Source organism: Agrobacterium sp. GW821-FHT02D03, assembly GCF_059421725.1.
The window spans coordinates 1,018,914-1,249,599 of record NZ_JBWKVN010000001.1; the positions used below are offsets into that span (position 1 = coordinate 1,018,914).

General features: G+C 58.5%; 204 protein-coding genes, 1 tRNA gene and 1 pseudogene (1 of these 206 running past the window's edge). 100 read left to right on the forward strand and 106 right to left on the reverse strand.

Going from position 1 to position 230,686, the window contains the following annotated elements; genetic code table 11:
• Positions 1–46 precede the first annotated feature (46 nt).
• The 8 genes from AC07U5_RS04775 to AC07U5_RS04810 all read right to left on the reverse strand — a co-directional run bounded on the left by AC07U5_RS04775 (position 47) and on the right by AC07U5_RS04810 (position 11,558).
• A complete protein-coding gene (locus AC07U5_RS04775) occupies positions 47–2,017 on the reverse strand; it encodes a methyl-accepting chemotaxis protein (protein ID WP_494722422.1) in 1,971 nt (656 codons plus the stop codon).
• Between the two features lie 249 nt (positions 2,018–2,266).
• A complete protein-coding gene (gene guaD / locus AC07U5_RS04780; protein WP_494722423.1) occupies positions 2,267–3,574 on the reverse strand; it encodes a guanine deaminase in 1,308 nt (435 codons plus the stop codon).
• Complete coding sequence (puuD, locus tag AC07U5_RS04785; protein WP_494722424.1) at positions 3,571–4,818, reverse strand: urate hydroxylase PuuD; 1,248 nt, start codon at positions 4,816–4,818, stop codon at positions 3,571–3,573. The genes guaD and puuD overlap by 4 nt, the downstream gene beginning before the upstream one ends.
• 112 nt (positions 4,819–4,930) lie before the next feature.
• Positions 4,931–5,824, reverse strand: coding sequence for a LysR substrate-binding domain-containing protein (locus AC07U5_RS04790; RefSeq protein WP_494722425.1), 894 nt, complete (start codon positions 5,822–5,824; stop codon positions 4,931–4,933).
• Between the two features lie 243 nt (positions 5,825–6,067).
• A complete protein-coding gene (gene xdhC, locus AC07U5_RS04795) occupies positions 6,068–6,898 on the reverse strand; it encodes a xanthine dehydrogenase accessory protein XdhC (RefSeq protein WP_494722426.1) in 831 nt (276 codons plus the stop codon).
• Positions 6,899–6,908: 10 nt separating this feature from the next.
• Entirely contained in the window at positions 6,909–9,248 is a 2,340-nt protein-coding gene (xdhB, locus tag AC07U5_RS04800) for a xanthine dehydrogenase molybdopterin binding subunit (protein WP_494722427.1), read from the reverse strand.
• A 3-nt stretch (positions 9,249–9,251) separates the two neighbouring features.
• Complete coding sequence (xdhA, locus tag AC07U5_RS04805; protein ID WP_494722428.1) at positions 9,252–10,721, reverse strand: xanthine dehydrogenase small subunit; 1,470 nt, start codon at positions 10,719–10,721, stop codon at positions 9,252–9,254.
• A 60-nt stretch (positions 10,722–10,781) separates the two neighbouring features.
• The gene (locus AC07U5_RS04810; RefSeq protein ID WP_494722429.1) at positions 10,782–11,558 is read right to left on the reverse strand and encodes a 3-hydroxybutyrate dehydrogenase; all 777 of its coding nucleotides are present in this window, start codon (positions 11,556–11,558) and stop codon (positions 10,782–10,784) included.
• Positions 11,559–11,714: 156 nt separating this feature from the next.
• Here AC07U5_RS04810 and glpK point away from each other — a divergent pair, with 156 nt between their 5' ends.
• From glpK to sbmA, 4 genes are all read left to right on the forward strand, one after another.
• Positions 11,715–13,208: a glycerol kinase GlpK gene (gene glpK, locus AC07U5_RS04815; RefSeq protein WP_494722430.1), complete on the forward strand. Its 1,494-nt coding sequence runs from the start codon at positions 11,715–11,717 to the stop codon at positions 13,206–13,208.
• A 366-nt stretch (positions 13,209–13,574) separates the two neighbouring features.
• Positions 13,575–14,636, forward strand: coding sequence for an LLM class flavin-dependent oxidoreductase (locus AC07U5_RS04820; protein ID WP_494722431.1), 1,062 nt, complete (start codon positions 13,575–13,577; stop codon positions 14,634–14,636).
• Between the two features lie 55 nt (positions 14,637–14,691).
• A complete protein-coding gene (map, locus tag AC07U5_RS04825; protein WP_062426321.1) occupies positions 14,692–15,444 on the forward strand; it encodes a type I methionyl aminopeptidase in 753 nt (250 codons plus the stop codon).
• A gap of 184 nt (positions 15,445–15,628) precedes the next feature.
• Positions 15,629–16,903, forward strand: a complete 1,275-nt coding sequence (gene sbmA / locus AC07U5_RS04830) for a peptide antibiotic transporter SbmA (protein ID WP_494722432.1) — start codon at positions 15,629–15,631, stop codon at positions 16,901–16,903.
• A gap of 160 nt (positions 16,904–17,063) precedes the next feature.
• Here the strand turns inward: sbmA and AC07U5_RS04835 are convergent, their stop codons facing one another.
• A complete protein-coding gene (locus AC07U5_RS04835) occupies positions 17,064–18,056 on the reverse strand; it encodes a polysaccharide deacetylase family protein (RefSeq protein ID WP_494722433.1) in 993 nt (330 codons plus the stop codon).
• Positions 18,057–18,355: 299 nt separating this feature from the next.
• On the opposite strand from AC07U5_RS04835, the gene AC07U5_RS04840 reads away from it, so the two are divergent.
• The 4 genes from AC07U5_RS04840 (at position 18,356) to AC07U5_RS04855 (ending at position 22,152) form a co-directional block, all read left to right on the forward strand.
• Positions 18,356–18,940, forward strand: coding sequence for an NnrU family protein (locus AC07U5_RS04840; RefSeq protein WP_494722434.1), 585 nt, complete (start codon positions 18,356–18,358; stop codon positions 18,938–18,940).
• A 158-nt stretch (positions 18,941–19,098) separates the two neighbouring features.
• Positions 19,099–19,770: a tetratricopeptide repeat protein gene (locus tag AC07U5_RS04845; RefSeq protein WP_494722435.1), complete on the forward strand. Its 672-nt coding sequence runs from the start codon at positions 19,099–19,101 to the stop codon at positions 19,768–19,770.
• 127 nt (positions 19,771–19,897) lie between these two features.
• Positions 19,898–21,322, forward strand: coding sequence for a ribosome biogenesis GTPase Der (gene der, locus AC07U5_RS04850; RefSeq protein WP_062426326.1), 1,425 nt, complete (start codon positions 19,898–19,900; stop codon positions 21,320–21,322).
• A 221-nt stretch (positions 21,323–21,543) separates the two neighbouring features.
• Complete coding sequence (locus AC07U5_RS04855) at positions 21,544–22,152, forward strand: DUF2026 family protein (protein ID WP_062598732.1); 609 nt, start codon at positions 21,544–21,546, stop codon at positions 22,150–22,152.
• 194 nt (positions 22,153–22,346) lie between these two features.
• On the opposite strand, the gene AC07U5_RS04860 is transcribed toward AC07U5_RS04855, so the two are convergent.
• The gene (locus AC07U5_RS04860; protein ID WP_062598731.1) at positions 22,347–23,396 is read right to left on the reverse strand and encodes a bifunctional monoglucosyl/glucuronosyl diacylglycerol synthase; all 1,050 of its coding nucleotides are present in this window, start codon (positions 23,394–23,396) and stop codon (positions 22,347–22,349) included.
• A gap of 196 nt (positions 23,397–23,592) precedes the next feature.
• Positions 23,593–24,510, reverse strand: a complete 918-nt coding sequence (locus tag AC07U5_RS04865; protein ID WP_274101970.1) for a sugar kinase — start codon at positions 24,508–24,510, stop codon at positions 23,593–23,595.
• A 166-nt stretch (positions 24,511–24,676) separates the two neighbouring features.
• Between AC07U5_RS04865 and bglA the strand changes: the two genes are divergently transcribed.
• Positions 24,677–26,350 carry a beta-galactosidase BglA gene (bglA, locus tag AC07U5_RS04870; protein ID WP_494722436.1) on the forward strand — a complete coding sequence of 558 codons (1,674 nt, stop codon included), beginning with the start codon at positions 24,677–24,679 and terminating at the stop codon, positions 26,348–26,350.
• 25 nt (positions 26,351–26,375) lie between these two features.
• On the opposite strand, the gene AC07U5_RS04875 is transcribed toward bglA, so the two are convergent.
• The 3 genes from AC07U5_RS04875 to AC07U5_RS04885 form a co-directional block, all read right to left on the reverse strand.
• Positions 26,376–27,329 carry a cyclic di-GMP phosphodiesterase gene (locus tag AC07U5_RS04875; RefSeq protein ID WP_494722437.1) on the reverse strand — a complete coding sequence of 318 codons (954 nt, stop codon included), beginning with the start codon at positions 27,327–27,329 and terminating at the stop codon, positions 26,376–26,378.
• Positions 27,330–27,466: 137 nt separating this feature from the next.
• On the reverse strand, positions 27,467–29,173 hold the full coding sequence (gene ade, locus AC07U5_RS04880; RefSeq protein ID WP_494722438.1) for an adenine deaminase: 1,707 nt from the start codon (positions 29,171–29,173) through the stop codon (positions 27,467–27,469).
• Between the two features lie 162 nt (positions 29,174–29,335).
• Positions 29,336–30,442, reverse strand: a complete 1,107-nt coding sequence (locus AC07U5_RS04885; protein ID WP_112521140.1) for a branched-chain amino acid ABC transporter substrate-binding protein — start codon at positions 30,440–30,442, stop codon at positions 29,336–29,338.
• Positions 30,443–30,745: 303 nt separating this feature from the next.
• Between AC07U5_RS04885 and AC07U5_RS04890 the strand changes: the two genes are divergently transcribed.
• Positions 30,746–31,915, forward strand: coding sequence for a DUF3095 domain-containing protein (locus tag AC07U5_RS04890; protein WP_113261670.1), 1,170 nt, complete (start codon positions 30,746–30,748; stop codon positions 31,913–31,915).
• Between the two features lie 276 nt (positions 31,916–32,191).
• Here AC07U5_RS04890 and AC07U5_RS04895 read toward each other — a convergent pair whose 3' ends face one another.
• From AC07U5_RS04895 to AC07U5_RS04910, 4 genes are all read right to left on the reverse strand, one after another.
• Complete coding sequence (locus AC07U5_RS04895) at positions 32,192–32,509, reverse strand: ArsR/SmtB family transcription factor (RefSeq protein ID WP_062426334.1); 318 nt, start codon at positions 32,507–32,509, stop codon at positions 32,192–32,194.
• A 470-nt stretch (positions 32,510–32,979) separates the two neighbouring features.
• Complete coding sequence (gene choV / locus AC07U5_RS04900) at positions 32,980–34,026, reverse strand: choline ABC transporter ATP-binding protein (RefSeq protein ID WP_494722439.1); 1,047 nt, start codon at positions 34,024–34,026, stop codon at positions 32,980–32,982.
• Positions 34,023–34,874 carry a choline ABC transporter permease subunit gene (gene choW, locus AC07U5_RS04905; RefSeq protein WP_062426336.1) on the reverse strand — a complete coding sequence of 284 codons (852 nt, stop codon included), beginning with the start codon at positions 34,872–34,874 and terminating at the stop codon, positions 34,023–34,025. Before choW ends, choV begins: the two co-directional genes overlap by 4 nt.
• A gap of 93 nt (positions 34,875–34,967) precedes the next feature.
• Positions 34,968–35,927, reverse strand: a complete 960-nt coding sequence (locus AC07U5_RS04910; protein ID WP_062426337.1) for a choline ABC transporter substrate-binding protein — start codon at positions 35,925–35,927, stop codon at positions 34,968–34,970.
• A 293-nt stretch (positions 35,928–36,220) separates the two neighbouring features.
• Between AC07U5_RS04910 and AC07U5_RS04915 the strand changes: the two genes are divergently transcribed.
• From AC07U5_RS04915 to AC07U5_RS04930, 4 genes are all read left to right on the forward strand, one after another.
• Positions 36,221–36,802, forward strand: coding sequence for a thymidine kinase (locus AC07U5_RS04915; protein WP_494722440.1), 582 nt, complete (start codon positions 36,221–36,223; stop codon positions 36,800–36,802).
• Between the two features lie 110 nt (positions 36,803–36,912).
• Positions 36,913–37,362 (forward strand): pseudoazurin, encoded by a 450-nt coding sequence (locus AC07U5_RS04920; RefSeq protein ID WP_062426338.1) that lies wholly within the window; start codon positions 36,913–36,915, stop codon positions 37,360–37,362.
• Between the two features lie 200 nt (positions 37,363–37,562).
• The gene (locus AC07U5_RS04925; protein WP_494722441.1) at positions 37,563–38,594 is read left to right on the forward strand and encodes a hypothetical protein; all 1,032 of its coding nucleotides are present in this window, start codon (positions 37,563–37,565) and stop codon (positions 38,592–38,594) included.
• A gap of 105 nt (positions 38,595–38,699) precedes the next feature.
• The gene (locus AC07U5_RS04930) at positions 38,700–39,899 is read left to right on the forward strand and encodes a DUF2333 family protein (protein WP_494722442.1); all 1,200 of its coding nucleotides are present in this window, start codon (positions 38,700–38,702) and stop codon (positions 39,897–39,899) included.
• A gap of 152 nt (positions 39,900–40,051) precedes the next feature.
• Here AC07U5_RS04930 and AC07U5_RS04935 read toward each other — a convergent pair whose 3' ends face one another.
• Both AC07U5_RS04935 and AC07U5_RS04940 read right to left on the reverse strand, forming a co-directional pair.
• Entirely contained in the window at positions 40,052–40,726 is a 675-nt protein-coding gene (locus AC07U5_RS04935; RefSeq protein WP_062440187.1) for a helix-turn-helix transcriptional regulator, read from the reverse strand.
• Positions 40,727–41,044: 318 nt separating this feature from the next.
• Entirely contained in the window at positions 41,045–41,566 is a 522-nt protein-coding gene (locus AC07U5_RS04940) for a TIGR00645 family protein (protein WP_062426342.1), read from the reverse strand.
• A 364-nt stretch (positions 41,567–41,930) separates the two neighbouring features.
• Between AC07U5_RS04940 and AC07U5_RS04945 the strand changes: the two genes are divergently transcribed.
• Complete coding sequence (locus AC07U5_RS04945) at positions 41,931–44,159, forward strand: TonB-dependent hemoglobin/transferrin/lactoferrin family receptor (RefSeq protein ID WP_494722443.1); 2,229 nt, start codon at positions 41,931–41,933, stop codon at positions 44,157–44,159.
• A 68-nt stretch (positions 44,160–44,227) separates the two neighbouring features.
• Here the strand turns inward: AC07U5_RS04945 and AC07U5_RS04950 are convergent, their stop codons facing one another.
• Complete coding sequence (locus AC07U5_RS04950) at positions 44,228–45,178, reverse strand: extensin-like domain-containing protein (RefSeq protein ID WP_494722444.1); 951 nt, start codon at positions 45,176–45,178, stop codon at positions 44,228–44,230.
• Positions 45,179–45,474: 296 nt separating this feature from the next.
• Between AC07U5_RS04950 and AC07U5_RS04955 the strand changes: the two genes are divergently transcribed.
• The 6 genes from AC07U5_RS04955 (at position 45,475) to queF (ending at position 51,140) form a co-directional block, all read left to right on the forward strand.
• Positions 45,475–47,664, forward strand: coding sequence for an anthranilate synthase (locus tag AC07U5_RS04955; protein WP_438370320.1), 2,190 nt, complete (start codon positions 45,475–45,477; stop codon positions 47,662–47,664).
• Positions 47,665–47,722: 58 nt separating this feature from the next.
• The gene (locus AC07U5_RS04960; protein WP_494722445.1) at positions 47,723–48,439 is read left to right on the forward strand and encodes a TIGR02117 family protein; all 717 of its coding nucleotides are present in this window, start codon (positions 47,723–47,725) and stop codon (positions 48,437–48,439) included.
• Positions 48,440–48,567: 128 nt separating this feature from the next.
• On the forward strand, positions 48,568–49,203 hold the full coding sequence (locus AC07U5_RS04965) for a LysE family translocator (RefSeq protein ID WP_494723256.1): 636 nt from the start codon (positions 48,568–48,570) through the stop codon (positions 49,201–49,203).
• Positions 49,204–49,232: 29 nt separating this feature from the next.
• Positions 49,233–49,628: a glyoxalase superfamily protein gene (locus tag AC07U5_RS04970; RefSeq protein ID WP_494722446.1), complete on the forward strand. Its 396-nt coding sequence runs from the start codon at positions 49,233–49,235 to the stop codon at positions 49,626–49,628.
• 126 nt (positions 49,629–49,754) lie between these two features.
• Positions 49,755–50,672 carry a cation diffusion facilitator family transporter gene (locus tag AC07U5_RS04975; RefSeq protein ID WP_494722447.1) on the forward strand — a complete coding sequence of 306 codons (918 nt, stop codon included), beginning with the start codon at positions 49,755–49,757 and terminating at the stop codon, positions 50,670–50,672.
• Between the two features lie 3 nt (positions 50,673–50,675).
• Positions 50,676–51,140: a preQ(1) synthase gene (gene queF, locus AC07U5_RS04980; RefSeq protein ID WP_062426350.1), complete on the forward strand. Its 465-nt coding sequence runs from the start codon at positions 50,676–50,678 to the stop codon at positions 51,138–51,140.
• A gap of 98 nt (positions 51,141–51,238) precedes the next feature.
• On the opposite strand, the gene AC07U5_RS04985 is transcribed toward queF, so the two are convergent.
• A complete protein-coding gene (locus AC07U5_RS04985) occupies positions 51,239–52,036 on the reverse strand; it encodes a DUF2076 domain-containing protein (protein WP_494722448.1) in 798 nt (265 codons plus the stop codon).
• Between the two features lie 101 nt (positions 52,037–52,137).
• Positions 52,138–52,728, reverse strand: coding sequence for a HupE/UreJ family protein (locus tag AC07U5_RS04990; protein WP_494722449.1), 591 nt, complete (start codon positions 52,726–52,728; stop codon positions 52,138–52,140).
• A 235-nt stretch (positions 52,729–52,963) separates the two neighbouring features.
• On the opposite strand from AC07U5_RS04990, the gene AC07U5_RS04995 reads away from it, so the two are divergent.
• The 3 genes from AC07U5_RS04995 to leuA all read left to right on the forward strand — a co-directional run bounded on the left by AC07U5_RS04995 (position 52,964) and on the right by leuA (position 57,128).
• On the forward strand, positions 52,964–53,545 hold the full coding sequence (locus AC07U5_RS04995; protein ID WP_062426353.1) for an ATP-dependent Clp protease proteolytic subunit: 582 nt from the start codon (positions 52,964–52,966) through the stop codon (positions 53,543–53,545).
• A 360-nt stretch (positions 53,546–53,905) separates the two neighbouring features.
• Positions 53,906–55,102 (forward strand): benzoate/H(+) symporter BenE family transporter, encoded by a 1,197-nt coding sequence (locus AC07U5_RS05000; protein WP_494722450.1) that lies wholly within the window; start codon positions 53,906–53,908, stop codon positions 55,100–55,102.
• 316 nt (positions 55,103–55,418) lie between these two features.
• Positions 55,419–57,128: a 2-isopropylmalate synthase gene (gene leuA, locus AC07U5_RS05005; RefSeq protein ID WP_494722451.1), complete on the forward strand. Its 1,710-nt coding sequence runs from the start codon at positions 55,419–55,421 to the stop codon at positions 57,126–57,128.
• A 121-nt stretch (positions 57,129–57,249) separates the two neighbouring features.
• Here leuA and AC07U5_RS05010 read toward each other — a convergent pair whose 3' ends face one another.
• The 3 genes from AC07U5_RS05010 to AC07U5_RS05020 form a co-directional block, all read right to left on the reverse strand.
• Positions 57,250–57,540, reverse strand: coding sequence for a GIY-YIG nuclease family protein (locus AC07U5_RS05010; protein ID WP_494722452.1), 291 nt, complete (start codon positions 57,538–57,540; stop codon positions 57,250–57,252).
• A gap of 185 nt (positions 57,541–57,725) precedes the next feature.
• The gene (locus AC07U5_RS05015) at positions 57,726–58,691 is read right to left on the reverse strand and encodes a metallophosphoesterase family protein (RefSeq protein ID WP_494723257.1); all 966 of its coding nucleotides are present in this window, start codon (positions 58,689–58,691) and stop codon (positions 57,726–57,728) included.
• A 4-nt stretch (positions 58,692–58,695) separates the two neighbouring features.
• The gene (locus tag AC07U5_RS05020; RefSeq protein ID WP_162746238.1) at positions 58,696–58,962 is read right to left on the reverse strand and encodes a hypothetical protein; all 267 of its coding nucleotides are present in this window, start codon (positions 58,960–58,962) and stop codon (positions 58,696–58,698) included.
• On the opposite strand from AC07U5_RS05020, the gene AC07U5_RS05025 reads away from it, so the two are divergent.
• Positions 58,900–59,298 carry an NUDIX domain-containing protein gene (locus tag AC07U5_RS05025; RefSeq protein ID WP_113327961.1) on the forward strand — a complete coding sequence of 133 codons (399 nt, stop codon included), beginning with the start codon at positions 58,900–58,902 and terminating at the stop codon, positions 59,296–59,298. The two genes, AC07U5_RS05020 and AC07U5_RS05025, sit on opposite strands and share 63 nt — an antisense overlap.
• Here the strand turns inward: AC07U5_RS05025 and AC07U5_RS05030 are convergent.
• The gene (locus AC07U5_RS05030; protein ID WP_494722453.1) at positions 59,289–60,293 is read right to left on the reverse strand and encodes a glutathione S-transferase family protein; all 1,005 of its coding nucleotides are present in this window, start codon (positions 60,291–60,293) and stop codon (positions 59,289–59,291) included. The two genes, AC07U5_RS05025 and AC07U5_RS05030, sit on opposite strands and share 10 nt — an antisense overlap.
• Positions 60,294–60,583: 290 nt before the next feature.
• Here AC07U5_RS05030 and AC07U5_RS05035 point away from each other — a divergent pair, with 290 nt between their 5' ends.
• On the forward strand, positions 60,584–61,150 hold the full coding sequence (locus tag AC07U5_RS05035) for a GNAT family N-acetyltransferase (RefSeq protein WP_494722454.1): 567 nt from the start codon (positions 60,584–60,586) through the stop codon (positions 61,148–61,150).
• Positions 61,151–61,241: 91 nt separating this feature from the next.
• Positions 61,242–62,555 (forward strand): MFS transporter, encoded by a 1,314-nt coding sequence (locus tag AC07U5_RS05040; RefSeq protein WP_494722455.1) that lies wholly within the window; start codon positions 61,242–61,244, stop codon positions 62,553–62,555.
• Positions 62,556–62,562: 7 nt separating this feature from the next.
• Here AC07U5_RS05040 and AC07U5_RS05045 read toward each other — a convergent pair whose 3' ends face one another.
• From AC07U5_RS05045 to AC07U5_RS05075, 7 genes are read right to left on the reverse strand one after another with little or no spacing between them, the layout of a single operon-like run.
• The gene (locus tag AC07U5_RS05045) at positions 62,563–62,916 is read right to left on the reverse strand and encodes a helix-turn-helix domain-containing protein (RefSeq protein WP_062426360.1); all 354 of its coding nucleotides are present in this window, start codon (positions 62,914–62,916) and stop codon (positions 62,563–62,565) included.
• Between the two features lie 9 nt (positions 62,917–62,925).
• Positions 62,926–63,177 (reverse strand): type II toxin-antitoxin system RelE family toxin, encoded by a 252-nt coding sequence (locus AC07U5_RS05050; RefSeq protein ID WP_062426361.1) that lies wholly within the window; start codon positions 63,175–63,177, stop codon positions 62,926–62,928.
• A gap of 45 nt (positions 63,178–63,222) precedes the next feature.
• A complete protein-coding gene (locus AC07U5_RS05055; RefSeq protein ID WP_494722456.1) occupies positions 63,223–63,660 on the reverse strand; it encodes a GNAT family N-acetyltransferase in 438 nt (145 codons plus the stop codon).
• Position 63,661: 1 nt separating this feature from the next.
• Complete coding sequence (locus tag AC07U5_RS05060) at positions 63,662–65,743, reverse strand: hypothetical protein (protein ID WP_062426363.1); 2,082 nt, start codon at positions 65,741–65,743, stop codon at positions 63,662–63,664.
• 3 nt (positions 65,744–65,746) lie between these two features.
• On the reverse strand, positions 65,747–68,554 hold the full coding sequence (locus AC07U5_RS05065; protein WP_153311836.1) for a DUF4159 domain-containing protein: 2,808 nt from the start codon (positions 68,552–68,554) through the stop codon (positions 65,747–65,749).
• Positions 68,551–69,471 (reverse strand): DUF58 domain-containing protein, encoded by a 921-nt coding sequence (locus tag AC07U5_RS05070; protein WP_494722457.1) that lies wholly within the window; start codon positions 69,469–69,471, stop codon positions 68,551–68,553. Before AC07U5_RS05070 ends, AC07U5_RS05065 begins: the two co-directional genes overlap by 4 nt.
• Before the next feature lie 48 nt (positions 69,472–69,519).
• A complete protein-coding gene (locus AC07U5_RS05075) occupies positions 69,520–70,530 on the reverse strand; it encodes an AAA family ATPase (RefSeq protein ID WP_062426366.1) in 1,011 nt (336 codons plus the stop codon).
• Between the two features lie 249 nt (positions 70,531–70,779).
• Between AC07U5_RS05075 and AC07U5_RS05080 the strand changes: the two genes are divergently transcribed.
• The 3 genes from AC07U5_RS05080 to AC07U5_RS05090 are packed head-to-tail and all read left to right on the forward strand — an operon-like array spanning position 70,780 to position 73,306.
• The gene (locus AC07U5_RS05080) at positions 70,780–71,403 is read left to right on the forward strand and encodes a DUF1285 domain-containing protein (protein WP_494722458.1); all 624 of its coding nucleotides are present in this window, start codon (positions 70,780–70,782) and stop codon (positions 71,401–71,403) included.
• Positions 71,400–72,047, forward strand: coding sequence for an NUDIX hydrolase (locus AC07U5_RS05085; RefSeq protein ID WP_113327816.1), 648 nt, complete (start codon positions 71,400–71,402; stop codon positions 72,045–72,047). Before AC07U5_RS05080 ends, AC07U5_RS05085 begins: the two co-directional genes overlap by 4 nt.
• Positions 72,044–73,306, forward strand: a complete 1,263-nt coding sequence (locus AC07U5_RS05090) for a CCA tRNA nucleotidyltransferase (protein WP_494722459.1) — start codon at positions 72,044–72,046, stop codon at positions 73,304–73,306. The genes AC07U5_RS05085 and AC07U5_RS05090 overlap by 4 nt, the downstream gene beginning before the upstream one ends.
• A gap of 54 nt (positions 73,307–73,360) precedes the next feature.
• Here AC07U5_RS05090 and AC07U5_RS05095 read toward each other — a convergent pair whose 3' ends face one another.
• The 7 genes from AC07U5_RS05095 to hemF form a co-directional block, all read right to left on the reverse strand.
• The gene (locus AC07U5_RS05095) at positions 73,361–73,549 is read right to left on the reverse strand and encodes a DUF1059 domain-containing protein (protein ID WP_062440243.1); all 189 of its coding nucleotides are present in this window, start codon (positions 73,547–73,549) and stop codon (positions 73,361–73,363) included.
• Positions 73,550–73,686: 137 nt separating this feature from the next.
• Positions 73,687–75,219: a putative bifunctional diguanylate cyclase/phosphodiesterase gene (locus tag AC07U5_RS05100; RefSeq protein WP_494722460.1), complete on the reverse strand. Its 1,533-nt coding sequence runs from the start codon at positions 75,217–75,219 to the stop codon at positions 73,687–73,689.
• Positions 75,220–75,354: 135 nt separating this feature from the next.
• On the reverse strand, positions 75,355–75,825 hold the full coding sequence (locus AC07U5_RS05105) for a chemotaxis protein CheW (protein WP_274102023.1): 471 nt from the start codon (positions 75,823–75,825) through the stop codon (positions 75,355–75,357).
• Complete coding sequence (locus tag AC07U5_RS05110) at positions 75,825–77,618, reverse strand: methyl-accepting chemotaxis protein (protein ID WP_494722461.1); 1,794 nt, start codon at positions 77,616–77,618, stop codon at positions 75,825–75,827. Before AC07U5_RS05110 ends, AC07U5_RS05105 begins: the two co-directional genes overlap by 1 nt.
• A 446-nt stretch (positions 77,619–78,064) precedes the next feature.
• Entirely contained in the window at positions 78,065–78,796 is a 732-nt protein-coding gene (locus AC07U5_RS05115; RefSeq protein WP_236769628.1) for a helix-turn-helix transcriptional regulator, read from the reverse strand.
• Positions 78,797–78,936: 140 nt separating this feature from the next.
• Complete coding sequence (locus AC07U5_RS05120) at positions 78,937–79,203, reverse strand: hypothetical protein (RefSeq protein ID WP_062426375.1); 267 nt, start codon at positions 79,201–79,203, stop codon at positions 78,937–78,939.
• Between the two features lie 131 nt (positions 79,204–79,334).
• The gene (gene hemF / locus AC07U5_RS05125; RefSeq protein WP_494722462.1) at positions 79,335–80,246 is read right to left on the reverse strand and encodes an oxygen-dependent coproporphyrinogen oxidase; all 912 of its coding nucleotides are present in this window, start codon (positions 80,244–80,246) and stop codon (positions 79,335–79,337) included.
• Positions 80,247–80,432: 186 nt separating this feature from the next.
• On the opposite strand from hemF, the gene AC07U5_RS05130 reads away from it, so the two are divergent.
• Positions 80,433–80,708, forward strand: coding sequence for a hypothetical protein (locus tag AC07U5_RS05130; protein WP_062440259.1), 276 nt, complete (start codon positions 80,433–80,435; stop codon positions 80,706–80,708).
• Between the two features lie 180 nt (positions 80,709–80,888).
• Here AC07U5_RS05130 and AC07U5_RS05135 read toward each other — a convergent pair whose 3' ends face one another.
• Both AC07U5_RS05135 and AC07U5_RS05140 read right to left on the reverse strand, forming a co-directional pair.
• Positions 80,889–82,541, reverse strand: coding sequence for a Na/Pi cotransporter family protein (locus AC07U5_RS05135; protein WP_062440261.1), 1,653 nt, complete (start codon positions 82,539–82,541; stop codon positions 80,889–80,891).
• Between the two features lie 190 nt (positions 82,542–82,731).
• Positions 82,732–83,193: a tRNA (cytidine(34)-2'-O)-methyltransferase gene (locus tag AC07U5_RS05140; RefSeq protein WP_494722463.1), complete on the reverse strand. Its 462-nt coding sequence runs from the start codon at positions 83,191–83,193 to the stop codon at positions 82,732–82,734.
• A gap of 415 nt (positions 83,194–83,608) precedes the next feature.
• Here AC07U5_RS05140 and AC07U5_RS05145 point away from each other — a divergent pair, with 415 nt between their 5' ends.
• The 3 genes from AC07U5_RS05145 to AC07U5_RS05155 all read left to right on the forward strand — a co-directional run bounded on the left by AC07U5_RS05145 (position 83,609) and on the right by AC07U5_RS05155 (position 89,633).
• Positions 83,609–85,465 (forward strand): ABC transporter ATP-binding protein, encoded by a 1,857-nt coding sequence (locus tag AC07U5_RS05145; protein ID WP_494722464.1) that lies wholly within the window; start codon positions 83,609–83,611, stop codon positions 85,463–85,465.
• Positions 85,466–85,675: 210 nt separating this feature from the next.
• A complete protein-coding gene (locus AC07U5_RS05150; RefSeq protein WP_494722465.1) occupies positions 85,676–87,604 on the forward strand; it encodes a methyl-accepting chemotaxis protein in 1,929 nt (642 codons plus the stop codon).
• A gap of 166 nt (positions 87,605–87,770) precedes the next feature.
• Positions 87,771–89,633, forward strand: coding sequence for an ABC transporter ATP-binding protein (locus AC07U5_RS05155; RefSeq protein ID WP_494722466.1), 1,863 nt, complete (start codon positions 87,771–87,773; stop codon positions 89,631–89,633).
• Positions 89,634–89,695: 62 nt separating this feature from the next.
• Here AC07U5_RS05155 and AC07U5_RS05160 read toward each other — a convergent pair whose 3' ends face one another.
• Positions 89,696–90,631 (reverse strand): endonuclease/exonuclease/phosphatase family protein, encoded by a 936-nt coding sequence (locus tag AC07U5_RS05160; protein ID WP_494722467.1) that lies wholly within the window; start codon positions 90,629–90,631, stop codon positions 89,696–89,698.
• A gap of 310 nt (positions 90,632–90,941) precedes the next feature.
• On the opposite strand from AC07U5_RS05160, the gene petA reads away from it, so the two are divergent.
• From petA to AC07U5_RS05185, 5 genes are all read left to right on the forward strand, one after another.
• Positions 90,942–91,520, forward strand: coding sequence for a ubiquinol-cytochrome c reductase iron-sulfur subunit (petA, locus tag AC07U5_RS05165; protein WP_062426384.1), 579 nt, complete (start codon positions 90,942–90,944; stop codon positions 91,518–91,520).
• A 13-nt stretch (positions 91,521–91,533) separates the two neighbouring features.
• On the forward strand, positions 91,534–92,817 hold the full coding sequence (locus AC07U5_RS05170; RefSeq protein WP_062426385.1) for a cytochrome b: 1,284 nt from the start codon (positions 91,534–91,536) through the stop codon (positions 92,815–92,817).
• A 21-nt stretch (positions 92,818–92,838) separates the two neighbouring features.
• The gene (locus tag AC07U5_RS05175) at positions 92,839–93,750 is read left to right on the forward strand and encodes a cytochrome c1 (protein ID WP_062441072.1); all 912 of its coding nucleotides are present in this window, start codon (positions 92,839–92,841) and stop codon (positions 93,748–93,750) included.
• A gap of 74 nt (positions 93,751–93,824) precedes the next feature.
• Positions 93,825–94,202 carry a GFA family protein gene (locus AC07U5_RS05180; protein ID WP_113271444.1) on the forward strand — a complete coding sequence of 126 codons (378 nt, stop codon included), beginning with the start codon at positions 93,825–93,827 and terminating at the stop codon, positions 94,200–94,202.
• A gap of 99 nt (positions 94,203–94,301) precedes the next feature.
• A complete protein-coding gene (locus AC07U5_RS05185; protein WP_494722468.1) occupies positions 94,302–94,844 on the forward strand; it encodes an adenine phosphoribosyltransferase in 543 nt (180 codons plus the stop codon).
• Between the two features lie 18 nt (positions 94,845–94,862).
• Here AC07U5_RS05185 and AC07U5_RS05190 read toward each other — a convergent pair whose 3' ends face one another.
• The 9 genes from AC07U5_RS05190 to AC07U5_RS05230 form a co-directional block, all read right to left on the reverse strand.
• Positions 94,863–95,480: a class I SAM-dependent methyltransferase gene (locus AC07U5_RS05190; RefSeq protein WP_494722469.1), complete on the reverse strand. Its 618-nt coding sequence runs from the start codon at positions 95,478–95,480 to the stop codon at positions 94,863–94,865.
• A gap of 30 nt (positions 95,481–95,510) precedes the next feature.
• A complete protein-coding gene (locus AC07U5_RS05195) occupies positions 95,511–95,978 on the reverse strand; it encodes a MaoC family dehydratase (RefSeq protein WP_494722470.1) in 468 nt (155 codons plus the stop codon).
• Entirely contained in the window at positions 95,975–96,430 is a 456-nt protein-coding gene (locus AC07U5_RS05200; RefSeq protein WP_062426389.1) for a MaoC family dehydratase, read from the reverse strand. The genes AC07U5_RS05195 and AC07U5_RS05200 overlap by 4 nt, the downstream gene beginning before the upstream one ends.
• A gap of 365 nt (positions 96,431–96,795) precedes the next feature.
• Positions 96,796–97,899, reverse strand: coding sequence for a redox-regulated ATPase YchF (gene ychF / locus AC07U5_RS05205; protein WP_062426390.1), 1,104 nt, complete (start codon positions 97,897–97,899; stop codon positions 96,796–96,798).
• Between the two features lie 118 nt (positions 97,900–98,017).
• The gene (locus AC07U5_RS05210) at positions 98,018–98,638 is read right to left on the reverse strand and encodes an exopolysaccharide biosynthesis protein (RefSeq protein ID WP_062426391.1); all 621 of its coding nucleotides are present in this window, start codon (positions 98,636–98,638) and stop codon (positions 98,018–98,020) included.
• 152 nt (positions 98,639–98,790) lie between these two features.
• On the reverse strand, positions 98,791–99,507 hold the full coding sequence (pth, locus tag AC07U5_RS05215; RefSeq protein WP_112360304.1) for an aminoacyl-tRNA hydrolase: 717 nt from the start codon (positions 99,505–99,507) through the stop codon (positions 98,791–98,793).
• Between the two features lie 87 nt (positions 99,508–99,594).
• A complete protein-coding gene (locus tag AC07U5_RS05220; RefSeq protein WP_494722471.1) occupies positions 99,595–100,323 on the reverse strand; it encodes a substrate-binding periplasmic protein in 729 nt (242 codons plus the stop codon).
• Between the two features lie 20 nt (positions 100,324–100,343).
• Positions 100,344–102,740 carry an EAL domain-containing protein gene (locus AC07U5_RS05225; protein ID WP_494722472.1) on the reverse strand — a complete coding sequence of 799 codons (2,397 nt, stop codon included), beginning with the start codon at positions 102,738–102,740 and terminating at the stop codon, positions 100,344–100,346.
• A gap of 276 nt (positions 102,741–103,016) precedes the next feature.
• Positions 103,017–103,646, reverse strand: a complete 630-nt coding sequence (locus AC07U5_RS05230; RefSeq protein WP_113261775.1) for a 50S ribosomal protein L25/general stress protein Ctc — start codon at positions 103,644–103,646, stop codon at positions 103,017–103,019.
• A gap of 281 nt (positions 103,647–103,927) precedes the next feature.
• Here AC07U5_RS05230 and AC07U5_RS05235 point away from each other — a divergent pair, with 281 nt between their 5' ends.
• From AC07U5_RS05235 to AC07U5_RS05250, 4 genes are all read left to right on the forward strand, one after another.
• Entirely contained in the window at positions 103,928–104,887 is a 960-nt protein-coding gene (locus AC07U5_RS05235) for a sigma-54-dependent Fis family transcriptional regulator (protein WP_112521290.1), read from the forward strand.
• Positions 104,888–105,046: 159 nt separating this feature from the next.
• Positions 105,047–106,564 carry an aldehyde dehydrogenase gene (gene adh / locus AC07U5_RS05240; RefSeq protein ID WP_062440297.1) on the forward strand — a complete coding sequence of 506 codons (1,518 nt, stop codon included), beginning with the start codon at positions 105,047–105,049 and terminating at the stop codon, positions 106,562–106,564.
• A gap of 228 nt (positions 106,565–106,792) precedes the next feature.
• Positions 106,793–108,307, forward strand: coding sequence for an ArnT family glycosyltransferase (locus tag AC07U5_RS05245; RefSeq protein ID WP_494722473.1), 1,515 nt, complete (start codon positions 106,793–106,795; stop codon positions 108,305–108,307).
• A complete protein-coding gene (locus tag AC07U5_RS05250; RefSeq protein ID WP_494722474.1) occupies positions 108,297–109,175 on the forward strand; it encodes a phosphatase PAP2 family protein in 879 nt (292 codons plus the stop codon). Before AC07U5_RS05245 ends, AC07U5_RS05250 begins: the two co-directional genes overlap by 11 nt.
• A 107-nt stretch (positions 109,176–109,282) precedes the next feature.
• Here AC07U5_RS05250 and AC07U5_RS05255 read toward each other — a convergent pair whose 3' ends face one another.
• The 7 genes from AC07U5_RS05255 to lgt all read right to left on the reverse strand — a co-directional run bounded on the left by AC07U5_RS05255 (position 109,283) and on the right by lgt (position 115,712).
• A complete protein-coding gene (locus AC07U5_RS05255) occupies positions 109,283–109,561 on the reverse strand; it encodes a type II toxin-antitoxin system ParD family antitoxin (RefSeq protein WP_494723258.1) in 279 nt (92 codons plus the stop codon).
• Between the two features lie 98 nt (positions 109,562–109,659).
• A complete protein-coding gene (locus AC07U5_RS05260; RefSeq protein ID WP_062426401.1) occupies positions 109,660–110,592 on the reverse strand; it encodes a ribose-phosphate pyrophosphokinase in 933 nt (310 codons plus the stop codon).
• Between the two features lie 268 nt (positions 110,593–110,860).
• Positions 110,861–111,565 carry a hypothetical protein gene (locus tag AC07U5_RS05265; protein WP_062598676.1) on the reverse strand — a complete coding sequence of 235 codons (705 nt, stop codon included), beginning with the start codon at positions 111,563–111,565 and terminating at the stop codon, positions 110,861–110,863.
• A 78-nt stretch (positions 111,566–111,643) separates the two neighbouring features.
• The gene (locus tag AC07U5_RS05270) at positions 111,644–112,795 is read right to left on the reverse strand and encodes a M24 family metallopeptidase (protein ID WP_494722475.1); all 1,152 of its coding nucleotides are present in this window, start codon (positions 112,793–112,795) and stop codon (positions 111,644–111,646) included.
• 1 nt (position 112,796) lies between these two features.
• Positions 112,797–113,591 (reverse strand): peptidoglycan editing factor PgeF, encoded by a 795-nt coding sequence (pgeF, locus tag AC07U5_RS05275; RefSeq protein ID WP_494722476.1) that lies wholly within the window; start codon positions 113,589–113,591, stop codon positions 112,797–112,799.
• 193 nt (positions 113,592–113,784) lie between these two features.
• Positions 113,785–114,885, reverse strand: a complete 1,101-nt coding sequence (locus tag AC07U5_RS05280) for a class I SAM-dependent methyltransferase (RefSeq protein WP_494722477.1) — start codon at positions 114,883–114,885, stop codon at positions 113,785–113,787.
• A 5-nt stretch (positions 114,886–114,890) separates the two neighbouring features.
• Positions 114,891–115,712, reverse strand: coding sequence for a prolipoprotein diacylglyceryl transferase (gene lgt / locus AC07U5_RS05285; protein ID WP_494723259.1), 822 nt, complete (start codon positions 115,710–115,712; stop codon positions 114,891–114,893).
• Positions 115,713–116,012: 300 nt separating this feature from the next.
• Here lgt and AC07U5_RS05290 point away from each other — a divergent pair, with 300 nt between their 5' ends.
• The 4 genes from AC07U5_RS05290 to AC07U5_RS05305 all read left to right on the forward strand — a co-directional run bounded on the left by AC07U5_RS05290 (position 116,013) and on the right by AC07U5_RS05305 (position 118,522).
• A complete protein-coding gene (locus AC07U5_RS05290) occupies positions 116,013–116,276 on the forward strand; it encodes an accessory factor UbiK family protein (RefSeq protein WP_062426406.1) in 264 nt (87 codons plus the stop codon).
• A 462-nt stretch (positions 116,277–116,738) separates the two neighbouring features.
• Entirely contained in the window at positions 116,739–117,239 is a 501-nt protein-coding gene (locus tag AC07U5_RS05295) for a type III secretion system chaperone family protein (RefSeq protein ID WP_062440311.1), read from the forward strand.
• 8 nt (positions 117,240–117,247) lie between these two features.
• Complete coding sequence (proC, locus tag AC07U5_RS05300; protein WP_494723260.1) at positions 117,248–118,063, forward strand: pyrroline-5-carboxylate reductase; 816 nt, start codon at positions 117,248–117,250, stop codon at positions 118,061–118,063.
• Positions 118,064–118,180: 117 nt separating this feature from the next.
• Entirely contained in the window at positions 118,181–118,522 is a 342-nt protein-coding gene (locus AC07U5_RS05305; RefSeq protein ID WP_494722478.1) for a tRNA-binding protein, read from the forward strand.
• Positions 118,523–118,555: 33 nt separating this feature from the next.
• Here the strand turns inward: AC07U5_RS05305 and AC07U5_RS05310 are convergent, their stop codons facing one another.
• The 4 genes from AC07U5_RS05310 to AC07U5_RS05325 form a co-directional block, all read right to left on the reverse strand.
• On the reverse strand, positions 118,556–119,935 hold the full coding sequence (locus AC07U5_RS05310) for an ATP-binding protein (RefSeq protein ID WP_062440317.1): 1,380 nt from the start codon (positions 119,933–119,935) through the stop codon (positions 118,556–118,558).
• Positions 119,936–119,985: 50 nt separating this feature from the next.
• Entirely contained in the window at positions 119,986–120,696 is a 711-nt protein-coding gene (locus AC07U5_RS05315; protein ID WP_062426411.1) for a response regulator, read from the reverse strand.
• A 2-nt stretch (positions 120,697–120,698) separates the two neighbouring features.
• On the reverse strand, positions 120,699–121,196 hold the full coding sequence (locus AC07U5_RS05320; RefSeq protein ID WP_062426412.1) for a MarR family winged helix-turn-helix transcriptional regulator: 498 nt from the start codon (positions 121,194–121,196) through the stop codon (positions 120,699–120,701).
• 227 nt (positions 121,197–121,423) lie between these two features.
• Positions 121,424–122,026 (reverse strand): DUF1236 domain-containing protein, encoded by a 603-nt coding sequence (locus tag AC07U5_RS05325; protein ID WP_111846842.1) that lies wholly within the window; start codon positions 122,024–122,026, stop codon positions 121,424–121,426.
• A 234-nt stretch (positions 122,027–122,260) separates the two neighbouring features.
• Between AC07U5_RS05325 and AC07U5_RS05330 the strand changes: the two genes are divergently transcribed.
• Complete coding sequence (locus AC07U5_RS05330; protein WP_494722479.1) at positions 122,261–122,944, forward strand: MBL fold metallo-hydrolase; 684 nt, start codon at positions 122,261–122,263, stop codon at positions 122,942–122,944.
• A 105-nt stretch (positions 122,945–123,049) separates the two neighbouring features.
• Here AC07U5_RS05330 and AC07U5_RS05335 read toward each other — a convergent pair whose 3' ends face one another.
• From AC07U5_RS05335 to AC07U5_RS05345, 3 genes are all read right to left on the reverse strand, one after another.
• Positions 123,050–123,265 (reverse strand): cold-shock protein, encoded by a 216-nt coding sequence (locus AC07U5_RS05335; RefSeq protein WP_003494703.1) that lies wholly within the window; start codon positions 123,263–123,265, stop codon positions 123,050–123,052.
• Positions 123,266–123,694: 429 nt separating this feature from the next.
• Positions 123,695–124,597, reverse strand: a complete 903-nt coding sequence (locus AC07U5_RS05340) for a DMT family transporter (RefSeq protein WP_113261766.1) — start codon at positions 124,595–124,597, stop codon at positions 123,695–123,697.
• A 242-nt stretch (positions 124,598–124,839) separates the two neighbouring features.
• Positions 124,840–125,103 carry a hypothetical protein gene (locus AC07U5_RS05345; protein WP_130979096.1) on the reverse strand — a complete coding sequence of 88 codons (264 nt, stop codon included), beginning with the start codon at positions 125,101–125,103 and terminating at the stop codon, positions 124,840–124,842.
• 447 nt (positions 125,104–125,550) lie between these two features.
• Between AC07U5_RS05345 and AC07U5_RS05350 the strand changes: the two genes are divergently transcribed.
• The 3 genes from AC07U5_RS05350 to AC07U5_RS05360 all read left to right on the forward strand — a co-directional run bounded on the left by AC07U5_RS05350 (position 125,551) and on the right by AC07U5_RS05360 (position 128,151).
• Complete coding sequence (locus tag AC07U5_RS05350; protein WP_494722480.1) at positions 125,551–126,753, forward strand: pyridoxal phosphate-dependent aminotransferase; 1,203 nt, start codon at positions 125,551–125,553, stop codon at positions 126,751–126,753.
• A 313-nt stretch (positions 126,754–127,066) separates the two neighbouring features.
• Positions 127,067–127,531, forward strand: a complete 465-nt coding sequence (locus tag AC07U5_RS05355) for a nuclear transport factor 2 family protein (protein WP_062440333.1) — start codon at positions 127,067–127,069, stop codon at positions 127,529–127,531.
• A 2-nt stretch (positions 127,532–127,533) separates the two neighbouring features.
• Positions 127,534–128,151, forward strand: coding sequence for a TetR/AcrR family transcriptional regulator (locus AC07U5_RS05360; protein ID WP_494722481.1), 618 nt, complete (start codon positions 127,534–127,536; stop codon positions 128,149–128,151).
• A gap of 58 nt (positions 128,152–128,209) precedes the next feature.
• Here AC07U5_RS05360 and AC07U5_RS05365 read toward each other — a convergent pair whose 3' ends face one another.
• Together AC07U5_RS05365 and AC07U5_RS05370 are read right to left on the reverse strand one after the other, a co-directional pair.
• Entirely contained in the window at positions 128,210–128,710 is a 501-nt protein-coding gene (locus AC07U5_RS05365) for a GNAT family N-acetyltransferase (RefSeq protein WP_494722482.1), read from the reverse strand.
• Positions 128,711–128,743: 33 nt separating this feature from the next.
• On the reverse strand, positions 128,744–129,856 hold the full coding sequence (locus AC07U5_RS05370) for a calcium:cation antiporter (protein ID WP_113261765.1): 1,113 nt from the start codon (positions 129,854–129,856) through the stop codon (positions 128,744–128,746).
• Between the two features lie 275 nt (positions 129,857–130,131).
• On the opposite strand from AC07U5_RS05370, the gene AC07U5_RS05375 reads away from it, so the two are divergent.
• Entirely contained in the window at positions 130,132–130,404 is a 273-nt protein-coding gene (locus tag AC07U5_RS05375; RefSeq protein ID WP_062426420.1) for a DUF2188 domain-containing protein, read from the forward strand.
• A gap of 120 nt (positions 130,405–130,524) precedes the next feature.
• On the opposite strand, the gene AC07U5_RS05380 is transcribed toward AC07U5_RS05375, so the two are convergent.
• Positions 130,525–131,469, reverse strand: a complete 945-nt coding sequence (locus tag AC07U5_RS05380) for a LysR family transcriptional regulator (RefSeq protein WP_343108726.1) — start codon at positions 131,467–131,469, stop codon at positions 130,525–130,527.
• A gap of 104 nt (positions 131,470–131,573) precedes the next feature.
• Between AC07U5_RS05380 and AC07U5_RS05385 the strand changes: the two genes are divergently transcribed.
• Entirely contained in the window at positions 131,574–132,599 is a 1,026-nt protein-coding gene (locus tag AC07U5_RS05385; RefSeq protein ID WP_494722483.1) for an NAD-dependent epimerase/dehydratase family protein, read from the forward strand.
• A gap of 23 nt (positions 132,600–132,622) precedes the next feature.
• On the opposite strand, the gene AC07U5_RS05390 is transcribed toward AC07U5_RS05385, so the two are convergent.
• The 4 genes from AC07U5_RS05390 to trxB all read right to left on the reverse strand — a co-directional run bounded on the left by AC07U5_RS05390 (position 132,623) and on the right by trxB (position 136,540).
• A complete protein-coding gene (locus AC07U5_RS05390; RefSeq protein ID WP_062426422.1) occupies positions 132,623–133,735 on the reverse strand; it encodes an alkene reductase in 1,113 nt (370 codons plus the stop codon).
• 49 nt (positions 133,736–133,784) lie between these two features.
• Positions 133,785–134,075 (reverse strand): ArsR/SmtB family transcription factor, encoded by a 291-nt coding sequence (locus AC07U5_RS05395; RefSeq protein WP_112956704.1) that lies wholly within the window; start codon positions 134,073–134,075, stop codon positions 133,785–133,787.
• Between the two features lie 569 nt (positions 134,076–134,644).
• Positions 134,645–135,541, reverse strand: a complete 897-nt coding sequence (locus tag AC07U5_RS05400) for a LysR family transcriptional regulator VtlR (RefSeq protein ID WP_062426425.1) — start codon at positions 135,539–135,541, stop codon at positions 134,645–134,647.
• 24 nt (positions 135,542–135,565) lie between these two features.
• Positions 135,566–136,540, reverse strand: a complete 975-nt coding sequence (trxB, locus tag AC07U5_RS05405) for a thioredoxin-disulfide reductase (protein WP_113178051.1) — start codon at positions 136,538–136,540, stop codon at positions 135,566–135,568.
• Between the two features lie 238 nt (positions 136,541–136,778).
• On the opposite strand from trxB, the gene AC07U5_RS05410 reads away from it, so the two are divergent.
• A complete protein-coding gene (locus tag AC07U5_RS05410) occupies positions 136,779–137,246 on the forward strand; it encodes an Lrp/AsnC family transcriptional regulator (protein ID WP_062426426.1) in 468 nt (155 codons plus the stop codon).
• A 10-nt stretch (positions 137,247–137,256) separates the two neighbouring features.
• Here AC07U5_RS05410 and AC07U5_RS05415 read toward each other — a convergent pair whose 3' ends face one another.
• On the reverse strand, positions 137,257–137,994 hold the full coding sequence (locus AC07U5_RS05415; protein ID WP_494722484.1) for a hypothetical protein: 738 nt from the start codon (positions 137,992–137,994) through the stop codon (positions 137,257–137,259).
• A 218-nt stretch (positions 137,995–138,212) separates the two neighbouring features.
• Here AC07U5_RS05415 and AC07U5_RS05420 point away from each other — a divergent pair, with 218 nt between their 5' ends.
• The 5 genes from AC07U5_RS05420 to AC07U5_RS05440 all read left to right on the forward strand — a co-directional run bounded on the left by AC07U5_RS05420 (position 138,213) and on the right by AC07U5_RS05440 (position 142,286).
• Positions 138,213–138,974, forward strand: a complete 762-nt coding sequence (locus AC07U5_RS05420) for a glycosyltransferase family 25 protein (RefSeq protein ID WP_494722485.1) — start codon at positions 138,213–138,215, stop codon at positions 138,972–138,974.
• 45 nt (positions 138,975–139,019) lie between these two features.
• Positions 139,020–139,883 carry an alpha-1,2-fucosyltransferase gene (locus tag AC07U5_RS05425; RefSeq protein WP_494722486.1) on the forward strand — a complete coding sequence of 288 codons (864 nt, stop codon included), beginning with the start codon at positions 139,020–139,022 and terminating at the stop codon, positions 139,881–139,883.
• A gap of 92 nt (positions 139,884–139,975) precedes the next feature.
• Entirely contained in the window at positions 139,976–140,731 is a 756-nt protein-coding gene (locus tag AC07U5_RS05430; RefSeq protein WP_494722487.1) for a DUF268 domain-containing protein, read from the forward strand.
• A gap of 195 nt (positions 140,732–140,926) precedes the next feature.
• A complete protein-coding gene (locus tag AC07U5_RS05435; protein ID WP_494722488.1) occupies positions 140,927–141,559 on the forward strand; it encodes a class I SAM-dependent methyltransferase in 633 nt (210 codons plus the stop codon).
• A gap of 19 nt (positions 141,560–141,578) precedes the next feature.
• The gene (locus AC07U5_RS05440; protein WP_494722489.1) at positions 141,579–142,286 is read left to right on the forward strand and encodes a hypothetical protein; all 708 of its coding nucleotides are present in this window, start codon (positions 141,579–141,581) and stop codon (positions 142,284–142,286) included.
• Here AC07U5_RS05440 and AC07U5_RS05445 read toward each other — a convergent pair.
• Genes AC07U5_RS05445 through gmd form a run of 3 tightly spaced genes read right to left on the reverse strand, consistent with a single transcriptional unit; the run spans position 142,279 to position 145,301 of the window.
• Complete coding sequence (locus tag AC07U5_RS05445; RefSeq protein WP_494722490.1) at positions 142,279–143,259, reverse strand: glycosyltransferase family 10 domain-containing protein; 981 nt, start codon at positions 143,257–143,259, stop codon at positions 142,279–142,281. The two genes, AC07U5_RS05440 and AC07U5_RS05445, sit on opposite strands and share 8 nt — an antisense overlap.
• Positions 143,260–143,294: 35 nt before the next feature.
• Entirely contained in the window at positions 143,295–144,227 is a 933-nt protein-coding gene (gene fcl, locus AC07U5_RS05450) for a GDP-L-fucose synthase (RefSeq protein WP_494722491.1), read from the reverse strand.
• A gap of 3 nt (positions 144,228–144,230) precedes the next feature.
• Positions 144,231–145,301 (reverse strand): GDP-mannose 4,6-dehydratase, encoded by a 1,071-nt coding sequence (gmd, locus tag AC07U5_RS05455; protein ID WP_494722492.1) that lies wholly within the window; start codon positions 145,299–145,301, stop codon positions 144,231–144,233.
• Positions 145,302–145,534: 233 nt separating this feature from the next.
• Here gmd and AC07U5_RS05460 point away from each other — a divergent pair, with 233 nt between their 5' ends.
• The 4 genes from AC07U5_RS05460 (at position 145,535) to AC07U5_RS05475 (ending at position 149,430) form a co-directional block, all read left to right on the forward strand.
• Positions 145,535–146,347 carry a glycosyltransferase family 25 protein gene (locus AC07U5_RS05460; RefSeq protein ID WP_494722493.1) on the forward strand — a complete coding sequence of 271 codons (813 nt, stop codon included), beginning with the start codon at positions 145,535–145,537 and terminating at the stop codon, positions 146,345–146,347.
• Between the two features lie 150 nt (positions 146,348–146,497).
• On the forward strand, positions 146,498–147,532 hold the full coding sequence (locus AC07U5_RS05465; protein ID WP_494722494.1) for a glycosyltransferase: 1,035 nt from the start codon (positions 146,498–146,500) through the stop codon (positions 147,530–147,532).
• Positions 147,533–147,542: 10 nt separating this feature from the next.
• Positions 147,543–148,334: a glycosyltransferase family 25 protein gene (locus tag AC07U5_RS05470; protein ID WP_494722495.1), complete on the forward strand. Its 792-nt coding sequence runs from the start codon at positions 147,543–147,545 to the stop codon at positions 148,332–148,334.
• A gap of 52 nt (positions 148,335–148,386) precedes the next feature.
• Complete coding sequence (locus AC07U5_RS05475) at positions 148,387–149,430, forward strand: glycosyltransferase (protein WP_494722496.1); 1,044 nt, start codon at positions 148,387–148,389, stop codon at positions 149,428–149,430.
• Positions 149,431–149,505: 75 nt separating this feature from the next.
• Here AC07U5_RS05475 and AC07U5_RS05480 read toward each other — a convergent pair whose 3' ends face one another.
• Both AC07U5_RS05480 and greA read right to left on the reverse strand, forming a co-directional pair.
• On the reverse strand, positions 149,506–150,555 hold the full coding sequence (locus AC07U5_RS05480; protein WP_494722497.1) for a glycosyltransferase family 4 protein: 1,050 nt from the start codon (positions 150,553–150,555) through the stop codon (positions 149,506–149,508).
• A 32-nt stretch (positions 150,556–150,587) separates the two neighbouring features.
• Positions 150,588–151,064: a transcription elongation factor GreA gene (gene greA, locus AC07U5_RS05485; protein WP_062426441.1), complete on the reverse strand. Its 477-nt coding sequence runs from the start codon at positions 151,062–151,064 to the stop codon at positions 150,588–150,590.
• A 221-nt stretch (positions 151,065–151,285) separates the two neighbouring features.
• Here greA and AC07U5_RS05490 point away from each other — a divergent pair, with 221 nt between their 5' ends.
• The 3 genes from AC07U5_RS05490 to AC07U5_RS05500 all read left to right on the forward strand — a co-directional run bounded on the left by AC07U5_RS05490 (position 151,286) and on the right by AC07U5_RS05500 (position 154,954).
• Positions 151,286–152,518: a putative DNA modification/repair radical SAM protein gene (locus AC07U5_RS05490; protein WP_062440378.1), complete on the forward strand. Its 1,233-nt coding sequence runs from the start codon at positions 151,286–151,288 to the stop codon at positions 152,516–152,518.
• The gene (locus AC07U5_RS05495) at positions 152,518–153,969 is read left to right on the forward strand and encodes a UdgX family uracil-DNA binding protein (protein ID WP_494722498.1); all 1,452 of its coding nucleotides are present in this window, start codon (positions 152,518–152,520) and stop codon (positions 153,967–153,969) included. The genes AC07U5_RS05490 and AC07U5_RS05495 overlap by 1 nt, the downstream gene beginning before the upstream one ends.
• A gap of 199 nt (positions 153,970–154,168) precedes the next feature.
• Positions 154,169–154,954, forward strand: a complete 786-nt coding sequence (locus AC07U5_RS05500; protein ID WP_274102102.1) for a YfdX family protein — start codon at positions 154,169–154,171, stop codon at positions 154,952–154,954.
• Positions 154,955–155,150: 196 nt separating this feature from the next.
• On the opposite strand, the gene carB is transcribed toward AC07U5_RS05500, so the two are convergent.
• A complete protein-coding gene (gene carB, locus AC07U5_RS05505) occupies positions 155,151–158,636 on the reverse strand; it encodes a carbamoyl-phosphate synthase large subunit (RefSeq protein ID WP_062440386.1) in 3,486 nt (1,161 codons plus the stop codon).
• 259 nt (positions 158,637–158,895) lie between these two features.
• On the opposite strand from carB, the gene AC07U5_RS05510 reads away from it, so the two are divergent.
• Both AC07U5_RS05510 and ypfJ read left to right on the forward strand, forming a co-directional pair.
• Positions 158,896–159,564, forward strand: coding sequence for a glutathione S-transferase (locus AC07U5_RS05510; RefSeq protein WP_494722499.1), 669 nt, complete (start codon positions 158,896–158,898; stop codon positions 159,562–159,564).
• Positions 159,565–159,638: 74 nt separating this feature from the next.
• Positions 159,639–160,535: a KPN_02809 family neutral zinc metallopeptidase gene (ypfJ, locus tag AC07U5_RS05515; protein ID WP_111846866.1), complete on the forward strand. Its 897-nt coding sequence runs from the start codon at positions 159,639–159,641 to the stop codon at positions 160,533–160,535.
• Positions 160,536–160,782: 247 nt separating this feature from the next.
• Here ypfJ and AC07U5_RS05520 read toward each other — a convergent pair whose 3' ends face one another.
• Positions 160,783–163,197, reverse strand: coding sequence for a YbcC family protein (locus tag AC07U5_RS05520; protein WP_494722500.1), 2,415 nt, complete (start codon positions 163,195–163,197; stop codon positions 160,783–160,785).
• 5 nt (positions 163,198–163,202) lie between these two features.
• Positions 163,203–164,786, reverse strand: a complete 1,584-nt coding sequence (locus AC07U5_RS05525; protein ID WP_343108707.1) for a proton-conducting transporter transmembrane domain-containing protein — start codon at positions 164,784–164,786, stop codon at positions 163,203–163,205.
• 125 nt (positions 164,787–164,911) lie between these two features.
• On the opposite strand from AC07U5_RS05525, the gene AC07U5_RS05530 reads away from it, so the two are divergent.
• Entirely contained in the window at positions 164,912–165,787 is an 876-nt protein-coding gene (locus tag AC07U5_RS05530) for a LysR family transcriptional regulator (RefSeq protein WP_112956685.1), read from the forward strand.
• On the opposite strand, the gene AC07U5_RS05535 is transcribed toward AC07U5_RS05530, so the two are convergent.
• Together AC07U5_RS05535 and mcpU are read right to left on the reverse strand one after the other, a co-directional pair.
• Entirely contained in the window at positions 165,784–166,263 is a 480-nt protein-coding gene (locus tag AC07U5_RS05535) for a DUF2938 domain-containing protein (RefSeq protein WP_274102108.1), read from the reverse strand. The two genes, AC07U5_RS05530 and AC07U5_RS05535, sit on opposite strands and share 4 nt — an antisense overlap.
• A 153-nt stretch (positions 166,264–166,416) precedes the next feature.
• Positions 166,417–168,503, reverse strand: a pseudogene (gene mcpU / locus AC07U5_RS05540) (methyl-accepting chemotaxis protein McpU).
• A 317-nt stretch (positions 168,504–168,820) separates the two neighbouring features.
• Between mcpU and AC07U5_RS05545 the strand changes: the two are divergent.
• Positions 168,821–170,224, forward strand: a complete 1,404-nt coding sequence (locus AC07U5_RS05545; protein WP_343108705.1) for an MATE family efflux transporter — start codon at positions 168,821–168,823, stop codon at positions 170,222–170,224.
• A gap of 58 nt (positions 170,225–170,282) precedes the next feature.
• On the opposite strand, the gene carA is transcribed toward AC07U5_RS05545, so the two are convergent.
• Entirely contained in the window at positions 170,283–171,488 is a 1,206-nt protein-coding gene (gene carA, locus AC07U5_RS05550) for a glutamine-hydrolyzing carbamoyl-phosphate synthase small subunit (RefSeq protein ID WP_062426631.1), read from the reverse strand.
• A gap of 326 nt (positions 171,489–171,814) precedes the next feature.
• Between carA and AC07U5_RS05555 the strand changes: the two genes are divergently transcribed.
• The 4 genes from AC07U5_RS05555 (at position 171,815) to AC07U5_RS05570 (ending at position 178,322) form a co-directional block, all read left to right on the forward strand.
• Complete coding sequence (locus AC07U5_RS05555) at positions 171,815–172,267, forward strand: GatB/YqeY domain-containing protein (protein ID WP_062440409.1); 453 nt, start codon at positions 171,815–171,817, stop codon at positions 172,265–172,267.
• A gap of 400 nt (positions 172,268–172,667) precedes the next feature.
• On the forward strand, positions 172,668–174,653 hold the full coding sequence (gene dnaG / locus AC07U5_RS05560; RefSeq protein WP_494722501.1) for a DNA primase: 1,986 nt from the start codon (positions 172,668–172,670) through the stop codon (positions 174,651–174,653).
• Positions 174,654–175,147: 494 nt separating this feature from the next.
• A complete protein-coding gene (rpoD, locus tag AC07U5_RS05565) occupies positions 175,148–177,202 on the forward strand; it encodes an RNA polymerase sigma factor RpoD (protein WP_111846872.1) in 2,055 nt (684 codons plus the stop codon).
• 139 nt (positions 177,203–177,341) lie between these two features.
• Positions 177,342–178,322, forward strand: coding sequence for a DUF930 domain-containing protein (locus AC07U5_RS05570; protein ID WP_494722502.1), 981 nt, complete (start codon positions 177,342–177,344; stop codon positions 178,320–178,322).
• 200 nt (positions 178,323–178,522) lie between these two features.
• On the opposite strand, the gene AC07U5_RS05575 is transcribed toward AC07U5_RS05570, so the two are convergent.
• Entirely contained in the window at positions 178,523–181,075 is a 2,553-nt protein-coding gene (locus AC07U5_RS05575; protein ID WP_494722503.1) for an HWE histidine kinase domain-containing protein, read from the reverse strand.
• Between the two features lie 298 nt (positions 181,076–181,373).
• Here AC07U5_RS05575 and AC07U5_RS05580 point away from each other — a divergent pair, with 298 nt between their 5' ends.
• A complete protein-coding gene (locus tag AC07U5_RS05580) occupies positions 181,374–181,796 on the forward strand; it encodes a secondary thiamine-phosphate synthase enzyme YjbQ (RefSeq protein WP_062440417.1) in 423 nt (140 codons plus the stop codon).
• 128 nt (positions 181,797–181,924) lie between these two features.
• Positions 181,925–182,269: a hypothetical protein gene (locus AC07U5_RS05585; RefSeq protein ID WP_494722504.1), complete on the forward strand. Its 345-nt coding sequence runs from the start codon at positions 181,925–181,927 to the stop codon at positions 182,267–182,269.
• 126 nt (positions 182,270–182,395) lie between these two features.
• Here the strand turns inward: AC07U5_RS05585 and AC07U5_RS05590 are convergent, their stop codons facing one another.
• Positions 182,396–183,130 (reverse strand): SIMPL domain-containing protein, encoded by a 735-nt coding sequence (locus tag AC07U5_RS05590; protein WP_111846876.1) that lies wholly within the window; start codon positions 183,128–183,130, stop codon positions 182,396–182,398.
• 180 nt (positions 183,131–183,310) lie between these two features.
• On the opposite strand from AC07U5_RS05590, the gene AC07U5_RS05595 reads away from it, so the two are divergent.
• From AC07U5_RS05595 to AC07U5_RS05610, 4 genes are all read left to right on the forward strand, one after another.
• Positions 183,311–183,386, forward strand: a tRNA-Ile gene (locus AC07U5_RS05595).
• Positions 183,387–183,518: 132 nt separating this feature from the next.
• On the forward strand, positions 183,519–184,769 hold the full coding sequence (locus AC07U5_RS05600) for an RDD family protein (protein WP_494722505.1): 1,251 nt from the start codon (positions 183,519–183,521) through the stop codon (positions 184,767–184,769).
• 137 nt (positions 184,770–184,906) lie between these two features.
• A complete protein-coding gene (locus AC07U5_RS05605; protein ID WP_494722506.1) occupies positions 184,907–186,196 on the forward strand; it encodes an RDD family protein in 1,290 nt (429 codons plus the stop codon).
• 277 nt (positions 186,197–186,473) lie between these two features.
• Positions 186,474–186,926, forward strand: coding sequence for a hypothetical protein (locus AC07U5_RS05610; protein WP_062426464.1), 453 nt, complete (start codon positions 186,474–186,476; stop codon positions 186,924–186,926).
• A 164-nt stretch (positions 186,927–187,090) separates the two neighbouring features.
• On the opposite strand, the gene AC07U5_RS05615 is transcribed toward AC07U5_RS05610, so the two are convergent.
• Positions 187,091–188,338, reverse strand: a complete 1,248-nt coding sequence (locus AC07U5_RS05615) for an AGE family epimerase/isomerase (RefSeq protein WP_494722507.1) — start codon at positions 188,336–188,338, stop codon at positions 187,091–187,093.
• 189 nt (positions 188,339–188,527) lie between these two features.
• Here AC07U5_RS05615 and metH point away from each other — a divergent pair, with 189 nt between their 5' ends.
• Complete coding sequence (gene metH, locus AC07U5_RS05620) at positions 188,528–192,301, forward strand: methionine synthase (RefSeq protein ID WP_494722508.1); 3,774 nt, start codon at positions 188,528–188,530, stop codon at positions 192,299–192,301.
• Positions 192,302–192,604: 303 nt separating this feature from the next.
• Here metH and AC07U5_RS05625 read toward each other — a convergent pair whose 3' ends face one another.
• Both AC07U5_RS05625 and AC07U5_RS05630 read right to left on the reverse strand, forming a co-directional pair.
• A complete protein-coding gene (locus AC07U5_RS05625) occupies positions 192,605–193,732 on the reverse strand; it encodes an S-(hydroxymethyl)glutathione dehydrogenase/class III alcohol dehydrogenase (protein ID WP_062440438.1) in 1,128 nt (375 codons plus the stop codon).
• Positions 193,733–193,820: 88 nt separating this feature from the next.
• Positions 193,821–194,759: a DMT family transporter gene (locus AC07U5_RS05630; RefSeq protein WP_062440440.1), complete on the reverse strand. Its 939-nt coding sequence runs from the start codon at positions 194,757–194,759 to the stop codon at positions 193,821–193,823.
• 203 nt (positions 194,760–194,962) lie between these two features.
• Here AC07U5_RS05630 and glmU point away from each other — a divergent pair, with 203 nt between their 5' ends.
• From glmU to AC07U5_RS05655, 5 genes are all read left to right on the forward strand, one after another.
• Positions 194,963–196,324 carry a bifunctional UDP-N-acetylglucosamine diphosphorylase/glucosamine-1-phosphate N-acetyltransferase GlmU gene (gene glmU / locus AC07U5_RS05635; RefSeq protein WP_494722509.1) on the forward strand — a complete coding sequence of 454 codons (1,362 nt, stop codon included), beginning with the start codon at positions 194,963–194,965 and terminating at the stop codon, positions 196,322–196,324.
• Positions 196,325–196,486: 162 nt separating this feature from the next.
• Complete coding sequence (gene glmS, locus AC07U5_RS05640; protein WP_113327870.1) at positions 196,487–198,313, forward strand: glutamine--fructose-6-phosphate transaminase (isomerizing); 1,827 nt, start codon at positions 196,487–196,489, stop codon at positions 198,311–198,313.
• The gene (locus AC07U5_RS05645) at positions 198,310–198,813 is read left to right on the forward strand and encodes a GNAT family N-acetyltransferase (RefSeq protein WP_113327871.1); all 504 of its coding nucleotides are present in this window, start codon (positions 198,310–198,312) and stop codon (positions 198,811–198,813) included. The genes glmS and AC07U5_RS05645 overlap by 4 nt, the downstream gene beginning before the upstream one ends.
• A gap of 115 nt (positions 198,814–198,928) precedes the next feature.
• Complete coding sequence (locus tag AC07U5_RS05650) at positions 198,929–199,597, forward strand: DUF502 domain-containing protein (protein WP_062426471.1); 669 nt, start codon at positions 198,929–198,931, stop codon at positions 199,595–199,597.
• A gap of 72 nt (positions 199,598–199,669) precedes the next feature.
• Positions 199,670–199,981 carry a hypothetical protein gene (locus tag AC07U5_RS05655; RefSeq protein WP_494722510.1) on the forward strand — a complete coding sequence of 104 codons (312 nt, stop codon included), beginning with the start codon at positions 199,670–199,672 and terminating at the stop codon, positions 199,979–199,981.
• A gap of 46 nt (positions 199,982–200,027) precedes the next feature.
• Here the strand turns inward: AC07U5_RS05655 and AC07U5_RS05660 are convergent, their stop codons facing one another.
• The 8 genes from AC07U5_RS05660 to AC07U5_RS05695 form a co-directional block, all read right to left on the reverse strand.
• Positions 200,028–201,362 (reverse strand): MFS transporter, encoded by a 1,335-nt coding sequence (locus tag AC07U5_RS05660; protein ID WP_494722511.1) that lies wholly within the window; start codon positions 201,360–201,362, stop codon positions 200,028–200,030.
• 198 nt (positions 201,363–201,560) lie between these two features.
• Positions 201,561–202,421, reverse strand: a complete 861-nt coding sequence (locus AC07U5_RS05665) for a hypothetical protein (protein WP_494722512.1) — start codon at positions 202,419–202,421, stop codon at positions 201,561–201,563.
• A 5-nt stretch (positions 202,422–202,426) separates the two neighbouring features.
• Positions 202,427–203,470 carry a zinc-dependent alcohol dehydrogenase family protein gene (locus tag AC07U5_RS05670; protein WP_111846887.1) on the reverse strand — a complete coding sequence of 348 codons (1,044 nt, stop codon included), beginning with the start codon at positions 203,468–203,470 and terminating at the stop codon, positions 202,427–202,429.
• 56 nt (positions 203,471–203,526) lie between these two features.
• Positions 203,527–204,585 (reverse strand): ABC transporter ATP-binding protein, encoded by a 1,059-nt coding sequence (locus tag AC07U5_RS05675; protein ID WP_111846888.1) that lies wholly within the window; start codon positions 204,583–204,585, stop codon positions 203,527–203,529.
• 9 nt (positions 204,586–204,594) lie between these two features.
• Complete coding sequence (locus AC07U5_RS05680) at positions 204,595–205,377, reverse strand: ABC transporter permease (RefSeq protein ID WP_062426477.1); 783 nt, start codon at positions 205,375–205,377, stop codon at positions 204,595–204,597.
• Complete coding sequence (locus tag AC07U5_RS05685) at positions 205,374–206,264, reverse strand: ABC transporter permease (RefSeq protein ID WP_062426478.1); 891 nt, start codon at positions 206,262–206,264, stop codon at positions 205,374–205,376. The genes AC07U5_RS05680 and AC07U5_RS05685 overlap by 4 nt, the downstream gene beginning before the upstream one ends.
• A 96-nt stretch (positions 206,265–206,360) precedes the next feature.
• Positions 206,361–207,467 carry an ABC transporter substrate-binding protein gene (locus tag AC07U5_RS05690; protein ID WP_443276427.1) on the reverse strand — a complete coding sequence of 369 codons (1,107 nt, stop codon included), beginning with the start codon at positions 207,465–207,467 and terminating at the stop codon, positions 206,361–206,363.
• A gap of 226 nt (positions 207,468–207,693) precedes the next feature.
• Positions 207,694–208,575, reverse strand: coding sequence for a MurR/RpiR family transcriptional regulator (locus tag AC07U5_RS05695; protein WP_062426480.1), 882 nt, complete (start codon positions 208,573–208,575; stop codon positions 207,694–207,696).
• A 177-nt stretch (positions 208,576–208,752) separates the two neighbouring features.
• Between AC07U5_RS05695 and AC07U5_RS05700 the strand changes: the two genes are divergently transcribed.
• The 7 genes from AC07U5_RS05700 (at position 208,753) to AC07U5_RS05730 (ending at position 216,694) form a co-directional block, all read left to right on the forward strand.
• Positions 208,753–209,526: an N-formylglutamate amidohydrolase gene (locus tag AC07U5_RS05700; protein ID WP_443276429.1), complete on the forward strand. Its 774-nt coding sequence runs from the start codon at positions 208,753–208,755 to the stop codon at positions 209,524–209,526.
• Between the two features lie 194 nt (positions 209,527–209,720).
• Complete coding sequence (locus AC07U5_RS05705) at positions 209,721–211,235, forward strand: amino acid permease (RefSeq protein WP_112360340.1); 1,515 nt, start codon at positions 209,721–209,723, stop codon at positions 211,233–211,235.
• Positions 211,236–211,307: 72 nt separating this feature from the next.
• Positions 211,308–212,675: a glutamine synthetase family protein gene (locus tag AC07U5_RS05710; RefSeq protein WP_062426482.1), complete on the forward strand. Its 1,368-nt coding sequence runs from the start codon at positions 211,308–211,310 to the stop codon at positions 212,673–212,675.
• A 17-nt stretch (positions 212,676–212,692) separates the two neighbouring features.
• Positions 212,693–214,081 (forward strand): aldehyde dehydrogenase family protein, encoded by a 1,389-nt coding sequence (locus AC07U5_RS05715; RefSeq protein WP_494722513.1) that lies wholly within the window; start codon positions 212,693–212,695, stop codon positions 214,079–214,081.
• Positions 214,078–215,223: an iron-containing alcohol dehydrogenase gene (locus AC07U5_RS05720; protein WP_062426484.1), complete on the forward strand. Its 1,146-nt coding sequence runs from the start codon at positions 214,078–214,080 to the stop codon at positions 215,221–215,223. The genes AC07U5_RS05715 and AC07U5_RS05720 overlap by 4 nt, the downstream gene beginning before the upstream one ends.
• Before the next feature lie 131 nt (positions 215,224–215,354).
• Positions 215,355–215,831 (forward strand): VOC family protein, encoded by a 477-nt coding sequence (locus AC07U5_RS05725; protein WP_112521408.1) that lies wholly within the window; start codon positions 215,355–215,357, stop codon positions 215,829–215,831.
• Positions 215,832–215,983: 152 nt separating this feature from the next.
• Positions 215,984–216,694 carry a ParA family protein gene (locus AC07U5_RS05730; RefSeq protein WP_112521410.1) on the forward strand — a complete coding sequence of 237 codons (711 nt, stop codon included), beginning with the start codon at positions 215,984–215,986 and terminating at the stop codon, positions 216,692–216,694.
• 91 nt (positions 216,695–216,785) lie between these two features.
• Here AC07U5_RS05730 and AC07U5_RS05735 read toward each other — a convergent pair whose 3' ends face one another.
• The gene (locus AC07U5_RS05735) at positions 216,786–217,181 is read right to left on the reverse strand and encodes a helix-turn-helix domain-containing protein (protein WP_494722514.1); all 396 of its coding nucleotides are present in this window, start codon (positions 217,179–217,181) and stop codon (positions 216,786–216,788) included.
• Positions 217,181–217,477, reverse strand: a complete 297-nt coding sequence (locus AC07U5_RS05740; protein ID WP_494722515.1) for a type II toxin-antitoxin system HigB family toxin — start codon at positions 217,475–217,477, stop codon at positions 217,181–217,183. The genes AC07U5_RS05735 and AC07U5_RS05740 overlap by 1 nt, the downstream gene beginning before the upstream one ends.
• A gap of 166 nt (positions 217,478–217,643) precedes the next feature.
• Here AC07U5_RS05740 and AC07U5_RS05745 point away from each other — a divergent pair, with 166 nt between their 5' ends.
• Positions 217,644–218,264 (forward strand): TetR/AcrR family transcriptional regulator, encoded by a 621-nt coding sequence (locus tag AC07U5_RS05745; protein WP_494722516.1) that lies wholly within the window; start codon positions 217,644–217,646, stop codon positions 218,262–218,264.
• Positions 218,265–218,312: 48 nt separating this feature from the next.
• A complete protein-coding gene (locus tag AC07U5_RS05750; protein WP_116492191.1) occupies positions 218,313–219,542 on the forward strand; it encodes an MFS transporter in 1,230 nt (409 codons plus the stop codon).
• 103 nt (positions 219,543–219,645) lie between these two features.
• Here the strand turns inward: AC07U5_RS05750 and AC07U5_RS05755 are convergent, their stop codons facing one another.
• Positions 219,646–221,103 carry a L,D-transpeptidase family protein gene (locus tag AC07U5_RS05755; RefSeq protein ID WP_112360240.1) on the reverse strand — a complete coding sequence of 486 codons (1,458 nt, stop codon included), beginning with the start codon at positions 221,101–221,103 and terminating at the stop codon, positions 219,646–219,648.
• Positions 221,104–221,315: 212 nt separating this feature from the next.
• Between AC07U5_RS05755 and AC07U5_RS05760 the strand changes: the two genes are divergently transcribed.
• From AC07U5_RS05760 to AC07U5_RS05770, 3 genes are all read left to right on the forward strand, one after another.
• A complete protein-coding gene (locus AC07U5_RS05760) occupies positions 221,316–222,152 on the forward strand; it encodes a DUF4432 family protein (protein WP_494722517.1) in 837 nt (278 codons plus the stop codon).
• A gap of 124 nt (positions 222,153–222,276) precedes the next feature.
• On the forward strand, positions 222,277–222,615 hold the full coding sequence (locus tag AC07U5_RS05765; RefSeq protein WP_062426491.1) for a protein tyrosine phosphatase family protein: 339 nt from the start codon (positions 222,277–222,279) through the stop codon (positions 222,613–222,615).
• Between the two features lie 43 nt (positions 222,616–222,658).
• A complete protein-coding gene (locus AC07U5_RS05770; RefSeq protein WP_062440491.1) occupies positions 222,659–223,000 on the forward strand; it encodes a RidA family protein in 342 nt (113 codons plus the stop codon).
• A 104-nt stretch (positions 223,001–223,104) separates the two neighbouring features.
• On the opposite strand, the gene AC07U5_RS05775 is transcribed toward AC07U5_RS05770, so the two are convergent.
• The 4 genes from AC07U5_RS05775 to AC07U5_RS05790 form a co-directional block, all read right to left on the reverse strand.
• On the reverse strand, positions 223,105–223,869 hold the full coding sequence (locus AC07U5_RS05775; protein WP_494722518.1) for a HugZ family pyridoxamine 5'-phosphate oxidase: 765 nt from the start codon (positions 223,867–223,869) through the stop codon (positions 223,105–223,107).
• A 150-nt stretch (positions 223,870–224,019) separates the two neighbouring features.
• The gene (locus tag AC07U5_RS05780; protein WP_494722519.1) at positions 224,020–225,684 is read right to left on the reverse strand and encodes a thiamine pyrophosphate-binding protein; all 1,665 of its coding nucleotides are present in this window, start codon (positions 225,682–225,684) and stop codon (positions 224,020–224,022) included.
• Positions 225,681–226,886, reverse strand: coding sequence for a succinate--glutarate CoA-transferase (caiB, locus tag AC07U5_RS05785; RefSeq protein ID WP_494722520.1), 1,206 nt, complete (start codon positions 226,884–226,886; stop codon positions 225,681–225,683). Before caiB ends, AC07U5_RS05780 begins: the two co-directional genes overlap by 4 nt.
• A gap of 72 nt (positions 226,887–226,958) precedes the next feature.
• Positions 226,959–227,924: an alpha/beta hydrolase gene (locus AC07U5_RS05790; RefSeq protein ID WP_494723261.1), complete on the reverse strand. Its 966-nt coding sequence runs from the start codon at positions 227,922–227,924 to the stop codon at positions 226,959–226,961.
• 116 nt (positions 227,925–228,040) lie between these two features.
• On the opposite strand from AC07U5_RS05790, the gene ettA reads away from it, so the two are divergent.
• Both ettA and AC07U5_RS05800 read left to right on the forward strand, forming a co-directional pair.
• A complete protein-coding gene (gene ettA / locus AC07U5_RS05795) occupies positions 228,041–229,690 on the forward strand; it encodes an energy-dependent translational throttle protein EttA (RefSeq protein ID WP_062426497.1) in 1,650 nt (549 codons plus the stop codon).
• Positions 229,691–229,904: 214 nt separating this feature from the next.
• Positions 229,905–230,686 carry the start of a methyl-accepting chemotaxis protein gene (locus AC07U5_RS05800; protein WP_494722521.1) on the forward strand. 1,561 nt of this gene lie beyond the right edge of the window, so 782 of the gene's 2,343 nt are visible here — the first part of the coding sequence; it begins with the start codon at positions 229,905–229,907; its stop codon lies beyond the right edge, outside the window.

The window sequence follows — 230,686 nt, forward strand, 5'->3', positions numbered from 1 at the left end:
GGCTCAAGGCCGCCTGTTCGCGTATGTTTCGCTGGAGGCGTTTGTCTTAAAACTCTTCCCAGCTGGCGGAAGCGGCTGTTGCGGCTGCCGCAGCAGCACCACCGCCAAACGCGCTGGCGACCTTACGACCAAGGGCATGTGCAGGGGAGGCGGCAGGCCTGGAGGCGCTTGTGGCGGCTTTGGGTGTGCCTGCAACGGGTGCTGATGTGTTACGGCTCCGGCCATCCGTTTCGCCGAGATTGAAGCGCGACAGCAGCTGGTTCAGCGATGCCGCTTCCTTGGCAAGACTGTGGCTGGCTGCGGTCGTCTGCTCGACCATCGCCGCGTTCTGCTGCGTTCCCTGGTCCATCGAGTTGACGGCCGTGTTGATCTCCTGGAGACCGGTCGACTGTTCGCGCGAGGATTCGACGATCGCATTGACGTGGCGGTTGATCTCCTGGACTTCACCGACGATGACTTCAAGCGCGCGGCCAGTTTCGTCGACGAGTTCCACGCCTGAGCGGACATGCGTCCCGGAGTTGGTGATGAGTTCCTTGATTTCCTTCGCGGCCTTTGCCGAGCGTTGCGCCAGTTCACGCACTTCCTGTGCAACGACCGCGAAGCCCTTGCCGGCTTCACCCGCGCGTGCCGCCTCGACGCCTGCATTCAGGGCCAGAAGGTTGGTCTGGAAGGCGATCTCGTCGATGACGGAGATGATGTTGGTAATCTCTCCCGACGAGCGTTCGATCTCCTGCATGGCGGTGACGGCCTTGCGGACGACATCGCCGGATCTTTCCGCGCCGTGACGCGCCTTGTCCACCAGCTTGCCGACTTCTTCCGCACGTCTGCTGGAGTCTTTCACCGTTGTGGTGATTTCTTCCAAGGCGGCGGCGGTCTCTTCGACGGACGCTGCCTGCTGTTCGGTACGCTTGGAAAGATCGTCTGCTGCGGCACGGATTTCATTGGCGCCGGCATCGATGCCCCGGGCGTTTTGTCCGACGGCCCGCAGCGCATCGTTCAGGTTGCCGACAGAGCTGTTGAAGTTGGTGCGCAGCGTATCGAGATGAGAGACGAACGGCGTATCGATCCGGTTGGCAACGTCGCCTGCTGCCAGCTTGTTCAGCGCGGTTGCCAGTTGATCGACGGCGAACTGAATGTCTGCCACGTCTTTGGCCTTCTGCGCCTCGCGTTCTGCGCGTTCCTTTTCCGTCAGGCTGAGATTGGCTGCGGCTTCCTTCTCCATCCGCATCTTGTCGAGCGCGTTGTCGCGGAAGACGGAAACGGCCTTGGCCATCTGGCCGACTTCGTCGTGGCGCTCCTGGCCCTCCACGGGGGCTTGCGTTTCACCATCGGCCAGCGAAATCATGCGCTGGCGCAGATTTGCGATCGGGGTCGTGATGCCTTTTGAGGCAACAATCAGCGATGCGATGATGCCGATGGCGAATGCTAAGCCGGCAAGGGAAAGGGACCAGAAGATCGTGGCATCCGTCTCTGCGCTAAGAGCTTTGCTTCTCGTTGCTACCTCATTCAGTTCCTGTGTCAGGAATTTAGATGCCTCGTCAGCCAGCGGGATGAGCAAGTCATCAGCTTTCGCCAGCTCTGCTTTTGCTTGCGCATCTTGATCCGCGGCACCCAGTTTGACCGCCTGGTCCGTAATGGCAACGACGGCTTTCGCCTGAGCAGTGATTGCATCAATGGCAGCCTGCTCCCCTGGCAGCCCTTCGCGCGCGGCTGCGAGCCGGTCGAATATTTTCGTTTTGCTCTCATTGTAGAAAGCAATGGCCTTCTGCATGCCAGCACTATCCCGATCGTAAACGAGAATCTGGTAGGCGGCATAGGCAGTGGCCGTCAGGTTTCTGTTCGCACGGGCCATCGCGGTTGCCCCTGTGGTGTCCTTCGAAATAAAGGTTGAGTAGGTGTTGTCGGCGAGCTTGTAATTGTAGGACATGTAGAGCGTGGCGCTCATTCCAACAGCGCACAGAGGCAGCACAAGAGACAACACTTTTGTGCGAATGCTGGCATTCTTCAGAAATGACATAGATCTTCCGTTCCGATCAAAAATGCCTGTACGACGCAGGGGCAGCACTTTTGGAACCGGGAACCGGTGCCACTGCAGGGATTAAGGCAGATAGACTCTCCACATGACAAAGGGTCCTAGCCATCATGGCGACCATTCTTTGTCTGTTACAACGTAAGACAATATAGTTTAAATGAAGTGAATAATTATAAGCATTGATTAATATTAATGAATAATTATGCAACTATTAGTATTATGTCTGTTTTTTACTTACTGCGCAGCTTTTGACGCGCTGCCTGCCACATAGGTCTCAACGACAGTTCTGTCGTCACCCATCGTCAACATCAGGAACAGTTCTTCCGTCAGCGACGTGACCACTTCCATCTTCAGTGCCATGGCGGGTGTGGAGGAGGCGTTCAGGACGGTGATGTCAGCATCGGTCCCGGTATCGAGCGTGCCGATCCTGTCCACCATGGACAGGGCTTCAGCATTGCCGCGGGTCATCAGATACCAGCTTTCCAGAGGATTCAGCCGCTCACCGAGCAATTGCTGGATCTTATAGGCCTCATCCATCGTGCGCAGCATGGAGTAGCTGGAGCCGCCGCCAATATCGGTCGCGACCGCGATGCGCACAGGCTTTTCACGCCGTTGCAGCTTCTTCATCGGGAAAAGACCGGAGCCGATAAAGAGGTTGGAGGTTGGGCAGTGAACAGCGACAGCACCCGTCTCCGACAGAACGTCCGCTTCGCGATCGGACAGATGAATGGCGTGGCCAAGCAACGTCTTGTTGCCCATCAGGCCGTAGCGCACGTAAATGTCAGTGTAGTCGATCGCTTCCGGGTAGAGTTCGCACGTATATTTGATCTCGTCGAGATTTTCCGAAAGATGCGTCTGGATGAAGAGATCGGGAAACTCCTGCGCCAAGGCCTGGGCAGCTTCCATCTGCTTCGGCGTGGAGGTGATGGCAAAACGCGGAGTTATGGCAACATGGTTGCGACCCTTGCCATGCCAGTCGGCAATCACCTGGCGCGTCTCGTCATAGCCGAGTTCCGGCGTATCCAGGAGCCCTTGCGGCGCGTTTCGGTCCATCATCACCTTGCCGCCGACCATCAGCATGTTGCGCTTCAGGGCTTCGGCAAAGAAGGCATCGGCAGACGTCTTGTGGACGGAACAATAGGCGACCGCCGTGGTGGTGCCGTGGCGGATCAGCTCATCGTAGAAATGCGTTGCGATACGCTGAGCATGCGCGCTTTCGACAAAACGGCACTCTTCCGGGAACGTATAGGTGTTCAGCCATTCCAGAAGGTTTGCGGCATAGGAGCCGATCACTTGCATTTGCGGGAAATGCAGATGCATGTCGATGAGACCGGGCACGATCAGGTGAGGGCGGTGATCATTCTCCGTCACACCTTCGGGCGCCTGGGCACGAATATCGGTATACTCACCGATCGCTGCGATCTTTCCTTCGGAGACCAGCAATCCGCCATCCTCGATATAGAGATAGCTTGCGGTGTCGTTGATGGAGAAGGGGGCGCGCTTGAAGCTCAAAAGGCGTCCGCGCAGCAGCAGCATGCTCATTCAGTCTTTCCTTCAGAAACGGCGCTTTCATACCATGCGGTCAGCACCTTGCGTTCCTGTGGCGTGATCGCCGTAATGTTGCCGGGGGGCATGGCATGGGAGCGGCCCGCCTGTAAATAGATTTCCCGCGCATGGGCGGCAATTTGGGCATCGGTCTCAAGCTTCACCGCCTTCGGCGTGAAGGGAACGCCCTCCCACACCGGTTCGGCGGCATGGCACATGGAACAGCGTCCTTGGACCACGTCACGGGCGCTGGCGAAATGCGCGTCTGTGAGGAAGATTTGCTGGGCAGGCGATAGTTTTGCTGCAGCGGCCTCCTGTTCGCCTGTCAGTACTTTCGGGACGGTGGAGAGCCACATGATGAGGATGAAAATGATGGCCGTGACAAGCCACGTCCATGTCGGCTTGCCCTTGCGGGCATGGGTGGTGTTGAACCAGTGACGGATCGTCACGCCCATGAGGAAGACCAGCGCTGCAATGACCCAGTTGAACTGCGTGGCGAAGGCCAGCGGATAGTGGTTCGACAGCATGAAGAAGATGACGGGCAGCGTCAGATAGTTGTTATGGAGCGACCGCTGCTTGGCGATGCGGCCATATTTCGGGTCCGGCGTGCGACCTGCGATGAGATCTGCGACAACAATCTTCTGGTTGGGGATGATGATGAAGAAGACGTTGGCCGACATGATGGTGGCGGTGAAAGCGCCAAGGTGCAGGAAGGCGGCGCGACCGGTAAAGACCTGCGTATAGCCCCAGGCCATCGCGACCAGCGCTACATAGAGCACGATCATCAGGCCCCAGGTGTTGTTGCCGAGTGGGGATTTGCAGAGGAAATCGTAAAACAGCCAGCCGACGGCAAGTGAGGCGAGCGACAGGCTGATCGCCTGCAGCTGTGTGAGTTCCAGCACGGAATGATCGATGAGGAAGAGATCGGCACCGCCGTAATAGACAATACAGAGCATGGCAAAGCCGGAGAGCCAGGTGGCGTAGCTTTCCCATTTGAACCAGGTGAGATGTTCCGGCATCTGCGCGGGCGCGACCAGATATTTCTGGATGTGATAGAAGCCGCCGCCATGCACCTGCCACTCCTCGCCATAGGCGCCCGGTGGCATGTTCGGGCGTTTGACCAGCCCGAGATCGAGCGCGATGAAGTAGAAGGAAGAGCCGATCCAGGCAATAGCGGTGATCACGTGCAGCCAGCGAACGGCAAAGGCCATCCATTCCCACGCAATGGCGTATTCGTACATTCTGTTCCCCTGTCTTTGCATCGCACAATGCGAAAAATCGTTGTGCGATGGAAGAGGCAATGCGGTGTTTTGCGCAGGAATGTCGTGCGGTTTAGGCAGGTCGTCTCATCCCTCAAACAGCGTCGGCAAATTCCGAGAGGATCCAATCCCTGAAGATCTTGATCTTCGGCACATTGCGGCGGCTTTCCGGATAGACCAGCCAGTAGTCGTGCCCGTCATTGCAGACGAGGTCGAAGGGCTGGATCAGTCGCCCGGCGGCCATATCCTCGGCAAAATGGGTGGGGTTGACGATGGCGACGCCGTGTCCTGCCATGGCCGCCGCGGCTTCAAGATACTGAAAGCCGAAACTGCTGCCGGTACGGCTGTCGAGATCGGTGTCCGGCACGCCGGCTTCACGGAACCAGTGCTTCCACCACCGGTCCTGCGGGCTGATGATGGTGAGCTTCAGGAGGTCGGCTGGCTCTTTCAAGCCACCCATCTTTTCCACAAGAATAGGGCTGACGACGGGCGCGAAGTCCAGGCGCATGATGCGGTGGCCGATCAATCCCGGCCAGCTACCCTTGCCCCAGCGAATGCCGACATCGATGTTTTCACGCAAGAGATCGACGATCTCGTTGCTGAGCGCAAGGTGAACGGCCGTCTTGGGATTGGCCTCCTGAAAACTGCCGAGCCGCCGCGCGAGCCATTGCTGAGCAAAGGTCGGCGTGGCGGAGATGGTCAGCACGTCGGAGACGCTTTTGCGAGTATCGGCAACGGCTGTTTCCAGCATGGTCAGAGCTTCGGAGGTCTGCCGCGCCAGCTTCTCCGCCGCCGAAGTGAGCGTGACCTGCCGCGGGCGGCGCACGAAGAGCGTGGCGCCCACATAGTCCTCCAAGAGCTTGATCTGGTAGCTCACGGCTGTCTGCGTCATGCCAAGCTCGTCGCCCGCCTTGGTGAAGCTCAAATGCCGCGCCGCGCTTTCGAACACGCGCAGCGCGTTTAATGGGACGTTTCTCGACATCTTCATGGATAAGCTCTCTTCATCTGTACCCCCTGACGTTTCATTGGCTATCAGCGATAAAATCAAGCAAATTCTCCTCACAGCATCAAAACATCTGAGGAGACACAGCAATGGGTGCCATGGCGTTAAACGCCTGGCTGCGCATATTCGCGTGGCTATGGAACACAGATTGGTTCGGCGAAGGATATAAGCCGTCGGACACGCTTCACGATGAAGAGTTGAGCGACCATCTGAAGCGGGATCTCGGCTTCATCGAGGGGCGGAACCGGATTGGGCCGGAGCCCGTGCAACAAAGCGATGAATTGCGTGAAGCACTTCGGACGTCACCAAGGCCGCTATGATGGCGGGGCGTTTGTCTTTGACGAGCGTGCCGCCGATGGGCAGCACGAGATTGTCGAGCGTGCCGACATGCCCCTCGCGGGCGAGCCAGTTAGCGAAGGTGGCGCGCTTGGTCTTCGATCCGATCATGCCGACATAGGCAAGATCGTCCCGGCCAAGCGCTTCCTTGGCAATCAGAAAATCCAGCGCATGGTCATGGGTGACGATGATCGTCGCGCCGCCTGCGGGTATGTTGCTCACCATCGCTTCCGGTACCGCCGTCAGATGCGTCGAGACGGTGCCGGGGAGACCGATCAGCTCCTCACGGCGGGTTTCGATCACCGAGACGGACAGCGGTAGAAGCGACAGGCTGTTTACCAGTGCCTTGCCCACATGGCCGGCGCCGAAGATGAAAACGGCGGGTTGCTGATCCTCCGCGTCTTGCATTCGCTTGCTCAGCGCGACCGCGACCGCTTCCGTCACCTTGGTAAAGCGCAGAAGGGTTCGTCCGCCGCAGCATTGGCCAATTTCCGGGCCGAGCGGAATGTCCAGGACGTCTATCTCCGTCCTGCCATCCAGCATGGCACGGGCGTGATCGATCGCCATATATTCGAACTGCCCGCCGCCGATCGTTTCCCAGATGCGGGTGGTCGACACCAGCATGAAGGTGCCAGCTTCGCGTGGTGACGAGCCCTTGACGGCTTCGATCTCTACGAGGATCGCAGGTCCTTCGGAGAGGAACACGGTCAGTGTTTGGCTCACGGCTCTCGCCTCACACCTTCTTCAACCGCTCCACCGCCATCAGCACGCGCTCCGGCGTTGCCGGGGCATCGAGGCGTGGGCAGACCTTGTAATCAGCAACCGACGCAACCGCCATGGAGAGCGCTTCCAGAACCGAGTTGGCGAGCATGAAGGGCGGTTCGCCGACAGCCTTGGAGCGGCCGATCGTGGGTTCGGCGTTTTCGGACCATTCCGCCAGCTTGACGTTGAAGATCTTCGGACGGTCCGAGGCGAGCGGGATCTTATAGGTGGAGGGTGCGTGGGTGCGCAGCCGCCCCTTGCCATCCCACCACAGTTCCTCCGTCGTCAGCCAGCCCATGCCCTGAACGAAGCCGCCTTCGATCTGGCCGATGTCGATCGCCGGGTTCAGCGACTTGCCGACATCGTGGAGAATATCGGTGCGCTCCATCATGTACTCGCCGGTCAGCGTATCGATGGTGACTTCCGAGCAGGAGGCGCCGTAGGCGAAGTAGTAGAATGGCGTGCCGCGTCCGGCGGCGCGATCCCAATGGATTTTCGGGGTCTTGTAGAAGCCTGCGGCAGAGAGCTGCACGCGGGCAAAATAGGCCTGTCGAACGAGATCGTTGAAGGCGATTTCTTCTGCGCCGATACGAATGCGGTTCGGCAGGAAGGCGATATCCTGTTCCGTGACATTCCATTTTTCGGCGGCGAACTTGATCAGCCGTTCCTTGATCTGTCGGGCGGCATCAAGTGCTGCCATGCCGTTGAGATCGGTGCCGGAGGAGGCGGCAGTCGCCGAGGTGTTCGGCACCTTGCCGGTGGTGGTGGCGGTGATCTTGACCCGGCTGATATCGACCTGGAACGTATCGGCAATGACCTGCGCGACCTTGGTGTAAAGACCCTGGCCCATTTCCGTGCCGCCATGGTTCAGGTGGATGGAGCCGTCATTATAGACATGCACCAGCGCACCCGCCTGGTTGAAGGCGGTCATGGTGAAGGAGATGCCGAATTTCACCGGTGTCAGAGCAATGCCCTTGCGCAGGATCGGACTTGTGCGGTTGAACGCGACGATCGCCTCACGGCGCGCGCGGTAGTCGCTGGAGGTCTCCAACTCCTCCACCACGCGGGCAATGATGTTGTCTTCCACTTCCTGGTGATAGGGCGTGGTGGTGCGGCCAGAACCGGTCTCGCCATAGAAGTTCAGCTTGCGGATATCGAGCGGGTCCTTGCCGACCGCATAGGCGATTTCCTCGATGAAGCGCTCGGCACCCAGCATGCCCTGCGGGCCACCGAAACCGCGAAAGGCGGTGTTGGACACCGTGTGGGTTTTCAACGGCTTGGAGGCAAGCTTTACATGCGGGTAGAAGTAGCTCGAATCCGCATGAAAAAGTGCGCGATCGGTGACGGGGCCGGAGAGATCAGATGAGAAGCCGCAACGGGCGGCATAGGTCGCATCGACTGCGTGAATGCGCCCTTCGTCATCGAAGCCCAGTTCGTAATCGACGCGGAAATCGTGACGCTTGCCGGTGGCGACCATGTCTTCGTCGCGGTCCGGGCGGATTTTGACAGCACGCTTCAGCTTCTTGGCTGCGATGGCGCAGAGTGCGGCAAACTGGTTGCCCTGCGTCTCCTTGCCGCCGAAGCCGCCGCCCATGCGCCGGACCTGCACGGTGACGGCATTGGAGGGCACCTGCAGAATATGGCTGACGATATGCTGGATTTCGCTTGGGTGCTGGGTGGAACTCCACACCGTCACCTCGTCATCCTCTCCGGGCACCGCCATGGCGATATGGCCTTCGAGATAGAAATGCTCCTGCCCGCCGATGCGCATGGTGCCGGTCAGGCGACGCGGTGCGACATCCATCTCCACATCCGCATCGCCGCGTTGCAGCACCATGCCGGGGGTAACGAGCGGCTCGCCATTTTCAAGCGAGGCGTCGATATCGGTGAAGTGCGGCAGATCCTTGTAGGTGATCTTCGCCTTGCGCGCCGCATGGCGGGCAATCTCGCGGGTCTCGGCAAAGACGGCAAATATCGGCTGGCCGTGGAATTGCACCAGTTTCTCCGCCAGCAGCGGCTCGTCATGGCGCCCGCCGGAGGAGACGTCGTTCTCGCCCGGCACGTCCTTGCCGGTCATCACCCAGATGACGCCGGGGGTGGCTTCGACCTCGGAGAGATCCATGGATACGATTTCGGCATGGGCGCGGTCCGAAAGGCCAAGCGCGCCGTGGATCAGACCTGCGGGTTCTGGAATGTCGTCGATATATTCGGCACTTCCGGTGACGTGCTTATGCGCTGAATCATGGCGCAGCGACCCATGCATCTTGCCATCGACGTCAGTCTTGGCGCGTTCGAATGTGGTGGTGTCCATGTGTCAGACCTCCTCAAGCGCAAAGCGCTTGATCTCCTGCGGCGTGCCCGATGTCTCCAGGAAGAAACGGGTCAGCAGGTTCTTTGCCGTCAGCTGACGATACTGCGCGGTGGCGCGCCAGTCGGTCAGCGGCTGGAAATCCGCGTCGATCGTATCGCGCGCGGCATCGATGGTGTCTTGCGTCCAGGCCTTGCCCTTCAGAGCGTCTTCCAGGGCCTTCGCCCGCTTCGGCGTGCCGGCCATGCCGCCAAAGGCGATGCGGACGTCCTGCACGGTGCCGTCTTCGCCAAGGGTCAGATGATAGGCGGCGCAGAGTGCCGAGATATCCTCGTCACGGCGCTTGGAAATCTTGTAGATGGCGAAGTGGCTGTCGTTGGTTGGCAAGGGCACCTCGATCTTCTCGACGAATTCGCCGGGAAGCCTGTCCTGCTTACCGTACTCGATGAAGAAGGTTTCGAGCGGCATCGTGCGGCTGCCGGAGGAAGAGCGCAGCGTCAGCGTCGTACCCAGCGCAATGAGCGGCGGGGGCGTGTCGCCGATGGGCGAGCCGTTGGCGATGTTGCCGCCGATCGTTCCCATGTTACGCACCTGCTGTCCGCCGAGGCGATCGATCAGCCGTCCGAATGCCGGGATGTTGTCTGCAAGCGTGTCAAAGGCCTGGGCGTAGGTCACGCCGGCACCGATCGAAATCCTACCGTCGGCAACCGAGATCGACTGCAGCTCGCTCAGGTGATTGATGAAGATGACGGTCTTAAGCTCCCGCATCTGCTTTGTGACCCAAAGGCCGACATCCGTCGAACCTGCAACGAGGGTCGCCTTGGGTTCTGCGGCATAGGCATTGGCAAGCTCGGTGAGATTGCCCGGAATGATGGTGCGATGGCCGTCCTTGGTAACCGTGATCGTGTCGTTCTGCTGAATGCCCCAGAGGCGCGACATGATGGTGGCGCGGTCGCTTTCGATCGGGTCGAACAGCGTGCTTGGCCTGGCAGCGGTCACGCTTTCGGCGGCCTTGACGATGGGCTCATAGCCGGTGCATCGACAGAGATTGCCTTGCAGCGCCTTTTCGATATCGGCGCGCGAGGGCTTGTCGCTGGACAGCCAGAGACCGTAAAGCGACATGACGAAGCCCGGCGTGCAAAAGCCGCATTGCGAGCCATGATAATCCACCATGGCCTGCTGAACCGGGTGGAGCGTACCATCCTTGCCGGCCAGATGCTCTACCGTGACGATATGCGTGCCATGCAGCGAGCCGAGGAAACGGATGCAGGCATTGACGCTTTCATAGCGTAGCGAGCCTTCCAGGAGCCTGCCGATCAGCACGGTGCAGGCGCCACAGTCGCCCTCGGCACAGCCTTCCTTCGTGCCCGTCAGGCGTTTGCGCAGCCTCAGATAGTCGAGCAGGGTTTCCGTCGGCGCGAAGTCCGACAGAGTAATCGTCTCGTTATTGAGGATGAAGCTGATTGCGTCTTTCATGCACTGCCTTCGTCTTTGTTCCGGTTTCGGGTTCGGCCCGAATGAATTGTGGTGTTCGATCTACTGCGCGGTCCAGCCGCCGTCGATGGAAATATGCGTGCCGGTGATCTGCTTTGCCGCGTCGCTTGCGAGAAAGAGTGCCGTTGCCGCCACATCTTCCACAGCCACGAATTCCTTGGTGGCCTGCAGGCGCAAGAGCACGTCGTTCTTGACCGCCTCTTCACTGATGCCGCGGGCCTTGGCTGTATCCGGTATCTGCTTTTCCACCAGCGATGTCAGCACATAGCCGGGGCAGATGGCATTCACGGTGATGCCGGTTTCGGCCAGTTCCAGTGCCGCGGATTTCGTCAGGCCCATGATACCATGTTTTGCCGCAACATAGGCAGATTTGAATGGCGAGGCGACAAGTCCGTGGGCCGACGCGATGTTGATGATACGGCCTTTGCCGGCGGTCTTCATCAGCGGGATGACGGCGCGCATAGTGTGAAAGGCGCTTGTCAGATTGATGGCGATGATGCGGTCCCACTCTTCCGGCGGAAACTCGTCTACTGGTGCCACATGCTGGACGCCCGCATTGTTGACCAGCACATCCACCGAGCCGAGCTTCTCCTGCGTAGTCTTGACGAGATCGAAAATCTCCTCCGGCTTCGTCATGTCGGCGGAGTGATAGAGCACGCGCGTGCCGCTTTCCGCCTCCATCAAAAGCCTGTTGCTTTCGATGTCGTCGGGGTCGCCGAAGCCGTTCAGCATGACGTTGCAGCCATTATTGGCGAAGGCTTGCGCGATGCCCAAGCCAATTCCGCTGGTCGAGCCCGTAACGATCACTGTCCTTAGCATGCGTTCCCCTTTTTTCGACGTCGATGCAAGACTTTACAGCACGTTATGCTCAAACCGGGGGAACTGGCAATTGGATTCGAAACCGACGCCGCTTGTGGCTTGACTTTGTCTGTTGAGCATATTGTGGTGCGCGCGACTGATTTCAGGGAGGAATGAATGGGCGGATACGTTATCGCCATTGACCAGGGCACCACGTCCACGCGCGCGATCATCTTCGACGGATCGATGAAGGTGGTTGGAACGGGCCAGAAGGAGTTTCGGCAGATCTTCCCGAATTCCGGTTGGGTGGAGCACGATCCGGAGGAAATCTGGGAAACGGTCGTCTGGTCGATCAAGCAGGCGCTGGACAAAGCCAGTCTCAAGGGCTCCGACATCGCCGCCATCGGCATCACCAACCAGCGTGAGACGACGCTGATCTGGGATCGCGAAACCGGCAAGCCGCTGCACAATGCCATTGTCTGGCAAGATCGACGTACGAGCAAGCTTTGCGACAAGCTGAAGAAGGCCGGGCATGAGAAGGTTTTCGCCAAGCGCACCGGTCTGCTGCTCGACCCTTACTTCTCTGGCACCAAGCTTTCCTGGCTGCTCTCCAATGTGAAGGGCGCGCGCAAGAGGGCGGAGAAGGGCGAGCTTTGCTTCGGCACGGTCGATACCTTCCTCATCTGGCGGCTGACGGGCGGCAAGTCCTTCGTGACCGACGCCACCAATGCCTCGCGCACGCTGATGTTCAACATCGAGAAGAATGTCTGGGACAAGGAACTTCTCGACATTCTCGACGTGCCGAAATCCGTCCTGCCGGAAGTTCTGGATTGCGCCGCGGACTTCGGCATTGCCGATGCTGACCTGTTCGGCGCGGAAATTCCGATCCTGGGTGTCGCCGGAGATCAGCACGCTGCCGTCATCGGCCAGGCCTGCTTCTCTCCCGGCATGCTGAAATCCACTTATGGAACGGGCTGCTTTGCGCTTTTGAACACGGGCGAGGACATCGTTCGCTCCAAGAACCGGCTGCTGACAACGATCGCCTATCGCCTGGATGGCAAGTCCTATTACGCGCTGGAAGGCTCGATCTTTGTTGCCGGTGCTGCGGTTCAGTGGCTGCGCGATGGGCTGAAGATGATCGGCTCCGCACCGGAAACCGGGGCGCTTGCGGACAAGGCAGACGATGCGCAGGAAGTCTATCTCGTGCCCGCCTTCGTCGGTCTCGGCGCCCCCTGGTGGGATGCCGAAGCACGCGGCGCAATGTTCGGCCTGACGCGCGGCACCGGCCCTGCGGAATTTGCCCGCGCGGCACTGGAAGCCGTCTGCTACCAGACCGGTGACCTGCTGGATGCCATGCATAAGGACTGGAAGAACGACGATTGCGATATCGTCCTTCGCGTCGATGGCGGCATGGTTGCCTCCGACTGGACGATGCAGCGCTTGTCCGACCTGATCGATGCGCCTGTCGACCGTCCGGTGATCCTCGAAACCACCGCACTTGGTGCCGCATGGCTTGCGGGCAGCCGGGCAGGGGTGTGGCCGGACATGAAGGCCTTTGCCGAAACCTGGGCGCGCGACCGCCGCTTCGAGCCGAAGATGGATGACGAGGTGCGCACGCGGAAACTCAAAGGCTGGAAGAATGCGGTGCGCCGAACGCTCAGCAACGTTTGAGCGCACGACGCATCTGATTTCCTGGCCGCATGACACCAGCTCAAACGTCTTGGACCAAGAGGTAGAACAGCCCTGTAACCAAGGGCAACAACCTCTCAGGTGTCATCCTCGCCCTTGAGGCGAGGATCCATAAGCCATTGACGCTATTGGAAAACGAGGATGACGGTAAGGAGCGGTTCACCCTCATCGCACCGTCGTGCGGAAGAGGCATCCCTACCTGAGATGACAGAGCACACGGACGATGATCAGTGCGTCGTGTAGCAAGCCACCCATCGAGAAATTCGAAGCGTCCGGTTCAGATTTTGAATTTGCGCCGGTGCCTTTCGCTCTCTATCTCAGAAGTTCAATTGAGCGAGGAGCGCGCGCATGGAACTTGGCCTTTACACCTTTGCCGATGTCAATCCGAACCCGGCTGATGGTCGTGGCCCGGAAGGTGCGCGTCGCCTGAAGAACCTTTTGGAAGAGATCGAGCTTGCCGATCAGGTGGGGCTCGATGTCTTCGGCCTGGGGGAGCATCATCGTCCCGATTACGTTGTGTCATCGCCTTCGACCGTGCTCGCGGCTGCAGCGGTCAAGACCAAGACCATCCGCCTTTCCAGTGCCGTTTCGGTTCTGAGCTCCGATGATCCGATCCGCGTCTTCCAGCAGTTCGCCACCGTCGATCTGTTGTCGAATGGGCGCGCCGAGATCATGGCGGGGCGCGGCTCCTTCATCGAGTCCTACCCGCTCTTCGGCTACAATCTCGAGGACTATGACGATCTCTTCGCCGAGAAGCTCGATCTGCTTCTGGCAGTGAGAGACCGCGAAATCGTCACTTGGTCTGGTGAAAAGCGTGCGCCGATCAACGGGCGCGGTATCTATCCCCGTCCGTTGCAAGAGGCTCTGCCCGTCTGGATCGCGGTTGGCGGTACGCCGCAATCGGTGGCGCGAGCCGGTGCCATGGGTCTGCCGGTGGCGCTTGCCATCATCGGTGGCGAATATCGCCGCTTTGCTCCGCTCTTCGATCTCTACCGGGAAGCCGCGCGCCGAGCAGGTCAGCCGCTCGAAAAACAGAAGACCAGCATCAATGTTCACGGCTTCATCGCCGACACCACCGACAAGGCGGCCGACCAGTTCTATGGCCCGCAGGCGGAGGTGATGAACCGGATTGGCCGCGAGCGCGGCTGGGGTCCGACCAACCGGGCGCATTACGATATGGCGCGAAGTGCGGAGGGCAATCTCTTCCTCGGCGAGCCGGAACTGGTGGCGGAAAAGATCATCAAGGCGCATGGCGTCTTCAAGAATGATCGCTTCCTGTTGCAGATGGCAATCGGTCTGATGCCGCATGATCAGATCATGCGCGGGATCGAGCTTTACGGCACGAAAGTCGCCCCAATCGTCAGAAAAGAATTGACTGGCAGTGCGGATAGGGCGAAAGCCACGGCATGATCGGGCGCCTTTTGGCGCCCTTTGCCGAAGACATTGCGCAGGATATGGACGCAGAATGGTTATCTCGACGGAAGAAGAGCTCGAAAAGCTGAAGGATGTTGGCCGGATTTGCGCCCTTGCGATGCAGACGATGGCCGACGCGCTTGAGCCGGGGATCACCACCGCCGAACTCGACGCCATCGGTCGCAATATCCTGGAAAGCAATGGTGCGCAGTCGGCACCGGAATTCTGCTACCAGTTTCCGGGCGCCACCTGCATCAGCGTCAACGAGGAAGTGGCCCACGGCATTCCAGGCCCGCGCATCATCAAGGCGGGTGACCTCGTCAATATCGATGTGTCGGCGGTGAAGGACGGCTTCTTTGGCGATACCGGCTCTTCCTATGCCGTGCCTCCGGTCAAGAAGGACATCGAACGCCTTTGCCGCGATGGCAAACGCGCTCTTTGGACCGGGTTGCAGCAGGTGAAAGCGGGCAGGCCGCTTGCCGATATCGGCAACTCCATCGGCGCTTTTGCCAAGAAGAACCGCTACACGCTGATCACCAATCTCGCCAGTCACGGCATTGGCCGGTCGCTGCACGAGGAGCCGAAGGAGCTTGCCACCTGGCCGGACAAGGACGAAACCCGGATCATGACCGACGGGCTGGTCTTCACCGTGGAACCGTTTCTCTCTACGGGCGCCTATTGGGCCGAAGATGGCGATGACGACCCTTGGACGCTGTTCAGCGACCCGAGCGCGCCGACCGTGCAGTTCGAGCACACCGTGATCGCCACCAAAAACGGACCGCTGATCCTGACGCTTGCCGAGTAAGGCGGGCGCTCTTGCACGGCTTCGCTGTAATGCGGCTGTCATGTTGCAGCCGCGATATCCAGTTTTGGCTTACATCTTCGTAACTTAGCGTTTGCTGCATTGCGTCGGCGAGGTGTCTGGCCTAATTTCTCCCAAAATCTGCTTCGCCAATAATGGCTGATCTCAAGCTCGCGAGAGTTCGAACGTGTTTCATTCATTCTTTCCCAAACCCAAGTTGTTTTTTACCTCTGCCATTGTTTGGTCCTTGCTCATGATAGGCCTCTGGTACGCAGGCGGGAGAAACTGGGGTGCGGCACTCGGCATGCGTCCAGCAACACCAGGAGAGCCGCCGATCACGGGCGTATCGATTTTCTGGTCCCCGCCATTCCTTTGGTTTTACATCTATTACACCGCTGCCGTGCTTGTATTTGCGGGCTTCTGGTTCACCTACAGCCCACACCGCTGGCAGATGTGGTCCGTTCTCGGCTCTGCCCTCATTGTCTTTGCGACCTATTTCTCCGTGCAAGTCAGCGTGGCGATGAACGCATGGTACGGCCCATATTATGACCTCATCCAGCAAGCGCTTGCCAAGACAGCGCCGGTGACTGCCGAGCAGCTTTATCTCGGCCTTGTCGGCGTTTCAGGCATTCTGTTTTTTGCGATCACTGTCGGCGTGCTCAATCTCTTCTTCGTCAGCCACTATATCTTCCGTTGGCGCACGGCGATGAACGACTTCTATATGGCAAACTGGGATAGGCTTCGTCACATCGAAGGCGCTTCGCAGCGTGTTCAGGAAGACACGATGCGCTTCTCCTCGACCGTCGAGGGGTTGGGTGTCGGTTTCGTCAGGGCCATCATGACCCTGATCGCGTTCCTCCCCGTCCTCTTCACCTTCTCCGAAACCATCAACGAGTTGCCGATTATCGGTTACGTCCCGCATGCTCTGGTGTGGGCGGCGATCTTGTGGTCGCTCTTCGGAACGGGCTTTCTTGCACTTGTGGGTATCAAGCTACCCGGCCTCGAATTTCGCAATCAGCGCGTGGAAGCGGCCTATCGTAAGGAGCTGGTCTATGGTGAAGACCACGCAGATCGTGCTCAGCCGCCGACCGTGCAGGAGCTGTTTTCGAACGTCCGGAAGAACTATTTCCGGCTCTATTTTCATTACATGTATTTCAACGTTGCCCGCATTTTCTATCTGCAGGCTGACAACATCTACAGCTTGATCGTTCTCATTCCATCAATCGCAGCAGGCAAGGTGACGCTTGGCGTGTTCACGCAGATCGGCAACGTGTTCGATCAGGTGCGCGGATCGTTCCAGTATCTCATCAATTCCTGGACGACGATCGTCGAATTGATGTCGATCTACAAACGTCTGAAAGCGTTTGAGGCTGCTATCTACGACCAACCGCTACCGGAGATCGATCAGCGCTATTTGAAGCGTGAAGCGGAAGAGGGCGAGTTGGCGGCGGACAAGCCGTAAAGCTCGAAGCGTTCAACTCTGACACCCACCCCCGCATTAAGCCGGGGTCCAGCCGGAGGATTCGTGCTGGCCCGCTTCCGGCTGGGGCCGGAATGATGGTCAATTGAAAGCCGTTGACTGAAAATGAGACTGCGTCGCTGCGCCTGCAGCACTTGCTCTCTCACCCTTGCGACTTTTCCTTCCGCCGCGCGTCGATCATCGGCATCGCCTCTTCATAGCTGACGCAGGCGACATCGTCCTTCTTGCAGACTTCGCGCAGCAGGCGCTCATAGGCGTTCCAATAGGCGCCGCCATTCATCTTGACGAAATGGAAGCCGAGTTGGAGGGGGATGCGTTCGCCCTCATATTGCTTGTCGAAGGCGGCGCGGAAGGCCTTGTAGGCGCGTTCTTCGAATTCGGCGGACTTTGCGGGCGTCTCGATTGCCATGGAGTGGCGGACGAAGAGATTGTAATCCATGGCAATGATCGGCCGGTCGCCCGGCCCTTCCGGGATCAGCGGCAGGCCGAAATGTTCGATGCCATCCTTGCGCACGGGCCATGCCGGCCCTTTCGTGATGCTGGTGGCGTCGAAGACGAAGCCATGTTTTTTCTGTGCGGCGGTGAGCGCATCGCCTTGCGACAGGTAGGGCGCACGGAAGCCATTGATGCCGCGCACGAAATCATGCCAGCCCTGCGGCTCCTCATCCTTCTTGCCGATTGCCGCCCAGGCGTTTCCAAGCGTGCTGGTGAAGGTGGTAAACTCTGCGTCCCATTGATCCGCCGTCCAGTTGCCGCCATCGAAGTGGCCGCAGGTGTGGTTGGCGATTTCGTGGCCTTCCTGGCGGGCGTCCCAGATGTGGTGCAGGCGCGTTGCCACTTCTTCCACCGACTGGCCGAAACCGACATTGGAGCGGCCGAGTTTCTGGCCCGGCCCCTGATAGCTCTTGGCGCTGGTCTTGCGGTCCATCACCAGCGTGCAGGCAAGAAAATAGGTGAAATGCGCGCCAACTTCCTTGGCGGTGGCGCGGCTTCTGGCCCACAGCGCATTGTCGCCTGCGCCATCGAAGGACACCAGCACGAGCTGCTTTGGCTTTGCCGTACCTTCGACAGCCTGCGCATAGGCTTGCGGCGCGCAGGCGAGAGAGAGGGTAATGAGGGCAAGCGAACGCAACATGAGGGAACCACGCGGAGTTTTCAAAAGCGGCCTTTTGAGCTTGGAATAAGGCGAAGCTTTGATTTGACTGGCTTTTTCCAGGGGTTATACCAAAGATCACCGATGCTGATCCCTTCGATAGCCCGGAAATCGGCCGCCGGGGGCGTCGAAATCCTCGACCGATGAAAAAGCATCGCTCTGCGGTTTCTCCTACCCGGGCGACCGTTTCCAGGCTATCCAAGGGGTCAGCATCAGTGATCTTTGGTATTCGCCATAACTCATTGTCAAAAGATTATCTTCCCCCGCGCAAGGACGCCACCATGCTTCTGCTCGTCGTCTCTCTCATCCTGTTCTTCGCCACCCATTCTCTCAGGCTTTTTGCGCCGGGGCTTCGTGCGCGTCTGATCGATACCATGGGCGAAAAGCCCTTCAAGGGCGTCTATTCGCTCGTCAGCATTCTCACCATCGCCTTCATTGCCTATGCCTTCAATGAAGCGCGGCAGGTGACGGGCATGCTTTACTATCCGCCGGTCTGGATGGCTCATATCGCGGTCACGCTGATGCTCATTGCGATGATCTGTCTTGTGGCAAGTGCCCTGCCGGCCGGGCACATCGCGACGAAGACCAAGCATCCGCTGATCCTTTCGGTGAAGATCTGGGCTTTCTCGCATCTGCTTGCCAATGGCGAGACCTCCTCCGTCATCCTCTTCGCCTCCTTCCTCGCCTGGGGCGTGGTGATGCGGATTGTCCTCAAGCGCCGTGCACGCGCAGGTGAAAATCTCATTCGCCCCTTCGTTTCGGCGCGTTACGATGCGATCGCCGTTCTTCTTGGCGTGGTGCTGTGGGCAGCATTCATCTGGAAGCTGCACGAATGGTTGATCGGCGTCCAACCGATTGCGATGTAGGAAACTGACGTTTCCCCCTTACATCTCAGGGAAAATAGGCTAGAAGGCCCACCAATAAATGTGGTTGGCCTTTTTGCGGCTTGCCGCAACCAAATTGCCTTGGCATGTCCGCAGACCGATCGGCTTTTCGCCTTTCGGTGCGGGTAACGGAGAATTCGATGGCGAACGAGAATGACAGCTTCATCCGCGAAGTGAACGAGCAGATCCGCTCAGAAAAATTGAGCAACTTCTGGGGTCGTTACGGCGCGGTCGTGATTGGCGCTGCCGTTTTGATCGTGCTCGCTTCTGCGGGCGCCGGCATTTACGAATATTGGAGCAACAGCCGGGCTTCGGCGTCTGGCGACCAGTTCTCCAACGCATTGAAGCTTGCCTCCGAGGGCAAGAATGACGAAGCGTTGAAGGCACTGACGGAACTGGAAAGTGCCGGCCACGGCGAGTACCCGATCCTCGCCAAGTTCCGCGCTGCAACGCTTCTGGCGCAGAAGGGCGATGCCGCTGGCGCTATCGCAGCCTTTACCGCGATTGGCAGCGACTCCAGCGCGCCGCAGATTTTCCGGGACATGGCAAAGGTGCGCGCGGCGTTCCTTCTGATTGACAACGGCACATATGAGCAGGTCTCGGCAGAGGTAGAAGCGCTGTCCAGCGATGGCCAGCCGCTACGCAACTCCGCCCGCGAAGCGCTTGGTCTTGCCGCTTACAAGGCTGGCAATCTTGCCCAGGCAAAGCAGTGGTTCGAACTCATCACCGGTGATTCCCAAGCGCCGCGCAATGTGGCGAACCGGGCGCAGGTCCTGCTCGATAATATTGCCGCATCCGGCAAGGCAGCGTAAATTCTCATTTCCTGCAGCGACGGGCGGTCATAAGGATCGCCGCGAACTGCATCGGTTTTCTGTTGAAGGCGTCGGACCGGAGCCCGTTGGGTTTCCGGTCCGACGCTATAGAAGTTAGGGCACTATCATGACCTTCACCGTCGCCATCGTCGGACGTCCGAATGTCGGCAAATCCACGCTTTTCAACCGTCTGGTTGGCAAGAAGCTGGCGCTTGTGGATGACACGCCAGGCGTGACCCGCGACCGTCGTCCGGGCGACGCCAAGCTCGTGGATCTGCGTTTCACCATCATCGATACCGCGGGTCTCGAGCAATCCGCACCGGAGACGCTGCAGGGTCGCATGTGGGCGCAGACGGAAGAGGCGATCGAGGAAGCCGATCTGACGCTTTTCGTCGTCGACGCCAAATACGGCCTGACACCGGCCGACCAGACGCTCGGCGAAATGCTGCGCCGTCGCGGCAAGCCGGTCGTCCTTGTTGCCAACAAGTCAGAAGCCCGTGGCTCCGATGGCGGTTTCTACGACGCCTATACGCTCGGTCTTGGCGAGCCATGCCCGATCTCTGCCGAGCACGGGCAGGGCATGATCGATCTGCGCGATGCCATCGTTGCCGCGATCGGTGAAGATGTCGCCTTCCCGCCGGAAGACGATTTCGAAGAGGCTGAAACCGACGTCGTGCTCTCCGGTGAAGAGGAAGAAGACGAGGATTACGAGCCCGCCTATGACGACACCAAGCCGTTGCGCGTTGCGATCATCGGTCGCCCGAATGCCGGCAAGTCGACGCTGATCAACCGCTTTCTCGGTGAAGACCGTCTTCTGACCGGTCCGGAAGCCGGTATTACCCGCGACAGTATCTCGGTCGAATGGGATTGGCGCGGCCGCACCATCAAGATGTTCGACACCGCTGGCATGCGTCGCAAGGCGAAGGTGACCGAGAAGCTGGAGAAGCTTTCGGTGGCGGATTCGCTGCGCTCCATCCGTTTCGCCGAAACCGTCGTCATCGTCTTCGATTCCACCATTCCTTTCGAGAAGCAGGATCTGCAACTCGTCGATCTGGTCATCCGTGAGGGCCGCGCTGCGGTGCTCGCCTTCAACAAGTGGGATCTGGTCGAGGATGCGCAGGCGTTTCTCGCCGATTTGCGTGAAAAGACCGAGCGCCTTCTGCCGCAGGCGCGCGGCATTCGTGCCGTTCCAATTTCCGGCCAGACGGGCTATGGCCTCGACCGGCTGATGCAGAGCATCATCGACACCGACAAGGTGTGGAACCGCCGTATCTCCACCGCCAAGCTCAATCGCTGGCTGGATATGCAGGTTACACAGCATCCGCCACCGGCCGTGTCGGGCCGTCGTCTGCGCCTGAAATACATGACGCAGGTCAAGGCCCGCCCACCAGCCTTTATGATCTCCTGCACACGGCCCGAGGCCATTCCGGAATCCTACACACGCTATCTGGTGAACGGTCTGCGCAAGGATTTCGACATGCCGGGCGTGCCGATCCGGGTGCATTATCGCGGGTCGGACAATCCCTTCGAGCATAAGGCGAAGAAGCGGTAGTCAGGGGTTTGGCTCGCTGAGGGCCGCCTCACACTCCGTGATCCTTGGGCTTGACCTGAGGATCATGTTTTCAAGCGCTTACGGGTGGGGCTATGGATCCTCGGGTCGAGCCCGAGGATGACGGCAGGGGACTTGGGAGAGGGTATCTCCCGTCCCTGTGCCGATATGATGGCGTGATGCCCGCGCTCGTCTCGTGAATTTCAAATGTCAGGTCAAACATCATGCTGATCAAGCAGAGCGACTATCATCGCATCTATCGCGTCATCAACAGCCTGCTTCTTAACGAGAACGCCGATCCCGCCACGGCATCGATGTATTTCAGCACATTTGGTGCCTTCATTCTGGAGCACCACTACAAGGTGAAGGCGAAGCCGAAGGGTGGGCTGGCGGCTTATAATCTTGGCGGCACGATGCTGCTGTTTGCCGATCATCGCGAAGACGGCCACGTGACGGGTGCTGGCGAGAACTTTCACTGCTGGGTGGAGGCAGATGGCTGGGCGATCGATTTCATGGCGCCTGCATTTCCGCAAGCGGCACACGGCCTCTCGGTTCCGCCGAAGATGTTCCAGAAGCCTTTGTCATCCATGGCTTCTTCCATCAACGACTTGGCCCAGTCGGGCGACTTCTTCTTCAAGCATGAGGCAGAGGCGATGGCGCAGCGCTTCGCCGACTGGCGGAAGCATGGAATGATCGGCGATCTCGCCTCCATCGCAGCCGGCTGGTTTCGCAAGTCTCCCAAGCAGATGCGAAGCGAGATTTCCGTCAACGACAGCAATGGCAAGAGCCGCACGATCCCGCTCGCAGGCAATATGCTGAACGGCGCTTGGTGATCTAAAGCATGCGCGCAGACGTGTACCGCGGTTTTGCGATAAGGGGACGGCCTGCGTAACCTCGCGGCAGCCGCCTGACGTCAATCAGCAGCCCGACCCCGTTCTAAAGATAACGGCAGTCGCGTCCTGACGCCTTCTGCCAGCAATGGGCTCGTGCGTCCACTGAAAATGCAGGCAATTTGCCTGTAATCCGCTCACATCGCATGGGCGGCGCAGAAGCCGGGGAGGCCGCTGGTGGCAGCAGAGGTCACGTTGTCGAGAAACTGGCGGGACGCCTTTTCCCATGAATAGTTGCGGGAAACGGCAAGGGCTGCCTCCGGGGAGCAATCGAGTGCGGCAAGGCAGGCCTTGCGCAAATCCGAGCTGAGCGCACCCGCCTTCGGATGGCCGCCAAGAATATCAAGCGGGCCGGTCACCGGGAAGGCTGCGACCGGTACGCCGCTCGAGAGTGCTTCGAGAATGGTGTTGCCGAAGGTGTCGGTCTTGGACGGAAAGACAAAGACGTCGGCCTGCGCATAGGCCTTTGCCAGGTCCTCGCCGGTCTTCACGCCGGTGAAGAGCACATCGGGATGTTTCTGCTGAAGCTCGGCGCGGGCAGGGCCGTCACCGACAACGACCTTTGAGCCCGGCAGATCGAGATCGAGAAACTCCGGCAGGTTCTTTTCCACCGAAACGCGGCCAATGGTCATGAAGATCGGGCGAGGGAGGCCGAAGGGACGCTCCTCCTTCTGTCTGGGACGGAAGAGCTTGGCGTCGATGCCGCGGCTCCAGCGTTTGAGGTTCTTCACGCCTTTGGATTGGAGCTCCGTTTCGAGGCTCGGCGTTGCCACCATGCAGGCGCTACCGCCATTGTGGAACCAGCGCACGAAGCCGTAGAGCCAGCTTTCCGGCACGGGGAAGCGGGCCGCCACATATTCTGGAAAACGCGTGTGGTAGCTGGTGGAAAAGCCCATGCCGTGCTTGATGCACCAGCGGCGCGCCATGAAGCCGAGCGGACCTTCCGTCGCAATATGCACATAGGATGGCTGGCTCTTCTCGATTTCCTTCGAAACCCGGCGATAGCTCGCGACGGAAAGGCGAATTTCCGGATAGGTGGGGCAGGGAATGGAGTGGAAGCTCTGCGGCGTCACCATGCGAACCTCGACGCCCATGCGTTCAAGCTCGACATTGGTGTTCTCGATGGAGCGCACCACGCCGTTGACCTGGGGATGCCATGCATCCGTGACGATGGTAATTCTGGTCATGCCGTGCCGACCCTCGCCGCTTGCGACTCTCCGGTGATCCACCGGCCTTCGGGTATATGCGACAGGCGTGTTACAGCATCATGTCAGCGGATTCAAAGCGGATGGCGAAGTTTGATATTCGCTCATCACGCTTCAAATCCTGGTCTTTTCGGATGTCGTTATCGCAAAACCGCTGCATGCGTTTGCGCGACGTCCTTCAGGCTTTCGGCAGCAGGTCCGGGCTGATCAGCGCGCCGTGGTGGCCGATGACGGTGGCGGCAGCCTTGGCGGCGAAAGTGGCCGCTTCTTCGGGTGTGCTGCCGGTGACGAAGCGGGACAGGAAGGCGCCGTTGAAGCTGTCTCCGGCACTCGTCGTATCCACCACCTTTACGGCCTGCTCGGCAGGCGCGTGGCTGCGCTCACCGCCGAAATCGAGCGTTGCGCCCTTTGCGCCATCTTTCACCACAATGTTGGCGACGCCGAGCGCGCGATAGCGCGCGATGGTCGCCTCCACATCCGTGTCACCAAAGTTACCAGCCTCGTCATCGAAGCTTGGCATGACGAGCGTGGCAGCGCGCGCACCATTGGTGATCGTCTCCAGCATGATCTCGCGGTTGGCCCAAAGCCGCGGGCGGATATTGGGATCGAACACGACCTGCTTGCCGGACGCCTTGGCGCGGCGCAGTTCGGAGAGGAATGTGTCGACCGCAATCGGTGTGGCGAGAATGGCAAGGGTAATGCCGGAGAAATAGACGATGTCGGCCGCGTCGATAGTCTCGCGCAGATGATCGGCATCAGCCGCCAGCTGGCGGGCGGCAGAGGTGCTGCGCCAATAGCTGAAGGTGCGCTCACCGTCTTTCAGGTTGATGAGGTAGAGGCCAGGCGTGCCGCCCGCAATTCGGGAGATATACTGCGTGCCGATGCCGGCACCCTCGATGAAGGACAGCATCTCCTGCGACAGGGGATCGTCACCCAGCGCGGTGAAATAATCCACCGACCAGTCCTGCTGCAGGCAGGCGCGTGCATACCAGGCGGTGTTCAGCGTGTCGCCGGCAAAGCCCTTGCGCAGCAGGCCGTCACCGGCTTGCGAAAGCTCCACCATGCATTCGCCGATCGAAAGAAACCGTCCACCCACTGCACTCTCCTCCTGTCGTGACGCTTCGCCATTACGACGCCGTGGGCCGGCTTGCAAGGGCGGCGAAAGCCGATTGCGGGTCTCTTCTCACATTCGACAAGCATTGGCCGTTTACGGATCAATCCGGGCTTTATATGGTTGGGCAGCTTCACTTTGGAGATCGTTCATGCCGCAAGCCACGTCTACCACCGGACACAGAGTTCACGATGCAGACTGGTGGAGGGGAGCGGTCATATATCAGGTCTACCCGCGCTCGTTTCAGGATACGACGGGGGATGGTTTCGGTGACCTGGCGGGGATTACCAAGCATCTGCCCTATATCCATGCGCTTGGTGTGGATGGCATCTGGCTCTCGCCCTTCTTTACTTCGCCCATGGCGGATATGGGCTACGACGTTTCCGATTACTGCAATGTCGATCCGCTGTTCGGGACGCTTGCGGATTTCGATGAACTGATCACCGAGGCGCACAAGCTTGGCCTGAAAGTCATCATCGACCAGGTGATCTCGCACACATCCGATCAGCATCCCTGGTTCAAGGAAAGCCGGACCAGCCGCACCAATGCGAAAGCGGACTGGTATGTCTGGGCAAACCCGAAGCCGGATGGAACGGCGCCCACCAATTGGCTCTCGGTCTTTGGCGGTCCGGCCTGGGAATGGGATGGCGTGCGCAAGCAATATTACATGCACAACTTCCTCGGCTCGCAACCGGATCTCAATTTTCACAATCCGGACGTTCAGGACGCGCTTCTGGACACCGTCAGGTTCTGGCTGGAGCGGGGTGTCGACGGCTTCCGGCTGGATACGGTCAACTACTACTTCCACGACAAGTTGTTGCGCGATAACCCGCCGCATGAGCCGGATAGCGACGATGCCGGTCTCGACGCGCCGGACGTCAATCCCTACGGCATGCAGAGCCATCTCTATGACAAGACGCAGGTGGAGAACCTCGCCTTCCTCAAGCGCTTCCGCGCTCTGCTGGACGAGTATGAGGGACGGATGACGGTCGGCGAGGTGGGCGATGGTGCGCGCTCACTCAAAACCGTCGCCGCCTATACGGCGGATAACGACAAGCTCAACATGTGCTACACGTTCGATCTGTTGGGGCCGGATTTCACCGCCAGCCATATTCGCGGTGCCGTCGATGGCTTCCAGAAAGCCGTAACCGATGGCTGGGTCTGCTGGGCTTTTTCCAACCACGACGTTGTCCGTCATCTCAGCCGCTTTGCCGAAAGTGTGGAAGAGCAGATCCGCGTGGCAAAGCTTTCCGTCTGCGTGCTGGCATCCCTGCGCGGCTCCATCTGCCTTTATCAGGGTGAAGAGCTGGCGCTAACGGAGGCGGATCTTGCCTTTGAGGATCTGCGCGATCCTTACGGCATTCGCTTCTGGCCGGCTTTCAAGGGCCGCGATGGGTGCCGCACGCCGATGGTGTGGGAGACGGGCAAGCCGCATGCCGGTTTCACTGCCGCCGAAAAGCCGTGGCTGCCGGTTCCTTACGCTCATGCCATGCTGGCGGCGGACGGGCAGGAGCGGAAATCGGACTCGGTTCTCAATCATTACAAGGCGATGCTGGCCTTCCGTCGCAGCCATGCGGGCCTTCGCGATGGCGACATGACGTTTCTCGATACGAATCAGGATCTGCTCGTGTTCACGCGTGAAAAAAACGGCGAGAGCCTGCTCTTCGTCTTCAACCTTACGCGTCAGCCGGTCGATTTTCGCCTTCCGCCGGAGTTTTGCGTCGTCGAGCATCTGGCAATGCCCGGGTTTGAGCCGGCCTTCGATGTCGATACGGTGAAGCTGGAGCCGCTGGATGCGTTCTGTGCGCGGATCGAGCGGTCGTAATTCGGTAGATCACGGACATGTGGCCTCAGAGGAGGCCCTTCGTCATTTCGGTGTCGAGGCTGAGGATAAAGCGACGCAGCAATGTCCTGTCGAACTGGCCCTCGCGATCCATCATCCAGGACAGAGCCTGCTGTGAGGACCAGCCCTTCTTATAGGAACGGGCGGATGTGAGGGCATCGAACACATCGCAGATCGTGCTCATGCGCACCTCCGGGCTGATCTGCGCGCCGGAGAGGCCTTGCGGATAGCCTCTGCCATCGATCCGCTCATGATGGTATCGACAGATATCCAGAACCAGTTCCGGCATATCCGATTGTTTTAGCAAGATCTTGTAGCCAAGCTCGGGATGTTGCTCGACATGTAATCGTTCTTCGGCGGTGAGCGGCCCCTGCTTGTGCAGAACCTCCCGCGGGATGGAAAGCTTGCCGACATCGTGCAGGATACCGGCAACGCAGAGCTGCTGAACCACGGCTTCATCCATTTCCAGCGACCGGGCAAAATGCGTGAGCAACGCCGCGACGGACAGCGAATGGACGAAGGTTGCGGTATCGCGTGACCGAAGGCGTGAGATCCCGATGTAAAGACCGGGGTTCTCGTCCATTGCCCGGCCGATATCGTCCGCAAGCGGCGCAAATGCATCGATGGCGATATCGCGACCGTCAAACACACCCTCTATGAGGCTTTTCGCTTCATCGGCCTGCGCACTTATCTTTTGTGCGACGCGGCTCTTGTCTTCCTTGCTGGCAGTCCTGATCGTTTTCGGCACCGCATCGTCAACACCAGTGTCCGGGGCATTCGTGCCGAGCGCAGTGTTGATAAAAACACCGCTGATCTCACCATTCACGATGGCGGAGAGTTGCTTGGCGTTCTTCACCGTGAAACGGCGGCCAACAGCAGGGTCATCCTGCCAGGGGCCTTCTATGCCCTCGACAAACATGCCGATCTTGACTTGCTTTTTGTCGATGCGTTTGATGACCAAAGATTTCCTCCAGGTCGCCGGTCATTGAACGATCATCATATATACTTCCTCAGGCCTTAATTTACTATGATTTTGGCGCGCGCGGGAAATAGAATTAGACTATTTACTTATAATTGTCTCCGCGAGCGGGCACGTGTTCATCCTTCAGCCGTGATGAGCTTGAAAAGATCGACATCCACCAGGCCCTTATCGGAGATCTTCAGGTGAGGTATGACGGGAAGAGGCAGAAACGCCACCTGAAGGAAGGGTTCTTCCAATGTCGTGCCCAGCGCATAGGCCGCTTGGCGCAGCGTGTGCAGCGTGTCGCGCACGCTCTCGTAGGGCTCCAGGCTCATCAGGCCGGCAACGGGGAGGGCGATCTCACCGGTGATCCTGCCGTTTTCCGCCACGACAAAGCCGCCCTTGATCTCTCCGAGACGATTGGCAGCGAGCGCCATGTCATCTTCGCTGACGCCCACGACGCAGATATTATGGCTGTCATGGCCGACGGTGGAGGCGATGGCGCCCTTCTTCAGGCCAAAACCCTGAACGAAGCCGTTGGCGTGATTGCCGTTCTTGCCGTGTCGCTCGATGACCGCCACCTTGATGATGTCGTTGTCGAGATCGACGCTCGTCTGGTTGCCGTCGCTTGGCAACTTGTAGCGGCGATGTTCGGTGATGATTTTGCCCGGCAATACGCCGAGAACGGACGTCTTGCCTTCCGTTACCGGCACGCCAAAATGGGCGGCGAGCACCCGCCTTGCCTTGACGCTGTCGAGGCCGACCGGAGCAACCGACTTGCGGGTGGCGAAAAGCGCGTCCGTGACGCGTCTGCCGGCGGAGAAGACCATGGAGGCCTTGCAGTTCTGCAGCGTGTCGATCACCACCAGATCGGCGCGCCAACCGGGCGCGACGAGACCACGATCGCGCAAGCCAAAGGCTTTCGCTGCCGAAATCGATGCGGCGCGGTAGACGGCCAGCGGCTGAACGCCGTTGGCGATGGCAGTGCGGATCATATAGTCCAGATGACCCTGTTCGGCGATATCGAGGGGATTGCGGTCATCGGTGCAGAGCGCCAGATAGGGCGACAGGCGCTCGGTGATGATCGGCATCAGCGCGTGCAGGTCTTTCGATACCGACCCTTCACGGACCAGAATATGCACGCCCTTGCGGATCTTTTCGAGCGCTTCCTTGGCGCTGGTGCATTCATGCTCGGTGCGGATACCGGTCGACAGATAGCCGTTAAGCCCGGTGCCGGACAGAAGCGGCGCGTGGCCGTCGATATGCTGGCCCTGAAACGCCTCGAGTTTCGCCATGCAGATCGGATCCTTATGGATCACGCCGGGGAAATTCATGAATTCCGCAAGACCGATGACCTGTGGATGATCGCGGAAGGGCAGGAGCTTTTCGATCGGCAGATCCGCGCCAGCGGTTTCCAGATGGGTGGCGGGCACGCAGGAGGAAAGCTGCACGCGGATATCCATGATGGTCTCGAGCGAGGAATCCAGGAAGAACTGGATACCCTCCGCGCCGAGCACATTGGCGATTTCATGCGGATCGCAGATCACGGTCGTCACGCCGTAAGGCAGGACGCAACGGTCGAATTCGTGCGGCGTGACCAGCGAAGATTCGATGTGAAGATGGGTGTCGATGAAGCCCGGCACGACGATCTTGCCGGAGATGTCGATCTCCTCGACGCCGTGATAGGTCTCGCAAGTGCCAACGATCGCATCGCCGCAGATCGCAATATCGGACGCGACGAGTTCACCCGTGACCAGATCGAAGAAGCGTCCGCCCTTCAGAACGATATCCGCCTTCTCACGTCCCGTTCCCTGGTCGATCTTGCGTTCGAGTTTCGATACCACGCGTCACCTCATTTCGATTCTGTGCCTTGCGACAATTAAGCCTGGAAAGCGCTATTCATGCAAAAAGAAAACCGGGCGCGTTGAGAGCGCCCGGTTCGATCAACTTGTCTTTCGGTTGCGGTCACCATCCTCGCGCTCGATCAGCGGAGGAGAGGCGGCACCTTACTCGGCCGAAACGATCTTGCCGCCCTGCCACTTGTAGAGCGAGAAGGCCTGCGAGGTCAGGTCGCCTGTTTCGCCATAGGTCAGCTTGCCGATGGCTGTCGGGATCGGCTCGCCGCCCTTAAGCGCCGTGGCAACCGCTTCGGAATCCTCGGCAGAGCCAGCCTTTTCGATACCGGCTTTGAGAACTTCCACGGCGGCATAGGCATTCAGGGTGAAGGCTTCGGCCGGAATGTTGGCGGCCTTCAACGCGTCAGCGGCTGCCTTGGAGTCCGCGCTCTTCGTTGCGTCGGCAGCATTGGTGAAGATGGTGCCATCTGCCGCAGTGCCGCCGATATTGGCGAACTCGGAGTTGGAAAGGCCATCACCGGCAATCACGGTCGCCTTCGCGCCGATGTCGTGCAGCTGGCGTACCAGAAGACCGGCTTCCGGATGGTATCCGCCGAAATAGACGACGTCCACGCCCTCGGACTTCAGACGGGCGGTGAGCGCGCTCAGATCCTTTTCGCCCGGTGTCAGCGCGTCATACATGACTTCCGTCACGCCGCCGGCATTCAATGTCTTCTTGAAGGCGTCGGCAAGGCCCTTACCGTAAGCGCCCTTGTCGTGAATGATGGCGATCTGACGGTCCTTCAGCTGCGCCAGAACGAACTTCGCAGCCACTTCAGCCTGCTGGTCGTCACGACCGCAGGTGCGGAAGATGTTTGTCAGGCCGCGATTGGTGAGGTCCGGTGCCGTTGCTGTCGGTGTGACCATGACGACGCCGTTTTCAGCGAAAACGTCGGAGGCCGGAATGGCAACGCCGGACGTGACCGGGCCGACGACGAATTTGATGCCGTCTGCAACCAGCTGGTTGGCGGCGGAAACGCCCTGCTTGGGTTCGCCGGCATCATCGGCGAGCTTCAGCACGACCTTCTCGCCGAGAATGCCGCCATTCTTGTTGATGACATCGACGGCAGTCTGCGCGCCGTTCTTCACCTGGTCGCCATAAGCGGCAACCGGACCCGTGAGCGGGGCTACGAGACCGATGACGATCTCGGCATGCGCTGCGGGTGCAAAGGCCACGGAGGCGGCAAGCGCCAGGCCGGTCAAAATCTTGATTTTCATTCATTTCTCCTTGGGTTGGGCGTATCGCCCGATTCGGCCCGATACCGGCAACGTGCTCGCTGATACGAGGCGCCGTTCGTCAGGCAAAGGAGTGCCGTTTCACATTTGAATTCCGTACCCCAGTCTTGCTTTGTGACAAGGCGATGGCGATTTAGCAAGTCGTGTTTGATCTGGAAGCGGCGCCTGGACGTAAAAGCCCTTGTAAAAGCTATGTGATCGCCGCCACAGTAGAGAGGCGAGGTTTGGTCTATGACAGCGCGATAAAGACTGGCTTTTCCATCAGGCGGGGAGGATATTATGACGATGCTATCGTCCGATGAAGAATTTCTGTCCCATCTGCCTGTCTTTCGACATTTCGAAGATGTCGCTGAGCCGGAACTCTATCGTCCGCTTCCCGATGGCTGGGCGCTGGCGCTTGCCGACATCGTCGATTCCACCGATGCCATTGCGCAAGGCCGGTACAAGTCCGTCAATATGGCGGGTGCTGGCGTCATCTCCGGCATCCTCAACGCCTTGGACCGCCATGACCTACCCTTTGTTTTCGGCGGCGACGGTGCGGCTGTCGCCGTGCCGCCGCAGGCGATCGAAGCATCGCGCGCGGCGCTCTCGAAAGTCCGGCGTTGGGTGAGCGAGGATCTTGGCCTGACGCTGCGTGCAGCACTCGTCCCATTGACGGAAATCAGGGCCAATGGGCTGGATGTGCGCGTGGCGCGGTTTCAGGCGAGCGATGACGTGTCCTATGCCATGTTCTCCGGTGGCGGCAACAACTGGGCGGACATGCAGATGAAGGGTGGGCACTATCTTGTAGACGAGGCCGGGGCAGGCGACAGGCCTGATCTTTCCGGCCTGTCGTGCCGATGGAATCCCATACAGGCGCGCTATGGTGCGGTGGTGTCGATCATCGCCACCCCACGTCCGGGCGGAGACATGGCGGCCTTTCGTCGGCTGGTTGCCGATATCGTCACACTTGCGAATGAGGACGGTCGCGAAGGCCACCCCGTGCCTGTCGAGGGGCCGGCGCTCGGTTTTATCCGTGAGGGGCTGGTGATGGAGGCCAAAGCGCTGTCCGGTCTCGGCGATCGTGTGTCGCAGTTTCGCAAAGGCTGTTGGGTGGCGTTCCAGACCGTTCTGATTACGGTGCTCTACTGGTTAAGAAAGCCGGTGGGGCGCTTCGACCCTGTTCAGTACAAGACGACTGTCGCGAGCAATACGGACTTTCGTAAGTTCGACGACGGGCTGAAGATGACGATCGATGTAGATGCAGACCGGCTTTCCCGCATCAAGGCACGGCTGGAAGGTGCGGAGCGTGACGGTGTCTGCTTTTATGGATTGCATGAGCAGGATGCGGCCCTGATGACCTGCGTCGTTCCGTCACCACTGTCACGCGACCACATGCATTTTGTCGATGGGGCTGCCGGTGGCTATGCGCGTGCAGCGCAGATGCTGAAAGAGCGTTCGGCATCATCGGTCTGAACGGTCGAGGTGCCTGCGTGGCTTGAGCCCTAAAGACTCGTCTGGAGCGGCGCGCACCCCGTTTTCGGGCTTCTAAAGCGCGTCGCGATCTTTCAGATTCGCTCCTTGCGCTTTAGGTTTTGGTTTTGTCGCGGGTCGGTATCGCAAAACCGCTGAACAGTTTGCTTGGACCATGCTTCAAAGCGCCGCGCGGCCTATTGGGCGCACAAAGAACGCTTTACCTTTTTGATCGTGCTTTGCGAAGATCGAGCCCGATGTTCGGGCCGATGCTGTCGATCAGGCCGCGGACTTGCTGTCGTTCTGCGCGCAGTAGATCTCTTCAAGCGATGCCAGGATCTTCTTCACCGAGTCCGACGTGCTGGAATAGTAGATCGTCTGTGCATCGCGGCGCGTCTTGACGAGGCGTTGTGCACGAAGCTTGGAGAGATGCTGAGACAAAGCCGATTGGCTGAGGCCAACCTGGGTAGCCAGAACGCCGACCGGAACTTCACCCTCAACCAAGCTGCAAAGAATCATCAGCCTTTTGGGGTTAGCCATTGCCGACAGAAGCCCTGCCGCTGCATTAGCCTGTTCTGATAAGGTCTGCTCTGTCATTTCCAGTCTCCTAATTCGAAGCCGCCCCTAGGCCTTCTTGTCCGGCAACGAATTGCCCCATGCGTCAAGTTTTACCAACATGGTCGCGAGACTGTATATACCTAAATCTAAGGTAAAGGCCACGCTTTATTAGAAGTGTCGTAATTTAGACACTCATTATCTCGCAAGGCTGTTTTGGAGTATTATTTTCTGCTAAAAATCGTAAGTAACGCGAACGAAGAAATGATTAATGTCAAATTCGGTCAAAAATAATATTTTTTTATTCTTCTTAATTTTGACAGCTGTAGTCATATTTTAATCTCAAATCTCGGCATGTCCCAAATCTAGTAGTGTGTGCGTTGCGGGGTGAGGGAAAAGAAAGCAGCGCAGGCCTGTCGGGCCTACGCTGCTTCGGATGCCGTGGTATTGAAAAGACCCCATTCTTTGGGATCAGCCCGCCCTCGGCTAGTTGTCCTCCAACCAGGCAGAATCTAGACGTTGCGGTGACGCGTCAGTCCCCGGACGATGTCTTCCGAGGTGATGGTGCCAATGACGGCACCCTGTTCGACGACGCCGATCGTACCGGGCTGTCTCGCCATGGCATCGAGAATGTCGATCAAGGGCAAGGAAGGGCGAGCTGTTGCCACGACCGGGTTGTTGCCGTGATCGACTGCAACGCCGCGCCGCATCACGTCGGCGGCCGTCAGCATGGAAATCGGGTTCATGTTCTGCACGAAATCCGCAACATACTGGGTGGCGGGGTTACGCACGATCTCCTGCGGCGTGCCGCACTGGATGATGCGTCCCCCCTCCATCATGGCGATGCGATTGCCGATGCGGAAGGCCTCGTCCAGATCGTGGCTGACGAAGAGGATCGTTTTCTTCAGCCTGCTTTGAAACTCCAGCAGCTCTTCCTGAAGTCGGCTGCGGATCAGCGGGTCGAGGGCTGAGAACGGCTCGTCCATCAAAAGGATCGGCGCGCCGGTCGCAAAGGCGCGGGCAAGACCCACACGCTGCTGCATGCCGCCGGAAAGCTCGCCCACCTTGCGCTCGGCCCAGTCGGAGAGATTGACGAGTTCGAGCTGTTCGGCAACGCGCTTCTTGCGCTCGGCCTCCCGCACGCCGGAAAGCTCCAGCCCGAAGCCGACATTATCGGCAACATTGCGCCAGGGCAGGAGTCCGAACTGCTGAAAGACCATGGAGACGGTGCGGGAGCGAAGGTCGCGCAGCACCTTGGACGATGCCCGATAGGGATCGACATATCCCGTATCGGTCTTGACGCTGACACTGCCGCGCACCACCGGGGCAAGGCGGTTGACGGCGCGCAGCAGCGTGGATTTGCCGGAGCCCGACAGTCCCATGAGGACGAGGATTTCGCCCTCCTTGACCGAGAGCGAGGCATTGGCAACGCCAAGCACCAGACCGGTCTCTTTGTTGATTTCGCTGCGGGTCCGCTCCGCATCGATCAGCGGAAGCGCAAGGTGAGGATTGTCGCCGAAGACGATATCGACGTTTCCGAAGATGATCGCGTCACTCATACTTCATCCTCCGAGCCTGGCAGGCGAAAGAGCCGGTCAAGAATGATCGCCACGATGACGATGCAAAGTCCCGCTTCAAAGCCCATGGCAATGTTGACCGTATTCAGCGCGCGAACCACCGGCACGCCAAGGCCGTTGGCGCCGACAAGTGCGGAGATCACCACCATGGAAAGCGATAGCATGATGGTTTGTGTCAGCCCCGCCATGATCTGCGGCATGGCAAAGGGGAGTTCCACCTTGCGCAGCACCTGGGAGGGCGTGGCGCCGAAGGCGACGGCGGCCTCCACCAGCGCCGGCGGCGTGGAAATGATGCCAAGTCGCGTGAGACGGATAGGAGCGGGGACGGAGAAGATCACTGTTGCGATCAGGCCCGGTACCATGCCGAGACCGAAGAGCACCAGTGCCGGGATCAGATAGACAAAGGTCGGGATCGTCTGCATCAAATCCAGAACGGGACGCATGAAGCTGTAGACCCATTTGCGCCGTGCCGCGAGAATGCCGAGCGGGACGCCGATCAGCATACAGACGGAGCTTGCCGCGATCACGAGCGCCAGCGTTTCGGTGGTCGCTTTCCAATATCCGAGATTGATGATGAGAAGCAGGCCAAGGGCTGTGAAGAGCGGCATTCCGATGGAGCGTCGCATCCAGGCGGAGAGCGCGGTCAAAAGCGCCACGATGATAAGAGGGTGGGGCGCCTGTAGCAGGTAGAGGATAGCGTCGATAACGCTTCCGAAAATAAAGGCTAACCAATCAAAAAAGAAAGAAAGATTTGTGGTCAGCCAGTCAACTGCCTCTTTGGCGTAACGACCGACCGGTAAACGATTTTGGGGTGCACTGAGCCATTCCACGGTAAGATTATGCCTTTCGTGAACGGGTTCATCTGTTCGGCTTCCGACGCTTGAAGGGTCGGAAGCCGGGCGTAGCAGGCAGGTAACCGGCCTTTACAGGCCGATATTCTTCTTGGCTGCAGCCAGCGCGTCGCCGCTGCCGTCCTTGGTCTTGACGCCTGCGAGCCATGGCTCGATGGCGCTCGGGTTCGCCTTCAGCCATGCGGTGGCTGCGGCTTCGCCTTCCATGCCGTCATTCAAGATCTTGCCCATGATCTCGTTTTCCATGGGAAGCGAGAATTGCAGGTTCTTGATGAAGGTGCCGACATTCGGGCATTCGTCCAGATAGCCCTTGCGCACGTTCGTGTAGATCGTCGCGCCGCCAAGGTTCGGACCGAAGACGTCGTCGCCGCCTGTCAGATAGGTGAGCTTGAAATTGGAGTTCATCGGGTGGGGCTCCCAACCGAGAAACACGATGGGCTCGCCAGCCTTATCGGCACGCGCCACCTGCGCCAGCATGCCCTGTTCGGAGGATTCCACCACCTGGAAGTCCTTCAGGCCGAAGGTGTCCTTCTCGACCATGCCGAGAATCAGGCGGTTGCCGTCATTGCCGGGCTCGATGCCGTAAATCTTGCCGCCAAGCTGGTCGCTGTGGGCTGCGATATCCTTGAAGTCCTTGATGCCGAGTTCGGCACCCTTGGCATTGGTGGCAAGCGTATATTTTGCACCCGTTAGGTTTTCGCGCACCGTCTCGACCGACTTGTCTTCGCGGTAAGGCTTGATATCGCCTTCCATCGTCGGCATCCAGTTGCCGAGGAAGACGTCGATGTCCTTGTTCTTCAACGACGTATAGGTCACCGGAACGGAGAGGATTTTCACGTCGGTGTCGTAGCCGAGGCTTTTCAGAATGACGGAAGCCGTGGCGGTCGTCGCGGTGATATCGGTCCAGCCGACGTCGGAGAAGCGGACGGTTCCGCAGCTTGCCGGTTCGGCAGCCTGAGCGCTGGTGGAAAAGACGGCGATTGCGGAAATTGCCGCGGCAAGAGCCAGACAGCGACGTTGATGTGCAAGCATTGCTTACTCCCTTTTTTGTTCCCTTATCATTATCAATATCCGCCAATCACAATCAACTCATGCGCATTTGCGTGAGCGGCGGTGTTGTTTGCGACATTGTACACTATCAGCCGCGACGAACAGAACTTCTATTCGAATCGGGTTTTGACCCTAAAGCTGTGACTTTCGTTCGGGCACCCTTCCTTCTGTGGGTCTTGCGGGGCAAAAGAGCCTGAAACCTGATTCTTTTGTTGTCGTTTGTCTTTTCGGGATAACGGGTTTCCACTTATCCCTGACAGACTTTAGAGGGCATGATGGCCAAGCTCTATTTCAATTACTCCGCGATGAATGCCGGAAAATCCACCATGCTCCTGCAGGCGTCCTACAATTATCAGGAGCGCGGAATGCGGACCCTGATCTTCACAGCCGCCTTCGACAACCGGGCCGGTGTGGGCAAAGTTGCCTCGCGCATCGGCCTGTCGTCGGATGCGATGATCTTTGAAGACAACACGGATATTTTCGCCGAGGTGGCGCGCCTGCATGGCGAGGAGCCGGTCGCCTGCGTCTTCATCGACGAGGCGAATTTTCTCTCCGAACACCATGTCTGGCAGCTCGCCATGATTGCCGACAAGCTGAACATTCCGGTGATGACCTATGGTCTGCGGACGGATTTTCAGGGCAAGCTTTTTCCCGCTTCCAAGGAGCTTCTCGCGATTGCCGACGAGCTTCGGGAAATCCGCACCATCTGCCATTGCGGACGCAAGGCAACGATGGTGGCGCGCTTCGATGAAAGCGGCAAGGTGGTGAAGGAGGGCGCGCAGATCGATGTGGGCGGCAACGAAAAATACGTCTCCTTCTGCCGCCGTCACTGGGTGGAGGCCGTTCAAGACGCCTGAGCCGCGCGTTCCGCTGCGTTTGATTTTGGTCAAAGAAGGCAGGTGCGTGGGGGAGTAGGACCTGGCGTGGAAAGACCGCATCCGGCGGTTCCACTTCAGGAGTAAGCGCAATGCAAAGTCACGTTCTTCGTCTTCTTACAGCCGCCGCCATTGCCGGCTTCTTCACCTTTCCGGCCGCTGCCGCCGAAATCGAGATCAAGATGCTGAACAAGGGCGCTGATGGCCAGGCCATGGTGTTCGAGCCCGCAGCGGTGAAAGCAAATGTGGGCGATGTCATCACCTTCGTTCCGGTCGACAAGGGTCACGATGCCGCTTCGATCAAGGAGCTGGTGCCGGAGGGTGTGGCGGAAGCCAAGGGCAAGATGAACGAGACGCTGAAGGTGACGGTCGACAGGCAGGGCGCCTACGTCTTCAAGTGCACGCCGCATTTCGGCATGGGCATGGTCGCGCTTGTGGTCGTTGGCGATCAGCCTGCGAACCTCGACGCGGTTAAGGCCGGAAAGATGCCGAAGAAGGCGCGTGAGAGACTGGATGCGGAACTGGCAAAGCTCAATCTGTAAGCGCCCCTTCCTTCGAGCTCTTGCATTGAGATCAGGCCGTTCGTGGATATATGAAACGAGCGGCCTTATGCGTGTCGCGATCTTTCGGATTTTCTCCCCGCTTCGGCTCTTGTTTTGTCGCATGTCGTTATCGCAAAACCGCTGCACAGTTTTGCGCGACATGCTTAAGTGCCCCATCGATTCGGGAGAGAGAACCTGCCATGGCGAAGACGCCGCCCCTTGAGAGCGAGATTGAAAAGGCCAAGGCGGCGATCAGCGACACACGCGCAGCCGAGGTCAGCCTGTTCCAACAATTCTCGGCACTCTTTGGCGCAGATGGGGCGGATGACAAGGCGCAGCTCAGTCATGAGCGCGATCGTCAGGCGCTCGATTCCCTCCTTGCACGCTATGATGAGGTTGAGAAGACTCTCGCCAATCTCACGCTCTATCTTTCCGCCGACATCGAGAAATGCTTCGAACGTTTTGACGCCGCCAGCGAACGGACGCGTTACGAGAATTTCGTCGCCTTCTTCTCGCGCAACAGGGCGACGAAGCTTCAGGCCGAACGGGTGAAGACGTTCGCGATTGCCGGGACCTTGAAGCGGCTGCTGTTTCTTTCGGATGGTGTGGCCGTGCTTCTGGCGAACGAGAAAGCTGCCGCTTCGGGGCTTTACGAGAGATGCGAAGCGCCGCTGACTGCGATGATGGAAAAGCGCCGCCTGTCGGCAGCCGAGATCGAGGCTGGGCGTCAGCGGCTGAAGGAGATCAACGCGTCGCTCGCAACCGTGCAATGGAAGCTTGGCAGTGTGACGGATGACAAGCGCCGCGCTTCACTGGAAGCCGAACGGGAAAGCCTGTCGCTTGAACTGGAAGAGCAGGAAAAATCCTATCAGGTTTTGAGAACCCGCCACCAGCGTCTGGAAGACCAGATCCAGCTGCAGGAATCGCTGTCGCAAAGCGCAACCCAGCGGCTTTCTGCACATGCCATGCTCTACAACATGCTGTCGCTTGCGATGGAACGCGCCATCCAACTCTATGGCGCCGTGACCATGACGCTTGACGGGCTGATGCGGGACATTGAAAAAGACACGTCGCCACATCCCCATCTTCTCGATCTTCTCAGGATCCACGCGCACAACGCCATCACGCTCGATGATATCGACAAGCGCAAGGCCCCCGTCAGCGAGGCCTTTGTCCGTCGCTACAGAATAGAACGATCCCGTATCGTGGCGATTGAAGGTGCTGCGCGGTAAAAAGATACCTTTGCTGCGTTGTATCCATCGCGCGCGCACCTATCTGAGAACGAAGCTGTACTCGCAGAGGAGTGGGCCGTTGACTGACAATCGAGAGAGGTGAGTATGCTTGATTCCGTTTCGGCGTTCTTCAGACGTGTTTTCAGCGCGCTTGGACGAGGCCTGTCGGTTCTTGGCGCGGCGCTGATCTGGCCGTTCCGCGCGAGGCAAGGATCTGCCGGCCCGCGGGCATGGATGGTACAGGCACCGCTTGCCGTCGGCCTCGTGCTCATCTTCGGTCTCTACGGCTACTTCATCTGGCAAACCCAGGTCTGGACGAACTTCAATCCGGATTACGTCAACGACTACAAGCTTTCGACCCGCACCGTCGGAGCAGGGCAGGAGCTGCCTGCCACGCCAGCGACAGTGCCTCAAGCGCAAACAGAGGCGCAGCCAACGACCGAGGGAGCCGCAACCGCGCCGGCCCCAGTTGCCGCAGCTCCCGCTGCACGCAGTTGCCAGCCATCCGCCACCGTCGATGTCGCGGCGGGCCTGATCGATTTCAATGTCGATCAGAATGCCTGGATTTCCTCCATGCTGCTCTACAAGCTCGGCCTTTTCGGCGTCGATTGGGACAGTACGCCGTTTTTGGACAACAAGGCCTCCTTCCAGCGCGGCGTGAACCAGGCCGTTCGCCGTACCGCGGTGGAGCTTGTCGATACGCTCGGTCGTGTGCGCGGAACGTCCGGCATCAATAACGACCTGCAAAATGCCCGTGGCAATCTGCAATATGACGAGTATTCGTGGTATTTCGGTCTGAGCCCCTTCGGCCCGAAGACGCCGACGCCAAGCTACTACCGTTCGGCCGCAGACAGTCTGCGCAAGTTCAACACCAGTCTTGCTCAATGCGCCTCTGTCTTCGATACGCGTGCGGATAACCTCATCCAGTTCATCGATCGCATCGCCAACGATATTGGCGGCACCTCCGCAATCCTTCGCGAGCGTTCCGAGAATTATAATGGCGGCTGGTTCGACACGCGCGCCGACGATCGCTTCTGGTTCGCTTATGGCCAGCTTTACGGTTACTACGGCATCCTCTCAGCCGCTGGCGCGGATTTCCAGCAGGTCATTCGCGAGCGCAATGTGACCAGCTTGTGGAACGATACATTGGCGCAGACGCGGGCAGCCCTTCGCATTCAGCCCTTCATCATCTCCAATGGCGACGAAAGCGGGTGGATCATGCCATCGCATCTGGCGACCATGGGCTTCTATGTGCTGAGAGTCCGCTCCAACCTTGTGGAGTTGCGTTCCGTGCTGGACCGCTAAGCTCAGGAGCTTGGCCAGCGCTCCGACTGGATAGCGGAGCGCTTGAGCCGGCCCTGAAACTACTGAGCGGTTGTGCGGCTGGCACGCTCCGTCAAGCGAGGACGTAAAGCGTCAGGAGCGAACCGCCACATCGCGCAGCGCTTCGATCATGATCAGCTGATCACTTTCAGGCGAATGGCCTTGGCGACGAGCTGGGTCCGGTTGACGCAATCCAGCTTTTTGATCGCATTGTTCAAATAGGCGTTGATCGTGTGGTCGGACAGCGAAAGGATTTGTCCGATCTCGGAGGATGTCTTTCCGTGAGATGTCCAACGGATGACTTCGATCTCGCGCTTCGTCAGCGTTTTCGGCGCCACCAGTTCCGCCTTGCGAATACGATCGTAAACGTCGAAGGCATGGATGGCGACAATGCCCAGCTCATTAAGCACATTTTGACTGGGCTTTGGCGAATCTCCTTCGAAACGCAGAACGTATCGACGACCGTTGAGACAGTTGATGGGCGCGATCACGCCACTGACGAGACCGTATTGCACCATCAAATTCTTCAACTCCGCGCTATAGGGCGGCACGGGAATGTCGTCTTCGAAGCACCAATATTGCGGCATCGATGAATTGGCAATTTTTGCCAGAATAGGGCAATCCGGCAGTTTGCGATGCTGATCGACGCTGCGAATGAAGTTGACCGGGACAGTCGTTTCCAGCACCACCGGAGCCAGAAGGTCGTCGCCTTGCGTCGGCACCTTCATCAAGGTGGTGTGGGTGAAGCCGAATGTTTTGGTGAGACGGGAGACGGTCTGCAGCCACTCAGGACGACTTTGGGAGGCCACTATCTCCTGACTGAATACAGACTGCCGTTCCAGTGTTGTCATGGTGATTACATTCGATAAGGTTTATATGTTAACATCAAGAAATATACGAACGGCAACAAATTTCCACCCCTAATTTCCAATAGTCCCAACTTTGGTTAGCACGGTGTTTTTCTAATCGTTTGAATATCTTGATTATTGGAGCGGTTGAGCTCACGACTTTCAAAGTCGCGGGGTTTGCTCGACCACCGGCTTCTCGCCTTGTGCCTGTCTAAGCGTGCCCGCGTGTCGCGCAAAACTGCTGCACACTTTTGGGCGACACGCTTTGGATCGAAGAGATCAAAGATCGAGATCGGCCTTGCCGGGCTTCGGCTTGTTCATCAGCTTTTCCAGGAAACCCAACATCACGGCAGAGATGACGAAGGCGAGGTGGATGATGGTGAACCACATCAGCTTGCTGTCGGAATACTGGTTGGCGTTCAAGAAGATCTGCAACAAATGGATCGACGAGATGGCCACGATGGAGGAGGCGACCTTGATCTTGAGACTGCCGGCGTCGAGCTTTCCGAGGAACGACACCTCATCGTCCGCTTCATCAAAGCGGCTGACGAAGTTCTCATAGCCGGAGATCATCACCATCACGATCAGGCTCGCCACCAGCGCCGCGTCAATCAAGGCCAGCATGGCGAGAATCATGTCCGCATCGGTGTAGACGAAGACGTTCTGGGCGATCTTCAGAAACTTCAGTGCAAAGGAAAAAGCGTAGACGGCCAGTGCTGCCACGAGTCCGAAATAGAAGACGACGAGGATCCAGCGGCTCGAGAGAATGATTCGTTCGATAATGAGTTCAAGTGATTTCATGTCAGCGGGGCGCCCTTGGCTCGCGTTGAGATAATGTGCGTATTCGTAAAGCGGTGATTTAAGCGGACGAAACCGATCTTCAAGACCATAGCATGCTGCACATTCTGTTTATCACGGGATGTTTTACGGTGGACCGAGCATGAGGTTGCCGCACGTTCGGCGTCACAATTTTGCAACAATATGGTCCTCGCTAAATGATGACTGTTATAATCATATTTATTATGTTGACTCACGTAATCATGTTTTCTAATTCTCCCCCAGCGGCTCAGCCGTCACATTTCAGCACATATCCGTCGAGCGAGCCTTGAGGCTGTAGCGCGCACCGTCGCGCTTGCCTCCTGCTGTTCGACATCAGGGGGTCATCATGCTTATCCGCGGTTCTCAATCCGCTTTGTTTGTCTGCACGGCGCTCGCGCTTGTGCTCAATAGCGTCGGCGCGCAGGCGCAGACCGTGTCTCCGCAGGACGGACAAGAGCCCACTGTGCTGAAACGCATTACCATCAAGGGCGCGCGCGTTGCGTCGGGTAACCCGGCGGCGAACGCAGCGTCCGATACGCCGCTTGCCAGCGTGACGACGGCAGACGAAATCCGCAAAAAGGACATCAGCAATCTGCGCGATCTCGGCAATACGACGGAGCCTGGGGTGGATTTCACCGAGAGCAAGCCAGGCAAGGTAGGCGGGTTGTTCATCCGCGGTCTCGGTGGTCCACGCATCGTCACGCTGCTTGACGGAATCCCGGTTTCCTCCTTCGGCAACCTCGTGCGTGCGGGTGCGTCATCGCCAACGACGGGATTGAGTGACGGCGCAAACACGTTCGACTTTGCAGCGCTCTCGACTGTCGATGTCGTGCGCGGCGCGGATTCGAGCCGCATCGGTCCAGGTGCCATGGGCGGCGCGCTGGTGCTGAGAACGCTTGAACCGGAAGACCTGATAGACCCAGAAAAGGGCTGGGGCGGCGTGGCAAAGCTTGGCTATGACAGCTCCGACAAGAGCCTGGGCGGTTCGCTGGCGGTTGCGAAAAAGATCGAGAACACCTCGGTGTTGTTCCAAGGCGCTTACAAGAAGGGTCATGAGCGCGACAACCTCGGCAAGCAAGACATTGACGGCTTCCAGCGGACCGCGCCAAACCCTGCCGATTTCGATCAGAAGAATGTCATGGCCAAGGTCCGTCAGGATCTTGCTGGTGGGCATCGCATCGGTGTGACCGCAGAGCGCTATGATCTCGATACCGATTTCGACCTGAGAACGATGCAGAGCCCCACAGTCGTCATATCCGGCGGGCGTCCTGCTACGACCTATCTGCCCGGTCAGGGCTGGGGTGAGGAAAACACCCACCGCGACCGCGTATCTTTCGATTATAGCTACGAGGCGGAGAGCGAAGACTCCGTTATCGACGCGGCCAATGCAACGATCTTCTGGCAAAAGCTGACCAAAGAAGCTGGATCGGATGGCCTGCGCACCAACGATTCCGCTCGGTACATGAGACACAACAGGGTGGAGGAAAACTCCTACGGTCTGACGGGCAACGCCATCTCGCGTTTCGATGCCGGCTCTCTCGACCACGAAATTCGCTTTGGCGGCACGCTGCAGTTTTTCCAGACCGAACAATATCTGGCAGGTCTGCCCGCAAGCGCTGCCGTCAACAAGCCAGATATGCCGGACGTTGATGGCAAGAAGCTTGGCATCTATCTCGATGATCGTATCGGTTTTGGCGATAGCGGTTTTGCTTTGACCCCGGGCGTGCGCTTCGATTGGTATGATTATGATCCGCAAACGACGGCCGGTTACAACGGCGCATTGACACCGAAAAGCGGTACGCGCCTCTCGCCGAAAGTGTTGGCGACATATCAAGTCACGCCTGAAACCGAGCTCTTCGCGCAATGGTCGATGACATATCGGCCACCAACGATCGATGAGTATTACATCTACTTCCCGAACATCGGCTACGAGGTTCGCGGCAATCCGGACCTGAAGCCAGAGACTGGGCAAGGGTTCGAGGTCGGCGCGAATTATGAGAGCGGCGATCTTTCTGGAAAAGTCACCGTATTCCATAACCGCTACTCGAACTTCATCGAGGACTACACCGTCTCACAGGCGCCGCTCGTCATGTCATGGCGCAATGTCGATAAGGCGCAGATTTCCGGTATCGAGCTAAAAACCCGAAAGGAGTTTGCAAACGGGCTTTTCCTCAACGGCTCTATTGCCTACGCCTATGGACGAAACAGCACTGATAAATCCTATCTACGATCCGTTGCGCCGTTCAAGGCGGTGGCAGGCGTCGGCTATGATCAGGATATTTGGGGCGTCGAATTGTCCGGCATCTTCTCAGCACCAATGCCCAACGATAACAATCCCAACACGTTTGATGCGCCGGGCTACGGCATCGCCAACCTGACGGGCTGGTGGGAGCCGGACCAGTTGAACGGCCTTCGCATCCAGGCTGGCGTCTACAATATTTTCGATAAGAAATATTGGAACGCCGTTGCCGCCCGCGACGTCAACCCGACGGCACAATCCAGCGGCAATCAGCCGGTCGATTTCTACACCGAGGCGGGAAGGTCGTTTAAGGTCTCTCTGACCAAAACGTTCTGATCAGGGTCTTCTAGATCGATATGGTGGCGCGGAAGCGCCACCGTTTCAATTGAACTACGCCGCGGTTTTCACCGGCAGTACAAATACCCACCCTTCCGCTCCAGCACATCCAGATGCAGATGGTCCTGGTGGGTGGCGTCGCTCCCGGGCGACAGGACGGTGCGGAAGAAGAGGCAGGCGGCGGTGGTGATGGTGCGTTGGAAGGCGCCTTCCATGGTGCCGTCCTCGGTGCGCGGTTTCATCACGAGGGGCTCGCCCTTGTCGAAGGTCATGGTCGCAATGTCGACGGCGTTGCCCTTGGCATGTTCCGACATCTTGCCTGTCGCCGCGCTGTTGCGATTGCGGCAGATATAGGTGGAGGCATTGCCAAAGGCCGTGACCTGACGGTCGGGCATGGCGATCTTGGCGGAGGGGATGACCACGTCCTTTGTCCAGCGGGAAAGCGCAAGGGCTGCCTCGCAGCGCATCGTTCCCTTCGGCTCCAGCTTGATGCCGGGCAGAACCGCGGAGACCTCAAGGGGTGAAGCGATGCCGCAGCCGTCTTCTTCGCCCTTGATCGACTCGATCTCGCGAAACTCGGCGCCGAGCTCTTTCAGTTGCGACAGGCAGGCTTTCAGCTCATCCGGGTTCTCTTGCATGACGGGTTCGGGCGCGGGCTCGTCAGCTTTCTTCTCTTCAGCGGGCTTTTCCTCGGCCGGCTTTGCATCGCCGGGCTTGCCTTGCTCGGCTTTGTCGGCGTCCGGCTTTTCATCCGCAGACTTCTTCTGCTCCGACGTGTTGTTTTCGCTCGGTGACGCATCTTGGGGCTCTGGCGTCTGAGGTTTTTCCTGCGGCTTTGGCACCGTGTTTTCGGCTGGCGGCGAGGCCTGCTCGGGAGCCTTCTCGTTCTTCTCCGGCGAGGTCGCCTGTTGCGGAGTTTCCTGCTGTGGCTTTGCTTCCGGAACGGGAACCTGTTTTGGCGGTTCGGATGCGGCAATCAGCAGCGATGCCGCTGCCAGAATGAAGAAACGGTGAAGCATGTCGGTCTGTCGCCCCCTGTCGCGCAGATGGTTGCGCGAAAGCGAGAACGCGCCAATGGGCGATCCGGTTCAGGAACAGCCCGCAAATCCGCTTGCCAAGCGGGTTTATTGCCGCTAACAATTTCGCCCATGAACACAACATCGAAGAACATTGCGATCTGGTGGTGGGGCAGCTGAGGCGGCCTTGACCAGTCATGTTCACACGACACGTCCAAGCCGCCCGAAATTTCAGGCGGCTTTTTTGTTATTCTGCCGCCGGTCATCATCGGGTCTAAAAAACGGGAACTGCAGGTAAAATGGTTACAATCACTCAGGATGACGGTTCGGAAATTTACGAGACCAAAGGCGGCATCAAGGTGTCGCGCAAGCGTCGCGCGGCCGATTATGCCAGCGCGATCGACAGCTATGTTGATGGTCTCGACTCCCGTCGCGGCGCGGTCTTCTCGTCTAATTATGAATATCCAGGCCGCTATACGCGCTGGGACACCGCCATCATCGATCCGCCGCTTGGCATTTCCTCCTTCGGCCGCAAGATGTGGATCGAAGCCTATAATGGCCGCGGCGAAGTCCTGCTTTCCTTCATTGCAGAGAAGCTGAAAGCAACGCCGGATCTGACGCTTGGTGCATTGACCGCCCGCCGTCTCGATCTGACGGTCAACGAGCCGGACCGCGTCTTTACCGAGGAAGAGCGCTCCAAGATCCCGACCGTTTTCACGCCGCTTCGTGCCATTGTCGACCTGTTCTATTCCAGCGCGGACTCGGCCATCGGGCTTTTCGGTGCCTTCGGCTACGATCTTGCCTTCCAGTTCGATGCCATCAAGCTCTCGCTGCAACGCCCGGAAGACCAGCGCGACATGGTGCTCTTCCTGCCGGATGAAATTCTGGTGGTGGACCACTATTCCGCCAAGGCCTGGATCGACCGCTACGACTTCGAGAAGGCCGGGCTGACGACCGAAGGCAAATCAGAAGAGACCACTGCCGAGCCATTCAAGACCACCGATACGATCCCGCCGCGCGGCGATCATCATCCTGGCGAATATTCCGAACTGGTGATCAAGGCGAAAGAGAGCTTCCGTCGTGGCGACCTCTTCGAAGTGGTGCCCGGCCAGAAGTTCATGGAGCGTTGCGACAGCAATCCATCGGCGATTTCCCGTCGTTTGAAGGCGATCAACCCGTCGCCCTATTCCTTCTTCATCAATCTTGGCCATCAGGAATATCTGGTCGGCGCGTCGCCGGAAATGTTCGTGCGCGTTTCCGGTCGCCGCATCGAGACCTGCCCGATCTCGGGCACCATCAAGCGCGGTGACGATCCGATTGCCGATAGCGAGCAGATCCTCAAGCTGTTGAATTCGAAGAAGGACGAGTCCGAACTCACCATGTGCTCGGATGTCGACCGCAACGACAAGAGCCGTGTGTGCGAGCCGGGCTCCGTCAAGGTCATCGGCCGTCGCCAGATCGAGATGTATTCGCGCCTCATCCACACGGTGGACCATATCGAGGGACGCCTGCGCGATGACATGGATGCATTTGACGGCTTCCTGAGCCACGCCTGGGCCGTAACGGTGACGGGTGCGCCAAAGCTTTGGGCGATGCGCTTCATCGAAAACCATGAAAAGAGCCCGCGTGCATGGTATGGTGGCGCCATCGGCATGGTTGGCTTCAACGGCGACATGAATACGGGACTGACGCTGCGCACCATCCGCATCAAGGATGGCATTGCGGAAGTGCGGGCAGGGGCAACGCTGCTGAACGATTCCATTCCACAGGAAGAAGAAGCGGAAACCGAACTGAAGGCATCGGCCATGATTGCAGCCATTCGCGATGCAAAAGCCCAGAATTCGACCGTCGGCAAGCGCGATGCGGCCAAGGTCGGAACGGGCGTGAAGATCCTGCTGGTCGATCACGAAGACAGCTTCGTGCATACGCTGGCGAATTACTTCCGGCAAACAGGTGCGACGGTCTCGACCGTTCGCACACCGGTTCCGGCGGAAATCTTCGATCGCTTCCAGCCGGATCTCGTGGTTCTGTCTCCCGGACCGGGCAACCCCGGCGATTTCGATTGCAAGGCGACGATCAAGGCTGCCCGTGCGCGCGAGTTGCCGATCTTCGGCGTCTGCCTCGGGCTCCAGGCGCTGGCCGAAGCTTATGGCGGCGAGCTTCGCCAACTGGCGATCCCGATGCATGGCAAGCCCTCGCGCATCCGCGTTCTGGAGCCGGGTCTCGTCTTTTCCGGTCTGGGCCGCGAAGTCACCGTCGGTCGTTACCACTCGATCTTTGCCGATCCGGCCACGCTTCACCGCGATTTCATGATCACGGCGGAGAGCGAAGACGGCACGATCATGGGCATCGAGCACACGAAGGAGCCAGTGGCAGCGGTGCAGTTCCACCCGGAATCGATCATGACGCTTGGCGGCGATGCCGGTATGCGGATGATCGAGAATGTGGTGACGCATCTGGTGCGCAAGGCGAAGACCAAGGCGGCCTGACGCAAACCCCTGGCGGCGACTTTGGACGCCGCCATTTCTCCTGATCGCGTGAGCGCTGGTGAAAATCCTCAAATACATATTTATTGTTCTGGCTCTTGCCGTTACGGGCATCGCTCTTGGCGTGGCTGTGCCAAGGCAGCCAGCCGTCTCCGATGACGCGTCACCCGCTCAAGCGTCCCGTCGCATTTTGGTGCTCAGCAATCCGATCCATACCGACATTGCGGTGCCGGTGGACGCGGACTTGCTAGCGCGTTTTGCCTTCCTGCGGGATGGCCAGCTTGAGATCGATCACCCCGGCCTTCGCTATCTCGTCTTCGGCTGGGGCGGTCGGGCGTTCTACACGCAAACGCCGACATGGGCGGATCTTAAACCCATGCCTGTGTTGAAGAGCTTCACCGTCGACCAGTCGGTGATGCATGTGGCGCTTGCCGGCGATATCCCGCTGTCAGAACCGAGTGTCATGGCGGTTGATCTCTCAGCCGCGGGATATGCGAGACTGCTCGATTTTATTGTTGCGAGCTTTTCTCGACCGGAGGGGAGGGAGGTTCCGCTCATTGGCCAGTCTTATGGTGCAGACGATGCGTTTTTCGAAGCGGAAGGCGCTTTCAACGTGCTGGTCGGCTGCAACATCTGGACGGCGGCGGCCCTTCGGCAGGCGGGGATCGGCACGGGGTGGTGGACGCCGTTGCCCTGGCTTTTAACGACGTCCTTGCGTTTGCATAATGATGCGGGCGTGTTCTCAGGTGGGCCGCGGCGGGTCGGCGGGTTAGGGTGAGCGACGGTCGAGCCGGTTGGCACTGTTGCTGTACCCCTTACGTTCAACGCTTCGGCGCGCCCCGAATTGACACGACACTGCCAGTCGGATGACATGGCACCTGAAGCCTTGCCCGAAGAAAGCCAGCCATAATGCTCGACCTCCACCAACTTCTGATCGTCTACGCCGCCTATATCATTGCGACCGCAAGCCCGGGCCCGAGCAACATGACGATCATGGGCGTCGCCATGAGCCAGGGCAGGGCGCCGGCTGTGGTGCTTGCACTTGGGGTCATGACCGGGTCTCTGACCTGGGCTGCGATCGCCGCAACCGGCCTCTCCGCCGTGCTGGCTTCCTTCGCCAATGCGCTGTTCGTCATCAAGATATTGGGTGGGATCTATCTGCTCTATCTCGCCTACAAGTCTGCGCGTTCCGCTTTCATCAACGCGCCACAAGCAGGGATTGGTGCAGGGAATCGCGGCAAGGCGGATTACGGCAAGCTCTATCGCCGTGGGCTTCTGCTGCATCTGACCAACCCGAAGGCGGTTCTCGGTTGGATGGCGGTCATGTCGCTTGGCCTCAAGCCCGGTGCTGGTCCCGCCACGCTCGCCGCGATCGTCGGCGGCTGCGGGCTGCTCGGACTGGTGGTTTTCTGTGGCTATGCGTTGCTGTTCTCCACCACACCCGCCATCCGCATGTATCAAAAGGCCAAGCGCTCGATCGAGGCAACGCTTGCGCTCTTCTTCGGCTTTGCGGGTATCAAGCTGCTGCTCAGCAGGGTTTGATGGACTGCGCCAGTCAGACGGGAATTCACATGTCGAACGAAACGCATACCACCCGCTTCACCCGTGTCTGCCCCATCCTGCGTATTTTCGATGAGGCCAAGGCGCGGGAGTTCTATGTCGACTTCCTCGGCTTCTCGGTGGATTGGGAGCATCGCTTCGGGGAAAATTTTCCGCTCTATGTGCAGATTTCGCGCGCAGGATTGGTTCTTCACCTCTCCGGACATCATGGCGATGCGACGCCTGGTTCGACTGTGTTTGTCGAAACCCTTGGCGTAGAAGCCTATCAGCGCGAGCTTGCGGCGAAGGACTACACTTACATGAAGCCGGGCGTCGAGCCGCTGCCCTGGGGTATGCAGATGGAAGTGACCGATCCCTTCGGCAATCGTATCCGCTTCTGCGAGCGGCTCGAGACGGAAAGCGCTTGACCCTTCTGAAAGATTAAATCATAGAACGCGCCAACAGCGAACCGCCTGCACGAACCCTCGTGCGGGCGGTTCGTGCGTTTTAGGGTTCATTTCTGCAATTCGTTTGCATCTGCACGGGGTTTCGCCATGAATGATGAAGGTAACGCTCTCGTCCGAAAGCTGGCTTTCTGGGGCATTCCGTTTTCGTTTCTCGTCCTTGGACTGAAACTCTCGGCATGGAGGGTCACGGGCTCCGTCGCGCTGCTGTCCGACGGTCTGGAATCGACCGTCAATGTGGTTGCGGCGTTCATTGCTTACTTCGTCATTCGCTATGCGCAGAAGCCCGCCGATGACGATCACCAGTTCGGTCACCACAAGGCAGAATATATATCTGCCGTTGTAGAGGGTGTGCTGATCGTCGTGGCGGCGCTGTTGATCGTCAAGGAAGCCTGGGGCGGGTTGTTCGAGCCACGCCTGCCGGAAGCACCGGTGCTGGGTCTGGCAATCAATGCGTTTGCCGGCGGTCTCAATGCGGTCTGGGCGACCATTCTCATTCGCGTCGGTCGCAAGCATGCTTCGCCTGCGCTGACGGCCGATGGCCATCACATCATGTCGGATGTCGTGACCTCGGTTGGCGTTCTGATCGGCCTCGTGCTGGCGATCGTCACCGGCTACGCGATCCTCGATCCGCTGCTCGCCATTCTGGTTGCCATCAATATTCTCATCCAAGGCTCGAAGGTCATTCTACACTCGTTGAGCGGATTGATGGATAAGGCGGTGGAGCCGGAGGAGGACGAGGCAATCAAGAAGGCCATTGCAGAGCATTCCGCTGGCGTTCTCAATGTGCATGACTTGAAGACGCGCCGGGCAGGGTCTGCCGCTTTCATCGATTTTCACGTCGTCGTGCCCGCCAGCATGTCGGTGGGCGCGGCGCATGAGATTTGCGATCGCCTTGAAGATGCCATAAGGGGCGTGATACCCGGGGCCACACTCGCAATCCACGTCGAGCCTGAAAGCGAACAGGCGCATGGCGTCAGGGTCAATGTTTTAGAACCAGGAGTTTAAGCCATGTCAGTGACGGATGTTTCCGGCCTGTCCCAGTTGGGCGCGCAGGTCGCAGCCCCTGAAAATCCAGAAAGTGCCGTTCTGGAGCGCGTGCCGAACGGAAATGCCGGCACGGATTACGTCGTGCGCTTCACAGCGCCGGAGTTCACCTCGCTTTGCCCGATGACGGGACAGCCGGATTTCGCCCATATCGTCATCGACTACATTCCCGGTGACTTTCTGGTGGAATCGAAGTCGCTGAAACTCTTCCTGCATTCCTTCCGCAACCACGGTGCCTTCCACGAGGATTGCTCGATCTATATCGCCAAGCGGCTGGTCGATCTGCTGGCGCCCAAGTGGCTGCGTATCGGCGCTTACTGGTATCCGCGCGGCGGCATTCCCATCGATGTGTTCTGGCAGACCGGGCCAGCGCCCGAAGGCGTCTGGCTACCGGATCAGGGAGTGGCGACCTATCGTGGTCGCGGCTGACAGCCTATCCAGGAATCTCCGTTGGTCGCCTGCAAATGGCAATGTCTGCGCTTCCAGTGCTCACACCAACGGAAGTTCCTGATCAAACTGATCGAGGCTCAGACGAAGGAGCTATCGTCGCCCGAGTCGTAGTCCGTGTCATTGCTGCTGTCGTCATAACTCGGGTCATTGTCATCAGGCGTGTAGTCGGCCTGCTGCACGTCGTTGCCGTTGTTATCGGCGTTGGCCTGCTGCTGATCGTCGCCATAATAATTGTTGATGACGGTTTCCTCGACCGGCGCGTTGCCAAGTGCATTGCCGCCGGAGAAGGGCGAACCCCAACCGGATGACGCCATGTGGTTGGAGAAGATGCCGCTTAGCGAATTGGCAAGCAGCATGCCGCCTGCGACACCCGCGGCGGTTCCAAGCGCACCCTGAAGGAAACTGCCGCCACCGCCACCGGAACGTCCGAAGCCGGATGTCTGCTGACTCCACGGGCCACTTGGCTGCTGTGGCTCAGGGCTTCTGCCCCAAGGTCCAGATGTCTGGCCGGACATATCGTTGCGATAGATAGACTGCGGCTGTGGGGGCTGCGGGGTTGGGGCAGGAGCGGGCGCCTGCGGCTGATTGGTGCCGAAAATGGAGCTGAGAAAGCCGCCCTGGGTTCCGCGCTGTTGATCGCCCGCACCGGTTTCCAGCTGGTGGATGCGTTCTTCAAGCTGCTTGATGTGGGCGGCGGCGGCTTCCAATCCCTTTTCCTGCACGATGACGGCCTGTGCGAGGTAATAGGGTGCATGCGGCTGATCCCGGACCGACTGGTCGATCAGCGCTTCGGCTTCCGGGTCACGGGCGGTGGACGATGCGGTCCTGATCCTGTCGAACAGGCCCTTAAGCAGTTGGGTTTCTTCTGGTGACATCTCTTGCCTCCTTGGCATGTCGAGAAACGCATACCAAGGAAGTAGAGTTCAAATCGGATTTTTCAAAGCCCCGATTTCTTACATTTCTGTAATCCGATACCTCATCCGCCGAAGGCGAGCGAGAGACCTGCAAGCGCTGTCAGGCCACCGGCGATGCGGGCTGCGATGGGACCGAAGCGCGAGACGCCCACACCAAGGGCCACTCCGGCAAGATGCAGAAGTGCCGTGGCGATCATAAAGCCGATGCCGAACTGCAGCGCGCCAGCCGTTCCAAGTTCCCCGCCATGGGCATGACCGTGGAAGAGTGCGAAAACGCCGACAACAGCGGCTGCCGCAACGGTCGGCAGCTTGGCAGCGATGGCGACCAGAAGGCCAAGGCCGATGACGGACGCAAGGATCGCAGGTTCGACGAAGGGCAGCTCGATGCCGTAGACCGCCATGAAGAAGCCGATCGCCATGGTGCCGACAAAGGCTGCCGGGACGGCCCATAATGCGTTTTTGCGGCCCTCGGTCGTGGCGATCTGCGATGCCCAAAGGCCAACGGCCACCATGGCAAGGATATGGTCTGCGCCAAACAGCGGGTGTGAAACGCCGGCCATGAAGGAGCCGTGCTCTTCCGGATTGAGATGGGCGAAAGCGGGCAAGGTGGTGGCGCCAAGGCTGGCTGCGGCAAGGATAAGTCTTTTCAACATCGTTCCCTCTTCGAATGTCTGGTCGGGTGCCTGCCGTTCTTGGGATAACGGCCACACCTTATCGCAGCCAACGATATGTCGATTCAGAAGAGCCTGTCCATGCGGCATTTGCCGGTGGTCCATGGATTGAGCGCTTTTATTAAGCAGTTCCGCGCCTTGTCTTTTTCGCTCATTGTTTTACGACACAAATCACACTATGTCCGATAGGCACTGAATTATGTTGGAGACCGTCCGTATGAACGAAGAAGAAGACGACAAGAGCAAGGAACTGCCGATCGGTAAAGAAACGGAAGCGAATCTTTTCAAGTCGCGTTCGATCTTCATTTATGGCGGTATTACCCAGGAACTGGCGCAGAAGGTCTGCACGCAGCTTGTCGCCCTCGCTGCTGCGAGCGACGACGACATCCGCGTCTATGTCAATTCGCCAGGCGGCCACGTCGAGTCCGGCGACAGCATTCACGACATGATCAAGTTCATCAAGCCGAAGGTCTACATCATCGGCACGGGCTGGGTCGCATCTGCCGGCGCGCTGATCTACGTATCGGTGCCGAAGGAACGTCGTCTTTGCCTGCCCAACACCCGCTTCCTGCTGCACCAACCCTCGGGTGGCACGCGCGGCATGGCGTCCGACATCGAAATCCAGGCGCGTGAAATCATCAAGATGAACCAGCGCCTGATCAGGATCTTCTCCAAGGCCACCGGCCAGACGGAAGAAAAGATCGCCAAGGACATCGACCGCGATTACTGGCTCGGCGCAGACGATGCCGTGTCCTATGGTCTGGTCGGCAAGATCGTCGAGCACCAGTCGGAAGTCTGACGGTCTGTCCGATAATCGCCGTTGGTGGACTGCAAATGGCAATTTCTGCGCTTCCGGTGCTCACGTACCTTAAGTACGCTGCGCTCCAGTTCTCGAAATCACCATTTTCGTCTCACCATCGACAATTCTTGAACAGACTGTGAGACGTTTCGATCTGAATTCAAAGCCCGTGCCGGTGAAAGCCGGTGCGGGCTTTTTGCTTTGGGTCTGAACCTTGGCCATCTCCCACCGCAACCTCACGCAATGCGAGGCTTGCAAGGCAAGCGAAAGAGCGGGTCGGCACCCGGAACGGCTGTAATGGCCTTGCACGACTCTGTGTTTTTTGGTCAGCCTCTACTCGATCCATTATCAGAGTAGACCATGTTCAAAGATTTCTCCCTCCAGGCCCTGTTCATGGGCTGCCTCACGGCTTTCGTCGGTTTTGCCAGCTCCTTTGCCGTGGTGTTGCAAGGGTTGAAGGCGGTTGGCGCGACGGATTTCGAGGCAGCGTCCGGCTTGATGGCGTTGTCGGTTTCGATGGGGCTTTGCGCCATCGTGCTGTCGGTGACGACGAGGCTGCCGGTCAGCATCGCGTGGTCCACGCCCGGAGCAGCACTGTTGGCGACGACGGGCGTGATCGAGGGCGGGTTTCCTGCAGCGGTCGGCGCTTTCATCATCTGCGCGGCCTTCATTATCATCGCAGGGCTGTTCCGCCCGCTTGGGCGCGCGGTGGCCTCCATTCCGGCGCCGCTTGCCAATGCCATGCTTTCGGGCGTCATCATCGGGCTCTGCTTTGCGCCGATCAAGGCGATTGGCTTCAATCCGGCGCTCGGCCTGCCGATCATTCTGGCCTGGATCGTGGTTGGGGCCTTCAAGCGGCTGTTTGCCGTGCCTGCCGCACTCGCAGCTTTCGTGCTGGTGATGATCTTCGGTGTGGACATCCCCGCTGGTGCCTTCGATGCGCTGGCGCAATCTTTGACGCCGCCGATGGAATGGGTGACACCGAGTTTCAGCCTGCATGCGGTGATTTCCATCGCATTGCCGCTCTTCATCGTCACCATGGCCTCGCAGAATATTCCCGGCATCGCGGTGCTGAAGGTCAATCATTACGATCCGCAGCCCGGGCCACTCTTTGCCACGACCGGTTTCTTTTCGCTTCTTTCCGCACCCTTCGGCGGCCATGCGGTCAACCTCGCCGCCATTACCGCAGCCATGTGTGCCGGTGAGGATGCCCATCCCGATCCCAAGCGCCGCTATTGGGCCGCGATCATTGGCGGCGTGGGATACATCATCTTCGGCCTGCTGGCCGGTGTCGTGACCGCCTTCGTCGCATTGGCCCCGCCCATTCTCATTCAAGCGGTGGCAGGACTGGCGCTGGTCGGCGCCTTTTCAGGTTCGGCGGTTGCGGCCTTCAGGGAGCCGGAGACACGGGAAGCGGCGGCGATCACGTTTCTCGTCACGGCGTCCGGACTGTCTTTCGGTGGAATTTCCGGCGCATTCTGGGGATTGCTCGGGGGAGGGCTGATGCTGGCGCTGCAGCGGGCGGTTATGGCAGTGCGCGCACGCTCGCTAAAATGATGAGTGACGGCAGAAGATTACTTGTCAGATCAAAAACCGCTGTTTATAGAAAAACCATGACCAGTTGCACCAAGACCTTTTCCGGCATGAGCGCGCAGATTTCTGCGAAGGCTTCGCCGTGCGGTGCACTCTCGCTTCTTAGCCTCGACCTTACACGCGGTTGCCGGGTCCAGTGAGGAGCGCCCGGCGGCCGAAAGCCCGCTGGTGCCAATGCTCCTCATCTCGAAATCTCATTTCATTCTGGATTTAGGCCCGACAACGGGTGAAGCATCCGCCAGCGGCTTTTCAAGCGCCTGGATGCTCAAGGAGCAAGACGATGGACGCGAAGACAAACAGCATTTCCAAGGGCATGCCGGAAGCAGGCGTAAAATATCGCCCCTATCCCGCTATCAACATTCCCGACCGCACATGGCCCGGCAAGACCATCGACAAGGCGCCGATCTGGTGTTCGGTGGACTTGCGTGACGGCAACCAGTCGCTGGTCAATCCGATGGGTCATGATCGCAAGGCGCGCATGTTCAAGCTGCTGTTGGACATGGGTTTCAAGGAAATCGAAATCGGTTTTCCATCCGCCTCGCAGACGGATTTCGACTTTGCCCGCTGGTGCGTGGAAGAGGGGAATGTGCCGGATGACGTATCGCTGCAGGTGCTGGTGCAGTGCCGTCCTGAACTGATCACCCGCACCTTCGAGGCGCTGGAGGGTGCCAAGAACCCGATCATCCATTTCTACAACTCCACCAGCGAATTGCAGCGCCGCGTGGTCTTCGGCAAGGACGTGCACGGCATCAAGCAGATCGCCGTCGATGCGGCGAAGATGATCACCGACATGGCGGCAAAGGCTGGCGGCGGTTATCGCTTCGAATATTCGCCGGAAAGCTTTACCGGCACGGAGCTGGAAGTGGCGCTGGACATCTGCAATGCCGTCATCGATGTGGTGAAACCGACCGCCGATAACAAGCTGATCCTCAATCTGCCCTCCACCGTGGAAATGGCGACGCCGAATATCTATGCCGACCAGATCGAATGGATGTGCCGCAATATCGACAACCGCGAAAACGTCATCATCTCGCTGCATCCGCATAACGACCGCGGCACGGGCATTGCCGCCAGCGAACTCGGCCTGATGGCCGGTGCCGACCGCGTCGAAGGCACGCTGTTTGGCAATGGCGAACGCACCGGAAATGTGGACGTGGTGACGCTGGCGCTGAACATGTATACTCAGGGCGTGGACCCGGAACTGGATTGCACCGATATCGAGCGCATCAAGGCCGTCTACGAATACTCCAACGAAATGACGATCCCCGAGCGTCACCCTTACGTCGGCGAACTGGTCTACACCGCCTTCTCCGGCTCGCATCAGGATGCGATCAACAAGGGCATGAAGGCGATCAAGGTTGCCAATCACCCGGTCTGGGAAGTGCCCTATCTGCCGATCGATCCTAAGGATGTCGGCCGCTCCTACGAGGCGATCATCCGCATCAACTCGCAGTCCGGCAAGGGTGGCATCGCCTATATCCTGCAAGAAGATTACGGCCTGAACCTGCCGCGTAATCTGCAGGTGGAGTTTCGCGAGGACATTCAGCGCATCACCGACGAGGAAGGCGTGGAACTGCCCGCCAAACGCATCTATGAGCGCTTCATGGAACGCTACGTGACGCAGTCCAATGCGCGTCTGAAATTCGTCGATCACCACACCTATCCGGCTGGCGATTTCAAGGGCGTGCGCGTCGTTGCTGCCGAGATCATGGACAAGGGCGAAGTGAAGCGGATCGAGGGCAAGGGTACCGGTCCGATCGACGGCTTCATCAATGCGCTGTCGACCTATCTCGGCATCGATCTGTCGGTGAATGACTATTCCGAACACTCGCTACAGCACGGCTCCAACGCATCGGCCATCGCCTATGTCGAGATGGAGCATCCGGGCGGCAAGCTCTTCGGTGCCGGCATCAACACCAACATCGTTGCGGCTTCGCTGGAAGCGATCGTTTCTGCGGCCAACCGCGTGCTGGAAGAGCGGGCGAAGTAAGTGGAGCGTATCTGGTCAGCCCGAGTTTCGGGCTGACATCCTCTTCGTTGCGCAGACGCGCAACGGCTGGATCCCTGTGACAGGCACAGGGATGAGGGGAGAGTGAGGAGCCTTCGAGAGATCATAAACCGTGCAGGTAATGGGAGAGGTCCTGCCAATCAGGATTCTCCGCCTCTATGAGGTTCAGTTTCCATTGACGCGGCCATTTCTTGATCGTCTTTTCACGCGTAATCGCGGTCGTCAGCAGATCGTACTCTTCAAACCAGACCAGGGTTTTGACGTTGTACCTGGATGTGAAACCCGGCGTTAGCTCGTTTTGATGTTCAAAAAGCCTGTTGGGCAAGTCCTTCGTGACACCGGTGTAAAGTGTACCGTTCCGCTTAGAGGCAAGGATGTAGACATAACCCTTCATAGTCTGACTGTCCCTAGAGAAACATGACGATGCAAGATGCTTGCGTCCGGAGGCAGTTTGACTGAGACCACGAGGGTATTTGAGTGGCAGGACGGTTTACATACCCTTCCTCATCCCTGTGCTCGTCACAGGGATCCAGCGTGATCAAGTCTTTGATCACGATAGACTCTTCTCTAAAACAGCGGTTAATCCTCCGGTGCCTGTTCCACCGGGTTGCTGAAGCCGAGGGGGCGGCCGTTGTGGTAGAAAACGCGGATGTCTTCGAGTTCTATGCCGGTTGCCTTCTCGTTGAGGCTGAAGCGTTCGCAGGTCACCTCCCATGTGCCGGGGCCGCCGGAGATGTTGAAGAGATTGTAGCCGGCGCGGGGTTTTTCACCGCCCGGTCCCTGGCTTGCGGAAGCAATGCCGACGACAGGGATGTGGTCCTGGCCGCGATGGGTGCTCAGCCAGTAGACGGTGTTGAGGTGGGTGTGGCCGTGGAGCACGAGTTCCGCGCCACCGGTGCCGAGTGCTGCAGCGAAGCGGCGGATGCCGATCATGCGCTTGTGGGTGGCGGCAGCGCCGCGCACAGGTGGGTGGTGGATCATCACAACGCGGAACAGACCTTGTTCACCGGCCTTTTTCAGCAGATCCGCGGTTGCACGCGCCTGGCGGCGGCCGAAATATCCTGTGGCTGAGAAGGGCGGGGTGGCGATCGAGGTGGAGCAGCCGATCAGTGCGACTGGGCCGCGCACGCGCATATAGGGAAAGATCTTGCGGTCTTCATTCCAGTCTTGCGCATCGCCATCGCCTCGAACGTAAGGATACCAGGCCGCCATCGCCTTGTCGTGTGCGCCAGGCACATAGGCGTCGTGGTTGCCGGGCACGACGGACACCTTCAGCGGGTCGCCCACCTCCTCCAGCCAGTCGGCGGCAGCGCGGATTTCGATGCCGGTCGCCAGATTGACGAGGTCTCCGGTGATCGCGATGTGATCCGGCGCCTTGGTTTCCATATCGTCCACCAACCGCTCCAGCGTGTCGGTGAAAAGATGCTTGCGGCGGTTGAGCCGCCAGTTCACAAAGCCGGTGATGCGCTTGGACGCCAATTCGCGAAAGGTGAGCTTGGGCAATGGGCCGAGGTGAACGTCGGAAATATGGGCGAGCTTGAACATGGGGTCAGACATATCGTATCCGTGTTGAGGCGTCCAATGCGAAGCCTCGGCATTTCAAGGGGATAAGTGCTTCAATCGGGCGGAAACCCATCAGGTGACGGAGAGTTGAACGTTGGTTGAGAACCGCAAGCTCGATGAAGGGTTCCGGCAACTCTTTCGGAATATTGCCAAAAGGATTGTACACCGGTTCTTTTTTCTGCGGCGCGGCATGACGCTTGGGGTGCGGGCGGCGTGTTTCGATGATGAGGGACGCATCTTTCTCGTGCGCCACACCTATGTCTCCGGCTGGCATATGCCTGGTGGCGGCGTGGAGCGACAGGAAACGGGATTGCAGGCGCTGCACAAGGAAATCCGCGAAGAGGGCAATCTGGTTGCGACGTCTGTGCCCAAACTCGTCCACGTCTATTTCAACAACCGCACGAGCGATCGCGACCATGTCCTGTTCTATCGCCTCAGCGTTAGACAGACCGCGGTGAAGGTACCGGATCGCGAGATTGCCGAGAGCGGATTTTTCCCGCTCGATGCTCTGCCCGATGGGACGACACCAGCGACGCGGCGTCGTCTCGCGGACCTCACGGGTGACGCTTTGCCGGACGATTACTGGTAGCCTCCCGCCAACCTTGCGCGATCATGGGCCTTTTCGAGCTCCAATTCCGGTCCAACCGGAACGATGCCCGTCGGGTTGATCGTCTTGTGGCTGCGGTAATAATGCTCCTTGATATGGCGCATATCGACCGTCTCCGGCACGCCGGGCGTCTGGAAGAGATCGCGCAGATAGCCGGTGAGATTCGGGTAGTCGTGAATGCGGCGGATGTTGCATTTGAAGTGGCCGACATAGACTGGATCGAAACGCACCAGCGTGGTGAACAGCCGCCAATCGGCCTCCGTCTGCTCAGCCCCTAGAAGAAAGCGCTGGTTTGAGAGGCGTTCCTCAAGGATGTTGAGGGTCTTAAATACCTTGATAGCACTTTCCTGATAGGCGTCCTGCGTGGTGGCAAAGCCCGCCTTGTAGACGCCGTTGTTGACGGTGTCGTAAATCAGGTCGTTGAGCTGGTCGATTTCACTGCGCCTTTGTTCCGGATAGAAATCGAGTTCAGATCCGGTCAACGCATCGAAGGCGCTGTTGAACATGCGGATGATCTCCGCCGACTCATTAGAGACGATGGTGTTCTGCTGCTTGTCCCAAAGAACGGGCACGGTGACGCGGCCGGAATAGTGCGGATCGGCCTTGGTGTAGACCTGCCAGAGAAACGACGAACCGAAGAGATGATCCTCCGTCGCGCCCGGCGTGCGCTCCTCCTGAGGCTTGAACTCCCAGCCGTTTTCCAGCATCAGCGGATCGACGACGGAAACCGAAATATAGTCGTCGAGCTTCTTCAGCTTGCGGAAGATGAGGGTGCGATGCGCCCAGGGACAAGCGAGCGAGACGTAGAGGTGATAGCGATCCTTCTCCGCCTTGAAGCCGCCCTTGCCGGAGGGGCCGGGCTCGCCATCGGCGGTGATCCAGTTGCGGAACTGCGAAGCGCTGCGCTTAAAATGGCCCTTGGTTTCCTTGGTGTCGTACCACACATCCTGCCAAACGCCCTCGACCAGCCTGCCCATCTGCATTCTCCCTTTGTTTCTTCTCTCACCCTAAGGCGCTCAGCGGTTAAAGCGAACCCTCGCATCAATGAACAATGCGTTCTCCCTTCGTGAATGCAACCGCAGGGCCATTTGTTCTGGACCGTCTCATAATTTCCTGATATCTGCGATTTTCATAATCTTGAGGAAATTCTCCCCTATGACCGAACCACGGACGCTCCGACGACGCTGACGCTCTTCTTGCCCTGTCAGGCAATGTCAGGTGCACCGTCACATATCGTCATGTCCGTATTCAACGTTCCGGTCTCTTCATGTCCAAGCACGAACTGGTCTACCTCACCGAGAACGCGTCTCACGACGCCGTTATCGAACTTATCAATGCAGAAGCTTTCGGCCCAGGCCGGCACACACGCGCTGCCGCGCGTATCCGCGAGCAGGGGCCTCATGACCGCTCGCTCTCCTTTATCTGCGCCGATGATGGCGAGACCATCGCTTCGGTGCGGATGACGCCGGTTCGCGCAGGTCAGGTGAACGGCCATATGCTGGGTCCGCTGGCGGTTCGGCCCTCGCACAAGAACAGGGGCATCGGGCGTGAACTGGTGCGCATTGCGATTGCAGCTGCCAAGCGCAAGGGCTCCGAGGCGGTAATCCTGATCGGCGATCCACCCTATTACATGCCGCTCGGCTTCGAGAAGGTCGCCTATGGTGCGCTCGATTTTCCAGGACCTGTCGACATGAACCGGGTGCTCGTCGTGCCCTTGGCGGATGATGTTCATGCTCGACTGAAAGGCACGATTGGCTGGCGGAATGACGAAGCCAAAGCGGTGGATGCGCAGGACGAGGTTGTGTTTAATCCGCCTCTTCGTGCCATGGGGTGACGCAACCGCAGCTGTAACGCCTTGACAGTCTCTACCAGCGGACCGTAGCACTTTGCTCCAGGGTTACGACTTTGGTCGCAAGGGGGCGATGATGACGTCAATTACGATGAACGATGCGCTGGATCGTGCAGGAGCCGGTGCCTATCAGCGCCGGTTAATGGGTATCTTCGGGCTGGTCTGGGCGGCGGATGCCATGCAGGTGCTGGCGGTGGGCTTCACCGCCGCCTCGATTGCTGCGACATTCGGGCTTACCATCCCGCAGGCACTGCAGACGGGGACCGCCTTCTTCCTCGGCATGCTGCTTGGCGCCATCGGCTTTGGTCGGATGGCGGATCGTTACGGTCGCCGTCGGGTTTTGATCGTCACCGTGGCCTGTGATGCCGTCTTCGGCATTCTCTCGATCTTTGCGCCGGATTTCACCATTCTTCTGGTTCTGCGCTTCCTCACGGGTGCAGCTGTCGGCGGTACGCTGCCGGTGGATTATGCGATGATGGCGGAATTTCTGCCGGCAAAAAACCGCGGCCGCTGGCTCGTTCTGCTGGAAGGCTTCTGGGCCGTCGGGACGCTCGTGGTGGCAATTGCCGCATGGATTGCGAGCCTTTACCAACTCCAGGATGCGTGGCGCTACATCTTTGCCGTCACCGCGTTCCCTGCGCTGATCGGCATCGGCCTGCGTTTCCTCGTGCCGGAATCGCCGCTCTATCTGTTGAAGAGCGGTCGTTCTGAAGAAGCGAAAGTCGTGGTCAATGCCATGCTGAAGACCAATGGTCGCGCGCAACTGGATGCAGGCACCGGCATCGCCCAGTCCAAGGCTGTGAAGGGGCAGGGCCTGTTTTCGCCGGCTCTTCGTCAGCGCAGCATCATGATCCTTGCCATCTGGTTTCTGGTCTCGGTCTCCTATTATGGCGTCTTCACCTGGATGCCCGCCCGACTTGCGGGTGAAGGCTTCGGCTTTGTCCGCGGCTATGGCTTCCTGGTCCTCGTCGCACTCGCCCAGATCCCCGGCTATGCGCTTGCTGCCTACGGTGTGGAGAAATGGGGCCGCAAGCCAACGCTGATCGGCTTCTGCCTGCTGTCAGCCCTCGGCTGCCTGCTCTTCACACTCGCGACGACCGGTACGATCATCGCCGCATCTCTGCTTTTGATGAGCTTTGCGCTGCTCGGCACCTGGGGCGCGCTCTATGCCTATACGCCAGAGCTCTACCCGACCGAATCTCGCGCCACCGGTATGGGGGCAGCCGGTGCCATGGCCCGCCTCGGCGGGTTGCTGGCACCCTCCGTGCTTGGCTATGCCGTTGCTCAGGGGTTTGGGTTTGCGGTTGGCATATTCGCAGGTCTCCTGGTCCTGGCGGCAATCGCAGCAACCATGATCAATGCCGAGACGCGGCAGGTTAGCCTGTCTTGAACGGACCTCAAGTTAGATCGTCGAGGTCCACCTTGAGGACTTCGGCGATCTTCTTCATGACAGAGAGGCTTCCTTCCTTCTTGCCGCCTTCAATCTCTGAAAGATAAGGCGCGCTGATGCCCGCCTCGGCCGCAAGGTCTTTCGCCGATAGTCCTCGGTGAGAACGCCACACCTTCACGGCACTCTCCCCAGAAAGAAGGCGGGTTACGATTTCCGCTGGCACAAGTTCGTCACGTTTGGCCGAGATGTCTGCCTTGATCCTGTTTGCCGCGGCAATGTCTGCCTGGTCGATCAAGCTCTCATACTCCGCTAGAGGTAGGATGACGAGTGTTTCGCCGTTGGGTGTCTTTATCGTTTGCATATGCAACTCCTACTGATAGACGCTGCCACGCGGGCCGATTTGAATGATCTCCAAGATATGCCCGTCGTCGTCCATTATGACGCGCCAATCGCCCACTCGAAGCCTGATGTATGGTGATCCCACAAGCGCCTTGACATTATTGGTCAGAGAGGTCGGATCATCCGCATATTGTTCGATCTTAGCGACAATCCGCTTTGCTTCGGTTGCCGACAGGCGACGAAGAGTTCTGATCGACGCTTTGCTGTAGGCAATTTTCTTCATGACTTAAAATAGCTAAATGCGAAAATTTTTCAAGAAAATTCGCTTTCAGCTAACTTTCGCGTCTTGAAGCAATTTCTTCAAGTACGTCATGGCGTAATTCGGGCCGAACTCTGCGATCTGGCCGAAGATCTCGTAGCCGCATTTTTGGTAGAGCGTCAGCGCGTCAGCACTCATCGTGTCGATATAGGCGCCGGTGCAGCCGCGTTTGCGGGCTTCGTCTTCTGCCATTTGAAGAAGCTTTGGCCCAAGACCTTGTCCGCGCAGGTCTTCGGGAATGAAGAGAAGGGCGGTGTAAAGCCAGCCGCGGGCGGTGTGGCCGGAGAGACCGCCGATCACTTTGCCGTCGTCGTTTTTCAGCGCGATGACCAACTCTTTCCAATCGGCAGGGCCGAAGCGATGGAGATTGTAGTCTTTCAGGCCGGCGAGAATGGCGGCCGTGGCGCTCTCATCCGCGCCATCGCTGAGTTCGATCTCGTAGTGCATCTTATCTGCCTTCGCGCCACCACAGAGCAGAGAAGGCCAGCAGCAGGGCGGCGAGGCCGGCGAAGCCTGCAAAGAGCGGCAGGGTGTTGACGCCCTTCAGCACGGTTTCATCCGTCATGCGGATCAGCATGCGGTCATTGTCTGCAACGCGGACTTCGCCGCGAACCGGAAGAATGTCCGGCAGGACCACACGATTGGCATCGTCCACCACGCGATGGACGCTGCCTCTTGTCGCATCGGCCAGAGGCTTCAGCGTATCCGTGGTGGAGATCATCGCCTTGAATTCCGGCGCATCGACCGCGCCGACGTGGACCAGCGTTGTGAAGTCACCATTGGAGACTTCGTAGAGACCCGTCTCGTTCATGCGGCGCTCGATCTTGTAGAGACCGGGGTCCGTTTGGGTGAAGTTCATGGTTTCGGTCTTGCCGGATGGGAATTTGACCGTGGCGTCGCCCGGATTGTCGCCGATGGTCTGGCGGGTGATCTCGAGCATGCGGCCATTGGCGCGCGCTGTCAGTGCCTCTTCCTCAAGCTCCGGCTCCTTCATCAGCCAGTGGGCGATGCGGCGATAGAGCGCCACATGCGGACCACCGCCTTCAAAGCCGCGCGCCCAGAGCCAGCCCTGGTCGGATAGCAGCATGGCGACGCGGCCTTCGCCCTGGCGGTTCAGCACCAGCAATGGGTCCTGGCCGGCGCCGAGCATGACTGTCTGGCCCTGGGGTTGTTCCACGCCGACCGTGCGGAACCAGCGACCCCAATGGGGTGGCTCGTCGCCAGAGCCTTCCAAGCCGCGTGTGACCGGGTGCTTCTTTCCGGCTTCGGAAAGTCGGGGGAAGAAGGCGCCCTGATTGACCTGGCCGGTCGGCTGGGCAGGCAGTACCGATTCCAGCGGCGTCATCGCAATCGAATCCTGGCCCGCATGTTCGGGGCCTGCGGCAATCAGGAGCGCGCCGCCCTTTTCCACATATTGAGCGATGTAATCATAATAGAGGATCGGCAGCACGCCGCGATGCTGGTAGCGGTCGAAAATGATCAGATCGAAATCGTTGATCTTTTCGACGAAGAGTTCACGCGTCGGGAAAGCGATCAGCGACAATTCGTTGATCGGCGTCCCATCCTGCTTTTCCGGCGGACGCAGAATGGTGAAGTGAACGAGGTCTACGGAGGTGTCGGACTTCAACAGGTTGCGCCAGGCGCGCTCGCCGGCATGGGGCTCACCGGAGACGAGCAGCACACGCAGATTCTGGCGAATGCCCTCGATGACATGGACGGCGCGGTTGTTGGCGGTGGTGACTTCCCCCGGCAGCTCAGCGACGGAGAACTCCATCACGTTGTTGCCGCCGCGCGGAACCTTGAAGGTGAAGGGAATGGGGCGTCCCGGCACGGCTTGCAGATTGCCGATTTCCTGACCGTTCATCTTGATGGTGACATTCGCCGTGCCGCTCTGGGTGCGACCCTCGTCGAAGACGCGCAATGTGAGCTGCTGCTCTTCATTGACGATGCCGAAACGCGGAGCGCGGACGACCTCGATGCGACGATCGAATTCGTCAGCGCGGCCGGTGATCAGGCCATGAATCGGCGCCTTGAAGCCAAGCGTCTGTTCGACATCCGGCGTAGCGTTGGGGATGTCGTGGATTTGACCGTCGCTGAGGAAGATCGCGCCACCGACGCGGGAGGGCGAGACATCCGAGACAGAGGCCGAGAGCGCCGAGAAGAGGTTCGTCGCGGGCGAATCGCTGTTCTCGTCGTTGCGAACTTCGACGATGCGCGGCTCGATGCGGGGAAAGCGGGCAAGACGCTCACGAAGGTTTGCCAGCGCCTGATCGGTCTGCGCGGTGCGCTGCTGCACGTCCTGGCTCTGCGACCGGTCGACGATCACGGGCACGATGGTGGAGAGCGGCTCACGCTCCTCATTGGTCAGCAGCGGATTGGCGATGGCAAGCAGAAGGGCTGCAAGCGCAAGTCCGCGCAGCCATGCGCCGCGCACGCCGCGCAGCAGACCGGCGACAGCCAGAACGAGAGCGGCTGCGGCCAGAATGGCGATGACGGTCCAGGGAAGGAAGGGGGCGAATGATAGCGTCATGCGTTACTGCCCCAGTCTCTGGAGAATATCGGGCACATGCACCTGATCGGCCTTATAGTTTCCGGTCAGCATATACATCATGATGTTGACGCCGGCGCGGTAGGCATATTCGCGCTGCATCTCGTCTGGCGGCACAGTTGGCAGCACCGGCGCGCCATTGTCATCCACCGCCCAGGCACCGGCGAAGTCGTTGCCGGTAATGATGATCGGCGACACGCCATCGCCCGAAGAAGAAATGCCGGAGGTGGTTTTGGCCGCATCCTGGCGCGACTCGACCCAAAGCGGGCTGCCGGTGTAGCGACCGGGAAAGTTCTTCAGCAGATAGAAGGAGCGTGTGACGACGTGGTCCTGCGGCACGGGTTCCAGCGGCGGGATATCGACATTGGCGAGGATTTCCTGGAGCCGCTGGCCGTTGGCGCTGGTACCACTGTTCAACGACGAAAACTGGTCGCGCGTATCGAAGAGCACCGTGCCACCGGCGCGCATATAGGCATCGATGCGGGAAATGGCCGCCGTTGACGGCATGGGTGCTGTGGCGGAAATCGGCCAGTAGATGATCGGATAAAAGGAGAGCTCGTCCTTGGCGATATCGAGCCCGACCGGCGCACCCGGTTCCAGCGTCGTGCGCCAGGTCATGAACTCGGTCAGGCCCTGCAGGCCCTGTTGGGAAACGCGATCGACATCATCCTCACCGGTCTTCACATAGGCAAGATGGGTGGTGTCGAGACGGTTGAGGATTTCTTCGTCACCCGGCTTGGCGTCATTGGCATGAACCGGATTTGGCGTCAGCAGAGCGAAGGCGGAGAATGCTGCAATGAGGATTGCGGCTGCAGATGAGCGCGCGCGCGGCATCTTGGAAAATGCGCCATTCATGAAAAGGATGATCAGGCTATCGGCAAAGAGCATGAGAAGAGCCGCGATGAAGAGAGCAGGGCGCAGCGACGTTGCCGCTTCGCCGACAAGACCTTCGGTGGCGACCGGCGTGCCGGCAAGTGACGTGTCGATCGGGCGAAGCGTCGCCCCAGGTGGCAGCAGGTTCAAGGCAACGAAGCCGGTTTCCGTGCCGTAGAGGCCGGGCGGATTGTCGAAACTTGCGCGCGGCGGTTGACCGGGGCGCGCTTCCAGCGGCCGGGCGGCACCAATATCGGGCGAGAGCGATCCGGTAGCGGTCAACACGCGATAAGGCGGCAAGGCTGCGGCCGGCGCATTCGCAGACGCGGAAGAGCCGCCGACCTGCGACTGCTGAACGATCCGGCGCAGCATCTCGACAAAGTGGCCGGAGATGGGCAGGTCAGACCAGCTTGCTTCGGCACTGACATGGAAGAGCACGATGCGACCGGCATCGACCGTGCGCGTAGTCACCAGAGGCGTGCCATCGGCAAGGCTTGCCCAGGTGCGCTCGGCAAGATCGGGCGTCGGTTCGGCCAGAACTTGGCGCTTGATGTGAACGCCTTCGGCGCGTGGCATGCCGGCAAAGGGACCAAAATTGGGGAAGTCCGCCAGCGGCTGCGGCTCGGCCCAGGACAAAGCGCCGCCGAGCGCGCGTTCGCCTTGGCGCAAGGTCACCGGCACCAGCGGATCGTCAGCCGGTGCGGCGGCAAGGCGTGGACCGGCAAAGCGGATCAGCGTGCCGCCGCGCGAGAGCCAGCGTTCCAGCGGCGCATAGGTTTCCTGCGGCAAGCGGCCGATATCGGCCATGACGATGACGGAAGGGTTGGTCTGCAGCAATTCTGGAATGGCGACGGCCAGATCGGGCTGCTGCTGCGGCACCAGATCCACATAGGGCTGGAGGGCGCGGCTGATATAATAGAGCGGCTGGAGCAGTGGCTGGAAATCATTGCCGGTCTCACCGGCAAGAAGCGCCACGCGACGGCGGCGGAAACCATCATCCAGAAGATGGACCGCACCAGCGGTGGACAGCCGGTCGATAGAGAGACGGGCGAAATCATTGCGCAGCTCGAATGGCGCATTGATCTTCGCTGTGGTTTCAGCGGCACCGGGCGCAAAGCTTGCGCCGTCGCTGGCGAGAATACGTCCTTGTGAATCCTGCGCATTGATCGTGTAGTTCGCCGCCCCACTTGTGCTGAGGCGAGAGAGGGACACCGTCATGGTGTCGGCGCCGTTCTCCGCGCCGGTAATCGCGGCAACCTGCTGACCATCGCCTTCGATCACACGGAACTCGGAGGCCTGCAGGCTGGCAAGGCTGCTGAGTGCAGCGCGGTCTTCCGGCGTGGCGACGCCATCGGTGATATAGGCAAGCGTACCCGGCGCGGTGCCGTTCATCGCCTCGATGACGGACTCGGCAGCACGAACACGGTCCGGGACCAGCGGTTGTGGCTTGGCGGCGGCGAGCTTTTCCAATGCGGCTGCCGTCGTGCCGGGCTCGGCGTCATGTTCGCGGTCCGCGGTGAAGGTGATAGACACGGGGCGCTCGGCGCGCTCCGCATCGCCGATCAAGGCTTCTGCGGTTCTGACGCGGCGTTCCCAATCCGGGGCAGCAGCCCAGCTGTTGTCGACGATCAGCACCAGCGGGCCGCTTCCCGCCAGCGTGTTGTTGCGCGGATTGATGACCGGATCGGCAAGCGCAAAGATGACGGCTGCGGCAAGCAGCATGCGCAACAGTGTCAGCCACCAGGGGCTCTTCGACGGTGTTTCCTCGCGCTTCAGAACCGTTGCGAGAATACGCAGGGGCGGAAAGACTTCCGCCTTCGGTCGCGGCGGCGTGAGACGCAGCAACCACCAGATGGCGGGCAAAGCGAGCAGGCCGAAAAGAATATAGGGGCTGGTGAAGACGAAGGGGAGCGCGCTCATGGGCGATCTCCGTTTCGCCCGCCAACTGGTGAGCCGGAGAGATACATGTGCATGGCGACCAGCGCTTCGGATGCCAGATGGTCGGTGCGGTGGAAGATGAAATTCCAGCCAAGCCGGCGCAGCGACGAGGAAAGCGCCTCGCGACGGGCAAAATAGGCGCGGGTATAGTCCTCGCGGATCGTTTCCGCCCGACCGGACGTCAGCTTCTCACCGGTTTCGGGATCGGAGAATTCCGTGCGCCCGCTATAGGGGAAAACCTCTTCCGCCGGATCGGCAATCTCTACCACGTGACCGCCAAGACCACGGCGTGCCAGCGGCGAGAGCCGCTCCATGATCGTGGTCGCATCATCGAGAAAATCGCCGATCAGCACGATGTCGCTGGCGCCACGGATCATGCTGGTATCGGGAAGGCCGGTGGTGGCGGGTGCGTGCATGATGGCATTAGCCAGCCGCTCGGCGGCGTTGCGGGCGGAGACCGGTTCCATGATGCCGGGGCAGCCGATGCGCTCACCGGAACGGGCGAGGATCTCCGCCAGTGCCAGCAGCAGGACAAGCGCGCGGCTTTCCTTGGAGACGGTGCCCAGCGTCGACTTATACATCATGGAGGGCGACAGATCCGCCCAGAGCCAGATCGTGTGAGCGGCTTCCCATTCGCGATCGCGCACATAGGTATGATCGTCGCGGGCGGAACGCCGCCAATCGATGCGCGACAGGCTTTCACCATCGGCATAGGGCCTGAACTGCCAGAAGTTTTCACCGATGCCGCGCTTGCGGCGGCCGTGCCAGCCGGCGGTCACGGTGTTGGCGATGCGCCGGGCTTCGACCATGCAATCCGGCACCAGAGCGGCGCGTTGGCGCGCACGGGCCAGCACGTCGCTGCCCGATGTCTGCTCTACGATCTGGCCGATGGATGCCACATGCGCTCCTGTCTGTTTCTAAAGACCGTCGTCTTTTTCGGTGACGGCTTAGTTCTTGGCGTGCTCTACGAGGCCGGCAATCACGTCACGCACCGACATTCCCTCCGCGCGTGCGGCAAAGGTCAGGGCCATGCGGTGTTCCAGCACGGGTTCTGCCAGCGCATAGATATCGTCGAGCGAGGGCGCGAGACGGCCTTCGTAAAGCGCACGCGCGCGGGCCGTCAGCATCAGGGATTGTCCGGCACGCGGGCCTGGACCCCATGCGACATTCTTGTCGGTCAGCTTGTTGCCCTGGCCTGGGCGGGCCGAGCGGACGAGCGAGAGGATCGCATCCACCACCTTGTCGCTGACCGGCATCTGGCGAATCAGGGTCTGGATTTCGATCAGCCGCTCGGACTCGATCATCCGGCGTGCTTCGGCCGATGCCGTTCCGGTGGTGTCGAGAAGGATCTGGCGTTCGGCGGCAAGTTCCGGATAATCCACATCCACCTGCAGCAGGAAGCGGTCGAGCTGCGCTTCGGGCAGCGGATAGGTGCCTTCCTGTTCCAATGGGTTCTGGGTTGCCAGCACGTGAAAGGGCTTCGGCAGATCGTAACGCTGGCCGGCCACCGTGATGTGATATTCCTGCATGGACTGCAGAAGAGCCGACTGGGTGCGCGGGCTGGCACGGTTGATTTCGTCGGCCATCAGCAACTGGCCGAAGATCGGTCCCTTGATGAAGCGGAAGGAGCGACGGCCGCTCTCATCCTGATCCATGACTTCGGAACCGAGAATATCGGAGGGCATCAGGTCGGGGGTAAACTGGATGCGGTTGGCATCAAGCCCCAGCACCGTGCCAAGCGTGGTGACAAGCTTGGTCTTTGCCAGACCCGGAACGCCGACGAGTAGCGCGTGGCCGCCTGACAGAATGGCGAGAAGCGTGTTCTGCACCACTTTTTCCTGACCGAAAATGACCTTGGAGACTTCGCCGCGAATGGCGGCAATATCGGCCAGCGCCTTTTCCGCAGCGGCGACGATCGCCTTTTCGTCGAGGGTTTCGGTGGTGTTCATAACGCCCATATGGCTCTCCTCAAAACCCCGCCGCAGCGGTTCCTAGAATCGATTCTTTGTTGCCGTTTGTCTCTTCGGGATAACCGGTTTCCACTTATCCCTGACAAACTCTGACGTTCAACCTTCCTATTGGAATACAGGAGGGATTTGGCGCTGCCTATAGCTTATTGCCACGCAAACCGCTGACAAGCATCCTTTAAGTGACTATCTCGTTACCCATGTTCCTTTATTGCATAATTGGCAAAGCAGGGCTCGAATATGGCAGATGACAGGATTAATGCGGCGACGGATGCGGCAGGGCTTGCGGCATTGATTTCGCGTGCCAGCGAGCAGACGGGTGACAAGCCCCGAGGACCGGCCCCCGTGGAGAAATGGAACCCGCCTTTCTGTGGCGATCTCGACATGGAAATCCGCGCCGATGGGACATGGTTCTATATGGGAACGCCAATCGGCAGAGCCCCGCTTGTGCGTTTGTTTTCAACGGTTTTGCGCAAGGATGAGGATGGCAAGACCTACCTCGTCACCCCAGTGGAAAAGGTCGGCATCCGGGTTGTCGACGCACCTTTCATCGCCGTCGAAATGAGCGTCGGTGAGAGGGACGGCGCCCCGCTTTTGACCTTCCGAACAAATGTTGGTGATGTGGTCGAAGCCGGGCCGGAGCATCCCCTTCGTTTCACCACGGACGGCGAGAACAATGAGCTGAAGCCCTATATCCTCATGCGTGGGCGGCTGGAGGCTTTGGTGTCGCGGGCGGTCATGTATGATCTGGTGGAGCTCGGGGAGGCGATCGATATCGACGGTCGAGCCATGTTCTCCGTGCGCTCCGGCGGAGAGGTGTTTCCGATCATGCCTGCGGACGAGCTGGAAGCGCTTGCCCGATGAGAGCTGAACTGATGGCATTTTCCGCTGCCGACTTCCGGCGGCGGGTCCTGGAGGATGGCGAGGGTGTTGCCGAGCGGGAGGATCGCGACGCGCGGGATATCGGCGATCATATCCTCAATCCTAGTGTGCGACTTTCCGGCGATGGTATTCGGCTGAAGGATGCGGCGGTGCTAGTTCCGGTCATCGATGACGGCGACGAGGCGAGGGTGATCTTTACCCAGCGGACCAAGACGTTGCGCAATCATTCCGGCCAGATATCCTTTCCCGGTGGCGGCATCGATGCGCAGGATCGCTCGCCGGAAGAGGCGGCATTGCGCGAGACGGAAGAAGAGATCGGCATGTCGCGCCGTTTCATCGAGACGGTCGGGCGCATGCCTGATTACATTTCCGGCACGGGGTTTCGCATCAAGCCGGTTTTGGCTGTCGTCAGGCCTGGATTCACGCTGACGCCGAACCCGGCGGAGGTGGATGAGGTGTTCGAGGTACCATTGTCCTTTCTGATGAACCCTGCCAACCACAGCCGGGGCAGCCGGATGTTTCAGGGGAGAGAGCGGTTTTTCTACGAAATGCCCTATGGCGAGCGCTACATTTGGGGCATTACGGCGGGCATCGTGCGCAGCATTTACGAGAGGTTCTATTCATGAGCGGCATTGCCGGGCAGAGCTGGTTTTCCAAACCCGGCCTTCAGCGGATTTTTTCGCTTCTGAACGCCGATGGCGGCGAGGCGCGCGTGGTGGGTGGCGCTGTGCGCAACGCGCTGATGGGACTGCCGGTCGGCGATATCGACATGGCGACGACGCTTCCGCCGCAGGATGTTGTGGAGCGGGCGAAAGACGCCGGTATCAAGGCGGTGCCGACGGGTATCGACCACGGTACCGTGACGCTGGTCGTGGATGGTGAAGGTTATGAGGTGACGACGCTTCGTCGCGATGTGACCACCGATGGCCGCCATGCGGAAGTGGCTTTCGGCACCGACTGGAAAGAAGACGCCGAACGGCGCGACCTGACGATCAATGCGCTTTATGCCGATGCCTCCGGCGAGGTCATCGATCTGATCGGTGGACTTGCCGATATCGAAACCAAGACCGTTCGCTTCATCGGCGATGCGGCAACACGAATTGCCGAAGATCATCTGCGCATCCTGCGCTTCTTCCGCTTCTTTGCCTATTATGGCTCTGGTCGCCCGGATGCGGACGGCCTGCGGGCGAGTGCGCGCGCCAAGGACAAGCTTTCGACCCTGTCGGCCGAACGGGTCTGGAGCGAAATGAAGAAGCTGCTTAGCGCCGACGACCCGTCGCGGGCACTGCTTTGGATGCGGCAGGCCGGCGTTTTGGCGCAAATCCTCCCCGAGACGGAAAAGTGGGGCATTGACTCGATCCACGGTATGGTCGCAACCGAGCAGGCGCTGGGCTGGAAGCCCGACCCGATGCTAAGGCTTGCCTCCATCATCCCGCCTGATGCAGAGCGGGTGACCGCTCTTTCCAGCCGGTTGCGCATGTCCAAGAACGAAGCGGCGCGTCTCGATCAATGGGCGAAAGCCCCGGCAGTCGATCCGTCTCTCGCGGAGACCGCACTCGATCGTCTCCTTTATCGACAAGGCGTCGAGGGCGTGAAGACGCGGCTGAAGCTGGCTCTTTCCTCTGCAAGAGCGGACATGTCTGCGGGGGAGGCCGCAATGCAGAAGATTGCCAAGCTTTCCACCTTGCTTGCGCGTGCCGAGAAGTTCGACAAGCCTTCTTTCCCACTCAGCGGTGCGGATGTGCTGGCGGCCGGTCTTCCTCCCGGTCCGCAGGTGGGCGAGGTTCTCTCTGAACTCGAAGCGGCGTGGGTGGATGGCAACTTCGCGGCTGACCGTGAGACGTTGCTTTCGCGACTGGCGACGAAACTGCAGCAGCGCTCATAATGTATCCCACCCCGGACAACGTCCGGGGTGATACGTAATCGGGCGCGTCGAAGCTCAGGCTTCGACCTGGTTTTCATCGCGAATACGGGCCTTGATGTTTTCGACCATATTTTCGCGGATGATGGTTTCGCCATGGGCCTGGCGCATGTGCTCGACGCTGCGGCGTACAACCTCTGCGTCTTCGTCGGCGCGGGTGTGCCATTCGCAACCAGGCACCAATGTTCCACATTCGAAAAGTCTCATAACAGCCTCCCTATATGGATTGTCGGCCAGGGTCACTGTTGCAACCGGCCTGAGGTTCAAACGGTCGCGACAGGGTTATGTTCCTGGCGTTGTCGGCTGAGGCGCCGTGCGTCCGATTGATCCCATGCTTTATCGGCTCAAGCGATCTGTCGTTCAGAGACTGCCAACGTCTCCTCGATGGGACGAGGTTTTCCAAGGAGGTAGCCTTGACCGATATCGCATCCGAGGTCTTGAAGCCGCCGGAGCTGTGATGCGTCTTCGATGCCCTCTGCGGTGATTTTGACCCCGAGCCCGATCCCAAGCGCAATGATTGCCCGGACGACCTTTTCCTGCCGGTCGCTTTCCTCGAATGTTGCTACAAACTTTCTGTCGATCTTGATTTTATTGAACTGATAGTTTGATAGCTGCGAAAGACTGGAATAGCCCGTCCCAAAGTCATCCAGAGCGATTTTGATGCCGGATTTGACAAGATCGTCAAGAACGTGGCGCGCCGTTTCGGCGTCGTTGATGAGAGCACTCTCAGTGACCTCAAGTTCCAGGCGATGCACAGGAAGGCCGACCTCGCCAAGAACCTTGAGGAGACGCAGTCCAAGCAGTTGGTCGCTGAGCTGGACTGGCGAGATATTGAACGACAGAACCGTGTGAGGGGGCCACGATAACGCATCCTGGCAGGCAATGCGGAATAACTGGTCGGTCAGTTCGACAATCAGTCCAGCGTTTTCAGCCAAAGGAATGAATTCGCAGGGAGGAACGAATTTGCCAGGCTCTCTTTCCCAACGGGCAAGTGCCTCGTAGCCAACAACCTCTTGTGTCTTCAGATCCACCAGTGGCTGATAGTATGGGCGGATTTTCCCCAGCTTCATGGCAAGCTTCAGGTCCGCTTCCATCTGGATTTTCTTGATCAACTCTTCCTGCATTTCCGGCGCGAAGGCCTTGACGATGTTGCGGCCGATTTTCTTGGCCGCATACATCGCGCAATCGGAGTATTGGATGGCTTCTGCCGGGAAAGCGCTGTCTTCCGGGATACGAGCAAATCCAATGCTCGCACCAATCTCAACAGTCGCGCCATTGATGGCTATGGGTTTACTGATCGCAACAACCATGCGTTTTCCCAGGGCAGACAGATCCTGATTGCCCTTTCTCTCGACCACCACCACAAATTCATCGCCACCCAGCCGATAGACATTGTCTTCTGGGAACATCGAACAGAGCCGTTTTGCCACGACCTTCAGCACCTGGTCTCCATGCTCGTGGCCGAGAAGATCATTCACCTTTTTGAACCCGTCCAGGTCGAGACTGAAGATCGCACTTCGTTGCCTGTGAGATAGGGTTAGAAGCTTTAAGAGGGCGATCTCCAGCAACCTCCTGTTCGGCAGCTCCGTCAGCGGATCATGGCAGGCAATCCAGTCTACGTTTTTCTCAGCCGTTACGCGCAGTTGGATTTCCCTGGACATGTCCTTGATGCGAAGCACCGAGTAAATCAGACCGAGCCCGCCAGCTATATTGAGCGCAGTGAATATCTCGTCAAGATTGTAGTCCTCATAAGCGCGGAACAACGCGTCAAGAACTTCGTGGCCGTTGAAAAACATAGCAGCGCCATAGATGGTCGCAAATGCGAGAAGCCAGACGATCGCTTCCCATTCGGCACGGTTTGGATGCATGGACGGCATGACGTTTCTGCCTCGCGCTGAGAAATGGCATCATGCCGGTCGTATGGGAATGCATCTTCCCAATGTTTATGTATATTGCCGAATATGCGTTGCGGACGTGTTAAGGCATTCTGCCTGGGCACGTGCGGTGACGCGTCAAGCTGCCAGCGCATCACTCGATGCAAACATGGCGTGGAGATCGAGAAAACATATCATGCCCGATATGTGGGTAATGATGCCTGCGCACCAGGACCTATCGAAGGAGCTGGCGACGGACGGTGTCGGCTGCAATTGATCGGAGGTAACAGACAGCATGTCGGTCACCTGATCGACCACCAATCCTAAAGGCATGCCGCTCACCTCTACCACGACGATGGCGCTCCTTTCCGTTGTCTCGCCTGAGCGCATACCGAGTTTGCGCGACAGATCGATCGTCGGGATGACCGTGCCCCGGAGATTGATGATCCCGAGAACTTCCGGCGAGGCATGCGGTAGCGGTGTCGAGGAAGCCCATCCACGGATCTCGCGAACAGAGGTCGTTTCGATGCAGAAGGTCTGCTCCCCAAGCTGGAAGGCGATGATATCGAGTGTCGTCAGACCGTTCATGTTTTGCCTAAGGTTGGACATCAGAACTCCTCCCAACTGTCGGTTTTGATCGCGGCATTGCCTTGAAACGCGTTTGATATCCTTGCCACCATCTGCCGGGGCTGGGATGCCACGGGACGCGCAGCGACTGATACAGGCACCGGCATCGAACGGCGCGCGGGTGCGTTTGAGCCGATCTTGAACTGAGACAACAGCTGGAAGAGCGCCTCCGCTTCTTTTGCAAGGCTATGGGCCGCAGCCGATGTTTCTTCGACCATGGCAGCATTTTGCTGGGTGCCCTGATCAATCGTATTCACGGCCGTGTTGATTTCCTTAAGCCCTGTCGCCTGTTCCCTTGAGGCCTCGACGATCGCGACAACATTCGCATCGACGTGGACGACCTGTCCGACGATCTCCTCCAGTACCTTTCCTGTTTCGCCGACAAGAGCCACGCCGCTCTTGACGTGTCCATTCGAGGCGCTGATCAGACCTTTGATTTCCTTGGCGGCCTTCGCCGAGCGTTGCGCAAGTTCACGAACTTCCTGCGCGACAACGGCAAAACCCTTGCCTGCGTCTCCGGCGCGTGCCGCTTCAACGCCGGCATTCAATGCCAGGAGGTTGGTTTGAAAGGCAATTTCATCGATGACGCCAATAATATTGGCAATTTCGGACGCAGAGGATTCAATCTTGCCCATTGCATCGACGGCCTGGCGAACCACGAGACCGGAGCGCTCGGCATTGTCCTTTGTCTTGCGGACAAGCTGCCCTGCTTCCTGCGCGCGCTGGCTGGAATCCGAACCGGTCGTCGTTATTTCCTCAAGAGCCGCCGCCGTTTCTTCGACGGACGCGGCCTGCTGCTCCGTCCGGCGGGACAAATCGTCAGAGGCAGATCGGATTTCCTGCGATGCGGCCGCTATGGCGCTTGCGTTCTCCGACACCGCTTCCATTGCTGAGCAGAGTTTTGACGCCGCAATGTTGAAATCCGTGCGGAGTTTCTCAAGCGCCGGCAGGAAGGGTGTTGAAAGCTGCTGTGTCAGATCGCCTTCCGCGACGCTCTGTAGCGCCGCCGCAAGCAAGTCCACGTTGTCTACGCGAGCCGTGACATCGGTCGCGAACTTGACCACCTTGAAGACGTTACCGTTCATGTCCAAGATCGGATTATAGGACGCTTGGATATGAACCTTTCTGCCACCCTTGCCGATGCGCAGAAACTCGTCTGCGACAAATTCTCCTGCCGATAAGCGCGCCCAGAAATTCTGGTAGTCGTTGCTGCCGACATAGGCCTTGTCGCAGAACATGGAGTGGTGTTTGCCCTTAATCTCGGCCAGTTGATAGCCGAGGACCGTCAGGAAGTTCTGGTTGGCTGTCAGAATTTCCCCTGTCGGTGTAAACTCGATCACGGCCTGCGAGCGGGAAAGAGCATCGAGCTTGCCTGCGTCCTCGGCAGACTTCAATTTCTGCTCGGTGATGTCGGTTGCGAATTTGACCACCTTGTAGAATTTGCCGCCGCGCGACACCGGATTGTAGGATGCCTCGATCCAGACTTCCTTTCCGCCTTTGGCGATCCGTTTGTACTGGCGGCGATCGAACCTGCCGGCGGCGAGTTCGCTCCAGAATTGCCTGTAATCTGCGCTGGCGGCTTCAGCCGGATCGACGAAGATGCGGTGGTGTTGGCCAACGATTTCGCTCAGCTCATAGCCGAGCGCTTTACAAAAATTCTCATTCGCCGTCAGGATTTTGCCGGTCATATCGAATTCGATAATCGCTTGCGATTTACTCATTGCAGCCAAAACGGCTTTGGCGTCGTTCGAGAAACTCAAAGACATCATTCTCAAGACACTCCCTATTTGCCGGAGGCTCGGGTGCCTGATCCCTATCGATCTCGGTCAGTTTGGCCACGGCTGTTAAACGCAATACAGGCAGGGCGACCAATTGTTTTGAGAGCTACTTTCGTCCTGTCGCCCCCAGTTTTAGGGGTCAATTGTTGCCAAAGGCTTAATGCCAATATCCGCAATTGAGCTTCTGCTCATAAATTATGCGGTTTGCCCAATAAGTGACTCATAGAGCGCTGTGCTTTCTATTGAACGCACAAAGGATGCCCTCTCTTTTTTGATCTACGCATCTGTGCTTTCCGGAAATCGATTTCGGTTTTCGGGCCGCTGCTGTCGTTTGACGCAGGGACATAAAATAGGCGGCGCAGAACTGTGGAGGCGCGAAAAGGCCGTCCGATCAAGCCGGAACTGAAGTCAGGGCGAGCGAGCCTGACAGATCGCGACCGCCCCTAATGGATAAGACCGCGGCGGATGGCTTCGGCAATTGCGTGAACACGATTGTCCGCGCCAAGCTTGCGAATAGCCGTCTTGATATAGCTGTTCACCGTATCGGGCGTATAGCCGCTCGATTTCGCGATATCATCCGTCGTTTTGCCAAGGCTGGCATATCGTAGACAGACGATTTCGCCCTCGCTCAGTTTCAGGGTCTGAGCCGAGAACTTTTCCATGATCGGACGCGTGATCACACGATGCGTGACTTCCGCCTGATCCTTGAGGAAGCTGATTTCATCCTGATCGAACGGCGTCGCTCTCGAGAAGGTTATTGCGCCGAAGACAACGTCGCCACGCCGTATCGGAAACAACGTCCGGTTCAGAACGCCGAAGGTGCGTGCAAGATAGATCAGCCGCTGCGGTGGAGCTGCCTGCTCGTAAACCTTCTCGTCGATGATGACATCTGTTGCCGTTACGGAGGCTTGAACGAATGGGTCGGCTTTCAGAAGATCGTCGCCGTAATAGGCATCAAGAAATGCCGGCGGCACGTCCGTGTCGATCGAGAACCCGCTACCGAAGCGATATCCGTCCAAATCGAGTCCCGCTACAGCAAAGAAGTCAAACGGCACGGCCTTGCGCAGCCTCTCCATGAAAGGATGTTGTGCCACATGACGCCGGGTCGGCACCGACCTCAGATCAACGGCCTCGTTTAACAACTCCTGCGGGGCAAGCGCGCGTGAATATGGCAAATCGCAACTCCTAGAAACAGAAATCCAGTTTCTGGGGTGCGGATGTTAATTTTCTATGAAATTTTAAGCTGAAACTATGAGGGGTGTTATCCTGACGCGCCGCACCTGCGAGCGAGGCGCGCCAGAAATATCGGTCATCTTCAACCCTGCTCGGGCAAAGCCCAGCAAGCAAAGACTGAGGACGTTGCAACGGCAGGGCCAGTCTTCTCATTCACCTTGTCGTCATTGGCGGCGTTTTCATTGGCCAGCTTGCGCTTCACCTGCTCGACATAGAACGACAGCGGCAGTTCGCGATCTCCCGTCTCGCGCATTTCCGTGGCCAGCCGGTCGATCAGTTCTGATGTGGGGATGATGCGCGGCTGTTTGCCGTCAACCGTAGAAATGGGCATGCTGTTCGAAGTAATCATGACGATAGCTCCTCCAGTCCATCTAGCCCTCAAAGACTATCACCGCCCGATTTTTGCGATAGGGTCAATTTTTCAAAAAACCGCCACTTCACGCGAAGGACGATCAAAATTTTCGTGATTGCTTGATTTTTTTAAGGCCAGCGCACGACAGGCGGGAGGGACGACAGGATCGACTCCACATTGCCCCCGGTCTTCAGGCCGAAAATTGTGCCGCGATCGTGGAGAAGATTGAATTCCACGTAGCGACCACGGCGAATCAGCTGTTCGTCACGGTCTTCTTCGGTCCATGGCTGATTGAAATTGCCGCGTACGATCTTGGGGTAGGCGAGGTTGAAGGCGCGCCCGACATCCTGCACGAAGGCGAAATTGGCGTTCCAGCCGCCCTTGTCCTCATCCGCGTGCAACCAGTCGAAAAAGATGCCGCCGATGCCGCGCGGCTCGTTGCGATGCTTGAGGAAGAAATATTCGTCGCACCATTGCTTGTAGCGCGGATAGTCGGCGACCGCGTGTCGGTTGCAGGTGATCTCGAAGACGCGGTGAAAGAGCTGCGTATCCTGATCATCCTGGGTGCGGCGACGGTTGAGGACCGGCGTCAGATCGGCGCCGCCACCGAACCAGTGGCTGGTCGTCACCACCATGCGTGTGTTCATGTGCACTGCTGGCACATTGGGATTGACCGGATGGGCGATCAGCGAAATGCCGGACGCCCAGAAGCTTGGGTCCTCGTCGGCACCCGGCATCTGCTTGCGGAATTCCTCCGAGAACTCGCCATGAACGGTAGAGGTGTGGACGCCGACTTTCTCGAACACCCGGCCTTCCATCATCGACATGATGCCGCCGCCGCCTTGGCCTTCATCGCGCAGCCATTTCTTCTGAACGAAGCGTCCCGGCGGCTGATCGGAGAGCGGACCCTGAAGCTCATCCTCGATGGTCTCGAAGGAGGCAACGATCGTGTCTCGCAGGCTCTCGAACCAGGCTTTGGCGATCGCCTTCTTGTCCTCGATGTCGTCCGGCAGGCCCTTTGGCAAAACGGGGCGTTCCATATCCGGTCTCCTTCATGCGATTCGATTTTGTTCTGACGATTTAGAGCATTTCCATCAGAAGTGTGTAGCGGTTTTGCGCAGGGAAATGACGTCCCAACAAAAGGTGATCGCCATGGGTTGCGGATGCGATTTCGACTCGCCAAGCGCGCAGTCGCGCACTATCTTTTGAGGATCAGAGGTATTGGCATGACGAAATTTACCGGACCGCCACCGCTTGAAGGCTTGAAACGCAGGATCGCCGCGCACCGCCGCGACCGCGATGGCGGCGTGCCCAAAAATCAGAAAAGCGGCATGTTCGTGCGCCAGACATTCTGCATGACGCGGGCAGAAGCCCGCGCCAAGGCGAAAGAATGGTTCGAGGAATATCCAAAGGCCGCTTACTGGACGGAAGTGGAAAGCTGGCGGCAGCTGGAAGGCGACCAGATCGAGTTCACCATGCGGCGTTTGCCGTCTGCCGATTGAGGGGCGGGCGCTGTTTTGCCGGGACTGTCCACACTCACTGCCGTCATCCTCGGGCTTGACCCGAGGATTCACACCCTCCTGAAATCGTTGGATAAAGATGGATCCTCGCGTCAAGCCCGAGGATGACGATGATGGGTAGCGCGGATGGCAGAGCCCGCCAAGAACCTCGCCGGTAAACCCTTACGCCCGCGTCTCGGCGGTGCGTAGACGGCTCTCGCCCAGAATGCCGCTTTCATCCAGAATGGGATGCGCGACCGAGACGATATGGGCGTTGATACGCTTCAGGTCTCGCAGCATGTCGAGATGCAGCGAGCTGGTCTGCAGGCTCTCCATCAAGCCGTCGCGCAGGCGTTCCAGATGACGGCCTGAGGAGCGCTTTTCGAGGCGGCGGATATCGATCTTGATCTCCATCAGTCGCCGGGCAAGCGACAGGTCGCCGGTCACGAAGATGCTTTGGGCGGCGCGCAGGTTCTCGATGGTCATGTCGAAGAGCGTCTTCAACTCGTCATAGCCTTCATCGGAGAACTTGAAGCCGTTCAGGATCTTCTTGCGGATCTGCTCGCACAAACCTTTCTCGATGATGTCGCCCATATGTTCGAGATTGATGGCGTAGTCGATGACCGTGATCGAACGGCGGGCATCGTTTTCGTCCAGTCCCTTGCGGCCAAGCTGCGAGAGGTAGATCTTCACCTCCTGCTGTAGCTGGTCTACCTTCTTTTCCAGCATTGCGATTTCGGCAAGCGGTGCGAGATCGTTGTGCTTGAAGGCGTTTTCAGCGCGGATCAGCATACGCTCTATCGTATCGCCGATGACCAGAACTTCGCGCGTGGCATTGGCCAGTGCGACGACCGGCGTATCGAGCGCATCCTTATCAAGAAAGCGTGGGCCATCGTCGCTCTGCACGTCGCTCGGCACCACCTTTGCCATCAAGTCGGACACGAAGCCTGAGAGCGGCCATGCAACGATCGTCAGCAGAATGTTGAAGATCAGATGCGCATCCACCGGCAGCATGCTTTCAGACAGCGGCAGTTGTTGCAGCGCGATCGCGCCATAAGAGGCAAGCGGCATGGCGATGGCGCAGCCGATGGCGCGGATAACGAGATTGCCGAGGGTGATGCGCCGCGCCGCAGCAGGGCCGCTCATCGTGGCAATGACCGGCGGGATCGCGCCGCCGAGATTGGCGCCAAGAACGAGAACGATGATGAGCCCCGTCGACAGAATGCCGGCCGAAGCCAGCGACAGGATCAGCACGACCATCGCAAGGCTGGAAGAGGAGAAGAACGCCATGGCTGCCGACAGAAGCAGCGCCACCGGCCAGGCATCGTCGAGCAGGCCGATGAAGGCGCCGAGCGCGGGTGATGCGCGCATCGGCTCGGTGGCGTTGCTCAGAAGATGCAGCGAGAGCAGCATTAGGCCGACACCGACGAGGGCCGTGCCGCCGCCCTGGCGGGCGTTGGAGTTGCCCTTGCGCAGCACGATGCCGGACAGAATGAGGAGCGGCGACAGCCATGCCACACCGGTTGCGAAAATCCAGGCGGTGACGGCGGTGCCGACATTGGCGCCGAGAAGAACGATCTGCGCCATGCGCGGGCGGATCAGATCACGCTCGGCAAAGGAGGCGACGGTGAGTGCTGTCGCGGTCGAACTCTGGAGCGCGATGGTCGCGAAGAAGCCCGAGACGAAGGAGCGGGGCCCGTTGCGGGTGCTGGTGGCGAGAATGGTTCTGAGCTTCAGCCCGAAGGCACGCGTGACGCCATCCTTGACCTGCGTCAGACCGAACAGCAGCAGCGCGACCGCTCCGAGCAAATTGACGATAACGATGGTGGATTCCATGAGCGGCCACTCCTTTCCGTCTATTCGGTCATGATCGAAGAATAGCCTTGCACGAGGTCTTCGTCGCCGAGCGGATGCGGCGGGCAGGAAGAAATCGAGCGGGAAATCTTTCGTTGGCTAACCAACATAGGGACGAAAAGTTCAGTGGTACAGAGGTTTCTGAAACAATCTTTTCAGAATTTCCAGAAATTTATGGCCAAAATGTTTGACGAAGAACTTCGCCGGTGATCATTGCCGCCGACATGGCGACGTTGATCGAACGTTGGCCTTCGACCATCGGGATCAGAACCCGCTCATCCGCCTTGTCATGCACGTGGTCTGGTACCCCGGCGCTCTCCCGACCAAAGAGCAGGATATCGTCCGGTCGGTACTCCACCTTCGTATAGGGCAGGGCAGCCTTTGTGGACGCCAGGACCAGGCGCCGTCCGGTTGTGGCGCGCCACTCCTCGAACCGCTCCCAGTTGACATGGCGAACGAGTGCGGCTGAGGCGACGTAATCCATGCCCGCGCGCTTCAGGTTGCGGTCGGATATATCGAAGCCCGCTGGCTCGATGATGTCGACGCCGGCGCCAAGACAGGCGGCAAGCCGCAGGATCGTGCCGGTATTGCCCGGAATATCCGGCTGATAAAGGGCGATCCTGATGTTGGACATGATGGTGTTCCTGTTTTCGACGAGGTCGAGGCGGTTAGCATGGAGGGCTCTTGATGACCAGTCAAAGGGCGACCTTGATGTCACTCAAACACCACAACCTGGCGATTGCACGACACAATCTTGGATGTGCAGCTGTTTACATCTGGTCAATGATTATATTTTGAGCTACAAGGCCTCATCTTCAACACCAGCCACAGGAGGTTCAGATGGATCAGCACAATCGATATCGCCTCCCGGCCTTTGTAGTGCCGCTTCAGGCCTAGGTGTGTCTTTGCGGGTCTCCCGCATTTTTCCGATTTAAAATTTCGTCATGTGGCTGTTACGGCCGCGTTCCATGTGTTTTCCCGTTCTGGCAGTGGCGCTTCATGTCCATTGCGCATGTTCCTTCGGGGTATTCTATTCGGAGCTTAGCCTCATGTTTGGCTGGTTTGAAAAACGACTCGATCCATTTCCTTCGTCCACGCCGTCGACACCGCCGAAGACGCTGATTGCCTTCATGTGGCACTACGTGAAGCCGGCATGGCCATGGCTTCTTCTGCTTGGTCTGATGTCCATGGGCATCGCGATTGCAGAAGCCATGCTCTACAAGTTTCTTGGAAGCATCGTCGATTGGCTCTCCACCGCCAACCGCGAGACCTTCTTTGCGGATGAGGGCTGGCATCTTGTCGGCATGGGTGCGCTGGTTCTGATCGGCTTGCCATTGATGGGCTCGATCCACACCATGACCATGCACCAGACGCTGGCCGGCAATTTCGGCATGATCGCGCGCTGGCGGATGCACCGGTATCTGCTGCGCCACTCCATGACCTTCTTCGCCAATGAGTTTGCAGGGCGCGTTTCGACAAAGGTCATGCAGACGGCGCTCGCCATCCGCGAAGTGGCGTTGAAGATCATCGATGTTTTCGTCTACGCGATCAGCTTCGTCATTTCGATGCTATTCATGGTGGCGGCCGCCGACTGGCGCCTGGTCATTCCCTTGCTCGCGTGGCTCGGCATCTATCTGTGTATCCTGACCTATTTCGTGCCAAAGCTTGGCCGGTTGGCGCAGGAACAGGCGGATGCGCGTTCGATGATGACGGGCCGTATCGTGGATAGCTACACGAACATCTCCACCATCAAGCTGTTCTCGCATGCGGGGCGCGAGGAGGTTTATGCGCGTGAGGGCATGGGCGTGTTCCTTGGAACCGTTCACCGCCAGATGCGCAAGATTTCCGGCTTCAACATGCTGATCGACATCAACAATGCGATCGTCATGTTCTCGACGGCGAGCCTTGGTCTTTACTTCTGGATGCAGGGCTCGGTCACCGCTGGTTCGGTCGCCATTGCCATCAGCCTTGCCATGCGCGTCAACGGCATGTCGCAGTGGATCATGTGGGAAGTGACCGCGCTGTTTGAAAACATCGGCACCGTTTATGACGGCATGTCGATGATGACCAAGCCGCACGATATCGTCGATGCCGCAGACGCACCGAGCTTAAGCGCACACAAGGGTGCGATCCTGTTCGACGACATTCGTTTCCACTATGGAAAGAACAAGGGTGTCATCGATGGTCTGACCATGGATATCAAGGCGGGTGAAAAGGTCGGTCTCGTCGGGCGCTCCGGTGCCGGCAAGACGACGCTGATGAACCTTCTGTTGCGCTTCTACGATCTGGAGGGCGGCAGGATCACCATTGACGGGCAGGACATCTCGCACGTGTCGCAGGACAGTCTTCGCAGCCTGATCGGCGTGGTGACGCAGGATACCTCGCTTTTGCACCGCTCCATTCGCGACAACATCGCCTATGGTCATCCGGGTGCAAGCGACGAGGAGATCATCGCTGCGGCCAAGCGTGCCAATGCCTGGGACTTCATCGAAACGCTGGTGGACATGCATGGCCGCCACGCGCTCGATGCGCAGGTTGGCGAGCGCGGCGTCAAGCTTTCCGGTGGTCAGCGTCAGCGTATCGCGATTGCGCGTGTGTTCCTGAAGAATGCGCCAATCCTCATTCTCGACGAGGCGACCTCGGCGCTGGACTCGGAAGTCGAGCAGGCCATCCAGGAAAACCTGTTTGCGCTGATGGAAGGCAAGACGGTGATTGCGATCGCGCATCGGCTTTCGACACTGACCGAGATGGATCGATTGATCATTCTCGACAAGGGCAAGATCGTCGAGGCCGGAACGCATTCCGAACTGGTGGCCCATGGCGGCATCTATGCCGATCTGTGGCAGCGCCAGTCCGGTGGCTTTATTGCCGACGAGGAGCCGGAGATGAAAGCAGCGGGCGAATAGGAAGTCTCTATAACTTGAGTCCGGCATAATCAGTATACTGAAGTATCGGGTCCCCGCATCATCATGTGGGGACCTTATTTTTTGAAGTGTCTTCTCGTTTCTTGATACTTATCAATAACATTATCTTTAAGAATCACTCGTAATAGTAGTTGAAACGGTTCGTTTTCGGATATCTATTCTACTATTGGGGGTGCCATGCGCTTGTTCAAAATGAAAATTAAACTTCTTTTGCCTGCACTCTTCACGCTGTTGATTGTCTTGGGGGCGATCCAGGGCGGGCTGGCAATCTATTCCATGAGCATCATGAAAGAGGAGGGCACACAGCTGGCGAACCGGCTTGAGCGCACACTTCTCATCGGCGATATGGACCGAAGCTTCGGCGACGTTCGCCGGGAATATGTCGTTCTTCTCAGTGCCAAAACGCCTGACGATGTCCAAAAGGCCTCCGTACCGCTTCAGGCCGCGATCGTAGCGCGGCAGGCGTCCTTCGACGCTTATGGTTCGACAGTGGCCGTTCCCGAGATAAAGCACGTCTTCGAGGCGCTTTCAGCGGCTGTCGGCGATTACGAGAAGGCGGGCAGCGAATTCGTCAGCCTCCTTGCCGCCTCTAAAGTGGATGACGCGATGGCGCTCAGGACCGCGCGGATGACTCCGGCGGCGGATGCGTCGACCAAGGCCATCAATGCGCTGATTGCCGCGAACAAGGTTCTGACGGCTCAGTCCCATCAGCATCTGAAAGATGCCTCGGACTTTGCTCTGGAAGCCACGATGACGGCTCTCATTGCGGTGAGCATCATTGCGATTGGCGCGGCGCTTCTGTCGCTCTTCCGGATTGCGAGGCCGATCACCGACATTACCGGGGCGATGAATGCGCTTGCGGCGGGCGATACCACAAGGGACATTCCCCACGGACAGCGCAGCGACGAGATCGGTGAAATGGCTGCCGCCGTCTGCGTCTTCCGCGCCAATGCGCTGGAGCGTGAGCGACTTGAGCGGGAAGCGGAAGCCAATCGCAGTCTCAGCGAACAGGAGCGGGTGGCGCGCGAGAAGCAGAAGGCGAAGGAGGCGGCGGACGTGACCTTTGCGGTGGACGGTCTTGCCGATGGTCTGAAGCACCTTGCCGATGGCGACATGACCTTCCGGCTCGAAACGCCCTTCGTCAACCAGTTGGATGGCGTGCGGCTGAACTTCAACGACTCGGTCGAAAAGCTGCAGGCAGCACTTCGCTCGGTCGGTGAAAATGCGCGAATGATCGATGCTGGCGCCAATGAGATCCGCTCGGCAACCGACGATCTTTCCAGACGCACCGAACAGCAGGCCGCATCGGTCGAGGAAACCGCCGCAGCGCTTGAACAGGTGACGACGGCGGTCAGGGATTCCGCCGTCAAGGCGGGTGATGCCGGTGAACTGGTGGCGAAGACCAGGGCCGGTGCCGAACGATCCGGCGAGGTCGTGCGTAAAGCCGTGACCGCCATGACCGAAATCCAGAACTCGTCGAATGCGATCAGCAACATTATCGGCGTGATCGACGACATTGCATTCCAGACCAATCTGCTGGCGCTTAACGCAGGCGTGGAGGCAGCACGTGCGGGCGAGGCGGGCAAGGGCTTTGCCGTCGTTGCTCAGGAAGTGCGCGAGCTCGCCCAGCGCTCGGCAAGTGCGGCGAAGGAAATCAAGACCTTGATCACCAAATCCGGCGAGCAGGTGCGTGACGGCGTGACGCTGGTTGGCGAAACGGGACAGGCGCTTGAAGCGATCGTGGCGGAGGTTCAGGAGATCAACCGGAACGTGGCAGCCGTCGTTGCCTCTGCCCGCGAACAGTCCACAGGGCTTTCTGAGATCAACTCGGCCGTCAACCAGATGGATCAGGGCACGCAGCAGAATGCGTCTATGGTGGAACAGTCGAGTGCTGCGACCTATGGCCTTGCAACGCAGGCGGCTTCGCTGATGGCGCTTCTCTCGCAGTTCAAGCTGGAAGAGGGGGCTGTGGCCCGGCCCGTCTCCCAGCCGGTCCAGGCATCCAACCAGCAGACACAACGCTCGCCTGCCCGCGCGATGGGCCAGCGACTTGCCTCAGCCTTCACGGGGAGGGGTTCTGCGGCGGTGGCGGTTGCGGAGGACAACTGGACGGAGTTCTGACCCTGTCGCGTGCCGATCAATCCTAAGGGCGGGAACATCTCCCGCCTTTTTTCATTACAGATGGTGCCTTCTGGCCCAACAACCGATCGATCTTGTTGGGCCGCATTACCGAAATATAATCTGCCCTGTTCTTTGCCCCTCTCAAGAATCCGCCTATACAATCGATATGATCATCACCCGTGTTTTCCAATATTTCGAAAACTGGATCGAGCCCTTCGCCCGTAAGGACGATCTGAGGCCGCCGGAAAGCACATTCGCTTTCATCTGGTTCTATCTCCGTCAGGCCAAGGCGCCGTTCTTCGCCATGCTTGTGCTCGGTGGATTGACGGCGGCGATCGAAGCGGCGCTCTTCTGGTTCGTCGGGCGGCTTGTCGACATTCTCTCGACCGTTAAGCCGGGGGATGGCTGGTCTGGCCTACTGGCGAGCCACGGCTATGAACTGATCGGAATGCTGTTCCTGATCGCTGTGGTGCGCTTCGTCGTCACCATGCTGACGGCGCTCGTCGATCAGCAGATCATCACGCCGGGTTTCTACAACCTCGTGCGCTGGCAGTCCTATATGCATGTCGCGCGGCAATCGCTGAGCTTCTTCCAGAACGATTTCTCCGGCCGTATCGTCACCAAGGTCTGGTCGGGCGGGCAGGCGGCGGGCGATCTCGTTACCTCGCTGATGGAAAGCGTCTGGTTTGTCGGCATCTATTCGGTATCGATGCTCTTCCTGATCGGCGGGCTGGACTGGCGGCTTGGACTGGTTGTGGTGCTTTGGGTCGGCATCTTCTCCATGCTGGCGCGCTATTTCGTGCCGCGCATTCGCTTCCATTCGCGCGAGACCGCAGAAGCCGCCTCCATGCTGAACGGGCGCATGGTGGATGCCTATAGCAATATCCAGACGCTGCGCCTCTTTGGCCGCGCTGATGCCAATGACCGCTATATGCGCCAGGGCTTTGATACCTTCCAGCGCACCACCATGACCTTTACCCGCTTCATCACGGGAGTCCGGGCGTCCATGGCGCTGCTATCGGGCATCATGATCACGTCGATGGCCGCCCTTTGCATCGATCTCTGGCTATCCGGCAAGATCAGCTCCGGTGCTGTGGCCTTTACACTTGCCTTGGTGCTGCGGCTCAACTTCCTCCTCGGCCGGCTGATGACGCAGTTCAATGGCATCATGCGCAATTTCGGAACGGTGCAGAACGCCGCCGAACTGATCTCGCAGCCGATCGGCCTTGTCGATGCGGCGGATGCAAAGCCGCTCGAGGTGACGACTCCGAGCGTCCAGTTCGATGATGTCAGCTTCCACTATGGACGCGGCAAGGGTGTCATCGATCACCTCAACCTTACCATCGCGCCGGGCGAAAAGGTCGGTATCGTGGGGCGCTCAGGCGCCGGCAAGTCGACACTCGTCAATCTGCTTTTGCGCTTCTATGACGTGGAGCAGGGGCGCATCCTGATCGATGGGCAGGATATTGCCCATGTGACGCAGGAGACGTTGCGCGCCCATATCGGCATGGTGACGCAGGATACCTCGCTCCTGCACCGCTCTATTCGCGACAACATTATGTTCGGCCGCACGGACGCGACCGAGGAGGAGTTGCTGGAAGCCGCACGTCGGGCGCATGCCGACGACTTCATCGAGCGGCTTGAAGACCAGCGGGGCCGCAAGGGCTTCGATGCCCATGTGGGCGAACGCGGCGTCAAGCTTTCTGGTGGTCAGCGTCAGCGCATCGCGATTGCGCGTGTGATGCTGAAAGACGCGCCGATCCTCATTCTGGACGAGGCGACGTCAGCGCTCGACTCCGAAGTGGAGGCGGCGATCCAGAGCAATCTCGATGCGTTGATGAAGGGCAAGACGGTGCTGGCAATCGCGCATCGTCTGTCAACGATCGCCGCGCTCGACAGGCTGGTGGTGATGGATGCCGGGCGGATCGTCGAGCAGGGCACGCATAGCGAACTGGTCGCGAGCGGCGGGCTCTACGCGGACCTCTGGGCGCGTCAGTCCGGCGGTTTCTTGGATGCGGAAGAGCTTTAGGATCTTCCACCCGGTAGAGAAGAGACGTACTTCAACTCTTTGTTTCTATTTGCTGTGCCGACTTATTCTGCTGCAATCATGAAATCCGCAGTTAGCCCGTAGTGGTTGGATCCCAGATTGTTGGGCATGCGCTGGACGCTGATGAGGGTCGCGGGCTTTCGAGCGAAGACATGATCGATAGCGATACCGAACCGTCCGGCCTTGATTGGCCATGTCGCGGGTTCCCAGCTGACTTTCTCCAGCTCCACATTTTCCATGAAGCGGCGCATATCCGGAACGACGCTGGCGGAATTGAAATCCCCGCCAAGAATGACAGGGCCTTGCATGTTTCTCAGCACGTGTGAAAGGTTGAGCAGTTCCTCACCGTGGTTCTCGTCGAAATAGGGCTTTGTCAGATGCACCTGCGCGAGATTGAGCGTGACACCATCAAGGTCAATCTGGACAAAACCGGCGCGCTCCGGGCTGACATAGCTGAGTGTCCCGATCCTGGCATCGCGCAAGGGTCGCTTGGACAGCATCAAGAGATCGCAGGATGCTGTGCCGGCACCACAGCCGAGGCGATAGGGGTAGGTCTGCTGCAGACGCGGCAAAACGCTGCTGAGGGCTGCGGCCTCCATGATGTAAACGACATCGGCTTGAGAGGAGACGATGTCGTCTGCGATTGATTCGGCGCTTCGTCGATTTTCGCGCAGCACATTGAAAGACATGAGGCGGAAAGGTTTGGCGCCCGCCGGATATTGCCTGTCAGTCCCGAAATCATACTGCATGGAAACAGCGTGCGCGGCGAGAACGAGCGACCATGCCAGAAGTGCTACGAAGAGGCGCGAGCGCAGGACAACGAAGCAGATGATGCAGGCAAGCGCGGCCAGCACCGCGATATGCAGCTGGAAACTGTTGACGAAGGCCAGAAGCCAAAAATCTTTTATATATCTGATGCTTATCGAAAAAAGAGCTGCAATGATCGCAGTCGAGGCGATGCAGGTGAGCCGTGCTTTCACGCTTAAATTCCCGTCTTCTCGCGCTCCCGGATGTCGCTTAGCACGGCCCATGCCCGCACACAATGTTGCTGGATGGACAGCCGGCTGACAAAAACGGACGAAAAAGATGCGGCTCAAGGTGAAATTACGGCAGCTTTGTGTGCTTTCCTCTTGCCAAGGTCGGGCATATTTTGCGATCACACATATAAGCGCGATTTTATCTTCGCGCATGCATGACCAAGACGCTGGGGATGGAGTTTGTCTTGGATCAAATCGGAGCGGGAGGACTCATGCGATTTTCAACGAAATTAGCGCAGAGGATGGTGTAGCGGTGAGCGAGCACGTAAATGACCATGACGCGTCGGGTGAGCCCACCCGTCGCGATTTTCTTTACCTTGTGACGGGTATGGCCGGTGCCGTTGGCGCCGCCGCCGTTGCATGGCCTTTCATCGACCAGATGCGTCCCGATGCATCCACGCTCGCACTCGCTTCCATCGAAGTTAATGTTGCCAGCGTCGAGCCTGGCATGTCGCTGACCGTCAAGTGGCGCGGCAAGCCGATCTTCATCCGCAACCGCACCGAGAAGGAAATTCAGGAAGCCAATGCCGTTCAACTGGCTCAGCTGAAGGATCCGGTTGCCCGCAACGCCAACCTTGCGCCCGATGCACAGGCCACCGACATCGACCGCTCGGCCGGTCAGGGTAAGGAAAACTGGATCGTCATGATCGGCTCCTGTACCCACCTCGGCTGCGTTCCGCTTGGTCAGGCGGGCGATTTCGGCGGATGGTTCTGTCCCTGCCATGGCTCGCACTACGATACGGCGGGCCGCATTCGCAAAGGTCCGGCGCCGGAAAACCTGCATATTCCGACCTTCGCATTCACATCCGATACCGTGATCAGAATCGGATAAGGGGACAGATGAAATGAGTGGTCATTCCAGTTACCAGCCATCGACCGGCATCGAGAGATGGGTCGATTCCCGCCTTCCGCTGCCGCGTATGATCTATGACAGCTTCGTGGCCTATCCGGTTCCGCGCAATCTGAACTATGCCTATACCTTCGGTGCCATGCTCGCCGTCATGCTGATCGTGCAGATCCTGACGGGCGTGGTGCTTGCCATGCATTATGCTGCTGATACGACGGTCGCCTTCACCTCCGTCGAGAAGATCATGCGCGACGTGAACCATGGCTGGCTGTTGCGCTACATGCACGCTAATGGCGCGTCCTTCTTCTTCATCGCGGTCTATCTGCACATTGCCCGCGGCCTCTATTACGGCTCCTACAAGGCGCCACGTGAAATTCTCTGGATCCTCGGCTGCGTCATCTTCCTTCTGATGATGGCAACCGGCTTCATGGGTTACGTTCTGCCTTGGGGCCAGATGTCCTTCTGGGGTGCGACCGTTATCACAGGCTTCTTCACCGCCTTCCCGCTGGTGGGTGAGTGGATCCAGCAATTCCTGCTCGGTGGCTTCGCTGTCGATCAGCCGACGCTGAACCGCTTCTTCGCGCTGCACTACCTGCTGCCCTTCATGATTGCCGGCGTCGTCATCCTGCATATCTGGGCGCTGCACGTGACCGGCCAGACAAACCCCACGGGCGTCGAGGTCAAGAGCAAGACGGACACGGTTCCCTTCACGCCCTATGCGACGCTGAAGGATGCGCTTGGCGTGTCGATTTTCCTGATCGCTTACGCCTGGTTCGTCTTCTACATGCCGAACTTCCTCGGCCATCCCGACAACTACATCATGGCGGACGCACTGAAGACGCCGGCCCACATCGTGCCGGAATGGTACTTCCTTCCCTTCTACGCCATGCTGCGCGCCATCACCTTCAATGTCGGCCCGATCGACTCCAAGCTCGGTGGCGTTCTGGTGATGTTCGGTGCGATCGTGGTGCTGTTCTTCCTGCCATGGCTCGATACATCCAAGGTTCGCTCTGCGGTCTATCGTCCCTGGTACAAGCTGTTCTTCTGGATCTTCGTCGCCAACGCCATCATGCTCGGCTGGCTCGGCTCGCGCCCCGCAGAAGGCCTTTATGTGACGATGTCGCAGCTGGGTACGCTCTACTACTTCGGCTTCTTCCTCCTCATCATGCCTCTTCTCGGCCTGTTCGAGACGCCAAGGCGAATCCCGAATTCGATCACCGAGGCCGTTCTTGAAAAGAACGCCAAGGCGACCACAGACGCGCCTGCCGGCGTGAAGATCTGAGTGCGGGAGAGAATGATGACAATGAAGAAGCTTGTAACGGGCATCGCGCTCATGGCCGCTCTCGGCGGGTTTACCGCCGCCATGGCAGCAGAAGAAGGCCATGATGATCTCGCGTCGAAGGCGACCCATGCGATTGCAGGCGGGCACTTCCCCATCCTGAAGCCGCATGAGGAGACGTGGTCCTTTGCTGGTCCCTTCGGCAAATATGACAAGGGTCAGTTGCAGCGCGGCCTGAAGATCTACAAGGAAGTCTGTTCCGCCTGCCACTCCATGAGCCTGGTTTCCTTCCGTACGCTTGAGGGCCTCGGCTACTCGGAAGATCAGGTCAAGGCTTTCGCTGCGGAATATGAAGTGCAGGACGGTCCGAATGCCGACGGTGAAATGTTCACCCGCAAGGCCGTACCATCCGATCACTTCCCGTCGCCATATCCGAACAAGGAAGCGGCTGCTGCCTCCAATGGCGGCGCTGCCCCTCCGGACATGTCGCTGCTTGCCAAGGCACGCGGTGTTGAACGCGGTTTCCCGCAGTTCATCATCGACATGATCCCGATCGTCGGCGGTTATCAGGAAGGTGGCCCGGATTACATCCACGCGCTGCTGACGGGCTATCAGGAGCCGCCAGCCGGCATCAAGAACCCGGATGGTACGGACTACAAGGTTCCGGAAGGCACCCACTTCAACCCCTATTTCGGCAGCGCTACATCGTTGAAAATGGCTCCGCCCATCAGCAACGATCAGGTGACTTACGATGATGGTACGCCGCAGACGCTGGAGCAATATTCCAGAGACATCTCGGCCTTCCTCATGTGGGCTGCCGAGCCGCATCTGGAACAGCGTAAGCGCACGGGCTTTATGGTGATGATATTCCTGTTCATCTTCACGGTGCTGATCTACCTCACGAAGAAGTCGGTTTATTCACGAAAAGAGCACTGATAGTTTTCGCATGATCTGCGTAAGAGCCCCGCGGTTACCCGCGGGGCTTTTTTTGTAACCTTCGGGAGCGCTTGATGACGAAAATCCGAACAGGCGGCTGTTTGTGTGGCTCGATTCGCTTTGAAACCAGAGCCGTGCCGCGCAATGCTCACACGTGCTCCTGCGAGATCTGCCAGCGGCACTCCGGTGCGACCAGCCTCACCTGGGTGGAGTTCAACGCGGACGATGTTCTCTGGACCGGCCCCGGAGGTGCACCATCGACCTATCGTTCCTCCGATTATTCCAGCCGCGCCTTCTGCGCCGCTTGCGGCAGCACGCTTGGCGCAATCGATGATGAGCCTGCTGTTGCGCTTGTCTGGGCAAGTTTTGACGATCGTGAGGATGAGGCGTTACGGCCTCACGCCCATTCCTTCGAAGATGTCTGCCCGGTATGGGCCAAATGCCGAGCATGACGACCGGCGAATAAGGGCCGTGCCTTTTTCGTTTGTTCGCCGACATCAACTTGATAAGGTGCGGCAACTTTCCAATCTGCCACATCAACTGGACATATCATGACCGCTATTGCCTCGGAACTTGCTGCCGCCATTCGCTCGATCAATGACTACCCGAAGCCCGGCATCATCTTTCGCGACATCACCACGCTTCTCGGCAATCCGCGTGCCTTCCGCCGCGCCGTGGACGAACTCGTCAATCCCTATGCGGGCACCAAGGTCGACAAGATCGCCGGCATCGAAGCGCGTGGCTTCATTCTGGGCGGCGCCATGGCGCATCAGCTTTCCACAGGCTTCGTGCCGATCCGCAAGAAGGGCAAGCTGCCGCACACAACGGTGCGTGTTGCCTATAGCCTCGAATATGGCGTCGACGCGATGGAGATGCATGTGGATGCGGTCCAGCCGGGCGAGAAAGTCATTCTGGTCGACGACCTGATTGCAACCGGCGGAACGGCCGAGGGTGCCGTGAAGCTATTGCGGCAAATGGGCGCCGAGATCGTCTCAGCCTGCTTCGTCATCGACCTTCCCGATCTCGGCGGTCGCAAGAAGCTGGAAGACCTCGGCGTCGAGGTGCGGACGCTCGTGGAGTTCTCCGGGCACTGATCCTGAAGAGGCGACTGCTTAGGTTTTGGTATGGATTTTTTTCAGGACGATCCAGGTCCAAGTAACACCTGAAGCTCGATTGCCTGCTTGAATCGAATCGGTTTCCAAGGCCCTGATTAGGCCAAGCCCTGCCTTCTCCGCCTGGGCGATGGCTTCGTCAGGACGGATTGGGTAGGATGGGCGTCCTGCCGGCGACGGACCATGCCGTAGAGACATAATCAGCAGCCCGCCTTCTTCCATCATGCGCGTCAGGACTTCCAAGGCGCGCTGGCGTTGTTCGATTTCGATATGGTGCCACACTCCGCACAGCGTGATGAGATTGAAGGGCGCGTAGGCGAGGGTTTTATCGAGGGCTGGCAAGCTGTCACTAAGCCATCTGATTCTCTCGGAAGCATGCAGGTGCATGCCGGGCTCGCGAAGTTCACTGACAGGCTCCACCGCCAATACTTCGTGGCCTTGGCTCGCGAACCAGGCGGCATCGCGACCGGTTCCGGCACCGATATCAGCAATGCGGACAGGACGGATGGGCAGCAAATCCAAAACGGGCGCGTAGACCTCGCGGCAGTCCAGATTATCGAAGCGAGATATGAGTTCAGGGGTCGCGGCCTCTGCGTAGCCTTTCAGAACATCTGTCATCCGCCGGTGATCCTGCCTGCTGCGTTACCTTCACTCGAACTCCAGCACCTTGCTTTCAAACGTGACTACGAGCTCGCCATCTTGGTTGACGCCTTCGTTCAGCGTCGTGTTGAGCAGCAGGCCGGGCCGCGAGGCGAGGGGGCGGGCAGCGAGAAGGGTGGCGAAATAGGTGACGTCGTCACCGGCATAGACCGGATGCAACCATTTGAGGTTGGCGATGCCTGGGGAGGGACCGAGCTTTGGCGGCTCGATACCTTCGCTCGTCAGCCGCTTCACTTCCTTCGTCCAGTAATTCAGGAAGCACTTCATCCAGGACGCGCTTGTCTGCCAGCCGGAGGCACACAGACCGTCGAAGACGGAGTTCTTTGCCCCTTCTTCACTCAGGTGGAATGGCTGCGGATCGAATTTTTCGGCATAGCGGATGATCGACTCGGCCGAGAAGTGGACCGTGCCAAGTTCGAGTTTGTGGCCCACGGGGTAAAGTTCGGTGAACTTCATGGCGTCGCCTCCGCCGATGTTGCCAGCATGGCATTCAATTCGACAATGCAGACAGTGTCGCCGTGTTGATTTTGCAGTTCATGACGGAGCTTCACGACGCCCCGGTCTGGCCGGGATTTCGACACGCGGCGTTCGACAACCGTCGAGGAGCCTGTCAACGTGTCGCCTGCCAGAACCGGCTTTTTCCATTCGACAAAATCGACGCCAAGTCCGGCGTGGGCGCTAGATTGACCGATGTAGCTGTCCACCGTCATGCGCATCAGCATGCCGCATGTGTGCCAGCCGGAGGCGGCGAGGCCGCCCAGAATGCTGGCCTTGCCGGCTTCTTCTGAAAGATGCATGGGCTGCGGATCGAATTCCATTGCGAATTCAATGATCTCTTCCGCCGTCACCGTTTTTGGCCCAAGCGGAAAGCTGCGCCCGGGCGCAAAATCGTCGAAACTGTATTTCACGAGCTTACTCCTCCGTCCCGTGATGCTCAGAGCCGGTCTGGACACTCCGACAGGTCGATTTCGCGATGCATGTCGCGCACCTCTGCGTCAGGTTTCCAAACACGTTCCGACTGCAAGCTAACGCAAATATTCCCTTTACGTAAAGGTCAGATCGGTCACGGGCTGATGAAAATAGGTGGTGGGTGAGAGGCGCGGAGGTGCTCGGCATGTGAAGCTGCAAATGATGCTTCCTCTCACGGGGAAGCGCACTTATGTCGAACGCCCCCTACAGGCGTCACTCAGAGCGCGGGTGACGCAGAGGACGGCAGGAACTTTTGCGGCCGTCCGAGCGCCGCAGGTGTTTCGCCACCTGCGGCGAGACTCGATCAGGTGTTGAAGCGGAAGTGGATGACGTCGCCGTCCTGAACGACATATTCCTTGCCTTCATCGCGGCCCTTGCCAGCTTCCTTGGCGCCGACTTCGCCCTTGTAGGCGACGTAGTCGTCATAGCCGATGGTGAAGGCGCGGATGAAGCCGCGCTCGAAATCGGTGTGGATGACGCCCGCGGCCTGCGGGGCCTTGGTGCCGCGAACGATGGTCCAGGCGCGGCATTCCTTCGGGCCTACGGTGAAGTAGGTGATGAGATCGAGGAGGTGGTAACCGGCGCGGATCAACCGGTCGAGGCCAGCCTCTTCGAGGCCGAGGGCCGACAGGAATTCCTTGGATTCGTCTTCCGGCAGCTGTGCGACTTCGGATTCGATTGCTGCGGAAATGATGACGCATTCGGCACCTTGCGCCTTTGCCATTTCGGCAACGGCCTTGGTGTGTTCGTTGCCATCGACGGCATCGGCTTCCGCCACGTTGCAGACGTAAAGGACCGGGTGCGAGGTCAGAAGGTTCAGGCCCTTGAGGACTTCGATCTCATCGGCTGCCAGCGTCTTCAGCAGAAGGCGAGCGGGCTTGCCTTCGTTGAGGAGCTTGATGACCGCTTCCATGACCGGCAACTGCGCGAGCGATTCCTTGTCCTTGGACGTGGCGCGCTTGCGGGTCTGTTCGACGCGGCGCTCCAGGCTTTCCAGATCGGCAAGCATCAGCTCGGTTTCGATCGTGTCGGCATCGCCGACCGGGTTGATGCGGCCTTCGACATGGGTAATGTCGTCATCTTCAAAGCAGCGCAGCACGTGAACGACGGCGTCCACTTCGCGGATGTTGGCCAGGAACTTGTTGCCGAGGCCTTCGCCCTTCGATGCGCCGCGCACGAGACCGGCGATATCGACGAATGAGATGCGGGTCGGGATGATTTCCTTCGAGCCGGCAATGTCGGCCAGAACGCGCATGCGGGCATCCGGCACGGCGACTTCACCGGTGTTCGGCTCAATGGTGCAGAAGGGATAATTTGCCGCCTGTGCTGCTGCCGTTTTCGTCAGCGCGTTGAAGAGGGTGGACTTGCCGACATTCGGCAGGCCGACGATACCGCATTTGAAGCCCATGGCTTAAACCTGTCTTTGACTTTTGAATTTCCGATTGCGAGCCTTTTGCGGAAACGCCGGAGCAAGGTCAAGTCTTGTTGCAGCAAAGGGCGAGAAATCCGCCCTTTTGCGACTAGGCTTAAGGCTGTCCGAAGCCGAACCAGGCGGATATCAGCGCCCAGCCACCATAGACGATGCCGATGGAGAAGAGCACCGAGACGATGGCCAGAACCAGTCCGCCGAGAAGCGCAAGGTCATCGCGTTGTGCCAGTGCCAGGGCGATGATCAGCACCGTGATGCCGGGGAGCGTATTGCCGAACGGGATCGGGAGCGCAATGATCACGGCCATCAGGAAGATGACGATGCCGATGAATGCCGGTCCGGCAAAGCGTGCCAGCATGTGGCCGCGTGGTTTCAGCAGCGCTTCCAGCTTCTCCAGCCGGGGTGCTGCCTTGTCTGCCGTGAGCTCGATGATCGAGCGCGAGACGGAGAGACGACCGAGCACACCAGGCAGAACAAGCCTGCGTGCTCGAAACATCATCTGCAGCGACAGGATCGCCAGTGCGGTGCCGAAGATCATGCCAGCCGGAATACCCGGAGTCGGGATAATGGCCGGAATGGCAAAGACCAGCAGCACGAAGGCAATCGCCTTGTCGCCCAGCCGGTCCAGCAGACAGTCGAGCGTGACACGTTCGGGGAGGTCATGCGGCAGGCGCTTCAGCGCTGCCGCCATGCTTTGATGTGGCGCTTCCTTATCCATGGCGCGCCCAATTCGGGAATGTCACAATCAAATGGCCGATATTGGTCATGCGCAAAGAGATGGGGAGGTCGCGCTATGTTTCAAGTCGCCATATCCCCAATCCTGCGTAGCCTGTCGTCTGATCAGGCTAAAGCCGGTGACGACTTTTGTCGTCAGTCCTTGTTGCCGAACATCCTCTTCAGCATCTCGGCCATGGGGCCGGTCTCCGGCAGCTTTTTCGGCTGGGCGTGGTTTCGCGCCTGATGGATGTGCGACTGCGCTGCCGGTTTTGCGGCTTTGGCGGGCTTTTCGACTTCGGCCTTCGCGCCGGTCGCAAGGGCCAATTTATTCATAAGCTGGGAGTCTTCACCCTTCACCAGCATGGCGGCGTTGTCGGCGATGGCGTCGAGCAGCGGGTCGAGCCATGCCTTGTCGGCCTTGGCGAAATCGCCGAGCACGTGGCCATGCACGCGGTCCTTGTCTCCCGGGTGGCCGATGCCGAGGCGCAGGCGGCGATATTCCTTGCCGCAATGGGCATCGAGGGATTTCAAACCATTGTGGCCACCATGTCCGCCCCCGGTCTTGATGCGCGCGCGGCCGGCGGGCAGGTCCAGCTCATCGTGAATGGCGATGATGTCGCCGGGGGCCAGCTTGTAGAAGCGCATGGCTTCGCCGACTGATTCACCCGACAGGTTCATGAAGGTGAGCGGTTTCATTAGCAGGATCTTCTCGCCGGCGATCTCACCTTCTGAGATCTCCGCCTTAAACTTTCTTGACCACGGCGTGAAGGAGGGCAGGCGTTGCAGGGCATCGACAGCCATGAAGCCGATGTTGTGACGGTTGCCCGCATATTGATTGCCGGGGTTGCCGAGGCCTGCAATGATGATCATGGACGAAATTCCGCTTCACTCAAAATCGATACACTTCACCAACGCGAAACGCGGCGGGTGTCAACTTTTTTGTGAGGGCGCCAGCTGTTAGTCGCTGATGATCAGACCGTATTTTTCGTAAATGCGTCTCTGGGTACCGTCGGCAATCAGATCGTCCAGCACCTTCTGCATCTTCTCGATCAGACTGTCCGGCACACTTTTGTTGCAGGCCATACCAAGCCTCTGCCGGCTGAAGGTGATGACCTCCTCAAAGTCTTTCTGGGGAAGATTCTTTAGCGCGCTCTCCGACATGGGCATTAGGTCGATGCGGCCCGCGGCGAGCTTTGAGAGCGTGTTGTTAAAATCGGCGCTGATGTCGATCCGCGGGAAATTCATCGAGCGGAGCAGGCCTTCGGTGTAGTCGTTGCGCTGTGTTCCGACGGTGTATTCCTTGGCATCCTCCAGCGTCTTGATGTTCATGACGTGGCCCTGACGTGCAACCAGAACATTGCGATCCGTGTGGATGGGGGAAACCCATTTGAAGCGGGGCTCGCGCTCGGCGGTGCGGGCCGCGGCAAAGACGCAGTGCATGGGTGCGGTCTCAGCCAGCTTGATGGCGCGCGCCCAAGGCATCACCGTTGCCTCATACTGCGTGTCAGTGCGCTCCAGAATGATCTTCAACTGATCCCAGTAGACGCCGCTTGGCTGTCCATCGGCGTCGCGAAGATTGTAGGGCGGATAATATTCCGTCGATAAAAACAGTTTTTCGGCACTGGCCGATGTCGCGGCCAGCAAGCAGGTCGACAGACCGATCGATAAGAGAATTGCTCGTAACACTGCTACCCCTCCCACAGCGTTTATTGCGCGGCTTTCAGCCTCTTTCCATCCTCCAGCGGAACCTGATAGGTTTCGATCAGAGACTGTATCGCGCGCGGTCTGGAAAACAAATAGCCCTGCCCGCAATCCACGCCGATCTCTTGCAGCATCGTCTTTTGCTCTTCCGTCTCGATGCCTTCGGCAATGACGAGGCAGTTCATCTTGTGAGAGATCGCGCTGATGCCCTCCACCAGCATCCGGCTTTTCTTGCTGATGTCGGGCGCATCCTTGCTGATGGAGCGCGTAAAGGACTGGTCGATCTTGACGATATCGACGGGGAAGCGGTTGAGGTAGCTCAGCGATGAATAGCCCGTGCCGAAATCGTCGAGCGCAATGCGGCATCCAAGCAGGCTGATGGCATTCAGGACGGCGCGCACCTGCGGGTCGTCATGCATCATCACGGCTTCGGTGATCTCTACTACGAGCCGCTGCGGAACGATGCCGTGGTGATGCAGCAGGCCGGCAATGCGCGTCGGTAGACCGGCCTCAAACTGCTGGGCGGAGAAGTTGACAGCGACATAGGCCTTTTCGAGACCTGGAACGGCCGAGATTTCCGCGAGGTTGCGGATGGAATGCTCCAGAACGCGGCTGCCGAGGCGCTTGATGCTGCCATTTTCTTCAGCCACGCCGATGATCGGGCCGGGTGGCAGAATGCCCTTGCGCGGATGGTTCAAGCGCATCAGGGCTTCGAAGCCGCAGGTCGCGCCGGTCTGCAAGTTGAGAATGGGCTGGAAGTGTGCCTCAAGCCAGTCTTCCTCGATGGCCTGCTCGATTTCCTGCTCGATCTCTGCCCGCTGGCGCGCTTCGTTCATGATCGCGGCGTCGAAGATCTGGGCGCCATTCTTTCCGGCCCGCTTCTTGGTATACATGGCAAGATCGGAGTGTTGCAGCAGTTCCGAGGCGCTGCGGGCATGTTCGGGATAGATGGCAAGACCGATGCTGGCGCTGAGACGAATGCTTTGACCATGGAAAATGAAGGGGTCGTTGAACATCGCGCCGATCTTCTCGCAGATTTTCAGCGATCGCTCTTCCGCGTCCGACCCCGCAAGCAATAGGGCAAACTCATCGCCACCAAGCCGCGACGCGGAGTCGAGCGGATTGAGAACGCCTTTCAGGCGACCAACGAATTGCTTGAGAACCGCATCGCCTGCGGCATGGCCGAAATTGTCGTTGATGCCCTTGAAGCGATCAAGATCGATGAACAGGCAGGCAAGCTTCGTCTGAGCCGCATCGGCATGCAGTATCTTCTGGTCCAGCATGGCTTCAAAACCCTGGCGGTTCAAAAGCCCGGTCAGGTGGTCGGAAATGGCCTGGAGGCCGTTGCGCTGTTCCGACTGACGAAGCTCCGTGACGTCCGTCATCACGCTCAGTACATCTGCGCTGGTCTCCTCGATGCCGGTTTGCAGCGTCTTTTCGGCAATCAGCACATCCATCGAACGCCCATCGGCGCAGATGAAGCGGACGGTGAGCTCAGCCGCGTAGGATTCATCGGTATGGTCGGATGGGCGGTTTTGATGGCGCTGGCGGAAACTTTCGCGATCGTCCGGATGGAGGAAGGCTTCAAAGGCGCAGCCAAGGGAATCCTCACGACTATAGCCGGTTGCCTTCACCCAATAATCGCTCACCGCTGCGACACGATTTTCGGGGTCGAGTGAAAACAGCATGGCCGGGGTGCGGTTGTAGATTTCCGTCGTGCGCCGATGGGCGCGCTTGAGCTCGTGCTCTTCCCGTTCGAGCTGCGTCTGCATTTCGTTGAAGCTGAGAGCCAGCCGTCCCATTTCGTCGCGTGAGCGCCAGTCGACATGGTGGCGCGAGCCAAGCCTGCGGGTTGCCTCGATTGCGGCTGTCAGCCGCAGAAGCGGGCGCATGATCATCATTCGGTTGCCGACGATGGCGGCGCCAAACACCGTCAGGATCGCCAGGACGAAGATCGACAGGAAGGATAGCTCGATGCCGTTCAGCGATGAGAAGACGCCGACATCACGGAAGATGATCTTGATCGTCCCGACCTTGGTTTCGCCGTCGAGGTTCTTGTAGTAAATGTCACGGCTAAGCGACGACATGTCGTCGCTTCTGGGGGCGCTTGATGTCTGAGTGACGTCGAGCTGGCCGAAACTGTCCTTGACCCGGACCATGTAGATCGCAGGATCGTTAATGAGCGTGCCGGTAATCTGGTTGATGCTTTCGTCATCCAGATCCCAAAGGGGGCGGCCGAGAGCCTGCGCGTTGGCGACGATGAGAATTTCGAGCCGGTCGGCCTGGCTGGAGATCGCGGCATTGTAGGATAGGCTGAGCAAAATCGTAAAAAGCGGCGCGACGATAGCCAGCAACGCGCCGGATATGATCACCAGAAATCGCCTTTCTACCGAATGGGTCATCTGCCCTCTCTTGATCCCCAAAAACTCCCGTCCATGCGGTAAAGGCCCAAGCGCCGTGAGGGCGTTTTCGATTGCTCGAGAGCCTTTTCCAGCTGCGGTTGTAGAACCAAAGCTTTGAGGTATCGTTTCGCAGAATGCTTAATCATTCTTGAATTGAGTGCTTGCACTTGAAGCCCGTCAGATGGCGCGGGCAGCGTCGTCGCGCGGATGAACCCACACGCAAAAAGGCCCCGCATCTTTCGATACGGGGCCTCTTCAAGAAAAACCAAACAGGTCTTATTCGGACTTGTTTTCGCCTTCTGCTTCTTCAGCAGCAGGTGCTTCGTCTTCAACAACGTCGACAACCGGCGGAACGATCGTTGCAACGGTGAAGTCGCGATCGGTGATCGTCGGAACCACGCTCTTCGGCAGCTTGATCTGCGAGATGTGAACGCTGTCACCGACCTTCAGACCTTCGAGGTCGACGGTGATGGCGTCAGGGATCTGGTCCGCAGGAACGTTGGCTTCGATGGTGTGGCGAACGATGTTCAGAACGCCACCGGTCTTGATCTCGGACTTCTCTTCATTGATGAAGTGAACCGGGATTTCGACGGTTACGTTCGAGTTGGCCGAAACGCGCAGGAAGTCCACGTGCATCGTGAAGTCACGAACCGGGTCAAGCTGGTAGTCCTTCGGCAGAACCTTGTACTTCTGGCCGTTGACGTCGATCGTGGCGATCGTCGTCATGAAGCCGCCGCCGTGGATGCGCTTGGTGATTTCGTTGGTCGAAATCGCGATAGAAATCGGGGCCTGCTTGTCACCGTAGATGACAGCGGGAATCAAACCGTTGCGGCGAAGTTCACGAGAGGACCCCTTACCAACTCGTTCGCGCGCCTCGGCCTTGAGCTCATAAGTTTCTTTGCTCATGGCATTTCCTTTTCGAGGTTATATGGAGAGTTCAAACCGGCGTGGCCGGACGAGAACTGGGGCGGCGCTTGCGCCAACCCGACCGCGTTGCCTCCAAGGGTGTCTACACGGATGCGCGCGCTATAGTATAAAGCGGCCTTGAACGCAAGACCGCGGGGTTTTTACATTGGATCACACCCGCTCCACGCGTCGTGATCCTCAAGCGGCGTCGCATGCGACTATTTTACCGTTGAAAGATCGCCACAACCGGCGCACCATAACAGAAGCTTTGGGAGGAGCCTATGTCGAACGATGCTGCACATGCCAATCATGTCTATGAGAGCGCCAACCGTTCATCGGCTGCCGCAAGTTCCCCCATCGTCGCATCCTGGCGACGCTGCATGACGATGCATCATCTAGCGCCGGAGGAAAACCGCAAGCCGATCTTCCTGTCGGAGGCGGAATTTCGCAGGGCGCGCGACGAGGCTTCCGATCTTCTGGCCGAAAGCACAGATGAAATCGACCGCATCTTTTCCACCGTCGGCAGGGCCGGGTGCTGCCTGCTGCTGACCGATGCCAAGGGCGTTGCCCTGGAACGGCGCGGTGCTGCGGGCGATGATGACGATTTTCGAAAGGCGGGGCTCTGGTCCGGCGCACTGTGGAGCGAGGCGAGTGTCGGCACCAATGGCATCGGCACCGCACTTGCCGATGAGCGGCCGGCGGTGGTCTATCGCGACCAGCATTTCTTCAGCTCCAACATCAATCTCTCCTGCACCACAGCGCCGATCCGCGACCACCGGGGGCAGGTGACGGGCGCGCTCGACATTTCCACCTGCCGGGACGACATCAACGAACTGACCTTTTCCATGGTGACGCAGACCGTGCGCGATGCCGCACAGCGCATCGAGGGCAATCTGTTCCGCCGCGCGTTCCCGGGCGCCCGCATCCTGATCGTGCCGCCTGGCCAATCGACGATGCTGTCGCTGCTGGCCGTCGATCAGGACGATATCATTCTGGGGGCGACCCGCGCTGCACGGCTGGCGCTGCGGCTCGATGACGCGCGGATAGCGCAAGGAATCCCCGCATCGGATGCACTCAAAGAAGAGCGGCATGACAAAGGCAGCGACCTGATGGAAGCCGAGCGCGCAGCTCTGCGACGGGTCCTGGCGCGCACCAATGGCAACGTGACGCAGGCGTCCGAATTGCTGGGGATCAGCCGCGCGACGCTTCACCGCAAGATGAAGAAGCTCTCCGTGCATTGAAGCGAAGGCGCAGGCCTTGATTGGCCTGGCCGTTGTCGCAGATGTGAAACACTGTGCACTGCGGAACGGCCTGCCGCCTCTTTGATTTGCCCGATTGTAGGCACAACCTCTCTCCACGCGATCAACCAATGATCGTTGTTCATCAGGGAGGATGAAAACATGAACATCCAGGTTCAGCACAAAGCGGGAGAAACTCCGTTCAAACTGAAATACGGCAACTATGTCGGCGGCCAATGGGTGGAGCCGAAGTCCGGCCGCTACATGGACAATATCTCCCCCGTTACCGGGCAGAAGATCTGCGAAGTGCCGCGATCCGATGCCAGCGATATCGAAGCAGCCCTCGATGCCGCGCATAAGGCGCGTGCAGCCTGGGGCCGCACCAGCGTCACCGAACGCTCCAATATTCTTCTCAAAATCGCTCAGCGTATCGAGGACAATCTCGATCTGATCGCCCGGGCAGAAACCTGGGATAACGGCAAGCCGCTTCGTGAAACCACCAATGCCGATATTCCGCTGACCATCGATCACTTCCGCTATTTCGCAGGCTGCATTCGCGCGCAGGAAGGGTCGATCGGCCAGATCGACAATGATACCGTCGCCTATCATTTCCATGAGCCGCTCGGCGTCGTCGGCCAGATCATCCCCTGGAATTTCCCGATCCTGATGGCGGCGTGGAAGCTCGCGCCGGCACTTGCCGCCGGCAACTGCGTGGTGCTGAAGCCGGCCGAGCAGACGCCCGCTTCCATCCTGCTCGTCATGGAATTGATCGAGGATCTTCTGCCGCCGGGCGTGCTCAACATCGTCAACGGTCTTGGCATGGAAGCCGGCAAGCCGCTTGCGCAGAGCAACCGCATCGCCAAGATCGCCTTCACCGGTTCGACCTCGGTCGGCAAGGAAATCATGCGCTATGCGGCGGATAACGTCACCAACATCACGCTGGAACTCGGCGGCAAGTCGCCGAACGTGTTCTTTGCCGATGTGATGAACGAGGATGATGCCTTTCTCGACAAGGCACTCGAAGGCTTTGCCATGTTCGCGCTGAACCAGGGCGAAGTCTGCACATGCCCATCCCGAGCACTGGTGCATGAATCGATCTATGACCGCTTCATGGAAAAAGCCCTGAAGCGGGTGCAGGCGATCAGCCAGGACGATCCGCTGAATGCCTCCACCATGATCGGCGCGCAGGCATCTCAGGAACAGTTCGACAAGATAATGAGCTATCTCGAGATCGGCAAGAAGGAAGGCGCGAAGGTGCTGACGGGCGGCGACAAGAAATCGCTCTCCGGCAATCTCAAGGACGGCTTCTACATCCAGCCGACAGTGTTTGAAGGCAACAACAAGATGCGGGTCTTCCAGGAGGAAATCTTCGGCCCCGTCGTTTCCGTCACCACCTTCAAGACGGTGGAAGAGGCGATCGAAATCGCCAATGACACGGTCTATGGCCTCGGTGCAGGCGTCTGGAGCCGCGACACCAATCTGGCCTATCGCGCAGGTCGCGGCATCGAAGCCGGTCGCGTATGGACCAACTGCTACCATGCCTATCCGGCAGGTGCTGCTTTCGGTGGCTACAAGCAGTCGGGCATTGGTCGCGAGACCCACAAGATGATGCTCGATCACTACCAGCAGACCAAGAACCTGCTGGTCTCCTACAGCCCGAACAAGCTCGGCTTCTTCTGATACCGCGTGAACCCGGTGCCGGCGGTATTTCCGCCGGTGCCAACTCCGGCCATGGCTGGCACAGGTCTTCAAAAAGCGCCGATGTCATTTGTATCAAGGCGATCTGAGTTGACGTAATAGTGTCATCAATCGGGCGCATATCCTCCTCGATATTGTTGCGTGGATCGATATGCGCCCTTTCTTTTTTAATTTTTTTCATTCCGCTCGCGCCGCCCATTGGTGCCAATCATGAGCGGTATTGCCGGACAATTTCACGGCACGGAACGCATCGGCAGGCTAGAAACGGAGCGTTCGCGCTGGGTTGCCATTGCTGTCTTCTCGGTCCTTGGCGTTACCCTGTTCCGCATCATCTGTCTTGCCTTCGACAGGACAGACCTCTTCGTCGATGAGGCGCAATACTGGCTGTGGAGCCGGGAGATGGCCTTCGGGGCCTATTCCAAGCCGCCACTGATTGGCTGGATCATTCGCTTGACCACCTGGATTATGGGCGGCGAGGGGACTTTCGACGTCCGTTTGGCGGCGCCCATCCTGCATGCCATGACGGCGGGTGCGATGTTCTATCTGGGGCGGATGATCTACGATGCACGGATCGGCGCGCTGGCGGCGATCATCTACATCACGCTGCCGGGCGTCTCGCTTTCCAGCCTTTTGATTTCGACCGATACGCCGATGCTGCTTTTCATCGTCGTCTCGCTGATCCTGTGGCGTAAACTCTCTGCCATAAGGACCGAAGGCGGGCCGCTGGCCTTGATGCTGGCGATCGGTCTTGGCTTTGCTGTTGGCCTTGGATTTCTGTCGAAATACGCCATGGCCTTTCTGTTTCCCTTCGTGCCGCTGGCGGCCTATCTGGACAGGGATTGGCGGGTTCGGTGGTCGCATGCTCTGCTCGCGGGAGCGGTCGCCACGCTCGTCGTCGCGCCCAATCTGTGGTGGAACTACGCGCATGACTTTGCCACTGCTCGTCACACGGTTTCGATTGCCCACTGGAATGCTGCCGGCCTGAACTTCGGCTCGGCCCTGGGTTTCTTTGGCGCGCAAGCCGGTGTCGTCGGCCCCTTCGTTTTCATCGCCATGCTGATGGCCCTGCGTGACATGAGAACGCCGACAGTGCGGTCTCTGTGCGCACTCAGCATTCCACTTCTCCTTTTGATGACAGCGCAGGCTCTGATCTCACGCGCTCTCGCCAACTGGGCCGTCGGCGCCTATGCAGCAGGCCTACTGCTTGCAACGCCGTGGCTTGCGGCACGGCCGCATTGGCTGCGGGCGTCGCTCATTCTCAACACTGTCGTTGCCATCATCCTGCCGCTGCTGACCATCTTCGGTACGGAGTTGCGTCTTCCCAATGGTGATCTGGCGCTGAAGCGCTATCTCGGACGGTCTGCTCTGGTATCGACAGCGATTGCAGATGCGAGAAGGCTGGACGCTCACGTTCTCGTTGCGTCCGACCGGTCCTTCCTGGCGGAGATGTTCTATCAGTTGAGAGACGACCACCACATTGTGCCACGGGCATGGAACGAGGGTGCTGAGCCTCCCTCCAGTCATTATGCGCTGCTCTATCCGCTGCAGCCGAACGAGACGGTGAACGCGCTTCTCCTATCGCGTGCCGACTCGCTTCCCGCCTGCATGAAGGATGAGCCGCCGCAGGCCGAGTGGGCGGCAACCGCCGGCTTCATGGAACGCGCCACGGTGGGTCTTTGGAAGATCCCAGCCTCCTGCCTTGAGGGGGCGAACCATGGACCATGACATCCTTCATATGCGGCTCACCATCTGGCTGACGATCGCAACGCTTTGCGCCGTCATCGTCTTTGCGGCTTTCCCCTTCCTGGACCTCAGAATTTCCTCCCTGTTCTTCAACGGGCAGGCTGGTGACTGGATGGGCCGCAGCCCGGACTTCATGTTCTGGAGAGATGTGCTGCGTCACGGCGGGGAGGCGTTTGCTGTCGTCACATTCCTCATCTTCCTGGGCAACATCCTGATCGGAACCACGCAACAGACCGGCTGGCGGGTCTGGGCGTTCATCTGGGGCAACACGCTGGCCTGCGCTGGGCTGCTGGTCAATGGTATCCTGAAGACATGGCTTGGCCGCGCCAGGCCTGACGGCGTGATCGAATTCGGCGGGGTCCAGACATTTACGCCGGCGTTTCAGCTGAGCAATCAGTGCTTCAAGAACTGTTCCTTTTCATCCGGCGAGGCGGCGCTGATTGCAAGCGTCGTCCTGCCGGTGTGCGTCTTGCTCTGGCCGCAGCTGTCACGCAGCGGCAAGGTCTTCTGCACCGCGATCGCTGCTGTCCTGATCATCGCAACGGCCGCCATGCGCATGGCTGCGGGACGCCATTTCCTTAGCGACACAACGATGTCGATCCTTTTTGCCGCGCTGACGTCCCTTATCCTCTATCGCCTTCTCAAGATTGGGCAGCATAGGCAAGTCTTCACAGTCCGCCCGGTGGTGACGGACGTGCGCGCCATTTTGAACTACTCCCGAATCTACGCGAGACGGTGGCTGGTTATGCTGGTCAGGAAAGGTGTGAAGACGGTGATCGATCTGCGGGCATGGGTGGCGAAGGCAAAGATGTGGCCCTCGCAGCGACATTCAAACGTGGCAGTCGACTAACGCTGCTTCAATCTTTGTTGGCTTGGCGAAATTCTTGTCCTTTGCCAAGAATCCGAAGGACGATGACACTCTCGTCTTCGACGATGAAAGCGACGCTGGCGTTTCGCTCAACCGCGACCTTCGCGCTTCGCGATGCGGGATCGGACGTTTGCTAAGCCTTCCTCGAGTGTGACCGTGCGTGTCGGATCTGATTTGTGAGCATCGTATGCCTCCACGACTTCATCCCGAAGCCAACGGTCCACTGCCGCGTCTTGCGCGGCGAGCGATCTCAAGCCATCGCGGATCACTTCGCTTTCGCTCGCATACTCACCAGACGCTACCTTGGCTTTGACCATTTCCGCCATGTCCAATGGTAGGGTAATGCTGAGGGACTGTGTTGTGCGCATGGTCATCACCTTCATATCGCCATCGGAGAATACACCAAGATAGGATTGAGTCCTACTCGTTTCCAACGGCGGATGTAGAAGGCGAAGGAGCAGCTAGATCAATCGAAGAGACCCGAAACCGACTGTTCCATCGCCGTGCGGTTGATCGCTTCGCCCAGCAGAGTGGCGGTGGTGATCACGCGGATGTTGTGCGCGGACTGGACGCCGGTGGTCGGCTGGATGCTGTCGGTGATGACGAGTTCGCGCAACTTGGAGGATGCCACGCGGGCGACGGCGCCGCCGGAGAGAACGCCGTGGGTGATGTAGGCGGTGACGCTGGTTGCGCCGTTCTTGAGCAGCGCTTCGGCGGCGTTACAGAGCGTGCCACCGGAATCGACGATGTCGTCGATCAGAATGCAGTCTTTGCCGGAGACGTCACCGATGACGTTCATGACTTCCGATTCGCCTGGGCGATCGCGACGCTTGTCGACGATCGCGAGCAGACAGTCGAGACGCTTGGCAAGCGCGCGGGCGCGAACAACACCGCCGACGTCCGGCGAAACGACCATGACGTTATTGGTGTCGTAGTGTTCCTTGACGTCGCGCGCCAGAATTGGTGCGGCGAAAAGGTTGTCCGTCGGGATGTCGAAGAAGCCCTGGATCTGGCCGGCGTGAAGGTCGAGTGTCAGGACGCGATCGGCGCCGGCTTCGGTAATGAGATTGGCAACGAGCTTTGCCGAGATCGGTGTTCTTGGACCGGCCTTGCGGTCCTGACGGGCGTAGCCGAAATAGGGGAGAACGGCGGTGATGCGCTTTGCCGAGGAACGACGCATCGCGTCGATCATGATCAGCAGTTCCATCAGGTGGTCGTTGGCGGGAAAGGATGTGGACTGGACGAGGAAAACGTCCTCGCCGCGTACATTTTCACCGATTTCTACAAAGATTTCCTGGTCCGCAAACCGTTTTACTGTGGCATTTCCCAGGGGAACATTGAGATACTTGCAGATCGCTTCGGCCAGATGCCGGTTCGAATTGCCTGCGAAAACCTTCATGGGTGCCGCCTGTTTTCCATGCCATCGCTTGAGCCCGGGATTTTTAAAGTCTGTCCGCGGCCACTGCGTCGTTCAACGGGAAGGAATACCCGGCCCAGAAGGGCGCCGGACATGCCGTTTTGCCATGGGCGCCTTAATAGCGCTGTTGCCTGTGAATGCAATAGCCGGAACCGCGTTACCCATGATTTTCGTGAAAACTTTGTGACTCGGCTGTTTTCAATGTCGCTTCAATCGATTGGATCGGCGCAAGCGCCTTCGACCGACTGACCTATCCACGCCCGCTCTGCCGCCATGCCTGGTAATCATCCAGCGTCTTGGCTGCGATCTTCTGCATCACGCCATCGGTGACGGCCGACCATGGGTCGCTTCCGCGCGAGGCCACTGATTCCTGTCCCTGGAGGCGATGAAGCCGCGCCCCGTTGGCATCGAGAATATCCCAGACATAGACGATCGTAACCTTGCTGCCATCTTCGAAAGCGGACAGGTACCCCTTCAGGATGTTGTTGGCCGAGGTATCGGCGGAAGGCAGGATCGTCAGGCCCTTGGCGCGGGCTTCGGCACCCAATTGCCTGGAGAGCGGCGTGACGGCCTGGACCGGCGCGCCGATGATCGGCAGGAAGCGAATGCTGGCGCCACCCGACGGCGCAAGCGCTGCGGTCTGCTGCTGCGGTTGGGACGGTGGCTGCTGAGGCTGGCGGCTGACGGGCTGCCCATACTGAACGCCGCTCGTCATCGCCTGGGCTTGCGCCTGCAGCGTGTTCTGTGGCGCATAGGCCGGCACTTGCGAAGCGACGCCAGAGCCGGAGCGATCAGCGGCTGCCGCCATCTGGTCGAGATCGCCCTGATTGACAGGGGTCGATGGCGTCTGGTTGTGCCCGACATTGACTTGCGGGGTAAGCGCATCGCTGGTGTTGCATGCAGAAAGAGCCATCACGAGGCCCGGAACTGCAAGGAGCGCACCGAGCCTCTTCATGCCTTGTCTCTCTTCATCATTGGCTCCGTCCTCCCCAGGATTGCTGTGATTTAAGGGTGGTTTGGGTTTGGAGTCAAATCAGGCGGTCAGCATATCGAGGCTGTGACGGGACAGCGATTGTGGGGCGCCCTCGGTCGTCACATAGGTCTGACCCAGCGTCATGGCGATGCCGGCATCGCTATCCATGATGATCATATGGACGAAGAGTGTCATGTTCGGCAGGATTTCCTGGGTGTTGCCGGCATAGAACATCTGATGCTCCATCCAGGAGGGAGAGAAGCGCGCGCCAAGCGAGTAGCCGCAGGCGTTGAGGCGATGGCGGGTCAAGCCGCGCTCATCCATGATCTTGGCGTGCACGTCGAACACATCGCCGAAGGTATAGCCGGGGCGAAGGACCTCTTCGATGGCCCGGATGTTTTCTGCACAGGCGTTGTAGAGTTCCTTGTGGCGGAACTCCGGTTCGCCGATGACGACGGTGCGCATCATAGCCGCGTGGTAATGGGCGCTGGCACCTGCCCATTCGAGCGTGATCTGGTCCTTGGCATCGAGCTTGCGGCGGCCGGCCTTGTAGCGGCACAAAAGCGCATCAGGGCCGGAGCCGATGATGAATTCGTTGGCGGGATAATCGCCGCCACCGGAAAAGACCGCGCCCTGCATGGCGGACAGAATGTCGGCTTCATCCGCGCCTGGCTTGATCAGGGCGATGGCCGCATCGAGCGCATCATCGGCAAGCTCTCCGGCGCGTTTGGCATAGGCAATCTCGGCTGGGCTTTTTACCAGGCGAAGCGTGCTGACGAGGTAGGAGGCATCGACGATCTGGCAGAAGCTTGCCAACTGGTTGTCCAGCAGGCGCGCCACCCGGCCGGTCATGCCATGGGTATCGAACTCGATGCCGACGCGGCAACCGAGCAAATCCATTTCGCTCATCAGGTTCTTGAGATCGAGCGTCGGATCGGCATTGAGACGATCCACCCAGATGACGATGTTCTCGATATTCGACGTATGGCGGGCCTGACGCAGATCTGCGGAACGTGTCAAAAGCGACACCGAGCCGTCGGCCTTGACGATCAGCGTCTGAAAGAAGCAATAGCCGAAGGTGTCGTAGCCGGTCAGCCAGTACATGCTCTCCTGGGCAAAGAGCAGCACCGCATCCAGCTTTTCCTCTGCCATCTTCTCGATCAGGCGGGCACGACGGGCCTCGAATTCGGCGGGTTCGAAGTGTAGAGCCATCTTACGTCTCCAAAATTGCTATTGCTGAGATCTGCCGCCCGTAATCCGGTTCGGACAGATGCGTGGTCCTGCGGAAGGAAAAGAAACGCTTGTCATCCGGATAGGTGCAGAGATTGAGATTTTCGGCCTGGATGCCTGCCTTGGCGAGGCGATCCATGGTCAGTTGCTTCAGGTCGAAATAGGCATGGCCCTCGTTCTTCGAAGGGGCGAAGTATTGTTGGTAGGTGGGGTCGAGCCGCTTGAGGTCTTCGACACGCTCCGGTCCCACTTCGTAATTCTCCTGTGCGATGGAGGGGCCGAGTGCGGCAACGATGTTTTCGCGACGTGCGCCAAGCGCGATCATGCTGTCGATGGTATTTTCCAACACGCCATGAACCGCGCCCTTCCACCCCGCATGGGCCGCACCGACGACACCGGCCTGGCTGTCGGCAAAAAGGATCGGCCCGCAATCGGCGCTCAACACGCCAATGATGACGCCGGGCGTCGCCGTCACCATGGCGTCGGCCTGGGGCCTGTCGCCGTCATAGGCTTCATCGATCACGACGACATTGGGGGAGTGGATCTGGTGGACGGTTGCAAGCCGCTCTTCTGGAAGACCGAACCATTTGGCGACGCGGCTGCGATTTTCCAGTACCGACTGGCGCTCGTCTTGCGAGCCGAGACCAACATTCAAACCGCGATAGATGCCCTTCGAAACGCCGCCTGCACGGGTGAAGAAACCATGGCGTATGCCGTTTTCAGATGCCGCCTCAAGCAATGTGCTCTGAACGGGAAGCGGCAGCGTGTCGTCCTGCATGGGGTGTTCAATCCTTTGCGGTGTCGCCGATTTTTCAGTGATGATTCTGAGCGAGTGTTTCCGATGGGCGCATCTCAAAAAGATGCCGTGCGGCAGATGTGCTCTGCTTCGAATTGACCCAATGTTGGCCCAAGCGGACTGCCCGTGTCAATCTCCTCTCAGGCGTCCGTCACGTTTCCACTCGTCAGCGGGTTCAATCCAGCGCGCGAAATGGCAGCAAATGAAGGGCAGGGCTGGATACCGCAAGCACCTTGAAAAGCTCGCCCATCTTGCCGGCACCTTCGCCTGCGAGACGGTTGATGGCTTCGGCAATCGCGAGCGTCTGATCCGGCGTCGCGGTGGCTGCCAAAGCCTGTCCGCGTTCCTTGAGCCCGAGGCCGTAGAGGAAATCGCCCTGGTGCAGGCAGCCGTTGACATGAACGCCATTTGCCGTTGCCGTCTTCACCAGGCTTTCGAAATCCACATGGCTGGTCAGATCGGCCTCGCCTGGATGGGCAAGCACGGGATCATATTCATGCATTCTGAGCGCCTGCATGGTGTCGCCATAGCCGGACACCATGTGGCCGTAGTCGATGATCAGCGCGGTGCCGCTGTTGGCTTGCAGCCTCTCACAGAGTGCGGCCATGACGGCCTCGCGCGCAGGCGAATATTCGAAGATCGTGCCGAGCGCCTGACGCTCCGGCTGTGGAGGAAGAAGGTCCGGATCGATGCCAGCGACGCCTGCGGTGAAGATCAGTTCGTCATCCTCGTCAAGGCTGACGACCCGTTCTCTGAAGCCCTGGGGCGTCTTGACAAACTGGCGGATAGGAATGGCATCGAAGAGCTCGTTGGCGGCAATCAGCAGGAAGCCCGCCGGCACGTCGTCGAAGCTCTCGTGCCAACTGATCTTGCCCTCGTGCGCGGCAAGCGTCTTCTGCTGCGTTTCGGTCAGAAGCGGGCTCGTTTCGATGAGATGCACGCTCATGGCGTCATAGAGGGTGGCGGCGATACGCTGGATGACCCGCAGCATATCCGCCATCATCGTGCCACGGCCAGGGCCGATCTCGACAAGCCGGACATTGGCGGGCAGGCCATGACGCTGCCAGGCATGGACCATGAAGACGCCGAGCATTTCACCGAAAAGCTGGCTGACTTCCGGTGCGGTGACGAAGTCGCCCGTCCGTCCAAAGGGCTGGCGTGTCTTGTAATAGCCGTGCTCGGGATCTGCCAGGCACAGCGAAAAGTAATCGGTGACGCTTAAAGGGCCATTGAGCCGAATAAGAGACTTGATGCGACGGGCAAGGGGCGTTGGCATGTCACTTATCCGTTCTGGCGGGCACGCGCAGCAGAGCGTGCCCGCAGGATTGCCCAGACGCCGAGCGCGAACATGGGCGCGGAGAGAACCATTCCCATGGTCAGCCAGTTCCCTGCCAGATAGCCAATCTGCGCGTCGGGTTCGCGGAAGAACTCCACGAAAATACGCGAAAGCGCATATCCGGCAACGAAGGTGCCCGTCACGGTGCCGGGTGTCTTCAGCGCCTTGAAGGCCCAGATGAGTACGGAGAGAATGATCAGCAGCACGATGCCTTCCAGCCCGGCTTCGTAAAGCTGGCTTGGATGGCGGGCGAAGGGTCCGCCGGTCGGGAAGACGACGGCCCATGGAACATCCGTCAGACGGCCCCACAATTCGCCATTGATGAAGTTGGCAATGCGGCCAAAGAACAGGCCGACGGGTGCGACGGCGGCGATGATGTCGAACATGCTCCAGACGGGAATGGCGTTGCGGCGGGCAAAGAGGATCATCGCGATCGTCGTGCCCAGGAGGCCGCCATGGAAGGACATGCCGCCATTCCAGATTTCGAAGGCGCGGACGGGGTTCGCCATGACCGCAGGCAGATCATAAAAAAGCACGTAGCCGATACGCCCGCCCAGCACGATGCCGGCTGCCGCCCAGATGATGAAGTCATCCAAATGGACCGGTGTCACGGGCGATTTGTCGGCCGGCCACAGCCGGTCCGTCATGCTCAGTTTACGTGCGTAATACCAGCCAAGAAGAATGCCGACGACATAAGCGATGCCGTACCAATGAATCGAGATCGGGCCGATGGAAAAGGCGATCGGATCGATATTTGGAAACGGCATGATCGAAAGCGAGGCAAGCGGTGAAAACAAGTCGCGTATTCCATTCTCTTGTTGTTGTCGAAAACACCGGGTTTTCGCACGGCAGGCAGTATTGGCGCGATCTTTCCCGCCGGGCGAAAATGGCGGGTGAAAAGGGAGCGGTCAAGGCGATTCTTTGGCGCTTTCACGACTGTCACAAGTAAGGTTACTGCCCGTCATAATCCCGTTTTTGCTTGCAACGCGCCGAGGGAGTGCCTACCTGAAATGCATGAGCCGGATAGAGCAATATGTTTCTCCGGATGAAGACAAGGACACCGCGCCATGAGCACAACCGGAACGAACCGCATTTTCGATGAATTCGCGAAGCTGATGACTGATGCCGCAGGGGCGGCGCAGGGCGTACGCAAGGAAGTGGAACAGGCGTTTCATGCGCAGGCCGATCGTTGGCTGAACAGCCTCGACGTGGTGAAGCGCGAGGAGTTCGATGCCGTGCGCGAAATGGCGATCAAGGCGCGCGATGAGAATGACGCTCTGCGTGCCAGGATCGAAGCGCTTGAGGCAAAGCTTTCCGGAAACGCTTCCTAAGCCAAATCCGATCTTCGATTTCGGACTTCTGTCAGACAGGCCGTGCCCTCAAAAAGGGCGCGGCCTTTTCAATTCGCGTGCTACCAACCGCCAACCTACGCGAGTGCGGATTCGTATCCAAAGAGCAAGCGTTTTCATCAGCATTTTTTTTCACTCTGTGGACACATCCAAAAAGCGCAATCGGCAGAGTCGGTTATGACTCCCAACTGATCCGACGCGCCAAGAGATATCCACGGTTCTCCCCGGAAAATGGGACGACGGGGGGTGGCGCTCGGACTCGCTCGTTATAGACTGATTTTAAATGATGATTCGAAACGAACTCGGTAAGCTCCAGACAGGTTCACTGCGTTAATCTGGCGGCGTCGGGCAATCGTCCTAAATTGATGTACCGGCATTTGTATGTGCGTTTTTGTGCTTTCGTGTGCGAAACAGAACATTCATCTCCGGCTGAAAAGGTGCCGTATGAGCCTAATAGAATTCGAAGTTGAACGTCTCTCCAACCCGGTCGATATGATCGAGTTCGTGGCGGCCGCCAACGATTGGTCTTTCGAGCGCTCGGGCGAGGACGAAATTGCCATGACGGTGGAAGGCCGATGGGCCGACTATCATATTTCGTTTTCCTGGATGGAACAGTTCGAAGCGCTGCATCTCGCCTGCGCCTTCGATATCCGGGTGCCCGACCATCGCGTCAATGAAGTGATCCGGCTTCTCTCGCATGTCAACGGCCAAACGCTGATGGGGCATTTCGACCTGTGGCGCCAGGAGGATGTCATCATCTTCCGCCAGTCGTTGCTTCTAGCGGGCGGGGCCGAGCCGACGAACCAGCAGGTCGAGGTTCTGCTGTCCAGTGCGCTTGAAGCCTGCGAGCAATATTACCAGGCGTTCCAGTTCGTCGTCTGGTCGGGAATGGATGCCAAGGCTGCGATGGATGCAGCCCTGTTCGAGACAGTGGGCGAGGCCTGATACGCGTGCTGTCCTTCGGTTCTAACCCTATCGTTCTCGTCGGCGCCGGCAACATGGGCGGCGCCATGCTTTCTGGCTGGCTGAAGAAGGGCGTTTCCGGCTCTTCGGTGATCGTCATAGATCCGCGCCCTTCCGACGCCATGTCCTCGACACTGAGCCAGGCTGGCGCTCGCCACTGCGAGAGCGCACCGGATGGCGTGACGGCCAGCATTCTGTTTCTGGCGGTCAAGCCGCAATTGATGGATGCGGTATTGCCGGGCTTGAAAGGTCTGGTCGGTGAAGAGACAGTCATCGTTTCGATCGCCGCGGGCAAGACGCTGTCGTCTATCGAGAGCCATCTCGGTGAGGCGGCGACCGTGCGTGCCATGCCCAACACACCCGCCATGGTGGGGCGCGGCGTGACCGGTGCCTATGCCAATGAGCGCGTTTCGTCCGACCAGCGTCAGCTTGTGGAAGAGCTTCTGAAAGTCAGCGGCCCGGTGGAATGGGTTGCGGCCGAAGGTGATATCGATGCCGTCACTGCCGTTTCCGGTAGTGGCCCCGCTTATGTTTTCTATCTCGTGGAATGCATGGCAGAGGCAGGTCGCAAAGCCGGCCTGCAGGCGGACCTTGCCATGCGTCTCGCGCGAGAAACCGTCGCGGGGGCTGGTGAGCTTCTTTACCAGTCCTCCGACGATGCTTCCAGGCTGCGCCAGAACGTGACGTCTCCCGGCGGCACGACGGCAGCCGCGCTTTCGGTGCTGATGGCCGAAGACGGCATGCAGCCCTTGTTCGACAAGGCGATTGCCGCAGCCAAGACGCGGGCAGAAGAACTGGCGAACTAAAGCATGTCGCGCAAGAGTGGTCACCGGTTTTGCGATAACGACATGCGACAAAACAAGGACTTAAAGCGTAAGGAGTGAATCTGAAAGATCGCGACACGCTTTAAAAGAGGGACGCGGATGAGCGCTGAGATCACCTATGCGGATTTCGAAAAGGTCGATATCCGTGTCGGCACCATTGTCGAAACGGAAGCCTTTCCCGAAGCGCGCAAACCGGCCTTCAAGCTGAAGATCGATTTCGGTGCCGAGATCGGGATCAAGAAGTCGTCCGCCCAGATCACCGTTCACTACACGCTGGACAATCTGATCGGTCGACAGGTGCTTGCCGTCGTCAATTTCCCGCCGCGACAGATCGGGCCGTTTCGTTCGGAAGTTCTCACGCTCGGTTTTGCCGATGCCAATGGCGATATCGTGCTCGCTGCCGTCGAGCGCGATGTGCCGAACGGTGAGAAGATGTGCTGAGCGCGCATCGCCGCTAAGATCATTCCGACCCGGTCAGGCTGGAATTTTCACGATCACCCGTAGCCCACCCAGCGGGCTATCGTCCAGCGTCACATCGCCGCCATGGCTTCTGGCGATATCTCTCACGATCGAAAGACCAAGCCCGGTGCCGGATGCATTGAGGTTGCGCGCTTCATCCAGCCGGAAGAAGGGCTTGAAAACATCCTCTCGAGATTCTGGCGGAATACCGGGGCCGTCATCATCGAAAACCAGGCTGACAGATCGGGGTGCGCGCCGCAGCTCAATGGACAGTGTGTTGGCATAACGCTGGGCATTGGCGGACAGATTGCCGATCAGCCGCGAAAAGGCGTTGGGACGAACGGAAAGATGTGAGACGCCGTTGAGCTGGAATGTCATCGTCTTGCCGACCATGTGGAAATCACTCTGCAGTTTCTGCAGCAATGGCTCCACTTCCAGTGTGCCGACATCCTCTTCCGCATCATCGCGGGCGAAGGCGAGATAGGCTTCCAGCATCGACTGCATGTCATCGACGTCCTTGTCGAGGCCTTCCAGATCCGGATTGTCGCTCGCAAGTGCGAGTTGAAGCTTGAAGCGGGTGAGGATGGTGCGCAGATCGTGGCTCACACCGTTCAGCATTGCGGTGCGCTGCTCCATCTGTCGCTCGATGCGTTCTCGCATGAGAATGAAGGCGAGGCCCGCGCGCCTGACCTCATCGGCCCCCTTGGGCGAATAGGCGGTGATCTTCTGGCCGCGTCCGAAGCTTTCAGCGGCTTTGGCCAGTGCCAGGATCGGTCGGATCTGGCCGCGCAGGAAGAGGATGGAAATGCCCAGCAGAACGAGCGATGCGCCGACCATCCACACAAGGAAAATATGGGTGTTGGACGCATAGGTCTGGTTGCGGCGCGTGAAGATGCGCAGCGTCTTATCGTTCAACTGGATGCGGATTTCGACCAGCGATCCATTGCCATAGGTATCGATCCAGAAGGGCCTGCCGATCTGGGCTTTGATCTGATCGGCCAGGATGGAATCGAGGATGGAAAAGAAGGGTTGCGGCCGAGCAGGCGGCAGTTCCGTCTTCGGCTCGATATAGACGCTGAGATCCAGCTTCTCGCGAGCAATATTGATGACCCGCTGATAGTCGTCCTTTTCAGGATCCGTTTCGATGAGTTCGATGATGGCGGCAATATCGCGCGTGACGGCAGCAGAGAGACGCTCCGTCACCAACTGCCAGTGTCTTTCCATGAAGACGGCCGCAACGACCGCCTGCAACAGAACCATGGGCAGAATGATGATCAGCAGCGAGCGGGTATAAAGCCCGGTGGGCAGCCAGTGCCGCAACCAACGCACGAAGAAGCGCCACCCTCGTGCCGGGGCGCTGTTTCGGGCGAAACTCATGAAATCGAGGCTTGCCATAGATCACCTGTCCATCCGGCTCTTTTCCGGACGCGCCAGTAGGGTGTGGTTCAATCCACGCTCAGACGGTAGCCGATGCCGCGCACCGTCTGCAAATAGACCGGATTGGCCGGATCGTCCTCGATCTTGCGCCGAAGGCGATTGATCTGCACGTCGATGGTGCGCTCCCCGACATCCGCGTCCGCATCCACCAGTTCATGTCTCGGAATGGTATCGCCGGCGCGCAACGCAAAGAGCATCATGATATCCAGTTCGCGGTCGGTGAGCCGGATCATCTCTGCGCCGCGTCGAAGCTCCTTCTTGTGGAGGGAGAAGTTGAACGGCCCAAAGATGATCTGGTCGATTTTTGGCGTGTCCGGCGAGGTGTTGCGTCGCAGGATATTGTTGATGCGCAGCACGAGTTCGCGCGGATCGAAAGGCTTGGCGAGATAGTCGTCGGCGCCCGCCTCAAGTCCGGCAATCCGCGAATCCGCTTCCGAGCGAGCAGTCAGAAGAATGACCGGCACGGTCTTGTTTTCGTTGAGGGATTTTGTCAACGACAGGCCGTTTTCACCCGGCATCATCACGTCGAGGATGAGAAGATCGAACTGGATGCCCTGCATCTTGCGGCGTGCTTCGGCGGCGTCTGCCGCAGCGGTTATGCGGTAGCCCTTATCGCTCAAGAAGCGCTGCAGAAGATCGCGGATACGCGCATCGTCATCAACGATGAGAAGATGGGGGGCGTCGTCATCCGCTGGCTGTTTTGGTGTGGCTGTGGCCATCGTCATTCTGCTCCCGTCTTTTCGGCGTCGCGCATTCTGGCGAGAAATTCAAGAACGCAGGTCCTTGCCTCCGTCGACATGCCCTCCAAGGCCCGAGCGATGCGGCGCGACTGCGGATCGCTCAAGGCAAGCGCCAGTTCGCGACCTGTCAACGTTGGGTAGAGCCTGCGCTGGCGACGGTCTTCGGGTCCCGCCATCTGGCGGATATAACCGTCGTCGATGAGCTGCTTCAGCACCCGTGCAAGGCTCTGCTTGGTGATCTGCAGCGTGTCGAGAAGATCGGCGACCGTCATTCCGGGGTTGCGGCAGACGAAATAGACCACACGGTGGTGGGCGCGCCCATAGCCAAGCTTCTCCAGAATGGCGTCCGGATCGGAGACGAAGTCCCGGTAGGCGAAGAAGAAGGCCTCAATCGTGTCGAAGTCGATCTTTGCGTCATCGACATGGGGCAGGGCCGGAGCCTGTTTGACGGCAGCCTTTTTCAGCGATTGGGCAGGCACTGTTCTTCCTTCACATTACCGAATGTGGACCATCATTATCATGAGATTGGCCCAAATGGTGTCCGACCCGGGCGTCTCTCGATCATTTTCTGTTGCGTTCGATAATATGCCGCAGGTTGAACATCAATGCCGAAGCTCGGCCAAGGCATAGGCAATTGCATGCAAGCAAAAGAGCGCGGGCATGCCGCGCTCTTCGCTACTCATATACGGTGGTACTCTACGCGACTTTACTCGTACACATACACCACGCGGCGCGTGCTTGGTTCAACCAGAACGCGGCGATCGTTGACGCGGACGTAGCTGTACTCGTAGTCAGGAATGGCGACGAGTTCCGCGTTGGCAGGAACGGTCGTGCCGATGGCGACATCGCCCTCAACGCGCACGACGTTGCCCGGATGCTGATCGATATAGGTGATGACCTGCTCCGGCGGGTTTACCTCACCGACGCGACCGAGGTTCGGATCGCCTGGGTTCGGCTCTTCCTGCTGAACGCTGGCCGTCTTCTCGTAGGTCACGACCGGAACTTCGATGTCGGCGCGACGCTCGTGCAGAATGACCGGCGAGCCTTCATACATGACGTTCAGGTAATCGGCATTGGCCCAGCCGCGAACGCCGTTGACTTCAATACGGCACCAGGCGCTGCCTTCGAGGCATCCGTCAAGAACCGCATTGCTGCCGCGCGTAGCAAGACCCACTTCCGGGTAATCTTCGCCCGGGCCAGATCGCACGGAAATGTCAGATGCCGTGGTCGCAACCATGGCCGCATTCGCATAACCGGCGATCAAAGCGAAAGCGCCGCCAGCAATCATCAGTTTCAGCTTCTTGTCCATCTGTCTCTCTCCTTTGAAGACTGGGGCAAGAACGCAGCTTTTGCTTTTCCGTTCCCGGAATCGTGAACACTATGTTTGAAAAAGCACTATACAGTCTGTTTTAAGATCCTGATTTACCTACTCTTTTAACATTGTCGACAATGCTTTCGAAGCTTTGCTTTTTTTCACATTTCATTGTGCTGTCGCGCATGGGAGTCTATAGGGAGGGCGGTTTTTTGAAAGCAGGAGGTCATCATGGGAAAGTTGCAGGCAGGGATCATTCCGGTCACGCCATTCGAGCAGAACTGCACCATTCTCTTCGATGAAGACACGAAGGAGGGCGTCGTTGTCGATCCGGGCGGAGATGTGGATGTCATCGTTCAGACCGTTGCCGAAAACGGCATCACGCTGAAGGAAATCTGGCTGACCCACGGTCATCTGGATCACGCGGGTGGCGCAAAGGAATTAAAGGAACGTCTGTCGTTGACGATCACCGGTCCGCATGAGGATGATCGTCCGCTGCTCGAGCGGATTGAAACGCAGGCACAGAAATACGGGATCACTGGTCTCCAGAACGTGCTTCCCGATCGCTGGCTGAAGGATGGGGATGTGGTGTCCTTCGGCGACCACAGCTTCGAAGTCTATCATTGCCCAGGCCATGCGCCGGGCCACGTCATCTACTACAATCGCGCGCAGAGCTTTGCCCATGTCGGCGACGTGCTGTTCAATGGCTCTGTCGGTCGCACGGACCTGCCCGGCGGAAACCACGAGCAGTTGCTCGCCTCCATCCGTGACAAGGTATTGCCTCTTGGCGACGATGTGGGGTTCATCTGCGGCCATGGTCCCGGCGGGCGTTTCGGTGAAGAGCGGCGCTCGAACCCTTATCTGCAAAATCTCGGACCGATCGGGGAGGCGCCCTGCGGCTCCAAGCGGGATTGAGAAAAGTACAAACTGATTGAGGCGAGGGCACCGCTTCTCAGTCAGATCCATAAAAAAACCCGGCATTCCTGCCGGGCTTCAACTAGAAGAGAAAGTCGTTGTGGCTCAGCCAGCAATCTGAAGATTGACGGCCTTGGGGCCCTTGCCGCGACGATCCGGTTCCGTGTCGAAGCTCACTTTCTGGTTTTCTGAAAGACCGGACAGGCCGGAAGCCTGTACAGCAGAGATGTGAACAAAGATATCAGCGCCACCATTGTCTGGCTTGATGAAGCCGAAGCCCTTGTCGGTATTGAAGAATTTAACGGTGCCAGTCTCGGCCATGCATCAGGTCCTTTTCGCTCTGCCCGTGTTCAGCTCCAGGCAGCATTACAGTTTTGCCCGCTAGGGCGTACGGCAGGCAGTTCTTGATGTTTGAGAGATTGAACCATCGCCGTGGAAGTCTTGACGTTCTGATCAACGTTTTGTTGTTCCCACCGCTCGAAGTATTGTCTCCGATGCATCTATTTCTAGGTCTTCCCACGCTCGCAAATTGCCCGAACGGCGACAGAGTGATGTGTTTATTTAAAATTGGCAAGCAAAAGTTTTTAGGCGCCAACCACGATCAATCGGGGGCGTTTTGACGCGTATAACGCGTGGCGCGGAATTTTTTCCCGTCAGGGCGTGGTTAAGAAAACAAAACCATCGTTAGCATTGGAATTTCCGGCAATTTTCGCTCACAGTGATGAAGACTTCATCAACACATGGCTGAGTTCAAGCCATTTCGCCAAGTTTTCGTTGGCGTCTTTTCGTAAGTTCCGGCACCAGTTCCACTAGCAAAATGGCGGCAAAAATGATGGCGCAGCCAATGTAACCCGCCGTCGGGATGATCTCTCCCAGAAACAGGGATGCAAAGAGGGCACCGAACAGAGCCTCGGAGGACAGGAAGATCGCCGCTTGTGGCGCGGTGGTATAGCGCTGGCCGATGACCTGGAGAACGAAGGCAAGACCGGACGAGACGAGCCCGACATAGAGGATCTCGCGGATCGACGCGGCAATCGCCTGGGTATTGATCGGCTCGAAGGCAGCGCCGATGACCATGCTGAGAATGGCGCAGACGGAAAACTGGGCGCAGGAGAGGGCAAGCGGTCGATTGCTGGCCATGACGGCACGCCCGGCAAGTGTGATCTGCACAGCCCAGAAGAAGGCGCAGGTGATGCTGAGGAAATCCCCTGTGGTCAGACCGCTGAAGGCGCCGCCCGAGAGCAGGAAGATGCCGATCAGCATCATCGTGGCGCCCGGCCAGACCACCCAGTGCGGATAACGCCGATAGATCAGAACGGCGATGACCGGCACGAAGATGACGTAGAGCGCCGTCAGAAAACTGGAATTGGTGACGGAGGTGGTTAGCAATCCTACCTGCTGGGTGGTTGCACCCATGAACAGTGCCAACCCCACCAGACCGAAGGCGCGGTATTCCGCCTTGCTGGGTTTTGAGCCCATACGGCGTGTTTCCATGAGCGCAAAAGGCAGGACCGCAAGGGCCGCAACGGCGAAGCGCAAGCCGACGAACCAGAACGGACCGATGGATTCCATGGCTGTGGACTGGGCGACAAAACCGCCGCCCCAGATCGCGGCAGCAAGAAGCAGTACGAGGTTTGCCTGAATGCGCGTCATTCTTCACCATCAAAGAAGCAACGGTCCGTTGCTTCATCGTCTTGTCGAAAAGGCGATCCGTTACCCCTGAGGCCCGACGAGCAGAGGTGCTCGGTAAAACCGGCGGTGTTGCATGGAGTAGCAGATCTTGACCCTGAAGATGGCGGAGATATCGCTACGTGTCGTAGCAGGTGCCTCGGACAGCCATTTCATCGGTGCTCTATCAGCAAGGGCGGAGTTCGGCAAGGCACGGGCAGGCGCGCTCAGTCGCGGTTGCGGCGCAGACGGCTTTCGCGAATGCTGCTGAGCGTCAGGAGCACGCCGCCAACCGCCATGGTGCCAAAGCCGAGCACCACGAGGCCGGTGACGAAGATGCGATCCGATGCTTTCGAAATCGGTGCGCTGGCAATGGCAGATGTCGTCATGGGATCGACCGCTTCCGAAGCGTCGGAAGAGGTTGCTAGACCTGCTGCCATGGTGAGAATGACCATGATGGCCGCAAGCGCCATCCAAAGAGAGAACAGCATCTTTTGTATCTTCAGCCGATCTGCCAAATTCCGGTCATTCATAAGCATCGCCGTGGTCCTTGTCTCTTCTGCCCGCGTTCCAAAAAGAGGCTTGGAAGTGGACCCCTTGGAGACCGAATTTCGTCAGTCCGGCGTATTTATTGTGGCGAAAAAAAGACACCAGTTAACGAGAGATTAAGGCTGGTAAATCTGCCGATTTTTTCGGCGTCTGCCCGTTTGTGGCGTGATGACCGGGCTCGCGTTGACACGATATCTTTCAGGCACGGCCGCGGTTTCATGTGGGCAGGGCCAATCGCCCATTCTGCAACAAAGTAAATACGACTCATCTTATCTTTTGATGGGTTTTGACCTTGAAAGACTTTCGGTCTTTCGACATACCACTTGCCGCAGAGGGCGGCGTTCCGCCTGCAACTTCTGTCGATGTCAACTTCAATAGGACCGATAAAAATGGCCTTCCTTGCCGACATTCTCTCCCGCGTAAAGCCATCCGCCACCATAGCCGTTTCGCAGAAAGCTCGCGAACTTCAGGCACAGGGTCGCGATGTGATTGGCCTTGGCGCCGGCGAGCCGGATTTCGATACGCCCGACAATATCAAGGAAGCAGCCATTGCCGCTATCAAAGCGGGCAAGACGAAATACACGCCTGTCTCCGGTATTCCGGAACTGCGCAAGGCGATTGCCGAGAAGTTCAAGCGCGAGAACGGCCTGGACTACAAGCCCGAGCAGACGATTGTCGGCACCGGTGGAAAGCAGATTCTTTTCAACGCCTTCATGGCAACCCTTAACCCGGGCGACGAAGTCGTTATTCCAGCACCTTACTGGGTGAGCTATCCGGAAATGGTGGCGATCTGCGGCGGCACGCCGGTTTTCGTCAACACCACGCTGGAAGACAACTTCAAACTGAAGCCGGAAGCGCTTGAAAAGGCGATTACGCCAAAGACCAAGTGGTTCATCTTTAACTCGCCATCCAACCCGTCGGGCGCGGCTTACAGCCACGACGAGCTGAAGGCGTTGACCGACGTTCTCGTCAAGCATCCGCATGTGTGGATCCTGACCGACGACATGTATGAGCACCTGACCTATGGCGACTTCAAGTTCGTGACGCCGGTGGAAGTGGAGCCTTCGCTCTATGACCGCACGCTGACGATGAACGGCGTTTCCAAGGCCTATGCCATGACCGGATGGCGTATCGGCTATGCAGCCGGTCCGCTGCAACTGATCAAGGCGATGGACATGATCCAGGGCCAGCAAACTTCGGGTGCCACGTCGATTGCCCAGTGGGCAGCCGTCGAGGCTCTGAACGGTAGCCAGGAGTTCATCCCGGCCAACAAGAAAATCTTTGAAGGCCGTCGTGACCTCGTCGTCTCCATGCTGAACCAGGCCAAGGGCATCAATTGCCCGGTTCCGGAAGGCGCGTTCTACGTTTACCCGTCCTGCGCCGGCCTGATTGGCAAGACGGCGCCCTCCGGCAAGGTGATCGAGACCGACGAAGATTTCGTCACTGAGCTTCTGGAAACGGAAGGTGTCGCGGTCGTTCACGGCTCTGCTTTCGGTCTTGGCCCGAATTTCCGCATTTCCTACGCGACGTCGGAGAAGCTTCTGGAAGAGGCCTGCAACCGCATTCAGCGTTTCTGCGCCAATTGCCGCTAAGCCTTGATGGCATTGATAAATAGAAACCCGGCAGCGATGCCGGGTTTTTTCATGCCCTTACTTCCAGCAGATCGGGGCGAGCGAGCCCCGACGTTGGAAACGGTTAGTTCGGTTGAACCTTTGGGATCTCGCCCGGTTGAGAACGCACCAGCCCCAAAGCCCCCGCCATTAGAGACTCGTCAAAGTCCTATTCCGCATCAATCGTAAGCAGCCAGATCACTGACGCGCTTGACAAACCTTATGGTGTCCGTCAATTGTACCGATCGGTAAACTAATTACCGATCGGTACAATCAATATTCATAGGAGATCATTATGTCACGTCCTCCACTTCCTCCTTTCACCCGCGAGACAGCTATCGAAAAAGTTCGCTTGGCCGAAGACGGCTGGAACACGAGAGATGCGGCGAAAGTCGCTTTGGCTTATACGTTCGATACGCGTTGGCGAAACCGCGTCGAGTTCGCGAGTAATCGCGAAGAAGCTCAGGCGTTTCTGACACGTAAGTGGAACAAGGAACACGAATACCGCCTGATTAAGGAGCTCTGGGCTTTCACCGGTAGCCGCATCGCAGTACGTTATGCCTATGAGTATCGCGACGATGGTGGCCAATGGTACCGCGCTTATGGCAACGAGAACTGGGAATTTGCAGAGGACGGCCTGATGGCGCATAGACACGCGAGCATCAATGAAATGCCGATTTCGGAAGGCGATCGCTTGTTCCACTGGCCCCTTGGCCGTCGACCGGATGACCACCCCGGCCTCAGCGACTTGGGCCTTTAAGCATGGCCCGAACGGTGACCGAAAGAGCGGATACGATTGGGCCATTGGCAGAAGTTTTCCGCGAATATGGTTATGAAGGCGCAAGCCTTGCCCTGATCGGCAAGGCTACCGGTCTTGGAAAAGGCAGCCTCTACCACTTCTTCCCGAATGGAAAAGAGGAGATGGTGCAGGCTGTTCTCGATGAGATCAGTCAATGGTTCGAGAACGCCGTATATTTACCGCTGCGTGACGAGACCGACGTCAATGGTGCGATCTCTGCAATGCTGACCGCAACGGACCAGTATTTCAGCACCGGCAGGCGCGTGTGCCTTGTCGGAGCCTTGGCGTTGGCCAATACGCGGGACCGTTTTGCGCAGGCCATCCGAGCGTATTTCGTTGGTTGGGTAGACGCGTTGCAGTCAGCGCTTCTTCGGCAAGGCCGTGACCGCGACCAGTCGCGCGCTCTCGCGGAGGAAGTAGTTCTGTCTATTCAAGGAGCAATCATTCTTTCTCGCGCACTCGACGATCCGGCCGTTTTTCAACGGGCGGTCAACCAACTACGGAACCGATTAGTGATGGAAAACGGCACCTTCAAAAAGGAAGGTACAGTCCGGGGTGAGCCTCAACAGCTCTCAGAGTAGCACATGCGTCGGCAGGGGCCGTGGCGCAGAAGCCCGTGCAGTTTCGGAACTGGTCCGTTCAGGATATTAACGCGTCGATGTCGTCCCAGGCATAGACGATATTGTCCGAGCGCCAGATCGGCCCGGGGTCGCGAAACTCTGCGATCTTGCGCGCATGGAGCGCTTCGTAAAATCTGCAGGCCGGCTCATTGCCCTTGACGACACTGAGGGCAACGGCGCCATAGCCCATCGTTTTGGCGTGAAGTGCCAGCTCCTTTAGAAGACGCTTGCCGATCCCCTGCCGTTGGAAGCTGGGCAGGATGTAGAGGTTCTTGATCTCTGCGCGGGATCCGAAGACCGGGTCCGATGGCTGGCCGATCGCGCCGATGCCGACAACCTCGCCGTTTACCTCGGCCATCAGAACCAGTTGGTGCGGCTCTGCCTCGGACAGTTTCTTCGTCCAGTAGCGAAGCCGGTGCTCCTCATTGAGCGCTGCGATGACGGAAGGGCAGGCCAACTCCCGCATCGTCTCACTCCAGACGTCGACATGGACGCGCGCGATGGTCTGCGCATCGCTCAATTGGGCCCTTCTGACGTCGAACAACCTACGCCCTCACAGCCCAAGAAACAGCAGCATGATGAAGGTGGCAAAGAGGATCAGATGCGTCATGCCTTCGATGGCATTGGTTTCCCCGTCATTGAGATTGATGGCAGCAACGATGAGGGTGATGAAGACCATGACCGTCTGGACCGGCGTCATCGCCATGATGAAGGGTTGGCCGGAATAGAGCGCGATCGCTTCCATGACCGGAACGGTGAGGATGACGGTCGAGAGCGAGGCGCCCATGGCGATGTTGACGACGGGCTGCATGCGGTTGCGCAAGGCGGCACGCATAGCGGTGAGGATTTCCGGTGCTGCCGAAATGGTGGCAACGACAACAGCCATCAGGCCCTCCGGCGCGCCGCTTCCTTCCAGCCCATGGGTGAGGAAGGTAGCCATGAATTCCGCCAGAACGCCGATCAGCACCACGCCGACGAGAATGACGCCGATCGAATAGGCGGCCGAATTGTCCTCTTCACTGTCGCCATGCGCATCGCCTTCCGGGGCGGCTTTCTTGCGATCTGCGCGCGGGTAGCTGTAACTGAAGAAATAGCTGTGTGGGCCGACCTGCATTTTGAGGAAGAGGCCGTAGAGCGCGATCATCGCGACAATGGTGAAGGCGGAATAGAGGTGCCACTTCGCTTCCGGTACGAATTCCGGGACGATCATCGAAATGCCCATGGCCGTCAGGATCATCACGCCATAGGTGCGGCCCGAATCGTCATTGTAGGGCTGCTCGCCGTGACGAAGCCCGCCCAGCAGTGCGGCCAGACCGAGGATGCCGTTGATGTCGATCATCACCGCCGAGTAGATCGTATCGCGCACCAGGGTAGGGGAACTCGACTCGCTCATGATGATGGCGAGGATCAGCACCTCAACCGCGACGGCTGACAGGGTGAGGATCATCGTGCCGTAGGGGTCTCCGACCTTTGCCGCGAGGATTTCCGCGTGATGGGCAACCCGCATGGACACCGCGACGATCACGGCAATCAGCGCCGCCGCAACGACGAAGGAGAGTGCCTTGCTTGCTTCCAGCACGCTATGTTCTGCCAGATAGGCGACAATCGCGACTGGAACGGCCAGCAACAGCATGCGCTCCTGCTTCAAAGTGGTGGCGACGGACATCTTTTCTCCAGATCTCAGAGCCGTTCGGGCGAATACCGGCTCCGCTGCTGCAACTTTTCGGTCCTGCGCATTTTCACGCCCAACTGTGAGCAGGCGAAAATGCTTCGGGCCGATGATCTTTTCAGTGACAGGTCGAGAGGCGGGTTTGCACTCTTGGCCATTTGGTAGGATAGTGAGCGCGAGGACATGATAACGAAACCGCGATCTCAGTCCTGAAATGCCTGTTTGCGGTATTGGTTGTCAATCTTCTCCAAGCATAACAGGAGGACATGCGCATGACCAAGGTGTGTTATGAAATCGTCGAGCACGATGGCGGCTGGGCGTACCGAATGAACGGTGCCTATTCCGAAGCCTTCCCCACGCACTCCGACGCCGTCCAGGCCGCGAAGATCGCCGCTGCCGAACAGCAGGTTGGGGGTGAGGACGAGGAAATCAGCTACCAGGACGAACGCGGACGCTGGCACGAAGAGTTCAGTCAGGGCGGCGACAGGCCGGAAGCTGAGGTCGTCGATACCTATGCCCAACGACAGGCTGGCACCCCAGGTTGACTTCATTGGGCGACTTAAAGCGTGTCGCGATCTTTCAGATTCGCTCCATGCGCTTCAAGCCCTTGTTTTGTCGCATGTCGTTATCGCAAAACCGGTGACCACTTTTGCGCGAACCATGCGTTAGCGCTTGGATGATGGCGCTTCGGGATCAGTCGCTTTCAGATGTGCTTTCAGCCCATCCACCAACGCAGTGAAGACCGCACGGCAGCGTGGCGAGGTTCGAAGATTTTCGTGCATGGCAACCCAGGTGTGAAGTGCCACTTCGAATTCCGGCAGGATGTGCTTTAGCCTCTCATCGCGTTTGGCCAGTCCGATCTGGCACATGCCGATACCCGCGCCCGCGCGCACCAGCGCAAGTTGGGCCAGATTGCTATCGGCGCGCGTGGCGAAAGGAATTTGATCGGCGTCGGGGATTGCCGGATTTTCTTTCTTCATGTTCTGAAGGATGGCTCTGATAAAGGGCGTCTTGCGATCGAAGCCGACCAGCCGGTGCTCCTCCAGATCCTCCTTCTTCATCGGCGTTCCCATTTTCTGCAGGTAACTGCTTGTCGCGTGGAAGCCGACGCGAAAATTGCCCACGTACCGCATGACGATCGCATCCTGGACCGGCTCGGTCATGCGAATGGCGATGTCCGCTTCCCGCCGCAGCAGATCCTCGATGGTGTCGGAGAGCGAAAGCTCTATCTCGAGCCTTGGATAGGTGTCCTGCATCGCGGCGATGATGGGTGGCAGGACCTCCACCCCAATCACATCCGAGGCGCTGATGCGCACGGCACCTTCGATCTTGCCGACCTCGCCGGAGGCGGCACGCACGAGGGCCGCCGCAGTGGCAGACAGATTTTCCGCATAGGGCTTCAAGGCAATCGCCGCATCTGTGGGAACAAGGCCGTGGGGCGAGCGGATGAAGAGCTGATAGCCGATCGCTTCTTCAAGAGCACCAATATGGCGGCCAACGGTTGGTTGTGTGATGCCGAGCTCTCTTGCCGCCGCTGACAGCGAGCCGTCGCGCAGCACGCTGAGAAAGGTGCGATAGTAATCCCAACTGATTTCGCGATCGACGATCATAATTTTTGTATGGCCGGTAAACGTGTTTAGCTAATTCTTTATAGCAATCTTTTCGTCCATGCTCCAGTCCAGATAAAAATTGCTCAAAAGGATTGGAGTTCATCATGGCCGAGGAAAAAGAGCGCGAGCAGCAAACAGCATTGGTTCTTGGCGCCCGCGGTGGCATTGGCGGGCACATTACCGAAGCTCTGCTTGGACGGGGCTGGAAGGTGCGGGCGCTCGTCAGGGATAAGGCGCCAACCTCTCACCACGCGATGATGGAATGGTGCGTCGGTGACGCGATGATGGCGAAAGATGTATTGCGGGCCGCGCAAGGCGTCTCGCTCATCGTTCATGCGGTCAACCCACCCGGTTATCGAAACTGGGAGACGCTTGTTCTCCCCATGCTCGATAATACCATCAATGCGGCGGAGACAGTCGGTGCGCGCATATTGCTGCCCGGCACCGTCTATAATTTCGGCCCCGACGCGTTTCCCTTGCTGAAGGAGGACAGCCCGCAGAGGCCGACGACGCGCAAGGGAAAGATCCGCGTGGAGATGGAAGACCGCTTGCGCGCGGCATCAAGGCGTGGCGTGCCGGTGCTGATCGTTCGCGCCGGAGATTTCTTTGGACCGAAGGCCCGCAATAACTGGTTTAGCCAGGGTCTCATTCAGCCCGGAAAGACTGTGCGCGCCATCTCCAATCCGGGAAGACCCGGGACAGGCCACCAATGGGACTATCTTCCGGATGTGGCGGAAACGATGATGCGTCTGCTTGAGCGTGCCGATGAGCTGCCACCTTTCGCTGTCTTTCACATGGAAGGCTTCTGGGATGCGAATGGGCGCCACTTGCCTGCCGCTATCGAGCGCGTTGTCGGGCACCACGTTAAGATGAAGCGCGTTCCATGGTGGTTGTTTCGCATCTGCGCACCCTTCGTGCCGCTGTTCAAGGAAATCCTGGAGATGCGTTATCTCTGGCAAAAGGAAGTGCGGATGAGCAACGAGAAGCTTGTGGCGTTTCTTGGCGACGAGCCGCGCACGCCGATCGATGCGGCCGTCTTTGCGACGCTTAAGGATTTGGATTGCCTTGAGCCACACCCTGCCGGCTCAGGGATGAACCCAGCCCGCAACGAAAGCCGCGCACCCATCTGAGGTGCGCGGCGTCCAATCTCTGATCAGGCAAGCGCCGGATAGTCGGTGTAGCCTTCCGCGCCACCGCCGTAGAAGGTTTGCTGGTTCGGTTCGTTCAGCGGCGCATTATCCTTCAGGCGCTGAACGAGATCTGGATTGGCGATGAAGGCCTTGCCAAAGGCAATGGCATCGGCCTTGCCGCTTTCCACGGCTTCGATGGCGGATGCGCGGTCATAGCCATTGTTGGCGATCCACAGTCCCTTGCCGCCAGCTTCAACGTAAGCGGCTTTCAGGGCAGCGTAATCGAAAGGCTTGTCGCCCTGCTTGAAATCACGCGGGCCACCGGTTGCGCCTTCGATGACGTGGATGAAAGCAAGGCCTCGGGAGCCAAGCTCTTTTACGACGTAGTTGAAGAGTGGCTGCGGGTCGGTCTCGACAATGTCGTTGGCAGGCGTGACGGGAGACAGGCGAATGCCGGTGCGGCCCGCACCAATCTCCTTGGCAACGATGTCCACCACTTCCAGCAGGAAGCGTGCACGGTTCTCGATCGAGCCGCCATAGTTATCGGTGCGCTGGTTGGTGCCGGACTTCAGGAACTGGTCGATCAGGTAGCCATTGGCGGCATGGATCTCGACGCCGTCGAAACCTGCCTCGATGGCAGCGCGTGCGCCCTTACGAAAATCTTCCAGTATGACCGGAATTTCAGCGGTACCAAGTTCGCGCGGCTCGGATGTTTCGGCGAAGGACCCGGTGCCGTCATCGTTGATGATGTAGGTCTTGGACTTTGCCTTGATGGCGGAGGGGGCGACAGGTTGGCCGCCATGCGGCTGCAGCGAGGTGTGCGAGATACGCCCAACATGCCAGATCTGCGCGACGATCTTGCCGCCCACTTTGTGAACGCCATCGGTGACCTTCTGCCAGCCTTCGATTGCTTCCTGCTTGTAGAGGCCAGGAACATCGGCATAGCCCTGACCCTGCTGCGAGACGGGTGTGCCTTCGGTGATGATCAGGCCTGCGGTTGCCCGCTGCTCGTAATAGGTGGCGTTGAGGTTGTTCGGGATCGCACCCGGGGACCGATTGCGGGTAAGCGGCGCCATCACGATGCGGTTTGCCAGGGCGATATCGCCAGCCTGCGCGGGTTCGAACAGTTTGGTCATGGTGCTTTCTCTTCCTGTTGATAGGGAGCGCAGCGATTGCGCCAATACGTCAAAGGGTTTCGTTCAGATAGGCCAGAAACTTGGCGATGTTCTCTTCGTTACGTTCATAGAAATTCCACTGGCCAACTTTGCGCGAGCGGACGAGACCAGCCGCCTGCAAGGCTGCGAGATGGGACGAGACCGTGGACTGCGACAGACCACTGATTTCGAATTGATGTGCACATACGCCCATGCTGAAAGGGTGCGCCTGGTTGAAGTGGTTCTCCGGCTTTTTCAGCCAGTTGAGAAACTTCAGCCGCACCGGATGGGCGATGGCTTTCAATGCGTCTTCGGGGTTCATCTCATTCCTGCATATCTAAACATCATGATATTTATATCGAGAATATTCGATATCAAGGAAGGGGGGGGAATTTATCTCAAAAAAAAGGCCGCTGGATTTCTCCGCGGCCGACAGTTTTGAAGGTAAAAACCTCCAGAGGGGAACAGCACCGGACAACTGGAAAGCGTCGGGTGCTGATCAAGATATGGAGGCGGAATACGCGGGAAACAAGGGCAATTTCCCTTAATAACGCATTCAAATCCAGAAAATTATTGCGGGTAAAAAAAGAGGGCCGCCGGATTGCTCCAGGGCCCTTGTAATTGTGAAGGTCAAAAAACCTCCAGAGGGGAACAGCTGATGCGGCGGAACTGGGAGGAAAAGCCGCCGTGTGCATCAGCTATGTGCGATATGATGCTTTTATGGGCAGGCTTCAACTCTTTTTTGTGCAGGACAGGCATGCGTGCCGTGCATTGCTTGCCTGTTTTGTCATATTTCCCTCGCAAGGCTGCCACTTCGCAGAGATGAAATTCGGCACTATGGTACCGCTCATCGCCTTGTATTGGTTCATCTTTCAGAAGCGGAGTGACGCGTCAGAAGTTCCAGTTGCGAGCCTTTGCCACGATGAAGTCGCGGAAGGCTTTCAGCTTGGCGGCGTTCTTCATCTCGTCTGGGTAGCAGAAATAGGTATCGAAGGATGGGATATCGGCCGGAAGCGACAGCTGAATGAGGCCTGGATCGCGTCCCACAATATAATCGGGAAGGCAGGCAATGCCGATTCCCAGCAGACAGGCGCGCTTGATCGAGGTCTGGCTGTTGATCTGCAGGTGGGCAAGCCGGGTGTTGTCGGATGAGCGCCCAGCATTTTCCAGCCAGTTCACGTCCAGCAGGTAGTTGGGTGCAGGCTCGCCAAACGAGATGATCTTGTGGTTGTCGAGATCCTCGATCGACTGCGGCTCTCCATATCGGTTGATATAGGAGGGTGCGGCATAGACGTGCATGTGCACGGTGAAGAGCTTGCGCTGAATGAGATCCGACTGCTGTGGCTGGCGCAGGCGGATGGCGCAATCCGCATGGCGCATGTTCACATCCAGCTCTTCATTGTCGAGGATGAGCTGGATCGCCATTTCCGGATAAAGCTGCAGAAACTCCTGCACCTTGTCCGTCAGCCAGCCTTGGCCGAGGCCGACGGTGGTGGTGACACGCAGTTTGCCGCTTGGCTTTTCGGTCGTCTCCGTCAGTTGCATCTTGACGGTTTCGAGCTTCAGCAGCACGTCATGCGCAGTTCGATAGAGCAACTCGCCCTGTTCGGTGAGGATCAGCCCGCGCGCGTGGCGGTGAAAGAGCTTGACGCCGACATCCTGCTCCAGCGCGCTGACCTGGCGGCTGATAGCGGACTGGGACAGATGCAGCTTGTCGGCTGCATGGGTGAAGGATCCAGCTTCGGCAGCCGCATGAAATATGCGCAGTTTGTCCCAGTCCAATGGCATAGGCATGCGGTTTGGTGCCCTTCTTTATTCGGCTGCAACAGCCAGCGGCGCCTGTGCCGCGAGATAACGTTCGGCTTCAAGAGCCGCCATGCAGCCCATTCCGGCCGCGGTGATGGCTTGGCGATAGGTATCGTCGGTGACGTCGCCTGCGGCGAAAATGCCTTCGACATCCGTTGCCGTCGAATCCGGTGCCGTCCACATATAGCCGTTCGGCTTCAGCTTCAGCTTGTCCTTGAACAGTTCGACCGCCGGGGCATGACCGATCGCCACGAAGACGCCGTGGATCGGCATTTCAGTGATCTCGCCGCTCTTGGTGTTGCGCAGACGTGCACCAGTGACAGACGGTGGCATGGGTGGCTTGGCCGGCGTGCCGGTGATTTCGGCAACTTCGGTGTTCCACAGGATCTTCACATTCTCCTTGGCGAAGAGGCGCTCCTGCAAAATCTTTTCCGAGCGGAAGCTGTCGCGACGATGCACGACGGTGACCGACTTGGCGATATTGGCGAGATAAAGCGCTTCTTCCACGGCGGAGTTACCGCCGCCGACCACTATCACGTCCCTGTTGCGATAGAAGAAGCCATCGCAGGTGGCGCAGGCGGAAACGCCAAAGCCCTGAAAGTGCTGTTCGCTTTCGATGCCCAGCCACTTCGCCTTGGCGCCGGTGGAAATGATCAGCGTGTCGGCTGTCCAGACCGCGCCGGAGTCGGTCTTGACGGTGAAGGGGCGGACAGTCGTCTCGACCTCAGTGACCAGATCGTTGACGATCTCCGCACCGACATGCTGCGCCTGCTTCAGCATCTGATCCATCAGGAATGGCCCCTGGATCGGGTCGGCATAACCTGGATAGTTTTCCACATCCGTGGTGATCATCAACTGGCCGCCCTGTTCCATGCCGGCAATCAGCACAGGCTCCAGCATGGCGCGGGCAGCATAGATGGCGGCGGTGTAACCGGCTGGGCCGGAGCCGATGATCAAAACCTTTGTGTGGCGGGCGGACATGGGACGGTTCCTTTCAACAGGGTGCAGGCAGCCGGATTTGGAGGTGGCGCCAGGATAGATACCCTTCTTGCGCAGCATTTAAGGGTGTCCAGTGCCGATATTCAAGGGCAGCCTTGCATTACCAACAAGGCAGTTGCAACAGAACACGTAATTTTGTGTCGCGAGCACGACGGATTATTGCGAATCCCGTCGCGTGGAGTAGAAGGAAGCACTTAACCGCTGACGAAGGAATGCATGCGTGGCCAGCGTCGAACTCGATGCCATCGATCTCAAAATCTTGCGTGAACTGCAGCGCGACGGCCGCATGACCAATGTCGAGCTTGCCGACCGCGTCGGCATCTCCGCGCCACCTTGTCTGCGCCGCGTGCGCAAGCTGGAAGAGGCCGGCATCATCGAAGGCTACCACGCGATGCTGAACGCCCCCAAGCTCGGCTTCGATCTCGTGGCCTTCTGCATGGTGGGCCTGAAGCGCCAATCCGAAGCCAACCTCAAAGCCTTCGCCGCCGCCACAGACGGCTGGCCACTGGTACGCCAGGCCTGGATGGTTTCCGGAGACAGCGACTTCCTGCTTCATTGTGTGGCCGAAAACCTCACGCAGTTTCAGGATTTCGTCATCGAGGTGCTGACCGCCGACGAGCATGTGGAGACGGTGCGGACGATGTTGACCATTAGGCAGGTGAAGCGGTTGGGACTGGTTGAGGTTTGAGGGGAGGCGGTCAGCCTTCCTTTTCCCAGTTGGAAACGCCATCAACATAGGTCTTGGTCAACTTCCGCTCATCGCGCCATTCGCGACCGATATCCGTGATGATAAAGCGCTTTTTCGCTCCGAGCATGTAGTTCTTGTAGGGACGCACGAAGTCCTCCATGGCCGGATTGATACCGTCATAGAACTGCTTTTCGGGATCGTAGCGATCATCCATGAGTGATGCCGCGGTTCTGGCAAAATCGGTTCTCAAGAAGGATGGCGAGGTTGCGAATAGCGGGAATGGCTTGCCGACCTTGAAACGGATGCCGAGGATGGTCTTTCTGTCCCAGCGGCGATGGAAATGCCCGTATCTGAAATTCCAGTGCTTGTGGTAATGGTTCAAGGATAATTGCGCCACGTCCTTATCGGAAAAGATGCGAAAGACTTCAGCTGGATCGAGTTGCTCATCAAGCAGCCAATCATCTTCGAGATGAAACAGGATTTCGGATTGCGCCTGCTGCCAGAGGTATTTCACCGCCTTGCAGAAGCCTGGTTGCTCCGGCGTGTGGATGTGAGCGTTCGGGAAGAAGGAGCGAATGACCGCTATCGTGGCGGCTTCATCATTGGTGTCACCAAAAATCGGATCGATATTGGCGTAGAAATTGGCGATTTCAAATCGATCGAACATCGACGCCTGAAAGCTCTTCAGCGTTCTCTCAAGGAGCTCTGGCCTGCGGCCGGCGACAAGGCAGATATCGATTGGCGGCATTGGGCAAAGTCCTCAAAAAGGCTGCAGGCAATTGTTCAGGCGGGCTGAGGTTTAATGACTTCCGTATGTCGTTTCAACGACGGATTGGTCTCGAGGTACGCATGAGCCACTTCATGTCCGACACAAAACCAACTCCTTTGCGATAGGTGGCAAGGAATATCCATTTTACCTCTGACCGCTATGTGTTAGGGGACGGAACCTTTGTTTCGGGACTGGACATGAAACAGCTTGATATCGTTGTGGTCAATTTGGCTCGCTCGCACCAGCGGCGCGATGCGATGACTGCTTTGTTGGATCCGCTGGGTCTGCCCTACAGCTTTTTCGAAGCGGTGGATGGGCGCGCAGGACCACATCCTCTTTTCGCCAGATTCAATCCGCGAATGGCTGAAATGCGCCGTGGCTACACTTTGACCGGTGGCGAACTGGGTTGCTACGCCAGCCACTATCTTCTTTGGGAACGCTGTATCGCTGAAGATAAGCCGCTGCTGATTTTTGAAGATGATGTGGCACTCAATAAGAACTTCCTCACGGCGTATCAGGTGGCGGCTGATCGCATCGATAAGTATGGCGTCATACGGTTTTCTCGACACAAGAGACCACCTTGGGCAGTCGTGGAGACGCCGGCGGAAGGGCTCGATATCGTCAGGTTGAAGATCGGTCCGCACGGCACATCATGCTACGCCGTTTCGCCGGGAGCTGCCAAAAAGCTGGTGGAGACGGCGAAGGTGTGGTTCGAGCCTGTGGACTGCCATCTCGACCGGTTCTGGTTGCACGGCGTCAACTGCTACAGTTTTTCTCCGTCGCCTGTGACCCATGCCGCAGAAACCGCAGCGGAATCGGAAATCTGGCAAGGTAAAGAACGTGAAAAGAAGTCGCGAAGATTCAGGCACCGGCGCGCCTTCTACAGAACGTTTGACAAGGTTTCTCGGTTTATCCGCAACTTAGGATACGCGGGACGTTGGCGTAGCGAGCCGAACTAATCATCGTCAGTTGGTCAGTCGACTGGACAAATCAAGGATGAACTCGTGATTATTACTCGTATCGTTGGGGGCCTCGGCAACCAGATGTTCCAGTACGCGGTTGGACGAGCCGTTTCAGTTCAGAGCGGAAACCCTCTAAAGTTAGATTTAACCGAGTTGAAACGCGATCCTAGGCGACCATTTCAGTTAAACCAATTCAAAACAATTATTGAAGAAGCCTCACCGAGGGACATTCCCCTCCTTCCGCGTAAGAGTCTCTATGGGCAGCTCTTTGTCAGATTAAAAAATATCGGACGTGTCCCCCAGATAAGAGAAACATCATCTTCTTTTGACCCCAAGATCCTTCAGCTACGCGCTTCAGCTTATCTTTCAGGCTATTGGCAAAGCGAGAAGTATTTCGCTACTCATGCGGATATTATCCGCCAAGACTTCTCGTTAAGGGAAGCTATCGCTTATGAGCGCCAGAGAACTCTTAGCGAGATTCGTGAAGTGGGAGCAGCAGTATCTGTTCATGTGAGAAGAGGTGATTACGTCACAAACGCAAGCGCCAACGCGGTCCACGGAACGTGCGAACCAGGATGGTACGGAATGGCAATGCAAAAAATGGCTGAACGGGTTGCAAGACCCACCTTCTTTATTTTCTCTGATGACATTCAATGGGCGAGAGACAATCTGCCGAAAGTTGAGTGTATGGTCTTCGTTGAACCACAAGCTGATGGGCGAGATGGGGAAGATATGCATCTTATGGCGTCCTGTCACTCCCATATCATCGCTAATAGTACTTTCAGCTGGTGGGGTGCATGGTTGAACCCTCGGGGTGATAAACAGGTGCTAGCACCAGCGCGTTGGTTTCGTTCAGCCGCTCATGATGATAGGGACTTGATTTCTCCCTCTTGGGAACGGATTTAGTTCAATAATTTTGCGTACCGGAAGAAACGGACGCTACAGTTTTCTGAAATACTGCACTTGATAAAGATGCCGACAAGCTCCAGGAGGAAATAGTGGGTTTAAGGAAATTCCTTAAAGGAATAGGTTTTGATTACTCTCGGATGCGAAATCTGAAAAATCTGCCACGCTTTTATCGCGAGAAGCGACGTTGGATTGATATGGGCGGAACTGTTGCAGGGGAATTTAGAATTCTTGCCGATTATGAAGATGGGGCAGGAGTCGCAAGTGGCCATTACTTTCACCAGGATTTGCTCGTCGCCCAATACGTATTTTCCGATAATCCACAGCGGCATATCGATGTGGGATCCCGCATTGACGGGTTCGTGGCTCACGTCGCCAGTTTTCGGCAAATAGAAATATTTGACGTGAGGCCACTACCATCCTTCGGTCATCCAAATATCGTCTTCAAGCAAGCGGATTTAATGGACAACTGTCCTAGTGATGTCGCTGACTCCGTATCGTGCCTTCATGCGATAGAGCACTTCGGTCTAGGAAGATACGGTGACCCGATTGATCCTAACGGCTCTGAGAAAGGTATTAAAAACCTAGTGAAGATGCTGAAAACGGGGGGCACCTTGTACATAAGCTTCCCTATAGCCGCGGCCGATGCTGTTTATTTTAATGCTCACAGAGTGTTTCATCCTCTGAGTATTTTAAACAATTCGTCCGTAAGGAAGAGCCTCCAGCTGTTGAGTTTTGATTACGTAGGCGACGACGGTAACTTGTACCGTGGCGTTGATCCATCATCGCTAGACAGCAAAATCCGCTATGGCTGCGGCATTTACCGTTTTAGAAAACTAGACGTTTGAAATGTCCTGCCATTCACAAGATCGGAGCGCGATGGTGATCAAAGGTTTATCGAAGCGCTAGGACCGCACCTCTAATATGGTCGATCGTTAAACTGTTTGAATGGCTCCGAGCTTGACTTGCCTACGACCGAAACCGGTTGCAAAGGGTTAGGGCGCAGCATTATTGGAATCTAAAATTCACTTGGGAAATTCTCTATGTTCACGAAGTTCAACATTTTTAAATCCAGAATGGAACGACGCAAAGTTCGAAATATGTTGAAGTCTCTTCAAGCCTGGGAGTCGCGGGGTTTTTCCGACAATTCGCCTCCGTTCATTAAACAGGGAATGTTTATTAAGCATGGGGTCGAAGGTGCAAAATGGGTTGAGACGGGAACATATCTCGGTGAGACAACAGATTTTCTAGCGTCGCGCTTTTCATTTGTTCATTCCGTAGAGCCACAAGACGACCTAGCCGCGCGGGCGAAAGGAAAATTTGAAGGCCGAAACGTGTGTATTCACCACGGTACCAGCGAACAAGTCTTGCCGAAATTACTAAGTGAACTTTCCGGCGATATCAATTTTTGGCTTGATGGTCACTATTCTGCTGGGATTACTTACAGAGGTGAGCAGGATTGTCCAGTCGTTGACGAGCTGCGAGCTATTGAGAACAATTTGAAAAACTTCGGAGATATCCGTATTTTGATAGACGACATTCGCTATTTTCTAAGTGAGAATCGCCGCGAATTTAACTATCCAGACGTCATGGAGCTGATCAGTTGGGCTGACAAAAATCAGTTCTTTTGGCGAATTGAACACGATATTTTCGTTATGAAACGTATGCTGAGCTAACTCGTCAAGGTAGAAAAACATGAATTTGTACGTCATCGGTGACAGCCACGCTGCGTACTGCTTCGAGAACATCGTTGAGACAAAGATCTGTTGGCTTGGTCCAGTAACAATGAACCGACTTGCTCGAGACGGACTTCATTTTTTTGAAAAGGTTTTTAACGGCTTTTCTAGTGAAGACTGGATGTTGTTCGTGGTGGGCGAGATTGACGTGAGGTGCCACCTACTTTCGGTTTCAGTAAAGGAGGGGCGCGATTTAGAAGATATCGCTGGTGAGTTGGCGAGGAGTTTCGTGGGACGAGTGGCTGACTACTCTGTAAGTAAAGATTTTAAGGCAGCAGTTTGTCAACCTATGTTTCCAGCAAACCGCCGACCGAATCCAGAGTTGCCTTTTGTAGGAACTATCTCCGAGCGATTGCTGGCCCATAAGGTGCTCAGCGAAAAACTATGCATAGAGTGTGAAAGAAAAGGCATTCCGTTTCTACGACTACCGGAAAAATTCCGCGGGAAAGACGGATTGTTGAGGCGCAAGTACTCGGACGACGGGGTCCATATTGTGCCATGTGAGGCTTCTTCGCTAATTAAACCGCTGTACGCCGCTACTAACAAAAAACTGAGTTTTAGATATGATTTCCTCACAGTGTTGAATCGGAGGTTTAGATACTACGCCGGCCGCAGTTTGAAGCGCAAGGGCCTTCCAAAATCAAGGCCTTTGGACTTATTCAACTAAATTTCATCCTTCTGAACCCATCAAGTAATCTCCGGAACGGTTTTTTCGCTCGAGTGAAATGCGTTTCCGGTAATAAAACTTTGTTCTTGAGTGGACTCCCGTCGAGAAGCTCAAATTCTGTTGTCATTATATTGAATAGATTATGCTGTTCGAGGACTTTTTTTCTCGCCGTTTCGAGATGCTGCTGGCGCCTCTCAGCCACGTCTGATTCTATTAATTTTTTTATAGTCCTAATCGCGGCCGGGATGTCTCCGATGTCTATCGAAGTCATGGAATCAGACGGGAAATATTCTCCGATGTTGCTGCATCCAAAATATATCGGGTAGGTAAGTGCTAAATAAGTGTCAGAGAGTTTTTCGGTCCAGTAGTCATCGTGGCGGCTATTCTCAATAGCTACATGGTACCGATAATCAAGTAATACTTCAGTTTTGTCCCCAAACCCTCTGATATTTCTGCCAAAGACGTCAATTTCATCGCCAAAATATTCTTTGAGTTTTTCAGCGAACGACAAGCGTGCTCGATGACCGGGTGTGTATGCTTTGTTAGAGGCGACGACCGATATTGATTTTGTTTTCTTAGGATACAATGATTCGAAGGATCTGTAGTTTATAGGGTCAGGAAGTAATCGGCCGTCGTTGCTCCATGCTCCTATGTGCCATGGAAGCCCTAATTGGCTCAGCTTCCTGCCTGGATGTGAGGTGGACTCATCGGTCGTCAAAACGACGTCGAATTGCGACAAAAAAGCCCTGTCGTATTGCTTAATACTCTTAGGCTCAGATGCTACGAAAACGCTTGTTTTGGTGGCAATCTTAATTTCGGAGGGCAGATCGTCAAATACAAAAACAATGTCAGACTCTTTAGCGCTTCCGGAAAATATGAAGTCTACATCCCTCCATGTAGTTACTCCATCTGGAAACTGCCGGTCCCAGTGCCAGCCTTGCGATGAGGATAAAAACATTGCCTTTGACGTCACTTATTTATCCTATCCTGTCTCTATCGAATCTTTACTTATACCCTTAGAAAAGTCCGGTAGGTACCTCTTATGCCCGTTGCCAGCGACGTGGAAGCTTTCCATCCCAAGCCGTTCAACATCGCCGCGCTCATCAGTTTCCTCGGTGTCCCATCGGGCTTACTGAGATCGTGTTTGATATCACCTTCGAATCCCACGATCTTGCAAACGAGTTCCGCGAGTTCGAAGATGGAAATATCTTCTCCGCTTCCAACGTTGACGTGGCTGTCATCGGAGTAATTCTTCATCAAAAAAACGAGTGCATCTGCGCAATCTTCCGCATAGAGAAACTCGCGGCGTGGGGTGCCGGTACCCCAGATGGTGATCTCTTTCTCGCCGCGCATTTTTGCCTCATGGGCCTTACGAAGAAGGGCTGGTAAGACATGGCTGGAGTTGAGGTCGAAGTTATCGCCTGGGCCGTAGAGGTTTGTTGGCATGGCTGAGATGAAGTCACAGCCATATTGTTTACGGTAGGCTTGCGTCAGCTTGATGCCGGCGATCTTGGCGATCGCATACCATTCGTTGGTCGGTTCAAGTGAGCCGGTGAGGAGGGCTTCTTCTTTGATTGGTTGTTCCGCGTACTTCGGATAGATGCAGGATGATCCAAGGAAAAGCAGCTTTTCGACGCCAGCGCGGTAGGACGCGTCGATGATATTGCTTTCGATCATCAGGTTCTCATAGAGAAACTCTGCAGGGCGGGTGTCGTTGGCGAGAATGCCGCCGACTTTTGCTGCCGCCAGAAAGACCGCTTGTGGGCGGTTTTTCATTATCCAGTCGCTCGTTTGCGCTTGGTTCGCGAGATCGACGGTATCGCGACCGACGGTCAGGACCTCACAGTCTTCCTGTTCAAGCCGCCTGACGATAGCCGAGCCCACCATCCCTCGGTGGCCGGCAACCCAGACGCGTTTGCCCTTAAGGTTATAGATGCTCATAGGCTATACGCCTTTTGCGATGGTGTCGGACTGCATGAGCCGCAAGTCCTCGACAACCATCTCTCTTGCCAGTTCCCGAACACTCGTCTCATGCTTCCAACCCAGCTTCTCATGGGCCTTCGTCGGGTCGCCAATCAGGAGATCGACCTCCGTGGGGCGGAAGTAGCGGGGATCGACTTCGACCAAAACCTTGCCGGTTGCGGTATCGATGCCCTTTTCGTTGACGCCTTCGCCTTCCCATTTCAGGGTGAAGCCGGCGTCGGCGAAGGCCCAGTCCACGAAGGTGCGGACGGGGGTGGTTTCGCCGGTGGCGAGCACATAATCATCTGGCTTGTCCTGCTGCATCATCAGCCACATGCCGCGCACATACTCCTTCGCATGGCCCCAGTCGCGCTTGGCGTCGAGGTTTCCGAGGTAGAGCTTTTCCTGGCGGCCGAGCTTGATGGCGGCGGCTGCGCGGGTGATTTTGCGGGTGACGAAGGTCTCGCCGCGCAGCGGGCTTTCATGGTTGAAAAGGATGCCGTTTGAGGCATGCAGGCCATAGGCCTCACGATAGTTCACCACGATCCAGTAGGCGTAGAGCTTGGCTGCAGCGTATGGGCTGCGGGGATAGAAGGGCGTGGTTTCTCGCTGAGGCACTTCCTGCACGAGGCCGTAAAGCTCGGAGGTGGAGGCCTGGTAGAAGCGGGTCTTCTTTTCGAGACCGAGAATTCGAATCGCCTCCAGCAGGCGAAGCGTGCCTATGCCGTCGGCATTGGCGGTGTATTCCGGCGTTTCGAAGGAAACCTGAACGTGGCTCTGAGCGGCGAGATTGTAGATCTCGTCCGGCTGGGTTTCCTGCACGATGCGGATGAGGTTTGTTGCGTCCGTCATGTCGCCATAATGCAGGATGAAGCGTGGGTTTTCCTCGTGCGGATCCTGATAGATGTTTTCAATGCGACCGGTGTTGAAGGACGAGGAACGGCGCTTGATGCCATGGACGATGTAGCCCTTATCGAGCAGCAGTTGAGCCAAGTAAGCACCATCCTGGCCGGTGACGCCGGTAATGAGGGCTACTTTTGCTTTTTCGGACATCGGCTTGCTTTCATCTTTCCTGGCGCAGGCGCGTCGAGCAGAAGCAGGCGCGCGTTCACGCTGCGATACCGCAAGTCGTCGGCAAAATAAACCGGGAAGTTGATGCCGATGTCTTGAGAGTATCGAGACCGGACCTCGCCGGTGACGCATCTTGTGCTGTGATCGTTGAAAAGCCTATAGAGTCGCGGAGCTGCGAAGGCCTTGTTGGACTTCAAGAGTTGGAAGAGTGCGACATGAACCAGGCCATTCCCGTTTTCGTCATCAACCTAGCGCGTCGCGAGGACAGGCTGGAGCGCGTGTCGCATCATCTGGAAGAGCGTGGCGTGGCGTTTACCCGCGTCGATGCCTGCGATGCCACGAAGGTGGATGAGGCGTTGCTGGATGGCGTCATTACGCCTGCTGGTCCGCTGGGTGCGCTGGGCCTCGGCGATCGGTCCTGCACGGTGAGCCACACCTATGCCTGGGAAGCCTTTTTGCAGACTGGGGCGCGGTTCGGTTTGATGCTTGAAGACGATGTGTTTCTCTCAGGCGATGTCTCCAATCTCTTGCGGTCTGACGACTGGATTCCCCCTCATGTCGATGTGATCAAGCTGGAGAAATTCGGCTCCGGTATCTCCAAGGTTCTTTTGGGAGACGCCGAGATCAAGGTTCCGGGCACGGAGCGCGCTCTGCACCGTATGTATTCACGGCATGTCGGGGGCGGGGCATATATTCTGTCGCGCCGGGCCGCGCAGCTAGCGCTGTCCTATCGAGGACGGATGAGGGTTCCTATCGATCATTTTCTTTTCAACGACACGGTGTCGCCGGTCTTCCGGCAGTTGAAGCCCTTCATCGTCCAGCCGGCGATGGCGACGCAGCGGCACTATGAGTACAACTCCGATATTGCCAAGTTCGGGAAGGCCGCTCGCCCCACGGGCTGGCGGCTGAAACTGAGAAAGCTGCGTCGGGGCTGGAACGAGATCAGCCAGATTCACCGGCAGCTTATGGTTTTCCTAACCAAGCGCGGTGCCATCAGAGAGATTTTCTGGAAAGATTCCGCATCCTGACGGTCATTTGGTCTGTGTAAGCTTCAGTTTCTGGCTACCTTTATTGTGCGCAAGGCAGCCAAGCACGCTTTTGCCCTATAAGTCACGTGGACTATTATCGGACGCGGTTATATAGCGCTTAAGCATTGGCCGGGTGCGGAGCGATATTGGATGAGTGCCGAAAGAATTCTTCATATGCATTTCGGCAAGGAGGGCGGTGCCGAGCGCTTCTTCGTCAATCTGGCAACAGCTTTTGGCGATCGCGGCATCGAGCAGCGCTTTATCGTGCGTCCGGGTCGCATCTGGCGCGACGAGATTGCAGCCCTTGGTCCCACCATCGAAAGCGAATATCGCCGCATCTCGCCAAAGGCACTCTGGCTTCGCTGGCAGGTGAACAAAATCATGCGCGAATGGAAGCCGGATGTGGTCATGGCCTGGATGTCGCGCTCCTCGCGGCTTGTTCCAGCACATGGCAACAGCGTGCGGCTGACGCGGCTTGGCGACTATCCCCGTCATCTCAAGAATTTCCGTAACAACGATCTCATTGTCGCCAATGCGCCCGGCATTGCCGAGGCCTGCATGCAATTGGGATGGACGAAGCCGGTCAAGGTCGTCTCCAATTTCGTTCGTGAAACCACCATCAAGCCGGTATCGCGTGCCAGCATGGGTACACCGGAAGATGCCTTCCTCGTCGTGGGCACCGGACGGTTCATCCGGCGCAAGGGGTTCGATGTTCTGATCAAGGCCGTGGCGCAAATTCCCGATGCCTGGCTGTGGCTGATCGGCGAAGGCGACAAGCGGGCCGAGATGGAGCAACTGGTGCAGGAACTGGGCATGGCAGACCGCACGCGCTTCACTGGCTGGGTCGAAGAGCCGATGGATTACGTTGCCGCGGGCTCGATCTTTGTTATGCCATCGCGCCATGAGCCGCTTGGCAATGTGGTGCTCGAAGCTTGGCAGGCGGATGTGCCGGTGGTCTCCACTCGTTCCGAAGGGCCGTCCTGGTTTATCCGGGACGGGGAAGATGCGCTCATGTGTGACATCGACGATGTGGATGGCACCCTTGCGGCGATCAATCGTATCCGCACAGACGATCAACTGGCGGCGAAACTGCGAGAGCAGGGCAGGGTAAGGCTTGACGCCGATTTCCGCAAGGATGCGGTGGTGGATGCCTATCTCGATCTGTTCAAGCAGATGAAACGATAGGGCGTTTTTGATGGTCTCCAACTCAAATGACATCCCGGCAAATGCCGATTTCTGCTGCTACGTCATCAATCTGGATGGCAGCACGGAGCGTTTCTCACAAGTGTCGGTGGCGCTTGAGAAAGCCGGTGTTGCATTCGAGCGTCTCTCTGCTTTCGATGGGCGCAAGCTCGCTCTCGATACGGTCGCCGATTATGATGCCGCGGCTGCCAGACGCTATATGGGCCGCGAGTTGGTCGGTGGCGAAATCGGCTGCTATTTCAGTCACTTGAATGCGGCGAAGGCGTTTCTTCGGACGGACAAATCCTACTGCCTAGTGATCGAAGATGACGCCGCACCGCATGAAGCTCTGCAGGCGATCGTGACGGAAACGATCGGTTTTCTCAATGCGCATGATCCCGATTGGCGGATCGTCAATATGGGCAATGAGAAGCTGAAGATCTTCCGTCCACTGAAGACCATGAGCTTCGGGAAAAATATATTTACTCTTTGCTCCGCCCACTATTTTCCTATGACGACAGGCGCCATTTTGTGGTCGAGGAAAGGTGCGCAGGAGTTCGTCGATGGACACCGTGTGATCTTCGCGCCGGTCGATAACTTCTTCCGCTACTGGATCACCCGCGTTGGCGGGGGCTATTCTTTCTTTCCAAGGCCCGTGTCCACCACCGATGCGGTCAGCGATATTGCGCATCCCGGAAAGATATCGAGAAGCCGTAATGCCCGCAGCTTCCTTTATGGTCTGCGCAAACAGCGGCGGCTTATGGTGGACAAGCTGATCGCGACCAAGCGGAAGTATTTTTTGTGATTTCGAGCCGTTACAATCACCTTACAGTCCAAGCCCGAGGAAGTGCGTTACGATGAGCGTGAAGCGGATCTTTCATCTGCAGTTCGGCACGGATGGCGGCACCGAGCAATTCTTCCTACGCCTCACCCGCGCTTTTCACGAGCGTGGCATAGAGCAGCAATTCGCCATCCGGCCGGGCGTAACGTGGCGTCACGAGCTTGACGATCGGGGGACGGTCCATGAGGGTTATTATCTTCGCCGCTGGCCCAACTGGTGGCTGCGCACACAGTTGCTGAAGCGCTCGATGAAGCAGTGGCCGGCCGATGTGGTGATGGGGTGGCGTGCGCCGACATCGCGGCTGATGCCGGACGCGGGTCATGCCATACGCGTCGTGCGTCTTGGCGACTATCCGCATCACGTCCGCTATTTCGGTAACACCGATGCTATCGTCGGCAATGCGCCCAACGTCATCGAACATTGCCGTACACTCGGCTGGCAGGGTAAGACGACGATTATATCCAATTTTCCGGGTGAGGTTGGCACTTCCGTGGTCAAGAGGTCGGATTTTTCGACGCCGGATGATGTTCCTCTGGTTTGCGGTCTTGGCCGCTTCGTGCCGACCAAAGGCTTTGACACCTTGCTGCGCGCGGTCGCGACGACGCCTCACCTCTGGCTCTGGCTGGTCGGCGATGGCCCCGATAGAGCCGATCTGGAGCAGTTGGTGCAAGAGCTTGGGATTGCCGATCGTGTCCGCTTCATCGGATGGGTGTCGGAGCCGGCGGCCTATATCAAGGCGGCTGATATGTTCTGCGTGCCGAGCCGACAGGAGCCGCTTGGCAACGTGCTGCTTGAAGGCTGGAAGGCGGAAGTGGCTGTGGTGTCCACCAAAACCGAGGGACCATCCTGGGCAGCGACGCATGATGAAAGCGCTCTCTTCACCGAGATTGACGATGTTGAAGGTATGGCGCAGGCGCTCTTGCGTCTGGAAGGGTCGCCTGAGCTTCGAGCGAAGCTGGTTCAAGGTGGGCGAGAGCAATTGGCCGCACGCTTTTCCGCAAAGCGGATCGTCGATCAATATCTGGAATTTTTTGAGGAATTACGCAGCGGCAGGCGGTGAACCCATCGCGCTGGCTCAGCTTACGCCGCGATAGCACGGTCCGGTATTGCGATCGGAAAAGCGATACTCGGCTGTCTAAACGTGCGCATAGATGGCGCCGAGAGACCGGGCTTCACCTTCGAGCGCGAAATTTTCCACTGCAGTCTGGCGTGCAGCCGCACTTCTACGCTGAATCATCTCGGGATCGCTTAAGAAGCCAGAGGTCGCTTCAACCATTGCTTCGAGATTATCGCGGCCAATGACGGTGCCGGTTTCGCCTTCACGCACCAATTCCGGAAAGGCGCCGACATCCGTTGCGATCACGGGCACACCCGTCGACATCGCTTCCAGAGGGGTGAGGCCAAATCCTTCCCAGCGCTGGGGGGCGATGAACAGGTCAAGCGCGCGGTACCATTCGTTGATGTTGGTATGCTCTCCGACGAAGAGGATGCGGTCGGCAAGACCTGCGGCGCGCACTCTTTCCTTTAGGCCATTTTCGAAATCCACATGCGGACCTGTCGCGCGTCCGGCAACGATGGCCGACCATTGCGGGTGGTCTGGCAGAACGCGGATCATCGTGTCAACGAAGAGATCGGTACCCTTCTGATGCCGTATACGGCCGAAGCAGCCGGCATATTTGCGCTGAGGATCGAGGCCGCGTGCGACCTTTGCCTCAGCCTTATCGGCGGGCGGGGAGAAGCGATCGGTGTCGATGCCGTGCATGATGACCGTGCTCGGTACCTCCAGATAGGAGGCCGTCTGGCTATTGGTGGCAATCACGCCATCCATTCTGGAAATCAGAAATTTGGTCCAGCCGGTGTGCTTGCGCTGCGAGGCGGAGGTGAAGACGATCTTCAGCTTCATGCGCAGGATGTCGCGCATGATGATGGCCGGTAGCATTTCGATATTGCGGCGCGCATGCCAGACGCGCGGTCTGCCTGACGGGCCGTTTTGCCAGAGCCGCCAGAGATCGCGGAAACGCACATATGGCAGGCTTTCGGGCAAGCCGGGTCCGATCACGGCGATCTTCTGCCCGAGCCGGTTCTGCACCGGCACGAGCTGAATGATCGTGGATGTCACGCCCGAGAGCCTGCGCTTGAAGTTCGGCGCAAGGACGCGGACATCTCTCAGATCGACATGGGGCAAGTCTTGAAGTCTCGCAACAGGAGCGGGGGATTTCAGTTCCAGTTGACGGACAGGATCTCGTAGCCGCGCGAGCCGCCAGGCGCATTCACTTCAATGCTGTCACCGACTTCCTTGCCGATCAGGGCGCGGGCAATGGGAGAGGAGATCGAAATGCGACCTTCCTTCACGTCGGCTTCCTGATCGCCAACGATCTGGTAGGTCTTTTCTTCATCGGTGTCTTCATCAATGAGCTTGACGGTGGCGCCAAACTTGATCTTGGAACCGGACATCTTGGAGAGATCGATGATCTCGGCGCGCGCGGTCAGATCTTCCAGCTCGGAGATGCGGCCTTCATTGTGGCTCTGCGCTTCCTTGGCGGCGTGATACTCGGCATTTTCCGACAGGTCGCCATGGGCGCGCGCTTCAGCGATCGCCTCGATGATGCGCGGGCGCTCTTCCTGCTGACGCCAGCGAAGTTCTTCCTGCAACTTGACGTAACCGCCCTGGGTCATCGGTACTTTTTCTACCATCTTTTTATTCCTTCACATTCGCACCGCGGTAGTCGCAGACACAAAAAGAAACAGGTTCCGGAGCAAAACTTCGGAACCATGTCAAAATCACAATTTGTCGGACTATATCAGAAGAGCATCCTGAAATGCCAGCAAATTAAAAAGCCCGTTAAAAACAAGCATTTTCAACGTGCTCCGCTTGTGATTTGACTTTCGTCATTGGAACATATAGAGAACATACTATGAAGAAGTCAATCAAAGAGCGGCTTGCAGTTCTCTCCGATGCAGCGAAGTATGACGCCTCCTGCGCGTCCAGCGGGACCTCAAAACGCAACTCGGCGCAAAGCGGCGGGCTGGGGTCGACGGAGGGCTCTGGCATCTGCCATGCCTATGCGCCGGATGGTCGTTGTATCTCGCTTTTAAAGATTCTTCTGACCAATTTCTGCATCTATGATTGTGCCTATTGCATCAACCGTTCGTCGAGCAATGTCGAGCGCGCACGCTTTACCGTGGAAGAGGTCGTGTGGCTGACGCTGGAATTTTACCGGCGAAACTACATCGAGGGTCTGTTCCTCTCTTCCGGCATCATTCGCTCTTCGGACCACACGATGGAGGAACTGGTGCGCGTAGCAAAGGAGTTGCGCGTCACCCATGGCTTCCGGGGTTATATCCACCTGAAGTCCATCCCTGAAGCATCGCCGCATCTGATCGAAGAAGCGGGGCTTTATGCCGATCGTCTCTCAATCAATATCGAACTCCCGACCGATAGCGGAATTGGCAAGTTCGCGCCGGAAAAGCAGCCCGGCAATATTCGTCGCTCCATGGCGGATATCCGGCTGAAGATCGAGGAGGCGGGCGAGCCGACGCTGAAGACGAAGCGGGTCAAGACCTTTGCGCCGGCGGGGCAGAGCACGCAGATGATTGTCGGTGCCGATGGCGCTGATGACGGCACGATTCTCTCGACCAGTGCGCGGCTTTACGGAAGCTATGGCCTGCGGCGTGTCTATTACTCCGCCTTCAGCCCCATTCCCGACTCGTCTAAGAACCTGCCGCTCATCAAGCCGCCCTTGATGCGCGAGCACAGGCTGTATCAAGCCGATTGGCTTTACCGGTTCTACGGCTTCGACATCGGCGAGATTACCTCGACCCAGCAGAACGGCATGCTTGATCTCGATATCGATCCCAAGCTCGCCTGGGCACTCGGCAACCGCCAGAAGTTTCCTGTCGATGTCAATTCGGGTGAGAGAGAGATGCTGCTGCGCGTGCCTGGTTTCGGCGTGAAGACGGTAAACTCCATTCTGTCCTCCCGTCGCTTTCGGAGGCTGCGCTTGGAAGATCTGGCGCGCTTCGGCGTATCGCTGAAGAAGGTGAAGGCGTTTGTCGTCGCTGATGGCTGGACGCCGGGCAAGTTGACCGAGCGACCCGACCTGCGTGCCATGTTCACGCCGCCGCCGGAACAGTTGTCGTTGCTGTGATGTATGCGGTCGAACTGGAGGGCAGGGGCAATTTTGGCGAATGGCGCGATGCCGCGCGTTCGCTTCTTACGGCGAGTGTGGCACCGAGCGATGTGGACTGGCGGCTGAAGAGCGACCGCGGCACGCGTCTTGATTTCGAGCAGCAGGCCTCTCTACCGGTAGCGAAGACGCCAGCGCAGATCACGGTTCCGTCGGCCTTTCTGCCATTGGCGGAAGCCATCATCTGCCACAGCGATCCGGCGCGCTTTTCTTTGCTGTATTGTCTCCTGTGGCGGCTGCAGCAGGACCGGGCGCTGTTGCAGATCAAGGCCGATCCGGATGTTCAAGCGGCCCGGCAGATGGAGAAATCCGTCCGTCGCGACAGCCACAAGATGACCGCCTTCGTCCGTTTCAAGGAAGTGCCGGGCGAGGGCGCGCAAGCACGGCGCTGCTTCATTGCGTGGTTCGAGCCGGATCATTTCATTGTCGAGCGAAAGGCGCCGTTCTTCCAGCGGCGCTTCAACGACATGGATTGGCTGATCGCGACTCCGAAAGGGTCTGCGCGTTGGAATGGTCAGTTGCTTGAGACGTCGCGAGAGCCCGCGGAGCGCCCGGATATTTCCGACGAGACGGACGAGTTGTGGCGCACCTACTATGCCAATATCTTCAATCCGGCGCGGTTGAAGATCAAGGCCATGACGGCAGAGATGCCGAAGAAGTATTGGAAGAATCTGCCAGAGGCCGATCTCATCCCGGAACTTGTCATCGGCGCGGAGGCGCGCGTGCTCAGCATGGCGGCCAAGGCTGCGACGGAGCCGCAGATGTTTCACCATCGCATCCAGGCGGCGGCCGCAGCCAAGCCACAGGAAGTGCTGCCGGATGCAAACACGCTCGCTGGCGTGAAGCGTGAAGCTCAAAGCTGTCAGATGTGCCCGCTACATTGTGCCGCAACGCAAACCGTCTTCGGCGAGGGGCCTGAGAAGGCGCAGGTGATGGTCGTCGGTGAGCAGCCGGGAGATCATGAAGATCTTGCCGGGCGACCCTTTATCGGTCCGGCGGGTAGGGTGTTCGATCAGGTCCTGGGGGAAACGGGGATCGAGCGTCCATCGCTCTATGTGACGAACGCGGTCAAGCATTTCAAATACGAGGCGCGGGGCAAGAAACGCATTCACCAAAGACCCAATGCCGGTGAGGTTGAGCGTTGCCGTTGGTGGTTGACGCGGGAGATCGATCTCGTTCAGCCCAAGCTTATTGTCGCGATGGGCGCAACGGCGGTTTACGCTTTGACGGGGACGAAAGAGACGCTTTCGAGCGTTCGCAGCCGGCCGATCCCCATGGACAATTCACGCATCCTCTTTGCCACGGTGCATCCATCCTACCTGCTTAGAATTCCCGACCCGGCACGTCAGTCGCAGGAGAGGGCGCTCTTCGTCGAAGACCTGCGCGCCGTGCGGCGATTGTCCGAAGCGTGAGGTGAAGCGTCCCCGCTTTTGGTTCTTGCTGCCGCAGTAGAACAGTTCGCCCTTTTCGAAAATGCGCTGTTTCCAAACATTAAAAGCCGTTCATGAAGTAATTGTAATGCGACTATCTCCGTTTTTGGGAGTTTAATCAGCATCAACATCCAACGGTGGTTATGATGTTGTATGTGGAAGTTATAAAAGGATTTGTATCATGTCTATTCGTAATAATCTTGCTGTTATTCTTGTTGCCGGTACTATGCTCGGCGGAATTGCTTACACTGCCGAAGCTGCATCGGCAACTGCAGCGCAGACGGAAACCAAGGGCGCTGTTGTTCCGAATAAGGCCATCGACAAGGATGTTGGACGTCTCTCCCAGGACGGTGCACAGGCCTTGGCCGACATTCAGGCAACACGCCTGGCAATCTTCAACGCGAAGCCGGATGAGGCCAAGACCTTCATTAACAAGGCGAAGGACGAGCTGCAGAAGGCATCCAAGGACGAAGCAGTCTTCATGAAGGCTGAAGCGGATCTCACGAAACCGACCAAGGCACCCGTTGCCGGTGATGCGAAGGCGGATGCAAAGCCCGCATCTGCGACGCCCATCCAATGGCTGCCGGTCGACTCGCAGTTGACGCTCGGTGAAGACTTCAAGGCAACGCCTGAAAAGGTCGCAGCCATCACCGAAGCCAATAAGAGCCTGAAGACCTCCGATCGTCAGGGTGCGCTTGAAAAGCTCGCTGTCGCGGATGTCGATGTCGAGTTCATCACCGCCGCCCTACCGCTCAATCAGACGGTCACCGATGTTGGCAAGGCTGCCGACCTGATCAACCAGGGCAAGTTCTACGAAGCCAATGCGGTGCTGAAGGATGTGACGGATAACGCGATGCTTAACATCGTCGATATCTACGGTCAGCCTTACAAGGCAAAGGCAGAAAAGCCTGCCAATGCCGCAGCGGTCACGCCTTCGACAGACAAGACCGCTGCTCCAAAGGGCTAATTGCCCTTCCACATACTGAAACGAAAATGGCCTCCCCGTTCGGGGGAGGCCTTTGTTTTTGGAAAACTCTAAAGCGCATCGCGATCTTTTAGATTCGCTCCATACGCTTCAAGTCCTTGTTTTGTCGCATGTCGTTATCGCAAAACCCGGGACCACTTTTGCGCGACATGCTTATCTATCGACTCGGCGGGGCGCCTCAGAAGTAGCTCTGAAGCGGCTTCACTTCGAGGTTGCCGGCCTTCAGCGCCTTGATGGCAAGGGCTGCTGCTTCGGCACCGGCCATGGTGGTGTAGTAGGGCACCTTCTGCATCAGCGTTGCGCGACGTAGCGACTTGGAGTCGGAGATCGCCTTGTTGCTGTCGGTGGTGTTGATGACCAGCTGGACCTGACGGTTGCGAATGCCATCCTCAATGTGAGGGCGACCTTCCTGCACCTTGTTGATCTTCTCGGCTGCGATGCCTTGCTCCGCGAGGAAACGCTGCGTGCCGCCGGTTGCCAGAACCTTGAAGCCTGCTTCCACCAGAATGCGGATCGCCGGCAGAACGCCTTCCTTGTCCTGATCGCGGACCGAGACGAACACCGTGCCGGAGCGCGGCAGGTCGACGCCAGCGCCCAACTGCGACTTGGCAAATGCCAGCGCGAAATCGGTGTCGAGACCGATGACTTCGCCGGTGGAGCGCATTTCCGGTCCGAGCAGAATGTCGACGCCGGGGAAGCGGGCGAAGGGGAAGACGGCTTCCTTGACGGCGATGTGCTTGAGGTTGCGTGGATCGGGCTTCTCGCCGTAAGCGGCGATCGCCGCATCGAGCTTCTCACCCGCCATGACGCGGGCTGCGATCTTGGCAATCGGCGCGCCGATGGTCTTGGCGACGAAGGGCACGGTACGCGACGCGCGCGGGTTGACTTCCAGAACGTAGATGGTGCCGTCCTTGATGGCGTATTGCACGTTCATCAGGCCGCCGACCTTCAGCGCCTTGGCAAGTGCTGCCGTCTGGCGTTCCAGCTCATCCAGCGTTTCGGGCGAGAGCGAGCGGGCAGGCAGCGAGCAGGCGGAGTCGCCCGAGTGAATGCCGGCTTCCTCGATATGCTCCATGATGCCGGAGACGAAGACGCTTTCGCCGTCGCACAGCGCGTCCACGTCCACTTCGACAGCATTGGTCAGATAGCTATCGAAGAGCAGCGGGTTCTTGCCGAGCAGCGTGTTGATCTGGCCGGTCTTGTCGTTCGGGTAGCGCTGCTTGATGTCTTCCGGCACGAGGCCTGGAACGGTATCGAGCAGATAGGTCTGCAGCTGGCCTTCCGAATGGATGATCTGCATGGCGCGGCCACCCAGAACGTAGGAGGGGCGAACGACCAGCGGGAAGCCGATTTCGGAAGCGACGAGGCGAGCCTGTTCGACCGAGTAGGCGATGCCGTTGTTCGGCTGCGCCAGATCGAGCTTCATCAAGAGCTTCTGGAAGCGGTCGCGGTCTTCGGCAAGGTCGATCATGTCCGGCGCGGTGCCGAGGATCGGAATGCCGTTCTTTTCCAGCGCTTCGGCAAGCTTCAGCGGTGTCTGACCACCGAACTGCACGATGACGCCGACCAGTTCACCCTTTTCCTGTTCCGCGCGCATGATCTCGATCACGTCTTCAGCGGTCAGAGGCTCGAAATAGAGGCGGTCGGAGGTGTCGTAGTCGGTCGAAACCGTCTCCGGGTTGCAGTTGATCATGATCGCTTCGAAGCCCGCATCCTTCAGCGCGAAGGCGGCATGGCAGCAGCAATAGTCGAACTCGATGCCCTGGCCGATACGGTTCGGACCGCCGCCGAGAATCACGACCTTCTTGCGGTCGGAGACTTGTGCTTCGGAGCGCAGTGCGCCGACGAAAGGCATCTCATAGGTGGAGTACATATAGGCGGTTGGAGAGGCGAACTCGGCAGCGCAGGTATCGATGCGCTTGAAGACCGGGCGCACATTTAGGCTGTTACGCAGCTCGGCCACTTCCTTCGGGCGCTTGCCGGTCAGAGAGGCGAGGCGGGCATCGGAGAAGCCCATGGCCTTCAGCATGCGCAGGTTTTCGGCGTCGGTTGGCAGACCGTGTTCGCGCACACGCGCTTCCATATCGACGATCGCCTTGAACTGGGCGATGAACCATGGATCGATCTTGGAGTTCTCGTGCACTTCGGCTTCGGACATGCCCGTGCGCAGTGCCTGGGCAACCATGCGCAGGCGATCCGGCGTCGGCGTGCCGATGGCAGCGCGGATGGCGTTCTTGGAGCCTTCGCCTTCTTCGTAACCGGGGATTTCGATCTCATCGAGACCGGTGAGGCCGGTTTCCATGCCGCGCAGCGCCTTCTGCAGCGATTCGGCAAATGTACGGCCAATCGCCATCACTTCACCGACCGACTTCATGGCGGTGGTGAGGATCGGCGAAGCGCCGGGGAATTTTTCGAAGGCAAAGCGCGGGATCTTCGTCACGACATAGTCGATGGACGGTTCGAAGGAGGCAGGCGTTGCGCCTCCCGTGATGTCGTTGTCGAGTTCGTCCAGCGTATAGCCGATGGCAAGCTTGGCCGCGACCTTGGCGATCGGGAAGCCGGTTGCCTTGGAGGCAAGCGCAGACGAGCGCGAGACGCGCGGGTTCATTTCGATGACGACGAGGCGGCCATCCTTCGGGTTGACGGCGAACTGGACGTTCGAGCCGCCGGTTTCGACGCCGATCTCACGCAGAACCGCAATCGAGGCGTTGCGCATGATCTGGTATTCTTTGTCCGTCAGCGTCAGGGCCGGAGCAACGGTGATCGAGTCGCCGGTGTGAACGCCCATCGGGTCGATGTTTTCGATAGAGCAGATGATGATGCAGTTGTCCGCCTTGTCGCGGACGACTTCCATTTCATATTCCTTCCAGCCGAGAACCGATTCTTCGACCAGAACTTCCGTCGTTGGCGAGGCATCGAGGCCGCCAGAGACGATATCGAAGAATTCTGAGCGGTTATAGGCAATGCCGCCGCCTGTACCGCCAAGTGTGAAGGACGGGCGAATGATGGCTGGCAGACCGACGTGGTCGATCGCCTGGGCGGCGATTGCCATGGCATGCGCCATGTAGCGCTGCTTGCGGTCCGTCTCACCGAGGTTCCACTGGTTTTCCAACTCGTCCAGTGCCTTGTCGAGGTCGGCGCCGGAAAGCTTGCTCTTCACCTCTGCGCGGGCTGCCTCATGCTTCTTGCGGTCGGCATCCTTGATCTCGGTGGCGTTTGCCAGCATCGAGCGTGGGGTTTCGAGGCCGATCTTCGCCATGGCCTCGCGGAAGAGGGCGCGGTCTTCGGCCTTGTCGATCGCTTCCGGCTTGGCGCCGATCATCTCGACATTGTAGCGGTCGAGCACGCCCATGCGCTTCAAGGAGAGCGCGGTGTTGAGTGCCGTCTGACCGCCCATGGTGGGCAGCAGCGCATCGGGGCGTTCCTTGGCAATGATCTTGGCGACCACTTCCGGCGTGATCGGTTCGACGTAAGTCGCGTCCGCAAGGCCGGGGTCGGTCATGATGGTGGCGGGGTTGGAGTTGACCAGGATGACCCGGTAACCTTCTTCCTTCAGCGCCTTACAGGCCTGAGTGCCGGAATAGTCGAATTCGCATGCCTGACCGATGACGATCGGTCCCGCGCCAATGATGAGGATGGATTTGATATCTTGGCGCTTTGGCATGGCTCTCGTTCCGCTTTCGTGTTGCGCAAAAAACGGCCATGGTGAAACTTCACCGGCCGGGGCGCGCAATTCCAAATCTTTTCAGGCTAGAAGCGGCTTATAGGCAAATGTTTTGGCGAACGGAACCCCGAATCTTCGCTTTCCGACAGGAAAGTTCTCGCGCCGCAAAAGGATCATGCCGGGTGATCCTCCGCGCGTTGTCAAACGTAAGCTTCTTCAACCGCTTAAATCGTCGCCTCCAACCGGATGCAGGATAATCATGATCATCGTTCATTACCTGGAAAATTCCCGCGCGCACCGCATTCTCTGGCTGCTGGAGGAACTTGAGCTTCCCTATGAGGTAAAAACCTACAAGCGCGGGTCGGACATGCGCGCGCCGAAGAGCCTCAAACAGGTCCATCCGCTCGGCAAGTCTCCGGTGATCGAGGATCGGGGCACGGTCTATGCAGAGAGTGGCGCGATCATCGAATATCTGCTCGATACCTATGGCGAGGGCAGGTTCCGGCCGGAGAAAGGCACGGATGGCTATCGGCGCTATCTCTACTGGCTGCATTATGCCGAAGGATCGGCCATGCCGCTTCTGTTGCTCAAGCTTCTTTTCTCCCGCCTGCCGAGCCAGATGCCGTTTTTCTTAAGGCCCGTGGCGGCTATGATCTCCAAGGGCGTGGCGGCAAAGCTCATCGATCCGCAACTGATCGACCATGTGGCCTATTGGGAGGCCGAACTTTCCAGGCACGGCTATTTTGCCGGAGACATGCTGACTGGCGCGGATATTGCCATGAGCTTTCCGGTCGAGGCGGCCATGAGCCGAGCGGATGGCGTTGGCGAAACGAAGGCGATCAGGCGCTTTCTCGATGCCATACGCGCGCGGCCTGCCTACCAGCGCGCGCTTGAGAAAGGCGGAGCCTATATCTACGCGCGCAGCTGACACGAGTACTCCTCTTGCGGGAACGCTTTGCGGTAGTTAGCGTTTAGCGCAAGCATATTGAAGGGGAGATTGCCATGCAGTGGAGAGGGCGCCGCCAGTCGGACAACATCGAAGATAGACGCGGCATGTCGACCGGCGGCATGGGCGGCGGCGGTGGTTTTCGCTTACCGACCGGCGGTCGCGGAGGCGGTATCGGTATCGGCGGTCTCGTCGTTATTTTGCTGATCAGCTGGGCGCTTGGCATTAATCCGCTCGCCTTGCTCTCAGGCGATATGTCGACGGATAGCGGCAGTCAGCAACAACAGACCGGGACGCGCCCGCAAGGCCAATCCAGTGACGAGACGACGGCGTTCGTCCGCACCATTCTGGCAGAGACCGAAGACACCTGGGGCAAGATCTTCCAGGCATCCGGCGAAACCTATCAGAAGCCGACGCTGGTTCTGTTTTCCGGCCAGGTTCGCTCTGCCTGCGGTAACGCGACGTCGGCATCCGGCCCGTTCTACTGCCCGGTGGATCGCAAGGTCTATCTGGACACCGACTTTTTCCGCGAGCTTTCGCAGCGTTTCGGCGCCTCGGGCGATTTTGCCCAGGCCTATGTGATTGCGCATGAGGTGGGCCATCACGTCCAGAACCTCACCGGCGTGCTTCCGGAATTCAACCAGCGTCGCCAGTCCATGAGTGAGAGCCAGGCCAACGCGCTTTCGGTGAAGGTGGAACTGCAGGCCGATTGCTATGCCGGCATCTGGGGCAAGTCCACGCAGCAGAAGGGCATTCTCGAGGCCGGCGATCTGGAAGAGGCGCTGAACGCCGCCCACCAGATTGGCGACGACACGCTGCAGAAGAAAACGCAGGGCTATGTCGTTCCCGACAGCTTCAACCACGGCACTTCGGCGCAGCGCGTCGAATGGTTCCGCCGCGGGTTTGAGAGCGGGCGGGTTGAGGATTGCGATACGTTCTCGGCTGATATTTGAGGGGCGTCTCACGTTCTCCTCGTCATCCTCGCCCTTGAGGCGGGGATCCATGTCTTCCCGAGCAGTCAACGGCTTATGGATCCTCGGGTCGAGCCCGAGGATGACGGCAGTGGAGGTCTAGACCTCCCGCATTACGATGAACGTCGCGTTTCTTTTATGAGAAAACGCGGGCCCCCGTTGAGGCGCCGCGGCGTCCCTTTGAGAAACCGCAGCGCGTTGAACTTGGGGGAGCAACCAGATCGACGATTTAACTCGCCAGCCTCCGCGACGGAGCGTCCCTCTCTCCGCCGTCCATCTTCTCCCAAGTTCCACCGTTCCTGTAGCGCCATGCAAGCTGGCCTTGATCGTCGATCGTGATGAGCGCGAGCCAGCCATTGTCAAACAGCGCGCTCACATGCGGATGCCGACGCAGGATGTCGGCGATCGCCTCCTTCGGGGCCTCTACGGCGACCGTCAGGCGCAGCGGTTCATGGACCAGTTTTTCACCATCATGCACCGATTGCCAGGGTAGCCCGGCGCGCAGATTGCCGCCATTGCCTTCGACCACGCCGATGCCACCGACGACATTGTGAAGCAGCTTGTTACCCGCACCGAAGAGGGAGGGTGCGACCGCCGAGCCGAAATACTGCAGGCTGATCCAGCTTGCGACGACCACGGGTGCGGTCAGGATGAGTTCGAGGATTTTGAAGTCCTCATCCTTTTGCCAGATGTAGTCATGCAGAAAGGCCTGTCCCTCCAGCGATTTGCCCGCCGTGCGTGCCCGTGGAGCGGCGATGAAGGCGCGGCACCCGGCAAGGCCGAATTCAGGCCGGGTCTCCGACCAGTCGCGGCTGCGCGCATGCAGGTTGTCCCCTGTCGCCCGCGGGAGGTGGCGTGCACGCTCTGCTCTCGTCAGGCGGCCCGCATCCGCCAGCCATTTGCGCAGTTGCGCGAGATCTTTGGAGGCGATCTTGTGATCGAGATCGTCTTCGAAGAGCGTGACGGCATCCGTCGTCGTGTCGTGCAGGCCGGCAAGGAAGATGGTGTCGTCCGGAATGGTGATCCCTTGTGTGGTAAGGGCCTCACGCACCGCCCGATCGTTGATGAGATCGGCCAGCAGACGTGCATTGACATCACCCGCATGGCCGCCGCAGGCGCCGCAATGCAGCGCGCTGGCGTAAGGGTTGTTGACGACATTGGCGCCGTGACCGCAGATCAGCACGAAGCGGCCGAAGCCCTCGGTCAGCGACATGGCTTTCAGCACCCTTTCCGCCATGGCTGCCTTCGTTTCCAGGTCGAGGTTTTGGACAAACCGAGGCTTGGCCTTGTCGGGCTTTGCATACTTGGTGAATCGCAGGCCGTCGCGCAGAAGCTTGCCTGCATAGACCGGTCCCATCGCTTCGACGAAGGCGAAGGAGGAAACGGCGGCGAGCTTGAACCGGCCCCAGGCGCGGATGGCCCGCGCACCGAAGCGGGCCTTCTGGTCCGCCTTCTGATTGTCATCGACGGCGCTGCAGGTGAAGACGGATGGCTTCAGCAGCACCGGCAGCCTGTGTTCTGCGACATCGGAGGCAAAGCCGTGATGGCTGGCACCAAGGCCGAAGAAGCCGGCAAAGCCGATCGTGCGGATGGACGGGTCCATGCTTTCGAGCGACCGCCGGAAGACTTCGGAACGGACATCGATGCAGAAGGCTGCCTGCAGTATCGGCCGCTGGTCTGCCACGGTGGCCGTCGAAGGCGCGGCGAGAGCGGCTGCGAGCTTTCTCTGGGCCGCGTGTTCGGCCGCAGACTGCAGAAGGCTGTCGATCTGGATGTCGCGATTGGCGACAACAGGCGCCACATGGGCGGTGCGGGCCTTCCGCCACTCGGCTTCGATATCTGTTTTGTGCTTGAGGTACAGCGCTTCCTCAAACACCAGGCGGATTGCGAGAAGTTCAAGCGCTGTTGTGTCGACGCCGCCGTCGACTTCGGCCTTGAACTGGATGTGGCGGGCATATTGCGCCCAGCCGCCCAGCGTCAGCAGCAGCTGGTGGAAATAGCTGCCGGGCTCTGCGCCAAGCCCAAGCGAAACGGCAGCCCGTTCGATGGCAGCATGGGGCGTTTCGGGGGTGTCCGACACATGGATACCGAAGCCTTTGAGACCGAGGATTTCCGGGGTGAGGTCATGGGTGGCAAAGGCCCGCCAGGCGGCGTAGAGGCCGTTGCGTCTCGATGCCGCCCAAAGGGCCTGGCCCTGATCGAAAAAGCCCGCAGCGAAAGTGCCGATCCGATCCGAGATCAGGCCCGGCCAATCCTGATCCGTCGCCTTTGCCGCAAGATCCGCCACGGTCGGCAGAGCCTGGATCGGTGACGCTTCCTTCGAGAGGGCAGCCTTGATGGCGGCCAGATCGATGCTCGGGTCTGCTGCGTTCGTGTGGAGTGCCGCGAGGATGTCCTCGTCCGTCATGGCACCCGTGGCGATCTTGTCTGCAAAGTGCCTGCGGGGCAGAGCAAGCCGCACGCCTCCGACGCGGGCAAGCAGTGCCGCTGTCTGATCAAAGGTCTCGTTCGACTGTCCAAGGAAAGGGTTGACGGCAACGGTCGCCGTCAAGGGCCAGGCTGGTGGAATGGCCCGCACGGCCTGATCTGCAGCTTTTGCCAGAGCATCGCCGTGAAGTGTATCGACTGGGGTTATGGTGGTCATGAGACTTACTCCTTCACGGGAGCGGAGGTTGCGGAGGTGTAGGCGGGGAGTTTCCAGCCACCAAGCAGGCGATCGAACAGGGCATTGACGTAAAGCCCGTTGGCGAGGTGGACGCGCAGACCGGCTGCTGCCGGATGGTAGGCCCAGAGAGGAAACAGCGACTGGGCAACCGCGACGAGGCCGAAGGTGACGACGGCCAGCAGCATCAGCGTCCATTCCAGTGGGCCGGGCTGCGGCGGAGGCGGAAGCGTGCCGTGCATCAGCCCGTCAGCGATCTTCTGCAGGGCGAAATAGGCGGTGGCTGCCAGGACGGCGTAGAGTGATGTCCGCCAGGTGAGCGCCCACGGAGCGGCATCCGCCAGACCCTGGGCGATCAGGTAGGCCACGCCAAAGATCAGGATCGCGCCGAGTGCCAGTGCCTGCGGTGGCTTGTCGGCAAAGCCGAAGAGGAGACCGATTACCGCATAGATGGCAAGAGCGAGCAGGAAGGCGCGACCGACGGCCTTGGCATTGGGGATGGTGATCGGGCCCGGGCGGCGGATCGAGGCAACGGTTTCGATGGCCGAGCCGGACGCCAGGAAGGAATGAGCCTTGTAGAGCGAATGCGCGACGATGTGCAGCAGGGCGATGGGGAAAAGTGCCAGGCCGCATTGCAGGATCATGAAGCCCATCTGCGCCACTGTCGACCAGGCGAGCGAGGTCTTGACCGCAGATTGGGTCAGCATCACCACACTGCCAAAGATCGCGGTGAAGCCGCCGACCATGACCAGAGCTGCAAGGACGATGGGAGCCTGTAGCATGACATCGGCGAAGCGGATGAGGAGGAAGCCGCCGGCATTGACGACGCCCGCATGGAGAAGTGCAGAAACCGGTGTTGGCGTCTCCATGACTTCCGTCAGCCATCCATGGGTGGGGAATTGTGCAGACTTCAACAGGGCAGCGACAGCCAGAAGTGCTGCGGCGGCGATCGTCAGCGGCAGGCCTTCTCCCTTTTGTGCTTCGAGAAGGATGGTGGCGATGTCACCGGTCCTGAAGGCGACGGCAAGCAGGACAACGGCGCCGATCAGGGCGATATCGCCAAGCCGCGAGACGAAGAACTTCTTACGCGCAGCGCGCCTTGCAGCAATCCGCTCCGGATAGAAGATCAGCAACTGGTGAAGCAGAAGACTTGCCGCACACCAGCCGATGACGAGTTGCAGCAACGTGCCGGATTGAACGAGCAGGAGAACCGCGGCAAGCGTTGCCGTCATCCAGCCGGTAAAGGGTCCTTGCCGGGCTTCTCCATCGAGAAAGGTCCCGGCATAGCGCAGCACGACCCAGCCGATGAAGGAGACGAGCAGAAGCATCACCAGGCTGACGAGGTCGAGCCTCGAGGCGAGCGCCACGTAGCTGTAGCCGATCATCGGGCTCGTGCCGGGTCCGTAGAGAGCGAGGACGAGGCTTGAGAGAAGAGCGACGAGAATGGACGCGAGGGCGGCAAGTTCTGCGAGGCGGATTGCCGCGCGCGGACGAAGACCCGGTGCCTTGAAGGCACTATACGAGGCATAGGCGAGAAGAAGCGGCGCGAGGAGCGGTAGAGCGTAGATCACGAGAGTTCTCCGGTCTGTGGGCTGCTTGGGGAGGATGAGCAGCGGCGTATGACAAACGGATTATCAGGAACCGAAGCCCTATAAAAATTCATTGTTTCTCTTGAAACGTTCTATAAAATAGAACGATGTCCGATCTTAATTATCACCATCTTCGCTATTTCCGTGCTGTGGCTCATGACGGCAATCTGACTCGCACGGCAGAACGGCTGAACCTGTCGCAGTCGGCATTATCCATTCAGATCAAGCAGTTGGAGGAGCGGCTCGGTCATGCGCTCTTCGAGCGGCGAGGGCGGCAGCTTTACCTGACCGAGGCCGGTCGCATTGCGCTTGACCGCGCCGACACGATCTTCGCCGCTGGTGAGGAGCTGATCGAGACTTTGAAAGAGACGGGACGAAGCCGCCGCGCCATCCGCATTGGCGCGCTCGCCACGCTGTCACGCAACTTCCAGATCGAGTTTCTGCGGCCGATCCTCGGGCGTTCGGATGTCGATATGATTCTGCGCTCGGGCAGTACGAGCGAGCTTTTGGGCGCGCTGGAAACGCTGAACCTCGATATCGTTCTCCTGAACCAGCCGCCGATGGCGGATTCCGTCACACCCTTCATTGCCCAACATATCTATCAGCAGCGGGTCAGCCTTGTCGGCAGGCCGTCCTTCGGCAAGCCGGGAGCGACGCTCGCGGATCTTTTGGCCGAACATCCGGTCATCCTGCCGACGCTCGAAAGCAGCGTGCGTACTCAGTTCGAGGCTCTGACCGCGCGGCTTGGCCTCAGTCCTCAGATCGCAGCCGAAGTCGATGACATGGCGATGATGCGTCTTCTGGCACGAGAGGGGGCAGGGCTTGCGGTTCTGCCGCCGATCGTCGTCAAAGGGGAGCTGGAGGCAGGCACACTAGTAGAGTTCGACGCGCTGCCGGGCATGGTCGAATCCTTCTACGCCGTGACGATCAAGCGCCGTTTCCCCAACCCGCTGTTAAAGCCGCTTCTGCAGGGTGAGAGTTAGGCAATCAGCAGCGCAGTGACAAACATGCCAAGCGCGAAAATCGTATGAGCAACGAGGTTGAGCGCGCGCACCTTGTTGGGGTTCGGCGTCTTGGAGGCAGCCCAGCCGATGCCGAGGCCGGGTTGGAGCAGGAACCAGCCGGCACCCACGGTAACGATGCCGATGATGAAGGGTAGCAGGAAGGTCGGGGCCATAAACCAGCCCGGTGGCACGATCAACGCAAGGATAATGCCGTAAAGAATGCCGACCGCATAATGGGCGATCCAGCCGATCGCGACCTCATTGGTGTGCGGTTCGGCCTTGGCAATACTGTCGTGGAAGACTTTGCCCCTGGGCAGGTGCCAGAACCAACGGCCGACCGGGCCCCAATTGGCGGCCGATTGGCCGAAGGCGCGGTGCAGGATGATCGCCCAGATATCCATGAAGAGCGTACCGCCAATCCCCATTGCCGTACCGCGCCAGAGAATCTCCCACATCCGTTATCCCTCCCGAATCGTGATGTGGAGAAGATGGCTCGCGCCTGAGGGTGAGGCAAGGGCAGGCAGGCGCGCCGTGGTCTGGCGTAAAAGAAAAAGGCCCGAAAACCGCTCGCGGTTCTCGGGCCTCGTTTGTCTGGTCTAGGCTGACGATCAGGCAGCCTGGCCGTAGCTTCTATGTCGGCTTTCGTTCTGTGAGAGTTTGAACTGAGCGAGCAGCGTTTTCAGGGCCGCAGCTTCCGACGCGAGGCCGTGGCTCGCGGCAGTCTGTTCTTCCACCATCGCGGCATTCTGCTGCGTTCCCTGGTCGATCGTGTTGATTGCGGTGTTGATCTCCTGCAGACCGGTCGACTGTTCGCGGGTAGCAAGCACGATGGCGTCGATGTGCTTGTTGATCTCCTGTACTCCGCAACGATGGTTTCCAGCGCCTTGCCGGCATTGCCGACCAGCGTCACGCCGGATTCAACCTGCGTGGTAGACGTGCTGATCAAGGTCTTGATTTCCTTGGCGGCATTGGCAGAGCGCTGAGCGAGTTCGCGCACTTCCTGGGCAACGACAGCAAAGCCCTTGCCAGCTTCACCGGCACGGGCGGCTTCCACGCCCGCATTAAGGGCCAGCAGGTTGGTCTGGAAGGCAATCTCGTCGATGACGCCGATGATCTTGGAGATCTCGTTGGAGGAGTGCTCGATGCCCTCCATGGCCTTCACCGCATCGCCAACGACGACACCGGATTGTTCGGCGTTCTGACGCGCGCGCTCCACCAGGCGACCGACCTCTTCGGCCCGCTTGGCCGAATCCTTGACGGTGGTGGTGATTTCCTCAAGCGCTGCGGCGGTCTCTTCGACGGAGGCTGCCTGCTGCTCGGTGCGCTTGGAGAGATCGTCCGCCGAGTGACGGATTTCGCTCGCACCGGCATCGATGGCATTGGCATTGTGGCCGACATTGACGAGGGCCGCATTGAGCTTGGCGATGGAGGCGTTGAAGTCGGAACGCAGGCGATCGACGCGCGCGACGAAGGGCGTGTTGATGCGGTGGTTGAGGTTGCCATTGGAGAGATGGGTCAGGCCTTCGGCCAGCGCATCGACGGCGAACTGGATATCGGCGCTATCCTTGGCGGATTGGCGCTCGCGCTCGGCACGCTCCTGTTCCGTCATGGTGCGGTTGCGCTCGGCATCGCCCTCCAGACGCTGGCGCTCCAGCGCATTGGTACGGAAGACGGCAACGGCGCTGGCCATCGAGCCGATCTGGTCGGTGCGCTCCTGGCCGGGAATGGCGATGTTGAGGTTCCCGGCGGCAAGCTGCTCCATGGCGAACGTCATGCGCGTCACCGGCGTGATGACCACGCGGCTCAAAAGCAGAACCAGGCAGCCGATCATGCAGGCAACCGCGAGAGCCGTGGCGATGATCGCGGCAACACGGAAGGTCGAAACGGAGGCGAAAGCGGCCTTGCTGTCGACGACGAAGCCCAGGTGCCAGCTGACCGAGGGCAGACCCTGCACCGGAATGAAGCTGATGATCTTATCGGCACCGTTCAACTGCGTCTGGCTGAGCGCCGTGCTGATCTTCGGCGTGTCTGTCGGGAAGAGATCTGCAAGCGTCTTGGAGATCACGCCCGCATCCGGGTGGATCAGGATCGTCCCGTCATTATTGACGAGGAACGCGTAGCCATCCGGGCCGGCATCGATCTTCTTGATCATCTCGACAAGGCTCGTCAGCGTGAAGTCGCTTGCGGCGACGCCTGCGAGCTTGCCGTTGCGCTTCACCGGAATGGCGGCGCTGACGACCAGTTCGCTGGTGGAGGAATCGATATAGGGCTCTGTCAGGATCGGCGCGTTGACCGCAACAGCCGCCTGGTACCAGGGGCGCTTGCGTGGATCGTAACCTTCCGGCATCTTCTCGTTTGGCCAAGTGGTGAACACACCGGCCTCGTCGCCGAAATAGGTGGACTTGAATTCGCGCACCAGAACGTCGTTCTCGAGCGCCTTGTCGAGCGTGACCTGGTCGGCGCCCTTGCTCAGCGCCGAAGCAACCATCTCGGTCATGATGACGCGACCGTTCAGCCAGTTGGCAATGCTGAGTGCCGCTTCTTCACCGGTAGAGCTCACCTTGTCGGAGACAAAGCTGTTGGCGGCGCCGCGCTGGAGGCTATCGATATAGAGAGAGAAGCCGGCAAAGGCAGCGACGACAAGGCAGGATGCGGAAATGACGATCCGCGTCATCAAGTTCGATTTCGTGGACAAGATATGGTCCTCGGATGGCCCGGCATGAAGCCGGATTGACTGGAAACATGCCACTGGCAATTGCGGCGCGCGTCATGCACCCGAGAATTGATTTTCGTCAGTTAAGAAGCGTTAGAGTGAAAACTGTAAACATAAGCTTAAGCTGATGTTTTCCATGGGGCTTCGCGGATCGATCGACTTGATCTTCCGTAACGGCAACGGAAAGCTTGATTTTGAGGCAGTGCGCCTTTTTGTTGCGCAGTTCTGCCAAGTCTTTTATGCATGGCATCGACCGCTTCCAGCATACTCTGGAAGCGGTTTCAGTTTGAGGTGAGATCATGTCTTCGTCGGTAGCTGTCGGGAACGCGTCGCAGGGCGGCAGTTCATGGGCCGCGCATTTGCGCGCTACGCTTGCATTGGGTATTCCGCTCATCGGGGCGCAACTGGCGCAGCTCGGCATCCATACCACCGACATGATTATCGTCGGTCAGCTTGGTGCGGAAAAGCTTGCCGCCATGGTGCTGGCCGGTCAGTTCTTTTTCGTCGTTTTCATCTTCGGCTCCGGCTTTTCGGTCGCGGTCGTCCCCATGGTTGCCAATGCCTACGGGCAGGGGGATGCGATATCAGCCCGGCGCGCGCTTCGGATGGGCATGTGGGTCGCGATTGTCTATTGGCTGCTGGCGCTTGGCATTTTTCACAATGCGGAGCGCATTCTGGTGGCGCTTGGGCAAAATCCGAATGTGGCGAAGCTGACGGGCGATTATCTTGCCATTTCCAAGTTCGGCATGCTTCCGGGCCTGCTTTTCTATGTGATGCGCGGTTTGGTCAGCGCTATCGGGCGTGCGAGCATTGTTCTCTATGCGACGATCGCCATGCTGCTGATCAACGGCGTTCTGGCCTACGCCCTCGTTCTCGGCCATTTCGGCTTGCCCGCCATGGGCATGAATGGCGCTGCCGTGGTGGCCGTCATCGTCAATCTTTTCAGTCTCGTGTTCATCGTCGTCTATATTCAGACCCAGGAGGAAACACGCCAGTACGAGCTCTTCGTGCGCTTCTGGAAGCCGGACTGGAAGGCGCTTGGCGAAGTCTTGCGTCTCGGTCTTCCCATCAGCATTACCATTCTGGCGGAAGTTACGCTGTTTTCTGCCGCCTCCATTCTGATCGGCCAGATCGGCACGATCGAACTTGCGGCCCATGGTATTGCGCTGCAATTGGCATCGCTTGCCTTCATGATCCCGCTTGGGCTGTCGCAGGCCGCAACGGTGCGTGTTGGCGTTGCTCATGGCAGAGGCGATTACCCCAACCTGATCCGTGCGGCGATCACCGTCTATGCGGTTGCCTGCGTCATTGCGATTTGTGGCGGGATACTGTTCGCGGCGGTGCCTGAAAGGCTTGGCAGCCTGTTTCTCGATGAGCGGCTGCCAGAAGCGCCACAGGTGCTAGCCTATGCGTCAACGCTGATCATCATGGCAGGTCTGTTCCAGCTTGTGGACGGTATCCAGGCCGTCGCAGCCGGCCTGTTGCGCGGGTTGAAGGATGCACGCGTGCCAGCTCTTCTGGCTCTGATTTCCTATTGGCCGATCGGCTTTGGCCTTGCCTGGACCATGGCCTTTCCACTCGGCTTCGGGGGCGCGGGCGTCTGGTCCGGCTTTGTTGTGGGGCTGAGTGCTGCGGCGATCATGCTCACCACGCGCTTCTATCTGCTGGTGAAGCGGGAAATGAAAGCGGCAGGTAAAGCGTGAAACGAAAACGGCCCGCTTTGAGCGGGCCGAGCGTTATCTCAAATAAAGCCGAGTCTTATCAGCGCTCTGCGAGGGCCGGTTCGCCCTTCTTCTCACGCAGCAGGTTGACGAAGCGGCGGAAGAGGTAGTGGCTGTCCTGCGGGCCGGGCGATGCTTCCGGGTGGTGCTGCACCGAGAAGACCGGCTTGCCAGTGATGCGCAGGCCGCAATTGGTGCCGTCGAACAGTGACGTGTGAGTCTCTTCAACGCCTTCCGGCAGAGACTTCGCATCCACCGCAAAGCCATGGTTCATGGACACGATTTCCACCTTGCCGGTGGTAAAGTCCTTAACCGGGTGGTTTGCGCCATGGTGGCCCTGGTGCATCTTCTCGGTCTTGGCGCCAACGGCAAGGCCGAGCATCTGGTGGCCGAGGCAGATACCGAAGATCGGCAGGTCGGTCTTGATCAGGTTCTGGATGACCGGCACGGCATAGGTGCCGGTTGCAGCAGGGTCTCCCGGGCCGTTGGAGAGGAAGACGCCATCCGGCTTCAGCGCCATGATGTCTTCGGCAGAGGTCTGGGCCGGAACGACCGTGACCTTGCAATCCAGACCGGCGAAGAGACGCAGGATGTTGCGCTTCACGCCGAAGTCGACGCAGACGACATGGTACTTCGCATCCTGCTCACCGAGCGTGCCGTAACCTTCGCCCCAAACCCACGGCGTTTCGCTCCAGACGGAGGACTGACCGGAGGTGGCTTCAATGGCGAGGTCGAGACCGACGAGGCCGCTCCAGGCCTTGGCTTCAACCTTCAGCGCTTCGATGTCGAAAACGCCGTTCGGGTCATGGGCGATCACTGCGTTGGGTGCACCGTTTTCGCGGATCCAGGCGGTGAGCGCGCGGGTGTCGATGCCGCACAGACCGATGATGCCGCGGCTCTTCAGCCAGTCGTCGAGATGCTTGGCAGCGCGATAGTTGGACGGGTCGGTGATGTCGGCCTTGAAGATGACGCCAACCGCGCCGTGGCGTGCTGCCGGCGTCAGGTCTTCGATGTCTTCGTCGTTGGTGCCGATATTGCCGATATGCGGGAATGTGAAGGTGACGATCTGGCCGAGATAGGACGGGTCGGTCAGGATTTCTTCGTAACCCGTCAGCGCGGTATTGAAGCAGACTTCCGCCTGAACCTTGCCTGTCGCGCCGATGCCGGTTCCCTCGATCACGGTGCCATCTGCAAGAACGAGCATGGCGGTCGGTTTGCGTGTTGTCCAGGGAGCTGTCTCGGTCATCTCGTTTTCCGTTTCTGCCGGTCCGGCCCGCCTCTTGAAAGGCAGGACGAAAGCGGTCATGTTTTCTCGCGGAGCAAGGACGCGCGAAAGCCTTCGCGTCGTAACCTTCGTTAAATTCTCGTGCAGGTGCCGGAAAATAACGGAAGCGGTCCGTGCGGTCAACCGCGGGGCCGGTGAATCCGCAGGAATTAAAAGCAAGCTTCTTCAAAGACTTGAGCAAAGGGTTTGCCGATTGACGCCTGCTCGTTTATGTCACCCGCACAATTGTTAAGGAAAGTTTTGGGCTTGAAATATCTTCACGCCCGGCTTTCCAAGGAGAAACTGAGATGATCCGCGATACATTCGCAAGCGCCCTGAAAGAAGCCATGAAGGCCAAGGATGCCCTTCGCCTGTCGACGATCCGTCTGGTGCAGACGGCGATCAAGGATCGCGATATCGCCAATCGCGGCGTCGGCAAGGAGCCCGTTTCGGATGAGGAAATCCTGCAGATTCTCGCCAAGATGATCAAGCAGCGCGAAGAATCCTCTTCCATCTATGAGAAGGCAGGACGCGAAGAGCTTGCCAAGCAGGAGCGTGACGAAATCGCCATCATCAAGTCCTTCATGCCGGAAGAAATTCCAGAAGCGGAGGTTCGTGGCATCATTGAAGGCGTGATTGCCGAAACCGGCGCATCGGGCCTGCGGGACATGGGCAAGGTGATGGCTGTTCTGAAGGAACGCTATCCGGGCCGTATCGATTTTGGCAAGGCATCGGGACAGATCAAGGATTTGCTGAAGTAAATCCAGCCACTTTTGTAAGACGATGAAAATAAGAAAGGCAGGGCCTATGTGGGAGCCCTGCCTTTCTTTTATCGGAAGGTGCGCCTGCGGACTGGCGACCTCTTATCGGGCGAGCGGTGGGGGGATTTCGCCCGGGCCTTCCGATGGTACTCATCACTCGCGACCTCATGTCGATGATGAGAGATTGCCACGCGTGCCGCTCCTCTTCAAATTACAAATAGGTAATTTGGGGCGGTTGGTTTCTGCCGCAATTTCGCCCGAAGTTTCGATAGAGCCACTACTTTGCGTTCAATGACGGACACTGTGAATAACGGGTATGAGGACGCGTCAGGCTTGGTATTTGGCAGCCGACAGGCTTATATAGAAGATCGCCGGATGGCCGGCAGAGATTTCAGGTACAATGCGCTTTTCAAACTCCTTCCTCGACGAGATACGCGACCGGGTGAACATCTCCGATGTCATCGGCAAACGCGTGACGTGGGACCGGAAGAAGAGCAACGCCTCGAAGGGCGACTTTTGGGCCTGCTGCCCCTTCCATGGCGAAAAGAGCCCGAGCTTTCACTGCGAGGATCGCAAGGGTCGTTACCATTGCTTCGGCTGTGGTGTTTCCGGCGATCATTTTCGCTTCCTGACGGACCTCGACGGCATGGCCTTCCCGGAGGCCGTGCAGCAGATTGCCGATATGGCGGGCGTTGCCATGCCGCAGCCGGATGTGCAGGCCGAACGGCGAGAGCGTGAACGGGCGTCGCTTCAGGACGTCATGGAAATGGCGACCCTGTTTTTTCAGGATCAGTTGCAGACGGCGGCAGGGGCGCGAGCGCGTGCCTATCTGCGCGATCGAGGGCTTAGCGGACGCACCATCGAGACCTTCCGGCTGGGCTATGCGCCAGAAAGCCGCAATGCGCTGAAAGAGCATCTTGCGGCCAAGGGGATCACCAAGGAGCAGATGGAGGCCTGTGGCCTTGTCGTGCATGAGAACGTGCCGGTCTCCTATGACCGTTTTCGCGACCGCATCATGTTTCCTATCCTGTCGTCGCGCGAAAAGGTCATCGCCTTTGGCGGTCGTGCCATGGCGGCGGATGCGCTGGCGAAATATCTGAATTCGAACGAAACCGAACTCTTCCACAAGGGCAGCGTCCTTTACAATTTCGCCCGAGCGCGCCGCGCCACGCAATCTGCCGGCACTGTGGTTGCGGTGGAAGGTTATATGGATGTGATCGCGCTTTATCAGGCGGGCGTCGAAAATGTCGTGGCGCCACTTGGCACGGCGCTGACCGAAAACCAGCTTGAGCTTTTATGGAAGATGGCGTCGCAGCCGGTTCTCTGCTTTGATGGTGACGGCGCCGGTATTCGCGCGGCCAATCGCGCTGCTGACTTGGCGCTGCCTTATATCAAGCCCGGACGCTCGGTCAGCTTCGCGCTGCTTCCCGACGGCAAGGACCCGGACGATCTCGTGCGCCACGAGGGCAGGGCGCCTTTCGACCGCGTGCTTGCCGAGGCCAAGCCGCTGGCTGCGATGATCTGGAGCCGTGAGACGAGCTCGACCGCTTTCGATACGCCGGAAAAACGCGCCGAGCTGGAAAACCGTCTGCGCCAGATCGTGTCGGTGATTGGTGACGAAAGCGTGCGCCGCTTCTACCAGCAGGATATGCGCGACCGGCTGAATGCGTTCTTCCAGCCGCAGTTTCAGCGCGGCGGCAACAACATGCCGAACCGCAACTTCGGTCGCGGTGCGCAGCCCAATGGCAGGAATGGACAGCGCGGGCAGGGTGCAGCCTCTCCAGGCGGTGGTGGGCGGATTTCCGATCGGCTCAGCCAGTCCGGTCTGGTCAAAGGCTATCTGACGGCGCCGGCGCTTCGCGAGAGCGTTCTGGCACTGACCATCGTCAACCATCCGCAGTTGCTCCTGGAGGAGTATGACGAGATCGCCGCGATCGACTACGAAAACCGCGATCTTCAGCGGCTGTGGTCGCAGGTGCTGACCTATGCCGCGGAGAATGCGGCGGAGCTGTCTCGTACTGGCCTGATGGAGCGGTTGGAGGCACATGGCTTCGACGCGATGGTGAAGGCGATGAACCAGCAGGTGCGCAATGCGCGGCTCTGGACCGCGACCGAGCAGGCAGCACCGGAGGATGCGCGCGAGTGTTACATTCAGGCGCTCTCGCTGCACAAGCGTACCAAGGCTCTGCGCTGGCAGATGGTCGATCTCGAACGGGAAATTGCCGAGGCTATCGAGGCTGGAGATAGCGAACGCGTCACTCTGCTGATGCGCGCGCTTTCCGAGGTACAGCTTGAAATCGGCCGGATGGAAAACCAGGAGGCGATCATCGATGGCTTTGGTGTGATGTCGGGCAGGGTGAAGGGTCCGGCTTACGGGCATGGGTGACGCGTGTTTCGATGGTGGAGATCGGTCGCTCAGGCGCTAGCGTCTTGGGTTGTTGCCCGTCCTTACCGCAAAATCGCGTGACGCTTTCGTGCAGCGTGCATTCGTTGTTTCGACGCGCTCAGGCTTGCCTTTTGTAATTATTGCCCTAAATAGGGGATAAGTTGGTGAAGGCCCGCAAAATGTTGCCGCTATGACGGCTTTTTCGGTTTTTAACCCTAGGTCTGGCCGGAAAGGCTTGACGTAACGGGAAATAGCGGGAATCACCATTTCAGGAAAAGTAAGGTGGAATGGACCTTGGCGGATCGAAACTGCATGAGCATGTATTTCCGAATGCACTGTCTTAAGGTTCCTCCGGTAAGTGCTGCGTTTAATCGGCAGTTAAAGATCATTCCGTTAGGTGTTTGACGTGATTCGGGGCTGTCGCCGGAAACCTTTCCAAGGTGGACGGCGTTGGCCCAAGGCGGATGTGAGCGTCAGGGAAAGCGACGAGATAGATGGCAACCAAAGTCAAAGAAAACGAAGAAGCTGAAAACGAACGCGATGGCGCGACGGATGGGCCGCTTCTCGATCTTTCGGATGACGCGGTCAAGAAAATGATCAAGGCCGCCAAGAAGCGCGGCTACGTCACCATGGATGAACTCAACGAAGTTCTGCCATCCGATCAGGTCGATCCCGATCGCATCGAAGACATCATGGCGATGCTCAGCGAAATGGGCATCAACGTGGTCGAGGACGAAGACGCCGAGGAAGCTTCCCCCGAGGCTGACAGCGACGATTCCGACAGTGACGAGTCCGAAGGTGGCGAACTTGCGCCTTCGAGCGGCACGGCACTTGCGGCTGCCAAAAAGAAAGAGCCGACCGACCGCACCGACGACCCGGTGCGCATGTATCTGCGCGAAATGGGCTCGGTGGAGCTTCTGTCGCGCGAAGGCGAAATTGCGATCGCCAAGCGCATCGAGGCCGGCCGCGAGACGATGATCTCGGGCCTGTGCGAAAGCCCGCTGACCTTCCAGGCGCTGATCATCTGGCGCGACGAACTCAACGAAGGCACGACGCTGCTGCGCGAGATCATCGATCTCGAAACGACCTATTCCGGTCCGGAAGCCAAGGCTGCTCCGCAGTTCCAGAGCCCGGAAAAGATCGAGGCCGACCGCAAGGCTGCCGAAGAAAAGGAAAAGACCCGCCGCGCCCGTAACCCGGGTGGCGATGACGACGTGACCAATGTCGGCGGCGAAGGCCTGCCGCCGGAAGAGGAAGAAGAGGACGACGACGAGTCGAACCTGTCTCTTGCCGCCATGGAAGCGGAACTGCGTCCGCAGGTCATGGAAACGCTGGACACGATTGCCGATACCTACAAGAAGCTGCGCAAGCTTCAGGATCAGCAGGTCGAGGCGCGTCTTGCCTGCACCGGTACGCTGTCCACCGGCCAGGAGCGTCGCTACAAGGAACTGAAGGATCAGTTGATCACGGCGGTGAAGTCGCTGTCGCTGAACCAGAACCGTATCGACAGCCTTGTCGAGCAGCTCTACGACATTTCCAAGCGCTTGATGCAGAATGAAGGCCGTCTGTTGCGTCTTGCCGAATCCTACGGCGTGAAGCGCGACAGCTTCCTCGAGCAGTATCACGGTGCGGAGCTCGATCCGAACTGGATGAAGTCGATCGCCAACCTTGCAGCCAAGGGCTGGAAGGAATTTGCGCGCGAAGAAAACAACACGATCCGCGACATTCGTCAGGAAATTCAGAACCTGGCGCAGGAAACGGGTATTTCGATTGCCGAATTCCGCCGCATCGTTTCGATGGTGCAGAAGGGTGAGCGCGAAGCACGCATCGCCAAGAAGGAAATGGTGGAAGCCAACCTTCGTCTGGTGATCTCGATTGCCAAGAAGTACACCAACCGCGGCCTGCAATTCCTCGATCTCATTCAGGAAGGCAATATCGGCCTGATGAAGGCGGTCGACAAGTTCGAATACCGTCGTGGCTACAAGTTCTCGACCTATGCGACGTGGTGGATTCGTCAGGCGATCACCCGCTCGATTGCCGACCAGGCGCGCACGATCCGTATTCCGGTGCACATGATCGAAACGATCAACAAGATCGTTCGGACATCTCGCCAGATGCTGCACGAGATCGGTCGCGAACCGACCCCGGAAGAACTGGCTGAAAAGCTGGCGATGCCGCTCGAAAAGGTCCGCAAGGTTCTGAAGATCGCCAAGGAGCCGATCTCGCTTGAAACGCCCGTGGGTGACGAAGAAGATTCCCATCTCGGCGACTTCATCGAGGACAAGAACGCGCTTCTGCCGATCGATGCCGCCATTCAGGCGAACCTTCGCGAAACCACGACCCGCGTTCTCGCATCGCTGACGCCACGCGAAGAGCGGGTGCTGCGCATGCGCTTCGGTATCGGCATGAACACCGACCACACGCTGGAAGAAGTCGGCCAGCAGTTCTCGGTGACGCGCGAACGTATCCGCCAGATCGAGGCGAAGGCACTGCGCAAGCTGAAGCACCCGAGCCGTTCGCGCAAGCTGCGCTCGTTCCTCGACAGCTGATCGGCAGTCGCACAAGATTTAAAACCCGGTCAGACGATGGCCGGGTTTTTTGCTTTCATGCGGTCAAAGTTTTCACGCCGGGGCCGATTTTCGGTCGCTTGAGATGTCAACGCCTATGGAAACACCCCTGAAACAGAACATGCGGCGACCAAGAAACTGGATCATCCCAGCGTCTGTGCTGCTGCATGTTGTGCTCATCGGGGCACTGTATTTCTACGGCGACTATGAGGCTTCTATGCCCGTTGAGCCAGAGAGCGTGAGCGTGGAACTGGTGGACCCTCCGAAGGAGGAGCCGCCACCGCCACCAGAGGAGAAGAAGGCGGAAGAAGCGAAGAAGCCGGAACCACCACCGCCGCCGCCGCCGGATAATCAGCGCGCCGCGAGCCTTCCCAGCGTCGCCATTCGTCCCGACAAGACGCAGCTTGATGCGCGTGATGAGCCAGGGGAACAAACGGACGAAGGCGGTCAGGAACAGACACAGCCGGGTGAAGGAGCGGTTCCAGAAGCGCAGGAAGACGAGATGGTTGCCAAGCAGGAGCCGCCGGCAACTCCGGTCGCACCTTCACCATCAACGCCAGTGTCTTCCGAAGCTTCTGCAATCCCTGCCAATGCCGCAAATGGTGAGATCGCGGCCTCTCAGAACTCGCCTGTTCAGGATCAGATTGCCACTGTGGTGCCTGTGCCAAGGCCAGATCCGAAAGAACTCAAGCCCTCGCAAGCGGATGCCCCGGCCTCCGGTGAGGGTAATCCAGAGCTGAAGCCCGCAAAAAAGATACTGGCAAGCGGCAAGCGCCCGAAACCGATGCTTAGACAAATCATGGGGAAGTTGCCTCCGCAAGAGCGCGTCGCGCAACTATGTATTGCGGAGACGATGGCTCAAATCAGAGTAAACAAGGGTAGTTTCATCGGATTGCAGCCGCATACGGGCAAAGACTATCCAATCGCTGGCAACCTCATGAACGCCAAGGGTGCGTTCAATGTCGGCAACAATACATGGTTCGCTGTCGACTACCGGTGCGAAGTGGACATCGACAAATACATTGTAACGGATTTCCGTTTTCACATCGGTGGCCAGTTTGCACCAGAAGACGTCAAGCGCCTCAAGCTTCCAGAGGGTTGATAGCGTGCAAAGTACTGGTCGGAAGATTGTCAGCGACTTGTAAAGGATGCTGAGCGGCTTGAAGCGAGAATACAACCCTAAAAGTGCCCTATAGCACGGGCCCGAAAATCGGCATCGATTTCCGGAAAAGTGCGATACGCAGATTTTAACAGTGGGACGCGTCCTTCGTGCGTCCAATAGGACGCACGGCACTCTGCATTTTACGCCTCGACCTTTTTGCCAATGAGCTTGCCGATAGACGACAGCAAGGAATCCTCGTCATAGGGCTTGCGGATGATCGGCACGTGCGCCAGTTCGCCCGGTACCATGATGCCGTCGGCGTAGCCGGTGGCGAACATGAAGGGGATCTCGCGTCTCAGCAACTCGTAGGCCACCGGGATTGAGGTATCGCTGCCAAGATTGATGTCGAGAATGGCTATGTCCGGCTTGGCCGTCTTCAGCTTTTCCAGCGCCATTGCGGAAGATGTCGCGGTTTCGATGTCGGTAATGCCATGCTGTTCCAGCATGTACTCCACGTCCATGGCGATCAGCATCTGATCTTCAACGAGAAATACGTTCAACTTTTCCTCCGGGGAATAGGATGCGAAATCGACTTTTCCGCCGATCTGCGTGTCGTTGGTCGTTTCCACGACGCTGACCGAGGCGTGGCGCGCAGGGATGAGAATTTGTGCTTCCAAGCCATGGGGTAGATAATCGATGCGGCTTTTGCCGCCGAGGTCGTAGGGAACGCTGCGGCTGATGAGTGCCGTTCCGAAGCCGGTTTTTGCTGGCGGCGTTATTCTGGTGCGGGCTTTTTCCTGCCAGTCGAGCACGACGTCACGCCGCTCGTTGAGGCGCCAAGAAACAGACAACTCCCCGCCGGCATGGGCAAGCGCGCCGTATTTGGCAGCGTTGGTGGCCAGTTCATGCAGGACGAGTGCCATGACTGAAAATGCGCGCGAATCCAGCACCACGGCCGGTCCATCGAGCGTAATCACAGTTTCCGGCGAGCGATGAGGAGAAAGCTCTGCCTCCAGCAGATCCTTCAACATGCCACCACCTTCGCCGCGCACGACCTGATCATGGGCGAAGGAGAGCGCCTGGATGCGTCCCTTGAGCGCCGTCACATATTCCTGCAAGGTGCGGCCTTCCTGGGTGGGGTTGCCCACCAGAGATTTGATAATGGCCAGCACGTTCTTGACGCGGTGGTTCAGCTCTTCGTTCAGCATGCGCTGGCGCACTTCTGCCTGGGCTCTCTCGTCTGCCATCAACTCGCTATGGCGGAATGCCACTTCCACCAGCGCAACGCGCGCCGCTTCCGCAATCTGCCGGTCCTCATCCGTCCAGGGCTGGGCCTGTTTGTGAACGGTTTCCTTCCAGATGGCGAAGCTCTTGCGCGGTGTCAGACGGTCACCCATAGGGCCTGTCTGATAGGATTTTTCCGGATTGCCACCCCAGTTCAGCGTCTGGATCAACTCCTTGCGAAAGAACAGGAGATAATCGTTCTTCACCTGCGAGAGCGAAACGGCCATCAGGCCGGCCGTCACGCCGCTATACTCCTCGGCCTCGGGCAAGTGGTTGAAGAGCGCATGGGTTGCCCAAACCTTGCCCTCTGCCACGGAATGCAGGAGCCTGCCGATGTGCGAAATGGCGGTGTCCGGCGGCGTGCTGCCGACGCTATACCAATTGTCGTTCATCAACAGACCGACGCCATCGCAGGGCATCAGTGTCTTGAAGTCGTGCAGGTTGTCCGCCAGAAGCTCTTCGATGTTCGTCTGGTGGGTGGCAAGACGCAGGAATCGATCGAGTGCTGCGTGCGCGTCCTGCGCGGTCATCAGCTTTTTCTGCTGCTTGAGTGCCTGCAGGTGGAGGGAAAAAAACTCGCCGAACATTTCCGCCGCAATGCGCACGGGCATGGGCAGGATTCGCGGAGAATAATGGTGACAGGCAATCAGCCCCCACAGCTCGCCCTCGACAATGATGGAAATCGACATGGAGGCCGACACACCCATATTGCGAAGATATTCCAGGTGAATGGGCGAGACGCTGCGCAGATGGGCGTAGGAAAGATCCAGATGCTCTCCTGATGCGTCGAGACGCGGGATGACTGGGACCGTTTCACCCTCTGTGTTGGAAATGATGCGCAGCGTGTTCTTGAGATACAGCGCGCGCGCCTGCTGGGGAATGTCGCTTGCCGGAAAGTACTGGCCGAGGAAGCTCTCGAGCGCGGGCTGCTTTGCTTCCGATATGACCTTGCCGGCGCCATCCTGCTCGAAGCGGTAGATCATCACCCTGTCATAGCCAAGCATTGCCTTGATCAGACGAGATGTACGGGAAATCAGACTGTCGACATTGTCGGCTTCGCGAATGCGATCGATCATCAACTGAGCCGTGTGAAGAGGCTGCGCCTCATCGGTCGCTGTTTCCAGCTCTATGATCGTGACGGACTTATAGCGATGGATTGCAACATCATAGGCTCTGCCGTTGCCCATCCGGACATTGGGCAGAAGGGCGGCGCGGTTGCTGTTTGCCGTCACCGTCAAGGCATTGCGCAGATCGTGCACGGCCGTATTGCCGAAGATTTCTTCGGTCTGGCGCCCGGTCAGGTCGCCTGCAATACCGAGGAAGGCCTCGCAGTTCTCTGAATAGCGAAGGACGGTGCGCATTGCGTTATCGCACACGATCAAACATCCATGCGGCTGAATGCTGCCTGGAATGTGAATCGGTTCTCTATCGCAGTTTGTGAGATCGACCTTCTCGTCTAAAGGCATCATGGGTCAGTGTTCCAAGCGCAGTGTTATGCTGGACTGCAGGTGGGCCGCTCTTTGAAGGGAAGAGTTGGGCCAGTGGAAATCCCTTGTTATCTCTCTCCCTAAAGGAGAGGGTGCAAAGGTCCCAGAGCCGTTGTCTTGCATTTCGTCAAAAGTGCATATTCCAAGTTCTTCTGCGCTTGCAAGGCAATTCATAGATCGTCTCGTCCGTGAGGTGTGCGTCCAGTACGCACCGACTTTGCCCATAGTGAGCAATAACGGCCAACTTTTACTTTGGTTCCAGCAGTAGGAAAGAATAATTATGCCGCAAAAGACGATTGAACTGAGCACACGGGGACAGGGTCTTTACGAGTTTACCGATGAAGCTGCCGCGTTTGTCAGGAATGCCGGGGCGGAAGAGGGGCTTTTGACGGTGTTCGTGCGGCACACCTCCTGCTCGCTGATCATTCAGGAGAATGCCGACCCGGATGTGCAGCGTGATCTCAAGACATTCTTCTCGCGCCTCGTGCCGCCCTCCAGCGATCCGACGATGCGCTGGGTCGTCCATACGATGGAAGGACCGGATGATATGCCGGCACACATCAAGGCGGCGCTGACGCAGGTCTCGATCGGCATTCCCGTGTCCGCGGGCCGGATGATGCTTGGCACGTGGCAGGGCATCTATCTTTTCGAGCATCGGGATCGTCCGCACCGGCGCGATGTGGTGCTGCATCTTTCCGTTTGAGAGTTTTCCTTGCCTGAACGATGGGTGAATGGCCGGTTCTGATCATGTTCAGCAGCCCTTGATTAGTGTCTGCTCAATCGGTCCGGCGCAAATGCCAGGCCACAGTCTTTAGAAACGGAGCAAGACCCATGATTGGCAACTTTGTAAAAGCAGGTTTGGCAGCCCTTATCGCACTCGGCGGCGTTTCCGCCACAGCCACCAGCGCCTCTGCCGATGGTTTCCGGTACGGCATGTATGTTCAGGATGGCTATCGCCATGGCGGCCACGGTGCCCCGGGTTGGGGCCGTCCGGATCGCGGTCGTGATCGCTGCTCGCCTTGGCTTGCAGAAGAGAAAGCAAGCCGCATGGGCATTCGTCGCGCTCGCGTTGTCGATGTTTCGCCGCGCCGCGTCGTTGTCGCCGGCTTCGATCGCTACGGCCGTGACCGCGTCGTGTTCGCGAATGTTCGTGGCTGCCCGGTCATCCGCCGCTAATCGCTGATCGCTGATCCGATCAGAACAATGCCCCCGCCATGAGAATGGCGGGGGCATTTTTGTTTTGGCCAATATTTCAGCATCGAGATTGGGGAAGGGCGCGCTTGGGAGGCGCGCCCTTTCTGTTTATTGCTCGATGGCGAATGTCACATTGACATTGATGACGTAGGTGTTTTCGCCTGCAGCAATCGGCACGCTGTCTTCCTTTTGCATGGTGGCACGCATCATCGGTGCGGGAACCGGCAATGGGCGGGGGCTGTTCTCGCTGATCTCAAGAACGCGTCCGACCTTCACGCCGGCTGCTTCGGCCAGCGTCTTTGCCTTGGCAACGGCGTTCTCCACCGCCTTCTTGCGTGCATCGGTGAAGACCGCTTCCGGATTGTCGTTGGTGAAGGTGATATCGCCACCCTGGTTGATGCCGAGCTTCACCGACGTATCGAGGATCCCGCCGAGCTTGGTCAGGTCGCGCACCCGCACTGTCAGTCCGTTCGTCACCTGATATCCGGTAATTTCCGGCGGGATATAGACGCCGTCCTTCGGCTCGAACTGCTTATAGACGGGCTGCACCGAAAAATTGGAAGTCTGCAGATCGCGGTCGGCAATGCCGGCCTTCTTCAACGCTGCCTGAACTTCCGTCATCGCCTTGTTGTTTTCGCTCAAGGCCTCGGCGGCCGTTGGCGCCTGCTTCAGGACACTGAAGGAAAGAACGGCCATATCGGGAGCGGTAGAGGCGTTGCCTTCGCCCGAAACCGTAATCGTCGCTTCGCGCGGCTTGGCGTCTTGCGCAAGGGCTGCGAATGGCGCGAGCGCGGCAAGCGTGACGGAGCCAATAGCGATCGAACGAGCCAGTCTGGATACCATGAAAAAGTCCTCTGTTGATGTCCCTCTACATCCTATGGCTTTAGATTATGAGACTATTACGGCATAGATTGTGTCCGCTGATTTTCAACGGCTTGTCGCACCGGAAAAATTGCGTTAGAGCGAGACCCACGCACCGGCTGGACCATTGCAGCCTTGCGCATCGACGCGTCTTGCATCGAAGGGCCTGTAGCTCAATGGTTAGAGCCGGCGGCTCATAACCGCTTGGTTGGGGGTTCGAGTCCCTCCGGGCCCACCATTTTTCTTTTGCTTCAACAGGATAGCGCAAGCATCCTCTCAACGGATGAGAGCTTTGCCGTAGCCATTCTCGCAGCTTTACGGGTTGGGACTGCCTTGCTAAAGCTTGATCGGGGAAGCGGGGCATAGCAGCATGACGATCTGGTACTACACTGTGGGGCAGGAACGCGAAGGGCCTGTCAGCAAAGAGCAAGTCCGCGCGTTGATCGCAAGCGGCAAGATTGTCCGCGATGCCTATGTCTGGCGGGAGGGGATGGCGGACTGGGAGATTGTTGGGACGCATCCCGAGTTTGCAGACGCTTTTGTCACGCCGCCTCCGGTTCCAGTGGTAACACCTCCACCGGTTCCGTCGAAATCTCAGCCCTCGGGCTCAGAGCTCGCTGCCTCGGAGCCACTTCAGCCAAACATAGGTGCTGAACCTCGCTTGCGTCCGTGGCCCCGATTCTGGGCGCGAATATTTGATATGTTGCTGATTGGGCCGTTGCTGTCCGTCTGTATCGTCGTCGCTTCAGCCCTGTACGCGCCGCGTCTCTACATGACTATCTTCACCTATGATATGCTCTTCGGCTTCATCGTTCTCCCAATTGTCGGCGTCGTGCTGGCGATTTGTATGGCTCTGTTCGGGAACACGCCGGGTAAGGCCATTTTAGGTGTGCGGGTTCCGGTGACGCCGGAAGCCAATCGATTTTCGTTCTATCTCAAGCGCGAGTTCAAGGTGTGGTTCTGGGCCTTTGCCCTTGGCATTCCGGTTGTGTTTTTGGTCACCTTCATCGTCCAATATTGGCGCCTGGCCACGGGTCGTCCCGCTGTCTATGACAAGCACAATCTGCCAGTCGTCGCCAATCCGAGCAAACTGCGTCTAACCCTCGGCATTGCACTCGTCGCAGGTCTTTTAGCCGCGAACGTCGCAGGGTGGCGAATGGAGGACAAAGCAGAGGCCGATCTCACGGCTACTCACTATTGGGTCAATCCGGTTACGGGGAACACGGCCACGATCAAAAAACACTGGGAGCTTTTGCCTGACGATCCTGAAGTCCCGAATGCTTTTATCTTCGTTGCCCGCAGGCTGCTGATGGAGGGTCTTTTCAGCTATTTGGAGCTTCCTGCTGAAAACGTCGACCTTCGCGCATATGCTGCTTTTTACGTGGCGCGACTGAAAAACGTCACCTTGACGTCGGATTGGCAGCCGGTTGCGGTGAATCGTGTGCGGGGACTTCGGGCAAGTGGCGTCAGTACCAAGGATGCAAACCAACTGGTAGAGGTGACCGTTGTTGTGGACGGGCGCAATGCGTGGCGGTTATTGATATTCACCGAGGGCGGCTCGGACTTGCAAACAAGCGAGCGGGAAGCCTTTGTCCATGAGCTGTTCGGAACGGCTCGATAGCCCTTCCGATGTGCCGTCCAAGCCCTCAAATTCGACCGAATCTTGGCAAAAACCGTCGATCCGAGTTCCGTCATACAAAATTATCGTCCTGCTATGGTCTGCTAAAACGCAGCCGGGAAAACGAGGCGTGAAACGGTATGGCTGACTGGTATTACACCATCGGGCCGAAGCGCGGAGGCCCCGTCGACGAGGAGATTATTCGCAGGCTGATCGAGACTGGTCATGTCACCCGCGACGACTACCTCTGGCACGAACAGATGACGGACTGGGAGAAGGCCGGTCTCAATCGCGTTTTTGCCGATAGTTTTGCATCACTGGCCCTCGGGTCTGAGGAACAGCGTGTCGCGCCGAAACCGTTCTTTTTGCCCGCGCGTCCTTGGCGCCGCCTATGGGCAAGGCTTTTCGATCTATTGATGATGTCACCTTTGTTCACGATCGTCGGACACGACATCTTGGTTGCTGCTTACCTCTATTTCCATGGGAACCGACCCGGTCTTCTCCTCGCTGCACTCGTCCTGTATCTAATGCTGATCTCTCTCGCAGCTATGATACCCGCAATATGCATGGCTTTATTTGGCACCACGCCAGGCAAGGCCATATTCGGCGTATGGGTGTTTGCGCCTCACGAGAGTTTTTGGCCACGTTTCAGATTTTATTTCGGTCGCGAGTACAGGGTGTGGTTTTGGGGGTGTGTGATGGGCATCCCGCCGTTGTTCATTCTCACATTCCTTTTTCAGTACAGGCGACTGAAGGTCGATCTGAACGCGAGCTATGACAGGGAACGCTCGAGTGTGTTGGTGCTTCGGCCAAGCCGCATCGCAGCCTTGATCATGGTGCCGGTTATGCTGCTTCTCATCGGTTGCGCTATTGTAAATGTGAGCGACTATCGCTCCGACGAAAGGATCACTGCGAGCCATGGCGCTCTTCCCGTGCCATCTTACGAGAGTGTCCCCTTCGATCGGATGGTCGTACCGAATTTGACACCGACCGACTCAACCAAAACATGGGTGAATCCCAGGTCGGGCAGGGGCGCCAGGATCAGCAAAATCTGGGAGCACCCTTATAATGACTCCTCTAAAGACACCTTCGTCTTCCGGGCGCCGACGCTGGGGATGACAGCACTGGTTTCCCACGAGCTTATTGGGAATGACGGCGCCGATCCGACGGCTTATCTGAAGGATCTGGAAAGACGCGTCGGCCATATCATGAAAAGCACCTCCGATTGGGGGGCAGCCTATGTCAACGGAGTGCAGATCATGCGGGTATCCGGAATTGCCACGACTGCATCGGAAACACGCGCAGAACTCACGGTTTTCATGAGGGGTGGAAATGCTTGGCTGGCCTTGATAGTGACGCCAGGAAATTCCGAACTGCAGTCGATCGAAAGAAAGAATTTTTTGAGTGCGATATTCGGAACAGTCAATTGAGTGGACGTCCGTTCCCGTTGGCTCCTGGTCGCCCGATCCTGTATGACAAAGGATATCCGCCAGTTGTCGCGGATTCAGGCAAGTTGCGCCTCACCGTGGCGATCAAGGGCTTGATGGTCTTTTCGGTTCGGAGTGCTCTTGTCACGCCGACTTTACTGCGTCTGCCTGTGCGGCTTCGCGTTTAGGGCTATAAGGGGAGCTTCGTATGCGTTTTGTCGACGGCCTTGGGAGAAAAAACACTGACTGACATCATGTCGTATATCGCGGAGCGTCGTTCATGATCGTCGGCATCGTTCTGACGGTCGCCTTGCTGTTGTTTCTGATGGCTTTCCCGCGACATCTGAAACCTGTTGTGGCGGCACTTGCCGTGGTGTGGGCCTGCCTCGGAGGCTGGGTTTTGTTTGATTGGGTCCGCTCTGGCGAAAGGCTGGAGAAGATCATTGCTACGGCGGCCTATGATCCGACCTGTCGGGATGAGAATGCGCCGATCCGGGTGAGCTTTCAGAATACTAATGATGTGGCGGTCGAGCGGTTGACCTATACGCTGGAAGGTTTTGAGCCCGCCTTCCGTGCGCCGATTTCGCTCGAGGCCTATCAGCCAAACGAAAGGCGGTTGGGGCCGCATGAGAGCTATGCCGCCTGCCGGCCATTTCGGTTGCGCAGCAATGAGCAAGCCGATCCCGCGCGGCTGGAATGGCGTGTGACGGTCAACTCAGCAGATTTCGAGTGAGCTTCCTGATGGCGCGGCGATACAGCATCGGCCCGAAAATCGGACTCGATTTTTGGAAAGCACGATGCGTAGATTCAAAAAGGTAAAGCGTCCTTTGTGCGTCCAATAGGACGCACGGCGCTTTAGAGTCTCTGCGCTTCGCCGTGCCATTTGTCATGCTTCAATCAGAAGCGCGCTCCTTTTTCGGCGATCATCTTCGTCAGGCTGCCATCCGCCGGGAAAAGCGGGATGAGGCAGGCTTGAAGGGCGTGGTAGATGTCTCCCTTGCCGGGGAAGAGGGTGTTGGCCGGAACGAGGTCTTCCGTCAGTTCCTCATGCCAGCCACCGAATTGATGATCGAGGAAGGTGTTGGCAATCGTGCTCCAGATGCGGCGATAGCTGTCTTCGTAGAACTCGTCGGCGGGCAGATGCTCGTTGAGGAAGTGGGCCGCACCGGCGGCTTCGCACATCGGCCACCAGAGCTTTTCCGTCTTGGCAGGCGTGTTGTCCCAGTCGAGCGTATAGAAGAAACCGCCTTTTTCGCGGTCCCAGCCGAGCGCCATGGACTGGACGAAGAGTGACTTGGCGGCGGTCGGCATCCAGTCGTGCTTGCGCTCACCCAGGATCCAGAGCTGCAGGATGAGGCGAGACCATTCCAGCCAGTGTCCGGGCGTGGAGCCTGAGGGGCGGAACATCTCGTTGCCGCGATAATCCTTGTCCAGCACCCAGTTCTCATCGAAATGCTCCGGCACGCGGAAGTCAAGCGCGCCAGCGGCGCGGCGGATGATGAGGTCGGCAATGCGTTCTGCCTTGATGAGATAGGACGTGTCGCCCGTGGCCTCGAAGGCGGCCATCAGGGCTTCGGTCAGATGCATGTTGGAATTCTGGCCGCGATAGTTTTCGATCGGCGACCAGTCTCGGTGGAACTCTTCATTGATGGCGCCGTGCGTCTCTTCCCAGAATCGGGTTTCGAGAACCTCGGTCACATCGGCCAGCATCGCATCGGCCAGCGGATGACCGACGACCTTGGCGGAGGAGGCGGCGAGAAGCACGAAGGCGTGGCCGTACCCCTGCTTGGTGGCGTCGGCAGGGCCGTTGTCGTCCACCTGCCAGAAATAGCCGCCATGCTCCTGGTCGCGGTGCTTGTCCCAAAGATAGGTCATGCCATGGTCGACAATATCGCCGCAGCCGGGGCGACCGAGCAGGTGTCCGATGGAGAAGCAATGGACCATGCGGGCAGACGCGTGGATGCCGCGCACCGGATTGTCGTCGGAGAGGGGAGCGCCTTTCCGGTCGAGATCGAAGAAGCCGCCTTTGGGATTGACCGCGCGATACTGGAAGAAGTCGAAGAGGCCTTCCGCCTGCTTTACCAGCCATTGGCGATGCCAGGGCAGCGTGCTCCAATAGGCTTTCGTGCTTTCCGTCTCGGTCATCCGTTCCTCCTTTGATGCGCTGTTGGAGCATACCTATATCTTTGAGGCGCAAGGGTGTCATCCACGGTCGGAATTTCGTAGCTTCCTTTTTAGCCCAGAACCGCGAATGTCGGATGATATGTTGACATAAAGATATCTTTATGTGACTTGATATCTTGCTGATTTGCAAAGAATGAGGAGTGAGTGCCGATGTTGGACGATCTGTTTGGCCCCCTGGGCGGCAAACGCGACGGCGCGGAAATTCTCAAGGCGCTGAAACAGGCGGCTGAAGAGCGCATCCTCATTCTCGATGGCGCCATGGGCACGCAGATTCAGGGGCTTGGATTTGACGAAGACCACTTCCGCGGTGATCGTTTCATTGGGTGTGCCTGTCACCAGAAGGGCAATAACGATCTTCTGATCCTGACGCAGCCGGATGCGATCGAGGATATCCATTTCCGCTACGCCATGGCGGGGGCGGATATTCTGGAGACCAACACGTTTTCATCGACGCGCATCGCGCAGGCCGATTACGAGATGGAAGGCGCGGTCTATGACCTCAACCGCGAGGGCGCCTTCATTGTGCGCCGTGCCGCCCAACGTGCCGAGCGCGAGGATGGCCGCCGCCGTTTCGTCGCAGGTGCCATCGGCCCGACCAACCGCACCGCGTCGATCTCGCCGGATGTGAACAATCCCGGCTACCGCGCTGTCAGCTTCGACGATCTGCGTGCTGCCTATGGTGAGCAGATCGACGGTCTGATCGATGGCGGTGCCGACCTCATCCTTATTGAAACCATCTTCGACACGCTGAACGCCAAGGCCGCGATCTTCGCCTGCGAGGAGCGCTTTGCTGCCAAGGGCATTCATCTGCCGGTGATGATTTCCGGCACGATCACCGACCTTTCCGGCCGCACGCTGTCGGGCCAGACGCCGTCGGCCTTCTGGAACTCGGTGCGTCACGCCAACCCGTTTACCATCGGTCTCAACTGTGCGCTCGGTGCCAACGCCATGCGTCCGCATTTGCAGGAACTGTCGGATGTGGCCGATACCTTCATCTGCGCCTATCCGAATGCCGGCCTGCCGAACGAGTTCGGCCAGTATGACGAAACGCCGGAGATGATGGCGGCACAGGTTGCCGAGTTTGCCCGCGAAGGACTGGTCAATGTGGTGGGCGGTTGCTGCGGCTCGACGCCGGAGCATATTCGCGCCATTGCGGACGCCGTGAAGGGTTTTGAGCCGCGCAAGGTGCCGGAACACAAGTCCTTCATGTCGCTGTCCGGCCTTGAGCCCTTCGTGCTGACCAAGGACATTCCCTTCGTCAATGTCGGCGAGCGCACGAACGTGACGGGCTCTGCCAAGTTTCGCAAGCTGATCACCGCTGGCGACTATACAGCTGCACTTGCCGTCGCCCGCGATCAGGTGGAAAATGGCGCACAGATCATCGACATCAACATGGATGAGGGCCTGATCGACAGCCAGAAGGCCATGGTCGAGTTCCTCAATCTGATTGCCGCCGAGCCGGATATTGCCCGTGTGCCGGTGATGATCGACAGCTCCAAATGGGAAATCATCGAGGCTGGCCTGAAATGCGTTCAGGGCAAGTCGATCGTCAACTCCATCTCGCTGAAGGAAGGCGAGGAGAAGTTTCTCGAGCAGGCGCGTCTGGTGCGCAATTACGGCGCTGCCGTCGTCGTCATGGCGTTTGACGAAGTGGGGCAGGCCGATACCTATGAGCGCAAGGTCGAGATCTGCACGCGCGCCTACAAGCTCCTGACGGAGAAGGCCGGGATTCTGCCCGAAGACATCATCTTCGACCCGAATGTGTTTGCTGTCGCAACAGGCATCGAAGAGCACAATAATTATGGCGTGGACTTCATCCAGGCCACCAAGACCATCCGCGAAACCATGCCGCTCGTGCATATTTCCGGAGGTGTCTCGAACCTGTCCTTCTCCTTCCGCGGCAATGAGCCCGTGCGTGAGGCGATGCATGCTGTGTTCTTGTATCATGCGATCCAGGTCGGCATGGATATGGGCATCGTCAATGCGGGTCAGCTTGCGGTCTATGAGAGCATCGATGCGGAACTGCGCGAGGCTTGCGAAGATGTGGTGCTGAACCGCAACCCCAACGCGACCGAACGGCTGCTCGAAATTGCCGAACGTTACCGCGGTACGGGTGCCAAGGAAGGCAAGGTTCAGGATCTGTCGTGGCGTGAACTCCCCGTTGAGAAGCGGCTGGAGCATGCGCTGGTCAATGGCATCACCGAATATATCGATGCCGATACGGAAGAGGCGCGCCAGCAGGCGGCTCGTCCGCTGCATGTCATCGAAGGTCCGCTGATGGCGGGCATGAATGTGGTCGGCGATCTATTCGGTTCAGGCAAGATGTTCCTGCCGCAGGTGGTGAAATCCGCCCGTGTGATGAAGCAGGCGGTTGCCGTTCTTCTTCCCTATATGGAAGAGGAAAAGCGCCTGAATGGTGGCGATCAGCGCAAGTCGGCCGGCAAGGTGCTGATGGCGACGGTGAAGGGCGATGTCCACGATATCGGCAAGAACATCGTCGGCGTCGTTCTCGCCTGCAACAATTACGAGATCATCGATCTCGGCGTGATGGTGCCGACCACCAAGATTCTTGAGACCGCCGTGGCGGAGAAGGTCGATGTCATCGGTCTTTCCGGCCTTATCACGCCGTCGCTGGATGAAATGGTGCATGTGGCCTCCGAGATGGAGCGCATGGGGCTCGATCTGCCGCTTCTGATCGGTGGGGCGACGACCAGCCGCGTGCATACGGCGGTGAAGATCCATCCGCGTTACGAGAAGGGCCAGGCGATCTATGTGACGGACGCCTCGCGCGCGGTCGGCGTGGTGTCTGCACTTCTGTCGGAAGATCAGAAGCCAGCCTATATTGACGGCATTCGCGCCGAATATGCCAAGGTTGCCGATGCGCATGCGCGCAATGAACGCGAAAAGCAGCGCCTGCCGCTGTCGCGTGCACGCGAAAACGCGCAGAAGGTGGATTGGACAGGCTATCAGCCGGTCAAGCCGCAATTCATCGGTACCAAGACATTCGAGGGCTACGATCTCGAAGAGCTGTCGCGCTATATCGACTGGACGCCTTTCTTCCAGACCTGGGAATTGAAGGGTCGTTTCCCAGCCATTCTCGAGGATGAGAAGCAGGGTGAGGCAGCACGCCATCTTTATGCCGATGCGCAGGCCATGCTGAAGAAGATCATCGAGGAAAAGTGGTTCCGCCCGCGCGCGGTGATCGGCTTCTGGCCGGCCAATGCGGTGGGGGACGATATTCGTCTGTTCACCGATGAGAGCCGCACCTCGGAGCTTGAGACCTTCTACACGCTGCGTCAACAGCTTTCCAAGCGCGATGGACGGCCCAATGTCGCACTGTCGGATTTCGTCGCGCCGAAGGACAGTGGCATTGCCGACTATGTCGGCGGCTTCGTGGTGACGGCGGGTATCGAGGAAGTGGCCATTGCCGAACGCTTCGAACGGGCCAATGACGACTATTCATCCATTCTGGTGAAGGCGCTGGCCGACCGTTTCGCGGAAGCCTTTGCCGAGCGCATGCATGAACGGGTGCGCAAGGAGTTCTGGGGCTATGCGCCGGATGAGCGCTTCAGCAGTGAAGACCTTGTTGGAGAGGCCTATGCCGGTATTCGCCCGGCGCCCGGCTATCCGGCCCAGCCCGACCATACGGAGAAGGACACGCTCTTCCGCCTTCTGGATGCGACAAACCAGACGGGTGTGGTGCTGACGGAGAGCTATGCCATGTGGCCTGGATCGTCTGTCTCCGGTCTCTATATCGGCCATCCCGAGAGCTATTACTTTGGCGTTGCCAAGGTGGAGCGGGATCAGGTTGAGGATTATGCTCGGCGCAAGGGCATGCCCGTGAAGGATATTGAGCGCTGGCTTGGGCCAGTGCTGAATTATGTGCCGGTGGATGCGGCGAAGGATGTTGAGACGGCGGCTTGAGTCGGGGGCGGGCTGTCTGCGTGCTTCGTGTTCGCGGCGGCACCCCCCTCTGTCCTGCCGGACATCTCCCCCTCAAGGGGGGAGATCGGGTGGGGCGACCGCTCGGGCATCTCTAATGTTGCGGACGGATTGACGAGCTACCTCCTTGCTGATCTCCCCACTTGAGGGGGAGATGCCCGGCAGGGCAGAGGGGGGTAACGGTCCCGCAATCGCTTACATCGAAAAGAAAGAGGGGCCCCGCAGCCCCTCCAAAACCACAAACGGTAAAACCCTCACAGCCTTCCGCGCCAGCCATTCCTCACATCAATAGACGACGACGCCGCGGATGCTTTCGCCCTTGTGCATCAGGTCGAAGCCCTTGTTGATGTCTTCAAGCGGCATGGTGTGGGTAATCATCGGGTCGATCTGGATCTTGCCTTCCATGTACCAGTCAACGATCTTCGGAACGTCGGTGCGGCCGCGGGCGCCGCCGAAGGCCGTGCCCATCCAGTTGCGGCCGGTGACCAGCTGGAACGGGCGGGTGGAGATTTCCTGGCCAGCACCTGCGACGCCGATAATGACCGATTTGCCCCAGCCGCGATGCGAGGCCTCGAGCGCCTGGCGCATGACCTTGGTGTTGCCGGTGCAGTCGAAGGTGTAATCCGCGCCGCCGATCAGGTCGCCATTGCGCTTCGTCATGTTGACGAGATAGGGCACGATATCGTCGCCGACGTCCTTCGGGTTGACGAAATGTGTCATGCCGAATTTTTCGCCCCAGGCCTTGCGGTCATTGTTGATGTCGACGCCGATGATCATGTCCGCGCCGGCAAGGCGCAGGCCCTGAAGCACGTTGAGGCCGATGCCGCCGAGACCGAAGACGATTGCCGTCGAGCCGATCTCGACCTTGGCCGTATTGATGACCGCGCCGATGCCGGTCGTCACGCCGCAGCCGATGTAGCAGACCTTGTCGAATGGCGCGTCCGGGTTGATCTTGGCAACCGCAATTTCCGGCAAAACCGTGTAATTGGCGAAGGTGGAGCAGCCCATATAGTGATGGATCTTGTCCTTGCCGATGGAGAAGCGGCTGGTGCCGTCCGGCATCACGCCCTGGCCCTGGGTGGAGCGGATCGCGGTGCAGAGGTTGGTCTTTCGCGAGGTGCAGGAATAGCATTCGCGGCATTCCGGCGTGTAGAGCGGGATGACGTGGTCACCCTTCTTGACCGAAGTAACGCCGGGGCCGACATCGACGACGATACCGGCACCTTCATGGCCGAGGATCGCGGGGAAGAGACCTTCCGGATCGGCGCCGGAGAGGGTGAAATCGTCCGTATGGCAGATGCCGGTCGCCTTGACCTCGATCAGCACCTCGCCGGCGCGTGGGCCTTCCAGCTGAACGGTCATAACTTCCAATGGCTTGCCTGCCTGAACGGCGACTGCGGCGCGAACGTCCATCGTCTCGTCTCCTTCGTGTTTTTGTCATTCGTGGAAGCACTTTTTGCCCGACGCGGGCCTCATGAACAAGTGCAGTTGCGGCAATTCCTCAAACTTCCGCGACCTCTGTCATCTTGAGGCGGCGGGCGCTCAGCCTTTCGCGCCAGATGATGAAGAGGCCGGATGCCACGATGATGACGATGCCGAGCCATTTGGACGGCGTCGGAAAATCGGAAAACAGCAGGTATCCCAGAATGGTGGCGGAGATGATCTCGAAGTACTGAAAGGGGGCAAGCAGCGACACCGGCGCAAGCCGAAAGGCCTTGACCACGAGGAGATGCATATAGCCGGAGATCGAGCCGAGAAGGATCAGGAGAACGAGCCCATGATCCCAGCCCGGCAGGGACATTTCGAAATTGGCGTCTCCGAAGCCAGTGCCGATCAAAAGAGCTCCGCCCATGAAGATCGTTCCGGCGATGCCGGCCATCGTCTGCATCACCAACGGGCTGTCGCCATCGCCGATCGCGCGGTTGAGGAAGAGATAGAGGGTGAAGAGGAAAGCGCAGGCGACCGGCAGAAGCGAGGTGAGGCCGAAAAGCTCGAAACTCGGCTGGATGACGATCATTGCGCCGATGAACCCGACGGCAATGGCGCTCCAGCGCATCCAGCCAACCCGCTCGCCAAGAAACAGGGCCGACATGATGGTGAGCAGGAAGGGTTCGACGAAATAGATGGCGAAGACATCGGCAAGCGGCATGTATTTGACGGCGGCAAAAAATGTCAGGCTCGCGGCCGCATGCAGGACGCCGCGCAGCAGGTTGAGCCAAGGGCGCTTGGCATGGATCAGCGACTTCGGCGACATGAAGAGCAGCAGCGGCAGGGTGCAGACCAACTGGAAGAAGAAGCGGTAGAAGGTCACCTGGCCGGGGGACATGCCGGCATGGGCCATATATTTCGCAATCGCATCCATTACCGGCAGCACGATCATGCAGGCCGCCATGATGAGCATGCCGCGGACCGGCTGGCTGATGCTGTGCGAAGAGGACATGGGAGATTTCCGCATTTCGGGATGGGGTGGTCGCGGCAGATTAGAGGATTCTTTGGCGGTTGAAAGCGCGTTCTCGCCATTCACGGGCCTAACAACGCCGCCATCACGCCGCTTTTCAAGCCGTCACGCAATTTCCATGGTGTCTTTATCGTCGAGCGGTTATAGCGGGCAAAAGACATCCGATGCTTGGAATGGAGATATCAGTGGAACGCACCTGTCTTGCCGTCATTCTCGCCGCCGGTGAAAGCACACGCATGAAATCCTCCATGTCGAAGGTTTTGCATCCGGTTGCTGGTCGCCAGATGATTGCGCATGTGATGCAGGCGGTTTCCGGTGCGGGCGTGAGTGCCGCCGCTCTCGTCGTAGGTCGTGATGCGGACAAGGTGGCGTATGCCGCGCGGGTGGCGGGCGTTTCTGTCGAGCCTTATCTGCAGAAGGAACGTCTCGGCACGGGCAACGCCGTGCTTGCGGCGCGCGAAGCCATCGAGAAGGGCTTCGACGATATTCTGATCGCCTATGGCGACGTACCGTTGCTGACGGGGGAGACGCTGAACCGGGCGCGACAGGCGCTGACCGACAATGTCGATGTCGTCGTCATCGGGTTTCACACTGATAAACCAACGGGTTACGGACGTCTTCTTGTGCAGGATGGTGAGCTGGTCGCCATACGCGAGGAGAAGGATGCGAGCGACGACGAGCGCAAGGTCACATGGTGCAATAGCGGCCTGATGGCGATCAATGGTCGCCGGGCGCTGGATCTGCTCGACCGCATCGGCAACAACAATGTCAAGGGCGAATATTATCTGACCGACATCGTCGAGATCGCCCGCGCTCAGGGCGGCAGGGCTGTGGCTGTCGATGCGCCCGAAACGGAAATGACCGGCTGCAACAACCGCGCCGAGCTCGCCATCATCGAAAGGCTCTGGCAGGAGCGGGCGCGTCATCAGTTGATGATCGACGGCGTTTCGATGATTGCGCCGGAAACCGTTTTTCTGTCCTGGGATACCAAGATCGGTCAGGACGCTCTGATCGAGCCGAATGTGGTGATTGGTCCTGGCGTCACCATCGAATCGGGTGCCGTCATTCATGCCTTCTCGCATCTGGAAGGCGCGCATGTCAGCGCCGGGGCAACCGTTGGTCCGTATGCGCGGCTTCGTCCGGGCGCCAATCTGGCGGCGAAATCCAAGGTCGGCAATTTCTGCGAAATCAAGAAGGCTGAGATCGGCGAGGGTGCCAAGGTCAATCACCTGACCTATATCGGCGATGCCTTCGTCGGCGCGGGCAGCAATATCGGCGCGGGCACGATCACCTGTAACTACGACGGTATCAACAAGCACGAGACGCGGATCGGCAAAAATGCCTTCATCGGCTCCAACTCAGCGCTCGTGGCACCCGTAACCATTGGTGATGATGCTTACATCGCCTCCGGCAGTGTGATTACCGATGATGTTCCAGGCGATGCGCTGGCTTTCGGTCGAGCGCGCCAGGAGGTCAAGGAAGGTCGCGCCAGTGTGCTTCGCGCCCGCGCCCAGGCGATCAAGGATGCCAAGAAGAAACCGGCGTAACCTTCTGACAAAGGTAACGAATAGACATTGAAAGTGACCGCGGTTGCGATTGCGGTTTTTGCGGAAATCGCTACGACTTCCGCCATTGAAAAAGCATCCGTCAGGAGACCTGACTCGGTTTTCGGATCATCGGATGCTCACCAAAAAATCTTGGAGACCTGTATGTGCGGCATCGTCGGAATTGTTGGAACGCAACCGGTTGCGGAGCGCCTTGTGGATGCGCTGAAGCGGCTGGAATATCGGGGCTATGACTCCGCAGGCGTTGCAACGATCCATGACGGCGCAATGGACCGCCGCCGCGCCGAGGGCAAGCTCTTCAATCTGGAGAAGAAGCTCTCCGAAGAGCCGCTTCCCGGAATCACCGGCATTGCACACACCCGCTGGGCAACGCATGGCGTTCCGAACGAAACCAATGCCCATCCGCATTTCGTCGATGGCGTCGCCGTCGTTCACAACGGCATCATCGAGAATTTCTCCGAGCTGCGCGAGGAATTGAAGGCCGAGGGCGCGACCTTCACCACCCAGACCGATACGGAAGTGGTGGCGCAGCTGCTCGCCAAGTTCACCCGTGAAGGCCTGTCGCACCGCGATGCGATGCTGACGATGCTGAACCGGGTGACCGGCGCCTTTGCGTTGGTGGTGATGTTCCAGGACGAGCCGGGCACGCTGCTGTCCGCCCGTTCCGGTCCGCCGCTTGCCGTCGGCCATGGACGCGGTGAGATGTTCCTTGGGTCGGATGCGATCGCGCTTTCGCCCTTCACCAACGAGATCACCTATCTGGTGGATGGCGATTGCGCCATCATCACTGCAGCGGGTGCCGAGATCATCGATTTTTCCGGCAAGCCGGTGCAGCGCCAGCGGCAGATTTCCCAGGCGACGGCCTATGTGGTGGACAAGGGCAACCATCGCCACTTCATGGAAAAGGAAATCTACGAGCAGCCGGAAGTCATCTCCCATGCCCTCAGCCACTATGTGGATTTTGCCGACAAGCGGGTGAAGGATGTCGATCCGGCGATCGATTTCTCCAAGCTCACCGGCCTTGCGATTTCCGCCTGCGGAACGGCCTATCTGTCCGGTCTGATCGGCAAATACTGGTTCGAGCGTTATGCGCGTCTTCCGGTGGAGATCGATGTGGCATCCGAATTCCGCTACCGCGAAATGCCGTTGTTGCCGACGCAGGCCGCCCTCTTCATCTCCCAGTCGGGTGAGACGGCGGATACGCTCGCCTCTCTGCGCTACTGCAAGGAGAACGATCTGAAGATCGGCGCGGTCGTCAATGTGCGCGAATCGACCATTGCGCGTGAATCCGATGCGATCTTCCCCATTTTGGCCGGCCCTGAAATCGGCGTTGCCTCCACCAAGGCCTTCACCTGCCAGCTCGCCGTTCTGGCGTCGCTGGCGATCGCAGCCGGTAAGGCACGTGGCACGCTGACGGCAGAGCAGGAAACCGAGCTTGTCCGTCATCTGATCGAGATGCCGCGGGTGATGAGCGAAGTGCTGAACGCCATCCAGCCGCAGATCGAAACCCTGTCGCGCGATCTCTCGCGCTTCAAGGACGTGCTTTATCTTGGCCGCGGCACATCCTTCCCGCTGGCGCTGGAAGGCGCGCTAAAGCTCAAGGAAATTTCCTACATCCATGCGGAAGGCTATGCCGCTGGCGAGTTGAAGCATGGGCCGATTGCGCTGATCGACGAGAACATGCCGGTCATCGTCATTGCGCCGCACGACCGCTTCTTCGAGAAGACCGTATCGAACATGCAGGAGGTGGCAGCCCGCGGTGGGCGCATCATCTTCATCACCGATGCGAAGGGGGCCGCGGCCTCGTCGCTGGAAACAATGGCGACCATCGTGCTGCCGACCGTTGATGAACTCATTGCGCCGATGGTCTTCTCGCTGCCGATCCAGCTGCTTGCCTATCACACGGCCGTCTTCATGGGCACGGATGTGGACCAGCCACGCAATCTGGCGAAGTCGGTCACGGTGGAGTGATAATTCGCCCGGAACAGGTCGGCGATCTCGACGCGATCGGCGTCGTGACGCAGGCGGCGTTCCGGGATGTTCCCTATAGTGACCATAACGAGCACCTCGTCATCGAACGCTTGCGGCGGGCCGGTGCGCTCGCTGTTTCGCTTGTTGCGGAGGAGAATGGGGCGATCACTGGCCACATCGGCTTTTCGCCTGTCGGACTTTCTGGAAGCAGCGACATCTGGTTCGGACTTGGTCCGCTTTCCGTGTTGCCGGAACGGCAGGGGCGGGGTGTCGGTTCGGCGCTCGTTCATCGCGGCCTCGACGCATTGCGCGAATTGAATGCCAGCGGGTGCGTCGTCATGGGCGATCCGGCCTATTACCGTCGCTTCGGTTTTCGCCACGATGAGCGACTGAAGGCCGAAGGCATTGATGACGAATATTTCATGATCCTGCCCTTGCAGGGCGGAACGCCGTCCGGCATTGTCCGTTATCATCAGGCATTCTTCGGTGACATCGCCTAGAGCATTCCGGTGATAACGGGACCACCTTCAATGCTCTCGGTCTCTGTTTTACCGCATTGTCCGACGCCAAAGCGATCACGCTTCGGCTGGAGATGCTCCAACATTCAGTGAGTTGATGACGGATCACCCAATCAGAATTTCCTTCGCCACACGCCTGCGTAACAGCTTTCTGACTGGCGTTCTCATTCTGGCGCCCGTCACGATCACGATGTGGCTGGTCTGGACCTTCCTGCAATGGGCCGATAGCTGGGTGAAGCCGTATATTCCGACGCGGTACGACCCGGAAGAATATTTCAACGTCGCCATTCCCGGTTTCGGCCTGCTGATTGCCGTCATCGGCATCACCGTCATCGGCTTTCTCGGCAACAATCTGATCGGCAAATGGATCGTCGGTGTCGGCGAATCCATCCTCAACCGCATGCCGCTGGTGCGGCCGATCTACAAGAGCATCAAGCAGCTGTTTGAATCGGTGCTGAAGGAGCATTCCAATTCCTTCAAGCGCGTCGGCATGATCGAGTTTCCGTCGCCTGGCACCTGGGCCATGGTCTTCGTCGCATCCGAGGCCAAGGGCGAGCTTGCCTTCCGCTTCAATGAGTTAGGCCAGGAAATGGTGGCGGTGTTCCTGCCGCCAACGCCGGTTCCGACGGCGGGCTTTTTGCTGTTTGTGCCGAAGGACAAGATCATCATGCTCGACATGTCGCCGGAGGACGCCGCGAAGCTTTTGATTTCCGGCGGCCTCGTCGCCCCCGATTTCGAGCCGCCCAAGGCGCTTGCGCCCGTCTGAAACTGCCTGCATCCGTGGCTGGATCGAATCACGAATTTCCCTCAATGTTGCCTCGAACATTTGGGGGAACATATGCGCTTTATTCGAAACGGGGTCATTCCGGTCTTCTCGACGATCATCTTCGCCTTCTTCGGTCTCCTGCTGACCGGGTTGCCAGGATACAATATCGTGACGACGCTTGACGGATGGCCTATCGCCGGTGCCCCGACACCTGCGCAGGTCGATGCCATGATTTCGCAAGGAAAGAGGATGGACAGCCACGTCGATTTCTATGGCGTCGTGCTGCCCGGCGAGCCCCTGTTCTGGACGATCGGGATCATTCTGGTGGCAGCGTTCATCGGCTACAAGCTCGGCTCGGCTTTCAAGATTCCGGCGGCCGGATGATTGGTGGGGAAGGGCGCCACGCGCGCCGCTTCCCTTTTTTGTGTAGTTAGCGCGCCTTAAGCGTCGCCAGTTCTTCCACACCCACATGGCTTTCCACGGCGCTGCCGCGAAGGTGAAGATAAAGCCCGATGAAGAAGGCGAGCACTGCGATGAAGACCAGGTACCAGGCATGCGCCATGGGATTGATCGCAAGTGCTGAACTGACCGCAATTGGCGTCAAGCCGCCGAAGACGGCGTAGGAAACGTTATAGGCGAAGGAGAGGCCTGAGAAACGGACCGATGCCGGGAAGGCGCGGACCATTACATAGGGCACCGCACCCGCCATGCCGACGGAGAGACCCATCACCGCATAAAGCGCAAACATCGTGGTGAGCGACGTTCCGGCATAGCTGTAAAAGGTGAAGGTGGCGACGCCGAAGAAGATGCTGGCGCCCATGAAGAAGATGCCGCTGCCGATACGGTCGATCAGCGCGCCGGCGATGATCACACCGAAGATCAGGAATAGTGTGCCGAAGCTCGTGCCTGCCAGTGCCTGCGTTGGTGTGTAGCCGTAAAGCTTCTGCAGGAAGGTTGCCGTCATCAGCGTCGTGACGACGATGGCCGCGGACAGCACCCAGGTCAGCAGCGCCGAGACCACGACACCGCGCATATGGTTCTTCAGGACGAGGCCGAGCGGCAGCTTGTCCGAGAGCGATTTGGAGTTCTTCATCTGCGTGAAGATCGGCGTTTCTTCCAGCCAGCGGCGCAGATAGACGGCGATCAGGCCGAAGATACCGCCGATGAGGAAGGGGATACGCCAGGCATAGCCGGACACGTCTTCCGGCGTGAAGATGGTGTTGATGGCAAAGGCGATGAGCGAGCCGAGCATGATGCCGAAGGAGAGGCCAGAGGTCAGCAGACCACAGGCAAGGCCGACATAGCGGAAGGGAACGTGTTCAGACACGAAGGTCCAGGCACCGGGAACCTCGCCGCCGATGGCCGCACCCTGGAGCATGCGCAGCACGATGAGCAGGATCGGGGCCGCAACGCCGATCGTCGCATAGGTCGGCATCAACGCCATGCCGAGCGTGGAGAGCGCCATCAGCAGGATCGAGAAGGCGAAGACGCGCTTGCGGCCATAACGGTCGCCATAATGAGCCAGGATGATGCCGCCGATGGGACGCACGAGATAGCCAGCAGCGAAGATGCCGAAGGTCTGGATCATCACCAGCCAGTCGGGCATATCCGGCGGGAAGAAGAGGTGGCCGATCACGGTCGCGAAGAAGACGAAGATGATGAAGTCGTAGAATTCCAGTGCGCCGCCAAGCGCGGAGAGGCCAAGCGTTCTGTAATCCTGCGCATTCAGCGCGCGGGCGGGAACCGGGGTCGTGGTGGGAGACATGAGCGGTTTCTTCTTTCAGGGATCGTTCCCTGTGCCATGCGGTATAGCCGCCGCTAATTCAAGTCTTTTGTCGGCAGATGTCACAGGCTCTTTTAACGCGCGTCGCAATCTTCAAGATTCGCTCCTTGCGCTTTAGTTGGTCCTTTTACCGCATGTCGTTATCGCAAAACCGCTGCACACTTTGGCGTGGACCGTGCTTTAGTTGATCCTGCACAGGATGGCAGTCGTATCGTCCGATTGTTTAAGGCGCGGGTATCTCAGGCCTTCTGGATCGATCGCCCGCTCCAATTGGCGAAGCTCCTTGATCAAGCTTGGCAAGCCCGCGGTAACGGCGCGGCGGATGAGGGAGCCCGGCGTATATTGCCCGTAAAGGCTGACAAGATCGGCCAGCCCATCGGAGCAGATGATGGCCGTAGCGCCGCCGGCGATGTCGATCATCGTGGTGGCGATGTGGTCAGCCGTCTCGGGAACGAGGCTTAAGGACCAGACGGTGCCGTCCGCCGTATTCTGCCTTTCGCGGTTTCGCCGAAGATCGGTAAGCGTCTTTGGATCGCTGGTTGCCATGCCCGCTGCACCGATGCCACCCAGACGCGCGACATGGGCGCGAGCGGCGGCCTGCTCTCGCTCGAAGGCGTCGGGTAGCGCCATCAGACTTTCCTCGCGGCCATCATCGTGAAGAATATAGGCGACGCTATCGCCGAGGCCTGCAAATTGCAGCCCGTTTTGCGTGACGCGCAAGCCTGCGAGTGCCGCGACCGGCCAGGCGTAGCGCGGCTGATCGCCGGCCAAGGCCTCGAAGCTGATCCTGGCATCTTGCGAGATGCGGCGAATGATGTCTGCGAAATCAGCCTCAGGCGTAACCTCGCTCATCAGGCGCTTGGCCGCGAACTCGGCAATCCATGCGGCGTCGGAGCCGAAACCCGTCATGAACTGCTGGTCGCCGAGGCCGGTTGCGCCATCGACGACGAATGCGCTGGAGGCATTCCACGCCAGACGATCTTCGTTGGCGCGCTCTGGCTTGCCGGGATCGCTGATGCTGTCGATGACGTCAATCTGCATGGGTATCACTCGAAGCGGTTGATGATGCTGATGCCGCTATCCTTGAAGCTATCCATCGCGGGTAGCGCCGTGACGGCATCGGTGAGCGAAATGTGCTTGCCGATAAGCTTTTGCGGCGAAAGCTTGCCTGTGCGGATCATTGCCAGCATGTCGTCATAGCGCCAGGCCTGCATGCCGTGGCTGCCATAGATTTCCAACTCATGGGCGATCACACGGGCCATCGGGATCTGCGGCATGGAATGATCGGCGAGCATCAGGCCCACTTGAACGTGGCGACCTCGGCGGCGGAGATTGCTGATGGAGTTGCAGCAGGTTTGCGGATGTCCGAGCGCATCGACGGAGACATGCGCGCCGCCGCCGGTCGCATCGCGCACGGCTTCGGTCACATCGGCAACATTGCGGCTGTTGATGGTGACGGTGGCGCCGAGTTCCTTTGCCAGCGCCAGCTTGTCATCGGCAATATCGATCGCGACGATCTGCGCGCCAAGCCCGGCACCAATCATGATGGCGGAAAGGCCCACACCGCCGCAGCCGTGAACCGCGAGCCACTCGCCACCCTTCAGGCGACCCTGATCGACAACGGCGCGGAAGGAGGTGGCAAAACGGCAGCCGAGGCTTGCCGCGGTATCGAAGCTCATCTCATCCGGCATATGGACGAGATTCTGGTCGGCATAGTCGATCGCGACATATTCGGCGAAGGAGCCCCAATGGGTAAAGCCCGGCTGAAACTGCGTTTCGCAAACCTGCTGGTTGCCCGAGCGGCACTCCTGGCAGTGGCCGCAGCCGGAGACAAAGGGAACGGTGACGCGGTCACCGACCTTGAAGCGCATGACATTCTTGCCGACGGCGGAGATCACGCCTGCGAATTCGTGACCCGGCACATGGGGCAGGTGGATGTCGCTGTCGTGACCCATCCAGCCGTGCCAGTCGCTGCGGCACAGACCGGTTGCCTTGACTGAAATCACCACGCCGCCCGGCGTGGGTTCAGGGTCCGGCAGGCTCGCAATTTTCGGAGCTTCGCCAAACCGTTCGTAGAATAATGCGCGCATAGGTGCCTCCTGATCTGGCCCGGAGTTACCCGGTTTTTCGGCCCCGAAACAGTGCGCTACTCTGCTACAATCATCAAATCTTCTGATGCAAAGTGCAGCGTGATCCGCTCGCCAATGGCAGGTGGCGCCGTGCCGGGATCGTTGAACATGTCGAAGGAAAGCACGCTGCCGCCGACATCGATACGGGTTCGGATGACCGAGCCGAGGAAGTGGCTTGAGGTAACGACGCCGGAAATGGCGACATCGCCCTTGGCGCTTTCTGCAAGCGATCCTGCTTCCGGACGAAGCGCAACGGTGACCTTTTCGCCATTGGCTTTTGCAAGCGGTTTTTGCAGCGATACTTTCTGATCGCCGATCAGAATCGTGCTCGTCGTTGCATCGACAACGGTGGCATCGATCAGGTTCAGCGTGCCGACGAAGGAGGCGACGAAGCGGGTGGCTGGGTTGTTGTAGATCTCGAAGGGCGAGCCGATCTGGTCGGCGCGTCCGGCATTCATCACCACGATGCGGTCGGAAATCGACAGGGCTTCTTCCTGGTCATGGGTGACGAAGATGGTGGTGATGCCGAGTTTGCGCTGGATCTGACGGATTTCCTCGCGAAGCGACACGCGGATCTTGGCGTCGAGGGCGGAAAGCGGTTCATCGAGAAGCAGGACTTCCGGCTTCGGCGCCAGCGCGCGGGCCAGCGCAACGCGCTGCTGCTGGCCGCCGGACATCTGGAAGGGATAACGGTCTGCCAGATGTTCAAGATGGATGAGCGCCAGCATTTCCTTGACGCGCGCATCGATTTCCGACCTTGGCTTGCCCGCGACCTTGAGGCCGAAGGCGACGTTTTCGCGGACATTCATGTTGGGAAACAGCGCATATGCCTGGAACACCATACCGATATTGCGCTGATTGGGTCGAAGTGTCGTCTGGTCCTTGCCATTGATGACGATGGCGCCATCGCTTGGCGTCTCGAAGCCCGCGATCATGCGCAGGACCGTCGTCTTGCCGCAACCGGATGGGCCGAGGAAGGAAACGAATTCGCCCTTCTCGATGGCCATGTTGAAGTCATGCACGACCTGCACCGGACCAAAGGACTTCTTAATGTGCGTGAGTGTCAAAAAGCTCATGTAAAATCCTCAGGCCTTGGGAGGCGCGCCCTTCTGGTAGCGGGAGACGAGTTGGATGAGACCGAGGCAACCCCAGGTGATGCCGAATGAAATCACGGCAAGGGCAGCAGGCTCGTAAGCACGGTTCGCGCCGAGAAGCTGCATGTAGGGGCCGAAGGCCGGTCGGTTCAAAAGCGCCGCCATGGTAAACTCACCGATGACGATGGCAAAGGTCAGGAAGGCGCCAGATAGGACGGCGACAAGGACGTTCGGCAGGATGATGCGGGCAAGAATGGTCGTCCAGCCGGCGCCAAGGCTTTGCGCCGCTTCCGTCAGCGTGCCGATATCGATGGTACGCAGACCCGTATCGACGGCGCGGTACATATAAGGCAGCGCAAGCGTCGTGTAACCGAACATCAACAGCAGGTTGGTACCGGAGGTCGTACCCGTCAGAGGCAGCCAGCTCGAGGTGTTGTAAAGGCGGATATAGCCGAAGACGATGACGATGGCGGGGATGACGAGTGGCAACAGCGTGATGAATTCGATCACGGGGCGCAGCGTCGGCAGTTTCAGCCGCACCCAATAGGCGGTTGGCACCACAAGCAGCACGCCGAAGACGATGGTGACGAGCGCCATGATGACCGAGTAGGTGAAGGTCTCCTGAAAGCGCGGATCGCTCAATACCACGGCATAGGCATCGAAGGAGTATACGCCGCGCCGCATCTTCAACGAGAAGTTGGTCATGCCGATCAGCGGCAGGGCAAAATATAGGATGCCGAAGAGGAGGGCGCCCCAGGCAAAAATCCGCTTCATTTCAGCCACCTCTCACTGCGCGTGCGCATCCAGATGTACAGCGTGTTGGCGATACAGGTGACGATGATCATGCCGAAGGCCAGCGCATAGCCAAGATTGGGGTTGCCGAGAACGTCACCACGAATCTGGGCGAAGAGCAGGATCGGAACGATGTTGAGCGAGGAGCCGGTGAGCGCAATCGCGGTTGCGACGGCGCCGAAGGCGTTGGCGAAGAGGAGCGAGAAGGTGCCAAGGATCGATGGCAGCAGGATGGGAAACGCCACCATGCGCCAATATTGCCAGCCGCTGGCGCCGAGAATTTCGGCCGCCTCGCGCCATTCGCGCTTAAGACCGTCGAGGGCCGGCGTGATGATGAGGATCATCAGCGGGATCTGAAAGAACAGGTAGGTAATCGTCAGGCCCCAAAAGGACAGAATATTGAAGCCCATCACGCGCAGGTCGATGCCGAGCTGGGTCTTGAGGAACAGCGTCACGAGGCCGACCGGGCCGAGTGTGGCAATGAAGGCGAAGGCGAGCGGCACGCCAGCAAATTGCGAGGCAACACCAGAAAAGGTCAAAAGCGGCGCACGTATTTTCTGCGGCAAGCCGCCCAGCACGACGGCGGAGGCCACGGCAAAGCCAATCAGACAGCCGAGAGCTGCCGAGGCAACGCTGATCTTGATCGATATCCAGTAGGCCGCGAGAATGGAGGGCGTGAAAAGCCCGATGATGTTGTCAAAGGTGAAGCTGCCGTCCGGGCTCTGAAACGCGCCGATGACGATCTTCATCGTCGGCATGATCAGGAAAAGCAGGACAAAAATGGCGAAAGGCAAAATGCCGAGCCATTCGAGCTTCGGCCGATAGCGCCGTTTCACCGGCAGTGCTGTGCCAGTATCTGCTGATGACATGCTGTCCCCAATGCCGCGATCATCGCGGTCTCGTTCTTTATGTGCAGCAGGCCGCCCCGGAGTTTTCATGCCGGGGCAGCCATTGGTCTTTACGTCTTACTTGACGTTCGCGCCGACAACCTTGTCCCAGCCGCCGGTAACCGCTGCCTTGTTGGCATCGACATCTTCCAGCGTCGGGAAGGTGGCCTTTTCATAGGCTGCCGGAGGCGGCAGGGCGTCGAGAAGGTCCTTCGGGATCTTGTTCGCCTTGGCCATGGCATTGAAGCGGATCGGATGGCAGAAGCCCTTGAGCCAGCCGAGCTGACCGTCGTCGGAGTAGAGGTGCTCCATCCACAGCTTCGCAGCATTCGGATGCGGTGCATAGGCAGAGATGCCCTGCACGTAGACGCCAGCCAGAACGCCCTTTTCAGGAACGACGACTTCCGTCGGCGGGTTGCCGTTCAGCGTCTTTGCCCAGCCGAGAGCGTTGTAGTCCCAGGCAATCACGATTGGCGTCGCACCCTGTGCCAGCGTACCGGCCTTGCCGATGACGGGGACGAAGTTGCCAGCCTTGTTGAGGTCGGCGAAGTACTTCAGACCGGCTTCGCCAGCTTCCTTGCCGTCCTTGGCGCCCGTGGAGAGGCCAGCGGCGAGAACGCCGAGGATCGCCTGGTTGGAGGCGCGTGGGTCGCCAGCAAGCGCAACCTGGCCGGCATATTCTGGCTTCAGAAGATCAGACCAGTCCTTCGGCGAATTGCTGACGAGGTCCTTGTTCACGAAGAAGGACATGACGCCGTAATAGTCGCCGTACCAGTAGCCTTCGGCATCCTTGACGTTGTCTGGAATTTCGTCCCAGGTGGAGACCTTGTAAGGCTGCAGAAGGCCTTCCTTCTTTGCCTGCGGACCGAAGGCCAGACCAACGTCGATCACGTCAGGCGCCTGCGGGCCCTTGTTGTCCTTGTTGGCCTTGATGGCTTCGATTTCGTCGGCCGAGCCCGCGTCTGGGTTCAGCTCGTTTACCTGAATTTCCGGGTACTTAGCCTTGAAAGACGCGATGACGTCGCCGTATCCACACCAGTCGTGCGGCAGGGCGATGGTCGTCAGCATGCCTTCTTTCTTGGCAGCTGCGATGAGTTCTTCGCTTGGTGCTGCCGTGGCGATTGCCGTGGTGGCAAGCACGATTGCGGTGGTAAGCGAAAGCAGTCGGCGGCTGTGCGAGATCACTTTGGTTCTCCTCTTCGTGTCTCATGCGTCGGCGGACGCTGTACGTGGCTTGCATGAATGTGATGTGACGGTTGTAAGGGTGCTCATCGCGGTCACGCTAGCCCCGTTTGGGCCTCCTCGCCATCATTACGTCACTTTTTTGTCATGTTGCGGTGTGTGCGACATTTGTCGTTCTGCTTGCGTCTTCTCCCTTTTGTCCCTCAGTCGGTTTCGATCGTCCGGCTTGTCACCCTCGATCGGGTTTTCTGAACAGGCGTGTCTGTTCGAAAAGGCCCTCAAGCGCGTTCATGCGCTGGCGGGTCTCGTCCCATCCATTGCTCTGCACCGCCTCGATCAACGCTTCGACGACGAAGAGCGTGACGACGGAGCTGTCCCATGCGGATGGCGCTTCGATCTTCACTCGGAAGGTGTGTTTGGCAAAGCGGGAGACAGGCGATGTCCACTGGTCGGTGAACAGAAGAATGCTGACATCGTTGTCATGCGCCACCTGGGCCAGCGTCACCATATCCTGCTCGTAGCGACGGATATCGAAGATCACCAGCACGTCTCCGGCGCTCATGTTCAGCATATATTGCGGCCATGAGCTGGAGTTGGACGACATCAACGCCGTCTTCGGGCGAATGACCTGCATATGGGTGAAGAAATATTCCGCAATCGCGCCGGTGATGCGCCCGCCGACGAAATAGATGCCGCGCTTCCGGTCCGAAAGCAATGCGGCCGCATTGTCGAAATCGGCCGTGTCCAGATCGCTCAGCGTGTCGCGCAGATTGTTGGTGATGGCAGCGGCGAAGCGATTGAGGATATGCAAGCCCGGCGCGTTGCTTGCCCATCTGTCATGCTTGGCAATCGGGTTGGAAATGGTGGCTTCCAGCTCCTGGTGAAGGCTTGCCTGAAATTCAGGGTAACCCTTGTAGCCGAGCTTTTGCACCATGCGGGCAACGGTCGGGGTGGAGACGCCGGCATTTTCCGCAACGGTGGTGATACTGCCGAGACCGGATACGGGGTAGTTCGCGAGCAGGCTCTCCGCGAGCTGCCTTTCGGCGCGCGTCAAACCCTCATAGTGGGTCTGGATGACCTCCGACACCGTCGCAGACGACGTGTTGCTCAAATTCTTCCCCTTTTCCGGTTTTGTCACCGGGTTTTGCGCAAGATTAAGATACGCAGCTACGCCGGAGTCAATCGGAAAAATGAAGAGAAAATTTCAAAAATCCATTTGACACTTCGGGATATGTGAAGAATTCTCTTCGCGTCGTTGGGGAACGGCAAAACCAGATGGGGTACGACCATGACGGTTCGTTCGCAATTTTTCCACGCCGACGAAGGTGACGCAGTCGCGGTGGAAAACGAAACGGGGAAAAGCCGGGTGCTGCTCGTCTGCGAGCACGCCTCGAAAACGCTTCCCGCCCGTTATGGCGATCTCGGTCTGACCGAGGATGTCTTGTCGAGCCATATCGCCTGGGACCCCGGCGCGCTTGCGGTGGCGCGTCTTCTTTCCGAGAAGCTCGATGCGACGCTCGTCTTTCAACGTTTTTCACGACTGATCTATGACTGCAATCGTCCGCCGGAATCGGCCTCCGCCATGCCGGTCGTAAGCGAGATCTATGACATTCCGGGCAACGCAGACGTGGATGAGGCCGAACGGTTTCTCCGAACTGCTGCCCTTTACGTCCCGTTCCATGAAGCCGTGTCCAGCCTCGTGGAAAAGCGGAAGATCCTCGGCATCGAGAGCGTCATCGTGACCATTCACAGTTTTACGCCGGTCTATCACGGGCGGGTGCGCGAGGTGGAAATCGGCATCCTGCACGACAGGGACTCGCGTCTGGCCGATGCGATGCTCGCCGACCGGGAAGCGGCCTCTTTCAAGGTTGAGCGCAATGAGCCCTACGGGCCGGAAGACGGCGTAACCCACACGCTTCGTCTGCACGCGCTGCCGGAGGGTCTGTTGAATGTCATGATCGAAGTTCGCAACGATCTCATCGCGGACGAGGCGGGACAGCGTGCCGCCGCCGACTATTTGGGTGAAAGCCTCGAAAGAGCGCTTGCCAGCATAGGAGACTAGACTTGCATGTCGGCAGGTTACCCTGCCGAAGATAATGTGCCGTGTGGTCCAGAACGCCAAAAATGGTGCGCGCCAGACGGGATAGGGAACAGCAGATGCATGCGGCCGGTGGGAAGGTCCCGCCAGCCGAACTGGGGCAAAATCGGCCAATCCGGCTGACTGCCTGCTTTTTTCTTGATCAGGAGAGACAAGGCATGGACAGTTCATCATCCGGCGTCAGCTATAAAAAGGCAGACGCATCCTATTTCGAAAAGCGTGGACTATCGCGTTACGCGGGCGTCTGGTCGCTGTGGGCGCTCGGCGTCGGCGCCGTCATTTCCGGACATTTTTCCGGCTGGAATTTCGGCTTTGCGACCGGCGGTTGGGGCGGCATGCTGGTGGCGGGTATTATCATCGCCATCATGTATCTGGGCCTGACCTTTTCCATTGCGGAAATGAGCCCGGCGCTGCCGCACACCGGTGCGGCTTACTCTTTTGCGCGTACTGCGATGGGACCCTGGGGCGGCTTCATTACCGGGCTCTGCGAGAATGTCGAATATGTTCTGACCCCCGCCGTCATCGTCACTTTCATCACGGCCTATGTGAATTCCATCCTCGGGCTCGATCCAGCCTATTCGCCGCTTCTGTGGGTGTTGTTCTACATCATCTTCCTGGCGCTCAACGTCTTCGGGCTTGAGCTCTCCTTCAAGGTGACATTGGTCATCACGCTGATCTCGCTCGGCGTTCTGGTGTTTTTCTGGATCAGCGCCATTCCCAACATCGATTTCTCCCGCTGGGCGCTGAATATCGGCGTCGGACCGGATGGCAAGGCGGTCGAACTGCCGGAGGGCAATGGCTCCTTCTTCCCGTTCGGCATTTCCGGCGTTCTGGCGACACTTCCATTTGCCGTCTGGCTGTTCCTGGCGATCGAACAGTTGCCGCTGGCAGCCGAAGAGTCGGTCGATCCCAAGCGCGACATGCCGAAGGGCATCATTCTTGGCATCATCACGCTGATGGTGTCCGCCTTCATGATCGTGCTGCTTAATCCATCGCTTCCGGGCGTCGGCGCATTCCACCTCAGTTCGGCGCTGGAGCCGCTGCTGGATGGCTTCAAGGCCGTCTATGGCGATAGCGGCGTGGTGTTGCTGGGTCTGGTGGCTTTGACCGGCCTCATCGCCAGCTTCCATACCATCCTTTATGCACAGGGGCGGCAGATCTATTCACTCTCTCGCGCCGGCTATTTCCCGACAGCATTGTCCATCACCCACTCCAAGTTCAAGACACCGCATGTCGCCATGCTCACGGGTGCGATCGTCGGCTTGGGCGTCATGATGATCATCTGGTTCGCACTCGGTGCGGAGCAGGGAGGCAGCATCATCGGCAGCGTGTTGCTGAACATGGCCGTGTTCGGCGCGATGTTCTCCTACATCATGCAGGCGATCTCCTTCATTCTGCTGCGCAAAAACCTGCCGCATATCGAACGGCCGTTCCGTTCGCCACTTGGCGTGCCAGGGGCGGTGCTCACCATCATCATCGCCGTCGTGACACTGCTTTATCAGGTGCAGGACCCGAACTTCACCAAGGGCGTGTTGTGGGTGGCGATCTGGTTTGCCGTGGCGATCGCCTATTTCGCCATCATCGGTCGCCATCGCCTTATCCTCTCGCCGGAGGAGGAGTTTGCGATGGAGCACAAGCAAGCCGCACTCAAAGCGTCTGCCGCGAAAGCCTGACGATCAAAAAGAGAAGGGCGGCGCTATTAGGGCCGCCCTTTGACAAAAACCAACATAGGGAACAACGAGATCATGACGACCTACACATTCGACGAGTTGAAGAAGGATGTCGCCGAAGGGCGCATCGACACGGTTCTGGCGTGCCTCGTGGATATGCAGGGTCGCCTGATGGGCAAGCGGTTCCAGGGGCAATTCTTTGTCGAGAGTGCGTATGATGAAACGCATTGCTGTAACTATCTGCTCGCCACCGACATGGAGATGGAGACCGTTCCCGGTTATAGAGCCACGAGCTGGGAGAAAGGCTACGGTGACTACACGCTGAAGCCGGACATGGCGACGCTGCGTCGGGTGCCTTGGCTGGAAGGAACAGCGCTGGTTATCTGCGATGCCTATGATCATCACACCCATGCCGAAGTGCCGCATTCGCCGCGTGCGATGCTGAAAAGCCAGGTGGCCCGGCTCGAGGCCATGGGGCTGAAAGCCTATATGGCAAGCGAGCTTGAGTTTTTCCTCTTCGACCAGAGTTTCGAGTCGGTACGTGCCAGCGGCTATCGCAACCTCAATCCGGCCAGCGCCTACAATGAGGATTACCACATCTTCCAGACCACGAAGGAAGAAGAGGTGATGCGCGCCATCCGCAACGGTCTGCAAGGGGCTGGCATTCCGGTGGAAAACACCAAGGGAGAAGCTTCCGCCGGACAGGAAGAAATCAACGTGCGCTACGCCGACGCACTGACGATGGCTGACCGCCATGCCATCATCAAGAATGCCACCAAGGAGATCGCCTGGTCCAAAGGCAAGTCCGTGACCTTCCTTGCCAAGTGGAACTATAGCGCCGCTGGCAGTTCCTCGCACATTCACCAGTCTCTCTGGAGCCTGGATGGCAAGACATCGAAGTTCTTCGATAAGGACGCCGATCACGGCATGTCTGAGATGATGAAGCATTATGTGGCGGGGCTTCTGGCGCATGCCAGCGAGATCACCTATTTCCTTGCGCCGTATATCAACTCCTACAAGCGTTACATGGCCGGCACATTTGCGCCGACCAAGGCGGTCTGGAGCATGGACAACCGTACGGCCGGCTATCGTCTGTGCGGCGACGGCACCAAGGGCATCCGCATCGAGTGCCGTGTGGGCGGCTCCGATCTCAATCCGCATCTTGCCATGGCCGCACTGCTTGCGGCCGGCATTGACGGCATCGAGAAGAAGATGGAACTTGAGCCGCAATTCGTCGGCGACGCCTATGGCGGCAAGGAAGTTCGGGAGATCCCGAAAACGCTTCGCGACGCCACGGATCACCTGAACGGTTCCGCCATGCTGCGCGGGGCTTTCGGGGACGACGTGATCGACCACTATGTGCGTGCTGCAAAGTGGGAACAGGAAGAATATGATCGCCGCGTGACCGACTGGGAAGTCGCGCGCGGTTTCGAAAGAGCATAACAGGCTAGGAACATATCATGGTCATGATCCAGAATATCTCGCCGATCGACGGCTCGGTCTATGCCGAACGGGAGGCGATGTCGCTGGATGCGGCGCGCGGCGCCGTGTTGAAGGCGCGGGCTGCGCAAAAAGCGTGGGCACGCCGTCCTTTGGAAGAACGCGTTCAACTGGTTTTGAAGGGCGTGGCGCGCCTCAATGAGATGGTGGATGAGGTGGTGCCGGAACTGGCCCACATGATGGGCCGTCCGGTTCGCTATGGTGGGGAGTTCAAGGGCTTCAACGAACGTTCCAACTACGTCGCCTCGATTGCCGCCGACGCGCTCGCGCCGCTCGTTGTCGAGGATAGCGGCAATTTCGAACGCCGCATCGAGCGCGAAGCGCATGGTGTGGTCTTCGTCATCGCGCCGTGGAATTATCCCTATATGACGGCGATCAACACTGTGGCGCCAGCGCTTATGGCCGGCAACACCGTCGTCATCAAACATGCAGCGCAGACGCTTCTCGTCGGCGAGCGCATGGTGCGCGCTTTTGTCGAGGCGGGTGTTCCCGATGATGTGTTTGTGAATGTCTTCCTCGATCACCAGACAACGTCTGCACTGATCTCAGAAGGGCTGTTCAACTTCGTCAATTTCACCGGATCGGTGGAAGGCGGGCGCGCCATCGAGCGCGCGGCGGCTGGCACCTTTACCGGTCTTGGACTGGAGCTTGGCGGCAAGGACCCAGGCTATGTCATGGAAGATGCCGACCTCGATGCGGCGGTCGATACGCTGATGGATGGGGCGACCTATAATTCCGGCCAGTGCTGCTGCGGCATCGAGCGCATCTATGTCAACGAAGCGCTCTATGATGCCTTTGTCGAAAAGTCCGTGGCCTGGGTGTCCAACTACAAGCTTGGCAACCCGCTGGAGCAGGAAACGACGCTAGGCCCGATGGCCAACAAGCGTTTCGCCAAGGCGGTGCGCCAACAGGTGGCTGACGCTGTTGCGAAGGGCGCCAAGGCGCTCGTCGATCCGAAGCTCTTCGCCGCTGACGACGGCGAGAGTGCCTATGTTGCGCCGCAGGTGCTGATCGATGTCGATCACTCCATGGAGTTCATGACGGAAGAGACCTTTGGCCCAGCGGTCGGCATCATGAAGGTGAAGAATGACGAGGAAGCCATCCGGCTGATGAACGACAGCAGATACGGCCTGACCGCCTCGCTGTGGACCCAGGATGCCGGACGGGCAGGGCGCATCGGCCGCGAGATCGAAACGGGCACCGTCTTCATGAACCGTGCGGATTATCTCGATCCGGCGCTCTGCTGGACAGGCGTCAAGGAAACCGGACGCGGCGGTTCGCTCTCCGTCATCGGCTTCCAGAACCTGACTCGTCCAAAATCATACCATCTGAAGAAAGTCACGAAATGAACATCGTCGCAAACTGGAGCTATCCGACCCCCATCAAGCTCGGGCGTGGCCGCATCAAGGAACTGGCGGATGCCTGCAAGACGCTCGGCATCAAGAAGCCGCTTCTGGTGACGGATCGCGGTCTTGCCGGCATGGCGATCACCGGCCATGCGCTGGATATTCTTGACGAGGCTGGACTTGGCCGCGCGATCTTCTCCGACGTCGATCCGAACCCGAACGAGATCAATCTCGAGGCGGGTGTGAAGGCCTTCAAGGATGGCGGTCACGATGGCGTCGTGGCCTTCGGCGGCGGATCGGGTCTCGATCTCGGCAAGGCTGTCGCCTTCATGGCGGGGCAGACGCGGCCGGTCTGGGACTTTGAAGATGTCGGCGACTGGTGGACGCGTGCCAATTCCGATGGGATTGCACCGATCGTGGCGGTGCCGACGACGGCTGGAACGGGTTCTGAAGTGGGACGCGCCAGCGTCATTACCAACTCCAAGACCCATGTGAAGAAAATCATCTTCCATCCGAAATTCCTGCCGGGCGTCGTCATCTGCGATCCGGAACTGACCGTCGGCATGCCGAAGGTCATCACCGCGGGCACTGGAATGGATGCTTTTGCCCATTGCCTGGAAGCCTATTCGTCGCCTTTCTATCACCCGATGAGCCAGGGTATTGCCCTGGAAGGCATGCGGCTGATCAAGGAGTTCCTGCCTCGGGCTTACAAGGACGGCACGGATATCGAAGCGCGCACCAATATGATGACGGCAGCCGCCATGGGTGCTGTCTCCTTCCAAAAGGGTCTCGGCGCGATTCATTCGCTGTCGCATCCCATTGGTGCCGTCTACAACACCCATCACGGCATGACCAACGCTGTGGTGATGCCTGCCGTGCTGCGCTTCAACCGTCCGGCGATCGAAGACAAGATCGCGCGTGCGGCTGCCTATCTCGGGATCGAAAGTGGGTTCGATGGATTCTACGATTACGTGCTGGAGCTTCGCAAGGAGCTTGGCGTGCCTGAGAACCTCACGGCCATGGGCATCAAGCCGGATCGTATTGACGAGCTGACAGCTGAGGCGATCAAGGATCCAAGCTGCGGTGGTAACCCGGTCGAGATGACGCTGGAGAACACCAAGGCATTGTTCGAGGATTGTTTCTGATCGATGGAGGCGGCACGTCACGCGTCCCGCCTTGTCCATTTCCGGCCGATCCCAAAGTGCAGGCTCCATCCTCCAATATCGCCATATTCTTATAAACGCGCTATGATCCTTTCTCCACGGGAGGAAGGATCATGAGCAAGAATACGATCTGCATCTGGTACGACAAATACGCCGAGGCTGCGGCACGGTTCTATGCCGAGACTTTTCCGGACAGTTCGGTTGGCGCGGTTACGCGTGCGCCCGGCGATTATCCGAGTGGCAGCCAGGGTGACGTTCTGGTGGTGGAATTCACCGTCGCTGGCATCCCCTGCATCGGCCTGAATGGCGGCCCGACCTTCAAGCACAGCGAAGCGTTTTCCTTCCAAATATCAACCGAGGATCAGGCGGAGACCGACCGCTACTGGAACGCCATCGTTGGCAATGGCGGGCAGGAAAGCGAGTGCGGTTGGTGCAAGGACCGGTGGGGTATTTCCTGGCAGATCACGCCGCGCACGCTGCTCGAAGCGTTGGCTGCAGGCGGAGGGGAGGCCAAGCGTGCCTTCGCGGCGATGATGACGATGAAGAAAATCGATGTGGCGACGATCGAGGCTGCGCGCCGCGGCGACTGACCCTTGTCACCGGTATCGACCCAGGATGACGTCGTGCTGCTTCAGAGGTGTTTTCAATTTGTTAACCATATTGGTTAACACTCTATCAAGCACCATGCTTCGGTGCATTCCAGAGCATCGCATTACCAAGGCTCTGACATCTCGGGGTCACCATGACAGTCATCACATTCGCCAACACAAAGGGTGGGGCCGGCAAGACCACCGCGGTTCTTCTGCTCGCAACCGAACTGGCCCGCACAGGCCACCGCGTCACCGTTCTCGATGCCGACCCGCAGCTTTGGATTTCGCACTGGTTTGAAATCTCCGGCTCGATCAACAATCTCAGTGTCATATCAAACGTGACGATGGCCTCGCTGGAAGGCCATATTCGTGAGAACCGGTCCAACACCGACTGTTTCATCATCGATCTGCCTGGCACCAAAAGCCCGCTCTTGACGATGGCGCTCGGCATTTCAGATCATGTTCTGATCCCCGTGCAGGGTTCCGCCATGGACGCCCGCGGTGCAGCGGAGGTGCTTGACCATATGGCATTTCTCGACGCGAAGATGGGCCGAAAGATCGATCATTCCGTCGTGCTGACGCGCGTCAACGCCATGGTCAGCACGCGTGCGCTGCTTCAGGTGAAGATGCTGCTCGAAAGCCGCAACGTGCGTGTGCTCAACACACCGATTGCCGAACGTGCTGCCTTCCGCGACATCTTCGACCACGGCGGCACGATTGCCGCGCTGGACTGTCAGAAGGTCAGCAATGTCGACAAGGCGCTGGAGAATGTGCGCCTCTTCGCGGCCGAGGTGCTGGCTCTTCTCCCGGCACGTGTCGTTCGTTCTGGCCGGGATTTCAGGTTCGGCCGCAGGGCTGCATGATAGGCAACTGCGATGCAAGCTAGGGCGCTCACCGTCCTGGTTTGCCGTGCCCCTGTTATGATCGCTTCCACGACAACGGGGGTACTCTGACTTACGCCACGTCCCTTTGCTGGGCTGCGAGATGATAGGGCTTCACCAGACAATCTGCGGGAATGCCCCATTCCTTATGAAGCTTATAGATCATGTCTACGGTCAGGGCGCGCTTCTTGTTCAGCACTTCAGATGCGCGAGAGCGGGAGCCGAAAAGCGCGCCGAGATCCGACTGTGTCCGGCCGGTCATCTCCATATGCGACCTTATTAACTCCACCGGTTCAGGCGCATCGATCGGGTAGTGCGTATCTTCATAGGCTTCTATGAGAGCCGCCAGAATATCGAAGCGTTCCCCTTCAGGCGTTCCCCGTTCCGGCGGATTATCGAAGTAGGGTGAGACCTCGGCAATGGCCCATGCGAGGTCATGATTGTTCCTGATGGCGCGAATGTTATCCATTACACTGTCTCCGGGTTGATCTTGTCATATTCCTTGTGGGTGCCGATGAACTTTATCAGGACCCGTTTATACGCATACGCAACATGCACGATCAGTCGATATTTGTTTCCCGCGATGTCGAATATGATCCTGTTGTCCGAAACAAAATCGACCGGAACACCAAATGCGGCCTTTACGTCCGAGGGGCCAGTCCAGTCAGCTTTGCTGACAATCGCATGCCAAGTTCTCAGCGGCGTTTCAGCTTGAGATTGTTGCTCCCAAAAGGCCTTCAACGTTGATTTGGCGATGATCTGCATGCATCAACACGTAACACAAAGGGCACGCTCGGGCAAGAAAATTCCCAAATCGGGAACATTCTGTGGCCTTTTTGACAAGGGGAATTCTCTGTGAGGAGGCCATTCCATGACGAAGGCTGAAAACTTTTGCTTGATTTGGAAGCGACCATTTCCTATATTTCGATCCATGACAGAGATTGCGTCCTCAGCTTTACCCAATCGTCAGCGCGGCCGACCGCGCGAGTTCGATGTCGATACCGCCATCGACAGGGCAATTGGCGTATTTTCTGAGCGTGGTTTCCATGCGACCTCGGTGGGCGATCTGACGGAGGCGATGGAACTGACGCAGGGCAGTCTCTACAAGGCGTTCAAGGACAAGAAGGATATCTACATCGCTGCGGTCGAGCGCTATAAGCTGGTGCAGACGAAGCGGTTCGAGGCCAAGGTGCAGGCCGGTGAAAATGGGCGCGAAAGGCTGAGGGCGGCAATGGAGTTTTATGCCGGCAACTCGGCGGGCTCATCGGGTGAGCAGGGCTGCCTGATCGTCGGGGCTGCCGCCGATCTGGCGTCGCTGGATGCCGATGTGGCGCGCGTGGTGAGGAGCGCCATCGAGGCGCGCGAGAAGATACTGGCCCGCCTTGTGCGGGAAGGGCAGACGGATGGCTCTGTTACGGGTCGGGGCGATGCGGACGTTCTGGCCAAGACGGCACTCTGCCTGCTGTATGGAATGCGGGTAGTCGGCAAGACCGGCCCCTCACGGGAGGATATGTCTTCGGTCGTCGATGCCGCCATGCGCATTTTCGATTGATCTTTTGTTTAATTTGGAAATGATTGTTTCCTAATTTGGAGTGACGTTATGGCTTTAAAAGCTGTCGACACGAATGAAGCGGCGGCAGAGACGATGTCGTCCGCCATGATCTTCTTGCTGGCGAGTGCCTGTGGGCTCGTGGCAGCGAACATCTATTATGCGCAGCCCTTGGCAGGCGTGATCGGCCCTGAACTCGGCCTATCAGCGGCAGCGACTGGATTGATCGTGACGCTGACCCAAATCGGCTATGGTCTTGGCCTTCTGTTCGTCGTGCCGCTCGGCGATCTGGTGGAAAATCGCAAGCTGATCGTCGGCACCGTTGCGACTGCGGTTCTGGCTCTGATTGCCGCGGCGCTTGCGCCGCATGCCGGGCCCTTTCTGTTTGCAATGTTCCTCGTCGGCGTCAGTTCGGTGGCGGTACAGATGATCGTGCCGTTCGCCGCGCATATGACGCCGGCTGCGATCCGCGGACGGGTCGTCGGCAATGTCATGAGCGGCTTGATGGTCGGCATCATGCTGGCGCGCCCGGTCTCCAGTGTTCTCTCGGAGTTTGTTTCCTGGCGTGGCGTCTTCCTGGTCTCTGCTGTAGCGATGGGTATTCTGGCGATGGTGCTCTACCGGCAGCTGCCACGGCGCATGCCGGACGCGAAGCTGCCCTATCGCGCGCTTCTGGCATCCATGGCGGAGCTTGCGCGCACGACACCGATCCTGCAGCGGCGGTCAGCTTATCAGGCAGCGATGTTTGGCGCCTTCAGCCTGTTCTGGACGACCACGCCGCTTTATCTGAGCGGCCCGGCTTTCCAACTGACGCAGGGGCAAATTGCGCTCTTTGCCTTAGCGGGTGCGGCTGGTGCGATTGCGGCTCCCATCGCCGGACGCGTCGCGGATCGCGGCTGGACATGGGGGGCAACGCTCTTTGCGCTCATCACTGCTGCGACGTCTTTCCTCGTCACCCATATCGCACCGGAAGGATCAAATCTGTCTCTGGCGCTGCTCGTCGTCGCCGCCATCATCCTGGACTTTGCCGTCACCACCAATCTGGTGCTGAGCCAGCGTGCCATATTTGCGCTCGGCGCAGAGTTCCGCAGCCGCCTCAACGGCGTCTTCATGGCAACCTTCTTCATGGGTGGTGCGGTCGGATCGGCGCTTGGCGGCTGGGCCTATTCCCACGGACAGTGGACAGCGGCATCCTGGCTGGGTTTTGCCCTGCCGGTCATGGCTCTCGGCTTCTTTCTGACAGAGCGCAGAAGTGAACAGCGGGCAGTGAGAGTGGGCTGAGGCTTCGGCTGCTCTTGATCATCTGCTGAGTCAAACAAACCGCTCAAACGAAAAATCCCCGGCCATGACCTGGTCGGGGATTTCTGTTCAAAGGGAACGGATACTATTCGGCAAATTCGACCACGACACCGGGGCGGACCATCTTGGCAAGCTCCGTGGCGTCCCAGTTGGTCAGGCGGATACAGCCATGGCTGTTGGTCTTGCCGATCTTGGATGGTTCCGGCGTCCCATGGATGCCGTAGGTGGGTTTGGACAGCGCGATCCATACCGTCCCTACGGGGCCGTTCGGCCCTGGCGGGATCTGCAGGATCTGGGTGTTCTGCCCCTGCTGGAAGTTGATCTTCGGGTTATAGGTATAGCCCGGATTGAGCGCGATACGCTCCACCGTGTGGGTGCCGCTTGGGGACGGCGTGTCCGAAGACCCGATGGTCGCCGGGTAGGCGGCGATCAGCGTGCCCCCCTCGTCGTAAGCGAAAACCTGCTTGATGCCCTTATGCGCCACGATGCGCGCCACCTGGCCCTTCTTCGGCTCGCCTGGATTGGCGACCTTGATGATCGTGCCGGGAACGGTGAAATCAACACCGGGGTTGAGTTCCTTCAGATAGGTCTCGTCCATGTGGAATCGCTCGGCCAGCGCTTCTGTGGTGGACGTGTAGGACATGGCGGGAAGCTCAGCCTTGGCGGCATAGTCATCCGGGATAGAAGCGACATAAGGGCCTGCCGCATCGGCCGCGGTGATCGTGTAGTCGACGATCGCCATGCCGCCGCTGTTACGAAGACGCTCGAGAATGTCGTCGGTGTTGTTCGGATCCAGCCGCTCCCCGGTCATCTCCTGCCAGGCGGAAATGGCCTTGTTGACGTTGTCGCCCATCTTGCCATCGATGACGCCGGGCGAAATGCCCTCGCGGTCGAGAAAGACTTGAAGAGCGACGATTTCCTGGCGCGAGCGATTGACCGGTGCGGTGACTGGCTGGTTACGCTCGATCAGATGGTCCGGCTGTGGCACGGCGGCTGTCGTGCTTTCGCCCGGCATCGGCTGGCTCAGAGGGCCGCTTTCGACATCGCCGCGCTGGGGCTCGACAGAGCCGGTATAGACATCGTCGCCGATGCCATCATTGCGAAACTCGCGGTAGTCGCGGTACTGGCCGTTACCCTGTTGAGAGCGCTGATTCTCCTGATAGCCGTAGCTTCGGCGGGGCTGTTCAGGTTCGCGGTACCGGCCGGGCGGCGGCGGATAATAGGTGTCGGGTTCGCTGTAGTAGGGATCTCGCTGCGCCTGGTAAGGGTCGCGCGGAGCCTGCCGCTGCTGTTGAGCGCCGCCCGGCATCTGCGTGCCGACGAGGTTGCCATAGCGGTCGTAATAGACGGTGCGGCCCATGCGGTCACGGCTGATGACCACATCATTCGGGTTCGGCAGATAGTCGAGAACGGTGCCGTCTGGCGCAACCAGGACGCCCTGTTCCTGAGTGACATAGCGCTGCTGTGCGGAGGCGTGCGACGGTGCAAGCACCGGCGATGCTGCGACTGCCAGACAGAACACGGCGTTAAGAAAAAGTTTCACGTTCTTGCGATCCCTTGGGTTAGTCCCAATAAACACACGGTAATCTTGACCCTATTGTGAAAAAGGTGAATTCGCGGTTAATGCAATCTTAATTTCTGGCCCTTGCGATCGCTTTTGCGTGAACTTGCGTCAATAGCATCACAGTTATTACGTATTCGCGCGGGACAAGCCTCATTCGAAGGCGCCGTAGACATGCGTGGGAGAAGCCGCTGATGAAAGAGTTCAAAGCCGGAAAGTCGCCGTCCATTTTCCTTGACGAGACCTCCGTTCTCGATATCGGCCCCTGCATCGTCGATGGTGTGAACATCGCGCCCGAGCGCGCCATTCCGGACGATGGCGACCCGCGCATCGATCATTCGCTCGAAGGGTTTCTGTTCACCTGTGGTCCAGACCATATCCGTCATCCGCAGCTCATTCCGGGTGATGCGAGCGGGCGGAAGTTTCCCCTGCATGGCTCCTTCTCCTCTCATCCGGCCGAGATGACGCGCTGGTCCTTTTCGGATGGTAATGCCGAAGCAGCAGCACAGGTTCCTGTCTCGCTCGCTGACGGCGGGACAGCGCTCCTGGAGCGGGCCTGGCGAATCAATAGGGCAAGCGGTGAGGTGAGCCTTGAGGACCGGGTGACCAATACCAGCGATCATGCCCGTCCGACATTCCTCATGTATCACATGAACGTTGCCGCAAAGCTGTTCGACGGTGCGGTGCGGCTTGAGGGCGCGTCCTTTGACGGCGGTGGTTTCGGGTGGCGCTTCGGAGACGAGCCGGGCAGCGTCTTTTGTGTGCCGGCGCAAGGAGAAAATGGCTGGGCATCGCTGACGCTTGGGCCGATGGCATCCATTGGTGGGCGGCGCCTGAAAGTCTCGTTTCGTACTAACACATTGCCCTATCTACAGATGTGGCGAAACCAGAAGGCGCCGGCTAATGTGCTTGGCATAGAGCCGGCCTCACATCGCTGGGTGGACCGGTTCGAGTTGGAAAGAGCAGGCGAGTTCAACATACTGCAGCCAGGTGAGAGCCGCAGCTATGGTTTGCGCTTTTCTATTCTCTAAACGGCTGTTTAATTGAAAAAGCCTGTCATTGACGCATTCGGCCCAACCCCTTACATCGGATACGGATTTTGCGAAATGGCGGGGCTTTGGGTCCCGCAATGCCGTCACCTTCGGAGGATAGAAGATGGATATCAGACGCATCGATGACGATTACTCCGTAACCGGCCAGATCAGCGTGGCCGATCTCGATGAGGTGAAGGCGCTCGGTTTCAAATCCATCGTTTGTCACCGTCCTGATGACGAGGAAGAAGGCCAGCCGCGTTTTGCCGATATCGCCGAACGGGCTGAAGAGCTCGGCCTGACGATCATGCATGTGCCGGTCGGTCGCTTCGGCGTCGATCCGGATGCGGTTAGCGGCATGGTGGATGCGCTGGACGAATTGCAGCGCCCGATGCTCGGCTATTGCCGTTCCGGTGCGCGCTCCACCGCGATTTACGAAAAGACTCATCATCTGCGCGGTTGATTCTGCGCCGTTTATCTAAAGCCTACCAAACAGGAGTATTTCCATGAGCATCAAGCGTATCGAACCCGGCAAGCGCATGAGCGGCGCCGTCGTTCACGGCAACACCGTCTACCTCGCAGGCCAGGTCGGCGAAGGCACCTCCGTGACCGAACAGAGCAAGTCCGCGCTGGCTGAAGTCGATCGCCTGCTGGCTCTGGCAGGCTCCGACAAGTCGAAGATTCTGCAGACGATCATCTACCTCTCCGACATGTCCACATTCGGTGAGATGAACGCCGTCTGGGAAGGCTGGATCGACCCGGCCAACCCACCGGCGCGCGCCACCAGCGAAGCAGCCCTGGCAACGCCGGACTACAAGGTCGAATTCATCGTCACTGCCGCAATCTGATCGTCAGGCTATAGATGTTTTGAAAGCCGGTCCATTGGGCCGGCTTTTTGTTGCGGCGAATATGTGAAGCCGAAAAATCGTTTAAACCGAATCTCTTACCGCGATCACTTCGCAGATTGAGTCAGTGCCTTGGCAAGTTGATTCAAGTCGGTGACCCGCTCGGCAAACCACAGTCTTGCCAGATCCTGTGACGAGGCCAGATTGACGCCGTCAGGATCGATCGAGGTGACCTTCCATGCCCCGGGCTTCCTACCGGCCATGACGGCGAGCCGTGAGGCTTCGCCCTTGATCGCGTTGATGCGGGAAATCTCGTCGCCAACCGCAGCGATCAAACTGTCTGCGCCGGTCAGATCCGTGCGCAGGTCGTCGGCGGTGATGTTGCTGGCGTTGCGCGCAGGGCCGCCATTGATTTGCACGCCGTCGATCCTCATCCGGTAAAGCTGGGTGTCCGGCAAACCGAGGTAGAGCTTCGCCTTGGGATAGCGTGCGATATAGCGCGCCTTGGCGATTGGTGTTTCCGCGTCGCTCATCAGTTCCGCCCTGCCGACCAATGTCAGACGGGGCAAGGTAAGGGCGTCGCCCTTGTTGAAGGGAGCCAGCACCAGCGAGATGCGGGGATCGGCCTCGATGTTGCGCGCATGAAGTGCCAGACGGGCGGCGAAGAAGAAGGGCGTTCCATCCGGCTCGACGGCGATGTTGGTGGCGGTATTGTAGGGGTAGCCACTTGCGGGATCGAGAGTTGCCAGACCGCAGGTTCGTGATGTCAGCAGCACATCGCGTGCCACCCGGATGGCTTCGAAGGGAACACCGGCTGAAGCTTCGATCTTGGCATTGCGGGGTGTGATGACCGGGATTTTGCTGTTGTGCATGGCAGTCTGTCGTTCCTCATTCCTGCTCGTCAAAGAGATCAAGCCAGCCCGGGATACCGGACTGGCGGGTCTACTTTATCGCGCTCACGCGCTTCAGCCTGATTTCTGTCACGGAGACAGGACTGAGGGAAGAGAGGAATGTCTGCGACTTCAGCTCTTGTTCCTGATCTGCGTCAGAGTGCGGGCAGGGGTAATGGCTTCTGCGTCGAGCTTGATTTCGATGATGGCCGCTTTGCCGCTGGCGCGTGCGCGCTCGAAGGCAGGACCGAAGTCTTCGGTCTTCTCCACCAACTCCCCATGTCCGCCGAAGGCTTGGGCATAGGCGACGAAGTCCGGATTGACGAGATCGGTGGCGCTGACGCGGCCGGGATATTCCCGCTCCTGGTGCATACGGATCGTGCCATAGGTGCCGTTGTTGACGAGCACAGTGATGATCGGCAGGCCGTAGCGCACTGCGGTGATAAATTCCTGTCCGTGCATCATGAAGCAGCCATCACCCGCAAAGCAGATGACTTCGCGCTCCGGAAAGAGGTGTTTTGCCGCAACGGCTGCGGGCAGGCCATAGCCCATGGAGCCGGAGGTTGGGGCGGCTTGTGTGTTGAAGCGGCGGAAACGATGGAAGCGGTGGACCCATGTGGCGTAGTTGCCGGCGCCATTGGTGAAGATTGCATCTTCGGGGACATTGGTCTCGATCCAGTTCATGATCGGCCCCATCTGCACGTTGCCGGGACCGGTCTTGGGTGGTGTGGACCATTTCAGATAGGCCTCGTGCATGGCAGAGGTGCGTTCTGCCCAGGCTGGGTCTGCATCCATTTTGAGCTCTGCCAGAGCGTCAACGAAGTCCTCTGGCGCGGCGCAGATGGCGAGATCCGGGCGATAGATGCGGCCGAGCTCCTCGGCCTCTGGGAAGACATGCACCAGCGTCTGAGACGGGTAGGGGATGTCCAGCATGGTGTAGCCGGAGGACGGCATTTCTGACATGCGGGCGCCGACAAGCACGATGAGATCGGACTCCTTGATCTCCTTCGATAGCGCCGGATTGATGCCGATGCCGACATCGCCGGCGTAAGACGAACTCGTGTGATCGAAGAGCATCTGGCGGCGGAAGGAGCAGCCAACCGGCACGTTCAGGCTTTCGGCAAAGTGCTTGAAGGAGGCAACGGCCTCTTCCGACCAGCGCGTGCCGCCGAGGATGAAGATCGGACGCTTTGCGTTGGCCAGCAATTCGCCGAGCTTCGCCATCTGCCTGGGGCCGGGATGGTTTTCGACCGGCGTATAGGCTTTGGCTCCCGGGGCCTCGACCTCTTCCACCAGCATATCTTCCGGCAGCGTCAACACCACGGGGCCGGGGCGGCCGGATGTTGCCACCGCAAAGGCCCGCGTGACGAATTCGGGGATACGGCGGGCATCGTCGATCTCGCCGACCCATTTGGCAAATTCGGTGAAGGCGCGGCGATATTCGACTTCCTGGAAGGCTTCGCGTTCGCGTGCGTCGCGCTGCACCTGGCCGATGAAGAGGATCATCGGGATCGAATCCTGTCTTGCGACATGCAGGCCGGCGGACGCATTGGTGGCGCCTGGACCGCGTGTGACCATGCAGATGCCGGGTTCGCCGGTCAGGCGGCCCCAGGTGTCGGCCATCATTGCGGCGCCACCTTCCTGGCGGCAGACGACGGTCTCGATGCCGCTTTCATAGAGCGCGTCCAGAACCGCCAGATAGCTTTCGCCCGGCACGCAGGAGACGCGCGATACGCCATTGGCTTTCAGCGCCTCGACAATCAGCTGCCCGCCGGTTCTCTTTCCCAAAGTCGTCATTGCGCGATGTTCCTTTCGATATCGTCAAGTTCGGCCAGAACTTCGGCCTGATGTTCTCCAAGGCGCGGGCTTGGACGGGTGTAGCGCAGCGGCGTTTCCGAGAGCACGATCGGCGTGCGGACGCCGGGGATGACCGTGCCATCGGCGGCTTCCAGATCGATGCGAAGACCGCGTGCCTGAACATGCGGATCGGCAAACATTTCCTCGATCGAGTTGATCGGGCCTGCCGGAACCGCATTGCTCTCGCAGGCGGTCAGAAGATCCCGCTTCATCCATTTCAGCGTCTCGGTGGAAACGATCTGCCGGACGTCCAGCTTGTGCGCCACGCGCGCTTTGTTGGTGGCGTAGCGCTCGTCATCGGCAATCGCCTCGATGCCGAGGATCTTGCAGAGGCGCTTGAACTGACCGTCATTGCCGACGGCAAGAATGAGGAAGCCATCGGCTGTCGGCACCACCTCATAGGGGGAGATGTTCGGGTGCGCATTGCCGAGCCTGACGGGCGGCTTGCTCGAGATCAGGTAGTTCATGTTCTGATTGGCGAGCACGGCGGACTGCACGTCCAGCAGCGCCATATCGATGTGCTGACCCTGGCCGGTTCTGAGGGTGTGGATCAGGGCTGCCTGAATGGCGGTGACGGAATAGATGCCGGTGAAGATATCGGCAACGGCCACGCCCGCCTTCATCGGCTGGCCGTCCGGTTCGCCAGTGATCGACATGAAGCCGGACATGCCCTGGACGATGTAATCGTAACCGGCAAAATCCGCATATGGTCCCGTCTGGCCGAAACCGGTAATGGAGCAGTAGATCAGCTTCGGGTTCAGTGCGCGAAGGCTCTGGTAATCCAGGCCATATTTCTCCAACCCGCCGCGTTTGAAGTTCTCGATCACCACGTCGGCGGTCTTGACCAGGCGCCGCACGATCTGCCGACCTTCCTCTGTCTTAAGATCGACGGTGATGGAGCGTTTGCCGCGATTGGTCGAGTGATAATAGGCGGCCGAGAGGTTGTCGCCATCCTGGCCTTCGACGAAGGGCGGTCCCCATGCGCGCGTATCGTCGCCACCATCCGGGCTTTCCACCTTGATAACATCGGCACCCATATCGGCAAGCATCTGGCCCGCCCATGGGCCTGCCAGAACGCGGGCAAGTTCGATGACACGAATGCCCTTCAGGGGCGGCTCTTTCGAGGATGACGGTTCGACCATGAGTTACCTTGCGCTTTCCCAAGCCTTATAAACGGGCGGGTTGAGGCGCGCATGTGAATTTATCTCATGGCCTTATTCCGTTTGGGAAACGACGCTGTTCTTGCCCGTTGTCACTCTTGCAGCCCAAGCTGCAAAATCCGTAGCAGGCTTTTCCCAGCCGATCTCGTTCAGCGTCTCGTGGCGCATGCCTTTGTAGATCGTGTCTTCCACATCCGAGAAGCCGGCATTGCGGAATTTCTCCGCCAGCCAGCGAATTTCCCGGCCATTATTGGTCGCGGCGTCCTGGTCACCACTGACGAGCAGGATGGGAAGCTGCTTGGACAAGCGCTGGATCAGTTTCGGGCCGCGGTAGGACATGTCGAAGACATCCTGCCACAGCGAAACACTGGCCTCGAACTGGCAGAGCGGATCGCCCACATAGGCATCGACGGCCGTTTTGTCATGGCTCAGCCAGTCGGCTGTGGTGCGCTTTTCCGGCATGCGCGCATTCCAGATGCGGAAGGTGGCCTTTGGCAGAACGGCGGACGGCACGTCGGAGCCCTTCAGCATTTTTTCGATGCGCAGAACGGCTTGCGCAATGCGGCCCATCACGCCGGTGTTGAGGTTGGAGTTCCAGATGGAGAGAGCGTCGAAACGATCCGGGTGGCTGACGGCGGTGTTGAGTGCGATCAACCCGCCCATCGAGTGACCGAAGAGAATGACGGGGAGGCCTGGATGGCGTTGCTCGACCAGATCGCGCATGGCGATCACGTCTTCGGCGACCTTGTAGAGCCCATCCTTGGGAGCGAAGCGGCCAATCGGTGCGTCCGCCGAGCGTGTGCGCCCATGGCCGCGGTGGTCATGCGCATAGACCTCGAAGCCGTGATCGGCCATGAAATCGGCGAAGTGGCGATAACGCCCGGCATGATCGACAAGCCCGTGGCAGATCATCAGAACACCTTGCGGTTCGCCTCTGGCAGGTTCATGGCGATAGGCGAGCGTGGCGCCGGATGAGCTTTCCAGCCGCTCGATTTTGCCGAACATCAGATCGTCGCCCATGCGCTCTTCCACTTGCTTATTATTGGCCAAGAGGTTGCTCCTCAGCCCCGTTTACCTTACATAGCGGCAAATTTCCCAATCCGAATTTTCACATCCGACGCGGAGCATTCGCTACAATGGCACGCCAATTCATCTATCACATGTCCGGGCTGAACAAGTCCTATGGCGCGAAGAAGATTCTCGAGAACGTGAACCTCTCCTTCTACCCGGATGCCAAGATCGGTATTCTCGGGCCCAACGGTGCCGGTAAGTCCACCGTTCTGCGCATCATTGCCGGTCAGGACAAGGAATTCACGGGCGAAGCGTGGCTGGCCGAAGGCGCGACTGTCGGCTATCTGGAACAGGAGCCGAAGCTCGATCCCAACAAGAACGCCTTCGAAAACGTCATGGAAGGCGTTGCCGACAAGCAGGCCGTGCTCGACCGCTACAACGAATTGATGATGAACTATTCCGACGAGACCGCCGATGAAGGCGCCAAGCTCCAGGACATCATCGACAGCCAGAACCTGTGGGACCTTGAACAGCAGGTCGAAATGGCGATGGAAGCGCTGCGCTGCCCGCCCAAGGATTCCGACGTGACCGTTCTTTCGGGCGGTGAGCGTCGTCGTATCGCGCTTTGCCGTCTGCTGCTGTCGCAGCCAGACCTGCTGCTGCTCGACGAACCGACCAACCACCTCGACGCTGAAACGATCGCCTGGCTCGAAAAGCATCTGCGCGACTATCCGGGCGCCGTCATGATGATCACCCACGATCGCTACTTCCTCGACAACGTCACGGGCTGGATCCTCGAGCTCGACCGTGGCCGCGGCATTCCTTATGAAGGCAACTACTCCGCATATCTGATGGCCAAGGCCAAGCGCATGCAGCAGGAAGCGCGTGAAGAAGCCGGTCGCCAGAAGTCGCTGTCGCGCGAACAGGAGTGGATTGCATCCAGCCCGAAGGCCCGTCAGGCGAAGTCCAAGGCACGTATCAAGGCCTACGAACAGCTGGTCGATGCGGCTGAAAACATTCGTCCCGGCGATGCGCAGATCATTATCCCTGTTTCCGAACGTCTCGGTCAGGTCGTCGTCGAGCTCGAAGGCGTCAAGAAGGGCTTCGAAGGCCGCACGCTGATCAACGATCTGTCGATCAAGCTGCCGCCAGGTGGCATCGTCGGCATCATCGGCCCGAACGGTGCCGGTAAGTCGACGCTCTTCAAGATGATCACCGGCCAGGAAAAGCCGGATGCCGGTTCGATCCGCATCGGTGAAACGGTTCATCTCGGCTATGTCGACCAGAGCCGCGATGCTCTCGATGCCGACAAGACCGTCTGGGAAGAAATTTCCGGCGGTGCGGAAATCATCAAGCTCGGCAAGTTCGACATGAACAGCAGAGCTTATTGCGGCGCCTTCAACTTCAAGGGCGGCGATCAGCAGCAGAAGGTCGGCAATCTCTCCGGTGGTCAGCGCAACCGCGTTCACCTTGCCAAGATGCTGAAGGCCGGCGGCAACGTTCTTCTCCTCGACGAACCGACCAACGACCTCGATACCGAAACGCTCGGTGCGCTGGAAAGCGCGCTGGAAGCCTTCGCCGGCTGCGCCATCATCATCAGCCACGATCGCATGTTCCTCGACCGTCTGGCCACGCACATCCTCGCCTTCGAAGGCGACGGTCATGTGGAATGGTTCGAAGGCAACTTCGAAGACTACGAGCAGGACAAGATCCGTCGTCTTGGCCCGGATGCGCTGAACCCCGGCAGCCAGGCTTACAAGCGCCTGACGCGCTAAGCTCGATTGATGCTCAGCGATGAGGACAAGGCATCGGCGAAAGCCGGTGCCTTTTTTCTATTGATTTGCAACTCTTTGTTGCCGTCATCACGAAACTCGACCCGGGTTTACCAAATTTTATGCCGCACTCGCTTAGGTTGGGAAAGCACAGCATCAACCTTTCCCGCGCGGTCAAGATTTTCCAAATCGTGCGGCTCCGCTTTTTGAGGGACCCATGTTTTCTATCAGGAATATTCTTGTCGGTGCCTTTTTGCTTGTGAGCATCATGCTCTGCGGCATCGTCGGTTCTTTGACCTATTCGGCATACTCGCAATATAAGGTCAGCCAGTCGGTCAACGAGCTGGCAGACCTCGATCGCGCTCTATTCAATGTTCTGTTGAACTTTCGCAGCGAGCGCGGCGATAGTGCGACTGCTTTGACGATGTCACGCGCCGCGGGCGCCACATCCTACGAAGCCGTTCAAAAGGCGCGGGCTAAGGTCGATGCCGCGATCACTCAAGCATTGGCTGGTAGCGAAACGATGGCGACGCCAGAAATCGGTAGCGCCATGGCGACCACTCGCTCCATGTATGATCGGCTCGTTGCCCATCGAAAGAAGATCGACCAGGCCCTCACGCTTGAACTGGAGCAACGGGAAAAGGGCCTCGACAAGCTAACGCTCGATCTGGGTACGGAATTCCTCAATTCGCTTGAGGCCTCCTCGCTGGCAATCGAAGGTGAGATGCGCAATCTCGATCCAAGCTCGGTTGCGTTGATCCAGATCCGTGCCCAGGCGTGGGCCGCGCGTGCCCTGGGTGGTACCGGTACGGTCGTGATGAACAGCGCGATCGCTGCGAACCGTGGTTTGAACCCAGCCGAGGTGATCAGCGTCACGTCGGCGGATGCAGGTGTCGATTTCGCCTGGAAGTCCGTTCGCGTCCTGATCAATCATCCCGATGTCGCTCAGACCTTGAAGGATGAGTTGGTCAAGGCGGACAACGGATATTTCAAGGGTGA

Excerpts from the sequence above, each read along its gene's own strand:
- AC07U5_RS05575 (WP_494722503.1), bottom strand. The coding sequence starts at position 181,075 with ATGATGCCTTTAGACGAGAAGGTCGATCTCACAAACTGCGATAGAGAA.
- AC07U5_RS05340 (WP_113261766.1), bottom strand. The coding sequence starts at position 124,597 with ATGACGCGCATTCAGGCAAACCTCGTACTGCTTCTTGCTGCCGCGATC.
- AC07U5_RS04970 (WP_494722446.1), top strand. The coding sequence starts at position 49,233 with ATGTCGAACGAAACGCATACCACCCGCTTCACCCGTGTCTGCCCCATC.
- AC07U5_RS05210 (WP_062426391.1), bottom strand. The coding sequence starts at position 98,638 with ATGGATAAGGAAGCGCCACATCAAAGCATGGCGGCAGCGCTGAAGCGC.
- glmS (WP_113327870.1), top strand. The coding sequence starts at position 196,487 with ATGTGCGGCATCGTCGGAATTGTTGGAACGCAACCGGTTGCGGAGCGC.
- AC07U5_RS05390 (WP_062426422.1), bottom strand. The coding sequence starts at position 133,735 with ATGACCAAACTGTTCGAACCCGCGCAGGCTGGCGATATCGCCCTGGCA.
- AC07U5_RS04775 (WP_494722422.1), bottom strand. The coding sequence starts at position 2,017 with ATGTCATTTCTGAAGAATGCCAGCATTCGCACAAAAGTGTTGTCTCTT.
- AC07U5_RS05355 (WP_062440333.1), top strand. The coding sequence starts at position 127,067 with ATGTCACGTCCTCCACTTCCTCCTTTCACCCGCGAGACAGCTATCGAA.
- AC07U5_RS04975 (WP_494722447.1), top strand. The coding sequence starts at position 49,755 with ATGAATGATGAAGGTAACGCTCTCGTCCGAAAGCTGGCTTTCTGGGGC.
- AC07U5_RS04820 (WP_494722431.1), top strand. The coding sequence starts at position 13,575 with ATGGAACTTGGCCTTTACACCTTTGCCGATGTCAATCCGAACCCGGCT.
- AC07U5_RS05235 (WP_112521290.1), top strand. The coding sequence starts at position 103,928 with ATGTCGAACGATGCTGCACATGCCAATCATGTCTATGAGAGCGCCAAC.
- AC07U5_RS05570 (WP_494722502.1), top strand. The coding sequence starts at position 177,342 with ATGCGGCGACCAAGAAACTGGATCATCCCAGCGTCTGTGCTGCTGCAT.
- AC07U5_RS05730 (WP_112521410.1), top strand. The coding sequence starts at position 215,984 with ATGACAGTCATCACATTCGCCAACACAAAGGGTGGGGCCGGCAAGACC.
- AC07U5_RS05530 (WP_112956685.1), top strand. The coding sequence starts at position 164,912 with ATGTCCGATCTTAATTATCACCATCTTCGCTATTTCCGTGCTGTGGCT.
- AC07U5_RS04885 (WP_112521140.1), bottom strand. The coding sequence starts at position 30,442 with ATGAAAATCAAGATTTTGACCGGCCTGGCGCTTGCCGCCTCCGTGGCC.
- AC07U5_RS04890 (WP_113261670.1), top strand. The coding sequence starts at position 30,746 with ATGCTATCGTCCGATGAAGAATTTCTGTCCCATCTGCCTGTCTTTCGA.
- AC07U5_RS05490 (WP_062440378.1), top strand. The coding sequence starts at position 151,286 with ATGAAGAAGTCAATCAAAGAGCGGCTTGCAGTTCTCTCCGATGCAGCG.
- AC07U5_RS05145 (WP_494722464.1), top strand. The coding sequence starts at position 83,609 with ATGTTTGGCTGGTTTGAAAAACGACTCGATCCATTTCCTTCGTCCACG.
- AC07U5_RS04940 (WP_062426342.1), bottom strand. The coding sequence starts at position 41,566 with ATGAAATCACTTGAACTCATTATCGAACGAATCATTCTCTCGAGCCGC.
- AC07U5_RS05065 (WP_153311836.1), bottom strand. The coding sequence starts at position 68,554 with ATGAGCGCGCTCCCCTTCGTCTTCACCAGCCCCTATATTCTTTTCGGC.
- ypfJ (WP_111846866.1), top strand. The coding sequence starts at position 159,639 with ATGCAGTGGAGAGGGCGCCGCCAGTCGGACAACATCGAAGATAGACGC.
- AC07U5_RS05120 (WP_062426375.1), bottom strand. The coding sequence starts at position 79,203 with ATGATTACTTCGAACAGCATGCCCATTTCTACGGTTGACGGCAAACAG.
- AC07U5_RS05475 (WP_494722496.1), top strand. The coding sequence starts at position 148,387 with ATGAGCGTGAAGCGGATCTTTCATCTGCAGTTCGGCACGGATGGCGGC.
- AC07U5_RS05180 (WP_113271444.1), top strand. The coding sequence starts at position 93,825 with ATGACGAAAATCCGAACAGGCGGCTGTTTGTGTGGCTCGATTCGCTTT.
- AC07U5_RS05245 (WP_494722473.1), top strand. The coding sequence starts at position 106,793 with ATGAGCGGTATTGCCGGACAATTTCACGGCACGGAACGCATCGGCAGG.
- AC07U5_RS04945 (WP_494722443.1), top strand. The coding sequence starts at position 41,931 with ATGCTTATCCGCGGTTCTCAATCCGCTTTGTTTGTCTGCACGGCGCTC.
- carB (WP_062440386.1), bottom strand. The coding sequence starts at position 158,636 with ATGCCAAAGCGCCAAGATATCAAATCCATCCTCATCATTGGCGCGGGA.
- AC07U5_RS04920 (WP_062426338.1), top strand. The coding sequence starts at position 36,913 with ATGCAAAGTCACGTTCTTCGTCTTCTTACAGCCGCCGCCATTGCCGGC.
- AC07U5_RS04925 (WP_494722441.1), top strand. The coding sequence starts at position 37,563 with ATGGCGAAGACGCCGCCCCTTGAGAGCGAGATTGAAAAGGCCAAGGCG.
- adh (WP_062440297.1), top strand. The coding sequence starts at position 105,047 with ATGAACATCCAGGTTCAGCACAAAGCGGGAGAAACTCCGTTCAAACTG.
- AC07U5_RS05720 (WP_062426484.1), top strand. The coding sequence starts at position 214,078 with ATGAACATCGTCGCAAACTGGAGCTATCCGACCCCCATCAAGCTCGGG.
- AC07U5_RS05580 (WP_062440417.1), top strand. The coding sequence starts at position 181,374 with ATGCCGCAAAAGACGATTGAACTGAGCACACGGGGACAGGGTCTTTAC.
- AC07U5_RS05135 (WP_062440261.1), bottom strand. The coding sequence starts at position 82,541 with ATGGAATCCACCATCGTTATCGTCAATTTGCTCGGAGCGGTCGCGCTG.
- AC07U5_RS05310 (WP_062440317.1), bottom strand. The coding sequence starts at position 119,935 with ATGGCAAGCCTCGATTTCATGAGTTTCGCCCGAAACAGCGCCCCGGCA.
- caiB (WP_494722520.1), bottom strand. The coding sequence starts at position 226,886 with ATGGTCGAACCGTCATCCTCGAAAGAGCCGCCCCTGAAGGGCATTCGT.
- AC07U5_RS05585 (WP_494722504.1), top strand. The coding sequence starts at position 181,925 with ATGATTGGCAACTTTGTAAAAGCAGGTTTGGCAGCCCTTATCGCACTC.
- metH (WP_494722508.1), top strand. The coding sequence starts at position 188,528 with ATGTTGGACGATCTGTTTGGCCCCCTGGGCGGCAAACGCGACGGCGCG.
- AC07U5_RS05380 (WP_343108726.1), bottom strand. The coding sequence starts at position 131,469 with ATGATCGTCGATCGCGAAATCAGTTGGGATTACTATCGCACCTTTCTC.
- ychF (WP_062426390.1), bottom strand. The coding sequence starts at position 97,899 with ATGGGCTTCAAATGCGGTATCGTCGGCCTGCCGAATGTCGGCAAGTCC.
- AC07U5_RS05385 (WP_494722483.1), top strand. The coding sequence starts at position 131,574 with ATGGCCGAGGAAAAAGAGCGCGAGCAGCAAACAGCATTGGTTCTTGGC.
- leuA (WP_494722451.1), top strand. The coding sequence starts at position 55,419 with ATGGACGCGAAGACAAACAGCATTTCCAAGGGCATGCCGGAAGCAGGC.
- greA (WP_062426441.1), bottom strand. The coding sequence starts at position 151,064 with ATGGTAGAAAAAGTACCGATGACCCAGGGCGGTTACGTCAAGTTGCAG.
- AC07U5_RS05415 (WP_494722484.1), bottom strand. The coding sequence starts at position 137,994 with ATGCCGCCAATCGATATCTGCCTTGTCGCCGGCCGCAGGCCAGAGCTC.
- AC07U5_RS05000 (WP_494722450.1), top strand. The coding sequence starts at position 53,906 with ATGTTCAAAGATTTCTCCCTCCAGGCCCTGTTCATGGGCTGCCTCACG.
- AC07U5_RS05010 (WP_494722452.1), bottom strand. The coding sequence starts at position 57,540 with ATGAAGGGTTATGTCTACATCCTTGCCTCTAAGCGGAACGGTACACTT.
- AC07U5_RS05270 (WP_494722475.1), bottom strand. The coding sequence starts at position 112,795 with ATGGCTCTACACTTCGAACCCGCCGAATTCGAGGCCCGTCGTGCCCGC.
- AC07U5_RS05025 (WP_113327961.1), top strand. The coding sequence starts at position 58,900 with ATGACGCTTGGGGTGCGGGCGGCGTGTTTCGATGATGAGGGACGCATC.
- AC07U5_RS05075 (WP_062426366.1), bottom strand. The coding sequence starts at position 70,530 with ATGGGCGTTATGAACACCACCGAAACCCTCGACGAAAAGGCGATCGTC.
- AC07U5_RS05535 (WP_274102108.1), bottom strand. The coding sequence starts at position 166,263 with ATGTGGGAGATTCTCTGGCGCGGTACGGCAATGGGGATTGGCGGTACG.
- puuD (WP_494722424.1), bottom strand. The coding sequence starts at position 4,818 with ATGTACGAATACGCCATTGCGTGGGAATGGATGGCCTTTGCCGTTCGC.
- AC07U5_RS05140 (WP_494722463.1), bottom strand. The coding sequence starts at position 83,193 with ATGTCCAACATCAGGATCGCCCTTTATCAGCCGGATATTCCGGGCAAT.
- AC07U5_RS05080 (WP_494722458.1), top strand. The coding sequence starts at position 70,780 with ATGGCAGATGACAGGATTAATGCGGCGACGGATGCGGCAGGGCTTGCG.
- AC07U5_RS05770 (WP_062440491.1), top strand. The coding sequence starts at position 222,659 with ATGAGCATCAAGCGTATCGAACCCGGCAAGCGCATGAGCGGCGCCGTC.
- AC07U5_RS05090 (WP_494722459.1), top strand. The coding sequence starts at position 72,044 with ATGAGCGGCATTGCCGGGCAGAGCTGGTTTTCCAAACCCGGCCTTCAG.
- AC07U5_RS05060 (WP_062426363.1), bottom strand. The coding sequence starts at position 65,743 with ATGACGCTATCATTCGCCCCCTTCCTTCCCTGGACCGTCATCGCCATT.
- AC07U5_RS04930 (WP_494722442.1), top strand. The coding sequence starts at position 38,700 with ATGCTTGATTCCGTTTCGGCGTTCTTCAGACGTGTTTTCAGCGCGCTT.
- AC07U5_RS05470 (WP_494722495.1), top strand. The coding sequence starts at position 147,543 with ATGGTCTCCAACTCAAATGACATCCCGGCAAATGCCGATTTCTGCTGC.
- AC07U5_RS05605 (WP_494722506.1), top strand. The coding sequence starts at position 184,907 with ATGGCTGACTGGTATTACACCATCGGGCCGAAGCGCGGAGGCCCCGTC.
- AC07U5_RS05395 (WP_112956704.1), bottom strand. The coding sequence starts at position 134,075 with ATGAACCCCGAAGACGCATTGAAAGCCATCGCCCATCCGGTGCGGCTG.
- AC07U5_RS05260 (WP_062426401.1), bottom strand. The coding sequence starts at position 110,592 with ATGAAGGTTTTCGCAGGCAATTCGAACCGGCATCTGGCCGAAGCGATC.
- AC07U5_RS05345 (WP_130979096.1), bottom strand. The coding sequence starts at position 125,103 with ATGCTGTTCTCTCTTTGGATGGCGCTTGCGGCCATCATGGTCATTCTC.
- AC07U5_RS05700 (WP_443276429.1), top strand. The coding sequence starts at position 208,753 with ATGACGGTTCGTTCGCAATTTTTCCACGCCGACGAAGGTGACGCAGTC.
- trxB (WP_113178051.1), bottom strand. The coding sequence starts at position 136,540 with ATGTCCGCCCGCCACACAAAGGTTTTGATCATCGGCTCCGGCCCAGCC.
- AC07U5_RS05095 (WP_062440243.1), bottom strand. The coding sequence starts at position 73,549 with ATGAGACTTTTCGAATGTGGAACATTGGTGCCTGGTTGCGAATGGCAC.
- AC07U5_RS05555 (WP_062440409.1), top strand. The coding sequence starts at position 171,815 with ATGATCCGCGATACATTCGCAAGCGCCCTGAAAGAAGCCATGAAGGCC.
- AC07U5_RS05660 (WP_494722511.1), bottom strand. The coding sequence starts at position 201,362 with ATGTCTCCCACCACGACCCCGGTTCCCGCCCGCGCGCTGAATGCGCAG.
- AC07U5_RS05500 (WP_274102102.1), top strand. The coding sequence starts at position 154,169 with ATGTCTATTCGTAATAATCTTGCTGTTATTCTTGTTGCCGGTACTATG.
- pgeF (WP_494722476.1), bottom strand. The coding sequence starts at position 113,591 with ATGCAGGACGACACGCTGCCGCTTCCCGTTCAGAGCACATTGCTTGAG.
- AC07U5_RS05085 (WP_113327816.1), top strand. The coding sequence starts at position 71,400 with ATGAGAGCTGAACTGATGGCATTTTCCGCTGCCGACTTCCGGCGGCGG.
- AC07U5_RS05435 (WP_494722488.1), top strand. The coding sequence starts at position 140,927 with ATGTTCACGAAGTTCAACATTTTTAAATCCAGAATGGAACGACGCAAA.
- AC07U5_RS05350 (WP_494722480.1), top strand. The coding sequence starts at position 125,551 with ATGGCCTTCCTTGCCGACATTCTCTCCCGCGTAAAGCCATCCGCCACC.
- AC07U5_RS05750 (WP_116492191.1), top strand. The coding sequence starts at position 218,313 with ATGGCTTTAAAAGCTGTCGACACGAATGAAGCGGCGGCAGAGACGATG.
- AC07U5_RS05665 (WP_494722512.1), bottom strand. The coding sequence starts at position 202,421 with ATGCAGATTGACGTCATCGACAGCATCAGCGATCCCGGCAAGCCAGAG.
- AC07U5_RS05520 (WP_494722500.1), bottom strand. The coding sequence starts at position 163,197 with ATGACCACCATAACCCCAGTCGATACACTTCACGGCGATGCTCTGGCA.
- AC07U5_RS05630 (WP_062440440.1), bottom strand. The coding sequence starts at position 194,759 with ATGTCCTCTTCGCACAGCATCAGCCAGCCGGTCCGCGGCATGCTCATC.
- AC07U5_RS05440 (WP_494722489.1), top strand. The coding sequence starts at position 141,579 with ATGAATTTGTACGTCATCGGTGACAGCCACGCTGCGTACTGCTTCGAG.
- AC07U5_RS05710 (WP_062426482.1), top strand. The coding sequence starts at position 211,308 with ATGACGACCTACACATTCGACGAGTTGAAGAAGGATGTCGCCGAAGGG.
- AC07U5_RS05650 (WP_062426471.1), top strand. The coding sequence starts at position 198,929 with ATGACGGATCACCCAATCAGAATTTCCTTCGCCACACGCCTGCGTAAC.
- AC07U5_RS05610 (WP_062426464.1), top strand. The coding sequence starts at position 186,474 with ATGATCGTCGGCATCGTTCTGACGGTCGCCTTGCTGTTGTTTCTGATG.
- AC07U5_RS04990 (WP_494722449.1), bottom strand. The coding sequence starts at position 52,728 with ATGTTGAAAAGACTTATCCTTGCCGCAGCCAGCCTTGGCGCCACCACC.
- AC07U5_RS05715 (WP_494722513.1), top strand. The coding sequence starts at position 212,693 with ATGGTCATGATCCAGAATATCTCGCCGATCGACGGCTCGGTCTATGCC.
- AC07U5_RS04810 (WP_494722429.1), bottom strand. The coding sequence starts at position 11,558 with ATGCTAAGGACAGTGATCGTTACGGGCTCGACCAGCGGAATTGGCTTG.
- AC07U5_RS05230 (WP_113261775.1), bottom strand. The coding sequence starts at position 103,646 with ATGAGCAAAGAAACTTATGAGCTCAAGGCCGAGGCGCGCGAACGAGTT.
- AC07U5_RS05675 (WP_111846888.1), bottom strand. The coding sequence starts at position 204,585 with ATGAGCTTTTTGACACTCACGCACATTAAGAAGTCCTTTGGTCCGGTG.
- AC07U5_RS05225 (WP_494722472.1), bottom strand. The coding sequence starts at position 102,740 with ATGACCCATTCGGTAGAAAGGCGATTTCTGGTGATCATATCCGGCGCG.
- AC07U5_RS05680 (WP_062426477.1), bottom strand. The coding sequence starts at position 205,377 with ATGAAGCGGATTTTTGCCTGGGGCGCCCTCCTCTTCGGCATCCTATAT.
- AC07U5_RS04835 (WP_494722433.1), bottom strand. The coding sequence starts at position 18,056 with ATGTTGCGTTCGCTTGCCCTCATTACCCTCTCTCTCGCCTGCGCGCCG.
- AC07U5_RS05130 (WP_062440259.1), top strand. The coding sequence starts at position 80,433 with ATGACGAAATTTACCGGACCGCCACCGCTTGAAGGCTTGAAACGCAGG.
- AC07U5_RS05190 (WP_494722469.1), bottom strand. The coding sequence starts at position 95,480 with ATGACAGATGTTCTGAAAGGCTACGCAGAGGCCGCGACCCCTGAACTC.
- AC07U5_RS05305 (WP_494722478.1), top strand. The coding sequence starts at position 118,181 with ATGAGCGCTGAGATCACCTATGCGGATTTCGAAAAGGTCGATATCCGT.
- AC07U5_RS05775 (WP_494722518.1), bottom strand. The coding sequence starts at position 223,869 with ATGCACAACAGCAAAATCCCGGTCATCACACCCCGCAATGCCAAGATC.
- AC07U5_RS05255 (WP_494723258.1), bottom strand. The coding sequence starts at position 109,561 with ATGCGCACAACACAGTCCCTCAGCATTACCCTACCATTGGACATGGCG.
- AC07U5_RS05015 (WP_494723257.1), bottom strand. The coding sequence starts at position 58,691 with ATGTTCAAGCTCGCCCATATTTCCGACGTTCACCTCGGCCCATTGCCC.
- xdhB (WP_494722427.1), bottom strand. The coding sequence starts at position 9,248 with ATGGACACCACCACATTCGAACGCGCCAAGACTGACGTCGATGGCAAG.
- AC07U5_RS05155 (WP_494722466.1), top strand. The coding sequence starts at position 87,771 with ATGATCATCACCCGTGTTTTCCAATATTTCGAAAACTGGATCGAGCCC.
- guaD (WP_494722423.1), bottom strand. The coding sequence starts at position 3,574 with ATGAGCATGCTGCTGCTGCGCGGACGCCTTTTGAGCTTCAAGCGCGCC.
- map (WP_062426321.1), top strand. The coding sequence starts at position 14,692 with ATGGTTATCTCGACGGAAGAAGAGCTCGAAAAGCTGAAGGATGTTGGC.
- AC07U5_RS05420 (WP_494722485.1), top strand. The coding sequence starts at position 138,213 with ATGAAACAGCTTGATATCGTTGTGGTCAATTTGGCTCGCTCGCACCAG.
- AC07U5_RS05290 (WP_062426406.1), top strand. The coding sequence starts at position 116,013 with ATGAGCACAACCGGAACGAACCGCATTTTCGATGAATTCGCGAAGCTG.
- AC07U5_RS05050 (WP_062426361.1), bottom strand. The coding sequence starts at position 63,177 with ATGAAGAAAATTGCCTACAGCAAAGCGTCGATCAGAACTCTTCGTCGC.
- hemF (WP_494722462.1), bottom strand. The coding sequence starts at position 80,246 with ATGGAACGCCCCGTTTTGCCAAAGGGCCTGCCGGACGACATCGAGGAC.
- AC07U5_RS05195 (WP_494722470.1), bottom strand. The coding sequence starts at position 95,978 with ATGAAGTTCACCGAACTTTACCCCGTGGGCCACAAACTCGAACTTGGC.
- gmd (WP_494722492.1), bottom strand. The coding sequence starts at position 145,301 with ATGTCCGAAAAAGCAAAAGTAGCCCTCATTACCGGCGTCACCGGCCAG.
- AC07U5_RS04895 (WP_062426334.1), bottom strand. The coding sequence starts at position 32,509 with ATGACAGAGCAGACCTTATCAGAACAGGCTAATGCAGCGGCAGGGCTT.
- rpoD (WP_111846872.1), top strand. The coding sequence starts at position 175,148 with ATGGCAACCAAAGTCAAAGAAAACGAAGAAGCTGAAAACGAACGCGAT.
- AC07U5_RS05100 (WP_494722460.1), bottom strand. The coding sequence starts at position 75,219 with ATGCCGTCCATGCATCCAAACCGTGCCGAATGGGAAGCGATCGTCTGG.
- AC07U5_RS05465 (WP_494722494.1), top strand. The coding sequence starts at position 146,498 with ATGAGTGCCGAAAGAATTCTTCATATGCATTTCGGCAAGGAGGGCGGT.
- AC07U5_RS04915 (WP_494722440.1), top strand. The coding sequence starts at position 36,221 with ATGGCCAAGCTCTATTTCAATTACTCCGCGATGAATGCCGGAAAATCC.
- fcl (WP_494722491.1), bottom strand. The coding sequence starts at position 144,227 with ATGAGCATCTATAACCTTAAGGGCAAACGCGTCTGGGTTGCCGGCCAC.
- AC07U5_RS05510 (WP_494722499.1), top strand. The coding sequence starts at position 158,896 with ATGATCATCGTTCATTACCTGGAAAATTCCCGCGCGCACCGCATTCTC.
- AC07U5_RS04860 (WP_062598731.1), bottom strand. The coding sequence starts at position 23,396 with ATGACCAGAATTACCATCGTCACGGATGCATGGCATCCCCAGGTCAAC.
- AC07U5_RS05780 (WP_494722519.1), bottom strand. The coding sequence starts at position 225,684 with ATGACGACTTTGGGAAAGAGAACCGGCGGGCAGCTGATTGTCGAGGCG.
- AC07U5_RS04995 (WP_062426353.1), top strand. The coding sequence starts at position 52,964 with ATGAACGAAGAAGAAGACGACAAGAGCAAGGAACTGCCGATCGGTAAA.
- lgt (WP_494723259.1), bottom strand. The coding sequence starts at position 115,712 with ATGCCGTTTCCAAATATCGATCCGATCGCCTTTTCCATCGGCCCGATC.
- AC07U5_RS05370 (WP_113261765.1), bottom strand. The coding sequence starts at position 129,856 with ATGTCCGTCGCCACCACTTTGAAGCAGGAGCGCATGCTGTTGCTGGCC.
- dnaG (WP_494722501.1), top strand. The coding sequence starts at position 172,668 with ATGCGCTTTTCAAACTCCTTCCTCGACGAGATACGCGACCGGGTGAAC.
- AC07U5_RS04955 (WP_438370320.1), top strand. The coding sequence starts at position 45,475 with ATGGTTACAATCACTCAGGATGACGGTTCGGAAATTTACGAGACCAAA.
- AC07U5_RS05150 (WP_494722465.1), top strand. The coding sequence starts at position 85,676 with ATGAAAATTAAACTTCTTTTGCCTGCACTCTTCACGCTGTTGATTGTC.
- AC07U5_RS05590 (WP_111846876.1), bottom strand. The coding sequence starts at position 183,130 with ATGGTATCCAGACTGGCTCGTTCGATCGCTATTGGCTCCGTCACGCTT.
- AC07U5_RS05105 (WP_274102023.1), bottom strand. The coding sequence starts at position 75,825 with ATGTCCAACCTTAGGCAAAACATGAACGGTCTGACGACACTCGATATC.
- AC07U5_RS05175 (WP_062441072.1), top strand. The coding sequence starts at position 92,839 with ATGAAGAAGCTTGTAACGGGCATCGCGCTCATGGCCGCTCTCGGCGGG.
- AC07U5_RS05335 (WP_003494703.1), bottom strand. The coding sequence starts at position 123,265 with ATGGCCGAGACTGGCACCGTTAAATTCTTCAATACCGACAAGGGCTTC.
- choV (WP_494722439.1), bottom strand. The coding sequence starts at position 34,026 with ATGAGTGACGCGATCATCTTCGGAAACGTCGATATCGTCTTCGGCGAC.
- carA (WP_062426631.1), bottom strand. The coding sequence starts at position 171,488 with ATGACCGAGACAGCTCCCTGGACAACACGCAAACCGACCGCCATGCTC.
- AC07U5_RS05735 (WP_494722514.1), bottom strand. The coding sequence starts at position 217,181 with ATGGATAACATTCGCGCCATCAGGAACAATCATGACCTCGCATGGGCC.
- AC07U5_RS05765 (WP_062426491.1), top strand. The coding sequence starts at position 222,277 with ATGGATATCAGACGCATCGATGACGATTACTCCGTAACCGGCCAGATC.
- AC07U5_RS05360 (WP_494722481.1), top strand. The coding sequence starts at position 127,534 with ATGGCCCGAACGGTGACCGAAAGAGCGGATACGATTGGGCCATTGGCA.
- glpK (WP_494722430.1), top strand. The coding sequence starts at position 11,715 with ATGGGCGGATACGTTATCGCCATTGACCAGGGCACCACGTCCACGCGC.
- AC07U5_RS04950 (WP_494722444.1), bottom strand. The coding sequence starts at position 45,178 with ATGCTTCACCGTTTCTTCATTCTGGCAGCGGCATCGCTGCTGATTGCC.
- AC07U5_RS05725 (WP_112521408.1), top strand. The coding sequence starts at position 215,355 with ATGAGCAAGAATACGATCTGCATCTGGTACGACAAATACGCCGAGGCT.
- xdhA (WP_494722428.1), bottom strand. The coding sequence starts at position 10,721 with ATGAAAGACGCAATCAGCTTCATCCTCAATAACGAGACGATTACTCTG.
- AC07U5_RS04910 (WP_062426337.1), bottom strand. The coding sequence starts at position 35,927 with ATGCTTGCACATCAACGTCGCTGTCTGGCTCTTGCCGCGGCAATTTCC.
- AC07U5_RS05035 (WP_494722454.1), top strand. The coding sequence starts at position 60,584 with ATGTCCAAGCACGAACTGGTCTACCTCACCGAGAACGCGTCTCACGAC.
- AC07U5_RS05760 (WP_494722517.1), top strand. The coding sequence starts at position 221,316 with ATGAAAGAGTTCAAAGCCGGAAAGTCGCCGTCCATTTTCCTTGACGAG.
- AC07U5_RS05250 (WP_494722474.1), top strand. The coding sequence starts at position 108,297 with ATGGACCATGACATCCTTCATATGCGGCTCACCATCTGGCTGACGATC.
- AC07U5_RS05325 (WP_111846842.1), bottom strand. The coding sequence starts at position 122,026 with ATGGACAAGAAGCTGAAACTGATGATTGCTGGCGGCGCTTTCGCTTTG.
- AC07U5_RS05375 (WP_062426420.1), top strand. The coding sequence starts at position 130,132 with ATGACCAAGGTGTGTTATGAAATCGTCGAGCACGATGGCGGCTGGGCG.
- AC07U5_RS05615 (WP_494722507.1), bottom strand. The coding sequence starts at position 188,338 with ATGACCGAGACGGAAAGCACGAAAGCCTATTGGAGCACGCTGCCCTGG.
- AC07U5_RS05170 (WP_062426385.1), top strand. The coding sequence starts at position 91,534 with ATGAGTGGTCATTCCAGTTACCAGCCATCGACCGGCATCGAGAGATGG.
- AC07U5_RS04790 (WP_494722425.1), bottom strand. The coding sequence starts at position 5,824 with ATGAAGATGTCGAGAAACGTCCCATTAAACGCGCTGCGCGTGTTCGAA.
- AC07U5_RS05315 (WP_062426411.1), bottom strand. The coding sequence starts at position 120,696 with ATGGCCACAGCCACACCAAAACAGCCAGCGGATGACGACGCCCCCCAT.
- pth (WP_112360304.1), bottom strand. The coding sequence starts at position 99,507 with ATGATCATCATTGCAGGCCTCGGCAACCCCGGCAATCAATATGCGGGC.
- AC07U5_RS05400 (WP_062426425.1), bottom strand. The coding sequence starts at position 135,541 with ATGCCATTGGACTGGGACAAACTGCGCATATTTCATGCGGCTGCCGAA.
- AC07U5_RS05280 (WP_494722477.1), bottom strand. The coding sequence starts at position 114,885 with ATGCCAACGCCCCTTGCCCGTCGCATCAAGTCTCTTATTCGGCTCAAT.
- AC07U5_RS05040 (WP_494722455.1), top strand. The coding sequence starts at position 61,242 with ATGACGTCAATTACGATGAACGATGCGCTGGATCGTGCAGGAGCCGGT.
- AC07U5_RS04985 (WP_494722448.1), bottom strand. The coding sequence starts at position 52,036 with ATGTCACCAGAAGAAACCCAACTGCTTAAGGGCCTGTTCGACAGGATC.
- AC07U5_RS05330 (WP_494722479.1), top strand. The coding sequence starts at position 122,261 with ATGGGAAAGTTGCAGGCAGGGATCATTCCGGTCACGCCATTCGAGCAG.
- AC07U5_RS05625 (WP_062440438.1), bottom strand. The coding sequence starts at position 193,732 with ATGGACGTTCGCGCCGCAGTCGCCGTTCAGGCAGGCAAGCCATTGGAA.
- AC07U5_RS04855 (WP_062598732.1), top strand. The coding sequence starts at position 21,544 with ATGCTGATCAAGCAGAGCGACTATCATCGCATCTATCGCGTCATCAAC.
- AC07U5_RS05265 (WP_062598676.1), bottom strand. The coding sequence starts at position 111,565 with ATGAAGAGGCTCGGTGCGCTCCTTGCAGTTCCGGGCCTCGTGATGGCT.
- AC07U5_RS05745 (WP_494722516.1), top strand. The coding sequence starts at position 217,644 with ATGACAGAGATTGCGTCCTCAGCTTTACCCAATCGTCAGCGCGGCCGA.
- AC07U5_RS05045 (WP_062426360.1), bottom strand. The coding sequence starts at position 62,916 with ATGCAAACGATAAAGACACCCAACGGCGAAACACTCGTCATCCTACCT.
- AC07U5_RS05055 (WP_494722456.1), bottom strand. The coding sequence starts at position 63,660 with ATGCACTACGAGATCGAACTCAGCGATGGCGCGGATGAGAGCGCCACG.
- AC07U5_RS05460 (WP_494722493.1), top strand. The coding sequence starts at position 145,535 with ATGAACCAGGCCATTCCCGTTTTCGTCATCAACCTAGCGCGTCGCGAG.
- AC07U5_RS05295 (WP_062440311.1), top strand. The coding sequence starts at position 116,739 with ATGAGCCTAATAGAATTCGAAGTTGAACGTCTCTCCAACCCGGTCGAT.
- bglA (WP_494722436.1), top strand. The coding sequence starts at position 24,677 with ATGCCGCAAGCCACGTCTACCACCGGACACAGAGTTCACGATGCAGAC.
- AC07U5_RS05185 (WP_494722468.1), top strand. The coding sequence starts at position 94,302 with ATGACCGCTATTGCCTCGGAACTTGCTGCCGCCATTCGCTCGATCAAT.
- AC07U5_RS05655 (WP_494722510.1), top strand. The coding sequence starts at position 199,670 with ATGCGCTTTATTCGAAACGGGGTCATTCCGGTCTTCTCGACGATCATC.
- AC07U5_RS04840 (WP_494722434.1), top strand. The coding sequence starts at position 18,356 with ATGCTTCTGCTCGTCGTCTCTCTCATCCTGTTCTTCGCCACCCATTCT.
- AC07U5_RS05705 (WP_112360340.1), top strand. The coding sequence starts at position 209,721 with ATGGACAGTTCATCATCCGGCGTCAGCTATAAAAAGGCAGACGCATCC.
- AC07U5_RS05030 (WP_494722453.1), bottom strand. The coding sequence starts at position 60,293 with ATGGGCAGGCTGGTCGAGGGCGTTTGGCAGGATGTGTGGTACGACACC.
- queF (WP_062426350.1), top strand. The coding sequence starts at position 50,676 with ATGTCAGTGACGGATGTTTCCGGCCTGTCCCAGTTGGGCGCGCAGGTC.
- AC07U5_RS05670 (WP_111846887.1), bottom strand. The coding sequence starts at position 203,470 with ATGCGCGCATTATTCTACGAACGGTTTGGCGAAGCTCCGAAAATTGCG.
- AC07U5_RS04845 (WP_494722435.1), top strand. The coding sequence starts at position 19,099 with ATGGCGAACGAGAATGACAGCTTCATCCGCGAAGTGAACGAGCAGATC.
- AC07U5_RS05545 (WP_343108705.1), top strand. The coding sequence starts at position 168,821 with ATGTCTTCGTCGGTAGCTGTCGGGAACGCGTCGCAGGGCGGCAGTTCA.
- der (WP_062426326.1), top strand. The coding sequence starts at position 19,898 with ATGACCTTCACCGTCGCCATCGTCGGACGTCCGAATGTCGGCAAATCC.
- AC07U5_RS05600 (WP_494722505.1), top strand. The coding sequence starts at position 183,519 with ATGACGATCTGGTACTACACTGTGGGGCAGGAACGCGAAGGGCCTGTC.
- AC07U5_RS05790 (WP_494723261.1), bottom strand. The coding sequence starts at position 227,924 with ATGGGCGACGATCTGATGTTCGGCAAAATCGAGCGGCTGGAAAGCTCA.
- AC07U5_RS05685 (WP_062426478.1), bottom strand. The coding sequence starts at position 206,264 with ATGTCATCAGCAGATACTGGCACAGCACTGCCGGTGAAACGGCGCTAT.
- AC07U5_RS05495 (WP_494722498.1), top strand. The coding sequence starts at position 152,518 with ATGTATGCGGTCGAACTGGAGGGCAGGGGCAATTTTGGCGAATGGCGC.
- AC07U5_RS05740 (WP_494722515.1), bottom strand. The coding sequence starts at position 217,477 with ATGCAGATCATCGCCAAATCAACGTTGAAGGCCTTTTGGGAGCAACAA.
- ettA (WP_062426497.1), top strand. The coding sequence starts at position 228,041 with ATGGCACGCCAATTCATCTATCACATGTCCGGGCTGAACAAGTCCTAT.